Here is a 216,825-nt window from a genome sequence, read left to right on the forward strand (position 1 = left end):
CCGGGTCGCGCCGCGTCCCGCCGGCCGGCGGGCCGCGGCGGCATCCTCGCCCGCGGGGTCTCGTAAGCCCATGAACGACTTCGTCGCTCTCCTCCTCGCCGCCCTGACCTTCTGCCTCGGCTACTGGGCCGCCGGCCTCGTCGTGCGCTTCGCCGTGCGGCACGGGCTCGGCCACGTCCATCTGGGCGAGGGGAGCCTGGCCCAGCTCTGCCTCGCCCTGGCGGTGGCCGCGGCGGCCTGGCGCTTTGCTCGGGCGCCGGGATCCGTCCGGGCCTGATCCCGCGACGATCCATGCGGGCGGCTTCTGGCCGCCCTGCTTCCCCGCCCGGTTGCGCGGCGCGGGCCTTTTGCGAGTCTCCGGCGAGGAGACGGAGGCCCGGGCCATGTCGACACGCCTGATCAAGAAGACCGCGATCGTGTTCGGGGCGGGCTCCGCCGGCACCGGCTGGGGCAACGGCAAGGCGGTGGCGGTCGCCTTCGCCCGCGAGGGCGCCCGGGTGATCTGCGTCGACCGCGGCCTCGCCGCCGCGGAGGAGACGGCGCAGCTCATCGCCGAGGAGGGCAACGAGGCCGTGGCGCTGTGCGCCGACGTCACCGATTACGACGCGGTCGCGGGTGCGGTCGCCGTCGGCGAGGCGCGCTTCGGCCGCATCGACATCCTGCACAACAATGTCGGCCTGCCCGAGGCCGGCGGTCCCGAAGACCTCGACGAGGAAACCTGGCGCCGGGCGATCGAGGTCAATGTCGGCGGCGTCTGGCGCACCTGCAAGGCGGTGCTGCCGGGGATGCGGGCCCGGCGCGCGGGCGCGGTGGTCAACATCTCGTCGGTCGCCTCCCGGCGCTGGACCGGCACGCCGGCCTTCGCCTACGCCGCCGCCAAGGCCGCGGTGAACCAGGCGACGGTGTCGGTGGCGATGCAGTACGCCCGCGACGGCATCCGGGCGAACGCGATCCTGCCGGGCCTCCTCGACACCACGCTCGCCGACGAGTGCCGCGGCGCCGGCACCCCGGATGCGGGCCGCGACCGCCGGGTGCCGCTCGGCCGCCTCGGCGAGGCCTGGGACATCGCCCACGCGGCGGTGTTCCTCGCCTCCGACGAGGCCCGCTTCATCACCGGCGTGTGCCTGCCGGTGGATGGCGGCCAGAGCTGCAGCATGGCGGCGCTCGCCTGAACCGTCCCGTTAGGGGCCTGACCTTCGGAAACAATGTGGCCGAAGCGTTACAGCCCGGGCCGAAGCGCGCGTTCCGGTCAAGCTCGGCTTCCGTCCTCCCGCCGCGGCGGCTAGGCTGAAGGGCATAACGGCGCGGCGAGCCCGGACGGGCCCGCCCTTGCGCCGCCGGGAGCCGGCCACCGGGGATCCTCCAGGGTCCCCGTGGGTGCGGCTTCGCGCGATCCGGGAAAGCGACCGAATGCGGACGACCATCAAGGCTGCCTTGAACGCGCGGGCCGCCCGCCGCGTCGCGGCCGTGACGACCTTGGCGCTGCTCGCGGGCTGCGCCACGCCGGTCTTGACCCAGACCGGCCTCCTGACCCGCTACGACCACCTGACGCCGAGCGAGGCGACCGCCACCAAGTCGCGGATCTACATCGACAAGGCGGCCATGGCCCGGGTGCGGACCGTCCGCATCGTCCCGACCGTCTTCACCGCCGCCGTCTCCGGCCCGGGCGTGACCGAGCAGGAGCGCCGGGTCGTCGCCAACGCCGCCGACCGGGCGCTCTGCTACGAGCTGTCGCTGCGCTACGACGTGGTCTCGTCCGGCCCGGCTGACCTGACCGTGCGGGCGAACATCACCCGCGCCGGCCTCACCAACGTGCCGGCCTCCGGCGTCGCGGTCGGCGCCTCGGCGGCGATCACCATCGCCGCGCAGGTCGGTGTGGGCTTCGCCGACACCATCGGCAAGGTGCCGGTGCCGCGCCTGCCGATCGGGCTCGGCGACCTCACGGTCGAGGCCGAGGCCGTCGACGCCCGGCGCCAGCAGCGCGCCGCGATGGTGTGGGCAGGCGGCGCCAACTCCTTCACCAACCAGGCCCGCTTCTCGCCCATCGCCGACATCTACGACCTCGCCGGCGATTTCGGCCAGGATTTCGGCTCGTACCTCACCACCGGCGAGGATCCGTTCGAGTCGGAGCTCACGATCCCGACCTTCGAGCGCATCCGCGTGACGATGCTCGGCGAGATGCCGCGCGATCCCGACTGCCAGGCCTTCGGCCGGGCGCCGGGCGTCGACGGCATCGTCGGCGACTCGTTCGGCCTGCCGCCGGACTGGACCGACAAGGGGCCGACGGCCGGGCGCTGAAGGCGCGGGCCCCCCGTCGCTTACCCCCCAACGCGAAGAGGCCCGCCACTCCCGGTGGCGGGCCTCTTCGCGTTTCCGGGTAAGCCGCATCACGACGGACTCCCGGCCCACCGCTGCGGCGGGCCGGGCTCCACCGCCGCCTAGAAGTACGACTTCAGCACGCCGCGCCGGCGCACGTCGAGCGTGGCGCAGTGGAACGAGCCGCCGAACGGGCCGTAGGACAGGAACGGCGTCGGGATCGGGTCGAAGCCCCAGTCCTTGAGCGCCTTGATCAGCGTCGGCTGGCTCGCATCGACCACGATCTTCTTCTCGTCGATGGCGAGCACGTTGATCGAGGTCCAGGGCGAGCACATCGAGATCTTGCTCATGAAGCCCTCGACGGGGTCGGGGCGGGGCGCGATCAGCACGTCCCACTTCTTGAGCACCGCCGGCAGCTTCTCGACGTCGATGTAGTCGGGGTTGACCAGCACCTTGCCGGGAGCGAGCGGCATGAACGACGAATCGATGTGCATCGGCTGCGGGCAGCGGCTCTCGATCTCGTGGATGCGGAAGCCCGGGCCGAGGTGGCGGCGCAGCCACTCGATGCCCATCAGGTTCGTGACGTTCGAGCGGGTGACGAACAGGTCGCGGCCGCAGCGCACGAAGTCGGCCGCGTCGAAGACCGGCTCGAACTCGTTCACCGTGAACTGCATCGGCTCGCCGGCCTTCAGGTTCGGCACCCGGTAGTCGTAGTTGTAGAGCTCGTCGGTGAGCTGGGGCCGCGGCGCCGAGGTCCAGCGCGCGCCGGCCCGGAAATACTCCTTGAACAGCGAGCGGTAGGCGTCGCCCTCGAAGTAGCGCGAGCGCCAGCACATCGGGCTCTCGATGATCTCGTCGCCGATCACCAGGTACGGATCGCGCGGGCAGGCGACGCAGAAGCCGCGCGACGACCAGCGCGGCGCCTTGAACTTCTTCGAGAAATCGACGGAATCGGGACGGCGGATCTTCACGCCCTCGCCGGCCAGGATCTTGATGAAGCCGTCGAGCTCCTGCTGGGCGAGCTTCTTCATGAAGCCGGGGTACTTCCAGCCCGAGGCGAGCCGGTAGAACGGCTGGGCGGCCCGCGGCAGGTTGAAGATCACCGTCAGGTGGTGGGTCGGGATCGTGGCGCCGTCGAGCGAGCCGACGATGACCTCCTCCAGCGGGTCCCACTCGTTCCAGGCCATCACCGGCGATTGCGGCGCCGGGGCCCGGCCGGGCGCCTCGCCCCCGAAGGACGCGAGGTCGTGCGCGTGGGCGTCGTCGAGCGCGCCGCGCTCGGCCTCGAAGGTCGTCTCCCGATCCATGCTGCTCATCCCTTGACGGCCGTCACGAGCGGCCTTCCATCGCGGTTCCGGCCCCCGCCGGCCGAATCGGGGCGGGGAGGAAGCTGCGCCATAACATAGGCTTGCGGCATTGCTTGGACGGGTCTGCCGCGCCGGTGGAGGATGCCGGTTTCGCCGGCACTGTGTCCGGCCGGTGATAGACAGCGCCCATCAAAGCTGCAACGTGCCGGGATGCAACGGCGCTGCTTTGTTTCGACCCCGTTGCCGGAAAGGCGCTCCTCCGGGGCCGCTGACGCTGCGACAGAAAGAGGGTCATGAAGCGACTGACGACACTGGGCCTGATCGCCGGCCTGTGCACCGTGATCGGCCTGTTCGTCTCCTCGGGGCCGGAGGCGGTCGCGGCGGCCCTGTGGGCGTCCGGCTGGGGCGCCCTGCTGGTCGTGGTGGCGCGCTTCGTCGCCGTCGCCTGGGCGGGTCTCGGCTGGTGGGTGGTGTTTCCCCGCGGCGAGAGGCCGCTGCTGCGCGCCTGCATCAACGTGCGCTTCGTGCGCGAGGGCATCAACACGCTGCTGCCGGTGGCGCAGGTCGGCGGCGACCTGATCGGCGCCCGGCTGCTGACCCGCGAGCGCGTGCCCGGGGCGCTGTCGGGCGCCTCCACCCTCGTCGATCTGATGGTCCAGGCGCTGACCCAGTTCCTGTTCACGCTCGCCGGCCTCGGCATCCTGGTCGCGCTCGGCGGCGACGGGCCGATCGTGCATTACGTGGGCTTGGGCCTCGTGGTGGCGGCACCGGCGCTTCTGGCGTTCTACTTGGTGCAGCGCCGCTTCGGCCAGAGCCTGCTCCAGGCGGCGATCAACCGCTTCGCCGGCGGGCGCGAGTGGCGCATCTTCGGCGCGGTCGACGTGCTGTTCGAGCGCCTGCGCGGCCTCTATGCCGCCCGCGGCCGCATTGTCACCGCCATCGCCACGCATCTGTTCGGCTGGATCATCGGCACGTTCGAGGTCTGGATCGCGCTGCGCTTCATGGGCTACGAGGTCGGCTTCCTCGAGGCGGTCGTGATCGAGAGCCTGGCGCAGGCCGTGCGCGGCGCCGCCTTCGCGGTGCCGGGCGCGCTCGGCGCCCAGGAGGGCGGCCTGATCGCGCTCTGCGCGGTGTTCGGCATCCCGGCCGAGGCGGCGCTCGCCCTGTCGCTGATCAAGCGGCTGGCGGACCTCGCGGTCGGGCTGCCGAGCCTGGTGCTCTGGCACGCGATGGAGAAGGACGCCGACCAGGGCCGCCCGGCGGCCGGGATCGGTGCGGCCCTGCTGGCGTGGATGCGCCCGCGCCGGGCCCAGTTGCGTCAGGCGCACGTGCCTGCCTACGGCTACGCCGCGGCGCCCGCCGACGGCAAAGGAGAGTGACCTGGTGCAGACCCGACGCGAGACCCTGCGCAGCCTGACGATCGCCGGATTCCTGACGATCGCGCTGCCGGCCCTGGCCCAGACGCCCGCCGCCCCCGCGGCCGGGGAGGGCGACCCGGCGGTCGCGACCGTGCGGCGCATGACCGACGCCCTCGAGGCCGCGCTCAAGGCCGGCGACGTGCGCGCCCGGTCCGAGATCCTGGCCGGCCCGATGAAGGAGACCTTCGACCTGCCGGCGATGCTGCGCCTCGGCGTCGGCACCCGCTGGAAGGACATCCCGGCCGACAAGCAGCAGGCCCTGGTCTCCGCCTTCGAGGCCTACCTCCCGGCGACCTACGCCACCCGGCTCGGCTCGGCGGCCGGCAGCAAGTTCGCCATCGATCCGAAGAGCGAGCCGCGCGGCAACGGCCACATCGTGCACGTCACGGTAACCGACGGCAGCGGCGACACCTCGCCGGTCGACTACGTGCTCAACGCCGAGAACAAGATCACCGACGTCTACCTCCAGGGCACGGTGAGCGAGGCCGGCACCCTGCGCACCGGCTTCTCCGAGCCGCTGCAGGAGGGCGGGCCCGACGGCCTGCTGGCGCACCTGCGCAAGACCACCGAGACGATGCTGGCGGCGCCGGCGCCGAAAGCCCCGGACGCCAAGTAGCCGGGGCGCGAGCCGCCGGCCCGCGACGGCCGGCGGTCGAGACGTTCACCCTTCCGCCCGCATCCTCAACCCACAACACGGCCCGCCGCGCGCCCCGCGCGGCCAACTCCTCCCAGGGATCGCCGCCACGCCATGGAATGGACCTGGATCTCCGCCCTGCTGCTCGTCCTGGCGCTCGCCGGGTGCGTGTACGGCCTGACGACCGCCTGGCTCGCCGGGCGCCTCGCCAACCGCCCGGCGCCGCGCCTCGCGCCCGACGAAGCCCGGCCCTCCGTCACCCTGCTCAAGCCGCTCTGCGGCGACGAGCCGAACCTGCACCACAACCTCACCACCTTCTGCGCCCAGGCCTATGCGGGCGCCGTCCAGGTGGTGTTCGGGGTGCAGAACGCCGCCGATCCGGCGATCGCCGTGGTGCACCGGCTCCAGGCCGAGCACCCGAACTTGCGCATCGACCTGGTGATCGATGTCCGCCAGCACGGCGCGAACCGCAAGGTCTCGAACCTCATCAACATGGCGGGGCTGATCGCCCACGACGTGGTGGTGCTGGCCGACAGCGACATGGTGGTGGCGCCCGACTACCTCGAGCGCATCGTCGCCGAACTCGCCCGCCCGGGCGTATCGGGCGTCACCTGCCTCTATCACGGCGTGCCGGCCAATCGCGGCGTGTGGGCCCACCTCTCGGCGCTCGCGATCGACACCCAGTTCCTGCCGAACGTCCTGATGGGGACGAGCCTCGGGCTCGCCGAGCCGTGCTTCGGCTCCACCATCGCGTTCCGCACCGAGATGCTCAGGCAGATCGGCGGCTTCGAGGCGATCCGCAACGATCTCGCCGACGACTACACCCTCGGGGCGGCGCTCCGCGCGCAGGGCGGCATCGTGGCGATCCCGAACTTCACCATCGGGCATACCTGCGTCGACACCTCGCTCGCCGGCCTGTGGCGCCACGAGACCCGCTGGAACCGCACCATCCGCAACGTCGATCCGGTCGGCTACGCCGGCACGCTCGTCACCCACGCCTTCCCGCTGGCGCTGATCGCGGCGCTGCTGCCGGATTCCGGGCCCTACACGCTGGCCGCCGCGGCCCTCGCGCTCGCCTGCCGGATCGTGCTGTGCATGCGGGTCGAGCGCGCCTTCGGCCTCGAGCCGCACCCGTACTGGCTGTTGCCGATCCGCGACCTCCTGTCCTTTTCCGGCTTCGCCTGGTGCTTCATGTCCGGCGCCGTGACTTGGAAAGGTCATGATTATCGGGTCGTTGCGGACGGGACGCTGATCCCGGAATCCGGCCTCGCCCGCGAGTCCGGCGCTCCCTCGACTTAAACACACCTCATCGGGCCGCCCGGCGGCCTCCACCGCCGTGACCGCGGCTTTCTCCTCAAGAAGACGATTCTCCCGATGATGCGGACCCTCTTCCTCCAGGCCCCCACCTTCGACGGCTTCGACGGCGGCGCCGGCTCGCGCTACCAGGCCAAGCGCGAGATCAAGTCGTTCTGGTACCCGACCTGGCTCGCCCAGCCGGCGGCGCTGGTGCCGAACTCCAAGCTGATCGACGCCCCGCCGCACGACATCAAGCTGCCGGAGATCGTGGCCCAGGCCAACGACTTCGACCTCGTGGTGCTGCACACCTCGGTGCCGTCGTTCAAGTCGGACGTGAAGACGATCGAGGCCCTGAAGGCGGCAAACCCCAAGCTGATCGCCGGCCTGATCGGCGCCAAGGTGGCGGTCGACGCCGCAGGCGCGATGGCCCAGGCCCCGGCGGTCGATTTCTGCGCCCGCAACGAGTTCGACTTCACCGTCAAGGAGGTCGCCGACGGCGTGCCGATGGCGGAGATCAAGGGTCTCTCCTATCGCGACGCCGACGGTGTCGTGGTCCACAACGAGGACCGCGAGATCATGACCGACATGGACCAGCTGCCGTTCGTGACCTCGGTCTACAAGCGCGACCTTGAGATGGAGAAGTACTTCATCGGCTACCTCAAGCACCCCTACATCTCGTTCTACTCGGGCCGGGGCTGCAAGTCGCGCTGCACGTTCTGCCTGTGGCCGCAGACAGTCGGCGGCCACACCTACCGCACCCGCTCGGTCGCGCACGTGATCGAGGAGATCAAGTACTGCCTGAAGGAGTTCCCGCAGACCAAGGAGTTCTTCTTCGACGACGACACCTTCACGGACAATCTCCCGCGCGCGGAAGAGATCGCCCGCGAGCTCGGCAAGCTCGGCGTGACTTGGTCGTGCAACGCGAAGGCCAACGTCCCGCGCAAGACCCTCGAGGTGCTCAAGGCCAACGGCCTGCGCCTGCTGCTCGTCGGCTACGAGTCGGGCAACCAGCAGATCCTCAACAACATCAAGAAGGGCATGCGGGTCGAGGTGGCCGAGCGGTTCACCAAGGATTGCCACGAACTCGGCATCGCGATCCACGGCACCTTCATCCTCGGCCTGCCGGGCGAGACCCGCGAGACGATCCAGGAGACGATCGCCTTCGCCAAGCGGATCAACCCGCACACCATCCAGGTCTCGCTCGCCGCGCCTTACCCGGGCACCTTCCTGTACAAGCAGGCGGTCGAGAACGGCTGGCTCGACGCGAGCAACGCCGAGCTCGTCGACGAGAACGGCGTGCAGATCGCGCCGCTGCACTACCCGCACCTGTCCCACACCGAGATCTTCAACTCGGTGGAGGCGTTCTACAAGAAGTTCTACTTCCGCGCCCCGAAGATCGCCTCGATCGTCAGCGAGATGGTGCGCTCGCCCGACATGATGAAGCGCCGCCTGCGCGAGGGCGTCGAGTTCTGGCACTTCCTGCGCGAGCGCCAGGGCGTCGCCAAGAAGGCCGCGTAAAGAAGAAGGCGGCGTAAGCTCCTGTAATCGACGATCCCGCGTCAAAGCGGGCGCGAGCCTCCCCGTCCGGCCGGACGGGGAGGCTCTTTCGCATCGCGAGACCCGCACGGACCGAGATCTGCACCGACGATGACCACACCTCTTCCTCGAAAGCGCCTCGTCGTCACCTCGGACGATTTCGGCCTGTCGCCGCAGGTCAACGCGGCGGTGGAGCAGGCCCATCGCCACGGCATCCTGACTGCGGCGAGCCTGATGGTGTCGGCGCCCGGCGCCGCCGACGCGCTGGTGCGGGCCCAGGCGATGCCCTCGCTGCGGGTCGGCCTGCATCTCGTGATGGTCGAGGCCTGGCCGACCCTGCCGGCGTCGGAGCTGCCCGATCTCACCGACGGCGCCGGGCTGATGCGGGCCGACCAGGCGCGGCTCGGGCTCGACCTGGCGCTGAAAGCCGGCGCCCGCCGCCAGCTCGCGGCCGAGATCCGGGCGCAGTTCGAGGCGTTCCGGGCGACCGGGCTGCCCCTCGACCACGTCAACGCGCACAAGCACTTCCACATCCACCCGATCATCGCCGGGATGGTATTGGCGATCGGGCGCGAATACGGGATGCGGGCGATCCGGGTGCCGCGCGAGCCGCGCGACCTGCTGGCCCGCGCCGAGCCCGGGACGAAGCCTGCCCTCGCCCTCGACACCGCGCCGTGGTCGGCGCTGCTGCGCGCCCGGGCGCGGCGCGCCGGGCTCCTGGTCCCGGACCGGGTGCTCGGCCTCGCCTGGTCGGGGGCGATGACGCCGGCCCGGGTCCAGGCCCTGCTGGGCCAGCTGCCGAACGGATTGACCGAGCTCTACCTGCATCCGGCCACCGATGCCGGCTTCCCCGGCGAGGCGCCGGGCTACGCCTACGCGCAGGAACTCGCCGCCCTGGTGGCGCCGGCGAGCCGGGCGGCGCTCACGGCCTCCGGCGCCGTCGCGGGCGGCTTCTCGGATTTCGCTCGCTGACGGATCACCGGCTCGGCTACCGATGGGGCAGGGCCGGGCACGCGGCCCGAACCTCCGGGAGCCCCGTCATGCGCCGCGTCACCACCCCGATCCGAGCCCTTCGCCATGCGGCGAGCCTCGCCTGTCTCGTCCTCGGCCTCGTCGCGCCCGCCCGGGCCGCCGAGATCACGCTGCTCACCACCGGCGCCTACAAGCCCGTTGCCGCTGCCCTGGTGCCGGAATTCGAGCGGCGCACCGGTCACAGGGTCACGATCCGCAACGACACCGCCGGGGCGGTGGCGCAGGCGATCCGCGACGGGGCGCGGCCCGACCTCGTGGTGCTGACCCCGGGCGGATTCGCGGCGCTGGTCGGGGAGCAGCGCCTCGCCGGCGAGGCTCCGGTGCCGCTGGCGAAGGTCGGCATCGGCGTCGCCGTCCGCGACGGCGCGCCCCTGCCCGACGTCGCGACGGTCGCGGGCTTTCGCGAGGCGCTGCTCCGGGCGCGGGCCGTCGCGATGGTCGATCCGGCCTCCGGCGGGTCGAGCGGGATCTACCTCGCGCAGCTCTTCGAGCGCCTCGGCATCGCCGAGGCGATGAAGGGCAAGCTCGTCCTGGTCCGTGGGGGGCTCGCCGCCGCGCGCCTCGTCTCCGGCGAGGCCGATCTCGCGCTCCAGCAGACGAGCGAACTCCTGGCGGTCACGGGCGCACGCCTCGTCGGCCCGATCCCGGCCGAGGTGCAGAGCTACACCGTGTATGCCGGGATGGTCCCGGTGGGGGCGGCGGAGGCGGAGGCCGCGTCCGCGCTGCTGCGGGACCTTGCCGGCCCGCAGGCCGCCCCGGTCCTGGCGGGGAAGGGCATGGTGGCGCCGGGACCGTGAGCGCCCGGCGCCCAGGCGGGGGCGCAAGCCCTTGTGACGCCGCGGGGCGGGGCTCCATGTCCGGTTGCCCCCTTCCAGAAGGTCCGCCCTGCGCGCCATCCGGAGGCCCGCACCGGGCGCGACCGCGGCGCCTCCCGGAAGACGTCGGCCGGGGCCGAATCCTCGCCCAGTCGGCGAGCGTGTGACGGCCGACATGGATCGCGGCTCGTCGCGGCGGTGGGATACGCCCTCGGTGCCGCCGCGACGGGGACCGCTCAGGCCGACCGGCGCAGCGGGTAGGACGGCAGCGGCATCTCGGTCGGGGCCCGGTCCTGGGCCACGATCACCTCCGGCACGCCGGCGGCCTCGGCGGTGTCGTACAGGCCGACGAGGCGCGGGTCGTCGGCCTCGGCGTTCGAGGCGATCACCACCGCATCCATCCAGGCCGAGACCGCGCTCACCAGCGGCCAGGTCTCGGCGGCAAAGCCGTCGCTCATGCAGGCGATCACCCAGTCGTAGGCCTCGCCGAGGGCGTCGAAGGTGAGCCCGAGGGCGTCGCGCCCGGCGACCAGGGTCTCGGCCTCGCCGCGGCCGCGGCCGATCAGGTTCAGGCGCGGGCCGGCCTCGGGGCGGATCGCGGTGGTGAAGTCGGCGCGCCCGGCGACGAGGTCGATGAGGCCCGGACCGTCCTCCTGCGGCTCGTCGAGCCGCACCAGGAGGGCGCGGCCGTGGAGGGATGCGGCGCGGCCGAGGCTGCGGGCGAGGCTGTCGTGATCGGCCTCGCCGCCGGTGCCGATCAGCAGCACCCGCCGCCCGCCGCCCGCTGTCTCGATCGCGTCGAGGCGTGCCACCAGAACGTCGAGGTCGTAGCGGGCTTCGAAGGGCAGCTGCGCGGACGCGATGGGGGCTGCCTCAATCGGGGGAACCGTCGCGGCGGGCGTCACGGGATCGGCCGGCAGGGGCTCGGCGGGGGCGGGAGCCGCCGCCGGGGACGACATCATCGGCGAGGGCGCCATCTCGGACGGCGCCGGCACGACGGCCGGGGCCTGCTCCGCGACCGGCACCGGCTTTGCCGCCGGGACCGGCGCGGCCGGGGCGGGGGGTACGGCGGCGGGAACCGGCTCGGCCGCGAGGACCGGCTCGGGCGCCGCGGCCACCTCCGGCTCTGCCGGACGGATGGCGGAGGCCGCCGCCGGCATCACCGGGACGAAGACCGGCGCCACAGCGGCGGGCGCCTCCGGCACCGGCTCGGTCTCCGGGCGGCGAAGCGGCGGACGACCGGGCGGGCGGCCTCGCCCGCGGCCGGGCGGATCGCCGGCGAGGAGCGCCTTGGCGACGACGCTGCCGATGGCGAACAGCAGGGCGATCACCGTGGCGAACAGGATGATCGGCAGCTTCTTGGGGAAGGACGGCAGGTCGGGCACCACCGCGCGGGAGACCACGCGGGCATCGGCCGGGGCCGCGCTCGCCGCGTCGCGGGCCGCGGCCTCGCGGAAGCGGCCGAGATAGGATTCGAGCTGCTCGCGCTGGGCCTTCGCCTCGCGCTCGAGCGCGCGCAGCTCGACCTCGTCGCCGTTCGCCTTGGCGACGACCGTGCGCTGTGCGTCCACCGCCGCCTGCAGGCTCTCGACCCGGCTGCCGGCGATGCGGGCGTCGTTCTCGAGGGTGCGCACCGCGCGGTCGGCGGCGGCGCGGATCTGGCCCTCCAGTCCCTCCAACTGGGCGCGCAGCTCCTTCATCCGCGGGTGCTGCGGCAGCAGGGTGCGGGCTTCCAGCGCGAGCTGCGCCTTGAGGCCGATGCGCTGCTCGACCAGGCGGCGGATCAGCTCGTTGTTGGCGACGTCCGGGATCTCGAAGCCGCGGCCGTCGCGCATCATCTCGCGGATGAGCTTGGCCTTGGCGCCGGCATCGGCCTGGGCCGCGCGGGCCTGGGTCAGCTGGGTCGAGATCTCGGCGAGCTGCTGGGCTGCGAGCGGCTGGTTGGTGGTGCCGCCGCTGCCGATCAGCCCGTTGCGGGCCCGGAACGCCTCGACCTTCGCCTCGGCCTCCGCGACGCGGCTGCGCAGGGTCTCGATGTTGGTGCCGAGCCAGGTCGAGGCGTAGCGGGCAGTATCGACCTTGGCGGCGGCGAGCGAGGACAGGTAGAGATCCGCGATGGTGTTGGCGGCCTTGGCGGCCAGCACCGGGTCCTTCGAGCGGAACTCGATCGTCAGGATGCGCGACTTGCCGGCCGGATAGACCAGCAGCCGGTCGAAGTACTTCTCCAGCACCCGGTCGACCGGCTCGCGGTCGAGGGGGTTCTGGGCGAGGCCGAGCATCACCAGCACCTGCTGGACGCCGCCGACGCCGTCGACCATCGGGTCGAATTCGGCGTTGCCGACGAGGCCGAGGCTCTTGATCGCCTCGCGGGCGATGTCGCGCGACATCACCACCTGGACCTGGCTCGCCACCGCCTGCTCGTCGATCGGCTGGGGCAGCTCGCCCCGGTCCTGCTGCAACCGCGTGAGCGCGCTGTCGCGGCTCTCGAGCAGGAGCTTGGATTCCGCGGTGTAGCGCGGGGGCACGACCTGCACGAAGGCCACGGCGAGGCCGAAGGCCGCGACCGTCGGCAGGAGGATGACGAGCCAGCGCCGCCCCAGCAGCCGGCCGACATCGCCGATGGTCAGCCCGTCCGCCGGCTCGCGCTCGTGGATCGCCGCCTCGGAACGTTCGGCCCGCGTGATCGTCGCCTCGGTCCTCGACGCCCTGGACTTCCCCTTCCTCGTCTTCGCGCCCGCATCCGGCGAGCCGGCGGTCTCGGAATCCGTGCTCCTGGCATCCTGGCTCTTGGCATCCTGTCGGCCCCGGCCGCCCAGGCGGTCGGGCAGGCGGGCATGCGACCGCTCGGCGAAGGGGAAGACGCGGGGCATTGCGGACCGTCGATGAGAGGCGGGGCTGGCCCGGACCGGGCCTTGCCGCCAGCACACCTGATTAAGGTTGCCGCCCAGTTAAGACGCGAATCCTCTCCGCTGGTTCGGCGGACGGTGCCGACAGGTGAGGGTTCATTAACCACGGCACTCTAGGCCTGGGGACAAGACGACCGACATGACTTGAACTGGCCGGAAGCGATGAACCGACGCGCCCTTCTCACAGGTCTGGCGACCACGCTCGCGCTCGGCGGCTGCCTGCGTCCCGAATACCGCACGGCGCTCCTCGACGAGACCGGCACCGGCTCGATCGGTGCCGCCTACTCCCTCGCCGCCGGCGACCGGCTGCGGGTAATCGTATTCGGGCAGGACAACCTGTCGAACATCTACGCGGTGGACGGTGCCGGGCGCATCGCCATGCCGCTGATCGGCCCGATCAAGGTCGCGGCAGGCAGTACCGCCCAGGCCGCCCGCGCCATCGAGGCGCGCCTGCGCGAGGGCTTCGTGCGCGAGCCGCACGTCACCGTCGAGGTCGAGGTCTACCGGCCGTTCTTCATCCTGGGCGAGGTCACGACCTCGGGCCAGTACCCCTACGTCAGCGGCATGACGGTCGAGACCGCGGTGGCGATCGCGGCGGGCTTCGGCCCCCGCGCCGCCCGCGACTACGCCGTGCTCACCCGCGAGGGCCCGACCGGCCTCGTCTCCGGCATCGTGCCGATGACCTACCCGGTCCGCCCCGGCGACACGATCGTCGTCAAGGAGCGCTGGTTCTGACGACCGGCACCGCGCGATCTCGTCGACTTGCGCTGACCGGCGGTTAACCACGCCCTCATCCATCGCGGTCCGGGCTGGTCTTTTTCGCCGGCCGTTTAACCTCGTGCCCACGGGCCTGGGGCGAGATGTCGGAAGCCGCCCGCCGCGGCGCCGCCATCCGTCTCGAGGACATGCCCGTGGCCGCCTCCCAACTCCGCCTCGCCGCCGATCCCGCGCCGCCGGAGGCAACGCCGGTGCCCGCGCCCGTGGCCGCCCCGCGCGAGCGGATCCTGCACGTCTTCCGGGCCCCGGTGGGCGGCCTGTTTCGCCACGTCCTCGACGTCGCCCGCCTGCAGGCCGAGGCCGGCCACGCGGTCGGGCTGTTCTGCGACGCGAGCACCGGGGGGGCGCGAGCCGAGGCGGTGCTCGCCGAACTGGCGCCGCAGCTCGCCCTCGGCGTGACCCGGCTGCCGATGCGCCGCAACCCGCATCCGAGCGACCTTGCCGCGCTGGCGTCGCTCGCCGGCCTCGTGCGCCGGCTCCAACCCACCGTGCTGCACGGCCACGGCTCCAAGGGCGGCCTGTTCGCCCGCCTCGCGCCGGCCCTCGGCGAGGCGGATCCGGTGCGGGCCTACACGCCGCATGGCGGCAGCTTCAACTACCGCCCGGGCACGCCGCTCCACCGCCTCTACATGCGGGCCGAGGCGCTGCTCACCCGCCGCACCGACGTGTTCCTGTTCGAGAGCGACTACATCGCCGGGCGCTACCGGGCCTATGTCGGCCCGACCGAACGGCTGGTGCGGGTGGTGCACAACGGCATCTCGGCCGCCGAGTTCGCGCCGATCACGCCCAGCCCGGAGCCGTTCGACCTCGTCTATATCGGCGAGCTGCGCGAGGCGAAGGGCGTGCCGGTGCTGTTCGAGGCCCTGGCGCGCCTGCGCCGGGAGCACGGGCGGCGCCTGACCCTGCTGGTGGTCGGCTCGGGCCCCGACGAGGCGACGCTGCGCGCGCGCGTCGCCGCCCTCGGGCTCGCCGGGGACGTGCAGTTCGAGCCGCCGCAGCCGATCCGCGCGGCGTTGAGCCGCGCCACCGTGATGGTGGTGCCCTCGCTCGCCGAGTCGCTGCCCTACGTGATCCTCGAGGCGGCGGCCGCCGCCCAGCCCCTGGTCTCGACCGACGTCGGCGGCATCCCGGAGATCTTCGGGCCCGCGGCACCCGCCCTCGTGCCGCCGCGCGACGTCGTGGCCCTGAGCCGGGCGATCCTGCGCAAGGTCGACCAGGATCCGGACCAGCGCGCCGGCGAGGCGGCGGCGCTGAGCGCCTTCGTCCGCTGCCGCTTCTCGATGGACAAGATGGCTCAGGACGGGCTCGACGGCTACGCCGCCGCGCGAGCCCAACGCTGACCCAGCCTTGTACCGCCGATTTTCGGCAAACCCGGAGCGGTCGCCTTAAGCCTTCCCTCAGGGCTTGGGGACAGGATCGCGAACCCAACCCCCGGACGGTCCGGGATTTTCCCCGCCCGACCGAGACCGGTACCGTGCCATGAGAATCGTACCATGAGTGCGTTCGACGTCCGCGATATCCTCAAGACCGTGGCGGCCGACCAGGCCGGGCCGCTCGGCCGGCCGGGGTCGGAACGCGAGGCCGTGCCGCCGGCCGAGACGGTGGCGCCGGTCCGGCCCGACCCGGTCGTCTCGCCGGTGGTATTCACCGGCTGCGTCCGGGCGCTCGAATTCGTCCTCGTGGCGCTCGCCGGCCTGTGCGCCCAGCGCTGGCTGCTCGCCGGGGCGGTGCCGCTCCATCTCGGCTATGTCGGGGCGATCCTCGGTCTGGCCGCCCTCAACGTGCTGGTGCTGCAAGCGCTCGGCGCCTACGGCATCCGGGCGTTCCGGGCCTTCTTCAGCGTCGGCGCCCGGGTCGTGCTCGGCTGGTCGCTGGTGATGCTGCTCGCCGCCACCGTGCTGTTCTTCGCCAAGCTCGGCGACAACTACTCGCGGCTGTGGCTCGGCACCGTCTATGGCGGCGGGCTGGCGCTGCTCGTCGTCGAGCGCCTGGCCCTGTCGCTGGTGGTGAGCGCCCAGATGCGCCGCGGCCGCTTCGACCGGCGCGTCGCCGTCGTCGGCGGGGGCGAGCCGGCCGAGGCGCTGATCCGGGCGATCGAGGCGCAGGGCGATTCCGGCCTCAAGGTCGTCGGCCTGTTCGACGATCGCAACGACGGCCGCTCCTCCGACGTGGTCGCCGGCTACCCGAAGCTCGGCACCGTCAGCGACCTCGTCACCTTCGCCCGGCGCACCAAGGTCGACCTGATCGTGTTCACGCTGCCGATCTCGGCCGAGGCGCGCATCCTCCAGATGCTGGCCAAGCTCTGGGTGCTGCCGGTCGACATCCGCCTCTCGGCCCATGCCTCGAAGCTCAGGCTTCGCCCGCGCAGCTACTCCTATCTCGGCTCGGTGCCGGTCCTCGACGTGTTCGACCGCCCGATCGCCGACTGGGACGTGGTGGTGAAGGGCGTGTTCGACCGCGTGGTCGGCGCCGTGCTGCTCCTGATGCTCTCGCCGGTGATGCTGGCCGTCGCGCTGGCCGTGAAGCTCACCTCGCCGGGCCCGGTCTTCTTCCGGCAGAAGCGCCACGGCTTCAACAACGAGGTGATCGAGATCTACAAGTTCCGCTCGATGTACACCGACCAGTGCGACTACGCCGCGAACAAGATCGTCACCAAGGGCGATCCGCGGGTGACCCGGGTCGGCCGCATCATCCGCAAGAGCTCGCTCGACGAGCTGCCCCAGCTCATCAACGTGGTGCGAGGCGAGCTGTCGCTCGTCGGGCCGCGCCCGCACGCCCTCCAGGCCAAGGCCGCCAACACCCTCTACGACCAGATCGTCGACGGCTACTTCGCCCGCCACAAGGTCAAGCCCGGGATGACCGGCTGGGCCCAGATCAACGGCTGGCGCGGCGAGACCGACACCAACGAGAAGATCCAGCGCCGCGTCGAGCACGACCTGTACTACATCGAGAATTGGTCGGTGTTCTTCGACCTGCAGATCCTGGCGATGACCCCGCTGGCGCTGTTCAAGACCGAGAACGCGTATTGACCGATATCCCGGGGCTCGCCGATGGCGAGAACCCGGGATCCATGACCGCCGACAGCTGGAGAACGAGGCGGACCGGTTGCGTCGCCATCCTGGATCGTCAGCGGTCATGGATCTCCGGTTCCGCTTTCACGGCCCCGGGACAACGCGGAGGGCGTCGGGTCCGTCACCTTCCTCAAAGCCGACTTTCGCACAGTGGTCGTGGACCGTCCCGAGGGCGCTGACCTGCGATCCGTTGGCGACGATCGCGCCGGAAAAACTACGCACGACCGCGGCAGTGCCGCTGCCCGGATTGTTTCCGACCGATGTGCGATAAAGAAGACAGCAGCCGTCGGCTCGATTTCATGAAAGTCCATATTCGATTGCCGGCTCAACGGCTTTGCGCCGAATGCAAGTCGACAATATAAATAAAAATTTTTTGACTACTGGCGCAAATCTGTTCAGGGCCGGTGTTGTCTCGTCTGAGGGCTGATCGCCCAAGTCGGTCATGAGCATTTCCCTCGTTGCTTCCGTGGCGAATCTGTCGCTGAGATAGTCCAGGCTTCCTCCCGCCGTGGTTGCAGTCTTCCTCGATTGCATAACGGTTAAAACATCGTTAATGACGCAGGTATCGTCGCACGGCGATGACAAGGCTCGCGTCTAAAGCGGTCGGACTCGGAGGACCTGAAAGATGTACCTGCGCATTCTCGCTGCCGTTGGTGTCGCTTCCCTGGTGACGGCGACCGCCGCCTTTGCCGGCAACACCGCCATCATCAACCAGAACGGCGTCTATAACGGTGCCTATACCGGCCAGCGCGGCCAGAGCAACACCGCGATCACCTATCAGAACGGCACCTTCAACGGCGCCGGCATCCGCCAGCGCGGTCCCGACAACGCCGCCGGCATCAGCCAGTACGGCTATTCCAACGGCGCGCGCGTGATCCAGACCGGCCCGCGCCCGAGCTACATGCCGTAAGGACACGGGGCTCGAGATCCCGCCGACGTCGCACCGGCCACGGCCGCGGCGTTCGGCCCAACGCGACGGCCCGCCGCGACGCGCGGCGGCCCCACCAGGCCGGGAGCGGAATGCCGGGAGCGCGTGCCATGAAGGCGCCGGAAGCCATGAGAGCGCTGGGGCGGATGCGGTCAGGCCACAAGGCCTTCGCCGTGCTGGCCGGGTTGGCTGCGGGCCTCGCCGCGGGCGCGGCCGCCGCCCAGGCCCTCAGCGTCACGCAGATGCGGCAGGCCAACGTCTACGGCACCGTCCAGGTCGGCCCGCAGGTCCGGCCGACGGACGTGACGCAGGTTGGCCGGGCGAACGTGGTCGGCATCATGCAGGCCGGCGCCAATCCGCGCGCCAGCGTCACCCAGACCGGCCGCACCAACTCGGCCTTCATCGGCCAGTACGAGACCTTCCTGCCGCGCGGCGGCTCGCGCATGCCGTGACCGCGGACCCAAATCCTTAACCCGCCCGCGCGACCCTGCCCGCCTGTTCGCGGGAGCGGTCGATGACGCGCACGATGATGGTCGCTTGCCTGGGATTCGGGGCCCTGCTCCACGCCGGATCCGCCGAGGCGCAGGCCCTGGCGGTGCAGCAGGGGAGCGCGCGCAACTACGTCTACGTCATCCAGGAGCGCAACCCGTTCTACAGCCGCTCCAGCACCCTGACGGCGACCACCGGCCGGACCACCGTCACCGAGATCGTGGCGATCGGCCCCGATCCGGCACCCCTGAGCATCAGCCAGACCGGTCTGACCAACCGCGCCACCGTCTACCAGCTCGGCGCCATGCCCAATCTCGATGTTCGCCAGCAGGGCGTCGTGAACGTGGTGCGCAGCCAGCAGGTCGCGATGCCGTGACGATTCCCGCTCATCGCATCGCCAGCCGCGCGGTGTCGTAGGCGGCGATGATCGTCGGGGCCGGCACGCCCTCGACGAAGCTGCCCCGCAGCTCGGCGAGGCGCCCTGCCGGGACGAGCGTCCCGGCCGGAGCCGCGTCGGGGACCTTCGCCGGGGGTGTGACGGCCGCCACGGGGCCGGTCGGCGCCCGGTCCGGCTTCGCGGCGGGCGGGCCTTCGCTCCGGCGCGTCTCGTCGGGCTTTCGCGGCGCGCGGGCCATCGGCTTGCGCTCGGAGGCCGGGGTGGGGGAGGTAGGCACCTTGCGGATCCAGATGCCGCGCTCGCTGCCCTGGCGCACGAGTTCGTAGACGCCGGCCTCGATCGCCTCGCGCACCGCGGTCTGCACCGCCTCCTGGATGCTGCCGGAGACCTGGGCGTCGAGGACGCGGCGGTCGAGCACGCGGGTGACGCTGGCATTGGCGCCCGCCGTCACGATCGGGCGCGAGGCGTTGATCGAGGTGACGACGACGCCGTCGCGCACCCGCACCAGGCGCAGGTTGACGGTGACGAGGTCCTTGCTCGAGGAGAGCCCGCCGCCGTAGCCGGCGTAGAGTACGTTGGCGGCGACTGCCTGGGTCGGCGAGTCGTAGGAGACGACGCCGCCGGTGACGATGTACTCGGCGAACTTGAGCGGGTCGATCAGGTCCTTGGGGTCGCGCTTGAGGAAGGCGTAGGTGTCCTGGATCAGCTTGCGCTCGCGCAGCAGGCTGTCGAGGTAGCCGCGCTCGACCACGTTGAACCAGCAGCCCTGGCCGGCGGTCTTGAGCGCGTCGACCAGGATCGCCGAGGCGCCCTGGGTGATGGCGCGGGAGAATTCCGGGAAGCCGACCCGGGCCGACGACTTGTTCTGCCCCGTCAGGTCCTGGAAGTCGTAGACGGCGACGTTGAGCGGCGCCGCGGGGGCCGGCGGCAGGCCGGCCAGCTCCTGGCCCGTCGCGGTCAGGGTGCCGGTCACCGGGCGGATTCCGAGCGAGCCGGTATAGTCGTAGCGCGCGCAGGCCCCCAGCAGCGACGGCAGGCCGAGGAGCGCCAGTCCGAGGGCGAGGGAGCGCATCCGTCTCATCACGATCGACCTCGCGCCGTTCCGGCGTCACGATGAAATCTCTCCCATGGTTAATTCAACAGTAGGATTAATTTATCATGAAACGTGAGGACGCGATGGATCGTTGATGCAGCGCGGCGCCCGTCCGGGTCGAGCCCGGATCGAGGCAAGGTGGCCTGGCAGTTTACGGTTCGTTCATCTTCGGGAGAAGTCCATGTCGTCGCACGGACCGCTGGTGTTCCACTTGACCGCGCTCACCCTGGCGGCACTCGCCGCGACGGGAGCCGCCGCGCAGGCCGTGCCGGCGACGAACGACATCGCGTCCTGCACGCTGATCGCCGATCCGACGGCGCAACGGCTGTGCCTGGAGAGCGCGCGCCAGTCGCGGCCGGCCGCCACCTTCGATCCCACCGCGCAGAAGCAGCGCGCCGAGCGCCGCCCGCCGCCCGGCCGCGACGCCCTGAGTCCGGCGGCCAATCCCGCGGCCAAGCCCAAGCCGACCGGCGACAAGCCCGCTGCCGCGACCCCGGAGAGCTACCGGGAGACGAAGTGGCGGCTGCAGATTCCCTGAGCGGACCGCTCGCCGTCACGCGTTCTCCGCATCGCTCCACCGTGTGAAGCCGAAGGCCTCACCGCGCGGGCTTGCGACACGGGATCCGGAAGCAATCGTCCGGACCTCGCATCACTCCGCCGAGGCGTCGACGGTCAGCCGGTCGAAGATCTTGCCCGGGCTCGGGGCGGTGCTGAAATCCATCAGCCCGAGGCCGGCCGGATCCTTGGCGGCGGCGTTGACCGTGAGGCGGCCGGGCTTGGTGACGAAGTGCGACACCGCCTGTCCCAGCGCCTTGGCCGAGGCCGAGCCGCCGAGGACCGCCGGGATCCCCAGCATCGCCGCGGTGCCGTACTCGCGCTGCAACTCCTCGGGCTTGAGGCTCTGCGCCTTGGCCTGCTGATCGACGAAGCGCTGGAACAGGCCGCCATTCTCAAGCGTGAGGCCCAGGGTCTTGGCGCTGGCGCCGAGCAGCGCCAGGGAGGAGACCATCGGCTCGGGGTCGAACACCTCCTTGCCGATCCCGCCGATCGTGCCGGTGATCCGGGCGGTGCCCATGTCCTTGCCGGTGAGGGTCACGTCCTTGACGGTGACCTCCCGGGCGGCCTCGTCCCAGCGGGTGTCGGCGGTGCCGGAGAGGTCGAGGCTGGTATAGCCGAGCCCGGCGAGGTCGGCGAGCAAGGGCGCCGTGGTGCCGGGCGGGATCGCGCAGGTGAGTCCGTCGAAGGCGAGCCGCGTGGCAGTCGGCACGCCGTCGCGCGGGTCGCTCATCGCCAGGTCGGCGTTACGAAGGGCGAAGCGCACGGGCCCGGAGGCGGCCAGCGGATCCTGGGCCGAGGGCTGGGCCGGCAGGTCGACGTCGAGCGCCTCCAGGGCGATGCGGCCGAGCCCCGGGGCGTAGCGGCGCAGCTCGGCCTGGTCGATCGGACCGGCGGCGGCGCGGCGCAGGCCCTCCAGCACCGGCTTGAGCGACAGGCCCGAGAGGGTCAGGCCCTTGAGGGAGACGCGGCCGGCCGCGGCGTCGACCGCCAGGCCCTCGGCCCGCATCCGGCCGGCCCCGTCCTCGATACCATAGGTCGCGCGCGCGAGGCTCGCCTGGACCGGGTTCGGCTTCGGGCCGCCGCCCGGCGCCGCGAAGGTGACGCCGCTGATCTCGAGGCCCCCGACGCCGATCCCGTCGAGCAGGTCGGCGGCGAGGCCCGACAGGCGCGAGCGCTCCGGCCCCTCCTCCGCCTTGCCGGCGCCCTCGGCCAACGCCCGTACCGATTCGGCCCACGGGATCGTGGTCGGCCGGCCGGTGAGGTCGCGGGCGTCGATACGGGCGATGCGCAACGCCGCCCCGTCGGGGTTGGTGAGCGCGATGTCTTCGGCGGTGACGCCGCCGTAGATCCGGATCGGCGCCGCGTCCGGCCCGCCGGGCTCGGTGAACAGGCGCACGAGGCCCGGCAGGTCGATCTCGCGGGCGCTCAGGCGGCCATAGGCGCCGGCGGCGTCGGGGCCCGGTCCCTCGACCGTCAGGGTGGCGCCCCCGGCCTCCAGCGTGCCGATCCGGCCCGCCGCGACGTCCCGGGCGACGACGTCGTGGTAAACCGCGACCTGGACGCGCCCGCCGGCCGGCTGCTCGACGCGCAGCACCGGGATCACGATCTCGCGGGCGGAGAGCCTCTCGAGGCGGGTCCGCCACGGCGCGGGGCCGGCGGGATCGAGAGCCGCCCGCGCCTCGTCCCGCGACAGGGCGGTGCCGCGCAGCTCGACCTTCGGCGCCTTCAGGGTGATCGGTCCGAGCGGCAGCACGACCTCGTCGAGGGCGACCGTGGCGCCCTGGGGCGCGAGGCCCTGGGCCGCGGCGTCCTGGGTCGGGGTACTCGGGGGATTGGGGGCCGGGGCGCCGGGGGTCGGGGTGCCCTGGGCCAGCACGGGGCCGCCGAGCAGCGCCGCGCAGGCGAGGGCGCCGAGCGCGGCCCGGGCCACGCCCGTTGTGGAGAAGCGGGTCATGGCGGAGCGTCCCGGATCGTCGAGAGGGAGATTACAGGGAGAACGAGGTACCGCAGCCGCAGGAGGCGGTGGCCTGCGGGTTCTCGATCTTGAACGACTGGCCGATCAGGTCGTTGACGAAGTCGATCGTCGCGCCCTCCATGTACGGGAGCGAGGTCGGATCGACCAGCACCGTGGCGCCGTCGCGCTCCACCGCGAGGTCGTCGGCGGTGCGGTCCTTGGCGATGTCGAAGGCGTACTGGAACCCGGAGCAGCCGCCGCCATTCACGCTGATGCGCAGCATCGAGCCGGGGGGCTCGGCACCCATGATCTCGTTGATGCGGCGGGCGGCGCGGGACGTCAGGGTGATCGGGGTCATCGACGGCTTCTCGGGTGGGGGTCCGGCGTGCGAAGGCAACATAAGAATGCAGGCCGTGAGCCGCAACTGCGGCGCAGGGCCGAGATCGGACGACGTGCGCCGCGGCGCAGGGTTGGCAGGTGAGGGGGCTGGACGGTGAGACGGACAGGCGAGCGCTGGCGGGCCCCCTACGGCAGCGATCCGTTCGCGTCGCGCGGACGGCTGATCCCCGAAGGCCCCTCGCCGACCCGCACCGACTTCCAGCGCGACCGCGACCGGATCGTGCACTCGGCGGCCTTCCGGCGCCTCAAGCACAAGACGCAAGTGTTCGTCCACCACGAGGGCGACCATTACCGCACCCGCCTGACCCACACCCTGGAGGTGAGCCAGATCGCCCGCGCGCTCGCCCGCGCCCTCGGCCTCGACGAGGACCTGGCCGAGGCCCTGGCGCTCGCCCACGACCTCGGCCACACCTGCTTCGGCCATACCGGCGAGGACGCGCTGCACGCCTGCATGGCCGACCACGGCGGCTTCGACCACAACGCCCAGGCCCTGCGCCTGGTGACCCGGCTGGAGCGGCGCTACGCCACCTTCGACGGGCTCAACCTGACCTGGGAGACGCTGGAGGGGCTGGTCAAGCACAACGGCCCGCTCCTGACCCGGGACGGCCGGCCGACGCCGCACTACGCGGAGGGCGGCATCCCGGTGGCGATCACCGAGTATAACGCCCAGAACGACCTGGAGCTCGCGACCTTCGCCGGCCCCGAGGCGCAGGTCGCGGCGCTCGCCGACGACATCGCCTACGACGCCCACGACCTCGACGACGGCTTGCGGGCCGACCTCTTCGCCCTCGACGACCTCATGGAGGTGCCGTTCCTCGCCGGCCTCCTCGACGAGATCCGGAGCGCCTATCCGGGCCTCGAGCGCTCGCGGGTGGTGCACGAGCTCGCCCGCCGGGTCATCACCCGCTTCGTCGAGGACGTGATCGCCGAGGCCGAGCGGCGCCTCCTCGCCCTGCAGCCCGCGGACGCCGCCGCGATCCGCCACGCCGCGGCGCCGGTGGTCGCCTTCTCCGAGCCGATGGCGGCGGCCGACCGGGACATCAAGACCTTCCTGTTCGCCCGGATGTACCGCCATCCCGACGTGATGGCGGTGCGCCGGCGCGCCGCCTCGATCGTCGAGGACCTGTTCTGCACCTTCCGGCGCGACCCGACCCGGATGCCCGAGGAGTGGAGCGCCGGCCTCGCCAGCCCCGACGATCCCCGCACCCCGCGCCGCGTCGCCGACTTCATCGCCGGCATGACCGACAACTACGCGGTGAGCCAGCACCGCCGGCTGTTTTCCGAGACGCCGGACCTGCACTGGGTGATCTGGCCGGGGGTCGAGAGGTAGGGGTTCGCGAACGCGTCCCGACCCGCACTGCCATCCGCAGGGTCGTTCCGGGCTCCGCCCTCCCGGCCCCGGAACGACACGGGCGGCCGTCGGGGCCGACGAGGACTTCCGACAGGCTCCTGGATGGGCTCCGGCGCCCATCACCCCTTCGCGATCACCTTCTGCAGGCACACCGCGTTGGTGTCGCGATAGCCCAGGTGATCGTAGAAGCCGAGCACGCCGTCGTTCTCCCGGCGCACCAGCAGCTGCACCTTCCAGACGCCGCGCGCCGCCAGCCAGGCCTCCGCCGCCTCGACCATCCGCCGGCCGAGCCCGCTGCCCTGCTGCCCGGGCGCCACCGCGACGTAGTAGAGCCACCCCCGGTGCCCGTCCTCGCCGGCCATCGCGCTGGCGAGGATGCGCCCGTCCGCCTCCGCCACCAAGACGGTGCCGTGCGGGCCGCGCCGGGCGAAGGCGATGTCGGTGGCCGGGTCGTTCCAGGGCCGCGCCACGCCGGAATCGTGCCACAGGGCGATCACTGCCGGCACGTCGGCATCCTCGATCTCGCGGATCGTCGGGGTCATGTCGGGACAGAAATCCGGGCGGAGGGGAGGGGGCGGAGCCCCCAGGGCAGGTCGAGTGCCTGAACTATCGAGATCACAGGGCTTTCTCTCCTTGATGTTGGGGATGACGCAGGGAGGCCTGTGTCGCGAGACCCACCCTGATGCCCCCTCCCGGGCTCCGGCGGACGGCCCGACCAAGTGCACCTCACAAAACTCCCGGTCACTGGCGTCGCTCGATGTGGCGGCGCCAGCGCAGCGGGAGTTTTGTGAGAGACACCAAGCTCGGGGAGAGCCTGAACACCACCGATCCTCCGGAAGCGGAGCGGGGGACGGTAGAGATGATCGAGCGCGTTCGTGCTCGCCGACCACATGGACCGGATCGACACGAGCCCGGCCACGAGGCTGGCCGGATGGTCGCCGCCGAGGCTCCGGGTGAGCAGACTCCTCTCAATCGCTCTCGTGGATCGGTGGTTCGAGGAACGGTCTGACATGTCCCTCGGGGACCGGGAGGAATCAAGCGGGCTCCTGGCATCCTGACGCGCTCAAAGAGCGAGGAGAGGCACCGATCTCAGACGGCGGGGGTCGCGCGGCCATGCCGGTACCGCCGAGCGGCGGTAAAGAGTAAAAATTGGATGACGCAGCGATCCGTCGTTGCGGAGCATTTCATACCAAAAAATTTGAAAGCTTTAACGAGATATTAGTGACGGTTTCCGCAGGTGAGTTTCAAGATATTCAAGGTGCAAGTCATGACGATGTCCGATCGCAGGCCGGCGCCGATGCAGGCCTCCGCTCTCGCGCGGTTCCGCGACGATCGGCGTGGCGTCGTGGCGCCCATCGTCGCCATCACGATCATGCCGCTCATCTTCCTGTCGGGCGCGGCGATCGACTAGTCGCTCTGCACGAGATCCAAGGCCGGATTGCAGAAGGCGCTCGATGCCGCGCTCCTCGCTGCGGCTAAGAAGGACAATTCCGACGCGGCAGCTTTCAAGAGCAGTGTCGACTCGCTCTTCCACCGGTCGACGTCCAACACCACCGTCTCGCGTGTCCAGCAGGCGGATGGAGGCTACAAGTACACTGGCGCGGCCACCGCCACCGTGTCCACCCCCTTCATGGCGCTCGCCGGCATCAAGACAGTCGATGTCACGGCAAACGCGGAGGCGACGACACCGGGACAGATCACGACCGTGAAGTTGACGCCGACCAAGACCACCGGCGCGTATTCGAAGGACATCTTCATCTGGACGAAGGACGCACAGGGCAAGGTGACGAGCCGCCAGACGATCATCACCTATCGATATAAATCATCCAATGGCACGAAGACTACGAGCCCTGCGCTCAATTCGAGTTCGACGACGTTCACGGTGTCCACCCACGCCAAGTTCGGGCTGGGACTGGTAGTTTATGAAGACTACCTGAAATATTCGGGTGCGCTGGTCAACCCGAAGGAAAAATGGAGCGATGCGCCGAACGTCGACACCTTCGTGCGTCAGACGGGCCAGTGTACGGACCCGGGCGGCATGACGTTCAACTGGGAAGACGGTGGCGATCAGAACTTCGCCGATTTCGTCTACACGATGACCTGCACGGTCGGCGTGGCGCCCGACGCCGTCATCCGGCTATCCAAGTAGAAGGCTTGCGTTCCGGGTCGAAGGCCTGGCGATCGAACCGCAGATGACGCTGGACACGGTTCATCCGGGGGGCTGAACGACCTTGCCGCCGGCGATGCATCTCGGCGAACATCATCGCATCGAGGGGCTGGACGTAAGGCCCCGGCTCAGGGCTGGAAGCTCGCGGGAACGCGACCGTCATCGCACCCAGCGGGGAGCATCCAGGGGGAGGCAGCGCCGTCCTGGCGGTCGCCGGGTCCCTGTCGCCAATCGTGTTTGGGGATCAGACGAACTGGCGGAGAGAGAGGGATATTAACTGCGCTGACAAATAAGGAGAAATTTACGTGCTGTCGCCGTCACCCCACCATCCATCCCATCCGACGTATTTCCATCCGCTCAATCGGCTGGAGCGCCTGTTCAACCGGCAGCCCCGCGGGCTCTACCCCCGCGATAGCATCTGGACCGTGCCGGCGTTGCACAAGCCCTTTATGACAGGGCGGATGAAGCTGCGGCTAGAGCGGATCCCCGCCGACATCGTCGGAGAGGTGCTGGCGCGCGGGATGCGCGGAGGTTCGCGCGAGAGCGAAGAGCACGTCGTACTCAAGCGGGTCGGGCGCGAATGGATGCGCCGATGCGGCGCGCTGGACGCCGCCGAGGAGAAGGAAGCCCCGTCCGGCCGCGCCGATGTCTATAGCGCCGAACACGCCTGGATTATTGAGGTGGGCATGACCGCATTTGGGCGGGTGCTGAGCGCGTGGGAACAGGCAGGGCTCAACGAAGAGCCGGCCCACCGCTTCACGCTGCTACCCTTTCAGGCGCTCACCTGGGCCGACGAGACGCCGCGCGCCGTGCTGGCGGTTGATGTGTCGTGCGATGCGGCTTTGCCGGGAGAACTATGGGCAACCCGGTGGGATGGCATGAAGCGAGCATCAGAGACCATGTGGGATCGAATGTCCGCCCCCTCCAGCGAACAGCGCTTGGCCCTGGATGGAGGGGTGGTGTGATGAGCGAGTTCTACATCATCGATTTGCGGCCCGAATGGACGCGCAATCCTTGCATCACCCTCTGGCGACCGGACGCCTGCGGTTACGCCTACCCGCTCGCATGGGCCGGTCGATACAGCAAGGAAGAGGTTGAGAAGCGCGGCGGCTACTACGACCAAAAGGGCAAGCGGTACTGGCAGCGGTTCGCGGTTCCTTGCGATGTCGTCGAGAAATTAGCCGCCCCACTGGACACGAAGATTGTCGATTGCTGGAAGGAGGGCCCCCACCTCCTCAACACTGGCAAGAACCGCATGGCCCTGCGCCGAGCGCGGTATGTGCCATCGGAGAGGGCAGCCTCTCCCGCCTCCTCCGATAGGGGAGGGCTGTGAGATGAGCGATCTCCCCACCCGCCTCCGCGCCATAGCCGATCTTTACGACCATCGGACGGCTGGGCTTATGCGAGATGCTGCGGATGAAATTGAAAGCTTGCGCGCAGTGCCTTTAGCGGCGCTTGATACCGAGACGATCGTGAGTGTCGCTCAGGTCCAAGCGCTCGCCGATGCCATGTGGCAGGTGCTCGACGACATGGGCGCCGACAGCCGCTCGGTCTGCCTGGCCACTAAGGCCCGCGCTAGGGTCGCCTATCAGGCGTTCCGGTTCGTCAACGACGACGGCGACGATGGCCTAGACATGCCGCTGAGCGAGGCCGAAGCGATCCTGACAGAGATAGACGCTCCCGCCTCCTCCCCGATCGTCAAGACGGAGACCTCCTAACCCCCCTCTGTAGGGGAGGGTGGGGGAGGCTTGGGTTTGGTTTTCGGCTTGGAGATAGGCTGAGAGGGTGCGCCAGCTTCGTATGGCGGCAGCTCGTCGGCTGAGATCCCGCGCAGGACCATTAGGCGCAGCAGGCGGCCGATAGCTACCGGCACCGGTGGCTGACCCCGCTCCCAGTCAGCAAGCGTCACCCGATGCACCCCGAGCATCTGCGCGGCCTCTGACTGCGTGAGGCCGAGGGCTTTTCGATGCTGCTTGAACTCGGCGGGGCACATAGGGACGTAGGGCGGGATAACGACGCCCTTAGAATGGCCGCCCCTAGCCCGGGGTGGCGCCCGTTCTCCGCGAGCCACGGCCTCGGTCGCGGCGACAACTGCAACCCAGGCCGCCTCCTCAGTCACTGAGAACCACTCGCCGTCCTCTTGGGCTTCGCGCAAGAGCCAGTGCGCATAGGCTTCGATTGCCCCCGCATCGGCCTCAGGCTCCTCGCTCGTTCGCACGAGGGAAAGTCGCTTTGGGGATGCCGTCTGCAACTGCCGTAGGCGCTTCTGCGGACTCGTGGACAGCCCGACCTTATGCGCCCCAGCGCCATCCGCAATGACATACAGGTAGGCTGGCTTAGCGCTTCCCATCGCGGCGCTCCTCATCGTCAAGCGCCATCTCACAGAGTTTACGTATCGCCGCGGACACGTTGAGCACCGGCCGCTGAACTGCCCGCCACTCCTCCACCCGGTCAAGGAACGACTCGGGTGCCACCAACTGCACACGCTTCGTCTTGCTCGCCTCGTCCAATCGCTTTCGCGCCATCCGCCTGCCCGGGTCACTTTTCTCGACGCGGATCATTACAGCCCTCTTGCGTATCGTGCCAATGGTGTGTAACTTACACCTCATACAGCGACGAAGCAAGACATCAGAGACGGAGCCACACCGATGACCACCACGACCACCGCCCAGACCAAGCCGCAGGTCGACAAGCTGGCCGACGCCGCCCCCGACATGGCGGCCATCCTCCGCGAGATCGTGGAGCAGCACGGCGCCAAGCTGCCGGTCGATGTGGCCTCGCGGGCGATGGCGGCACTTATCAAGGCGGGGGCTGTCTGAGGGGCCTAGCCCCTCCACCCCCTACAGCGACGAAGCAAGACATCAGAGATGGAGACGAACACATGGTTCTCCGGATTTGGCTGTGGGATCGGGGCATGAGGCATGGTATCCTAGATCCGGATTTGGTTGTGGGATTTCGTGATGTCTCAGCGCGTGATTTCCTGGTTTTCGTGCGGCGCGGCCTCTGCCGTCGCCACGAAGCTTACCCTCGCAGATGCCGGGACGCGCGAGGTTGTGGTCGCCTACTGCGAGACCGGCTCGGAGCACCCGAGCAACCACACCTTCCTGAAAGAGTGCGAGCGCTGGTTCGGGAAAGTCGTCTTCCCGATCCGAAACCTCAACTTCCAAGACACCTGGGACGTCTGGGAAAGCGAAAGCTATCTCGCGGGCAACAATGGGGCCCCGTGCACACGGGAACTGAAAGTCGTGCCCCGACTGGAATTCCAGCGTCCAAGTGATATCCACGTGTTCGGGTACACGGCGGATAAGACTGATATTACGCGAGCAAAGCGGCTCCGTGAGAACTATCCAGAATTGAAGATTGTTACTCCGCTGATCGATCGGGGTATCAACAAGGAAGCGTGCATTGCTATGATCGAGCGAGCAGGCTTGCCTGTGCCGCCGATGTACATGCTCGGCTTTCAAAACAACAACTGCATTCCTTGCTCGAAGGCTACCAGCCCGAACTATTGGGCCCTGGTACGTCAGCGGTTCCCCAACGAGTTCGACCGCATGGTGGCCCTGTCGCGCAAGCTCGGCGTCAGGCTGTGCCGGATCAACGGAGAGCGGGCGTTCATCGACGAGATCCCCGCCGATTGGCCGACCACCAACCCGATCCAGCCATCGTGTGATTTTCTTTGCGCGCTCGCAGAGCAAGATATGGCGGAGGCACACTGACACATGCCGAACAAGAGTATGCCCACTATCCAATTCAACATCTACATGGCAGGTGATCTTTCGCAAGCAAAGCAGGTTTGTAGAGAATTTTGCATGGAGGTCGGCCTCTGCGTGCATGTCGAGGCTGTCAGTTTTATTTACACTGGCGGCGAGGAGGCGGGATTTCGCGTTGGATTGATTAACTACCCGCGCTTCCCAGATACGGAAAGGGGCCTTCGAGACACGGCGCATCTGTTGGCTGACAAGCTCCGCGCTCGCTTGTGCCAGCACTCCTACTCTGTCGTTGGCCCGACCAGCACGGAGTGGTCGAGCCTCAGAGAGTCCACATCCTAATCCGGATCTGCCAGGGTGGCCCCCGACCAGGGGGCCCACTTGCTGAACGCGTTGCTCTTCAAACACTGGACCGTCGAGGACGAGTTCGACGTGACCCCGAGCAGCTACACCTTCCGCGCGCGCTGCGATTTGGAGCCGGAGAACTGCCCGAAGTGCGGTTCCCTCCGAAAACCCTATCGACATGGGACAGTCGTAGGGCGCTACCGCGACGCGCCTATGCACGGGAAGCACGTTATGATCGTCGTGGCGGCCGCACGATACCAGTGCCAGGACTGTAAGGCCACGTTCACGCAACACCTTCCTGAGATGCATCCCGACCGAGACATGACCCGGAGGTGCTTCGACTTCGTCCAGGATGCCGGTCTGCGTCGGCCCTACACAACCGTTGCGGCAGAGGTGGGCTTCAAGAGCGACAAGTCCGTATCGGAGATCTGCAAGCCTTACCTGAACTGGCTGCTGGAAGGCCACCACGTCTACGCACCCGTCGTCATGGGGCTCGACGAGACGAAGCTGGACGGTGTTCTGCGCACGGTCGTCACAGACATCGGCGAGCGCCGGGTGATCGAGGTGCTGCCTGACGACACCGGGGCGACGCTGGCGAAGTGGCTGGTCCGCCTGCCTCACCGCGAGCACATCGCCGTTGTGACCATGGACATGAAGGCCGCGTATCGGAAGGTGGTGACCGAAGTACTCCCCACGTCGTTCATAGTCGCCGACAAGTTCCACGTCCTGCGAATGGCTAACAAGCGCCTGGATGAGTTCCGAGCCAGCGTGAAGACTGCGCACGAGATCACGCGTAAGGAGGCGCGCCTCGCTGGGAAGCGTGTGCCGAAGAAATTGAAGTACAAGTGGTCGGATAGACGCGTTCTCCACATGTCGCCTGAGGCTCGCGAGAAGCTGAAGCCCATGAAGCGGATGATGTTCGAGGCGACGCTGGCGAACGACCCTGCGCTTGCGGCTGTCTGGAGCACGAAGGAGCGGTTCTACGAGATCTGGAATGCAAATGACCGGGAGGAGGCATGGAAGCGGTTCGAGGAGTGGAAGAGCACGATCCCTCCAGAGGCCGCACCGCACTACGTTCCGGTCGCCAAGACGATCGACAACTGGCAGACGGAAGTCTTCAATTACTTCGATAACCAGTACACGAATGCCTACGCTGAAGCCGCGAACCGGCTCATCAAGGTAATCAACCGGCGAGGCCACGGATACCGGTTTCAGGGTATCCGGGCGCGAGCCATCCACATGACTAAGGACAGGCCGGATGACCACTTCGTCTGCGAGGACTGCCTGGGTAGGTTCCCCGTCGACCAGCGCCGCGAGGTGCCGACGAGGTTCGACAACCTGCGGCCATTCCAGGTCTGCGCGGGGTGCCAGCCCACCCTCTACGGCTTCGTGGGTCTGCGCACCCTCATTCATGGGCGGCTTTCCACGCCCAAATCCGGATAGCCGAAGTTCCGCCGCCGTTCGTGCTGAATGGATTGTCGGACGGGGCCCGATACCCGTCGGATTGGGAACGCGGGAAAGCGGAGCAGCGCCGCCTCGGCCTAGAGGCTGTTCCGCCTAGATCGGAGTGCGAGTCGGGCGCTGGCCTGTGGGAACTGATCCGAGAAGGCATAAAGTCTGGCCGGCAGGACGCGCCAGCGGAGTAAGGGGGGAGAGGATGAGCCTTCGTCTGAGGTTCCTTGTACTGACAGGGATGCTCGTATCCGCCGCCCCGAGTTTTGCTGAGGAGCAGACGGCGTGTGCACCTGAGTTCTGGGGCGACGGCAAACACGATGACACCGCAGGGGTGATTGCCATGGCCTTTGACAAGCCAGTGCGCAACATGAGCAAATCGGCCTCTCGCGATAAAGGATATTGGATTATTCGCGGGGCAAGCATTATAATTCTAAGAACAATATATTTAAATACCTCGAAGAGGTTTGAAGTTTATGATAGCGAGATATCTGTTACCGATGAAGGGCTTATTGATTTGACAGGCAAAAGAGAAAATACCAATCAGGATGGATGTGAGGCTGTTTCGTGAGCCCCATCCCCCACCTCGCTCTCACCTCCCTCCTAGTCCTATCCTGTGCCTGGGGTGCGGTGGTGTGGTCGAGGCGGGTGGCGAGACGGTTGGATGAGAGGAGACGGTGATGAGCGAAGAAGCTCTTAAAAAGGAAATCGCGACCCTAACGAAGCGGGTTGCGCAGCTTGAGGCCGATTTGCGTGCTGAGCGCGGCGAGCAAACCCCGGGGGAAATCATGGTCAGGCGCTATGGGACTGACACGACATCGCCCAAGACCCTTCATCTTCGCCTGAGCATCGCAGATTTCGAGTTGATGGGCGGGGGTGAGCGCTTCATTGACTATCTGCTCGGAGGCGCCAAGCACCACCTCATGGGCGAAATAGAGCGCAGGAAGAAGGCGGAGGTATGACCCACCCTCCCACCGATCCCCCCCCCTCGCCAGCAGCGCACGCGGGCCAAGCCAAGCTGCTGTGTCTTTCCGGTCATCGACACGCGGGCAGAATGTGGCTCTTTTGTGAGCCACCACGCGGGGGCGGCTATGGTCAGATGGTGGGTAGCGGCGATCATGGCCGCGTGGTCAATCGCGGCGCACAGCCAGGCGCTCACCTACGCCCCGTTCACAGACGTAGTGCCTGATAGCGTGAGAGACGCGCTCGGCGGCGGTCGCCTCCTGAGCGGCGTTCCCGTCAATCCGAGCGTGGATTACGTGAACCTGTCCCGGATCCCGCAGCGCTTCAGCGAAACGACCGGCTTCGGCTACGTCTCTGTCGGCGACTTGGCGCTAGCCCTTGCGCCGCAGCAGGCAGGCCCCTCAAGCCTCGCTCTCGTGACCATCGCGAACCGGATGCAGCGCAACGCCGATCGGTTCCGAGAGGGCATAGCGCTTGCCGGTGCCGTGAACGTCATAGCGCCGAACCCAGGCGACAGGTTCGCCGTCTCGGTCGGCGGCGCCGGCTACGATGGCACGGGCGCTGGCTCGGTGGCGTTCTCGATGCGGATCTCGGACGATACGCTGGCCTATGTCGGTTATGCCCGCGGCCCGACGCAATCGCTGGTCAAGGGCGGCATCGGAATGTCGTTCAGGTGATCGGGCGCGAAAAAGCCCCGCGCGGCGGGTGCCGGCGGGGCTGAAGGGCGTCTCGGGAGAGTAGGAACGGTCACTGAGGCGGCTTCGCCCGCGGTGACATGGGCTTGGCGTGTTCGGCCGAAAATCGCTCCATGAACCGCTTGTACATGCGCTCCTCGTCGTCCTCTTTCTGCTCCCGAAGCTCGCGACCTTCCAGAAGCTCGACAAGCCGCGTCAGGACCGCCGTTTGCAACTGGACAGCCTCGGTCATGGCGTCGAACGAGGCTCGATCAGCGAGCGCCCCACCGACCGCGATTGCCGTAGACCTGCCCTCAGGCTCACCTCTGCGCCCTTTGGCTACCTCGGTTTTGTGTGCGAGGTAGGCGATAGCAACTGCCCCGACGCCCGTTGCTCCGAACAACGCGCCGAGACCCTGCACCAGCTCCTCAACGGTCATACCCTCTCACCTCGGCCTTGGGGCTCGTCAGCCAGACATTCCGGAAGGCCCGAGTGTGGTAGGCGTCACCCGCAGCTCGCCAGAGGCAAATCCCCTCGAACACAATGAACAGAGGATACCAAGCGAAGCCCGCGGCCGGGTTCGCCTGAGGGGTTGAAAGGAAAAGGAAAGAGAGCGTCACCCACCAGAACATGCCGAGAAATGCGCATAGAGCGCGGATCAGGGGTGTTCTGTAATGGCTGCCGTTGATGTAGAGCGCGACGCATCGAATGGCGCCGATCGCAATGCTCCAGGCGCCCCAGACGTTCTCCCCGGCCAACTCCCGAAGGATGGCGTATTGGGGCGCCTCGAAAGTGCGCCAGAGCGGCACGAGCAACCACGCGCCCCAAGCAATCATCATGCCAGCGAAGAGCCATTCGGTCAGCCGATCGCCGCTGTGGCCGTATCTTGCGAACTTCACGCCATCCTCCGCGATTTGGACGATTGGCAGTGTGCTCGGAAGGCCGCGCTCGGGCGCGTCAACCGTAGGCTCAGGCATCCGCGGTGCTTTTTGACTCGACACGCATCCATTTCGCCGCCCGTATGGCCGAAGCCTCTGGGGCGTCCCGATTTGACGCTTCTGGGGGTTAGGGGGCTGGTCGTCGCTCCGCCAAGATAGGCGACCGGCCCCCGCACGCTTCGTTTGGCTACCGCCCCGGCTTCCAGCCGCAGAGGCGAGCGCCTTCCTCCAAAATCCGCAGGTACTTCCGCCGGTCGGGAGGCGTCAGCCCATCGACGCTGGCCCGGCTGAACCTCACGTCTTCCAGGCGATGGGTGCGGCACCATACGTCTGCCTGTTCGGGCGTGCAGGCCCCGACGAGCGGCAGGCCGATCGCGGCCACGAGAACGAGACGCTTCACGGCTTCTTCTCCTCCGGAGGTATCCATTGGTCGAGGCGACGCCGCACCTCGTCGTCGGTCATGCCGTCAACTTGCGCCTGCGTCTCGCGCGTGCGCTCGGCCACCTTGTCGTTCGCGGCGTCCTGGCGCCCCTTCTCGGATGCGGCGCCGCGGCGGTAGATCTGACTGGCCGTCAGCGCGAGCGCGATGGCGCCCAGCGCCTCGACGGCTACTTTCAGCGAGCGGGTGACGTATGCCGACGCCAGCATGGCGACGATCACGGCCGTGGCGCCGAGCACCCACGGCCAATAATCCCGGACGAAGCCCCAGGCCGTCCATAGCTCGAACATCAGACCTGACCCTGATCCGGCACGGTAACCGTCTTCGGCGGGTCCAGCACAATCGGCTTGACGCCGTAGGCGCGCAGCAGGATCGTCGCGACGTTGACGATGACGGTCCACATGAGCGCCTGCGTCGGCGAGACGATCGACGCCAGGTTGACCGTCTGCAAGTAGCCGAGCACGAGCAGGATGGCCGAGGCGGTCGCGCTGATGACGTTGAGCGCCGTCGTCTTCCACGCCACCCGCAACGCAGCAGCCGGTTTGACCCTGGTCGCGAGCGCGTCATCGGTGACAGCGACGGCCTTCACGGTGTCAGCCATCAGCGCACCCCCACCGCAATGCCGGCAACGAATGCCGCTACGATCGCCGCCAGGGCCACCACAGTGGCCGTTCGGGCATGGGCCGCGGTCCAGGTCCAGACGAAGTGCAAGCCGCCCTTGGCTGCCTGAGAGGCGAGCGTCGTCGCCTGCGCCTCTGCGCTCTTGAGATCCATGATGTCCTCTGAGGTGTCAGGTGTGGAAGTAGCGGCGCACGGCCTCGGGGAGCCACGCACTCCAGCCCGAGGCGCCGCCATTGACCGGGACGGGCGCGAGGGGGCTGCCAGGCGCGGGGAGCGGCGCCACGTCGATCGGGCTGTCCGGGATCTTCGTCGTCACAGCGCCCGGCTTGTGGCCGGCGGCAAGCAGCGCAGCCTTGAACGCCCTATGAGCGGAGGCGATCGTATCGCCGTTCGCCTCTACGTCGCCGTTGACCATGGCGCGGGCGTCGCGGGCGAGTTCCTTGCCAGGACCGAAATAGTCGGACAGCTTCTTGCCCGTGTACCAGCCCTCTGACAGGCCGACGAAGAGCATGGCGGCCGAGATGTCCGGATCCAGCATGAGGCTCGGCGTTGCCTCGAGATCCTGGCCGGGCGAGAGGTAGCCGAGGGCCAGCAGGCGTTTCGTGGCTCGCTTGGCATTGTCTCTGCCGGTGGCCTGGATCAGGCCCATGCCGCGAAAGCGCCAGCCGTCGCCTGGCTGCGAGTTGCCCATCCGGCCGCTGTAGACGTAGTTCGCCAGCAGTTCGGGGTTACGGACGTAGGGCTTGGCCGCTGCCTCGCTCGCGAACCGCTTAGGCCACACCTCGCGGATGCGAGCCGCAGTCGTATAGTTCAGGTTTTCGATCCGGGGGAGCATGGCGCCACCGGTTTCGTGCCAACATTCTGCGAAGCAGTGCGCGAGACCGGCCGTACCCATGTCGGGCGGGGCCATGTCCAGCAGCGCGTTCATGCCGTCCACCTGGGACTGTGCGAGAGAACCGCCGAACGGAGCCTTGCGGACAGACGCAAAGAAGCCAAGGCGTTCAAGGTTCGCGGCCATAGGATCTCCGGATTGTCAGGGCTTAGTTTGGCGCGTAAGTGCCGGTCAGAGAACCCGAGGGCTTGACCAGTGCGGCGCCGTTGAAAGCGTTTGCAACGATGTAATGGTTCTGATTGTCATTTTGGATTTGCACCAGCGTGACATTGTTGCCGGGAATTCTGATCCATCGACTACCCACCATGTGCACCAAGCCCGCCGTCTGCTGAACGATCGGGTTGTTGCGGGTGCCGGCGTTCTGGGTCGGATCGGTCGTGAACATGATTGAGTTGAGCATCGTCGTGCCGCCCGCCGCGAGCACAGCGACGGAGTCGAACAGGTCCTGAATGGAGCCGCCCGCGGCGCTGAACTGCCCGCCATAGACCGCGAGCTGCGGGCTGTTGCCGCCCCAGAGGCGGATGTTCGCGACCAGCCCCTCGCCGCCGTCCCAGCGCACCTTCGGGATGCCCAGCACCCCGCCCGCCGTCGAGGACAAGATGCCGATGTGCCAGTCTCCCGCCAAGTTGCGGAAGAACGCCGCGTCGCCGTCAAGCTGCAAGAGGCCGATCTGGCGGGCCGCGCCGTTCGTGCCGTTGGCGTTGCCCAGCAGGCTTGATCCGTAGAGGTTGGCCGTCTTGATATCGAGACCGTCGATGCGGCCGAACTCAGCACACACCGAGTTGCCGTCCGTCGCGACGTTCAGCAGCGTACCGTTCTGCGCCACATCCCACGGCCAGCAATGCAGCGTCGTGATGTGCGAGAAGTCATAGAGGCCGTCGAGGACGATGCCCCTGTTGAAGGCGCCGAGTTCAAGAAGATCTGCCGTGAAACCCGAGGCGCTGGGACCAGTCGTCGTGCCGAGACCCTTAATGCCGTTCCAGGCATTCGAGAGCCTGATCTGGCCGATGGTGTAGCGCTGCGAACCGTTGAGATCGAGCGCCCACGGGTACTGGCGAAGATTTCCGCGAACTGACGCTACTGCATTGTTGTATGCAGCCAGATTTGTTGCGTAATTTGGGTCGCCTGGGTTTGTCGGCTTCGCCGGCAGAGAAGCTCCAGCCAAATGGCTCTGATCGAACACCACCCCGATCTTGTCCCACCCGGCCGACTGCTCGGCTGGTGTGCCGTTCGAGGTCGCCGAGTTCGTGGCGACCACGACGGCCTGCGCGCCCATATTGAAGCATGGCCCGATCATCAGGCGTGAGACCGTCACGCCGTCACCGCTAAGACGCTGACCGCCTTTCTGGCTCAGAGCGTTGCATACCTGATAGTCGCCGGACGGAAATCGGACGTTCTTGCTCGTATTCAAGGCGGCTTGGATGTACGTGGTCAGGTCCGTCGTGTTGGTCCGTGCACGAATACCGGCCCGAAGTGCCTTCGGAATGAAGGCCATGACGCTGACGGTGTCGGTCGCCTGCTCAGATAGGCTGTATGCTTGAGCCCCCGTCTGGGGCCCGAGCGTTGACAGGCCAGAGGCGTCGCAGGTCGCGCCGGTGCAAACGATGCCACCGCCGAGCATGAGTGTCGGCGTCTCGACGGACTTGCCGCGCAGGGGCGGCATCTGGGCGGCGTCAAGGGCGTGGGCGCTAATGGGCGCGAGGACGGCGCAAGCGAGCGCCAGCCACGCGCGCAGCACGAGGCCCGCACGCCGGAGTGCGGCAACGGTCATCAGGATCTCCTGGAAACTAAGAGTTAGCGCTGACAATCCGTCAGTTGTTCGGATCGAACACGTCTTGCTTGAACGAGTATGTAATCGCGCCCGTCTTGGCGTTATAGATGCTGTAGTTGGTCGAAGAGGTGTCATAGTAGACACCAATCTTGCCGCTGGCGAACTGACCCCCCGCATTCGCGGCGGGGAAGCCCGTCGCTGCGGCAGCGAACTGATTGCCCGGGGTCTGGTATTTCAGGAGAACGGCGCCGCCGCCTACGATGAACTCGGCATACTCAAGAGTGCTCTTATCAACGACGAGGATCACGCCCTTGCCAGCGGGGAACTGCGCCGATGTCGCGGCGGGCAACGGATACACTTGTGTTGCGAGCAGGCCTTGCCCTTGCACGCGGGACGTAGTGTCGGCGGCAACTCCGGTCGTGACCGTGCCGGCGCCGGCATACGAGGTGTAGCCGGGCGCGCCGCCCGCCCCGATCGAGGGGAGACCGATATGGACCGCGTTGCCCGCCCCAACGTTGACGGCCGGCTTCGTCACGCCGTCCTGCCCGTAGCTCTCCAGCGTCGCGATCGTCGCATAGACGCCGTTGCCGGAACCCGAGAGGAAGATGCTGGACCCCAGCGTTGAGGTGATCCGAAGATCCGAGAAGCGCAGCCCGGTATTCGTCCCCGACAGATTGATGCCGTTCGTTCCGAAGCCCGAGCCAGCCCCCTGCACTGTCGTGTTTACGAAGGTGGCGGAAGCGTTGGCGGCAGTCGGATCAGCATAGATTGCCGAAGATCCAAAGAAATCGCAATCGATATTGACGCCGCGCAACTTGTTGACCGAACCATTCAGGTTCGCTGGACCGCCCGTGTAGCTGCCGATGCGGATACAGTTTTTCGAGAGCAGGCTAAAATAATTGCTCAGGAACATATTGTCGACGCGCTTGAGATAGAGCGCGTCGAGGTTGCTTGCGGTGTAATTATTGACCGCTTGGTTGCCTTGGATCGCGTACTGGTACCAGCGAATATCGCTGACGACAGGCGAGTCTAGCGCGTGCTCGATCTGGAGCCCGACCTGGAAGGGCTGGCCGGTCAGATCGTCGATCTTGATCCGCCCGCCCTGGACATAGACCGCCTTAGTGGCGTTGACCGTCATCAGCCGCGTGATGCGGAGGTCGTCCTGAAGGAGAGCTACGTCAAAGTCGTAAAACCCGGGCGACCACGACCCGCCTGCGGTGCCGTTGGCGGCGTTGGCCGGCGGGGTCGGCTGGTCGCGCCAGGTGCAGAAGTCCTCCAGCACCACCCCCTCGACGGGAAGCGGGTTCTGGCCGCCGATGACGATGCCGCGGCCGGCGTGGTCGAAGAACAGGTAGCTGCCAGCACCGGGGCTGAACGTGTTCCCGGTCGTGTACGGGGCGCAGTAGTCGCCCGTGAGCTTGGCGTGCCCGTCGATCGCCAGAGGTGACGCCACGCGGCGCATCTGGCCGGTGGGCGAGGATGGCATTGTCACGGCCCGGCCAGTCGCGACGGACCAGTTGAGCGCGGCCTGGAGGCGCGACGCGACATCGGTGCCGACCCCGGTTTTGCCGGAGCTATCCGCGATGGCCCCCCAGAGGTTGACCGACACCGGCCCCTGGCTGTTGAGGTCGGCCAGCCAGCATCCGCCGGCCGTGCGCGGGACCTGCGAGCCGCCGTCGCCCGAGCCCGAGTTGAGCGAGCACGGCGCGGACGAGAACGTGTAGCTGGCCTGCCCGCCGTCGCCCGGCGCGGCGTAGCCTTCGCGCACCATCCGCCCGAACGGCAGCGTTACGGCGCGCAGGTCCGTCGTGTTCGACACCCGGGCCTGCATCATGCCGAACAGGGCGCTGCTGGTCGCGCGACTGGTGCCGAACCCGGTCGGGCTGATGGTCAGGTCATCCGCCTGCCCCTGCTCAACGGAGCGCCGCCCAGAGGGGAGGGCGTTCAGCAGCGTAGAGGTGCCAAGCGTTCCGTCAGACTTGCGCCAGAACATCTTACCATCGGCGCGGTTGATGCCGAGGGTGTCGTCTTTCAGCGACCCTGGCGCAGTTCCGGCATCGGGCGAAAACCGCATATCGAGCGCAACCGCAGGAGCGGTAAGCGCTAGAACAAAAGCGAGCAGAAAGGGCGTGCGCCGCAGCATGGTAGGGCCTCAGAATGTGCCGTTGAGTTGCGCGCGCAGCGCAGCCACTTCGTCGCGGAGGGCCGCGATGGTGTCGATGATCGATTGCAGGTCGCTAATCCCGCCGCTTCCGCTGCCAGAACTGCGGAACAACTTGACTGGACGATAGCCCGAGGCATCACCGTCTCTGTACCAAGCCCCCGTTATCGGGATGGTGGAATTGTCGGCGGGAACGGGGGGCAACGCCTCATAGATGCGGTCAAGGATCGCCATGCCTATCGCGGGGTCGCCGCCAAGGCCGCCTCCCATGCCATTGAGGCTGATCGTAAGCGTCCCGCCCTCACGAAGAATGTCGATCCCGAGGCCGGGCCGAATATCCTGCGGATAGGTTGGAAGCAGGGGAAAGTTCCTCATGGGTGCTTACCTTGCTAGGCGAAAGTAACGGTGTCTCTGAGAATTTCCGCAGTCTCAGGACCAACGGTCGCCGTGAACGAAATCTCATAGACGCCCGGCCGCTGGCTGCGCATGACTTCAGCGGGGAAGTAGAATTGCGCGGCGTGAGGCTCGGTAAGCTTCAACTCGCCTTGCCCCGTGCCACTGGTGTTCGCCGTAAGCGATGGGTGGGACCAGACGCCAGTTCGAGATCGAAGCCAGCCGTAATCATCTCGCCACCCCCGGCAGTCGTCAGGAGTCACGCGCATCTCAAGGACCGCGGTCGCAAGATTGGTCAGCGTGCCGCTGTGCACATCGGGGAAGGTGAGGATCCCACGCCAGAGGCCGCGCACCGAGACGATGCCAAATCTAGTCAGCATGGCCGCCTCAGAGCTTGATGTAGATCGTCGCCACGCCGAACGGCGGCAAAGTATTGTGCCGCTGGTCGCCGCCAGTATCGGCTACAGCAGCAGCGGCGCCGTGTATGTGGTCGGGAACGCCATCAATGGTTATCGGATGGGTGTGATTGCCGGACAGCTCAGTAACGCCCGAGCTAGGCCCTTGGCCTACGGCTCCGACAGCACCATTTGCGCCGCTGCCATACACGTTATCTACGCGGTAAATGACGTTGTGGTTGTGCTGCCCCGCCTGCCCGATTGAGGAGCTGTGGGAGTGGCCGCCTGCTCCCTGGATCGCAACGCTTGCGTCGTGGCGGTGCAGCGGCATCTCATCCTTGCTGAGCTGATGGGCCGCCTCACCGCCGGTCGCGCCAACCGCTACGTCAACAGATCCACTGCTGGTCGCGAGCTTGCCGCCATCAAGCCGGCCCGTCGCCGAGCCGGCGTTGCCCATGTTGAGCGCGCCGAGCACGACCCGGCCCTGATAGTCAGGAACCGTAATCGTCTTGCCGGCGTCCCAGTCGTCCTGTGCGGTTTGTCCGCGCCCGCCCGCGACCGTCTGATGGCTGTCGGCCCACAGCAGCAGGAACAGGGGATAGCAGTCATCATCGGCGCGCTCGACGCCCGCCGAGGCCGCAGAGCCAATCGAAGATCCATTGGCGCGCACGTAGCCGGCGCGGCGCCCCGTGCCGTGGATCGGCACCAAGGCACCTGTCGGGAGCTGCCGAAGCGGGTCATAGACAGTCGCATTGCCGCTCGGCGTTGGATCGCCGGCCAGACCATCGGCTTCGGCCACCAGCGCGTCAGTGGCATCGGTGATCCGCGCATCGTAAGAACCGACGCCGGTAAACATCGCTGGAAAGCGGCCGTTGCCGTCTGCCTGCACGGGGAAGGGGTGTATCAGCGTCGGATCAAGAGCGGCCGTCCGGTACAGCGTCCGCGGCGTCACAGTGCCGGCCTCGAACGTGTAGAGACGCGCATTGACGATCGGAAAGCCACTGTCGAAAATCGACTGAAAGCTCAGAGGCACGAAGGCCATGGGGTCTCCGGTCAGCGAGTGCCGAGGAAGGGAAGGGGCTGGCGGTCGCCAGGGGCGGCGAGCGAGGCGCCGACGCCAGCGCCGAGGGGCGTGCCGGCGTAGAGGAGCTGATCGGGGGCGTAATAGCTGCGCACCCGGTTCGGGGTCAGGGCAACGACTTGGTCGTCACCACCATGCTCGGCGAGGCCGCGGAGGACTGCGGTATCAAGACCCTGCTCTTTGGCGCGTGCGATGGCGGCGCCGATGTGCCCGTATCCGAATGAGACGCCTGTCTGAGGGCTGGCCGGATCGAACCCCATTGCGCGGACTTGATCGGCGATTTCGCGATCCCGGGCGCGGCCAGTCTGGAAGTCGCTGAGATAGCGATCAAACAGCGCCCCAGCCCTCGGCCCAGCTTCCTGCGCGTAGATTGAGCGAGCCTGCGCGTTGAACGCAGGGTCCGTCTCGGCGAGGTGGGCGATGTCGAACACCGCGCTCTTGCCAGGCTCAACGGTGGTGCGGAAGATCCGCGGCCCGGCCTCAAAGCCCTCCACCCCAGGAGAGCCGGCATAAGTAGCGGCGGCATTCGGCTCGGGCGCGAAGAAGACAGCGCCGGCCTCGGAGTTCGTCTTCAGGTTCGGATCGAAGCGCCGGAAATCCTCGCCAGGCTTTGATCCGTGATAGAGGTCCCATAACCGGGCTTCAGGATCAACCCTGACGGGCTGGCGGGGGCCCGTATCGTAGCCGGGGGCTGGCTTGGCTGCGCCGAGCGACGGCGGGGCCGCTTCCGGCTTGAACCCCGCCAAAGCCGCCTCAAGGGCAGCGAGCGGGTCTTCCTTCGCCGCTGCGCCACCGAAAGACCGGATCGCACCCGCCGGCACCCTGGCCGGAAGCGAGCCCGTCATCGCTAATCCGGCGATGCCAGCGCCAGCACCCATCGCCTCGTCGCTGACGTGGCCGGTGTTCGGATCAAAGATCGGGATCTCGCCGCGGTATATCCGGGCCGGCGCCGTGGCCGCATCCCTGATCCGGCTGCCAACGAGGTCCGCATAGGCGCCGAGGTAGTCGAGCGCGCCGGCCGGCGTCTGCGGCCCGGTCAGGACATTCCCGGTCTCGGGGTCGATTACAGACCGACGCAACGCAGGCCCGGTCGCGCCGAGAAAGGGCAGAGGCTCAGCCATTCACGAATAGCCCTGGTTGCTATAGGGTGCCGCGCTCGCGAGGACGGGGGCGATGATGCGCGCGGTGGTGGTGCTGGGGTGTGCGATGCTGCTCGGCGGGTGCGTGTCGGGACGTGACCGCGCGGCGATCAGTGCAGCCGAAGCTGGGGTTGCAGACTGCAAGGCCAGGACGTTCCGAACTGCGGTTGAGCGCGCCCGGTGCCTCAACGCCGCGGCCGAAGCTGCTGCGCCAGCCGCCGGGAGTAGTGGCGACCTATTCAGGGTTGCGCAGAACACCCGCCTTGTGCTGGCTGAGCAAGTGGACCGTAAGGAAATCACTCAAGCCGAGGCCGATCTAAAAATGTCGCAGACCATGGCTGGGCTAGTGTCTGAGGATGAGCGCCGGGCAAATGCTCGGCGGGCCTTGCGTATTCAGGCATCACAGTCTCGGCCCGATTTTCAAATCGTTGCGCCTGGATCGAACCGCATTGATTGCACATCGCGCGGCGAGTTCGGTCAGGTGCGAACCGTGTGCAACTGAGGCGACTAGGTGTTCCGCTCGCTCTGGATCGTCGGACAGGTGCTCGCGATTGGTGGTCTTACCATCGGTCTAGCGGAGGCTGATGGCGGTCGGATGCGTGAGAGCGTCGGCCTACTGTTTCTGCTCTCAATCGCGCTCGTAGCGTTCGCCACAGCCCTACTGACCAAGGCGTGGGACTGGCTGCGCCTCCCCGCGAGCGCGCGACGCCTGCTCGCCGATGAACGTAAGGCGCAGCGCGAGGCCGAGCGCCTTAGCGCTGTCGGCCGGCGTCCGGGCGAGCTGTTCGAGGAGCGGGCGCGCGGACGGCTGCGTTAGCATATGGGCCAGTTCGGCCATGTTGCCCTGCAAGCGCATCCGGTCGATGCGATCACGCAGAGCCGAGCGCAGGTTCGTGCCACCCTGGATCACCGTCGACGCCAACGCTCCGGGTGCGCTCGCAGCCTCCTTGGCCTCTCGCTGGATCTGCTGATTGAACGCGGTGTCAGAGCCGCGGGCGGGACGGAACCCCGTCGCCTGAAACACATCCATCAGCTTCTGAAAGCCGTCAGCAACCTGCTGGCCGCGCGGCAACTGCCGCAGCATGGCATCCACGTTCGCACGCACGGCGAGGGAGCCGAACAGCTCTTGCCGAGCCACAGCGCCGGCATTCACGTTCGGCCCGCCCTGAAGATCGCGAGCCGCGCGATCAAACACGTCTCCGATGTAGTCGCGAGCGAGGGTCTGGGCCGCCTCGGGGTTTTGCCGCACCAAGCGGCGAGCTGTCTGCTGAATGACCGCATCGTAACGACCGGACATCTCGCCGACGCCAGCCATCTGCGCGCCCATCCGGGCCGACGCGCCTGCCGTGCCCGGATCCATATCTGCGATGCGCCCAATCGGGCCATTGGTCAGCGGCTCAAGCATCTGCTGCCGCAAGTCCGATTGCACCTGTCGGGCCTGGGCATAAGCACCACCCGGCCCTCCTGTCGCCGTTTCCAACGCGGCAATCGGCGCTTGCCGAGCATCATCGAAGTTAGCCGCGATGGTGTTGCTCGTCGTAGCCTGCCCCGGCACGCGCGCGTTTTCAGCGCTCTCCCGAAGCCGACGCTGCACGAGGTCGATCATGCCGCCGCTGTCGTCGGGCAGGTTCTCGACGGTGCGCCCGAGCGCTGGGTTGCTGCGGATCTCGGCAACGGTCCGCGCATAAAGCGGATCGGACATCAGGGCCTGATGCACCTGAGGCCCTACCCGCGCCGTATCTGCCGCCTGATAGGCCGGGCGCGTCATTGCGTTGATGCCAGCTTGCGTGCGCGCGATGACGCTCTGCGCAGCCTCCTGGCCTGCCTGAGCGGCCTGCGCGGCGGGGAGGGGCGTGGGCGCGATGTCACCCAATGCGCCCTGCATGGCGCCCTGCACCTCGGCAGACCGCCCAGCAGAGATCGCAGCCAGCGGCTGGGCGCCTTCGCCGCCTGAGTATTCGGCCACACGGCGTAGTTGTGACAGCCGCTGCGCCCGGCCGCCAGTCACTTGGTTCAGCGCCTCGTCCAAGGTGAGCCTGACGGGGTTTGCCAGCCCTTGCCCTTGCTCAATCAGCCGATACGCAGCCGCAAGCTCGTCGCGCGTGATGCCAGACGCCTGCAACCCCTCGGACATCAAGGCGTTGGCGCCGCGATTGGCCTGCGCGAGCCCAACCGCCCCCGCCCCGACGATACCGGCAGCAGCGCGGGCGTAAGGCTCTGCCTCCGGGCCAAACGACTGCTTCGCTGCCTGCCCGGCACCTTCCGCAGCCACACCCGGGATCACGGCGCGAGCCAAGCGCTGCGCCGCTGAGCCGCCGCCAAGCGCGTTCGGAGCAAACTCGGCAACGCTTTGCGTGAAGCGCCCCGCTTGGGTCTGCGGTTCGTAGAGCGGCGCACCCTGTAGGCTCTCGACGGCCGGCTGAATGCGGTCCGCGCGCAGTACGTCGCCCGCGTCAGGGATAGCGATCGGCGCTTCAGCGCGCGATGCGGCCCGCAGGTCGCGATATCGCTGGCTGTCCGGCGCAGCCCATGAGCCGGTGCGGGCATAGTTGCCAGCGCGACCGATGGTCTGCGCAGAAACCGTGTCCGCAACGTCCGACAGAAACCCCGGAATGCCCGCAGCGCCGATTGCTCCGCGCTCAAGCCCCGAGACAGCCGAACGAGCCACGTCCTGAGCCATCGTGGGCGCTTGAGCGGTCTTCTGCCCGGTCGCAAAGCCACGAAACGCGGACAGCGCCGCGCGCTCGTCGGGCGCGTCGACCTCGTAAGAGGCGCCATCAGGGCCGCTAAGCTGGAAAGTCGGCATCAACGGATCCGCTTGATGGTGACGCCTTCGATGACGGTCGAAGCGCCCACGTCGAGAGCGCCCGGGGTGCGGCGATCGCCGCTCGGGTTGGGGGCAGGCGCACCGGCAGACAGCTTGCCGGACTTCTGCAACTCCTGCATCCGCTGGGCGAACGGCGTCCGGATGCTCGGCAACGCACGCAACTGGGCCATGGCCTCTTGAGCCGTAATGCCGCCGCGGTCGGGGCCAAGCAGCGCGCGATCCGCGATGTCACCGCGGGCGATGCGATCCTTTGCCATCGCCTCGAGCGTGTCGGTGATGAGCGCGTTACCCTCTGGCGTGTTGATGAGCCGGGGCAGCGACCCCTTGAACATCCGAGCATCAAAATCGGAGGTGGCGCCAGCGCCGGGGATGCGCTGCTGCGGCGTCAGGCGGTCAACCAGGGCGTTGAAAGCCTCGATCTTGCCGGCATTGTCGCCGAGCTTGATGCCGTACTCGCCGAGCTTCGCCTGAATAGCCGCCGCCGCACCTGTACCGATGTCACCGCTCAGAGAGCGCATTTCGGAAATGAGAGGCAAATCCTGTCGACCCTGCTGCCCTTCCTTGCCGACGGCATCGAAGCGCTCGACGAGGGTCTGAGCACCCTTGACCGAGGCCGCATCCTCGGCCTTCTGCTGACCGGAAATGCCGAGTTGTCCCGCGCCCGGGAATTGCACCTTATTATCAGCGCCGACCTGAGCCGGGCCGGTGTAGGCCCGAGGAATGTTGTAGGCGTCGCGCTCTTCTGGCGTTGTTAGGTTGCGAACCGCGCCGCCTGTGCCCTCAATCGCTCGAACCCACTGCCCCGTCTGCGGATTGAAGGTGTAGTCGTTGCCATCCGAGCCTTTCACAGTCTGAAAGGTTGGGGGCTTGCTGACATTAGATACCAATTCCGCGCGCCCGCTTTTAGTCGTGCGGTAAATCTGGTCCCCAGCAGTATGAAATGTGTATTCCTCTGGCTTGTTGAGCCCCTCAATAATCTTGGCCGCATAACCCTGCGTCAGAGGGTTTCTGAGCATCGCACGCAGGTTCTGCGCCTGAGCGGGAGTGAGACGCTGCGCAGGCGCGGCGGCCAGCGGAGGCGCGGCGGAGGCGCCAGACTGCGCAAGCGCCGGTGAGGCCACTGTGCCAGGTACGAAATCGTTGCCGCCCGGCGCGGGCACGATCTGATCGGTGCCAGGGATCGCATAGCCGGCCGTCGGGCGGGCACCGGGCGCGGGCATGTCGGCCGCCGCAACTGCCCCGGGCGCGGCAGGAACGGCGCCAGCGAAGGCAGGAGCAGACGCGAACGACGGCAGCCCAGTGGGCGCGGCAGCCTGATGAGCCGCAGGCGCGACCGGGGCCGCCTGTGCAACGCGCGTGACAGGCGCAGAGGCAGGAGACGACATACCGTCGAACCGGCCAACCCACTTCTGCGCAAACTCGCCTGCCGACATGCCGGGCGAGCCGCCATTGACCGCAGCAGCCTGTCCAAGCCCGAGTTGCCCCATCGTGGCGTTCGGGTTGGCGAGGATCTTGGCAGCGCCGCCCGCGCCCTGCTGGTGCGCAAGGTACAACTCGCCATCAGTAGGCGTGCGGCCGAGCACACGCGCCAGCGCTGCCCGGTTGTCGATCGTCAGACGGGCGGCAGCCTGAAGGTTCGCGGCTGGGTCAAACGGGTCCGTTAGGCCGTAAGCCTTGGCTGTGCCGCGAGTGAACTGTGTGAGGCCTTTTGCGCCCGTTGGAGAGACGGCGTTCGGATTGCCGCCACTCTCCACCTGAACCAGTTTTTGCAAGTAATCCGGGTTGATCTCGTTGCGCGTCGCAACGTCCGCGATTAGCGGGGACAGCTTGCCGGTTGGAGCGACGCCCTGAGCACGCGCGAAAAATGGCAGAGACGCGGGTTTGGTAGCTCCAGCACCTTGCGGGGTCATCGGCTGCGCGGAGCTGCCGAGGGGAGGCAGAGCGCCGCCCTGCTGTCCTTGGGCCGCCTGAGCGGCGTCCAGTTGCTGCGACCAAAGGCGCTGCGCTTCCTCAACCTGCCCAAGCTTTGCGAGGCCGCCGATCGACTGCTTTAAGTCGCTGAAGTCAATCAGCGGAATGCCAAGGCCGCCAGACATGTCGCCGCCTTACGAGAAGAGATTACCGAGCGAAGACAGCTTGCCGCCACCGCCCGCAAAATCGAAAAGACCGCCAACGAGGCTCTTGCCGAGCCCGATTGCGTTCGCGCTGGCTTGGTTCTGAGCCTGCGCGAGATTGTTGTTGTTCTTCACCAGCGCGTCGGCGGCGCTCATCTGCAAGCCCGCAACGCCCTGACCGAACTGAACCTGCTGGTTGGCCGCGGTGCCGTAAACGTTGGCTTGGTTCTGGCCGTAGGTCTGCCCGAGGCTGCCGAGCTGCGTGCCGAGGTTCTGGCTGGCGTTGGCCTGAGCCGCAAGACCCTGACCCTGACCGGCGAGCGCCGTGCCATAGCTCGACGCCGCGTTGCCGAGGTTGTTGACGTACTGCTGATAGCCCTGGCTGGCGAGGCCATTGGCGGTGTTGAGGATGTCGGCCGTGGCGTTGCCGCCAGCAAGGCCGCCTCGAGCCGCCGCGCTGCGCTGCACAGCGCCGAGAGCCTGATCTAGCGCATACTGGTAGCCCGGAGACGCTTGGAAGGCGCTGGCAGCCGCCTGAGAGCCCGCAGCGCCATTCGCGCCTGTGGCGTTTAGGAAGGCATCGTAGGCGGAGCGCCCGCCCTGCGCCATGTGATCGTACAGGCCGCCAAGCTGGCCGAGATACTGCTGCGTCTGCCCATACTGCCCGTTCAGGGCGCCGCGGGCAGCGTTGTAGCCGTCCGACAGGGCGGTGAGCGAGTTCTGCCCGGCGCCAGTCGTGTTGACGCCGAGATAGCCCTGCGCCATCGAAGTGCCGTTCGTCAGCGCGTCGGCGCCGAGGCGCAACCCGCTGTCGATCGCGAACCGATTGTTCTTCGCGGCCCGCTCGGAAGCGGCCCCGGTCAAAGCGTCTAGCAGGCCCATCAGATCAATGCCTTAGCTAGTTGTACCTGCCACTGGTACAGCCGTTGGAAGTGATCGCGCCAAGCCTGGTCTGTCAGAGGCACAGAGGCCGGTGGAGGCTTTGGCGGCGGCGGGAAGTCGGCCGGGATCGCCATCAGGGCTTCCTCGCCGCGATGCGGGGCAGGTCCGCCCCCTTCAGCACGAAAGCGACCGGGTCAGAGACCTCAATCGCGACCCGCAGGCCCTCGCGCGTCGTGCGGCCGAGATCCCCGACCGATACGCGCTGGCCGCCGACACCTGGCGGGCCGATGCGACGTTGCAGCGCGTTGCTCCACGCCATGCCACCGTCATGCGACCACGAGATGAGACAGGACGGATCGGTTTCGATCGGGTCGGTGCCGGCCGCCTTGCCCTGGCCTGTCGAGATGTCCACATCTAGGCCCGTCACGCGCGTGCGGTTCGGGAACGAGGACATCGGCACGCTCTCGATGCGGGAGGTGATCGTGTCGCCGGCCTCACGGCGTCCGGCTGAGTTGAGCGCCAGCACGTCGCCGTTCACCCGGTCGCCTAAGATCCAGCGATTGCCAAACCGGATGCTCGTCTCGGCCCGCCAGCGCGACAGACCGCGCGACACGCGCTCGTTCCATTCGCCGGTCGTGGAATTGAACTCCCATGTTCCGCGCGGCGAGCTGAGAGCCCAGATCGCATCGCCGCCGTCCGTGTAGACGCAGGCCCGCAGGCTCTCCGGGCTCGGCGCAGAGGCGATGAAGCGCTCGACGGCCCGGGTGCTGACGATCTCCGGCTGATAGCCGCTCAGGCGCCGCACAGTGCCATCGGCGGCGACGAACACCTGCTGCCGATCCCACCCGTCCTCGAACCCTGCGACGCAGTACGGGCCATACAGCCCAACGGGGATGACGGCCGAGCGCACGAGCGGGAACGGCGCCGTGCCGGCGTCATCGTACACCTCAACGCTTGATTGGCCCCAGGCGAAGAACTGGCCCGCCGACACGGTGCCCCGCAGCAGCCCATCAGGCTTGGCCTCGGCGCGCGTGTAGCTCTGGTCCGACATCGCCGTTGTGTTCGTCGGCTCGGCGGTCGTGCCAGATGCGCGGATCGTCCCATCCGCATAGGTGAACAGGAAGTAGCCGTCCAGGAACGAAACGCTGTTCGGCGTGGCGATGACGTCGCCTGGATAGTCTTGAACGCCGGTCTGTGTGACCACGAATGCACCAACGTCAGTCACCGCCACCACATCTGGCACAGGCGACCTGTTGTTGCGCACCATCGTCACCGGCTTGCTGCCGTCGAGCGTGCCGACGCGAGCAAACCGCCCGTCGCTGCGCAGGACGAAAATCAGATCCTCGCGCACGAGGTAGAGCGAGGCGCCGACGACAAGGCCGCCGCGGGGTGTCGGCGCCTTGGGCTGGGCGATCACGTCCAGGCCAGGCACCGGATACCAGCGGACGGCGGTTCCGTCCTTGCGGACGCGGGTGTTGACCAGCCGGCCGTTGCCTTCGCCCGGGATGGCCCCTGGCGCTGACGAGGTGGGAAAGGGGACGGCGACCATCAGAAGTAATCCGGGCCGCTCCGGCGAGCGCGGAACCCGCCAGCGTATCGGAGGCGGCGCAGCAGCTCGGAACTGGCCTGAGCACGGCCCGCGAGAAGCTGAACCGCGTCGGCGGGCAGGCCGAAATCGTCTGACAGCTTGCTCGCGACCATGTTCGAGAGCGCGTCGAAGGCGGCAGCCGGCACGTCTTCGTCCAGTGGGAAGGCATAGATGCCGTCCGCATGGAACTCTGCCATCAGCCCCGGCAGCGCATCCGTGACGCGCTTCAGGGCTTCCGGCTCGGTTGACTGCCCGAAGCCTGTCTCGCCCAGGCGCACAAGGACGCGCTGGGCAAGATCAAGCTGTGTGTAGACGGAAGGCACTAAGCCTGCTCCGAAAGCTCACGAGCGCGGGCCTCGGCGGCTTCCCGCGTCATCCCGCCCTCAATGAGTTCGCCGCCGCGCAGCACCGACCAACCGCCGCGACCGCGGAACTTGACCTCGTACTCGCCGATGGTCTCGTCTTCCTCGGGCTCGGGCTCCGCATCGGCATCTTCGACGCTGAAGAACGGGCTGTTGCGCGCCTTGGCGACGAGCCATTCCGCATCGACCGGCACAGGCTCGTTGGGGGCGAACGTGAACCCGCCCCAGGTGGTGGGCTCACTGCCCAGGTAGGTCACGTTCGCCATGATATGCCTCAAGAGAGGTAGTACTGGAGGTACACATCGAGGATTGAGCCAGCGACGACACCGCCGGTCGGGCCCGCCGACACCGTGACGATCAGCAGATCATCAACGGTGTACTCGAACCCCTTGATGGCAGCCGCGACCGGAAGTTCAGCCACGCCGCCGGCCTGGCCGACGTTCGAGGCGGTGAAGAACCGGGTTGCGTTGGCCTGATCGCCGACGTTGAGCGTCAGCGACGTGCCGTTGTCGATCTTGGGCGCGATTACGAGGCAGTTCATGACGCGCGCGGCGGTCGGGATGTTGAACATCCGGATCGTATCGCCCGTCGCCAGAGCCGCCGGAATGGAGATGCGGCCATGCCCCATGACGAGCTGACCCGCGGACATATTCGTCCGCGCAATCTGCGCCTGAGCCGCCCGAGCCGTAAAAGTAGCCATGATTTAGGATCCTGAATTGAGGGAAGAGGAAGCGGCGGGGTTGTCCCCGCCGTCAGGATCAGGTCGGGTCAACCGACGCGGCGAAGCCAGTCACGGCACCCCAGTCCTTCAGCAGACCGGCCGAAGTCTTGAAGGCGGTCTTGCCGAGGCCATAGGCCATATCGACGCCGCGACCATCGAAGAACTGATAATCGTCGTCGGTTAGGTGGGTCTCACGCGGCAACTGGCCCATGACCATCGTCATCGCGCATTGGCCGGCGAGGACGCCCGGGGTGACGTTGATGCCCGACGCGCCGCGGCCGAGGAAGCTGCCGAGGGTGTCGAACTCCGGCACCTCGCGGATGATGACCTTGTCGTACAGCAGGTCACCGTCGTTGAAGAGCGGGTTGTCGCGATACCGGCCCTCGCGCGGGCGGGCATCCTTGTTCATCGCAACGATCTTCGGATCATTTTTCAGATCCATGAAGCCGTTGGTGCCGACGAAGAGGACATAGCCCTCGTAGCCGTCATCCATGGTGAGCGGGGTCACCTTCGGCGAGCCGGCGGCGGGCTTCTTGCCCTTCGCCTTAAGCTTGTCGATCATGGTGGTGGACCACCGATCGTTGGTCGCGTCGATGTTGGCGAGCGAGGCGTTGAAGTCGCCAGCGACGTAGTTGCCGTTCGTGCCGGTGTTGGCGATGCCGAACTGGATCCGGTCGATATTCGACGTGGTCCAGGTGTTGAGTTCGGCAGTCGTGGCTTCAAGGAAGGTCTTGCCGTTGATGCGGCGGCCGGCGCCCGAGCCGTAGCCCGGCGGAGTGGCTTCGGTCGGGATGGAGAGCCACGCCTGGACCATCTCGTCACGCTGGAGCTTGGCAGCCCACTCCTGGAGCATGGGGCCGGCGTAGTCGTAGATGTCAACCGACATCTTCTTCAGCTCGGACTTGCTGATCTTGACCGCGTTACGCGCCCAATCCAGCCACATCCGATAGCCGTAGTTCTGAAGGGCCTCTTCGTTGCCCGACAGCAGACCGTTGCCGACGCCAGGCGCGTTGAGCGCGGTGACGAGCGGAATGTTGATCTGATCGCCACCCGTTTTCGCCGTCTGGTTGATCGTGCGAATGATGGCGTTCTTCGTGTTGCCCATGTAGGGCTTGAACATGTTCTGCCGCACCATCTCGCGGATGATGTCGGTGGTAAAAATTACGCCACGAGAATTGGCGGTGGAGGTAGTGACGGCCATTGGCCTAGCCTTTCACGGCTGTGCGATTAACCAGGGCGGCGCCCTTGGGTCGCGATGGTTTGGTTCCAGACCGCCGCCGGATCCGCTGCCCCACCATCGTCGGCCGCAGCCGTGGCGCGGTTGAGCGAGGGCATCCGAGTGACGTTGCTGGGCGAGGAGGCACGGCCACCGGGGACGCCGGTCTGAACCGGGGTCGCCATCTGGCGATGGGCTTCAAAGGCTTGCTGAAGGAAAGCGGGGTCTTTCAGCCACTCCTCACGGAGCTTCTGCTGATAGCCCTCAAGACCACCGGAGCCGATCTGCTCAAGGGTCCGGGTCCGCTCGTGCCACTTTACAGCGGCCTCAAACGGGTTAGGCGACGAGTTGATACGCCGATGCTCGATCGGATCAATCAACCCGGCCTGGGATGCCTCGTTGAACGCCTTTTCGGCCGCGGCAACCTTGTCGGCGCCGAGGACAGAGGTAGCGACGAGACGGGCGTTGTAGATCAGTGCCTGATGCTGAGCCTGCTGAAAGGCCTCAAGCTGCTGACGGACAGGATCGACGTGCTGCCGCACTTCCTGACCCGCCAGCATCCGCGCACGCTGGTCGATGGTCGTCCGGGGGTCTTCCCAGTTGAACTCGGCGTTGCGTGCAGCCTCTTCCTCGGCGCGCTGCCGGGCCTGCTGCTCCTGCTCCTGACGCCAGCGGCGAAGCTCGTTGAGTTCGCGTTCCGCTGCCGCTCGGGCCTGAGCCATACGTTCCAGTTCCTCCGACCGCTCCCGAAGGCGCCACGAAGGCACCATCCCTTCACTCTGGGGAGCGGCAGGCGGGGCTTGCGGGCTCTGAGCCTGCTCTGCCGGCGCGGAGGGCTCCGCGGCCGTCTGTACCTCTTCCTGCGGCGCCGGGATGGCCTCCGCAGTCATCGGCTCGGGCTGGCTTGCCGTCGCCGTGCCACCAATGGCTTCGGCAAAGGCGTCGTGCGCGCTGTCCTGCTCAGACATCGTGGTTCCTATTCTCGTTTCGTGAGACGACGTTGACCCTGTTTCGCCGGGGTCGGGCGTGGGTTGCGCCTGTGTCGTCGGCGCGTACGAACTGTGATAGGCTCGACCGCTCAGACGGGAGCCTGCGATGGGTTGGTCAGCCGAGATGGCCGAAGAGGAAGCCGCGATCCGTGCCGCGGTCCCCGATGTCATCTTTCGCCGTTGGGACTACGACATGTCCTTGGCCGTAACCCGCCCTGGTGCTGCGGGCGGGATCGTGGTTCGGCAGGCCCCGCGCCCAGGGCAGGAGGAGATCGTCACGCCGGTTGCGGACGTGATCGCCTTCCTCAAGCCTCAGAGCGGCGGCTGAGCCAGCGGGCCAAGCGGCGCCATGCCGGGCACGGTCGGGCGACCGGACGCGAATGGCATCTCGGCCGGGCCAAACGGGGCCGGGATCGGAACCATGAAGCGCAAGGCCGTGTCCAGCTTCTCACTGTCGGCCAGCGCGTCGCGGTGGCGAGCGTCGGCCGCGGTCTTGGCCGCATCCGGCACGATAGATGCCCGGATCTGCTGAGCCTGCGCCTGCGTCTTGACCGCCTGCGCCTGCTTATTCGCCACCTCGGCTGCTGCGCCCTGCATCTGAAGCTGCTGCGCCGCCTCGGCCGCTGGGTTCGGCTGATTGGCCTGGTCCAAGTACGCCAGGAGCTTGTCCTTGAGCGCCTGGGGCATGTTGACGAGTTCGATAATCATCTGAGGCGGGATCGGCTTGCCGGCCTGGGCGAGACCAGGGGCGAGTTGCATCAGCGCCTCAAGCGCGTCCTCCATCAGGGTCGTGTGGTCCGGACCCTCGTCGATGATGATGTCCACGTCGAGCGTGCCAAGGGCGTTCTCGATTGTGGGCATGCCCGTCATCGGGTCGAAGCCCATCTTGTTGACGGCGAGGAACTGGGCGAGACCCTGGTCATCGGTCACTCGAATGAAGCGCTCGGCAGTCCAGTAACGCTTTACCGTGTTCCAGATCGCCCGATAGACCCGCAGCTTCCAATCCCGATACATGATGATGTACGGGCCAAGTTCGGCGATGCCGGCTTGCTGGAGAAGCTGGATTGCACGGCCAGAGGCAGAAGCGCCGACGCCACCGACGAGGGCCTGATTGGGCCCGAAGTTCTCGATTTCCGCCTTGGCCTCGGCGAGCATTTGCAGGTTGCCGGCGACCTGCGCCTCGTTGCTCTTCTCATCAACCTGGACGCCGGGCGGCAGAACGATCACGCCGTCTGGACGGCTCATTTCCTGCCGGATGCGCTCAATCGTGTCGTCGTCTAGCCCCTTGTCTTCCAGGTACATGCGCACGGTGTTGAGCGCGTGCAGGCCCTTCGAGCGACGATGGTTGATTTCGTCCTGCGGGCCGCGAAGATCGCGGATCAGGCCGTATCGGTCATTATCGTGATCGACGTTGGCCGAAAACAGGATGAAGCGGCAGAACGTGCGGCCCTTCTCGTCAACGAACGGCGAGACGCCCTGCGCGAGAGGCACATCGGCCGAGTAAAACTGATACAGCCACTCGTCGCCGCGCTTGTACCAGTGCTCGACGACGCGGACCTGCTTGGCAGACGGGTTGGACCACGCGACATTCTTCTGCCGATCGGTGTCCGTCAGTTCGTCGTATGCGCCGCCGCCCTGCGAGGCCATGGCGCGCAGATTTTCGGCCATGTCGGGGAACATGCCGACAGCATCGTCAACCGAGAGCCACTTCGCAACGCCCATGAAGCGGGCATCCGAGAAGTCTTCCCGGCTGCTGCGCGGGTCGTAGAAAATCGTGTCCGGCTCAAGGTAGTGCAGCGACACGTCAAGGTCGCCGCGGTCGCCATCCTCAAGCGACAACTCGATGCCAGCGACAGGTTCAATTGCACCGTCTTTGGCGACAAACGGCGACAGTGATTTCCACTTGTTCGCGTCCAACACCTCGTTCAGCACAGCGGAGGCGACATCCGATCCTGCCTGATGCTGCGGGGTGCGCGGAAACGCCTTCGGATCCTGACGCAGGCGCTCGACGAGGCCAACGACGCCGTCGATCTTCCGCTTGACTCGGTTGTAGGTGACAATCGGCTGCTTGCGGTCACGGAACGTCGCGACCTCGTGCGCGGTCCACTGGTCGCCGTGGTAGTAGCGCCGGCTTTCCTCCGCCTCGTCACGCTCGTTCCGCTTGTTCGAGCCGTAATCCGACAGCTGCTTGCGCAGCGTGGACAGCGGCAGGAAGTCGGGGCCTGCGTCTATGGCAATGCCAGCGGTCATGGGGTCAGTTCAAGGTCTCTTCGGTCTGAGCAATGATCGTCGCCGTGCCGGATCCGCTGACTGTGGAGACCAGCCGGACGTAATGGCCGGCGGGGACGACGTAGGCGACAGCTGCGGTGTTGCTCGTGGTCAGCGCCAGAGTGACGGACACGCCAACGCCCGATGTCGCCTCTACCTGATCGCGTAGGGTCGTCGGGGGGTTGCTGGCATCGCTGAACAGCGAAACGGTAGCCGATGATGTGCCGGCAAGCGCGGGGTTCGTGACGCTGGCCTTAATCACATACCGGACGTAGGTCGCCTTGGTGGCGCTCGGCTGAAATGCCGTGCCGAATGCCCGTGTCGGCGTGGACGGGACGACGGAGACAAGGCCGGGAGAGCCTGCGGGACCAGTTGCGCCAGTCGCTCCCGTCGCGCCAGCGGGTCCAGCAGCACCGGTAGCACCGGCAGGCCCCACATCACCCTTCGGCCCGGTCGCGCCTTGCGCGCCTGCCGGGCCAGTTGCGCCAGCAGGGCCCGCAACTCCCGTGTCTCCCTTCGGGCCCTGTATGCCCTGAGCCCCTTGGGGACCTGCTGCACCTGTCGCACCCGTCAGACCCTGCGGACCACTAGTGCCCGTTGCTCCGGTTGCTCCGGTAGGACCAGCAGGCCCGATCGGCCCGGAAGGACCTGCTGCCCCCGTGGCGCCCGTGGGTCCGGGAACTCCCTGCGGGCCAGCTGCTCCCGCGTTACCCATTGCACCAGCATCACCCTTGTCCCCCTTCGCCCCTTGCGCACCCTGCGGCCCGACCGGGCCCGCGGGACCTTGAGGCCCAGCAGGACCAGGCGGCCCGACTGCGGCGGCGCTTGGATCCGCCTGGCTGCTAACCGCGCTTTCCTGCGCCAAAGCAGGCAGGGCTAGCAGTGCGAGGACAGCGAGAAGGCGTGCGCAGCCCCTCATCGCCCGCCCAACCCGTACTGAAGCTCAATCACGCCCACGCCAGCCTTCTGGGCCGCCTGTACGCTGGCGTTCGGCCCATCCACTGACATGCACGAGATCAGAGCGGGCATCACAGAGGTGAAGATGGCGCTCGTGCCCGGCAACCAGAGCCAACCAGTCGTCGGGGTAATCTGCTGAAACGTCATCCCGAGGGGGGTGCCGCGCAGCCGAACACTGAACGGGTTGTTGTTCACATAACGGAACGACATCGCCCCGTCAGGGATGGTAAGCGCCTGCTGAAGGCTAGCCGTATCAGGGCCGACCTGAAAAATCCGCGGCTCACCGATCCGGTAGAACGGGATCTGCGGGTTAGCTCGCAACCCGAGAGAGTTGCTGCCCAGCGGCTTGTTAGTGTCCGGATCCCAGAGAAAGATCTTCTGGTTTCCAGGGATCTCGCTGGGATCCAAGGCCATGACGAACTCACGCCTGAACGGTTTGGTTGGTGCCGACAACCCGCCAAGCGGTGCCGTCGTCGCTGACGTGAACGCCGGTTCCGGCGCCGGCGGCCTGAAGCGTACCAGCGCCGTTGTAGGCACGGCCGTTGCTAGCCCAGGCCATGCGGCCGGCGATGCCAGCAGCGGGAAGAGCGGCTACCGTGAATGACGGGAGTTTCGGCGGATTGCCGATGAAGTTAAAATACCCAACTTCCGCCGCAAGATCGATCGTCGTCCCAGTGGAATAGCCGATATATCCGTCACGGGCGGACGCACCTTTCCGCCAGAACTCCATGAACCCGGACGGCGTACCGGCTAGAGCCTTAAGATATATTGCGCCTCTGTTGGCATTTCCGCTTAGACCCATTGATGGGCCGTCAGTCAACACGTTTCCCGAATAGAAGTTGTTTGCGGCAAGATAGGTGAACGATCCACCGCCTAGCGTACCATTACCAGCGTCCGACACAATGCGAGTGTCATAGGCGATGGCGGTAGCGCCGGAATGGAAGTTGAAAGCGACTGTGCCTGCGGTTCCGTCCGTCCATCCAACGTCGAGGACGCCACCGGAGAACGTCGCGTTGGTGAACGTCGGGCTATTTGCCGTGCCAAGCCCGAGCGCGGTCGCGCCTTGCGCTGGTGTGCCGGTGAGAACTGATCGACCCGACGCGGTGCTGTCGCTGATGTCGGCTGCCGTGCGGGCGTAGGGAGGTGTAGGCCCACCCATCAGAACCTCCAGACCGCGATTTCGCCGGCCGTGGCCTGCCCTGTGTCGAGGATGGCCGAGATGCCGCCTTCGGCCATCTTGGCATCCATCGTCATGCTCTCGCCGACCGCGAGAGGCCATCCATTCGCAGCCGTCACGCCAGTGCCACCGATATAGGCCCGCACCGTGCCCGAGTTCTTGAGACTGACCATCTCGTCAATACGACCAGCGGCAAGGATCGCAGTGGCGGTAGTGCCGGTCGCGACTGCCGTGCGAGCCGTCGTCGGCCCTGGCGCGACCTTCGGCAGCGTGGCCGGGACCGCAACGCCAGCGGTGGCGCCCTGGATCGTCAGCGCCGTACCTGCGGACGTTCCTGGCGAGGACTGAACATTGGTCTGTGCGGCAGATGTCGCCGCGCCTGTAGGCAAGGGCAGCGACGCGGCCGATACCGGCTGAGTGGTGCCGCTGCCGTCCGTCTTGACCGCGCTCGTATTCCCGCCTTGGATCGGCAGCGGCACGCCACCCGTGATGCCCTGCACGGCCTGCGCCGACGTGCCGTTGGTGCCGGCCGAGGTGACGGAGCCGGTTGCGCCGCCGCCACCGCCGCCAGAGCCGGCAACCGTGCAAAGCGTACCAGTTGTATCCGTGTAAAGCCGTCCACCAGTCCCGACCGGAGCGGAAGCCGTGCCACAGGCGGGAAGAACCTGCACGGACTGCGCAGCCGCAGGACGACCGGAGCAGCCATAAGCGAGCGCTAGGGCGCCCAGAAGGGCGATGCGAGCGTACATGGTGCCTCGGGTGTCAGACAGCGCGCCAGGACTGCCGTTTGGGGGCTGGCGGCTTGTATCCGGGGTTGGGAGATGCGCTTGCCTTGGGCGCCTTCGGCTCATAGGGCCGGCTCATACAGGCGTAGCGCGTCTCGTCGGCGATATGATCCTCGGCGTCCGTGTCGAGGTCTTCCGGGCGGCTTTGGTCGTGCTGGAGGACCGGAACGGTGCGGATCCAGTCGGGGCACTCGCGGCGACCGACGTAGAGCCGGGGCCCATCATCCTCGCCGCGCAACCGGGATCGCATCTGATCCCAGCCGCCCATCGCGCCGTTGCGACCGACGCGGGCATTGTCAGCGGCGATGAAGTGCGCCTTCCTGCGCGCCATCCGCTCGGCGATCGACGGACCGCCGTCCTCGGAGAATGCCGCCGGATCCAGCACGCCATAGGCGATCTTCTCGCCCTTCTCCCGCTCCACGATGCCGTCGCCGACCTGCTCCGCTGTCAGCTTCAAGCCGACGTTGGGCTGATGGGGCCGCATCCCGTACCACTCGCGGTATCGGACCATGGCGCCGCGCGGCAGGGTGATGATGCCTCGCGCCGTGCGGGCCTGCACCGGGTCGGGAACGATCGCCCACCATCCAACCGAGAACGGCTTTGCCGAGCCCCAGTCCATTGACCGGAAGCGGTGCCACTCTGCCGGGATGGGCGGCAGGTCAATGACGTGCGCGCCCTCGTCCCATTCCTCGAAGAACGCGCCTTCGACCGCGCCCCAATCGCCTTCTAGCCACGCCTTGACGAGGTGGGGCGACCCGACGAGCTGCAATCGGTTCTGATAGTTAGGGTCGCCCGCCAGCAGGATCGCGTTGTCCGTCAGCCGGGACGGGATCACCGCCATCCGGTGAACCGCGCCGTTCGGCAGAAGGCGATCAACGATCTTCGGGTGCTGCGGAAACGGCACCAACTGGTAGCGGTCTCGGATCCAACCCTGTCCAGCACCGCCAGGGTTCGCCGTGAGGATCATCTGCACCGGCACGCCGTGAGCCGAACGCAGCGCGCCCTGGAGCTTGTCGATGGCCGCCGGGCTGGCGTGCTGGCCCGCCTCCTCAATCCAGGCGTCAGTCAGGTTCTTGCCCTGCTGAGCGTCCGCGTCTTGCACCCCGTCGAGGTAGCCAAAGGCAACGCGCCCGCCGCGAGGCATCGTGAAGACGAGCTTCGTGGCGTTGAACGACGCGCCGAGGGGAAGATAGATCTCCTTCGCCCGCTCAATCGCATCGTCGCTCGACGTGGTCGTCTTGCGGAACATGCGCGCGTTGAAGTGCGAGCCGTACCGCTTCTCTTTGTTCGCCCACTTGCCGAGCACGCCATCCGTCTTGCCGCCGCCGCGGGCGCCACCGAAGAAGATCTCCGGCAGAGGGCAGGTCACGAGAGCGTGCTGTGGCCCGGCCTGGGGACGCCAGACATACTCAGTGCGCGACGGTGTGCTGGGCTTCCCAGGCGCCTGCGTCGAGAGGTTCATCCGTCACGTCGCGATGCGTGTTGTCTACCTTGGCCTCAAGAGCGGCCAGCGCCGGCTTCTCGAACCGGATTGCCTTGCCCGCCGCGTCTAGACGGATCTCAACCGGGTTGCGGGGATCCTTGTAGACCGCCATTAGGTAGGCGTGAGCATCGCCCTCGAACGCCTCGGGGATCGCATCAGCGATGGCTTCAGCAGCCGCAAGAACCGCCGCCTCTCGCTCTTTCGTGTGCCGGCTCTTGGCGCCCTTCGGCCGACCGCGGGGCCGTCCAGTTCGCGCGCCCATTTTCCCAATTTCCGATTTTAATTAAATGGCAGTGTGCGAGAATGGCGAAGCAGACAAGGACCAGCCATGGAAGCCAGCCTCTTCTACTCATTCGTCGCCTACAACGAGATGGGAGCCCCGTATTTCGGGAACAGTATCACGAGCGTCACGCTTGACGGGCCTCTCTCATCCGCCCTGCTGCGCCCATCTCAGATACGAAACGCTGAGAAGTTCGCTCTTGAGAAGATGCAGGCGCAGCAGCCCAGCATCGTGAGCGTCGTCATCCTCAACTGGCAAATGCTAGGCCCAATGGATATCGGGCCTAGCTGGAAAGCCATGGGCTAACAACCGCTCACGAACCCACCGCCGGAGCGGCCGGGCCAGACGGTGCGATGCCAGCCGCGCCTTTGGGGTTCTCGTCCGAGGGGAGATCGGCGGCGGCGGCTTCCAGCTTCTCAAGGATCTCCGCGCGATCCGAAGCCTTGGCTTCCTTGAGATCGGCGATGAGCTGCTGGATCTGGGCGGAGGTGGAGGGCATGGGAGGTCTCCGGGGTTGAGGGTGAGCGGTTAGACGCGATGCCTGTCTGTGCGGGGCTTGGGTCGCTGTCTCATCCGATGCGGCCTGTGAGCAGGAGCACGACGAGGATAACGACCAGGATGCCGCCAGCGCTGTAGCCGTAGCCCGAGCCATAGCCGCCGTAAGACGGACCGCCGTAAAAGCCGCCGCCGAAGGCCGCCAGGATCAGCAGCACGAGCACGAGGGTGACGATCATGCTGTGATCCTCGTTCGGCCGCTGGCGGGGCTGTAATGAGATCTGAGGGGCTACCCGAACCGGCCCATCAGCCACTCAAACGTGAAGTAGCCGGCGATGCCGAGCGACACTATGGCGTTCAGGATCCAGATGCCGAGGGTGACCATCTGAACGCGCAGCACAACTGGGTCATCAGACAATGGCTCGGCATTCATGGCCGCGTGGGCTGCGATGATGCCGGGCATGGGGGAGATCGGAGGGGGCGAAGGAACCATCATGGCCGCTGGCGGGGCTGTGTGGAGGCGGGAGGGGCTATCGAGCGAGGATGAAGAAGGCGCCGAGTGCGAACACAACGAACGCCGACACGCCACCGCGCCAACCGCAATCTCGGATCCTGCGCATCGGTCTCTCGCTATCAGGGCGGCTCCGGAGCCGGATTGGTGAAGGCCAAGTTCGAAAGAAGGTGTACGGGCTCCCGTACACCAAGGCCCTCGCCGCCTGAACGATTTATAGCAGGATCCTGCTATAAATGGGTAAGTTCGCCGCTAAGTTCAGGCTTCAACCGGCTCGGCAGCGCCGATGGACGACGCATCCTCTCGCTCGCCAAGCGGCATGAAGTCGTCTTCGTGGAAGGCTTGCTCTTGGTCCGGGCCATTGGTGGTGAGGCGCGGCTCGTTACGAATTTCCTCAAAGATGAGGCCAACGATGCAAGGCGCCTGCGTCCAGTGAGGGCCGTCCGGAACGTCGCTGCCCATCACGATGTCGCGTATCGTATAGATGCCGCCAGTGACGGGCAGGTTCTTCGGGACCAAGTCCGCGGGGGCGCCAGGAAACCACACAGCTTCCGCTGGCTTGGTGCAGACGACACGCTGGCCGATCTCAAACATGCGTGCACTCCCCAGCCACTTGGGTATCTCGCTGCGCGTGGACCGGCAGGGCCGGCGGGTCGAGGCTATCGGGCGGATGCCCTCAGGGGATCTGTCCTCGAAACTTACTGGGCCGCCAGCCGGTACGTTACCGGCTTCTTGCCCGTGCCAGCATTCGCCCAAGGCGTCCCCTGGCGCTAGCGCTGGATACTCTTTGCCCCGGCGCGTCGTCGCTGCTCGGGGCGAATTCCATAGCTTCTCTCGCGCAAAGCCGGTTTGGATCTCCTGCGATCCTCTATCCGGCTTCGCGATCCGCCCGTGCCTCCGGCGTTCTGGGCGGCGCGCCCGGGTCTCGGCAAGTGCCGTAGCTCAGCAGGCGCCCTGATCGTGGGCCCTAAGCTACAGCATCTGTCTGCGGGATCAAGGGGCCATGAACACGATTATCGCCACTTCCCGAGCGGCGCGACAAGTTTTCCACGTCCGCGATCGGCATCACCATCAACGTTTCGCGGCCAAACACGTTGATCCATACGCGTGCCTTTTCCGCGGTGGAGTCTTCGTCTGCCCGGCCCTCATACGTTGCGAAGGCGCCGCCGGAAATCCGCACCATCTCGCCGGCTTCAACCTTCGGACGCTTCAACTCTTGCTCGCCGTGCTGAAGCAGTGGCCTCTTCCTCTCATCAAACCAGCCCTTGCGCTCGCGTCCAGACAGCTCAGCCAACTCGTCAACCCGCATCAGCATTGGCTTGCCTTGGTTCGACACGATGCCGACGATGCCGAGCTTGTTGCGACCAAAGGCGTCGCGCTCGCGCAGCGGCCACCATGGATCATCGTCGTGCATGCCAATGAACACGTAGCGCACGAAGAACGGCCGCTGCACCTCGCGCTTGGCCTTCTGCTGTTGCCGGCTGTAGGGCACCCAGATCGTCTCTGCGGGGCTGTAGGCGGCATAACCGAGGGCGCGCAAGCCCAGGCAGCATTTGCGCTCAGTTTGCGCCATGACGGTTAGGGCGTACCAGCGGCGGCCCTCGGCATCGCGCGTGATCGTCACCTTGCCCAGAGCGCCCTTGGGTAGCTTCCGTGGGGCGCCAGGGGTGATCTCCGGCGCCTCCATGCGGTCCTCATCCGCCAAGGGCTTGTCCTCGATGACCTTGACCTTGGTCGGCATGCGTCCGAAGTGGACAGGCGTGGCCTGAGCCTTCATCGCACGGCCGCTGGCGTTCTTGGTGAACATCCGTCTCTGCTCCTGATGCGCTACGCGGAGAGGGGAGGGAGGGAAACTAGGCGGCAGACTTGCGTTCTTCCGCGACCTTGTGTTGAGCAAGGATCAACTCGTACTCAGCCTCGGTGATAGGGGTCAGCCCGGAAGGCATCTTCCAGCTTCCGGCAGGCTCGGCGATGATGTCGTTCGGATGCTCAGTGAGATGAGCGCGAACAGCGGCGGCAGCATCCGGGATGTGGCCGAGAAATGCATCGCCAGCCCACCCGACCCACGGGCCGTTGAGAACGGTTCCCATGCCGCCGAGCCCGTGGCTGCCGCTACTGCCGTCAGCCCTCTTCCACGACAGGTTGAGAACGACGGCGGCGCCGAACACGTCAGCAGATTTCGGCCGGGGATGATCTCGCCGAAGGCAATCAATCACCGCTTCGTCGGGATGCCCCTTCTTCGGATGGCTCATGCGCTCTGAGCCGGTCGGCTTCGTCCAACCGGCGGGAGGCTGCCCCTTCTTGAAGCTGAACGAGTGAAGGCCTCCGCCGATGGCATCGGCGCCAATGCTCTTGGCATACTCGCTCCACACCGCGTGCCAAGCGAACAGTGCGTCTCGATACGCTTGAGCCCGAGACAGGAAGGGCTCACCCTCAATGCGGACGAAGGTCTCGTGCATCGCTTTCTCCTCAGTGCCGGAAGCCCGCAAGGGCCTCCGAGACGCGGCCGATGTTGACCCGGTACACACCGGCTATCGCAGCGTAGGTCATGGTGGGATTGGCCTTGGCGAAGTCTCGGATGCCATCGCGAAGTTCATCGGCCATCGGGGTTGAAGCCGGCGCAGCCTTGCGAACCGGCCGGCGCCTGCGGAGGTGATCCGCCAGGGCTGCTAGCTCAGGTAGGTTCTCGCCTACAGCTAGAACACGGAGACGGTCAGCGACCTCGGGGACGCGCATGTCAGGCCTCCTGAGGCTGGCGGATGCCGCGCTCGGCGGCATAGCGCTGGTTGCTCTCGCGGAGGGCAGCAGAGACCGTCAGGCCATCGGCGGAAACAGGCAGGTCAATACCCTCGGCGGCAAGGCGGGCGTGCTCGCGAAGCTTGTTGCGATCGTTGGTCTCGCGGAGGCCAGCGGCTTGCAGGTTTTTCGGGCTGTCGCCCTTGGCGCTCGCCAGGATCTCGCCGCGCAGCTTGGCCCAGTGCGCGAGAGCGGCGGCGCGCTCATCCTCGGATGCCGACGTGTCAACGATCGTCGCGTCAAGCACCTTCGACAGCCTGACGATCTCCTCTTCAATCGGGAGCATGCAGTGCTTGGCCTCACCGCGGATCTGCGGCGGGGTCGGGGCGCGGTCGTGGGTCCAAATCACCCGGACGTTGCCTTTGATGAAGCGCCCCGCGGCCTCCTGCACGGCCCACACGGGCACGTCGTCAAGGGCTCGGCAGGTAAGGCTCACCAGAGCGTCGGCGGCAGAGCGGTCGGCCCCGTAGGTCGGGAAGGCGCCGAGCAGCGCAATCACGACCGGGCGCATGACGCGCTGATCACCCGCCGCTAGGCTCTCGCGGAGCTGCATGCGGCGATCTTCCATCGCTTCACGCTCGGCATCGTTCGGCGCCGCGCCAGCGCTGAGCAGCATGTGCCCGCGGTGATCGGGGTTCTCCTCAAGCCAGTTCGTGATCCGGGATACGAGGTCCAGCAGGGGCCTAGTGGCGTCCGCCGGCCGCGAGACGGAGGTGCCGGTGGTCCTGGTCTGCATAGCGGTCATCGGGGGCGCCTAGCTCTTCGTGGAGGAGATCAAAAAAGCCGTTTCCGGATTTGGGCTTAGCGGGGCCTGCGCGGGCAAATCCGCCCGGCTGATCGCCCTCGCGCTTGGCCTCTCGGCGCATCCAGCCGGAGTGGACCGCATCCCAGTCGGCGCGCACCTCGCCGCGCCCTTCGGCCCAGTTCCGCATCGCCGCGGCGGTGTCGTGCATCCACCGAACCGACCGGCCGAGTTCGAGGCGAACCGCGTCGGATTTCTCTCCCGGCTGCCAATCGGTCGGCAGGGCACGGTTCCGAGGCTTCCGAGCCCCCTTGGGGGCAGAGGACCCTTTAGGGTCCGAGGGGGAAATCTCGTGGGTGGGGGTTTGATTATTATCTTTGGGGGAGGGGTCACGCTCGTCACGGCGCGTAACGGCGTTATCCGCGTTATTTGCGTTACGGCGCTCGCGAAAACGAGCCTGACGTTCGCGATTGCTCTCCCGGGCGCGGGCCTTCCGATCATCCTCGGCAGCCGTGCGCTTAGCTTGCTCAGCGACCATGTCTGCCTTGACGACGGCAATGATCTGCTCTGCCGTGAGACCAGCCGCAGCCATGGCGTCGAGCGCTTCGGGCGTAATGCTCAAGCAGCCGCGCTCCTGTCGAATGTCGTGGTAACCATGGCCTCGGCCTGACGACGGCAATCCTGATCGCTGCAAGCCCACACAGGCTCGGCGTACAGGTGCTCAATCCCGGCAGGCTTGAAGCCCCGGGAGGCGTCAAAGCTGCCGCAGACGGCACAGGTGTGCTCTAGAGCGGCACGGGCAGTACGCTCACCATCCTTGGCGATGTCGGAGACCTTGCCGAAGAGGAGGCCGCTGCCGGGATGGGGGCGTGAGAAGTCGAAGGCGGAGGACATGGCTACTCCGCGGCTTGAAGGGGCGCAGAGACCGCGATCGACGCCAGAATGGCGTAGCCGATCAACTCCGGGATTTGCGGGAGGACGCTGTTGCCGAGGGATCTAACTCGGTCCACCCGATGGGGAACCCCATGTGACCTTCCGCCCACGAGGGGTCTAAGAGGCCCGTGCATTCTGGGAAAAGGCTTCGGAGCGTCGAGGGCAAGTCTAATCCACGAAGCGATTTCTCTCGCATGCGAGCCGTCCGCTCGGGCTTGCAGCCGCCCCGGTAATCGTGAGCTGTCAGGGTAGGCAACAAGCCAGACCCTGTCCCTCTCGTGATCGGCGCCGAGGGCCACAGCCGGTATGCAGTCCCACCAAGCATCATACCCGATCGAGGCCAGCGTTCCGAGAACTTGGTCGATCCCTCTATCAAGCAACTCTGCGACGTTCTCCACGATCGCGTATCGTGGTCGTAGCTCGCCAATAAGTCGCGCATACTCAAACCATAGACCCGACCGAGCCCCTGAGAGGCCAGCACCTGGTCCCGAGATGCTGATGTCCTGGCAGGGGAAGCCGCCGCAGATGACATCCACGGCAATTCCATCTGCGCGGAGACGGTCGGCGGTGAGATCCCGGACATCATCGTAGCAGGGCACCTCGGGCCAGTGCTTCGCCAGCACGCGCTGGCAGAACGGTTCGATCTCGCAGAAGGCGACCGTTTCAAAACCGCCAGTGCGCTCAAGGCCGAGGCTGAAGCCGCCAATGCCGGAGAACAGGTCAAGGACGCGCAGTTTCTGACCGGCGGCCATGCTCACGCCTCCACGCAGGCGCGGCGGTCTTGCTCAGCATGGATGAGGCCGAGAACGATCGGCTCTTTCATCCGAAGGCCAAATGCGATGTCATAGGTGTCCCAGCCTGCTCCCCAGAGCTTGAGGACAGACACACGCTGCTCAGCGGGCGACATCTCGTCAGAACGGCTGTGGGATGATGTCAGTCGGCCGGAAAACGAGGAGGCAATCCGTTCGGCTGCTATCGACAATGAGCGAGACATTGCGGATGTACCTCGGTCCATCATCGGCGATCACGCCGATGGCCTTCGCGGCATCTTCCAGGGGCTTGATGAGGTTCGAGCGATCGGCGCGGCCGGGCGGCACGTACAGGCTCAGGTCGCTCACTCCGACGCGCCGGCCGGGGCGCTGGGCATTGCCCATCTGCTCAGCCGTAGCGCGCCAGATCCGATAGGCTTCGGTCTTGACCCGACCGCCGCCGCGCTTGTTGCGATAGAGAGCGTTCGTTGAGGGCGGGACCGGGAGCACGAGTTCCACGGTCTCTTCAGGACGGCGCTGTGCGTACTGAGGGCGCTCCTCTGCCGAGAAGGAGAGGTGCTGTCGCTTGGACTTGAGGGCGGTCATTGCTGATCGCCCCGCAGCTTCGCCTTCAGTTCTTCGATGCCCGCCGCAATCTCCACCAGCGCTGTTTCAGAACGGTGAGCAGCGCCAAGACGGACTGCCAGAAGTTCGTTTTCAAGGGACGAGATCTCCAAACGAACTTGCTTCTCGACGGCCTCTTGCAGAGCGGCCAGAAGGTCGGCGCGGACCGTCTTAGGATTGCGGTACAGGAGCGACCAGATTGAGCCGTAGGGCTGCCGGAGACGCCGTGCGACGTGGCGCACCACCTCGACAACCGGCTGTCCCGTCGTCCGCATCTCACCGTCTACGATGCGGCGAGCGTAGCTCTTCGCAAGCGTTACCGTGGGCATGGCGTGTCCTGAACGTTGCCGGGTTTCACAACGGGGTTGTCGCATCGGGCAAATATTCCTGTGGTCGAGTGATCCTCGACACGGGAGCCAGTCCAATGCGAACGGAGGCGATACGCAGAACACAAGACGACGCTGGCAGCCGGGACGTATCTTGGCGGATGGGCCCGACGGCCAGTGAAGAGAAAACGGGCGCCGGCACGGAGCAAAGCTGCGACGTGCCGAGCGCCCAGTTGCGCGAGGCCCAGGGTAGAGAGGGCAGAGAAGGAAACCTCGCGGTTCGAATGGGGGAGGCGGCCTGTCACGCGGGACATGGGTCAGGCCGCCTGCTGTTGCTTCTGACGCCGTACATAGGCGGCAGCAGCAAACTCATCGTCCTGCTCAACGATGAGAACGTAATCCTTGTGATATTCCTCGGGCACCCAGCTAGGCACGATCACGGCCTCGGCTTTCATCTTGGCCTTGAGATCATAAACGCGAGAGCGATGAATGCCGGCGCGAGTTGCTACCTCGGCGGCAGGAGTGCCCTGTTTCAGCAGAGCACGAGCGCGCTCACGACGCGCCGCCTGTTTTTCAAGGTGCAGCTTCTGAAGCGGGTAACCGGCATTGCGCGCGATCTCCCGCGCATATGCAGTCGTAATGCCGATTTGGACGGCGGCGGCGGCAGCGCTCAAGCCCTGGTCCAAAAGGACGAGGATGCGGCGCTGGATGTCAGTTTTCATCGAAAGAGGCGCGCGGACACCCATCGATCAGAACCCGCGCTGCATGGCGGCGGCGAGGCGGGGGTTCACGCGATCTGGGCTAAGAGCCGGCGACCACTCGACGGCAAACGAGAAGCCGATCTCGGCGAGCTTGGCAGCCTTCTCGGGCGTCAGCCGCATCTGAGCCGTGTTCGGGCCACCGTCGTCGATCTCGACCATCAGGGAGCCGTCAGGCTGGCGCTCCAGGCGCATCATCGCCTTGACGTGCCCTTGCTCGGACAACTCGGAGATCACGTCAGCCATGACCAATTACCTCTTCATGCTGCCAGGAGCGCGATATCCAGCGGGGTTGCCGCCCTTGATGTCGGCGAGCGTGCGGGCGTGGTCGTTGCGACGCGCGTTCAGGCGCTCTCGGGCTTTGCGAAGCTTCTTCCCGTTGCCCTTGCCGTGCTTGTGGATCGACATGCTTCAGCGCTCCTGCGTGAGGATGTGGAGGGGGCCGTTGAGGGAGTTGAGCTGGCGAGCCTTGGGCGCGGGAGGCGCAGCCCACATTGCGAGGGCGGCGAGCCAAGCAGCAGCCATGAAGGGAGCGCGAAAGCTCATGCGCAAGCTCCCGTTCGCTGCTGCGTCACGTCTGCAACGCAAATGTCCGGCGGCATCCGCCAGAGAGCGGGGTCAGCAACGTGACCCTTCGCCTGAACAAGCCGACTGAGGGCTAGAAATGTCCAACCCGGGAACCGGCCCCGCAGGCGCCAATTCTGCACCTGCTGATACGTCTTCAGCTGCAAAAGGCCTCGAACACTGGACACGCCGCCCAGTTCGTCGATCACCTCAGCCGTGGTGCGTAAGATTGCCATGGCCGCATCTCACAACAGATCGTTGTGAAGCGCAACCCCCCAAATCGTTGTTGGATGAAAAATCGCAGCGCGGGCATACGAGACACATGCTCGCTGACGACAGCCAAGACGCCATCGCCGCCCGTTTGAGGGAGTACCGCGAGGCAAAATCTTACAGCCAGGCCGCGATGGCGGCGGCCTGCGGGCTTAACAGCCAGCAGGCGTACCAGCACTACGAGACCGGCAAGCGGTTCCTGCCCGCAGAGGTCGCGCTTGACCTCTGCCGGAACGAGGGCCTGACGATGGATTGGATCTATCGAGGGGTGCCCGACATGCTACCGTTGCACGTCGCTCAAATTCTACCGAGCGTTGCGGCGAGATTAGAGCGACCGGCCAAGGCGTCAGTCTGACTTAACGCACCGAAGTTCGGGGCGCGCTGCCGTTGCGGCCTGCTGTCGCTCGAATAAGAAGAGGTTGACGAAATCTTTCGCGTGCTCAAGGACGCGATTTGCCTCGTCCTGACTTGCGGGGAGTTGCCCCACGATTTGAACAGCGAGGCGCCTTAACTGCTGCTCTCGGTCCTGACCATCAGCGAGCTTATGCGGCATTTGTCGTCTCCTAACCCGACTTAACACCCGTTAACGTCTGGACACAAGTCCTAAGAGAACAAATAGTGAACGGAATGGTTTCCTATCCGACAAAGGTAGAGGGTCACAACAATCTGTTTTGAAGGCGCTTGACGTCACAACAGTTCGTTGTAAGGTAGCTGCATTCCCCACGGAGCGCAGCGCAAATGGCCGCCCTTCTCCCCCATCACCTCAAGATTGCCTCTGCCCGCGCTCAGCGCGACCGTCGCCTCATGCAGGGCGTCCGCATCGACGCTTCCTGTCAGGGCACACGCTACAGCCTCGACACCGGCAAGCTCCCCCGTCTGGATAGCGACGAGGGTAGAGCTCGCCTATTCGGCTGGGATCGCGAGGATCTGACCGATCGCCTGATCCAGGCCGGCGGCTCCGTCATCATCGTCGCCTGTGCTTCGATCTTCCTCGGCTCGGCGATCCGCCTTGTGTGGCTGGTGGCGTTATGAGCGCCGTCGAGATCCTGCGCGAGGCTCGCGCGCTGATCGCTGACAAGAGCCGGTGGACGCAGAAGGCGTTCGCCCGTGACAACGCTGGCCGATATACCGACGAGAACAGCAACGAGGCAATTTGCTTCTGCGCTGCTGGCGCCGTTCTCAGGGCAGCCAGTCGTGGGCCGTCTAGTTACGAGAACGACGCCTTCGAAGTTTTGAGCGCCGCGTCTTACGACCTGTTTCGAGAGGACAGCGTGCTAGTTGTCAACGATGGCCTTCCGGATCGCGATGCCTCGGAAGCCCATGACGACGTGCTGAAAGTTTTCGATTTAGCGATCCGCAAGGCTGAGGCCGCCAATGCGTAGCCTCTCACCCGCCCAGCGCCGCAAGAGCGCCATGGCCCGCGCTCAGGTCACTGTCTCCGGCAGCCCAGGCATCGGCGACCTGCGCAATCGGCAGGGCGCTATCCATCGCCGAGACGCGATCCGCAACATGCTGCTGGCCGCTGACTTCCGCGGCGAGGCCATCCGCATCGCCGATGAGCGTCCCATCAGGGCGTGCCACCTTCGCAAGCAAGCGCGCACTGCTCTCGACAGCGCGCTCGTCTGCGACCGTCTCGCCCGTTCCTACGGCCATCACATCCCCACCGGAGCATGACGATGAGCGCCCCTTTCCGCGCCGCCGATGATATCGGGTCGGCTCTCGATATTCGCTCGGCTTTGAGCGCCATCAGCTACCATAACAGCAGCATCATGGGCGCGATTGAGGACATCGAACGCGCCGCCAAATCTGGCACCGTCTTGAACGAGGTGGACATTAGCCGCCTTGGCGCCGCGCTGAACTTCACCACGGCAAACGCCCGCAAGCTCAGTGCTCTCCTCTCGGGCGACTTCGAGCCGGTCCTTCTCGCTGACCTCGCCTTCCTGAAGCGGTTCGCGCCGGCTCCGGCGCGGCAGGCGGCGGAGTAGGGCAGCATCATGTGGCGGCTCGGAACCAAGAACCTGCCGGCCGGCGTCTCTCACCTGATTGTGGATGATCACGGTGTCATCGCGCTCGTGAAGAAACGGGGAAGGGCCGTGAAGGCTGGCCCGCTGCTGGCCGCTGCGCCAGACCTTCTGCAAGCGCTGATCGACGCGCGGTCGCAGCTCGAATGCTACGAGAGCGAACGTACGGGAGAAGCCTTCAACGATACGCGGATCAACGCCGCTATCGATAAGGCGCGGGCGCAGTCATGACAGACGACTGGACCACCCGCGGCCGTTCTCTTCGCGCCGAGGCTCAACAAGCCCGGCACACCAAAGACGAAACCGGGACCTCCCCAGTTGAGCGTCAGGCCATCCGCGAGATGATGGAAGCCGAGTGGGCCCCTGTCCTCGACGACACCGGCATCACTCCATCCGCCGAGCCTCACCAGACCGCGGAGCGCGTCACCTCGCGCCCGCTGACTTCATTCGACTTCTGACCGGAGACCGGAGATGTCGTTTACCGACAAGCAACTCGCCGCCCTCAACGCGCCGCTTGACCGCAAGCACGTCAAGGGCCGCACTCAGGCCGGCCGCACGCTCAGCTATGTTGAGGGGTGGCACGCCATTGCCGAGGCGAACCGCATCTTCGGTTTCGACGCTTGGGACCGAGAGACCGTGGATCTGCGCATGCTCGGCGAGCGCCAGGTCGGCGACAAGAGCCGGGTCGCCTACATGGCCCGTGTCCGCATCACGGTCCGCGCCGAGGGCATCGACATCGTGCGTGACGGCTGCGGCTACGGCTCCGGCATCGACAAGGATCTCGGCCAAGCTCACGAAAGCGCGCTGAAGGAGGCAGAGACGGACGCGATGAAGCGCGCCCTAATGACCTTCGGCAATCCGTTCGGGCTGGCGCTCTACGACAAGGATCAGGCGAACGTCGTCGATCTGCCGGATGAGCCTGAAGACCCCCGCTCATCCTCGCAGCGGCTCGCTGACGACATGATCGTAGCCTTGTCCGAGCGAGCTGGGGCCCGCGTTGATCGCTTCCTCGGCATGGAGCAGGTCAAGCGCGATCTTGAAGTGCTTGACATCGAAGACTTCGATCGCGTGTCGGCCTTCGCCGAGATCCGCCGCGCCGTGAAGCCCGAAGTGAGGGCCGCGTGATGCAACGGATCGCCGGAACCTTCGCCGATTTCAAGCTCATCAAAGGACGCAAGGTCGCTCAGATCGTGGTCGAGATCCCGATCGAGCAAGCAGATGCCATCGTGGCGGCCCTGGGCGGCCTGCCAAACCCCGCTGTTGAGCGGTGGGTGGCGATGGCGCCAGTGAACATGGAGGCCGCACGGGCGGCTTCCAGCGAGACGGCTGAGCAGCGTTCAAACCACTCAGCCCAGGGAGAGGCCGATAGCCTTCGCGTCAGCGAGGGCAGCCGGCCGGCGTCGGCCTCTCCCGCTTCTGAGCGCAAACAGTTGTCGGTCGCTAGCAAGATCGCGCTGACATGCCGTCAGCCGACATTCCAGGCGTTCCTTCGCCAAGAGCCCGGCCTACTCGGCACGCTGTGGTGCGATGCCCGTAATCAGGCATTCGACAACGGTGTAGATGAGGCCGCCGCTCAGCCGCACGCGCTCGCTGAGGCCGCAGTTAAGAAGTTCTGCGGCGTCTCCCGGAAGCGCGATATCGCCGAGCGACCGCACGCCGTGGAGCGCTGGGACATGGTTCTGGCGAGCTACGAGCACTGGCAGCGGAGGGCGGCATGATCAAATGGTCTCTCTGCCTCTGCCAGGGCCGCGCTATCTCGGCCCTCACCCCCATCAGCACCGGATCGCTTGAGGCTGTCATAGAGACTGCTGCCGAGCGCTACAGAGTCTTTCAGGCTTCCGAGCACCCGGACGGCCGTCTGTACGGTGGTCGGTGGGAGCGCGATTACGAAGGCCGCCCCGTAAATTATGCGATTATCCCTGCGCGGATGGTAGCTGCGCACCTGCGGGGGCGGCGCTGATGACAGGTCGCTCCGCAGAACCCCGCCGCGCAGTGCCGATGAAATTGCAGCGAGATCTTGCCTTGCAGCTCGTCGCCGATCTCATGCGCAAGCTCGGCATGGTCCCGGTCGATGTGACGGTTGAATTCGAGTTGGACCACACCCCGGCCCTGTGCCTGCGCGATGTGGATCAGGCGACAGGCCAGCACATCCCGCACCAGCATGACCCCTCTTACCTGATCTGGCGCACCAAGGAAGCGCACGCGGCCAAGACACATGGTCCCGGCGGCGAGAGGCGGATCACCACCGCGGGGTCTGATCGTCATAGCCGAGATAAGGCAGACCGCTTGGCCGAAGCGGACGCAGAGCATCGCCGGGCGGCTGCTAAGGCCGCCAATGAGGCGCCCACGCCAAAGCCGGCCACGCAGCCACAAGCGCGCCCGCTGGCGGGTGGCAAGCCACTAGAGGGCGGTAGGCCGCTTCCGGGCGCGTCGCCCGCTCACAGGGCCACCAAGCCCCTTCAGCGCGCCCTACCGCCCCGCAGGGGCCTCTACTCATCGGAGAATGGTCGATGATCCGCTGTCCCGGGTGCTCGCATCCTGTCTCCAGGGTGATTGATAGCCGGCCGATAGAGGGGACCGTTCGACGGCGTCGCAAGTGCCAGAAGTGTGGCACCACTTGGTTCACCCGCGAATGTGTCGAGCGTCAGATTTCGTCCCCCGACATCCCCCTTATCCCCGCGGAGTAGCGCTATGAGCGAGATTACTGAAGCCCTCCACAATCTGATCTCCCTCGCGCGACCGTATATGCGGGACGACGCGCAGCTGCTTGGACTGCGAGAGGCTGCGTGATGAACGCGCTCGCCCCCCCCTCCCGCCTGAAGATCGTCGACCTCCTCGAAGAGATCGACACCCTCCGCGAGGCCGTCCGCCGGTACGAGGAGCTGCTGAAGCCGCCGGTTTACACGCCGCGCGCCTGGCGCCTCACCGCGCATGAGGAAGCCTTCCTCCTGGTGCTCTACGGCGCCAAGACCCGCGTCGTTCACCGCGAGCGGATGCTGATCGGGATCTACGGCATGCTGGCCGATGCGCCGGACCAGATGATCCTCAACAACTACCTCTGCCGCGTCCGCCGCAAGATGATGCAGGCGCAGACCCGTATCAGCATCGAGACCGCGTGGGGCCGTGGCTGGCGCCTCAACGAGGAGAACCACGCCCGGCTCCACGCGGCTATCACCGGCGAGTCGATCGCGGAGCACGCAGCATGAGCGCCACCCCCGCCAACATCGACACCCTGCCGGAGAGAAGGTCGGATTAAGGGCGCGACCCTTTACAGGGTCAGGCTCTCGCCCTTCGGGCCAAACCACTTCGTGTTTTGTCGGCTTCGCCGCTTCGATCCTTCGCGCACTAGACTGGAAAGATGATAATGTTTGATCTCGACTTTGACGGCATGCGGCGCGCCCAAGAGCGTCAAACCAAGCTTGCCAACACCGCGCTCAAAGGTCTGCCGCCCGAGCAGATAGTGCCCGGAGCCTTAGTGACGCTCTCCACCAATCTTGCGACCGGCGACCGGTCTTACGTGTCCGATATCTACGAGGTGCTAGCCGCGAATGGTGGCACCGTCATTATGAAGCCGACCGAACTCTGCAGGGACGATTTCCTTAGTCAGCGCCCGCGTTCCGTGCAGTTTCACGAGCACAAGTTCTATCCGGCCGAGGCACTGGCGCTCGCGATCCTGGAAGATCGTCGCCGCTCCGCGCCAGCGACCGAAACCGGAGGCGAAGACCCGCAGGGGCTTCGTGCGAAGCATGCCCCCGACCTCCCCCTCATCCCCGCGGAGTAGCGCAATGAGCGAGAACAATACTGGCGAAGCGCTGCCGAATGGTTGGCGCATGTGGACGTGGGCCAACCCGTCAGGCGGCTGGTCATTCGAGTTGAAGCACGCTGGCGGTGGACAGGTTGGCGGCAACCAGAAGACCGAAGACATGGCCCGCAGGATCGCCGGCATCATCGCCGATACGACGATCCCTGAGCCTGCCGAGCCCGCTGCCCCGCCCGCCTGGATGATCAAGGTGGCGCGGGAGGCGGTCGCGCGCACTTACGACGAGGCTCACATAGGGCCGGCGGCGCAAGCCCGTCGTGATGGCACCTGCGATGACAGCAACGAGGTGCAGATCGCCCTCGCAACCCTCCGCCTCGCCCTTGAGCGCGGTCATGTCGTGGAGCCTCGCCCGGTCCCGAGCGACGAGGAGATGCTGATAGCGGCGCGGGAGGATGCTGCGCAGGTTGGAGACTTTGCTCGGCCGCATTGGTCTAAGATGCTGCGTGAAGGCCAAAAAGACTATCATGAAGATGTGAAGATCGCCCTCCAGGCCCGCCGCAACATGCTCCGCGAGTGGGGCGCTGTAGCAGTCCCAGTAGTGCCTGGGGTGGATCTGGAGGCGGCGCTGCTGACGGCTTGGAGCGATGGGTGGACCGCTGCGGCTGGTGCCCTGCACGAACTGCACCACGGGCAGGGCAACGCGACTACGCTGTGCGTCCGACAGAGATCTCGCAACGTCGCTGATTTGCTCTCCACCCTGCCGACCCAGGAGGCCTGATTATGACCCTCTTCGACGGCGGGCCGATCCACAAGTTTTGCCTTGTCTATTGCGGGGATGACCGCTGCAACTGTCAGAAGTCGCCGCGTTACAGGGATATTCTCCTTCGGGAGATCGAGCCAGCACAAGCGACGCAGGCGAGCAAAGACCAGCCCCCACCGACCCCCTCTCCTGAAGGGGAGGTGGAGGGGCTGATCCGACAGCACGTCTTCCGCGATCTCGCCAGCCCCGAGATCATCAGCGCGGGGATCGCTGAGGCTGCGGAGCATATCCTCTCCCGTATCAGCACCAGTCCGGGGGATACTACAGGGCGCGACCCTGACGGGTCGGACTGTCGTCCTTCGGATCAAGCCCCTTCGGGTCTTGCCGCCTCCGGCGCTTCCATTCCTCGCGCGGGCAGCGATACTTTCGCGCCGCACGTTCGAGACTTGGATGATCCTCGTTTTTCTGCGCAGAAAGCGGCTGAGATCGAGCGGCGTTTTGAGCGCGCCTTCTTCGACGCTGGCGGCTTCGCAGGAACTAGAGCGACTTACGCCGCGCGTGTCGCCAAACCTCTTGTCTTGGATCTGATAGCGCAAGCCCGTGCTCGGACGCCCGCGCCAGCAATCGAAGCGCGAAGCGCCGAGACGCAAGGCGGCTCGGTCGAAGACGAGAGTGCGATCGACGAAGCGTCTAGCGAAGTCGAGGCGCCCCTTCCCACCCCGTCACTCCAGACACAGGGTGCAATCAATCCCCCTGATCGTAGGGAGGAGGGGAGCCGGGGGGACGACGCTGACGACTGGCGCACCTACCACAACGGTGACGACCCAAGGCCGGATGTCGAGTGGTCAGGCTACCTGCCGGACGCAGCCGATAGCGGCCCGGCTATCGCCTACGCCGACGAGACTGGCGAGCCGCTGTTTGTCGTCTGGTGGGACGACTTTGGCAATGGGCATTCTCGGATCACGCGCTGGCGCGATCTGCCGGACTATCTCTCCGCCTCCCCGCGTCCCTCCAAGAAGGAGCAGGGCGAATGAGGTGGCATCGCAAATCGTCGAGCGCCGAGATGCCCTGGTGGGGCTGGCTTTTCGTGCCAATCTGGGGACCGCTTTGGGCCATCCTTGTCGCGTGCATTCTTTCGATGTTCGGCGTGACTTGGCTGAAACGCTGGCTCGTCGGTCCGACCGAGCAATGGCGCCCTTGGTTCGCTTGGTATCCGGTCACGGTCGAGCCGTGGCCCGATGAGCAGCGCGCTTGGCTCGAATGGGTGGAACGCCGCGCCGGGCATACCCTCGGCGACGCCGTTCACCGCACCGCACTCGCCAGCAAAGAGGAGGCGGGGCGTGGTTGAGCGCCTGGCTGAAGACGACCACGACATGGACCGCTTCCTGTCTCTCACCGAGGAAGAGCAGGAGGCCGAGCTTCAGGCGGAAATGGCGGCGTACTCGCGATGGTACGACAGCCTGCCGCTCGCCGGCCAGATCGCTCATTGCAGAAACCTCGCACTGAGCAACTGCCGGTCAGCGCGACGCCTGATCCGGCTCGCGCAATGCCCCGAGATCATCAGGCGGCATGCTCGCGAGCGGATCAAGGCCGCTCAGGTTCGGCTCCTGAAAATCCGCATCTGGCGCGCCTACGGCATCCGACCTGGGGAGGCATAGTCATGCCCAAAATCACGCTGCTGTATGACCGGTGCTGGCTGATCCGCTCAATTTCTCCCGGGCCTTATCGTAAGGGCGAGCCCTCGTTCTGGGTCGCAGGCCGGCAGTGGAACGCCTCGCCGATGCACGCAACCATTTTCCCGAGCGAGGCCGCGGCGCAAGAGCAGATCGACGACGCGCGGCACTACAAGCGGGCAGGATTTGGTCCGAATACCGTCGTGGAGCCTGTCCCGCTGGAAGGCGCGGTCAAAACGCTCGGCACGGAGATTTCCGATGTCGAGTGAGCGTATTCATCAGGGCGCTGCCCCTACGGGGCCCGAGCCCTCGCAAGTCGAGCCGCCTTCCGGCGGCTCGCCGGCTAACGCCGCTTCAGTCTCTAGCGCAGGAACTTCGCCGATGGACCAGGAAGAGTACACCCGCCGCTTTGTGGAATACATGGTCAAGAATGCAGGTTTTGAACAATTTGACTGCGGGACAACGGTGGAAGAGTACGCGAAGGATACAGCGGAAGCTTGCTACGGCGTGAACGACGGCGATAGTCCCGAGGAAGATGCCGAAGGTGACATGAGCTATTGGGGGGAAGAATGATCCGCCCCGCGCCAGGGGGCGAAGCGGCGCAAGCCGCCGAGACCGGCACGGGCTCTATCTCGGAGAAGCCAGATGTCTGAGATTTGGCGCCCCGTCGTTGGGTATGAACGCTTTTACGAGGTTTCCAGCCTCGGAAGGGTGAGATCAATGCTGAATGGACGGCCGCGCGTATTAAGCGCTGTCGTTGATAACTATGGATATCCAACAATCAAGTTGTATAGAAATTCGGTAGCTAAGCGCTATAAAATACATCGACTAGTGTGTACGGCATTCAATGGGCCGCCAGCAGAGGACGACATGGACTGCGCCCATCTAGATGGATCGCGCAACAATTCAGTTCCAGAAAATCTTGCTTGGGTATCCCGCGCTGAGAATATGTCTCATAAGCGCCTGCACGGAACTCAACAAATTGGAGAACTGGGGCCTAGCGCAAAGCTGTCGCGTGAACAGGTTGAAGAAATCAGGCGGAGCTACAACGCCGGTGAAAAGAGACCGTCTTTGGCGGTTAAATATGGAGTAACGCGATGGCAGATACGTCGAATAGTTTTGGGAAAGGCTTGGCGATGAATGCCCTCGCCGCACCCCCTGTGTCTTGCGGCGCCCACGAGCACCCGATGCCCGAAGGGCAGGCGCCCGACCTGAAAGCGCTACAGGCTGAGAACGAGAGGCTGAAGCACGACCTTGATACGTGCAGCAGTCACAACGCCATTCATCAACTGCGCGTCAAAGAACTCACCACCGCCCTAGCGGAGAGCGAGCGCAAGCGGGTGGAGGCTGAGCGGGATCTGCGCGTGTGCCGAGAGCGCGTCATTCAGGTGATGGACCGGCGTGACGCGATGCGCGGCGTCATCCGCACGCTGGAAGCCGCAAACAAGCAGCACGTCGAGATGCTGGAGGCGATGCGAGATCGCCTGTGCTCGGTCGCCGACTTCGCCTCCACCCCTCCCCAGGAGACCCCCGATGACCAGGGCTGACGATCTGCGTGCGCTGCTGGCGAAGGTGGAGGAAGCGACCGGACCATCGCGGACGCTTGAGGACGATCTCGCACTGGCGCTCGGGTGGACGAGGAAGGAGACGTTCTACGCTAGCGAAGAGGGCGACAAGATCGACTGGGTCGATTGGGTGCGCCCCGATGGTACACCGGGCAATTGCCCCGAATGCTGGACGGAGGTGCTTGACTGCGCGAAACTGCTTGTCGCCGAGCTGCTCCCTGGCTTCTGGCACTCCACAACCACCTGCTGGCGCACCGCTGACGCCGACATCGGCCCCGACTTCACAGGGCCGCACGGTGACGACCTGCTGGCCGCCGGCTGGTCTCAGGAGGAGCACGACGGCGCGGTGTTTCAGGCGGTCGTCGCGCCCGGCGGCCCGATCCATGCCGAATGCCTCGCGCTCGTTGCCGCGACGCTGAAGGCGCTGATCGCCCGGGAAGCGCTGGCGCCACCGTCGCCCGAGGTGCTGGCGACACGCCGCGCCGCCCTGGCCGCCATGAAGGCTGAACCGACCCGAGCCGCCCTGATAGCCCGAGAGGAGGTCGAGCATGGCCGGTGACACTCGCCAAGAGATCCTTGACACATTCTACCACCAGCAAGGACCATGCTGCGCCGGCTGCGATTGGTGGCACTCCATCAGCACGCTTGTCGGAGAATGTCACCGGAGCGCAATGGTTTCCGGTCACGACCGGATGATCGCGCTCGGCATTGATTATTCGTCGCTGGCTTTCGGCGCCGGCCATGTAGTTACCAAGCGCGAACACGTCTGCGGCGACTTCAAGGACGAGTTCGACTGGACCAGCCTGCCGCTGCCATATCGGAAACGGGTCGGCGCACTCGCTGAGCGAACCGCTGTTCGTGCGCTCATTGACGCCCTGAAGCTCGCCCCCACCCCGAGCCAACCAAGAGGGGAGCGGCCGTGATCCAACCTGTCCGCCTTCAACTCTCACGCCGGCCTGGCGCCAACCTTCGGGATCAGAGCTTCGCAGCCAACGGACTGCCTGCGGTCGTAGTCTCACGCCCCAGCGTCTACGGTAACCCGTGGTCGATCGCTGGAGCTAGAGAGGCAGGCTACAGCGGCACCGACGCTCAACTCGCGGCCTGGTGCTCAAGCCTCTATCGCGAGTGGGTGACGGGCGCTCCCCGATCCATGACCCGGATGCTCTGTGAGGACGGCGACGGCAGCCGAGACGAGCGCATCCGCGGTCGGTTGCCGATCCTGCGCGGCAAGAACCTCGCGTGCTGGTGTGCTCTGCCGGCGCCGGGCGAGCCCGATCCGTGCCACGCCGCCGTTCTGCTGGAACTCGCCAACCGCCCAACCTGCGAAGCCATCCCGGAGGCCCCTCGTGACCGATAGCACTGAGCACGCCAAAGCCGCAGAGATCCCCGACGACATGCGGGTGCAGTACTGGCTTGCCCGACTAGATCGGTACGGCAACGCCGAATTGGTCGATGGAGCCCACAGCACCGAGCAAGGAGCGCACCGAGCGCTGTACCTGTTCCAGGGCCGGGCTCGGCAAGGGCGGCAGCTATGCCGTTGCTCGCGTCGAGTTGATCGCGGCGGTGCCGGACGGTTCAGAGGTGAACCATGACGCGGTGGAGACCATCTCCCGCGCCCGCGCCTCCGGTATCCCTGTCGAGGGAGGTGGTGATGGACGCTGAGACGATCGCCGAGACCATCGCCCTCCGAATGCGCGAGCTGCGCGACGAGCGCGGATGGTCGCTCCAGACCCTCGCCGACCGGGCGGGCCTCTCCAAGGCGCACGTCTGGAACCTGGAGGCCGGCGGCGGCGACAACAACCCGTCGCTCCGCACAGTCGTCGGTATAGCAACCGCCCTCGGCGTCTCGCTCGATTACCTCGCCGGGCTGACCACCGCCCAGCCCTGCCTCCATCCGGAGGCCATGCGGATCGCCTGCGAAGTGGACGCTCTGCTTCGCAAGGCCCCTGTCGAGGGAGGTGGCGATGTCGGGTGATCTCAGACTGAAGGTCTCCCGGCGCGTTCGAGATCAATCCCTCGCCCGCGCTGCCGAACTTGAAGCGGAGAATGCGCGGCTCCGCGAGGCGATGTCCGAAGACGCCCTACGCAAGGCCATCCATGCCTGGATCGCTAAGGACGCGCCTGTCTCGATCAAGATGACTATGGCGCCCGTTCTGGTGCAGGCACTCGTCAATCGGATCGCGCACTAACCCCACCTCACAGTTGCCAGATGGCAACGGTCAAGCCTGAAAGGAGATGATGATGCCGCGCGCACAGCGCACCACAGAAAGCCCCGCCGCAACCGAGCGCTCGGTGAAGCGTCATCCTGAGCCGCTGGCTTACCGGGTTGATGATGCAGCGATGGCGATCGGCGTCAGCCAGTCGAAAGTCTGGGCTCTCATTGCCCAAGGCGATATTCCTGCGCGCAAGCTCGTTGGCTCTACGGTCATCCTGCGCTCGGATCTTGAGGCTTACCTGTCAGCGCTGCCGGCCGCTCGACCACTCTCCACGTAGGTGGCCCAGTCATCCATCAAGGCGCGACGCTTCCCCAGGGCGTCGCCGCGCCGATACGCCCGCTCCGTGGCGCTGCCGACAAGGTGCGCCAGAGCCTCTTCGATCACCTCGCGCGGGTGATCCGTCTCGTCGGCAGCCCAGTCGCGGAAAGAGGATCGAAACCCATGGGTCGTAATGTCTTCTCGGCCGGCTCGACGCAGCAGCGCATTGAACGCCATGTCGGACAGGACGGTATCGTTGCGGCTCGCGAACACCAAGCCGTTCTCATCGGGGTCCTCCGCTCGCAACTGGGCCAGGATCGCCAAAGCGCGCGGCGAAAGGGGCACCCGATGCGGACGCTTCGCTTTCATCCGCTCTTTCGGGATGGTCCACAGCGCGCCGGCAAGATCAACTTCGGCCCAGGTCATTCCGCGCACCTCGCCCGACCGCGCCGCCGTCAGGATCACCAACTCCAGCGCCCGAGCCGTCTGCGCCTCGCGCTCGCGCAGCATCCGGACGAACCCCGGCACATCGGCGTAGGGCAGGGCTGCATGGTGGCCGCGGTGAAGCTTCCCAGCTTTCGGGAGCAACACGTCGAGGTGACCGCGCCACCTGGCCGGGTTCTCCCCGGATCGATGCCCGGCTACGCGCGCCGCGTCCAAGATGCGTTCGATGCGCCCGCGCATCCGCTTCGCCGTCTCGGCCTTGGTGTGCCATATTGGCCGCAGCACTTCGAGCACCGCTTCCGTGCTCACCTCGGCCACCGGCATCGCCCAAATTGTCGCAGCCTGCTCCTCGAGCGTCTGGCGCCACTGCCGGCGGTGCGCTGCGTTGCGCCAGGTCGCCTCCCGGTCCTGCATGTAGCGCTCGGCGATGTGGCCGAACGTGATGGCCGGTGGGGCGGGCGCATCTGGTGGTGGGGCGCGGCGAGCGTCGATCGGATCCACCCCACCAGCGACCTGAGCGCGAGCCTCCGCCGCAAGTTCGCGGGCACGAGCGAGCGGCACCGACAGGACGGCCCCCAGGCCCATCTCCCGGCGCCGGCCGTTCATGCGGTAGAGGAACACCCATCGCTTGCCGCCGCCAGCGTCCACGACGAGATAGAGGCCGCCGCCATCAGCGTGCCGGCCTGGATCGGAGAGCGCCTGCACGCGCCGCGCCGACAGCTTGTTGATCTCGCGCCCCACCGCACCCCACCAGCTACCCCACAACGCCACGGCGATTGCATCCGAGGGCGTTGGACCGATTGGGACGGTTTTTCAGGAAAGGCGCAGCGCTGGCAATATGCGGCGCGAGGGATTTGGAGGGATTTGGACCGTCTTGGATTGACGGATGGCGGAGAGAGAGGGATTCGAACCCTCGATACGGTTGCCCGTATACACGCGTTCCAGGCGTGCGCCTTCAACCACTCGGCCACCTCTCCGGGCCTGATCGGCGGGGCGGCGGGGCGCCCGTGCCGGTCAGGTGCCGTCCTCTAGCGGGGCGCGGGCCGCGACGCAAGCGCGAGATGGCGGGGGCGGTCGCGGAAAGCCGGTGAATTCCGCGTCGGGCGGACACGGCGCCGCTGCAACCGGGGCAGGGTATCGGCCGTTTCGATCATCGGCCGGCGTGTGGGCGCCGGTCGGCCGGGATCGGCCGCCCGAACAACAGGAGACCGCCCGTCCCGTCGCGCCGCCTCCCGGCGGCCGCTGCGGACGGCGCGACCGGCGAGGACAGGCGACGTGGAAAACGACACCGTGACGGCCAAGGACGCGACCCAGCACGAGCGGCCCGTGATCCTGGTGGTGGAGGACGAGGCGCTGACGATCATGGATCTCAGCGACGTGCTGGACGAGGCCGGCTACGAGGCGCTGCAATCGGCCTCCGCCGAGCGCGCCCTCGGCCTGCTGACCGCCAGGTCGGACATCGTCGCGCTCATCACGGATGTCGAGCTGTCCGGCAAGACCGACGGCTTCGACCTCGCCCGCAGCGCGGCGCAGATGCGGCCCGACCTGCCGATCGTCGTCGTGTCCGGGCGCAGCAAGCCCGATCCGGACCGGATGCCCGCCCATGCCCGCTTCGTCGCACGGCCCTGCGGGGGCGAGGACATCCTCGAGGTGCTCAGGACCTTGATGAAGGACTAGGGGCAGGGGTCGGGGCAGGGATCGGGGCAGGGGGCCCGTGCGGCTCCGGCTCGGCCAGCCACACCTCGACCGGGGCGCATGCCGGGCCGAAATCCAGGATCAGGTTGCGCAGCCGGCGCGCCGGGCTTCCGGGCGCGCCGGGCATCTCCACGAACTCGCCCACGGCCCGCAGGACACCCTCGATCCTGCGTCGACCCAGGGTCAAGCTGACGGGCGTCCCGCTACAGGTGTCCACGCTCGATACTCCTCTCACCGTCAACCGAATAACGCGGTGCGGCGAGGGGTGGTCCATCGCTCGGTCGATCAAGGTTACGGCCTGGTCACCCGCGTGCACGACTCGCAGGCGTGCATCCCGGGGTTGAGCGGGCCCAGGAGCCCCGGAGACCCTCCGCATCGGAGACCCACAGCCTCAGAGACCCTCCGCCTTGAGGGCGCGCAGGCGCCAGGCGCCGGTCTCGGCCGGGCTGAGGGCGGGGGAGAGGCGGCGCTCGATCGCCTCGAACTGACGGCCCTGCGCCGCCAGGAGGAGGCGCAGGGCCGCGATGCTGGCATGCAGGTCCCGGGCGTCGCTGAGCGGATCCGGGGAGAGCGGGGCTGTCAGGGGCTGAGTCGGCATGTCTCGCATCAGGAGCGGCCATGGTTAACCATGGGTAAACAAAAACCCCGCCGCGCGGGCGGCGCGGCGGGGTCGGGAACGCGTGTTCCGGGGCTTGGATCAGCTGCCGGCGCGCTCGCGCAGGGCCGGGATGAACAGGTCCTGCCAGGCCGCCGGCTTGGTCTTCATGATGCCGGCCCGGTGCATGAAGGTGACGAACTCCATGATGCCGTGCGGGGTCGCCGAGAACTTGCTGTCCGGGTCGTCGAGGATCTGTGCGACCTCCGTCGGGCTCACCTTCACCTTCGAGGCGCGGGCGAAGATCTCGGCGGTCTCGGCCTTGTTGGTGGTGATGAAGTCGCAGGCCTCGTCGAGGGCGGCGAGGAAGGCCTGGGTCGTCTTCGGGTTCGCCTCGGTGAAGCGCTTGAGCGCGAACACCACGTCGAGGGTGATGTTGCCGAAGATCTGCGAGGCCTTGAGGATCGTGCGCACCTTCGGGTCGGCGCGCTCGACCCCGGTGAAGGGCGGCGAGGCGAAATGGGCGACGATCTCGGTCCGGCCCGAGAGGAGGGCTGCGACCGCCTCCGGGTGGGGCAGGCCGACGGTGCTCGAATCGAGCTTGGTGTAGTTCTCGGGCCCGAACTGCTTGGCCACTGCCATCTGGAGCACCACCGCGGCGAGCGAGGTCTTGATGCCCGGGATCGCGATCTTGTCCTTCGGGGTGAAGTCGGCGAGCGACTTGATCTCGGGCTTGTTGACGTTGAGGTCGAGGGCGGTCGCCGACATGCCCGAGACGCCGATCACCTCGGTCTTCGGGCTGCCGCGGCCCTTCGACCACAGGGCGAGAAAGCCCGGCGCCCCGGTGCCGGCGATGTCGAGCGAGCCGGCGATCATCGCGTCGTTGATGACGTTGCCGCCGTCGAGCGTGAGCCAGGTCACCTTGACGTCGCCCAGACCCGCCTTGGCGGCCTGGGCCTCCAGGAACTTCTTCTCCTGCATCACGAAGAGCGGCAGGTAGAGGACGCCGTAGCCCTTGGAGATCCGGACCTCCGACACCTCGGCCCGGGCCGGGGCGAGGCCCAGCGAGAGCGCCAGGGCGGCGCCGGCGGCGAGGCCGAGGAGCTTGCGTGCGAACATGGGGGTTCCTCCCGTTTCGTCGTTCTTGCTGATTCGTCGTTCTTGGCGGATCGTCCTTTGCCCGCGGGGCCGCGCGCGGTCCAGGGGGCAAGGCGCTGGAATGTCGTCTTAGTGCTGCATGCCCCAGCGGCGGATCGTCTTCTTCTCGATGTTGGCGAAGATCACGTTCTCGACGAAGAGGCCGATCATGATGACGGTGAACAGGCCGGCGAAGACGTTGGTGGTCTCGAGCGCGTTGCGGTTCTCGAAGATGTACCAGCCGAGGCCGCCCGAGCCCGAGGAGACGCCGAAGACCAGCTCCGCGGCAATCAGCGTGCGCCAGGCGAAGGCCCAGCCGACCTTGAGGCCGGTGAGGATGCTGGGGAACGCCGCCGGGATCAGGATCGCCCGAACCAGGCTCAGGTTGCGCAGGCCGTAGTTCAGCCCGACCATCCGGAGCGTGTTCGAGACCGAGCGGAAGCCCGCATGGGTGTTGAGTGCGATCGCCCACAGCACCGAGTGGACCAGCACGAAGACCACGCTGCCCTGGCCGAGGCCGAACCAGATCAGCGCCAGCGGCAGCAGCGCGATCGCCGGCAGGGGGTTGAACATCGCGGTCAGCGTCTCGAGCAGGTCGGTGCCGATCCGCGAGCCGATGGCGAGCGTGGTCAGCAGCGCGGCGAGCACGATGCCGATGCCGTAGCCGATGGCGAGCGTCTGGAGCGAGACCAGCGCCTTCGTGGGGATCTCGCCGCTCAGGATCGCGCTGGCGAAGGCCTCGACGGTGGCCGAGAAGGTCGGGAACAGGAGCGGGTTGTCGAGCCAGCGTCCGTAGGCTTCCCAGACCACCGCGAGGACGGCGAGCACGACGGCCTTGCGCAGCCAGCTCTGGCGATAGGCCAGTTCGGCGAAGGAGAGGCGCTGCTCGACGCTGATCGCGCCGGCGGCGGAGGTCTCGCGGACGATCTCGGGCCGCTGGGCCAGGGGGGGGCTGATGGGGGGGGTGATGGGGGCGAGGGTGGCGGTCACGGCGTGTCTCCCGAAGGTTCTGGCTGCCTTACGCGAACAGCATGTCGTTGATGCGGGTCTCGAGGGCGCCCTGCGCCGCGGTGCCGAGTTCCGATGCCGGCAGGCTGTTGAGCTCCGCCTTGACCTGGCCGGGATGGGGCGAGAGCAGGAGGATGCGGGTGCCGACCTTGATCGCCTCCTCGATCGAGTGGGTGACGAACAGCACCGTGAACCGGGTGTCCTCCCACAGGCGCAGGAGCTCGTCCTGCATCTTGCGGCGGGTGAGCGCGTCGAGCGCCGCGAAGGGCTCGTCCATCAGGAGGATGTCGGGCTCCATCGCCATGCCGCGGGCGATCGCCACGCGCTGCTTCATTCCGCCCGAGAGCATGTGCGGGAACGAATCGGCGAACTTCGCCAGGCCCACCTTCTCGATGTAGGACATCGCCCGGTCGTCGGCCTCCGCGCCGGCGGCGCGGCCCGAGGCGGTGAGCGCGAAGGCGACGTTCTGCCGGACCGTCTTCCAGGGCAGGAGCTGGTCGAATTCCTGGAACACCATCATCCGGTCGGGGCCCGGCTCGGTGACCTTGCGGCCCTTGAGCCTGATCTCGCCCTCGACCGGGGTCATGTAGCCGCCGATCGCCTTGAGCAGGGTGGACTTGCCGCAGCCCGACGGTCCGAGCAGGATGTAGCGGTCGCCGGGCATCACCTCGAAATCGACCCGGTAGGTCGCGGTGACCAGGTGATCGGTGGTCTTGTACTGGAGCGTGACGCCCTCGACCTGGAGCAGCGGCTCGGGAATGATGGTCGGGCGTGCGTTCATGGCGGTCCTCCCCTTGCGTCCGTCGTATGGCCCGCGTTCGATCTGGCCGGGCGTTGGAGCGTGGGATAGGCTTCGAACCTGTTGCCAACCTGACAGATAGTTCCGGCCGGCACCCGGGGAGGAATTTTCGTGCGCATCCTGCTCGTCGAGGACACGCGGGACGTCGGCGAGGCCATCGCCTCGCGCCTGCGCGGCCTCGGCCACGCGGTCGACTGGGAGGTGGATGGTGCCGCGGCCGACGCCGTGCTGGAGGTCCAGGCCTACGACCTCGTGATCCTCGACGTGAACCTGCCGGGGCTCGACGGCTTCGCGATCCTCAAGCGCCTGCGGGCGCGCCGCGGCCCGGTGCCGGTCCTGGTGCTCACCGCGCGATCGGAAGTCGACGACCGGGTCGGCGCGCTCGATCTCGGCGCCGACGACTACCTGGTGAAGCCATTCGATTTCCGCGAGCTGGAGGCGCGGGTGCGGGCGCTCCTGCGCCGCAACAGCGGCCACGCCGACAACGCGCTCTCCCTCGGCAACCTGCGCCTCGACCGGGAGGCGCGCAGCGCCAGCGTGGCGGGCGAGCCCCTGGAACTGACGCGGCGGGAATGGACCCTGATCGAGATCCTGGCGGCGCGGCCGGGCCGCATCTTCGCCAAGGGCGAGCTCTTGGAGCGGGTCTTCGCCTTCGAGGAGGAATCGAGCGAGAACGCCGTCGAGCAGATCGTGGCGCGCCTGCGCCGCAAGCTCACCGCCGCCGGCGCCCGGGCCGAGATCCGCACCCTGCGGGGCCTGGGGTACCAGGTGGTCTGCCCGGACGCATGATCTTCCCTCGATGATCTCCCGCACCTCCTCCGTGTTGTCCCGCTCGCTGTTCTCGCGCCTCGTCGCGGTGCTGGCCCTGGTCCTCACGGTCGGGGCGGCCCTGCTGCTCGCCGCCGCCTGGGCCTCGGCGCGGCTCGCGGCGGACGAGGCCTACGACCGGCTCCTCGTCGGCGCGGCGCTCCAGATCGCCGAGACCATCGCCAGCGACGGGCGCGCGATCTCGGTCGATCCGCCCTTCTCGGCCTTCGAGACGCTGGCGCTCAGCCCCCGCGACCGGATCTTCTACAAGGTGGTCGATCCCGGCGACCGGCTGCTCACGGGAGACGCCGACCTGGGCGTGCCGATCGACCGCGCCCGCCTCGCTGCCGGCCCGCTCCTCCTCGACGGCGAGCATCGCGGCCTCGCCGTGCGGGCGGTGGTGGCGGGGCGCTACGTGCCGGACGCGACGCAGGCCGGATTCGCCGCCGTGGTGGTGGCCCAGACCCGCGAGGCGCGAAGCCTCCTCACCCGCTCGCTCACGCTCAAGGCGAGCCTGATGGTGCTGGCGATGAGCGCGCTGGCGCTCGGCGCCGTCGCGGTGGCGGTGCGGACGGCCCTGCGGCCGCTTTCGGCCATCGAGGGCGTGCTGGCGGCCCGCGGTCCCAACGACCTCCAGCCGCTCGGCCTCGCCGCGCCGCAGGAGATCCACCTGCTCGTCGCCTCGATCGACCATTTCATGGGCCGGCTCTCGGGCCACGTCGCGGTGATGAAGCGCTTCATCGCCGACGCCGCGCACCAGATCCGCACGCCGCTGACGGCGCTGACCGCCCAGCTCGACCTCCTGTCGCGCGAGACCGACGAGGCGCGCCGGCGCGACCAGCTCGCCCGCATCCGCGCGCGGATGGCCGAGCTCGGCCACCTCACCAACCAGCTCCTCAACCACGCGATGGTGATCCACCGCGCCCGCTCGGCGGCCTTCGACCCGGTCGACGTGGCCGGGCTCGCCCGCCGCACCCTGATCGACGCCGTGCAAGGCGCCGGCGACCGGACGGTCGACATCGGCTACGAGGGCCCGGACGAGGCGGTGACCATCCCGGGTGACGCGATCGCGCTGCGCGAGGCGCTGGCGAACCTGATCCACAACGCCCTCAAGCACGGAGCCCCCGGCCGGCTCACCGTCCGGGTCGGGCGCGAGCGCGGCCGCGTGGTGCTGGCGGTCGAGGATGACGGGCCGGGCATCCCGGCGAGCGACTGGGCCCGGGTGCGCGAGCCGTTCCAGGCCGCCGCCGGCGGCGGGACCGGCTCCGGCCTCGGTTTGTCGATCGCCGCCGAGGTGGCGGCGGCCCATGGCGGCGAGATGCGCTTCGAGGCGCATTCCGAGAGGGGGTTCTGCGTGATCCTGTCCCTGCCGGACGGGGAGGGGCGGGCGTGATCCGCCGCCTCGCCCTGCTGCTCGCCCTGGCGCTCGCGAGCCCGGCCGCCGCCGAGGAGATGACGCGCTTTCCCGCCACCGAGCACGAGCGCACCACGCTGACGATCCGCGCCGCCGCCGACCTCGACGCGATGGCGCCGCTGATCCGCGACTACCAGCTGCTCTATCCCGACGTCACGGTGGTCTACCACGAGTACATCACCGCCGACCTGTTCGGCGAGGTGGCCTCGTCCTGCGCCGCCGGCCGGGCCGACCGCGACCGGGGGGCGGACGTGGTGATCTCCTCCTCGGTCGATCACCTGATCAAGCTCGCCAACGACGGCTGCGCCCGGGCCCACCGCTCGATCGAGACCGGCCGCCAGCCCGACTGGGCCGCCTGGCGCAACGAGGTGTTCGGCTTCACCACCGAGCCGGCGGTGATCGCCTACCGGCCCGACCTCGTGCCGCGCGAGGACCTGCCGCGCAGCCGGGTCGAGCTCGTCGACCTCCTGCGGCGCAAGCCCGAGGCCTATGCCGGGAAGATCGGCTCCTACGACATCACGCTGTCGGGGATCGGCTACCTGTTCGCCGCCTACGACGCCCGGGCGGCCGCCACCTACGGGCGCCTCGTCGAGGCGTTCGGGCGAGCCAACCTTCAGGTGCGCTGCTGCACCAGCGACCTGATCGCCGATCTCGAGGCCGGGCGCATCGCCATCGGCTACAACCTGCTCGGCTCCTACGTCTACCGGGCGATGAAGCAGGGCGCCCGCCTCGCCCTCGTCGTGCCGCGGGACTACACCCTGGTCCTCGCCCGCGCCGCCCTGGTGCCGGTCACCGCCCGGGCGGTGGGGGACGCCTTCGCGTTCGTCGACTACCTCCTGTCCGAGCGCGGCCAGCGGGTGTCGCGCGAGGAGGCGTTCTTCTTCGACCGCACCGGCCCGCTGCCGCCCGGGATCGACGGCCCGCCGAGCCTGTCCGCCGCCGGCGCCTTCCGGCCGATCACCGTCGGGCCGGTGCTGCTCGCGGTGCAGGACCGGGCCAAGCGGGCGCGCTTCCTCGCCGAGTGGCGCCAGTCGATCGGCGCGGAGGCGCCGCGGGGCGAGGGCGGAGCCCAGAACGGGCCCCGGCGGGCCGAGGAGCCGTGACCGGCGCGGCAACTCCGCGGGCCCGTCGGCCGTTGACCCGGCACGTTGACCTTGCGGAGGTGCAGACCGCCATGAAGGGATCCCCGTACAGCCTGTGGCTCTCCGCGGCCAATCGCGCCGCCGGCTTCTGGATGGGACACGCGGCGAACGCCGTGCGGCGCCAGCAGCGCGCGGCGCTGACCGAGCTCGGCAAGGCCGCGACGCCGAAGCCGAAGACGAAACGGCGCCGCCGCACCAGGCGCCGCGCCGCCTGAAGCGGAGCCCTTCGCGGCGGCCCCGAATCGGATTAACGTCCCCGGCCGTGAGTCGGCCTGCACGAGAACGGGCCGACCATCGGAGGAGGCAGCCATGCACGAGGCGGTGCGCATCACGGTGCGGCCCGACGGCCGCTACACGCTCTACCGCGGCGAGACACCGCTGATCTTCGGCCTGACCCGCGAGATGGCGTTCACCCTGGCCGAGAGCTGCGGCGTCGTCATCGAGCGGGCCTACAGCATCAACTAAGCAGATTTCGCCGAAGTGGTTGCCGGTTCGGCGCCAAAAATCTGCGACAAAACAAGAACCTAAGCGGACGAAGCGTTGGCTTGCCAACGCAAGTCTGCTTAGCGCAGCGCCCGATACGGGATACGGCCGAGGCGGGCGAACGCCCAGGCACGCCCGTCTCGATGAATTCCTCCCCTCTTCCCGCACGACTGGAGCGTCAGCCGAAGGAGATCCGGGAAAGGGGGAGGATAGGGAGCCTCGTTCTGCGAAGCGGTGTCGGCTGCGCAGGACAACGCTCCGGCCATCACGCCTCGCCGCGGGCGCCGAGGCGGGGCCAGACCACGCCGGCGGCGAGCGAGGCCGCGGCGCCGAAGCCGCAGCCGACCACCTTGACCATCAGGTCTGCGACGCGGCCGTGCCGGGTCGGCTCCAGCAGCTGGAACGCCTCGAGCGCACCCGCCGCCACGACCGTGAGCAGCAGCACCTGCACGCGGTGGCGCGGGTAGCCGAGCGCCAGCAGGAAGGCGAGCACCGCGAAGGCGCCGAACCGCTCGACCGAGACCGGCAGGGTGCTGACCGGCCGGTACCCGATCGGCGCAATCGTCGCCACCGTGATGGCGGCCAGGATCAGCCAGCCGAGATAGCGCGACGCTCTGGTCATGAGGGGATGATCCGTGTGGGCCTCGCGGCCCGTTAGTGTCGAGTGACGCTGGTGCCGGTGCCGGATGGCGCCGCGCACGGCAATCCTGGCCCGGAAGGTTTAAGAATCCGACCGGGGAATGTGCTGCACTGCGATCAACTGAGCGCGGGTGCCAAGAGCGCCGGCGCCACGAGCGCACCCTCGGCGGCGCCGCTGCCTTGCGCGAACACCACCCGGCCCCCGTCGAGGCGGGCCCGCCCGCTCGCCACGAGCGCCAGCGCCGCCGGGTAGAGCCGGTGCTCCTGCACCAGCACCCGGGCGCTCAAGGCATCCTCGTCGTCGTCGGGCAGCACCGGCACGGCGGCCTGGGCGACGATCGGGCCGGCATCGAGCTCGGGCACCACGAAATGCACCGTGCAGCCATGCAGGCGCACCCCGGCGGCGAGCGCCTGGGCGTGGGTGTGGGTGCCGCGAAACAGCGGCAGCAGGGAAGGGTGGATGTTGAGCATCCGCCCGGCCCAGGCCTCGACGAACCACGGCGTCAGCACCCGCATGAAGCCGGCGAGCACCAGGAACTCGACGCCTTGGCGGCGCAACGCCGCGTCGAGCGCCCGCTCGAAGGCAGCCCGGTCGGAAAAGGCGCGGTGATCGACCGCCGCGGTGGCGATCCCGGCCTCCGCTGCCCGGGCGAGGCCGGGCGCGTCCGGCCGGTTCGAGGCGACCAGCACGATCTCGGCCGGGTAGTCCGGGGCACGGGCGGCGTCCAGCAGCGTCGCCATGTTGGAGCCGCGGCCCGAGATCAGGACGCCGACCTTGGCGCGGGCGCTCATAGGCCGAGCCGGCCCGAATAGGTGACGGCCGCCTCGCCCCGCCCGGTGATCTGCCCGAGGCGGACCGGCGCCTCGCCGGCGGCCTCGAGCGCGCGGGTCACCGCATCGGCCTGCGCGGGATCGACCACCACCACCATGCCGATGCCGCAGTTGAAGGTGCGCAGCATCTCAACCTCGGCGACGTTGCCCTGGCGGGCAAGCCAGCCGAAGACGGGCGGGACCTTCACGGCCGACAGGTCCAGCGCGATGCCGACGCCGTCGGGCAGGACGCGCGGCAGGTTGTCGGGAAAGCCGCCGCCGGTGATGTGGGCGAGCGCCTTGATGGCGCCGTGGCCGGTCGCTTTCAGCGCCGCCAGCAGCGGCTTGACGTAGATGCGGGTCGGCTCCAGCAGCGCCTCGCCGAGGCTGATGCCTTCCGCGAACGGCGCGGCTGAGTCGTAGCCGAGGCCGGAGGCCGCCACGATCCGGCGCACCAGCGAGAACCCGTTCGAGTGCACACCCGACGAGGGCAGGCCGAGCACCACGTCGCCCGGCGCGATGCCGGCGACCGGAAGCAGCGCGCCGCGCTCGGCCGCACCCACCGCGAAGCCCGCGAGGTCGTAGTCGGAGCCGTCGTAGAGGCCCGGCATCTCGGCGGTCTCGCCGCCGATCAGCGCGCAGCCGGCCTGGCGGCAGCCCTCGGCGATGCCCTTCACAATGTCGGCGCCGACCCCCGGAACCAGCTTGCCGGTGGCGTAGTAGTCGAGGAAGAACAGCGGCTCGGCGCCCTGCACGATGATGTCGTTGACGCACATCGCCACGAGGTCGATGCCGATCGTGGCGTGGCGCCCGGTCTCGATCGCGATCTTGACCTTGGTGCCGACGCCGTCATTGGCCGCGACCAGGATCGGGTCGGTGAAGCCCGCGGCCTTCAGGTCGAACAGGCCGCCGAAGCCGCCGATCTCCGCATCGGCCCCCGGCCGGCGGGTCGCCCGCACCAGGGGCTTGATCGCCTCGACCATGGCGTTGCCGGCATCGATGTCGACGCCGGCTTCCGCGTAGGTCATCCCGTTCTGGCGCTCGCCCGTCGTCATCCCTCGACCCTTCGCCTCGATCCTGCACTGGTTGCGACCGCTCTTAGCCTCTCTTGTGCGTGATCGCGAGTCTTGCCCGCGACCGCGAGTCGGGGCAGCCGGGTAAAGCCATGACCTTGCCGAAGACCTCCTCGCCCAAGACCCCTTCGCCGAAGCCCCGCCCGGCATTCCTGCCCCGATCGCTGCCGAACCTGATCACCGCCGCGCGCCTCGCCCTGGTGCCGGTCGTCGTCTGGGCGATCGCGCGCGAGGCCTGGGGTACCGCCGTCGTGGTCTTCGCGCTCGCCGGCCTCTCCGACGGGATCGACGGGTATCTCGCCCGCCGCTACGCGCTGACGAGCCGGCTCGGGGCGATCCTCGATCCCCTCGCCGACAAGGCCCTGATGCTCGCGGTCCTGGTGAGCCTGACGCTCGCAGGACTCGTGCCGGTGTGGTTTCCGGTGGTGCTGGTCGCCCGCGACACCCTGATGGTCGCGGGCGCGGGCCTCGCCCGTCTCGCCGGCCGGCCGCTGGAGACCCCGCCGCTCCTCGTCGGCAAGCTCAACACCGCCGGCCAGATCGCCTTCATGGCCTGGCTTCTCCTCGGCCGGGCCCTCGGGATCGACGCGGCAGGGATAGAGGCTCTCGCGATGCCGGCGCTCGTCGTGCTGTCGGTCGCCTCGGGCGTCGTCCAGGGCCTCGCCGGGTGGCGGTCGGCGGTCCGGGACCGCCCGATGAAGCGGCGAGGGGACCGCCCCGCTTGACCCTGCGGCGCGTGCCTTCCATCTCGGGCCGGCCGGGGCGCGACGGATTCGCGTCGAGCGACGGGGCCTCATCGCGATGCCGATCCAACGCCGGGCCGCCATCACCCTGGCCGTCCTCGCCCTCGTGGTGTTCCTGCTCTACCAGCTGCGCGACGTGCTGCTGCCCTTCGTCGCCGGCGCGGCCCTCGCCTACGCCCTCGACCCGGTCGCCGACCGGCTGGAGCGGCTCGGGATCGGGCGCCTCACCGCGACGCTGATCATCCTGGCGACGTTCCTGCTCGGGCTGATCCTGGCGCTCATCCTGGTGGTGCCGCTCGCGGCCAACCAGATCGCGGCCCTCGTCGCCTCGCTCCCGGCGATGATCGCCAAGCTCCAGGCGATCATCGCCGAGCGGGCCGGGCCCCTGATCGAGCGGGCCGGCGGCCACGGCGCGCTCCAGGAGCTGCAATCCTCGGTCGGCAACCTGATGGGCCAGGCGGTGGCCTGGATCCTCGGCTTCCTGCGCTCGCTGTGGTCCGGGAGCCAGGCGGTCGTCGGCATCGTCTCGCTGCTCGTGGTGACGCCGGTCGTGGCGTTCTACCTGCTCGTCGACTGGGACCGGATGATTGCGACCCTCGACCGCTGGGTGCCGCCGCGCCACCGCCCGACCGCCCGGATGCTCGCCACCGAGATCGACGGGGCGATCACCGCCTTCATCCGCGGCCAGAGCCTGGTCTGCCTGATCCTCGGCACGTTCTACGCGCTGGGCCTGTGGCTGGTCGGGCTCAATTTCGGCGTGCTGATCGGCCTGATGGCGGGGTTCCTCACCTTCATCCCGTACGTCGGCTCGCTCACCGGCTTCCTGCTCTCCACCGGCGTCGCCCTGGTGCAGTTCTGGCCCGACTGGGTCTCGGTGCTGCTGACCGTCGGGATCTTCCTCGTCGGGCAGTTCCTGGAGGGCAACGTGCTCCAGCCCAAGCTCGTCGGCGACGCGGTGCGGCTGCACCCGGTCTGGCTGATGTTCGCGCTGCTCGCCTTCGGCTCACTGTTCGGCTTCCTCGGCCTGCTGCTCGCCGTGCCGGTGGCGGCGGCGCTCGGCGTCGTCGCCCGCTTCGGGGTCAGGCGCTATCTCGAGAGCCGGCTCTACCACGACGGCACGCCGATCCTGACGGCGGACGCCGAGGTCGCCGCGGTCACGGTGGCGAAACCCGCCCCGCCCGCCATATCGAAGCCCTGAACCGTCCGAGGCCCCCGACCCCGCATGCCCGATCACCCGCGCCAGCTCGCCCTCGACCTGCCGGTCGCCCCCCGCTTCGGCTCCGAGGACTTCCTGGTCAGCCCCTCGAACGAGGAGGCCTATGCCCGCATCGAGGCCTGGCCCGAGTGGCCCGACCGCGTCCTCGTGCTCACCGGCCCCCCGGGCAGCGGCAAGAGCCACCTCGCGGCGATCTTCGCCGAGCGTGCGGGCGCGCTCACGGTGCCGGTCTCGGCGGTGACGGCGGAGGCGGTGCCGGAGCTCAGCCTCGCCGAGGCGCTGGTGATCGAGGATGCCGACCGCGCCGAGGAGCGCGACGAGGCCGCCCTGTTCCACCTCCTCAACCTCGCCCGCGAGCGGGGCTCGAGCGTGGTGGTGACCGGGTCGAGCGCGGTCGAGGCCTGGGGGATCGCCACACCCGACCTGCGCTCGCGCCTGCGGCTGGCGCCCGGCGTGCGTCTCGCGCCGCCGGACGAGGCCCTGCTCAAGGTCGTGCTGGTCAAGCTCTTCCTCGACCGCCAGCTCGTCGTCGACACCAGCGTGGTCGACGCCCTGGCGCTGCGCCTCGACCGGTCGCTGGCCCGCGCCCGCGACGTGGTGGCTCTCCTCGACCGGGAGGGGTTGAGCCGGCGCCGGCGCATCACCCGGCCGCTCGCGCTCGCCACCCTGGCGGCCCTGGAGGGGCCGGGTGACGGGGAAGGCGACGGGGACGACGCGGACGAGGAGCCCGACGGGGCGTGAGACCGCGACGCCGCGGGGACGCGAACGGGTGACTCCCGCGCCCTTCACGCAAATGTCAAACTGTCCTGTCACCGGGGAGGGCTGAGAGTTGCCCCCCGGTCTCGATCCAAGGAGGAGCCACCGTGTCGGACACCGCTGCCGGAGCCAGTGCTATCCCGGTCCTCGACGAGACCGAGGCGACGCCTGAGAAGGTGGAGGGCACCCGACGCGACGAGGCGGACATTCTCGCCGAGGCGAAAGCCGATCCCGACGCCAGGCGCCCGTCCGACGAGGCCGAGGTGGACGCCGCCGGCCAGGCCAAGGCCGAGGCGGTCGCGGCCGGGCGGGCCCTGCGCCACGAGCCCGGCCGCTACGTCAACCGCGAATTGTCGTGGCTGCAATTCAACCGCCGGGTGCTGGAGGAGGCCTCGAATGCCGGCCACCCGCTGCTGGAGCAGCTGCGCTTCCTGTCGATCTCGGCCAACAACCTCGACGAGTTCTTCATGGTGCGGGTCGCGGGCCTGCACGACCAGGTCCGCGCCGGGCTGACCGCGCCCTCGGCCGACGGCCTGTCGCCGTCCGAGCAACTCGCGCGCATCGACGCCGAGGTCACCGGGCTCGCCCGCGACCAGCAGACCCGCTGGCGCGAGCTGCGGGAGGAACTGCACCACAACGCCATCGACCTCGTCGAGGCGATGGATCTCACGGCGGAGGAGGCGGCCTGGCTTGAGGATTACTTCCTCCAGCACATCTTCCCCGTCCTGACGCCGCTCGCCATCGACCCGGCCCATCCGTTCCCGTTCATCCCGAATCTCGGCTCGACCATCGCCCTCACCCTGGTGCGCCCGCGCGACGCGCGGGTGCTGCGGGCGCTGATCCGCCTGCCCTCGATCATCGACCGCTTCGTGCGCCTGCCCGATCTCGGCCAGACCGGCACCGCCCGCTTCATCGCCATCGAGCAGGTGATCGTGCTGTTCACGAGCCGCCTGTTTCCCGGCTACCTCGTCAAGGGCCAGGGCGGCTTCCGGGTGGTGCGCGATTCCGACCTCGAGATCGAGGAGGAGGCCGAGGACCTGGTGCGCCACTTCGAGACGGCGCTCAAGCAGCGCCGCCGCGGCGTGGTGATCCGCCTCGAAGTCGTCGCCACCATGCCGGAGGACCTGCGCACCTTCGTCGCCGACGAATTGGAGATCCCGCTCGATTCGGTCTTCGTCGTCGAGGGGATGCTCGCGCTCAACGAGCTGTCGCAGATCGTCGGGATCGACCGGCCCGACCTGAAGTTCAAGCCCTACAACCCGCGCTTCCCCGAGCGCATCCGCGAGAGCGGCGGCGACTGCTTCGCGGCGATCCGCCAGAAGGACTTCATCGTCCACCACCCCTACGAGTCGTTCGACTCGGTGGTGCAGTTCCTGTCTCAGGCCGCCCGCGACCCGAACGTGGTGGCGATCAAGCAGACGCTCTACCGCACCTCGTCGAACTCCCCGATCGTCGCGGCGCTGGCGGAGGCCGCCGAGGCCGGCAAGTCGGTGACGGCGCTGGTCGAACTGAAGGCCCGCTTCGACGAGGAAGCCAACATCCGCTGGGCCCGCAACCTGGAGAAGGCCGGCGCGCAGGTCGTGTTCGGCTTCATCGAGCTGAAGACCCACGCCAAGCTCTCGATGGTGGTGCGCCGCGAGGGCGACCGCCTGGTGAGCTACTGCCACGTCGGCACCGGCAACTACCACCCGATCACCGCCAGGATCTACACCGACCTGTCGTTCTTCACCGCCGACCCGGTGATCGGGCGCGACGTCTCGCGGATCTTCAACTTCATCACCGGCTACGCCGAGCCGGCGGAGCTGGAGCGGATGGCGGTCTCGCCCCTGACCCTGAAGGCGCGCCTGCTCGAGCACATCGCCGAGGAGATCGCGCACGCACGTGCCGGCCGGCCGGCGGCGATCTGGATCAAGTGCAACTCGCTCGTCGACACCCAGGTCATCGACGCGCTCTACGACGCGAGCGAGGCCGGCGTCTCGATCGACTGCGTGGTGCGCGGCATCTGCTGCCTGCGGCCCGGGGTGCCGGGCCTGTCGGAGAACATCCGCGTCAAGTCGATCGTCGGGCGGTTCCTGGAGCACGGCCGGGTCTACGCCTTCGGCAACGGCGTCGGGCTGCCCCACCCGAAGGCCCGGGTCTACATCTCCTCGGCCGACCTGATGAGCCGCAACCTCGACCGCAGGGTGGAGGCGATGCTGCCGATCCTCAACCCGACGGTGCACCAGCAGGTGCTCGACCAGATCATGATGGCGAATCTCCTCGACAACCAGCAGAGCTGGCGTGTACTGGCGTCGGGCGCGAGCGAGCGGATCGAGCCCGCCGAGGGCGAGGAACCCTTCAACGCGCACAAGTATTTCATGACCAACCCGAGCCTGTCGGGCCGCGGGAAGGCATCGAAGAAATCGAGTCCGCGCGCGCTCAGCCGGCGCGCCCAGCGCGCCTGACTGGGGCGACCCGGGCTCCAGGGTCCTCCAGGTCGGGCGGCGCTTCCGTCAAGAGGACCTGGATGGGCCTGGATCGTACCGCCCTCGACGAGGCCGCGCTCGCCCGGATCGAGCCCGGCGCCCCCGTCGCCATCATCGATATCGGCTCGAACTCCGTCCGGCTGGTCGCCTATTCGGGCATCAGCCGGGCGCCGACGCCGCTCTACAACGAGAAGGTCCTGTGCGGCCTAGGCCGCAACGTGCTCTCCACCGGCCGCCTCAACGAGGAGGCGGTGCGCCGCGCCCTCCAGGCGCTGGCCCGGTTCCGGGTCCTGTGCGAGACCATGCATGTCGGCCAGGTCTTCGTGCTCGCCACCGCCGCCGCCCGCGACGCCGAGAACGGTCCGGCCTTCCTCGACGCGGCGCGCGCCGCCTGCGGCCACCCGATCGAGCTTCTGTCGGGCCGGCGCGAGGCCGAGCTCTCGGCCTACGGCGTCATCTCGGGGTTCCACGCGCCGGACGGCGTGGTGGGCGACCTCGGCGGCGGCAGCCTGGAACTCGTCGACCTGCGCGGCTCGGCGGTCGGCAGCGGCGTGACCATGCCGCTCGGTGGCCTCGCTCTCCAGGACCTCAGCGGCGGCTCGCTGAAGAAAGCCCGCAAGATCGCCGCCGACGCGCTGAAGAAGGCCGGTCCGCAGCTCGACACGCTCAAGGGCCGCACCTTCTACGCCGTCGGCGGGACCTGGCGGGCGCTCGCCCGCCTGCACCAGGCGGCGCGGGACTACCGCCTGCACGTGATGCACGGCTATGCGATCGAGCCGAACGACGAATTGTCCTTCCTCCAGGTCGTCGAGCAGTCGGACGCCGCGACGCTCGCCGCCGTCGAGAGCGTGTCCGAGGCCCGTCGTCCCCTGCTCGCCTACGGCGCGGTGGTGCTGGAAGAGGTGATCCGCTCCGGGCGCCCGCGCGAGATCGCGATCTCGGCCACCGGCGTGCGCGAGGGCCTGCTCTACGAGAAGCTCGACGCCGCCGCGCGTGCCCGGGACCCGCTGCTGATGGCAGCCGCCGAGCTCAACCGCCTGCGCTGCCGCAGCCCCGGCCACGGCCCCGAGCTCCAGGCCTGGACCGACGCCTTCATGGCGAGCCTGTCGAGCCCGGAGACCGCCGACGAGCGGCGCTTGCGCCACGCCGCCTGCCTGCTCGCCGATGTCGGCTGGCGCACCCATCCGGATTACCGCGGCGAGCAGAGCCTCAACGTCATCGCCCACGCTTCCTTCACCGGCATCGACCATCCGGGCCGGGCCTACCTGGCGGTCGCGGTGTTCTTCCGCCACGAGGGGGTCGCCCCCGAGAAGGCGAGCCCGCTCCTGCGCCAGCTCGCCGGCCCGCGCCTGTTCGAGCAGGCGCGTCTCCTCGGTGCGGTCCTGCGCGTCGCCTTCCCGGTCTCCGTGGCGATGGAGGGCATCCTGCCGCGCACGCCCCTCGTGATGCGCGACGGCACCCTCGTCCTGACCCTGCCGCACTCCCTGCGCGACCTCGCCAGCGACCGCCTGTCGAACCGCCTGCGCGGGCTCGGGCGCCTGCTCGGGGCCGAGGCGCGGATCGAGATCGAGGCGTGAGGCTGGCGACCGCCGGGCGTGTCCCGGCGGTCCTTGCAAGGGTGTAGCCGGGCAACGGCCGCGCTGCGTTGCGGTCCACGGAGCTACGGCTCACGCGTGCTGGATGGCCGTCGGATTTTCGTAAGCCTCGCCCTTTCCCGGACGACTGCAACGAAGTGGAAGGAGATCCGGGATCCAGCACAAGGACTCGCCGCGAAGCGGCTCTGAATGCTGCATCGTTGTGGATGAGCGGACGCTTCGCGACTTCTCTCGCTGGATCCCGGATCTCCTTCCGCTGACGCTCCAGTCGTCCGGGAAAAGGCGGAGCAGAGAACAAATCGTCGGAGCTGCACCCGGGGCGTCGGTCCCGGATGCAGCACCGCCTCAGCGCAGCGCGATCGCCAGCAGCGACCCGGCGATCACCCAGAGCGCCAGGGTCGACCACACCATCCGCTTGGTCTCGATCCGGATGCGGCGCTCGACGCGCGAGACCTCGCGCAGACCCTCCTCGTCGAGGCGCACCAGCACGCGCTTGGCCCGCTGCGCGAGGTCGGGCACGTCGGCCACCACGTCGGCGAGCGTCAGCACCGCGCGGCGGGCCTGGTCGGCCCGGCCGATCGGCCCGAGGTTGCGGGTGAGCCAGCTCCGCACCACCGGCTCGGCGGTGGTCCACATGTCGAGGCGCGGATCGAGCGAGCGGGCGACGCCCTCGACCACCACCATGGTCTTCTGGAGCATCACCAGCTCGGTGCGGGTGCTCATGTCGAACAACGCCGTGACGTCGAAGAGCAGCGTCAGGACCTTCGCCATCGAGATCTCGTCGGCCCGGCGCTGGTGGATCGGCTCGCCGATCGCCCGGATGGCTTGCGCGAAATCGTCGACGGAGTGGTGGGAGGGGACGTAGCCGGCCTCGAAATGCACCTCGGCTACCCGGCGGTAGTCGCGCAGGATGAAGCCCAGAAGGATTTCCGCCAGGAAGCGGCGCTCCTTGATCCCGAGCCGGCCCATGATGCCGAAGTCGACCGCCACCAGCCGCCCGGCCGGGTCGACGAACAGGTTGCCCGGGTGCATGTCGGCGTGGAAGAAGCCGTCCCGGATCGCGTGGCGCAGGAAGGACTGGATCACCGTCCGGCCGAGGGCCGCCGCGTCGTGGCCGGCCTCCACGATCGCCTGCCGGTCGTTGAGGCGGATGCCGTCGATCCACTCGCTCGCCAGCACGTCGCGCCCGGTCAGCTCCCAGACCGGCTGCGGCACCCGGAACTCGGGGTCGTCCTTGATGTTCTCGGCGAGCTCCGAGAGGGCGGCGGCCTCGAGCCGCAGGTCCATCTCCATCGCGACGGAGCGGGCGAGCGTCTCCACCACCTCGCGCGGGCGCAGGCGCTCGGCCTCGGGGCGCAGTGCCTCGACCACCCGGGCCATGAAGCGCATCGCCTGGATGTCGCGGGCGAAGCGCTCGCGCACCCCCGGCCGCATGATCTTGACCGCGACCACCCGCTCGGTGCCGTCGGGCTCGACGAGATGCGCCTTGTGGACCTGCGCGATCGAGGCGGCGGCGATCGGCTCGCTGAACGAGGTGAACAGCTCGTGGAGCGGCTTGCCGAGGGTCGATTCGAGGATGCCGACCGCGGTCGCCTGCGGGAAGGGCGGCACCCGGTCCTGCAAGCGCTCCAGGTCGCGGGCGGCGGCCATGCCAACGATGTCGGGGCGCGTCGCCAGGAACTGGCCGAACTTGACGTAGGACGGGCCGAGGCGGGTGAGCGCCGCGGGCAGGCGACCGGGGCCGAGGCCGGGGCGCTCCAGCTTGCGGCCGAGCCGCAGGACGAGGCGCAGGTGCGGCGGCAGCTCGGCGGCATCCACGAAGGAGAGACCGCCCTCGCGGGCCATCACCCAGCCGACATGGATGCCCCGCGCGAGGTGGGCGACGAGGCTCAGCACGGGTCAGGCCTCACGCGAGCTTCCAGCCGGAATGGATGGCGCAGATCCCGCCCGAGAGCGGCCGGTGGGTGACGTGGCCGAAGCCCGCCTCCTCGATCATCCGGGAAAAGCTCCCGGGGGTCGGGAAGCGGCGGATCGACTCGACGAGGTACTGGTAGGATTCCTTGTCGCCGGCGACCATCGCGCCGAGGCGCGGGATGACCTTGAACGAGTAGGCCTCGTAGATCTTGTCGAGCCCCGGTACGTCGACGTGGGAGAATTCCAGGCACAGGAAGCGCCCGCCGACCTTGAGCACCCGGTGGGCCTCCTGGAGCGCCAGCTCGATCCGCGGCACGTTCCTGATGCCGAAGGCGATGGTGTAGGCGTCGAAGGTCGAGGACGGCAGCGGCAGCGACTCGGCGTTGCCGGCGACGAAATCGATGCGCGAGCCGTATCGGTGGCCGGCCCGCTCGCGGCCGACGCCGAGCATCGCCTCGTTGATGTCGAGCACGGTGACCTTGGTGTCGGGCCCGCCGGCCTCAAGCGTCCGGAACGCGATGTCGCCGGTGCCGCCGGCGACATCCAGCAGCCGGAACGGCCGGGTGCGCGAGGGGCGCAGGGTCGACACGAAGGCGCTCTTCCAGGCCCGGTGCAGCCCCCCCGACATCAGGTCGTTCATCAGGTCGTAGCGCTTGGCCACCGAGCGGAAGACCTCGTTGACGCGGTCCTGCTTCTCCGCGAGCCGGACGCGCTCGAAGCCGAAATCGGTGCTGGTCTCGTCGCCGGCCATGCCATCAGGTCCCCTGTCGTGGCGGCCTGCATAGCGAAGCCGGTGAGAAATCACCATCTTGGCCTGCATCTCCGAGGGGTGCGCTTCGTCGCGCCCACCTCCTTCTCCACGGAAGACCGATGCCCGAGCTGCCCGAAGTCGAGACTGTGCGCCGCGGACTGGAGCCCGCGATGGTCGGCTCCCGCTTCACCGATGTCGTGTTGAACCGGCCGAACCTCCGCTTTCCCTTCCCGCCCCGCTTCGCCGCGCGGGTGGAGGGACAGGAGGTCATCGCCCTGTCGCGGCGCGCCAAGTACCTCGTCGCCGAATTGTCCTCCGGCGAGGCGCTGATCATGCATCTCGGGATGAGCGGGCGCTTCGACGTGCACCTGGCCGACGGTCGGCACGTCTCGCCCGGCGACTTCTACCTCGAAGGGGCACAGGGCCAGGCCAAGCACGACCACGTCCGGTTCGCGCTCTCGAACGGTGCCCAGGTGGTCTACAACGACGCCCGCCGCTTCGGCTTCATGGACCTCGTGCCGTCCGCGGATCTCTCCACCTGCCGCCACTTCGCCGGCATGGGCATCGAGCCGCTCGGCAACGAACTCTCCGGCGAGACGATCGCGGGCCTGTTCGCGGGAAAGCGCACGCCGCTCAAGGCCGCGCTCCTCGACCAGCGGCTGATCGCGGGCCTCGGCAACATCTACGTCTGCGAGGCGCTTCATCGGGCGAAGCTCCACCCGGAAGCGCCCGCCGGCACGCTGGCCGACGCCGCCGGCCGCCCGACCGCGAAGGCCAAGCGCCTCGCCACCGTGATCCGCGACGTGCTGACCGAGGCGGTGGCGGCGGGCGGCTCGACCCTGCGCGACTACGCCCACACCGACGGCAGCGCGGGCGCGTTCCAGCACGCCTTCCGGGTCTACGACCGGGAAGGGCTGGGCTGCACGGCGCGAGGGTGCCGCGGGGTGGTGCGGCGGCTGGTGCAGTCGGGGCGGTCGACCTTCTACTGCGAGACGTGCCAGCCGCGGTGAGGGCTGGTCGACCCGGAAGCCGGTTCGGGTTGGCAGTAGGCCATGAAGCCCTCCGTCTCATCTCGGGCTCTCGACACGCCTCGCCCTGGGATGACACGGAGGGCTGCAATTCGGTCGATCACCTCCCGGATCTCCGATCGTAATCCCGGCGCGCATCAAAATTTTCGATCATATCGCATGTTATCGCACGCTCGCATGAGTCGTATTTCATGCACATTGCGTCGCAAGACAACAAGAACAGTGATGCTAAAATAAAGAAAAATCACTAGAAATCATGAAGCGAATTCCATCCCGGGGAGGAAAGGGGCCGAAGCGCATCGATTGGCAAAAACCAGGAGAAGCGAAATGGCGACGACGCAGCAATCCGAACAGACCAAGAAGACCGAGCCGATGAAGGGCGCCCTCGAAAGCACCGCCAACGGGATCGAGAGCGGCGCCGCGCAGGCGTCCAGGATGACCGACCTCGCCAAGGACAGCCTCGACAAGGCCGGCGCGCTGCAAGGACGAACCGCCGACACCGCGCAGCAGATCGTGCAGATCGGCGTCGAGACGGTCTCGCGCACGGCGCGGGAATTCAACGATCAATTGCAGCGGACGATCGGCGTCGGCAGCGAGGACGGGGCGCGGTTCGCCGAGCAGGCGCGGAAGAACTCCGAGGCCGTCAGCCGCTGCGGCACGGTGATGAGCCACGCGATGCAGGATGCGTGGCGCAGCTCGGTCGAGCTCGGCCAGAAGCGCTGGCAGCGCAACCTGGAGGGCCTGAAGCGCCTCGCCGGCGCCCGCACGATGCAGGAATTCTCGATGCTCCAGAGCGAGATGATGCGCGAGACCGTGCAGAGCGTGGTCGAGGATGCCCGCACCGTCACCGAGACCTCCCTGCGCTCCTTCGAGGAGGTGGGGAAGATCTGCGCCAGCGTGAAGCCGCTGCCGGCGTCGCGCTGAAGCGGGACGGGTCCGCGCCTCCGGACCGGGAGGCGCGGACCCGCTTCGATCAGACCGTGCGGCCGCCGTCGATCGGCATCTCGACGCCGGTGATGAACTCCGCCTCGTCCGAGGCGAGGAACAGCGCCACGTTGGCGATGTCGGAGGCCCGCGACATCCGCCCCAGCGGGATCGTCGCCACGAACTTGGCGCGGTTCTCCGGGGTGTCCGGCACGCCCATGAAGGCCTCGAGCAGGCCGGTCTCGCCCATCACCGGGCAGAGCGCGTTGACGCGGATCTTCCACGGCGCTAGCTCGACGGCGAGCGACTTCGACATCAGGTTCACCGCCCCCTTCGAGGCGTTGTACCAGGTCAGGCCGGGACGGGGCCGGATGCCGGCGGTCGAGCCGACGTTGAGGATCACGCCGCCGCCGTTGTCGCGCATCGCCGGCGCCAGCGCCCGGACGAAGTGGAAGATCGACTTCACGTTGACCCGGAAGACCCGGTCGAAGGCCTCCTCGTCGACATCCATCAGCGGCTGGTTGCGGTGGGTGGTGCCGGCGTTGTTCACCAGGATGTGCGGCGTGCCGAAGGCCTCGGTGGTGCGCCGGACCGCCGCCTGCACGTCCTCGGTGCTGCCGACATCGGCCGCGATGGCGATCGCCGACGCGCCGATCTCGCCCGCCACCCGCTCGGCGGCGTCGCCGCGCAGATCGAGCACCGCGACCTTGGCGCCCTCAGTCGCGTAGCGCCTGGCGATGCCCTCGCCGAAGCCGCCGCCGGCGCCGGTGACGATCGCGACCTTGCCGTTCAGCCTCATGGAAGTCTCCTGTTCGTCAGGCGGCCGAGATCTCGCCGCGCTCGATCTGGATGGTGGTGTCGACCAGCGCCCGCAGCAGGTCCGGGCTGCTCTCGGTGATGAGGATCGCGACGTCGGGAAGCGCGGCCCGCAGGCGGGCCAGGGCCTCGGCGTAGCGAAGGGCGAGCGCCGGGGCGAGGCCCTGGAACGGCTCGTCGAGGAGCACCGCGCGAGTGCCGACCATGAGCGCGCGGCCGAGCGCCACCATCTTGCCCTGGCCGCCCGACAGGCCCGCCGCCTTGCGGGGGGCAAAGTCCTTGAGCTCGGGAAGGAGCGCGTAGACGGCCTCCAGCCGCCGCGACACCTCGGCCTTCGGCAGTCCCAGCACCTGGGCCGGCAGCAGCAGGTTGTCCTGCACCGTGAAGCTGCCGAAGAGCTTGCGCTCCTCCGGCGCGTAGCCGATGCCGAGCCGCGCGCGGTGATGGGCCGGCACGCTACCCGCCTCCCGCCCGTCGAGCACGAGCCGGCCGGCCTGGAGGGGGAGGAGCCCCATCAGGGCGCGGAGCGTCGTGGTCTTGCCGGCGCCGTTGCGGCCGATCAAGGCCACGCGCCCGCCCGGCGGCACCTGGAGCGAGACGCCGCGCAGGACCGGGGCGCCAGCGATCGCGACCGCCGCCCCCTCAAGCCGCAGCATGGGCACCTCCTGTCGGCGCGATGCCGATCACCGTGCGCTGTACCTCCGGGTCGTTGAGGATTTTGGCCGGGGACCCAAGCGCCGCGATCCTGCCCTGGCCCCATACCGCGACCCGGTCGGCGAAGCGCCCGACCACCTCCATGTCGTGCTCCACGAACACCGCGGTCACCCGCGCCTCGCGCAGGACCCGCACCAGGGTCTCGACGATGGCCATCTTCTCGGCCGCAGCCACACCGCTCGTCGGCTCGTCCATCAGGAGGAGGCGGGGGCGGAGCGCGACGGCCATGGCGATGTCGACGAGCTTGCGCGCGCCCTCGTTGAGGGCGTCGGCCCGTACGTCGGTGATGCGGGTGAGGCCGAAGCGCCCGATCAGCTCCGCCGCCTCGTCGCGAAAGCGCGGGCGCAGCAGCGGATTGAGCACCGACCACACGCCCTCGCGGGCCGCGACCGCGAGGGCCACGTTCTGGAGCACGGTGTGCTCGGTGAAGAGCTGCGGCAGCTGGAAGCTGCGGGCGACCCCGAGCCCGACGATGCGGCGCGGCGACAGGCCGAGGATCGGCCGGCCCTCGAATGCGATCGAGCCGCCCTGGGGTTTCAGGTAGCCGGTCGTCATGTTGATGAAGGTGGTCTTGCCCGCGCCGTTCGGGCCGATGATCGCCAGGAACTCGCCGGCCTCGACGTCGAGGTCGATCCCGTCGGCGGCCTTCAGGCCGCCGAAGGCGAGGCGCAGGTCCCTGGCCTGGAGCAAAGCCGTCATGCGGCCCTCCTGCGGCTCGAAATCATCCCCCAGATGCCGCCGGGCGCGAACACGATGACGGCGAGAAGCACGAGGCCGAGCACCAGCTGCCAGGCATTGGCGAAGGTGGCCGCCGCGTAGACGCGGGTCAGCTCGTAGGCCGCCGCACCCAGGAACGGCCCGATCACGCTGCCGGCCCCGCCGAGGATCGCGATGAAGACGAGCTCGCCCGAGGTGGTCCAGTAGCTTAAGCTTGGCGTCACGTGCCGGGTGGTGAGCGCGATGATCGCGCCGGCGAAGCCCGCCATCACGGCCGACGCGACGTAGGCGGCGAGCAGCACGCGCTTCGGGGACACGCCCATGAAGTCGAGACGGGTCTCGCGGGTCTTGATGCCGGCGAGCGCCTCGCCGAGCGGGGAGGCGAGCGCCACCCGGACCAGCGCGCCGCAGGCGAGCGCCAGCACGAGCGCCATGCCGAGCACCGTCCACTCCCCTGCCTCGCCGGCGAGCGGCCGGCCGAGGAATGTCACGGGCGGCAACCGGATGCCGTCGGCGCCGTGGGTCAGCGCGTAGAATTTCTCCAGCACCGAGTAGAACACCATGCTGAGCGCGAGATTCAGCATGCCGAAGAAGATCTCGCGGTAGCGCACCACGAAGAGCCCGATCAGCAGGCCGACGAGGCCGGCGAGCAGGGCCGCCAGCGGCAGCAGCAGCAGCGCCTCCGGCACGACGACCGCCCCGAACGCCACCGTGTAGGCGGCGAGCGCGAGGTAGAGCGCGTGGCCGAAGCTGACCTGGCCGGCGCGCAGCAGGAGCAGGATGCCGAGCACGGCGAGCCCCTTGGCGAGCGCGATGGTGAGCACGAAGCGCAGCCACGGCACCGCGTAGGCGAGGACGAGGATCAGCGCAGCGCCGGCGAAGGCGAGAAGGGTTTCGGAGCGGCGGGTCATCGCGCGGCGCCTCCCAGGATGCAGGTCATATCCGCCGGGTCTCCGCCACGCCGAACAGGCCCTGCGGCCGGAACAGCAGCACCGCCACCATGATGGCGTAGGGCACCACCACCTCGAATTCCGGCGCGACGTAGACCGCGAAGGAGCGGCCGAGGCCGATCAGCAGCGCCGCCACCGCTGCGCCCTCGATCTGGCCGAGGCCGGCGGTGGCCACCACCGCGAAGGAGAGCACGATGGTCGAGGCGCCGACGCCGGGCACCAGCGAGACGGTGGGCGCGGCGAGCGCCCCGCCCAGCGCCGCCAGCGCGGCGCCGACCGTGAAGGTGAGCATCGTCACCTTGGCGGCGTCGATGCCCATGGCGCGGGCCGCCTCGCGGTCGACCGTGACCGCGACGACCATGCGGCCGGTGAGCGTGTAGCGGAGCACATAGGCCAGGATCGCCAGCGTCGCGAGGGCGACGCCGGGCAGCACGTAGAGCTGGTAGGCGGTGAACGGGATGACATCCTGGCCGAACGGCACGTCGACGGTGCCGAGCCACTTGAGCGGCGCGTCGAACACCACCGGCTGCACGCCCCAGACCAGCTTCTGCAGGTCCTCCAGGATCATGAACAGCGCGAAGGTGACGAGGAGCTGGAGCACCGGCTCGCGGTCCTGCATCCGCCGCAGCAAGAGCCGCTCGATCACCGGCCCGAGCGCGACGCCGACGAGCACGGCCGCCGCGAGCAGGATCGGCAGGCCGAGCCAGGGCGGGGCGCCGAGGGAGGCCGCGAACAGCCCGATCGAGGCGGCCGCGTAGCCGCCGATGGCGTAGAGGCTGCCATGCGCCACGTTGAGAACCCGCAGCACGCCGAACACCAGGTTCAGCCCCACCGCCACCATGAACACGGCGGCGGCGTAGGACAGCCCGTCGAGCAAGGCGAGCCCGACGAGGATCCCGTTCTCGGAGAGCCAAGTCATCGAAGGCCAAGCCATCAGTTCTTGAAGGCCTGCGCCTGCGGGAGCTTCGCCACCATGTCGGGAGTCAGGGTCTTGAGCCAGTCGGCGCTCTTCTGGCCGACCGGCGTCGTCACCGACTCGGCCGGGAAGACGATCATGTCGGTGAGCACCGGGAACGGGTACTTGTCGGAGTGCAGGGTGGTGCCGATGAGCTGGTTCTCGAGGCCCTGGCCGTCCTCGCGGATGCGCACGCTGGCGGTGGGCGAGGGGAATTCGAGGCCCTTGAAGGCGGCCGCCAGCTCGGCGTCGCTCGGCCAGCCGCCGCCCTTCGCCGCTACCGCCTTCTCGATGCCGGCCTTCATCGCCGAGACCGCCTGGGCCATGTGGAAGCACGGGTAGATCGGCCAGGCATTGTGCCGGGCGCGGTAGCTCTCGTTGAAGCGCTTCAGCCGCTCCGGATCGGCCGGCGAGGGGTGCAGGAACCAGTGGTCGCCGCGCGCGCCAACGATGTGCCCGGCCGGCAGCGCCTTGCCGACGCGCTGGAGCGAGGATTCGGCGAGCGGCATCACGAAGGTCGCGCGCTCGAACAGCTTGCGGTCCGAGGCCTGGCGGATGAGCGCGTCGAGGTCGCCGCCCCAGGAGGTCGACAGCACCACGTCGGGGCGCAGCGCCAGCACCCGGGTGATCTCAGTCGAGAAATCGGTGGCGCCGAAGCGCGGAAAAAGCTCGGCCGAGACCTTCACCCCGGGCTTCAGGGTGTTCATCGCGGTGCGGAAGATGTCCCAGGAATCGCGGCCCCAGGCGTAGTCCTGGTTGATGACGGCGATCGACTTGAAGTCCGGCTTGACCTTGAGGAGGTAGAGGAGCGCGGCCAGGATCTCCGGCGTGGCGTTGGCCTGGGTGCGGAAGGCGAAGTTGTAGCGGTTGTCCTCGAAGATGCGCTGGGTGCCGCAATCCCACAGCAGCGTCGGGCGCTTCAGCTCGTCGGCGAGCGGCGCGCAGGCGATGCAGTCGGCCGACGAGATCGCGGCGAAGATCAGGTGCACCCCTTCCGACTGCACCAGCCGGCGGTACTCGCCGACGACGTGGTCGACGCCCGGGCCCTCGTCGACGAAGATCGGCCGCACCTTGACGCCCGCGATCCCGCCGGCGGCGTTGATCTCGTCGAACAGCATCTCGGCGGTCTGGCGGCCGGGCACGCCGAACACGCTCGCCGGGCCGGACAGGTAGGTGGCGATGCCGACCTTCAGCTCGGCAGGCTTGCCCGCGCCCTGCGCGAAAGCCGAACCGCCCGGCAGCATCAGGCTCGCTCCGGCGGCGCCTGCGCCGATCAGCGCCTCGCGCCGCGTGACGTTCCCGGCACGACCCGTCCCTGCCATTGGTTTCCTCCCTGACTTCGATCGCGTGCGGGCCCCTCTGGAACTGGCGTCGGGGGCCTCGCCGCGGGGCGGATCATGGGGGTGCGGTGACCTCCTGTCCAATAGCTTGTTCGGGCTCGTGCCAGAGGATCGAGATATGGGATGGGTGGGGGCGAGGCGATCGTGGGGCTGTGTGAGCCGGCGCAGATCGCGGTCAGACGACAATCGACCTGACCGTTCATCCAGACAAACTGCACGCCCTTTCCCGGACGACTGCAACGAAGTGGAAGGAGATCCGGGATCCAGACGTAAGACTCGCCGCGAAGCGGCTCTGAATGCTGCACCGTTGCGGACAGGCAGACGCTTCGCGACTTTTCATGCTGGTTCCCGGATCTCCTTCCGCTGACGCTTCAGTCGTCCGGGAAAGGGGAGGGTGGGAGACTCGGCAGCGGAATGCCGTGCGTAGGAGTGGCGACACCCCGCGAATGAACGAAGCACGCCCATCATCGTTAGGGCCTGGATACCCCCATCCTGTACGGAGGATTCCATGAGCCACGCCCACAAGCCCCTCGGCGAGCAGGTGATCGTCATCACCGGCGGCTCCAGCGGCATCGGGCTCGCGACCGCCCGGATGGCGGCGCGGGCCGGCGCCCGGGTGGTGCTCGCCTCGCGCAACGCCGAGGCGCTGGCGGCGATCCAGGAGGAGATCGAGGCCGAGGGCGGCGAGGCGACCCACGTCGTCGCCGATGTCGGCCGGCGCGAGGACGTGCAGGCGATCGCCGACAAGGCGGTTCAGCGCTTCGGCGGCTTCGATACCTGGGTCAACGATGCCGGCATCTCGATCTACGGCCGCCTGGAGGAGGTCTCGGACGAGGATCACGACCGCCTGTTCCAGACCAATTTCTGGGGCGTGGTCTACGGCTCGCTGGTGGCGGCCCCGTACTTACGCCGGCGCGGCGGCGCGATCATCAACCTCGGCAGCATCGCCTCCGACCTCGCGATCCCGCTCCAGGGCATGTACTCGGCGAGCAAGCACGCGATCCGCGGCTTCACCGACGCCCTCCGGTCCGAACTGGAGATCGACCGCGCGCCGGTCTCGGTGACGCTGATCAAGCCGGCGGCGATCGACACGCCGTTCCCGCAGCACGCCCGCAACTACCTCGACCGCGAGCCGAAGCTGCCGCCGCCGGTCTACCACCCGAACGAGGTGGCGCACGCGATCCTGCATGCCGCGGTCCATCCGCAGCGCGACATCATCGTCGGGGGCGGCGGCCGGGCGATGACGGGCCTGAAGAAGCTCGCGCCCAGCACCTTCGACCGCCTCGGCGGCGTGATGGCGGGCCAGCAGCTGCGCCCCGAGCCGCCGCGGGACCCGCACGGCGCGCTCCATCAGCCGACCCAGGACGGCCACGTGCGCGGCGACCATCCGGGGATGGTGCGCCACACCAGCACCTACACCCGGGCGAAGCTCAATCCGCTGGCCACCGGCGCGGTGATGGCCGGCGTCGGCCTCGCGGCGGCGGCCCTGATGAAACGGCGCGCCTGAGCGCTTTCGCGCGGCGGCATGGCGTGGGAGAAGCCGCGCCATGCCGACATTCCTCCTCTACGCCGCCGCCGCCCTCGCCGAGATCGCCGGGTGCTTCTCGGTCTGGGCCTGGTGGCGGCTCTCGGCCTCTCCGCTCTGGCTGGTGCCCGGGGCCCTGGCGCTGGGCGCCTTCGCGTTCCTGCTGGCGGTGATCGAGTCGGACGCCGCCGGCCGCGCCTTCGCGGCCTATGGCGGCATCTACATCGCGGCCTCGCTTCTCTGGCTGTGGGCGGCGGAAGGGCAGCGGCCGGACCGGTTCGACTGCGCGGGCGCCGTCCTGTGCCTCGCCGGGGCGGCCGTGATCGTGCTCGCGCCGCGGGGGTGAGCCCCGGCGCCGCCGAGCGTGACGGCCATCGCACCGCCTCGATCGGGCTGCGCCGTCGCGGGGTCGCGCAGGCCGCGGAGGGGACCGGCCGCGCGGCGAGCCAGGTCCTCGACACCGCCTCCGGCCTGTCGCGCCGATCCGACAGGCTGAGCGCCGAGGTGCGCCGCTTCGTCGAGACGATCCGGGCGGCCTGACGCGCCGCCCGTTCCGGTCGGGATCGGCCGCATAGGCCCCCGCGGGGAGGTTTCGCGGGGGGCGTTCCTCGTCAGCCGAGCGCGAGGGCCTTGAGGTCGAAGCCGGGATCTGCCGCCTGATCGGGCGTCGGGCTGCGGCCGGCCTGGAGCAGGCGGCGGGCGATCATGTGGTCGGCCGGGCGGTTGAGCGATTCGACGCCGGCGAGGCGGTCCCCACGGTAGCAGAACACCGAGACGGCGCCGGAATCCGGGTCGCCCCGGCGCACCGCGCGGTCGTGCGGCTGGCACAGGCCGGCGATCTGGAGCTTGAGCGGGCCCTGGTCGCTCCAGAACCACGGCACCGCCCCGAAGGCCGCGGGCCGGCCGGTGAGGCGGGCGGCGACGCAGCGGGCGCCGTCGACCGCGTTCTGCACCGATTCGATCCGCACCCGCGCGCCGTCGGCGTGGGGGGAGGGGAAGCTGGCGCAATCGCCGATCGCCGAGATCGCCGGGTCCTCGGTCGCCAGCATCGCGTCGACGGCGATCCCGTTCTCGACCCGCAGGCCCGACGCCGCCGCGAGGTCGTGGTTCGGCACGACGCCGATGCCGACGAGGACGAGGTCGGCCGGAACCTCGCGCCCGTCGGCGAGCGCCACCGCGCGGACGCGGCCCTCCCCGAGGATCGCCGCGACGGCGCTGCCGAACAGGAAGCGCGTGCCGCTCCCGACGTGCGAGGCCTCGATCAGGGCGGCCATGCCGGGCGAGACCGAGCGGGCGAGGGGGCGCTCCAGCCCCTCGATCACCGTGACCGGCAGGCCCTGCTGCGCGCAGACCGCCGCGAATTCGAGTCCGATGAAGCCGGCCCCCACCACCGCGACCGCGCGCGCCCCGGCGAGCGCCGCTTTCAGGCCTTCCGCCTCGGCGAGCGTCCGCAACTGGTGGACGCCGGCGAGATCCGCGCCCGGCACCGGCAGCGGCCGGTTGCGCGAGCCGGTCGCCAGGACGAGATCGTCGTAGGGCACGGCCTCCCCGGAGGCGAGCCGGAGGCGTCGTCCCGCCCGGTCGATCGCGACCGCCCGCTCCCCCGCCCGCACGGTCAGCCGGTGCTCGGCGAAGTAGGCGTCGGGCCGCAACGCGAGACCCGCCGCGTCGGTCTTGCCGAGCATGTAGGCCTTCGACAGGGGCGGGCGGCCGTAGGGCAGGCCGGGCTCGTCGCCGACGAGGGTCACCGGCCCGGCATAGCCGCCCTCTCGCAAGGAGGCCCCGAGCTGAAAGCCGGCCTGGCCGGCGCCGACCACCACGATTCCGTTCATCGGGGGGACATAGCCTGGAAGCCGCGGCGCCGTCGAGCGCGGGGCCTACCAGGCGACGCAGAGCTTGCCGAAATGGGCGCCGCCCTCCTGGTGGCGGAACGCCGCGGGCAATTCCTCGAAGGCGTAGGTGCGGTCGATCACCGGGCGGATCCCGGTCCGGTCGAGGGCCGCGACGTAGTCCTGCTGCTGGCGCCGGCTGCCGACGATCAGGCCCTGGAGGCGGGCCTGCTTGGCCATCAGCGCCGAGGTCGGCACCTCGCCGGCCCGCCCGGTGAGCACGCCGATCAGCGCGATGTGGCCGCCGACGCGAACTGCCTCGATCGACTGCGCCAGGGTGCCGGGCCCGCCGACCTCGACGACGTGGTCGACGCCGGTGCCCCCGGTCCAGTCGTGCACGCGCCGGCCCCAGTCGGGGTTCTGGCGGTAATTGACCGTGTGGTCGGCGCCGAGCGCCCGCACCCGCGCGAGCTTCTCGTCGGAGGAGGAGGTGACGATCACCGTCGCCCCCATCGCCTTGGCGATCTGGAGCGCCGCGATCGAGACGCCGCCGGTGCCGAGCGCCAGCACCGTGTCGCCGGCCTTGAGGCTGCCATCGCCGACGAGGGCGCGCCAGGCGGTGAGGCCGGCGGTGGTGATGGTGGCCGATTCGGCCGGGCTCCAGCCGCGCGGCGCATGGGTGAACGCGCCGGCGGGCCGGACCGCGTGGGTGAGGGCGAAGCCGTCGACCCCGTCGCCGGGCACCTGCGCGAAGTTGCCCACCGGCGTCTGCGGCAATCCGTCGGCCCAAAGCGGGAAGAAGCACGAGACGACCGCGTCGCCGGGGGCGAACTCGGCGACGCCGTCGCCCACCGCCTCGACGGTGCCGGCCCCGTCCGACATCAGCACGCGGCCGTCCTCGGCCGGCGAGCGCCCGCTCGCCACCAGGAGGTCGTGGAAGTTGAGCGAGGTCGCGCGGACCGCGACCCGGATCTCGCCGGGGCCCGGCGCCCCGGGGTCGGGCCGCTCGGCGATCTCGAGCCGGTCGAGGCCGCCGGGCGTACGGACGACGAAGGCCTTCATGCTGTCCTCCTGGCCGGTCGCGCCGCCTCGCGGGCGGCGGGGTTCGGTGAGGGGGTGCAGTTAGAACATGGGACGGGGGATTCGAGCGGGGCGGGGTGGGATTTCGAGGATGCCGCCCAGCCGAACGGCTCGTTCGCGCATCGTGGGCCACCACCCTTTCCCGGATCTCCCTCCGCTGTCGCTCCAGTCGTCCGGGAAAGCGGGAGGGGTTTACTCGGGCCTATGCTCTGAAGGGAGCTGGCAGCCCCAGCGCGGCGGGGAATTCCGACATTTGTCGAGGCCGAGCGGCATGCCCCCTCAATGCTCCCGCGCCGCCAGCACCGCCTCGGCCCGGATCTCCTCGGTGAGCTGCGCCTTCAGCCGCGAGAAGTCCGGGCTCGTCTTGATTGTGTAGTGGCGCGGGTGGCCGAGATCGACCGGCACGTCGGCCTTGATCCGCCCGGGGCGGGCCGTCATCACGATCACCCGCGAGGCCATGAAGATCGCCTCCTCGATGTCGTGGGTGACGAAGATCACGGTCTTGCGCTCGCGCTCCCAGATGCCGAGCAGCAGCTCCTGCATCAGCCCGCGGGTCTGGTTGTCGAGCGCGCCGAACGGCTCGTCGAGGAGCAGGATCGCGGGATCGTTGGCCAGCGCCCGGGCGATGGCGGTGCGCTGCTGCATGCCGCCCGACAGCTGCTTGGGGTAGTGCCCCTCGAAGCCGCGCAGGCCCACCTTGTCGAGATAGGCCGCGACGATCTCGCGGCGTTCCGCCACCGGCACGCCGCGCTCGCGCAGGCCGAAGCCGATGTTCTCGGCGACCGTCAGCCACGGGAACAGGGTGTAGGACTGGAACACCATGCCCCGGTCGGGGCCCGGCCCGCGCACCTCGCGCCCCTCGACCAGCACGCGCCCGGCGCTCGGCCGGTCGAGCCCGGCGATGATGCGAAGCAGCGTCGACTTCCCGCAGCCCGACGGCCCGAGGATGGTGATGAAGTCGTTCTTCGCCACCGTGAGGTCGGTGGGGCTCAAGGCCTGCACGGGCCTGGCGCCGCGATGGCCCGGGAAGGTCCGCGTCACCCCCTCGACCGCGACCTCGATCGTATCCCGCATCAGGCGAGCTTCCAGGGAAACAGGAGCCGGTTGGCCGCCTTGAACAGGAAGTCCGAGACGAGGCCGATCAGCCCGATGACGATGATGCCGAAGATGATCTGGCCGGTGGCGAGCAGCGCCTGGCTCTCGATGATCATGTGGCCGATGCCCGACGAGGAGCCGATCAGCTCGGCGACGATGACGTAGGTCCAGGCCCAGCCGAGCACGAGGCGCAGGATCTCGGCGATCTCCGGGGCGGTCGCCGGCAGAAGCACCCGGCGGATGATGCCGGTGTCGCTCGCTCCCAGCGTGTAGGCCGCCTCGACGAGGTCGCGCCGGACCTGGCCGACCGCGACCGCGATCATCAGGATCAGCTGGAACACCGAGCCGATGAAGATCACCAGCAGCTTCTGCGTCTCGCCGATGCCGGCCCACAGGATCAGCAGCGGCACGAAGGCCGAGGCCGGCAGGTAGCGGGCAAACGAGACGAAGGGCTCGAAGAACGCCTCGACCGGCTTGTAGGCCCCCATCATCACGCCGAGCGGCACCGCCACCACGCAGGCGAGCACGAAGCCGCCGACCACCCGCCACACCGTGACGCCGATATCCGACAGGAAGTCGAACCGGGTCAGGAGCAGCCAGCCGTCCTGGACCATCGTGACCGGATCGGCCAGGAAGGTTTTGGGCACGAGCCCCCCGAGGGTCGCGGCGGCCCAGGCCGCCACGAACAGCACGAAGAAGCCGAGGCCCAGGACGACCTTCGCCGGCCCGCCGACCGGCTGCAGCGGACGCAAGTGCCTCACTCCAAATGCCTCACAGCAAGTGCCTCACTGCACGAAGCGGCTGTCGGAGAGCCCGGCGATGTCGGGCTTCTGCCGGATCACCCCGATCTCGAGCAGCAGGTCGGCCGCCTGCTCGGAGAACTTCTGGATCTCGCCGTTGAAGAACGCCTTGTTGGCGGCCCGGTCCTGCCAGCGCAGGAATTGTGCGGACTTGCCGAAGGCCTCGCCGGTCTGCTTCACGTCGGCACCCATGATCTCGTAGGACTTCTGCGGGTCCTTGGCGATCATGTCGAGCGCCTCGAAGTAGCTGTCGGCGAGTGCCTTCGCCGCCTTCGGGTTCTGGTCGAGGAATTCCGGGGTGCAGCCGAAGGTGTCCATCACCATCGGGTAGTCGAGGGTGGTGGCGATGATCTTGCCGGCCTGCGGCGCGGCGCGCACCGACGACAGGTAGGGCTCGTAGGTCATCGCGGCGTCGTTCTGGCCGGCGATGAAGGCCTGCGCCGCCGGGCCGGGCTCGAGGTTGACGACCTTCACGTCCTTGAGCGACAGGCCGTTGGCCTTGAGGATCCAGGCGAGCCCGAAATAGGGCGCGGTGCCGGGCACGGAGGCCGCGACCGTCTTGCCCTTCAGGTCCTTGATCGTCGCGACGTCGTTGCGCACGGCCAGGCCGTCGGCGCCGTAGGACTTGTCGAGCTGGAAGATCTGCTTCGTCGGCACGCCGTTGGCGTTCCACACCACCCAGGTCTCGACCGTGGTGGCGGCGCATTGCACGTCGCCGGAGCGGATCGCGAGGTGGCGGCTCGCCTGGGGGATCTTCTTCAGCGAGACGTCGAGGCCGTTCTTCTTGAAGATGCCGGCCTCCTTGGCCAGCGTCAGCGGGGCGAATCCGGTCCAGCCCGAGAGGCCGACCGTCACCTTCGTCTCCTGCGCGGCGGCCGAGCCGGCCAGCGCGACCGCGACCATCAAACCTGCGGCAACCGCCCTCATCGTTCTCTCCCGCTCATCCGCCGAGTCTGACCAGCAAAGCCTCGCCTGTCGTACCGTCGCCTCGCCTTTGTGTATAGACATAATAGCGGGCAGCCTGCCCGCCGATCTGGCACATTCCTCAGCCGTTCCGGCCCCTGCACCCCAAAGCCGGCACGCGCGTTGTCGGGGCTGACGCAGGTGTCAGCAGGAGCAGTCGCATGAGCGGAACAACGCGCCCCACGATCGTGGTGACCGGCGGCAGCGCCGGGGTCGGGCGCGCCGTCGCGGTCGCCTTCGGGCGCCGCGGCTGGAACGTCGGCATCGTGGCGCGGGGCCGGGCCGGGATCGAGGCGGCGGTCGAAGAGGTGCGGGCGGTCGGCGGCCGGGCGCTCGGCTACCGCGCCGACGTCGCCGACCCGGCGGCGGTCGACCGGGCGGCGGACGCCTTCGCCCAAGAGTTCGGCGGCATCGACGTCTGGGTCAACAACGCCATGGTGACGGTCTACGCCGAGGTCGAGCACACGACCCCGGAGGAGTTCCGGCGCGTCACCGAGGTCACCTATCTCGGCCAGGTCCACGGCACGCTCGCGGCGCTCCGCCACATGAAGGCTTCGGATCGCGGCACCATCGTGCATGTCGGATCGGCGCTCGCCTACCGGTCGATCCCGCTGCAATCGGCCTATTGCGCCGCCAAGTCGGCGGTGCGTGGCTTTGTCGACAGCCTGCGCACGGAATTGCTGCACCACCGCAGCGGCATCCGGCTGACCATGGTGCAGCTGCCGGCGGTGAACACGCCGCAATTCGACTGGGCCCGCTCGCGCCTGCCGCGCCAACTCGAGCCGGTGCCGCCGATCTTCCAGCCCGAGGCGATCGCCGAGGAGATCGTGCGGGCCGCCCACGACGCGCCACGGGAACTCTGGATCGGCACCCCGTCCTGGCTCGCGATCTTCGGCGCGCAAGCCGCGCCCGCCTTCAGCGACCACTACCTCGCCCGCCACGGCTACCGCGGCGAGATGACGTCTCAGGCGGCGCGGGCCGGCCGGACCGACAACCTGTTCGAGCCGGTCGACGACCGCCGCGACCACGGCGCCCACGGGCGGTTCGACGGGCGGGCGAAGGGGAGCGTCGTCGCCGCCGACCCGATGTGGCTGCATATCGGGATGATCGCCGCGGCCGGGCTGATCGGCGGGAGCGCGCTGGCGGCGGCGAGGCAGAGCGGGCGTCGGGAGGAGCGCTCCGGCGCGTGAACCCCCGCCCCCTCATGCGGGGGGCGTGCAAGGCACCGAAGCGCTTCGCTTGCTCGGCATGCCAAACGAGAGCGGCCCCGGCGGGAGTGCCGGGGCCGCGCCGCGTCCGGGCGGCTCAGGGGGGAGCGTGCCGACCGGTGCGGGATCCTGTGGTGGGCCGCTAGAGAGCCTCACGATCGCGCTGCAATCGCGAAGCTCTCTAGGTCATTGATTTTGCCGCATTTTCTGCGACGAACCGGTATCCACTTCGTCGGAAAACGCTCTAGAATGGCAGCACGATGTCCAGGAACTGCTGGCCGTAGCGCGGCTGCTGCACGTCGGTGATCTGGCCGCGGCCGCCATAGGCGATGCGGGCCTGGGCGATCTTGCTCGAATCGATCGTGTTGTCGGACTCGATGTCCTCCGGCCGCACCACGCCGCCGACGATCAGCTCGCGCACCTCGAAGTTGATGCGGATCTCCTGGCGGCCTTCCAGCACCAGGTTGCCGTTCGGCAGCACCTGCGTGACGATCGCCGCCACGTTGGTGGTCACCGTCTCGGCCCGCTGCACCGAGCCGGCGCCGTCGTTCGAGGTGGTGGAGTCGGTGCTGAGCAGGCTCTTGGGGTCGGCGCCCGCGAGGAGCTTCGCCTTCGTCTCGAGGCCGAAGGCGTTCGGCATCCCGAACGATTCGGTGTTCGAGCGCGAGCGCTTGGTCTCGTTGTTCAGGTTCGCCTTGTCGGTGACGTTGATCTTCACCGTGACGAGGTCGCCGACCTTGGCGGCGCGCTGGTCCTTGAAGAAGGCGCGCGAGCCGGTGCGCCACAGCGAGTTCGAGGCGTAGGAGACCGGCTGGACGTCCGGCATCGGCAGCCGCACCGGGCGGTAGCCCGGCTGCGCGGTCGGGTCCTCGATCGCCGAGAGGGTCGGCGTCGCGCCGATCTGGGTGAGCCGGTCGGCGGTGTTGCAGCCGGCGAGCAGCGCGCCGGACAGGCCGAGGACGATGAGGCGGGTGAGGGTCATCTCAGCGCCCCCTCACGGCCGGGCCGAGGCGAGGCGGGCCGGGGCGGCCGGGGCCGCCGCCGTCACCGGCACGATCGGCGCCACGGTGACGCGGCCGGGGCCGATCACGGTGGCCTGGATCACCTTCTTGGAGACCGGGTTGACGACCCCGATCACCGCCCCGAGGGGACCGCCCTCGCGGGCCTGGCCGCGCAGCGCCAGGGCCACGCCGGGGGTCTCGTACACGATGGTGACCGCCTCGCCGCGGGCGACGAGGTCGGGCCGGCTCAGCTCGCCGGCGCGCAGCGCGGTGCCGGCCCCGAGCGACTTCTGCGCCACCTGGCCGACGAAGGCCGCGGCATCCGCCGCGCTGTCGCCCGGCAGGCCCTCGCGCGGGCGGCGCTCGACCGCGATGTCGGGGGCCGACAGCGTCTCGCCCCGGTTGATCGACCGGGTCAGCACCGCGACGTCGGCCATCTCGACCACCTGGCCCGAGACCCGCAGCGAAGCCTGGCGCTCGCCGACCACTACCAGGGCGGAGACCCGGCGGCTGCGCGGGTCGTAGGTCACTTCCTGCGCGGTCACCGCCGCGATCAGGTCGGGCGGCACGGTGAGCACCGGCGGCTCGCCCTCGAAGGCGATCGTGACGAAGCCGGCATCGAGGCCGCGGACCTTGGCGAGCGCCGCCTTGACCGCGCCCTCGATCTCCGGGGCGGCGATGCGGCGGGCCGCGCGCTGGACCGAGATCTGGAGCCGGCCGCCGCTCTCCGGCGCGTCGAGCCCGAGCCCGGCCGTCGCCTCGACGATGCGGCGCACCTGGATCGTGCCGGAGGTGCCGAGCGCAGGCGCCCGGAACAGCGCCCGCTGGGCGAGCGCCGGCGGGGCGCCGGCGACGAGGTCGCCGAGCGTGATCACGTCGCGCTCGGCGGTGATGTCGCCCTTGAGCGCGAGGCGGGGGCCTTCGGCCAGCACCGGCAGGGTAAGGAGGCCGAGCGCCACGAGGGTCAGCGCAGTGCGCGACAGGATGCCGGGCCCGAGGAGCGCACGGCGGCCCTCGCGCGAGACGGGGGCGCGGACGACGGGAGCGAGGTCGATCATCGGGGCGCTCATCCGCGGAACATCTGCGAGGTGGTGGAGAGCATCTGGTCGGCGGCGGTCACGACCTTCGAGTTCATCTCGTAGGCGCGCTGCGCGGCGATCAGGGATGAGATCTCCGAGACCGCGTTGACGTTGGCCTCTTCGAGGTAGCTCTGCTGGAGGTTGCCGAACCCGTCGGTGCCGGGATTGCCGGTGATCGGCGGCCCCGAGGCCAGGGTCTCGACGAACAGGTTGTCGCCGATCGATTCGAGGCCGACCTTGTTGACGAACCGGGCCATCTGGATCTGGCCGAGGTTCTGCGGCGCGGTCTGGCCGGGGATCTGCGCCTGCACGATGCCCGAGGCGCTGATCGTGACGCCGGTGGCGTTGTTCGGCACCGTGATGTTCGGGTTCATCAGGTAACCCTCGCGGGTCACGATCTGCCCCTGCGCGTCGAGGTCGAACGAGCCGTCGCGGGTGTAGGAGGTGCGCCCGTCCGGCATCGTGACCTGGAAGAAGCCCTCGCCGCGCACGGCGATGTCGTAGGTCTTCTCGGTCGAGGTGAGCGTCCCTTGCGACATCACCCGGGCGGTCGAGGTGGTCTTCACGCCCGAGCCAAGCGCGAGGCCCGCCGGCAGCTGGTTGTTCTGGTCCGAGGTCGCGGTGCCGGCCCGGCGCAGGTTCTGGTACAGCAGATCCTGGAAATGCGCCTGCTGGCGCTTGTAGCCGGTGGTGCGCAGGTTCGCGATGTTGTTCGAGATGACCTGGACGTTGAGTTCCTGGGCCGCCATGCCGGTGGCGGCGGCGTAGAGAGCGCGCATCGTTCAGGCTCCCCTTTATGCGTTGCCGACGTCGGCGAGGCGCTGGATCGCCTGGCCGCGCAAGGAATCGAGCCGCGACACCGTGTCGGAGACGAGCTGGTAGGTGCGATTCACCTCCAGCATCCGGCTCATCGCCAGGACCGGGCGGACGTTCGAGCGCTCGAGCGCGCCGGGCTCAATCCGCCCCTGCGGGCCGGCGGCTTGCGCGGGCGTGTTCGACGAATAGAGGTTGGCGCCGGCATTCGTCAGGCCTTGCGGATCCGCGAAGGTGACGAGGCGAAGCTTGCCGCGGGTGCCCTGGTTGGTCGAGACCGTGCCGTCGGGCCCGATCGCGAGCCCAGTCTCCTGCTGGCCGATCTGGATCGGACCGCCGTCGCCGAGCACGGCGTAGCCGTCGCTCGTCACGATCTGGCCTTGCGCGTTCAGCTCGAAGGCGCCGTTGCGGGTGTAGCGCTCGCCCTGCGGCGTCTGCACGGCGAAGAACGCCTCGCCGCGGATCGCCGCGTTGAGCGGGTTGCCGGTCGGCTCGATCGGGCCTTGCGTCAGGTCGAGGGGGGTCGCCGCATCGATGACGTAGGACAGCTTGCGGTCGGGCTGGCGGAACGCCTCCGCGCTCGCCTTCGGCATCAGGTATTCCTGGAAGCGCGTCGCGCGCGCCTTGAAGCCCGTCGTGGTGACGTTGGCCATGTTGTTGGCGATGACCTCGAGCTCGCGCCCAAGCGCCATCTGGGATGAGAGCCCGATCAACTGAGCATTCTGCACCGGCTACTCCCCGACGATGCGTGGTGACGGGCCACCCCGCTCCCCAGCGGCGGACCCACCTGCTTGATCGCAGGGGCCGTGCCAGTCGTGCCGGAGCCGAATTCTGGTGTTATGGCAAATGCTTGGTTAATTGCGGGCTCTGGCCCGGCCGGTCGTTTCGTGCCGACCCGGCAGGATCGACCGGGCAGAAATTGCCGCCTTAACGCGGCATTAACCGTCTTCGCACAGAGTCTGGTCACGGATTTTCGAGGGTTGGACGGCGGGCGATGGCCAAGAAGCCGAAGAAGGCCCCGGCGCCTGACGCCGAGGGCGAAGGCGAGGAGGGGGCGGTTCCGGCACCCAAGAGCCGGAAGAAGCTGATCATCGTCGGCGCCGCTCTCGTGCTGCTGGCGGCCGGCGGCGGGGGCGGCTTCATGGTGATGCGCAGCCGCGCCGCGCACGCCGAGAAGGCGGCGGCCGAGCAGAAGGTGCCGGTCGCGTTCATGGACGTGCGCGAGATGACCATGAACCTGATGCCCGAGCCGGGCCAGACCCAGCCGCGCTTCGTGCGCCTGAAGGTCGCCCTGGAGGTGCGGGATGCTAAGGTGGTCTCCGAGATCCAGCCGCTGATGCCGCGGGTCGAGGACACCTTCCAGGTCTTCGTGCGCGACCTGCGCGTGGGCGACTTCGAGGCCGCCGGCGGCACCTACCGCCTGCGCGAGGAGCTGCTGCGCCGGGTCAACGTGGCGGTCTACCCCGCCAAGGTCGACGCGGTCCTCTTCAAGGACTTCATCATCCAATAACCATCCACAAGAGAGCTTCACGATCGCATTGCAATCGCGAATCTCTCTAGGTCTTCGTTTTGTCGCATTTTCTTCGACGAACCGGTATCCACTTCGTCGGAAAATGCTCCAGCGGGATTTGGTGCTTCCGTGGCCGGACCTGACGACACCATCGACGACGACGACTGGGCCGCAGCCCTGATCGAGCAGGGCGGGGGCGGCGACGCCTCGCTCGCCGAGGAATGGGGCGCGGCGCTCGCCGAGCAGGGCACCACCGCGCAATCGAGCGACATGGCGGCCGAATGGGCCAACATGATCGACGAGGGCGAGTCGGAGAACCTGCCCGAGCTCGCCGGCAACGACCGCATCCTGAACCAGGAGGAGATCGACCAGGTCCTCGGCTTCTCGCTGCGGGAGCTGTCGGCCTCGGGCGCGGGCGGCATCCGGGCCATCGTCGATTCGGGCGTCGTCTCGTACGAGCGCCTGCCGATGCTCGAGATCGTCTTCGACCGGATGATCCGGTTGTTGTCGACGAGCCTGCGCAACTTCTTCCAGGACAACGTCGAGGTCACCCTCGACAACATCACCTCGGTGCGCTTCGGCGACTACCTCAACGCGATCCCGCTGCCGACCCTGCTCGGCGTGTTCCGGGCCGATGCCTGGGAGAATTCGGGCATCGTCACGGTGGAGTCGAACCTCGCCTACTCGACCCTCGACCTGCTGCTCGGCGGCAAGCGCGGCGGATCGAGCATCCGCCTCGACGGGCGGCCGTTCACGCCGATCGAGATGCAGCTGGTGCGCCGGATGGTCGAGATCATCCTGACCGACCTCGAGGCCTCGTTCCAGCCGCTCTCGCCGGTGCGCTTCCTCATCGACCGGATCGAGACCAACCCGCGCTTCGCCACCATCACCCGGCCGGCCAACGCCGCGATCCTGATCGACCTCAAGCTCGACATGGAGGGCCGGGGCGGCCTGCTCCAGATCCTGTTTCCCTACGCGGCGATCGAGCCGATCCGCGACCTGCTGCTCCAGAGCTTCATGGGCGAGAAGCTCGGCCGCGACCACATCTGGGAGAGCCACCTCGCCACCGAGATCTTCCAGGCCGACGTCGCGGTCGAGGCGGTGCTGCACGAGATGTCGCTGCCGCTGCGCCGGGTGCTGTCGCTGGAGGTCGGCGACACCATCATGTTCGACGCCAAGCCCGCCGACCTCATCACCCTGCGCTGCGGCGACTGGGCGATGACGCAGGGGCGGATCGGTCGGCTGGAGGACAGCATCGCCGTGCAGGTCACCCGCCCCTTGCGCCGCTCGCGCACCACCCTCGCGGCCTTCGAGGCCTCGATGCAGAACCGCAAGGACGGCTGAAGATCGCCATGCCTTCTCCCTCCATGCCTTCTCCCGCCTCCTCCCTCATCTCCCGCAGCGAGGCCGTCTCGTGAGCCTGATCGTCAGCATCCTGGCCGACCTGCTGGTGGCGGTCCTCCTCGTCGCCTGCATCGCCACCTCGGTCAGCCTCGGCCGCCGCATCACCCGCCTCAAGGGCGACGAGACGGCGATGCGCCAGACCATCGGCGACCTGATGGTGGCGACCGAATCCGCCGAGCGGGCGATCCTCGGCCTGCGCACCACGCTCGCCGAGTGCGACCGCACCCTGGCCGAGCGCCTGCGGCTCGCCGAGCGCACCAACGCCGACCTCGCCGCCCAGCTCCAGGCCGGCGACGAGGTGCTCTCGCGCATCGGCCGCATCGTCTCCCAGGCCCGGGCGGCGGTGCCGGGCGAGGCCGCGGCCCCGTCCCCCGTCGCTCAAGCCGCCTTCACCCACGCGGCCTTCGCGCAGCAGGCCGAGACGGCGCCGGCTCCCGTCGCGCCGGCCTACGCTCCCGCGGCTCCGGTTCCGCCGCCCGCGCCCGAGCCGCGGCCGGTCTCCACCGGCGAGCGCCTCGGCGCCGCCGCCGCCGCCGCCCGCGCCCTCAGCGAGCGGGCCCTGAGCCGCCTCCAGGCCCAGGCCGCATGACCCTCGCGCTGCTCCTGCGCCGCTTCGCCGGGCTGCCGCCGGCGGAAGGACCGCCCGCGGCCGGCGTCGCGGCGCGAGCGGCCGCCGCGCCCGGAGCCGCGGCATCCAAGCCTGCCGAATCCATGCCTGCCGCTCCCAAGCCTGCCGCTCCCAAGCCTGCCGCTCCCAAGCCCGCAACGGCCGCGGCACCGGGCGCGGCCGCGGCGAAGCCCGCGGGCACGCTGCCCGCACGGATCCCGCCGGCGCCCGTCTCCGTCGCCCTCATGGTGCAGCGCCTGCTGGCGAACCCGGTCTGGCGCGGGCCGACGATCCGCCTGCGCCTCGTCGACGCCGTGGCGGTGGCGGCCGCGGGCCTCCTGCTGCTCAAGGTTCTCGCCCTCCTCGAGGCCGGGCCGTCCACCGGCGCCCGCTTCGCCGAGTTCCTGGTCCATGCCCGCTCGGGCTACGAGCCCCTCGACCCGACGATCACCGGATCGCTCTCGCCGAAGGAGGCCGCGCCCGCGCCCGCCTCCGCGCCGCCGGAGGCGCCCCGGCCGGCGCCCGAGCCGGCCTCGTCCTCCGAGCGGGCGATCCTGGAGAAGCTCGGCGCCCGCCGCGACGCCCTCCAGCAGCGCTCGCGCGACCTCGAGACCCGCGAGCAGCTGATCGAGAACGCCGAGCGCAAGCTCGAGACCCGCATCAACGACCTCAAGACCCTGGAGCAGAAGGGGGACGACGCGGCGGCCCGGCGCGCCGAGGCCGAGGCCGCGGGGCTCAAGTCCCTGGTGACGATGTACGAGACGATGAAGCCCAAGGAGGCCGCCCGGGTCTTCGACCGGCTGAAGCTCGACGTGCTGGTGCCGGTGGTGGTCGGCATGAACCCGCGCAAGATGGCCGAGGTGCTGGCGGTGATGCAGCCGGACGCGGCCGAGCGCCTGACCGTGGCGCTCGCCCAGCGCGCCCGCGGCGCCGGCGGGCCCAAGGCCGCCGCCATCGCCCCGGGCCTGCCGCCCGGCGAGCTGCCGGCGATCGACGCGGCGCGCTGAGGCCGGCCGGTTTTAAGCGCTCATTAGCCCTGTGGCGGCATGGTACCGGCGCAAGGGTGATTGGGCGGATGCGATGGGTTCGACGGGCAGGAGCCGCCGCGCGGCGGCGCTGATCGCGCTGGCGGCTTTGGCCGCCGGGGCGGGCGCGGCCGACGCGGCGCAGCTCGTGGCGATCCAGGGCAGCGAGCAGAAGAACTTCGGGCGCATCGCGCTCACCTTCGACCACGGCGTCAAGGTCACCGCCAAGGTGACCGGCGGCGTGCTGGTGGTGAATTTCCGTGAGCCGGTGACCGGCCAGCGCGAGCGCCTGGCCGCCGAGATGCCGGCCTACGTGGCGCAGGTCCGGCGCGATCCGGACGGCGCGGGCCTGCGCGTCGCGCTCCAATCCTCCTACAAGGTCAACGTGCTGGAAGCGGGCGAGCGGGTCTTCATCGACCTGATGCCCGAGGGCTGGACCGGCCTGCCGCCAGGCCTGCCGCCGGAGGTGCTGGCCGACCTGTCGCGCCGGGCGGAGGAACTCAGCGAGCGCCTGCGCCGCGAGGCCGTCCGCGCCCGCCGCACGACGCCGCTGCGCCTCGAAGTGGCCACCCTGCCGACCCTCACCCGGCTCTCGGTCCGCCTGCCGCAGGAAGCCGAGGTGGCGCTGGAGCGCGCCGGCTCCGAGGTCCGCCTGCGCATCCCCGGCGCCTACACGATCGACTCGACCGAGGCCCGCGCCGCCCTGCGGCCGGCCGCGACGGCGCTCGCGGCCGAGGCCGGGACGGACGCCGCCCGCCTCGCCCTGACCCTCGGCGAGGGCTTCACGGCGGAGGGCTACCGCGAGGACGATTCCTACATCCTCGACCTCGTCAAGCCGGCGGGCAAGAAGGCAGACGACAAGAAGCCCGACGAGAAGAAGTCCGCGGCGGCGGCGGACGCGTCCCCGGGACCTGCGGCCCGCGCCGAGGCCCCGTCCCCTGCCGAATCCCGCCCCCAGGCCGGGGCCCCGCCGCCGGCCGAGGCGCCGGCGCCCGCTCCGGCGGAGCCGCAATCGGGCCCGGTCCAGGCCCGGGTCACCCGGGGAAGCCAAGGAACGAGCCAAGGCCTGCGGATCGCCTTCCCGTTCGCGGCCCGGCCGCCGGCGGCCCTGTTCGAGCGGGGCGGGGTCGCCACCCTGGTGTTCGAGACCGGCGCCCCGATCGCCCTGCCGTCCCTGCCGGCGGGAGCGCCGGCGAGCGTCGCCGAGGGGCCGCGGGCGGAGGGCGCGTTCACGGTGCTTCGCCTGCGCCTCGAAGCCGGCATGCTCGCCCAACTCGCGGCGGGGGAGGGGCAGGGCTGGGACCTGGTACTCGGCGACGCCGCACTGCCGGGGGGCGACGTCCTGGTGCCGCAGCGCAGCGCCGATCCCGCCGGCCGGCCGGCGGTGACGGTGCCGCTGGCGCGTCCCGGCGGCACCCTGTGGCTGGAGCGCGACGGCGAGCGCATCGCGGTCGCGACCGCCCGCGGACCGCGCATCGCCGGGCTGCCGAAGCGGGGCCGCTTCGTCGAGTTCGAGCTGTTGCCGACCCGCCAGGGCGTCGCCGTGCTGGCGGCGGCGGACGACCTCGCCGTGCGCCCGGGCCTTGCCGACGTGACCATCACCCGTCCCGGCGGCCTGTCGGTCTCGGCCACGGTGGCCGAGACGCCGGAGGCCGGCCCGGCCGCCCAGGCCGCCGACCTGCTGGTGCAGCCCGACCGCTGGCGCGAGGACCAGCGCGGCGACGTGCGCGCGCGCATCCGCGCCGCCGAAGGCGCCGCCGCCGCGGCCGAGCGGCCGGCCCGCTCCGCCGCGCGCCTCGACCTCGTCCGGGTGCTCCTCGCCAACGACTTTTCCGCCGAGGCCGCCGGGGTGCTCGCCCTCGCGGTCCGGGAGGATCCGCCGCTCGCCGCCGAGCGGTCGGTGCGGCTGCTCTCGGCGCTCGCCGCCCTGCGACTGAACCAGGACGCGCGGGCGGCCGGCTTCCTCACCCCCGACGGCAAGCGGGCGCTCGATCCCGAGCTGCGGCTGTGGCGCGGCGTCGTCGATGCCCGCGGCCGGCGCAGCGCCGCGGCGATCGCCGCCTTCAAGGCCGGCCTGCCGACGATCGAGGCCTACCCGGACGACCTCCAGGTGGTGCTCTACCTCGCGGCGGTGGAGGCCGCCCTCGACGCCAAGGACCCGGCCTTCGCCCAGCGGGCGCTCACCGCCGTCGCGCCGCTCGCCGACGCGCCCCAGGCCCGCGACCGGCTGGCTTTCCTGCGGGCGCGCTTCGCCGAGGCGATCGGCCAGGACGGCGAGGCCCGCCATGCCTACCAGCAGCTCGCCGAGACCGCGGCACCCGCCATCGCCGCCGAGGCGACCCTGCGGGCGGTCGATCTCGGGCGGGCCACCGGCACGATGACGCCGGAGGCGGCGGTCGACCGGCTCGAGCGCCTGAGCCTGACCTGGCACGGCGAGGCCGAGGCCGAGGCTCTCGCCCGGCTCGGCCGGCTCTATGCCGGGGTCGGCCGCTGGCGCGACGCCTTCGCGGCCGCCCGCAAGGCCAACCGCCTCTTCCCCGACCACCCGGCGACGCGCGGCCTGCACGACGACACGGTGGCGCTGTTCTCCGCCCTGTTCCTGTCCGACAAGGGCGCCAGCCTCGGCAAGATCGAGGCCCTGGCCCTGTTCTACGACTTCAAGGAATTCACGCCGATCGGCCGCCAGGGCGACGAGATCGTGCGGCGGCTCGCCGACCGCCTCGTCGCCCTCGACCTCCTCGACGCCGCCGGCGACCTCTTGCAGCACCAGGTCGACAACCGCCTCACCGGTGCGGCGCGGGCGAGCGTGGCGGCGCGCCTCGCGACCGTCCGGCTGATGGAGGGCGAGCCGCTGAAGGCCCTCAAGGTGTTGCAGAACACCCGCCTGCCGGAACTGCCGGCGCAGATCCGCGACGCGCGCCTGCTGCTCGAGGTGCGCGCCCTCTCCGACCTCTCGCGCACCGACCTCGCCCTCGAGCTGCTGGAGGGCAACGCCACCCCGGAGGCGGCGCACCTGCGTGGCGACATCTTATGGGGCGCGCGGCGCTGGCGCGAGGCCGGGGAGGCGCACGAGGCGTTGCTCGGCACCCGCTGGCGCGAGCCCGGCCCCCTGAGCGACGCCGAGCGCGGCGACGTGATGCGGGCGGCGATCGCCTACGCGCTCGCCGAGGATCCGCTGAGCCTCGACCGCCTGCGCACCAAGTTCACCGCGAAGATGGCCGAGAGCCCGGACGCCCGCACCTTCAGCCTCGTCGCCGCGCCGAACGCCTCCGGCACCGCGGCCTTCCGCAGCCTGGTGCGCCAGGCGACCAGCGCCGAGACGCTGACCGACTTCCTGCGCGCCTACCGCGCCCGCTACCCCGAGAGCGCCGCGCCGGAGCGGCCGAAGCCGGAGGCGAGCCCGGCGCCCGCGCCCGAGGCCCGCGGTGCCGGCGGACCCTCGCCGGGCTAAACTCACCTCCCGCCCGCAGCGCCGTCGAAGCGGGGCAGGCGCCGGCCGGGCAGGAGGTCGTAGGGCGCCCGCCAGCCGGGCAGGGCCGCGATCCGCTCCAGCCAGGCCTGGATCGCCGGGTGGCTCGCCGCGAGGTCGTAGCCGGTCTCGTCGGCGGGGAAGGAGAGGTAGGCGCAGAGCGACAGGTCGGCGACGCTCGGCCGGTCGCCGACGACGAAGGCCCGGTCCGAGACCTGCCCGGCGAGGATGCCGAGGAAATCGTCGACCCGCGCCCGCAGGTATGTCAGGACCGCCGGGTCGGCGCCGCGGCTGAAGGTGCGCATGAAGCGGTAGGTCGCCATGTGGGCGGAGAGCTTCTGGTTGTCCCAGAACAGCCAGCGTAAAACCTCGAACCGTTCCGCCTCGCCCTCGCCGCCGAGCCGGCCGTAGCGGTCGGCAAGGCGCAGCAGGATCGGGCCGGTCTGGGTCAGGCTCGCGCCGTCCTCCTCCAGCACCGGGATCTCGCCCATTGGGTTGACGGTACGCCGCCATTCCGGCGTCCAGGTCACCCGGGCGCCGAAATCGGTCCAGACCGGCTCGAACGTCTCGCCGCACAAGGCCAGCATCAGCGCCAGCTTGTAGCTGTTGCCGGATTCGGGGAAGTAGTGGAGGCGGTAGCGGCTCACGGGCGGGTCTCCGCGTCGGATGAGCCGAGATCTAACACGCGCGGAGGGTGTCCGTCCGGTCAGACCTCGCCCTCGCCCGCCGGGGCGGGCCGGGGCCGCGTGTCGGTGCCGGTCGTCGTGATGCCGGGATCGAGGGCGTCGGGCTTGCGGGCGGCCTCATGGTCGGCCGGGGTGACGCCGGCTTTGGCCGCCGCCGCGTCCTCGTCGCGGCGGGTCAGGTGCGGGCGGGCGGTGAGCCGGTCGTCGCGGGTCTCGGGCATCGGCGTCTCCTCCAATCGGCGAGAGCCAACGCGGGCGGTCCGGAGCGGTTCGACGTCTCGCGCGCCCGACGATCCCCGGTGCGCCTCGCCCCTTCTCGGACCTTCTTTCAGCTGACGCTGCTCTTGTCCGGAAAAAGTGGAGGGAGGATGTCGGGGAGGCGCCTCGATGTCAGGCCTCAAGGGGGCCTGCATCGCACGGCCACCGTAGCCCATGGGGCAATCGATGCCGCGCGTAAGATCGAGGATGGCCTTGAGGTCGGTCAGGTCTCGCCCCGCTCAGGGCCGGCATCAACACCCAGAAGGGTGTTGGTGCCCAGGAGAGGACTCGAACCTCCACGGCTTGCACCACTGGTACCTGAAACCAGCGCGTCTACCAATTCCGCCACCTGGGCCCGAAGCACTGCTTGGCAGCGCCGCGGTGACAGTCGTTTAGAGGGCGGCGACGGCGGCGTCAACGGGATTGAGCGCCGTTCCGCAGGGGAGGGGCTTCCCGAGAGCCGCGCTTGCAGGTCGGCGGGCCGATGCCTGCGGTCCCGCGCTTGCGCGATCAGCGCGGGTGGGATGGAAAGTCTTTCGCGGGGATGATCGCTTCACGGACGAGAGCTGCCGCTCGATCGTCCCTTGCTGTCGCCTCAAGATCGGGAGTGTATCCGCAAGCTCGTCGCTTCGCGGACGGCATCAACACCCTAAAGGGTATTGGTGCCCAGGAGAGGACTCGAACCTCCACGGCTTGCACCACTGGTACCTGAAACCAGCGCGTCTACCAATTCCGCCACCTGGGCCCAGGAGCGTCGCCTTGGCGGCGCCCCGGTGTCAGTCGTTTAGTCGGCGGCGGAGCCGGCGTCAACGCCGAACTCCGCCGTTTCGCGAGACTGTCTTCAGGCGCCCGCGGGCCACTCGCGGATGTCGACGAAGTGCCCCGCGATGGCCGCCGCTGCCGCCATCGCAGGGGAGACGAGGTGCGTGCGGCCCTTGTGGCCCTGGCGGCCCTCGAAGTTGCGGTTCGAGGTCGAGGCGCAGCGCTCGTGGGGCTTCAGGCGGTCGGCGTTCATGCCGAGGCACATCGAGCAGCCCGGCTCGCGCCAGTCGAACCCGGCCTCGATCAGGATCCGGGCCAGGCCCTCCTCCTCCGCCTGCTGCTTCACCAGCCCCGAGCCCGGCACCACCATGCCCGACACGTTCGGGTGGATCTTCTTGCCCTCGACCATCCGGGCGACGATCCGCAGGTCCTCGATCCGGCCGTTGGTGCAGGAGCCGATGAACACCTTGTCGAGGGCGATGTCGGTGATCCGCGTGCCCGGGGTCAGGCCCATGTAGGACAGGGCCTTCTCCTTGGAGAGGCGCAGGTTCTCGTCCTCGATCGAGGCCGGATCCGGCACCCGGCCCTGGACCGAGATCACATCCTCGGGCGAAGTGCCCCAGGTCACGATCGGCGGGAGGTTCGCGGCATCGAGCCGGATCTCGCGGTCGAAATGGGCGCCCTCGTCCGAGACGAGGTTGCGCCAGTAGGCGAGGGCGCGCTCGAACGCCTCCCCCTTCGGCGCCTTCGGCCGGTCCTTGATGTAGGCGAAGGTGGTCTCGTCGGGAGCCACCATGCCGGCGCGGGCGCCGCCCTCGATCGACATGTTGCAGATCGTCATCCGGCCCTCCATCGAGAGCCCCCGGATCGCCTCGCCGGCATATTCCAGCACGTGGCCGGTGCCGCCGGCGGTGCCGATCTCGCCGATGATCGCCAGGATGATGTCCTTGGCCCCGACGCCGGCGGGCAGGCGCCCGTCGACGACGGCGCGCATGTTCTTCGCCTTCTTCTGGATCAGCGTCTGGGTGGCGAGCACGTGCTCGACCTCGGACGTGCCGATGCCGTGGGCGAGCGCCCCGAAGGCGCCATGGGTCGAGGTGTGGGAATCGCCGCAGACGATCGTCTGGCCCGGCAGGGTGAAGCCCTGTTCCGGCCCGATGATGTGGACGATGCCCTGCCGCTTGTCGAGGGCATCGTAATACTCGATGCCGAACTCGCGGACGTTCTCGGCCAGCGTGTCGATCTGCGTGCGGCTCTCGGGATCCTCGATGCCGAAGCTGCGGTCCGAGGTCTGGACGTTGTGGTCGACGACCGCCAGCGTCTTCTCCGGGTGGCGCACCCGGCGCCCGGCGAGACGAAGCCCCTCGAAGGCCTGGGGAGAGGTGACCTCGTGGACGAGGTGACGGTCGATGTAGAGGAGGCAGGTGCCGTCCGGCTGACGATCGACGACGTGGTCGTCCCAGATCTTGTCGTAGAGGGTGCGAGGGGCAGTCATCGGGGTTTTTGCCTTGTCACGAAGACCTGTCGGTGAGCGCCGGGGTCGCGGCGTTCGGGCCCGGCGGATCGTCATGTAACCGTCTCATCCGCCGACGGGTAGACCCCTTGGCGCCGCAAGGGGATGCAGGCATCGCAAGGCGCTCTGGAACAGAGTGGGCGGCGGTCGGGAATCGCGGCTGTCTGGGCGTGCAGGCGCCGTGAATCGCCTTCAGCCTGCTCTTTGCCTGTACCAGTAAGCCGCGGGATCCCCTCTCCCGTGTGGGAGAGGGGTAGGGGTGAGGGTGGCTCGGCTTCCGTAATGATCCTTAACCGTCGAGCTGCGCAGCTTACCAGCTTGAGTATTATCCTGAACCCGAGCCACCCTCACCCCCGACCCCTCTCCCACACGGGAGAGGGGAGGTGCGCTCTACTTTCATTCGAGCGGATCGACCGAACGCTATCGCTACTCCTTCACCGCTCCCGTCATGGCCGAGACGTAGTGCTCGACGAAGAACGAGTACAGGATCACCAGCGGCAGCGAGCCGACGAGGGCGCCTGCCATCAGCGAGCCCCAGCGATAGATGTCGCCGTCGACGAACTCGCTCACTACCGCCACCGGCACGGTCTTGTTCTGGGTCGAGGACAGGAAGGTAAGCGCGTAGATGAACTCGTTCCAGCACAGGGTGAGCGAGAAGATACCGGCCGAGATCAGCCCGGGGACGGCCAGCGGCAGGATGATCTTGACGAGGATCTGCCAGCGGCTCGCCCCGTCGATGAGCGCGCATTCCTCCAGCTCGTAGGGGATGGTCTTGAAGTACCCCATCAGGAGCCAGGTCGAAAACGGGATCAGGATGGTGGGGTAGACCAGCACCAGGGCGAAGGGCGAATCGTAGAGCCCGTAGGCCTGGATGATGGTGGCGAGCGGGATGAACAGGATCGAGGGCGGCACGAGGTAGGCGAGGAAGATTGCCGCGCCGACGGCGACCGCGCCCTTGTAGCGGATCCGCACGATCGCGTAGGCGGCGAGCACGCTGGCGAACAGCGACAGCACGGTGGCCGCCACCGAGATCATCATCGTGTTCCACAGCCACAGCGGATAGTTGGTCTGGAACAAGAGCTTCGAGATGTGCTTGAGCGTCGGCGAGACCACCCAGAACGGGTTGTAGGTCTCCATGTCGATGAGCTGGTCGTCCGGCTTGATGGCGGTCAGCGCCATCCAGTAGAATGGGAACAGCAGCACCACCAGGATGACGAAGAGCGGCAGGTACACCGTGACGACGCGCTTCGGCAGCGTGTCGAGATAGGCCATGCCCTCGCTGTTGTCGGGGGTGTCGGGGGTCGCGGTCGCGGCCATGGGTGTTCGATCCTTCTCTTAGCCGGTCTGCCACTTGCGGTTCTGGAGGCCGAACCACGAGATCCCGATGGCGAAGATCAGGAACGGCACCATCGCGGTGGCGATGGCCGCGCCCTCGCCGAGGTTCCCCGAGAGGATGCCGCGCTGGTAGGACAGGGTCGCCATCAGGTGGGTCGAGTTGACGGGACCGCCGCGGGTCATCGCCCAGATCAGCTGGAAGTCGGTGAAGGTGAACAGCACCGAGAAGGTCATCACCACGGCGATGATCGGGGTGAGCAGCGGCAGGGTGATGTGGCGGAAGTTCTGCCACGGGGTGGCGCCGTCGATCGTCGCTGCCTCGTAGAGCGAGGGCGACACGGTCTGGAGGCCGGCGAGCAGCGTGATGGCGATGAACGGCACACCGCGCCAGATATTGGCGAAGGTCACGCAGATCCGCGCCATCGTCGGATCGCCGAGGAAGTCGATGTTGCGGTCGAGCAGGCCGAGATGGCGCAGCGACCACGAGATGATCGAGAACTGGCTGTCGAAGATCCACCAGAAGGCGAGTGCCGACAGCACCGTCGGCACGACGAACGGGATCAGCACGATCGAGCGGATCAGGGCCTTGAACGGCAGCCGCTTGTTGAGGAGCAGTGCGAGATACAGGCCGATCCCGAACTTCGCCACCGAGGCGAAGCCCGTATAGACCAGCGTGTTGAACACCGAGAGCCAGAACACGCTGTCGTCCCACAGCCACTCGTAGTTCTCGATGCCGACGAAATTGCCGCCGCGGCCGATCCGGGTGTCGGTGAGCGAGAGCCAGATGCCCTTGGCCAGCGGATAGGCCAGGAACAGCAGCAGGATCGCGGCCGCCGGCAGCATGAACCAGAAGCCGAGCCAGCCGCGGCTCGTCCGCAGCCGGCTCCAGGCCGAGCCGGTCGTGGGCGCCGCCGCGGCGGGGCGGGCGAGGGCGATATCGGCCACGGGGAGACTCCTCCGGGTGTGTTTTTGGTTCGGGGCCGCCTTCCGGGAGACGAGGGCAGCACGATCGCGCGGCCAACACTCGTCCGTCGCGGCTTGAGGCGCGGGTTTCTCCTCTCCCCGCGGGCGGGGAGAGGACTTCATCGACCCTGTCGTCGATGAAGTGAGCGAAGGCGAAGCCTGAGCGAGGGTGAGGGGGTGTTCCCGGAGTAGCCTCTTACGGCATCGCCCCCTCACCCTCGGGTCGATCCCTCCGGGATCGATGCGCCGCCTCGCTTTGGTGACGACGAGGTCACCAAAGCCCTCTCCCCGCCCGCGGGGAGAGGGGGATGCGCACGAGCCGCGCGGTAGGCGTCAGGCCGACCGGAAGATCCGCTGCGCCTGCCGCTCGGCCGTCTTGATCGCGCCCTTCAGGTCCTCGCGGCCGGTGCAGTAGGAGGCGAACATGTCGACGACGACGAAGTCGGCGAGCACGGCGGCCACCTTCTCGCTCACCGGGGCGAGGCCGCCGGCGGCGAGCGTCCGGGTCGAGGCTTCGCCGAACACCTTGTTCTTCGGGTCGGCCGACCAGATCGGGTTGTTGCCGTAGGCCTTGAGCGGGTGGCAGAGGTAGCCCTGGGATGCCTCGAGCCAGGCATTGTAGTTCTGGGCCTCGAGCGCGAAGGCCATGAAGGCTTTGCAGGCGTTCGGCGCCTTGGTGTAGGTGTAGGCCAGGATCGGGAAGGCGAGCTGGAACTCGGTCGGCTTGCCGGACTTGCCGACCGGCCAGACGGCGTGATCCATATCCGCCGCGATGTCCTTCTTCTCGTTCTTCGCCGCGGCGTAGACCGAGATGCCGTTGCCGGTGAGGTAGAGATCGCCCGACAGGAACGCCTTGTTGTTGGACGAATCGTTCCACGACACGGTGCCGGGCACGAAGGTCTCGTAGAGCGCCTTGACGTAGTCGAGCGCCTTGGCGGTCTCCGGCGAGTTGATGATGATCTTCTCGTTGGCGTCGACCAGGTAGGCGTCGTGCGACCACAACGCCCAGTGGATCCACGAATTGGCGTCGCCGGTGGCGTGGCCCAGCGCGAAGCCGGCCGGGGTGTTGTTCTTCTTCATTCCCCGGCACAGTTCCAGGAACCCGGCGTGGTCCTCCGGGAATTTCTGGAACCCGGCCTTGTTCATGGCCGAGATGCGGTAGTTGATGTAGCCGCCGTTGAATGCCATCGGGATGGCGATCCACTCGCCCTTCACCTTGCCGTAGGCCTCGGCCGCGGGCAGCCAGCCGCCGTACTTCTTGCCGAGGTAATCGGCCACGTCGCCGACCTTGAGGCACTTCGACGGGAACAGCGCCGGGAACGAGTACAGGCCCCAGACCATGTCCGGGCCCTGGCCGGTATTGGCAGCCACCGAGGCCTTGGGCTGGATGTCGTCGAAGGATTCGCTCGTCACCGTGACCGGCACGCCGGTGGCCTTGGTGAAGGCGTCGACGAGGCGCATGAAGGCCTCGTCCTCGGACGGGATGAAGCGCTTCCAGCGCAGGAGCTTGAGCGAGGCGCCCTGTTCGGGCTTCCACTGGTTCTCCTGCGCCCAGGCGCGGGCGAAGCCGTCGAGGCTCGCGGCGGAGGCGAGGCCGAGGGCGGCGCCCCCCTTGAGGATCTGGCGACGATCGAAACCTGACATCGTTGCGTCTCTCCCAGGATGATTTTTATGATGTCGGCAAGATGCGTCCGGCGGCGGGATGGCGTCCCGCCGCCGGACGGTATCGTCTTGTCAGTTCAGCCGGCGGCCGTTCTCGGCGTCGAACAGGTGGACGAGGGCGGGATCGGCGGTGATGCTGATCCGCTCGCCCGGGCCGGCGCCGATCCGGTCGCGGAACACGCAGGCGATGTCGCGGGCGACTTCCTTGGCGATGGCCTGCGCGCCGCCGCCCGGCGGGCGCACCAGCACCATGGTCTCGGAGCCGGTCGGCTCCACCACCGCGACCTCGACCGGCACGCCGTTCTCGGCCAGCCGCACGTGCTCGGGCCGCAGGCCGTAGACCGCCGGCATGCCGTCGGCGGGCCGCGCGCCGCGGGTCGGCAGCGGCAGGGTCAGGCCGCCCTCGGTGCGGAAGGTGTCGCCGGCGATCTTGCCCTTCAGGAAGTTCATCGCCGGCGAGCCGATGAAGCCGGCGACGAACATGTTGTCGGGCCGGTCGTACAGTTCGAGCGGCGCGCCGACCTGCTCGACCACGCCGTCATGCATCACCACGATCTTGTCGGCCATGGTCATGGCCTCGATCTGGTCGTGGGTGACGTAGACCGTAGTGGTGCGCAGCCGCTGGTGCAGTTCCTTGATCTCGGCCCGCATCGCCACGCGCAGCTTGGCGTCGAGGTTCGACAAGGGCTCGTCGAACAGGAAGACCTGCGGGTCGCGCACGATCGCCCGCCCCATGGCGACGCGCTGGCGCTGGCCGCCCGAGAGCTGACGCGGGTAGCGGTCGAGGAGCTTCTCGAGGCCGAGGATCGCGGCGGCGCGGCCGACGCGGCTCTCGATCTCCTCCTTGGCGGCCTTCCTCAGCTTGAGAGAGAAGGCCATGTTGTCCTTCACCGTCATGTGCGGGTAGAGCGCGTAGTTCTGGAACACCATGGCGATGTCGCGCTCCTTGGGCGGCACCGCGTTGACGACGCGCGACCCGATCCGGATCTCGCCCGCCGTGATGTTCTCCAGCCCCGCGATCATGCGCAGCAGGGTCGACTTCCCGCAGCCCGACGGGCCGACCAGGATCACGAATTCCCCATCCTGAATGTCGATCGAGACGCCGTGCAGGATCGGGGTGGCCCCGAACGACTTGCGCACGTTCCTGATTTCCAGCCCGGCCATCGGCTCCTCGTGTCGTGTATGAATCAGAACAGGGTCGCGCGCGGCGCGCGGACCGAAACGGCAGCGCTGCCACAGGCAGACGACGAACACACGACAGGCAGGCCCGCAGGGGGGCGTCTGGCGCTCATCTGGGTTGTTTCCTCGACCCGTAAGAACGGGGCGGACTGTCTTGCCGCCTCTCGTGTTGGCGGCCATCATCGGGCGCGCGGGGCGCAAGATCAAGCGCCCTCGCCATGCGCCCATCGTCGGATGCGCGAGAAAACACCGGGAGACAGGCTTGAAGTCCACAGATGTTCTGATCCTGCGGCCGCTGTCGCCGCTCGTGACCGAGAGCCTGGAGAGGCATTTCACCGTTCACCGCGGCGACCTCGCCGAGGACAAGGAGCGCTTCCTCGACGAGGTCGGGCGTAAGATCCGCGGCATGGCGGTGAGCCACGTCCACGTGAACGACGCGCTGCTCGACCGGCTGCCGAAGCTCGAGATCGTCGCCAATTTCGGCGTCGGCTACGACACGATCGACGCCGCCGCCTGCGGGAAGCGCGGCGTGATCGTCACCAACACGCCGGACGTGCTCACCGACGAGGTGGCCGACCTGGCGGTGGGCCTCTTGCTCGCCACCGTGCGGCAGATCCCGCAGGTCGACCGCTACCTGCGCCAGGGCAAGTGGCTGGAGAAGCCCTATCCGCTCACCGGGACCTTGCGCGGGCGCAAGGTCGGCATCCTGGGTCTCGGCCGCATCGGCCGGGCGATCGCCCACCGCCTCGAAGCCTTCGGCCTGCCGATCGCCTATCACGGCCGCAACCGGCAGTCGGACGTGCCTTACGAATACTTCCCCTCGCTCATCGAGATGGCGAAGGCCTGCGACGTGCTGATGGTGGTGGCCCCCGGCGGCCCGGAGACGAAGAACATCGTCGGCCGCGAGGTGCTGGAGGCGCTGGGGCCGGAGGGCGTGCTCGTCAACGTCGCCCGCGGCACGCTCGTGGATGAGGACGCGCTCGCCGCGGCGCTCGCCGACGGCACGATCCAGAGCGCCGGCCTCGACGTGTTCGCCGAGGAGCCGAAGGTCCCGGACGCCCTCATCGCCCAGGAGCATGCGGTTCTGCTGCCACATGTCGGCTCGGCGTCGCATCACACGCGCAACGCAATGGGCCAACTCGTCGTTGATAACCTGACCTCCTGGTTCCAGGGCAAGGGTCCGGTGACGCCCGTGGCCGAGACTCCCTGGAAGGCTTAGACTTCACGAAAGACCCGAGCCATGTGCCTGCGCCGCTTCCTCCCCGTCCTCGGTCTGGCGATCTGGGCGGGGAGCGCGGCGGCGCAGGAGGCGGCCCCGGTGCGGGACGCCGCCGGGCCGTGGGAGCTTTCTCTCGACGGCAGCTTCCGCCGCTGCGGCCTGATGCTGGCCGCCGAGCCCGGGACCGTGGGCCAGGCCCTGCGCTTCCCGGCCGGCTGCCGGCGCGCGCTGCCGGTGGTCAACGGCATCGCGGGTTGGCGCGTCGAGGGCGGCCTGATCCAGCTCCTCGACCGTGAGGGCCAGCCGATGCTGGCCTTCGCCGCCCCGGACGGCGAGGGCATCCGCAGCGCGGAAAGCCCGGGCGGCGAGCGCTACAGCCTGGCCCAGGCCGGCGCGCGGCCCGCCGCCCCGGAGACGCCGCTGGTGACGCAGGCCGCGCTCTCGACCCAGCCGAGCCCGCGCGAGGCCGCGCGGGAGAGCTGGGCCGGCGCGCCCGCGACCGCGGCCGGGGTGACCGGGCTCTACACCCTCGACCGCTTCGTCGAGAAGGACGTCTGCCGGGTGCGGCTCGCGGCCGAGACCGCCCAGGTGCAGGAGGGCTGCCGCGACCCCGGTCTCGCCCTGTTCGACCCCACCGCCTGGCACTACGACGCCGGCCGCCTCGTCCTCGTCGCCCGGCGCGGCCACAGCGTCGAGCTGGTCCCGGTGGGCGAGGGGCGCTGGCGCCGCGATCCGGAGATCGGGACGACCTTCGTGCTGCGGCGGGTGGAGCCGTGATGGAGTAGGGCCCTGCGCCGGCCTACCGTTTTCCGAAGCCCACATCGGCGGCGACCGCCTTCAGGCGCTCCGGGTCGCGCTCCTTGCGCTCGCTGTAGCGGTCGACGAGGTAGTCCGAGCGCTCGCGCACGAGCAGCGTGAACTTCATCAGCTCCTCGCACACGTCGACCACCCGGTCGTAGAGCGGCCCCGGCTTCATCCGGCCGGCCTCGTCGAACTCCCGGTAGGCCATCGGCACCGAGGACTGGTTGGGGATCGTCACCATCCGCATCCAGCGCCCGAGCACCCGCAGGGCGTTCACGGCGTTGAAGCTTTGGGACCCGCCGGAGACCTGCATCACCGCGAGCGTGCGCCCCTGCGTCGGCCGCACGCTGCCCTCCGAGAGCGGCAGCCAGTCGATCTGGCTCTTCATCACGCCGGTCAGCGTCCCGTGCCGCTCGGGCGAGACCCAGACCTGCCCCTCCGACCAGATCGACAGCGCGCGCAATTCCTGCACCTTCGGATGCTCGGCGGTGGCGTCGTCGGGGAGCGGCAGCCCGTCGGCGTGGAAGATCCGCACCTCGCCGCCCATCGCCTCGAGCAGGCGCGCGGCCTCGTAGGCGAGGAAGCGGCTGAACGAGCGCGCGCGCAGCGACCCGTAGAGGATCAGGAAGCGCGGGGCATGGGCGAACGGCTCGGTCACCGCCAAGCGCTCCCGCGTCGGCACCTCGGCATGCGCCTCGCTCAGGTTCGGGAACCCGTCGCGGGCGGACGGAGCGGGCTGGTCCAGGGCGGGCTTGTCCACGAAAGTGAATTTCTCTAAGTTTCAACGAATGTAGATACGTTGAACGAACGATGGACGAACGACAAGCCCTCGCCGCCTTCGCGGCCCTCGGCCAGGAGCATCGCCTGCGGGCCCTGCGCGCGCTCGTCGCCGCCGGCCCGGAGGGCCTGGCGGCCGGTCTCCTCGCCGAGGCGATCGGCATCGCCGGCAACACCCTGTCCTTCCACCTGAAGGAACTGTCCCATGCCGGGCTGATCGCGTCCCGGCGCGAGGGCAAGTCGGTGATCTACACGGCTGTCTATGACGGCCTGTCCGACCTGATCCGCTTCCTGATGCGCGATTGCTGCCAGGGCCGCCCGGAGGTCTGCGCCCCGGCCCTCGCGGCGCTCGCCGCCTGCTGCCCCGCCGGAGACACCGACCATGTCTGAGCCGTTCGACGTCGTGATCTACCACAACCCGGCCTGCGGCACGTCCCGCAACGCCCTGGCGATGATCCGCAATGCCGGGATCGAGCCGCACGTGATCGAGTACCTGAAGACCCCGCCGACCCGGGAGCTGATCCGGGCGCTCGCGCGCCGGGCCGGGATCCCGGTCCGGGCGCTGCTGCGTGAGAAGGGCACGCCGTTTGCCGAACTCGGCCTCCATGAGCCGACGCTGACCGAGGACCAGCTGCTCGACGCAGTCGCCGCCCACCCGGTCCTGCTCGAGCGTCCGCTGGTGGTGAGCCCGCGCGGCGTGCGCCTGTGCCGGCCGTCGGAGGCCGTGCTGGACCTGCTGCCGCCGCAGCGGGCCGAGTTCGTCAAGGAGGACGGCGAGCGGGTCGTCGACGAGCACGGCCGGCGGGTCGCCACCGCCTGAGCCTCACCCGCACCACGACACGGCCCCGATGCTCGCGCTCGCCATCTTCCTCGTCACCCTCGTCCTTGTCATCTGGCAGCCCAAGTTCGCCTGGCAGCCGAACGGCCTCGGGATCGGCTGGAGCGCGCTCGCCGGCGCCCTCGTCGCGCTCGCCGCCGGGGTGATCCAGCCCGGCGACATCCCGGTGGTCTGGCGCATCGTCTGGGACGCCACCTTCACCTTCGTGGCGCTGATCGTCATCTCGCTCTTGCTCGACGAGGCCGGGTTCTTCCACTGGGCGGCGCTGCACGTCGCCCGCTGGGGCGGCGGGTCGGGCCGGCGGCTGTTCCCGCTGGTAATCCTGCTCGGCGCCGCCATCGCGGCGTTCTTCGCCAATGACGGCGCCGCCCTCTTGCTGACGCCGATCGTGCTGGCGATCCTCACGCGCCTCGACGTCAAGCCGGCGGCGGCGATGGCGTTCGTCGTCGCCTGCGGCTTCGTGGCGGATTCGACCTCCCTGCCGCTGGTGGTCTCGAACCTCGTCAACATCGTCTCGGCCAACGTCTTCGACATCGGCTTCGGCCGCTACGCCGCCGTGATGGTGCCGGTGAACCTGGTGTCGCTGGGAGCGACGCTCGCGGTGCTGGGGTGGTCCTTCCGGCGTGCCGTGCCGGTGTCCTATTCCGTCGCGGCGCTGGAGCGCCCGGCCGGCGCGATCCGCGATCCCCTGGTGTTCCGCGCCGCCTTCCCGCTCCTCGGCCTGCTGCTCGCCGCCTATTGCGTCACCGCGCCGCTCGGCGTGCCGGTCTCGGCCGTCACCTGCGCGGGCGCCGCCGTCCTGCTCGTCCTTGCCGCCCGCGGCCGGGTCGTCCCGGTCCGCGCGGTGCTCGCCGGCGCGCCGTGGCAGATCGTGCTGTTCAGCCTCGGCATTTACCTGGTGGTCTACGGCCTGCGGAATGCCGGCCTGACCGACGGGCTGGCGCAGGGCCTCGCCCGGCTCGCCGGGTACGGGCCGTGGGTCGCCACCATCGGCACGGGATTCGCCGCCGCGATCCTGTCCTCGGTGATGAACAACATGCCGAGCGTGCTCGTCGGCGCGCTCTCGATCCAGCAGGCCCCGGACCTGCCGCCGCTCACCCGGGAGCTGATGATCTACGCCAACGTGATCGGCTGCGACCTCGGCCCGAAGCTGACCCCGATCGGCAGCCTCGCGACCCTGCTGTGGCTGCACGTGCTGGCGGCCAAGGGCCAGCGGATCACCTGGGGCCAGTACATGCGAATCGGCCTCGTCGTCACCCCGCCGGTGCTGCTGGCGACGCTCGTGGCACTGGCGGCGTGGCTGCCGGTTCTCGGGACCGGTTAGGACCATTGTCGCCGTGTCGCCGCGAGGTGTCCCGCGCCGTTACCCTCGTCCCGCGCCGCCGAGCCCCGAATCGAGGGAAGCCGCAAGCGCGTCGACGACGGCCTCGGGGTGACGGTGGATCGTGCAGATCAGGGCCATCGCCGTGGCATTCGGCTTCGACTTGCCCTGCTCCCAGTTCTTCACCGTCGCTTCCTCCAGCCCGAACCGCAGCGCGAATTGCGACTGGGAGAGCCGTAGCGCCTCCCGTACGGCCCGGACCGAGATCGCCTCCGGCCCATGCCTGCGCGCCTCGATCCCCACCGATTCCAGCTCGGCGATCAGCCGGCTCACGCTCTCGACCTTCGGCACCTCGACATAGGCCTCCCCCGTGTCGAACAGCTCCGTCATGAGCGCGTGCGCCGCCTTGATCGGCAGATGCCGACGGACCAGGGCGCGAGCCGCCGACACGGTATCAAGGTTTCGATCCCGCCGAACCTTGAGGCCGAGCCGTTCGGCGGAGCCGTCGTGGACGGGAGCCTCGTCCCGGATTCGCACCCGTGGTCCGAACGCCGCCAACAATGAGGATTTCGTCGACATCCAGTTCCTCCATCACGCCCTGCGCGATGTCCCTGAGCGCCGCTGCGCCCCACGCCTTCGACGCGTCGCCACCGATATGCAGACCGTCCAGCCGAAGCGACCGTTCGGCGAGCGCCACCTCCGCCATCACGGCGAGCGATCCCCACGGGGTCAGCACATCGACCGTGAAGATCGGGTCGCGCTCGTGGCGTGATCGACGACGATGCTGACCTTGCAGGCTGGCACGCTGTCATCCCGTACGCAGGCTGCCTATAGTTTGATGCAGGCCGGCTTCGCGTCAAGAGCCGTGCCGGCTCCCTTGCCAGGAGACGGCCTGCCGTCGGACAACCGGCGCACCAGCGATAGCAACCGGATCCCCCATGCAGGCCTACCGCGCCCTCGAAGCCACCTTCGCCCGCATCAGCGCCCTCGAGGATGCCTCCGGCATCCTCGGCTGGGACGCCCAGACCATGATGCCGGACGGGGCGGCGGAGGGGCGGGGCGACCAGATGGCAGTGCTGCGCGGCCTTGCCCACGACCTCCTGACCGATCCCGCCACCGTCGACCGGCTCGCCGCGGCGACGGACGAGGACGGCCTCGACGCCTGGAGCCGGGCGAACCTCGCCGAGATGCGAAGGAGCCACACCCACGCCGCGGCGGTGCCGCGCGAGCTCGTCGAGGCGAGCTCGCGGGCGGTGTCGCGGGCCGAAATGACCTGGCGAGAGGCGCGCCGCACCTCCGACTTCGCCCTCCTGCGCCCCGACCTCGGCGAGGTGCTGGCGCTCCAGCGCGAGATCGGCCGGGCGAAGGGCGAGGCCCTGGGGCTCGCGCCCTACGACGCGCTCCTCGACAGCTACGACCCGGGCCTGCGGCAGGAGGCGATCGACCCGCTCTTCGCCACTCTGGAAGCCGAGCTTCCGAGCCTGATCGCCGAGGCGCAGGCGCGCCAGGCGGCGGCGGGGCCCGCTCCGGTCGCCGAGGGTCCGTTCCCCGTCGAGACCCAGCGCCAGGTCGGGCTTGCCCTGATGCGGGCGGCGGGGTTCGACTTCGACCGCGGCCGGCTCGACGTCAGCCTGCACCCGTTCTGCGGCGGGGCCACGGACGACGTACGCATCACCACCCGCTACGACGAGCGGGATTTCGCCCGCGCCCTGATGGGCGTGCTGCACGAGACCGGCCACGCCCTCTACGAGCAGGGCCGCCCCGCCGCCTGGCGCCGCCAGCCGGTGGGGGCGGCCCGCGGCATGAGCCTGCACGAGAGCCAGTCGCTCACCCTGGAGATGCAGGCCGGCCGCAGCCGCGAGTTCGTGGCCTACCTGGCGCCGCTGGTGCGGGAGGCCTTCGGCGGCACCGGCCCGGCCTGGGAGGCCGATTCCCTCTATCGGAACTACACGACGGTCGCGCCGGGCTTCATCCGGGTCGATGCCGACGAGTGCACCTATCCGGCCCACATCCTGCTGCGCTACCGGCTCGAGCGGGCGCTGATCCGCGGCGAGATGGAGATCGGCGACCTGCCGGACGCCTTCAACGAGGGCGTGCGGCGGCTCCTCGGCCTCACCGTGCCGGACGACGCCCATGGCTGCCTCCAGGACATCCACTGGCCGGGCGGCGCCTGGGGCTACTTCCCGACCTACACGCTGGGCGCGATGATGGCGGCGCAGCTGTTCGACGCCGCCTGCCGGGCCGAGCCGGACCTGCGCCCCGGCCTCGCGCGGGGCGACTTCGCGCCGCTCGTCGGCTGGCTGCGGGTGAACGTGCACGGCAAGGGCAGTGCTTTCGGCACGCAGGAGATCCTGGAAGCCGCCACCGGCCGGCCGCTCTCGGCCGAGATCTTCCTCGACCACCTGCGCCGGCGCTACCTCGACGCGTGAGCGCGCAGCACCCTTCGCGCCTCGCGGGCATGGTCGGCCGGCACGGTCATCCGCGGGCAGCCCGCCGCCAGGGCCCGCGCCGCGGTGCCGGTCCCGGCCCCGACGGCCGTTCGGGTGCCGGGCCCACGGCGTCGCCGTCCATGTCGGCGGGGGGGGACGCGGACGCTGCCCTAGCCCTCCCGCGCAGCGATGCCCGCCACCGCCGCCACCAGCCGGTCGAGGTCGGCGGGGCCGGAGAGGCGATGGTCGCCCTCCTTGATCAGGGTGAGGACGACCCCTGTCTCCGGCAGCCGCTCGACGAGCCGCATCGCATGCGGCCACGGCACGTCCGGATCGGCCATGCCCTGGAGGATGTGCACCGGGCAGCCCGGATCGATCGGCTTGTCCAGCATCAGGTGGCGCCGCCCATCCTCGATCAGCGCCAGGGTCACCGGCGTCGGCTCGGGCGAGTACTGCGAATCGCGCTGCCACACCCCGTCGCGCAGCACCTGGGCGCGGATCGCCTCCGGGAACTGCTTCCACATCAGCTCCTCGGTGAAGTCCGTCGCCGGTGCGATCAGCACCAGGCCGGCGGGCCGGACCTTCCTGGCGGCGAGCAGCGCGATCCAGCCGCCCATCGAGGAACCGACGAGGATCGGGCGCTCCGGCGCCAGGGCGGCGACGACGTCCTGCGCGTCGGCGAGCCAGTCCGAGATCGTGCAATCGGGGAAGCGGCCCTCCGATTCGCCGTGGCCGGTATAGTCGAAGCGCACGAAGGCGCGGCCTGCCTTCGCCGCCCAGGCGTCCAGCGCCTCGGCCTTGGTGGCGCGCATGTCCGACCGGAAGCCGCCGAGCCAGACCACCGGCGGTCCGGCGCCCGGTCGCACCAGGGTGGCGAGGCGGCGGCCCCGCACGGGCAGCATCTGCGCGGGCGGATCCTTGGCAGGTACGTCCTTGGCAGGTACGGGTGCGGGCTCTTGCATGACGTTATCCCCGTTATTCCGTGGGCAACCCTGGTCGCGGGCGGCCGGCGCCCAAGGTTTACCGATCCGCAACAAGGCCGGGCGACCTTTATGCATCGTCCGTAAGCGGACCGCGACGGCCGGCTTCTACACCGGCGGCGGCCGCCGACCATATGCGAGATCCGGCCGGCGTCGCGCCGGTCCTTCGTCGATTCCTGCCGTCGAGCCCTGCGCGGAGCGGGCACCGTCACGCTGCGAGTGCTGCGATCAGAACCCTGACCCGGAGTCCCATGCCGACGAGCCAGGCCACGCCGTTCCCGGCCGCGAGCCACCCGCTGGCGGGCCGCACCGTGCTCCAGATCATCCCGGAGCTCGACGCCGGCGGCGCCGAGCGCACCGCCGTCGACGTGGCGGCGGCGCTCGCCGCCGCGGGCGCCCGCGCGCTCGTCGCCACCGAGGGCGGCCGCCTCGTCGGCGAGTTGCAGGCCAAGGGCGGCGCCTGGGTGCCGTTTCCGGCGCGGACCAAGAACCCCTTCGCGATGGCGCTCAATGTCGGGCGGCTGAGGCGGATCTGCCGCGCGGAGCGAGTCGATCTGATCCATGCCCGCTCCCGCGCCCCGGCCTGGGTGGCTTTGGGTGCGGCCCGGCGGCTGCGCGTTCCCTTCGTCACCACCTACCACGGCAGCTATGCCGGCCGCTCGCCGACCAAGCTCCTCTACAACTCGGTGATGGCCCGCGGCGACGTCGTGATCGCCAACTCGCACTTCACCGCCGACGCGATCCGGCGCCTGTTTCCGCAGGTCGCGGGCGACCGGGTGCGGGTGATCCACCGCGGCACCGATCTCGCCGCCTTCGCGCCCGCGCAGGTGACGCCGCAGCGGGTCGAGGCCCTGCGCCGGGCCTGGGGCGTCGCCCCGCACGAGCGGGTGGTGCTGCTCGCCGCCCGCCTCACCCCCTGGAAGGGCCACCGCGTGCTGATCGAGGCCGCCGCGGCCCTGCGCGCGCAGGGGCTCGCCGATTTCACGGTCGTGCTGGCGGGCGACCCGCAGGGGCGCACGGGCTACCTGCGCGAGATCGACGCGATGATCGCCGCGCACGGCCTCGCGGGCTCGGTGAAGCGCGTCGGGCATTGCAGCGACATGCCGGCGGCCTACCGGGCGGCGTCGGTCGTCGTGGTCCCCTCGACCGAGCCCGAGGCCTTCGGCCGCTCCGCGGTCGAGGCGCAGGCCCTCGGCACGCCGGTCGTGGTGTCGGATCTCGGCGCCGTGCCGGAGACGGTGCTCGCTCCCCCGGAGGTGCCGGCGCACGAGCGCACCGGCTGGCGCGTGCCCGCCGGCGACCCGCAGGCGCTGGCCGGCGCCGTCGCGGAGGCGTTGCAGCTCGGCGCCAGCGCCCGCGACGCCCTTGTGCGCCGCGCCCGCCGCCACGTGGAGGCGCATTTCTCCCTCGAGCTGATGCTCGCCGACACCCTGGCCATCTACGCCGAGCTGCTCGGCGCCGCGCCCGCGGGGGAGGGGCCCTAAAACGGGGTGGTCCGCCGGGATCACGAATCCGGTATCGCCCCGGAGGCGGCCTTGAACCCCGGCAACCAAGCTGCGCCTCCGCGAGTTGACAAATCGGACGATCTCGCCAAGGTGCTAGCGTACACCACGAGTATGCCCGCGCGGTGGTTCGGGACCGGTCCGGAAGGACGTGGTCGGCGGGCCGCCGCCGGACGACGTGATTGAGGAGAATGAAGCCATTCGCAGACCTATGAGAGCCATGCCGGCCCCGCAGAAAGACGGGCCGCGCGCCAACCGGGACATCCGCGGCGTCCGCGAGGTGCAGCTCATCGACGATACCGGCCAGAATCGCGGTGTCATGGGCTTCTTCGAAGCGCTGCAGGTCGCCGAAGAGGCGGGCCTCGACCTCGTCGAGATCGCGCCGAACTCCGTGCCTCCGGTCTGCAAGCTTCTCGACTACGGCCGCTTCCGCTTCAACGAGCAGAAGAAGCAGGCCGAGGCGCGCAAGCGGCAGAAGACCGTCGAGGTCAAGGAGATCAAGCTCCGGCCCGGCATCGACAAGCACGACTACGAAGTCAAGATGAAGGCCGTGCAGCGGTTCTTCGAGGAAGGCGACAAGGTCAAGGTGACCCTCCGCTTCCGCGGCCGCGAGATGGCGCACCAGGATCTGGGCCTGCGCCTGCTCGAGCGCGTGAAGGCCGAGACGCAAGAGGTCGCCAAGGTGGAGAGCGAGCCGCAGCTCGAAGGCCGCCAGATGATCATGATCCTGGCGCCGCGCTAAGACACGGCGCTTCCCCACGTTTTCGAGGCGGGGAACGGATCACGGAGCGCTCCGGGCGCGGGCCTCTTTTTGAGACGACCCGCGCGGGGAGCATCGAAGGGCCGGGCATGTCCCGGCCCATCGCTTTTCTACTTCAGCAACACCACCTGCGCGTCGCCGGTCCGGCGCACCACGTTCACCGTGACGTCGCTGCCGTGGCGGTGGATCAGCAGATCGACATGGCTGTCGCCGAGCTTCAGGTTGCGGATCAGCACGTCGTCGAGGAAGGCCGGCAGGATCGGGTCGCGGAAGCGGATCCGGTTGCGGTCGTGGCGCAGCTCCAGCCCGAGGCAGGCGGCGAGGAACGCGAAGGGCGCGGCCGCCGCCCAGGCCTGCGGGCTGCACGCCACCGGATAGTTCGTCGGCCCGCGCTGCTTGCGCTGGATGAAGCCGCAGAATAATTCCGGCAGCCGCCGCCCCTCCTGGTAGAGCGAGGCCCCGTGCTGGCCCTCGAACACCCGGGCGGCCTCCGCCTTCAGGCCGTAGCGAGCGAGGCCGAGCGCGATGAGCGCGTTGTCGTGCGGCCAGATCGAGCCGTTGTGGTACGACATCGGGTTGTAGCGCGCCTCGCCGACCGCGATGGTGCGCACGCCCCAGCCGTTGAAGCCGTCCTTCGACATCAGCGCCGCGGCGACCCCCTCGGCCCGCTCCGGATAGGCGATTCCGGTGAACAGCGCGTGCCCGGCATTCGAGGAGCGCACGGCGCAGGGACGCTTCTCGCCGTCGAGGGCGAGCGCGTAGGTGCCGAGTTCGGGCAGGTAGAACTTCTCGTCGAAGGCCTTGCGCAGCCGCTCGGCCTCGCCCTTCAGGCGCTCGGAGAGAACGTCGTCGCCCATGAGGGCCGCGAGCTTGGCCGCGCCCTTCTTGGCGGCGTAGACGTAGCCCTGGACCTCGCACAGCGCGATCGGCCCCTGCGCCATGCGGCCGTCGGCGTGGAAGATCGAATCGTGGCTGTCCTTCCAGCCCTGGTTGGCCAGGCCCTTCTCGGTCTCGCGGGCGTACTCGACGAAGCCGTCCTTGTCGCGGTCGCCGTACTCGTCGATCCAGTTCAGCGCCGCCAGGATGTTGGGCCAGATCGTCCTGATCGTCGCGAGGTCGCCGGTCTGCTCGTAGTATTGACCCGCCAGCATCACGAAGAGCGGGGTGGCGTCGATCGTGCCGTAGTAGAGCTTGAACGGCACCTCGCCGAGGATCGCCATCTCGCCGTTGCGGGTCTCGTGCAGGACCTTGCCGGGCTGGGCGTCGGCGGCCGGGTCGACGGCGGCGGCCTGCGTCGCCGCGAGGTGGCGCAGCACGCCCTTGGCGATCTCGGGATCGATCCACAGCGTCATCATGGCGGTGATGATGCCGTCGCGACCGAAGACCGTGCTGTACCAGGGGATGCCCGCGTAGGGGTAGACGCCGTTCGGCGTGCGGCTGAGCAGCATGTAGAGGTCGGCCGTCGCGCGGCAGGCGGCCTCGTTGAACTGGTCGTTCGAGCTCTCGATCGTGGTGATGTTGGCGGTCGCCTTGCGCAGGTCGCGCCGCGCGTCGCGGTAGGCGAGCGCGAAGGTCATGCCCTCGCCCTTCGGGTGGCCGTCCTCCCGGCGCGGGTTCGGATAGGCGGCGTGGGTGAAGGGCAGGGCGCTGCCGACCGCCGCCACGCCCTCGCGGCCGAGATCGACGGTGTCGCAGACCGCCCGCACGAAGATCGAGGCGCGCCCGCCGGGGGCGAGCTTGACCTCGAACTCGGCCCGGTTCGCCTCCAGCCTCGCGGGCTTCGGCCCGAAGCGCAGGCGGGTGGTGCGGCGGCGGTTGTCGAGCCCGTCATAGGTGAACGTCACCTCGTTTGCGCCCGTCACCTCGACGCTGCGCTTGCCGCGATGGGCCCGGTCGCTGCCGCGGACCTCGAACAGGTCGCGGAAATCGGCGTCGAAGCTCAGGGACACCCGGAGATGACGCGGCTTGGTGTCGTAGTTGCGCAGGCCCAGACGGTCGTAGCAGGTGCCGCGGAACAGGAACTTGGTCCGCTCAAGCGCGATGATCTCGCGCGGGATGCTGGTCTCGTCGCCGGCATCCAGCCGGATGTCCGGCGTCGTCATGTCGACCGAGAGGGCGCCGTTGTCGTCCTGCACCACCGAGCCGAGCAGCATCGGCCGCTGGCCCTCGACGGTCAGCTCCAGGCGCGACAGGAAGCGCGTGTCCTGGAAGTACAGGCCCTCGGGCCCCGGGAAGACGCCGATATCGCCGTAGCTGTCGAGCACCGCGAAGGCGTCGCCGTGCTTGAGCGAGCGCAGCTGGCGCTCGACCAGCGAGGTCTGGGCCTCGATGTGGTATTGCGGCAGCGTCTCGTCGTCGGGGGCGGTCGCGACCATCGGCACGGCTTCACTCCTTGGGGCTTCGCTCCGCGAGGCGTCGCGGGAGCGAGCGTCACGGGAATCAGGGCGAGATCTCGGGGCTCCGGACGGTTCCGGGCGGCAGCGGGGAGGCGGCACCCGCGGCGATTCGCGGGTTGGGCCCCACGCTAGAGCGAATGTGGGCCATCGTGCGGCGGGCGCCAGGGGGGAGGCGACGTAGGGCTGGCCCGGATTTCAGGCAGGGATGGCGCGGGCAGGCCTTCTTGCCCCGAACGAAAGGGGCTTTCTGGGGAAAGAAAGTGGCGCGGATTTCCCCTCCCCCCTTTGCGGGGGAGGGTGCCCGGCTGCGAGTGCGAAGCACTCGTGCGCCGGGCGGGAGAGGAGCAGCGCGACGCTGAAGGACGTGGCGCCCATCATGCAGCGCGCGACTTCCCCGGAAGCGGCGTCCCCTCTCCCGGCCCCCTCCGGGGGCCACCCTCCCCCGCAGAGGGGGGAGGGTTGACTGGCGCCTCTTCTTTCCCCGGACAGCGCTGCGGAAAACGCCTCTTCATCGCGCAGCAAAAGTACTTCGCACCAAAAAAGAAGCCCGGCCCCCTCGCGGGGACCGGGCCTCGTCATCGTCATGGGGTGCGGCGGATCAGATCGCCCGGAGCACCGGACGCACCGTCGCGCCGTTGGCCGCGCCGTTGAGGGCGGCGGGCGCCCCGATGGCCAGGCCCGGGATCTTGATCGCGTCGAGGTCACCCGCGAGCAGCGACTCGTAGGCGGCGACGTAGGAGCGGGCCATGACGCTCGCGGTGAAGCGGGTCTCGAAGTAGCGGCGCACGCCCTCGCGGCTCATCGCCTTGCAGGTCTCGACCGCGGCGATCGCCTGCTCCATGGAGTCGACCACGACGCCCGACACGCCATCCTTGATCACCTCCGGCACGGAGCCGTTGCGCCACGCGATCACCGGCGTGCCGGCCGACATCGCCTCGATCATCACCAGGCCGAAGGGCTCCGGCCAGTCGATCGGGAAGGCGAGGGCCAGGGCGTTGCCGAGGAATTCGTGCTTCTGGTCCTCGTTGATCTCGCCGATATACTCGATCAGCGGGTGGTGGGTCATCGGCTCGATGACCTCGTCCCAGTATTCCTGGTCGGCCTTGTCGACCTTGGCGGCGATCTTCAGCTTCACGCCCGAGGCCTTGGCGATCTCGATCGCGCGGTCGGGGCGCTTCTCGGGCGAGATGCGGCCGAGGAAGGCGAGGTAGCCGCCGTCCTTCGGGTTGGCCGAGAAGCGGCAATTCTCCGCCGGCAGGCCGTGGTGGATCGTCTGGAGCCAGTTGGCGTTCTCGGGCATCGGCCCGCGCTGGTGGTCGGAGATCGACACCAGCGGCATGCCCGTGAAGGTGCGGTAGACCGGCATGAAGTCCGGCACGTCGAGCCGCCCGTGCAGGGTGGTGACGCACTTGTGGTTGAACTCCTCGAACAGCGGATACTGCAGGAGGTCGATGTGGAAGTGGATGACGTCGAAGTCGTCCGCCCGCCGGCGCAGGTGATAGAGCATCGCGAGGTGGCTGGCGACGTGGTCGCGGATGCCGGCGAGGCGCAAGCCCTCGGGGCAGCAGGCGACCAGCTTGGCGCTCGTCTCGGAATCGCCGCTCGCGAACAGCGTCACGTCGTGGCCCTGCCGGACCAGCTCCTCGGTGAGCCAGGACACGACACGCTCGGTGCCGCCGTAGAACTTCGGCGGAACGGCCTCCGCGAGAGGGGCTACCTGGGCAATGCGCACGACGGATTCTCCTGAGACGCCAGACGGAGGCGGTTCACGTTGGCGAAGACTTAAGCAGGATGGGGCCTGAGCGGGACATGAACGAAACAGCCCACCCACGCTTATGGTTCCGGTGCGCTGCACAACGCCACAGCGAGGCCCCGGCTGTTCCCGCCTCCCACAGGCGAGGCTGCGCCCGACGATGCGACGATTGCGTGAAGCGCCGCTCCCTGCTATAGCGCGCGCCTCGACGAACCGCCCGGCCGTGAGGGCTGCCGTGGCGGTTCGTGTCGCTCCACACCTTCGATCGAGCGCGATCGTCGGGGCCCGCCCGTGGCGGAGCCCCGGTGGAGTTCGCGTCAGGAGAGCAAAATGCCCAAGCTGAAGACCAAGTCGGGCGCCAAGAAGCGCTTCAAGATCACCGGGACCGGCAAGGTCATGTACGCCCAGGCCGGCAAGCGCCACGGCATGATCAAGCGGACCACGAAGCAGATCCGCAACCTGCGCGGCACGACCACCCTGTTCGAGGGCGATGCCGCCAACGTGAAGAAGTACTTCCTGCCGAACGCCCGCTGAGAACCGGCTTCGCGCCAAGAAGACGCTTCGTCCGTCAATCTGTTTCGTAGAATTTCCAGGAGATCACCATGGCCCGCGTCAAGCGCGGCGTGACCAGCCACGCCAAGCACAAGAAGGTTTTCAAGGCCGCCAAGGGCTATTACGGCCGGCGCAAGAACACGATCCGGATCGCCAAGCAGGCGGTCGAGAAGGGCATGCAGTATGCCTACCGCGATCGTAAGAACAAGAAGCGCAACTTCCGCGCCCTGTGGATCCAGCGCATCAACGCCGCGGTCCGTCCCCACGGCCTGACCTACTCGCGCTTCATCGACGGCCTGGCCAAGTCCGGCGTGCAGGTCGACCGCAAGGCCCTGTCGGAACTCGCCATCCACGAGCCGGCGGCCTTCGTCGCCGTGGTCGAGAAGGCGAAGTCCGCCCTGCCGGCCGAGCTCGTCAAGGCGGCGTAAGGCCGATCCGACGGTCCCGCCCCCTCAGGCGGGCCCGACCTGTCGAGACTGCACCATCACGGCCCGCCCGCGCGGGCCGTTTTGCGTTGCGCGGGCCGTGTCCCCGCCTCGGGTTGACGAGGCGGGGTGGCGCGTTGCAGGGCATCCGCGAGCCCCGATTGAGCAGACCATGACCGATCTCACCAGCCTCGAAACCGATCTCCTCGCCAAGGTCGCCGATGCCTCCGACGAGGCGGCGCTGGAGGGCGTGCGCGTCGCGGCCCTCGGCAAGAAGGGCGCCGTCTCCGAGCTGCTGAAGACGCTGGGCGGCATGAGCCCCGAGGCGCGCAAGGAGCAGGGCCCGCTGATCAACGGCCTGCGCGACCGGGTCCAGGGCGCGATCCAGTCGCGGCGCGAGACCCTGGCCGAGGCGGCCCTCACCGCGCGGCTGTCGGCCGAGCGCATCGACGTGACGCTTCCCGTGCGCGAGGGACCGGAGACCCGTGGGCGCATCCACCCGATCACCCAGGTGATGGACGAGATCACGGCGATCTTCGGCGACATGGGCTTCTCGATCGCCGAAGGCCCGGACGTCGAGACCGACGATCTCAACTTCACCGCGCTCAACTTCCCCGAGGGCCATCCGGCCCGGGAGATGCACGACACGTTCTTCCTGCGTCCCGACCGGGACGGCAAGCGCAAGCTCCTGCGCACCCACACCTCGCCGGTGCAGGTCCGCACCATGCGCTCCGTGCAGCCGCCGATCCGGGTGATCTGCCCGGGGCGCACCTACCGGCACGATTCCGACCAGACCCACACCCCGATGTTCCACCAGGTCGAGGGCCTGGTGATCGACAAGCAGGCGAACATCGCGCACCTGAAGTGGATCCTGGAGGAGTTCTGCAAGGCGTTCTTCGAGGTCGACAGCGTCAAGATGCGCTTCCGGCCCTCGTTCTTCCCCTTCACCGAGCCCTCGGCCGAGGTCGACATCCAGTGCTCGCGCAAAGGCGGCGAGATCCGCTTCGGCGAGGGCGACGACTGGCTCGAGATCCTCGGCTGCGGCATGGTTCACCCGAACGTGCTGCGCAATTGCGGCCTCGACCCGGATTCCGTGCAGGGCTTCGCCTGGGGCATGGGCATCGACCGGATCGCGATGCTCAAATACGGCATGCCGGACCTGCGCCCGTTCTTCGAGGCCGACGTGCGCTGGCTGGAGCATTACGGCTTCCGGCCCCTTGACATCCCGAGCCTGGTCGGCGGCCTGACCGGCTGATCCTCCTGCCGAAGAGACAACCTGCCCCGAGAGGCGCCCGATGACCGAGACCGAGATCCTGGCGATCGCCGACGAGGTCCTGACCCGCCACCTCGCCGCCTCCGGCTACGAGCGGGCCGAGCTGCGCGCGGGCTACGACCACGACGACGATCCGGCTTTGCTTTTCAAGGCCCACTTCAAGCCAGGCTCGAAGGCAGCTGGCGGCGCGGAATCCAGCGCCGCCCACGTGGCTTTGCGGATGACTCTGCTCGAGAAGGGGGAAGAGCGCTTCCCCTATCTCCGGTTCATCTATGCGGACGATTTCGTGGACGACGAGGACGACGAGATCGAATGGGACGAGGAAGAGGACGCGTGATGCCGCGTCTCGGCAATCCCCTCGTCTACGATCTCCTTGCCGTCACCGACCTGCTCTCGGCTCAGCGCGGGCGCCGCAACCTGCAAAGGGCCGCGACGCGGCGCGCCGTCAGCAGCGCGTACTACGCCGTCTTCCACGGGCTCTGCTTCGTCTGCACGCGCGCGCTCGGCCTCTGGCGGCGCGACGCTGCGGTGACGGAGCCGGTCTATCGCCTGCTCGACCACGCCCAGATCAGGAAGCGGCTGAGCGGGCGTGATGCGGCCGAGATCAGCCCGATCGTCGCTGTGATCGGTATCAATTTTGCCGAGTTGCAGGCACTCCGGCACCTGGCGGATTACAGCTCGCCGAGCCTGGATATCAGCCGCGAGGAAGCGCGCAACACGATCGCCCTGGCTCGCAAGACCGTTTCCGACCTCGAATCCCTCGACGACGACCAGTGCCGCCGCCTGGCCGTCCTCCTCATCACGAAGACCCGGCTCGCCTGAGCCGAGAGGCTAGATCCCGATGAAATTCACCCTCTCCTGGCTCAAGGACCACCTCGACACCGACGCCCCGCTCGACGTGATCGTCGAGACGCTGACCCGCATCGGGCTGGAGGTCGAGCGCGTCGAGGACAAGGCCGCGGATCTCTCGGCCTACCGCATCGCCGCGGTGCTCACCGCCGAGCAGCACCCGAACGCCGACCGGCTGCGGGTCTGCACCGTCGACACCGGCGAGGGCGCGCCCGTCCAGGTGGTCTGCGGCGCGCCGAACGCGCGCGCCGGCATGAAGACCGTGTTCGCGCCTCCCGGCACCTTCGTGCCGGGCAAGAACATCACCCTGTCGGTCGGCGTGATCCGCGGCGTCGAGAGCCGCGGCATGCTGTGCTCAGGCTCGGAGCTCGGCCTGTCGGACGACCATGACGGCATCCTCGATCTCCCGGCCGACGCCCCCGTGGGCCAGCCCTACGCGGCCTTCGCCGGCTTCGACGACCCGGTGATCGAGATCAACCTGACGCCGAACCGGCCCGACTGCACCGGCATCCACGGCATCGCCCGCGACCTCGCGGCCGCCGGCATCGGCACGCTCAAGCGCGAGCAGCTGGCGCCGGTCCGCGGGGAGGGGGCCTGCCCGGTCGCGGTCACCCGCGACTTCGCGCCGGAGGACGCCCATCTCTGCCCGCTCTTCGGCTTGCGGCTGGTGCGCGGCGTCAAGAACGGGCCCTCGCCCGAGTGGATGCGCCGGCGGCTCACCGCGATCGGCCTGCGGCCGATCAATGCGCTCGTCGACATCACCAACTACGTCACCTTCGACCGCGGCCGGCCGCTCCACGTCTTCGACGCCGCCAAGGTGAAGGGCGGCCTCACCGTGCGCCGCGCCCGCGACGGCGAGGAGGTGCTGGCCCTCGACGGGCGGACCTACCGGCTCGACGACGGCGCGATCGTCATCGCCGACGAGGCCGGCGTCGAGTCGATCGCCGGCATCATGGGGGCTGAGCATTCGGGCTGCGACGAGGGCACGACCGACGTGCTGATCGAATCGGCGCTGTGGGACCCGCTCACCATCGCCCGTACCGGGCGCCGCCTCGGCATCGTGACCGATGCCCGCTACCGGTTCGAGCGCGGGGTCGATCCGGCCTTCGCCCTGCCGGGCCTCGACCTCGCGACGAAGCTGGTGCTCGATCTCTGCGGCGGCACCCCGAGCCAGGCGACCGTGTCGGGCGAGGTGCCGGACACCGACCGGATCATCGACTTCCCGTGGACCGAGGTGCGCCGGCTGTCGGGCCTCGACCTGCCGCGGCCCGAGATGAAGGTGACGCTGGAATCGCTCGGCTTCCACGTCGCCGGCACCGGCGACCGGGCCAAGGTGCTCTCGCCGTCCTGGCGCCCCGACATCGAGGGCAAGGCCGACCTGGTCGAGGAGATCGTGCGCATCGCCGGCCTCGACCGGATCGAGCCGAAACCCCTGCCACGGATCGAGGCGACGGTCATCCGCCCGGTCCTGACCGTGATGCAGAAGCGCACCCGGCAGGCCAAGCGCGAATTCGCCGCCCGCGGCCTCGTCGAGGCGGTGACCTGGTCGTTCATCGCCAATGCCGACGCGACGTTGTTCGGCGGCGGCAAGCCGGAGCTGGCGCTGGCAAACCCCATCGCCGCCGATCTCTCGGACATGCGCCCGAGCCTGGTGCCGGGCCTCGCCCGCGCCGCGCAGCGCAACGCCGACCGCGGATACGGCGACGTCGCCCTGTTCGAGGTCGGGCAGTGCTTCGCCTCCGACCAGCCCGAGGGCCAGACCACCAAGGCGACGGCGCTCCGCCGCGGCTCCGCCCGCCACGGCGGCGCCGGCCGGCACTGGGACGGTGCCGCGCGTCCCGTCGACGCCTTCGAGGCCAAGGCCGACGCGCTGGCGCTGCTGACCAACCTCGGCGTGCCGACCGGCGGCCTCCAGGTCGTCGCCGGCGGGCCGGACTGGCTGCATCCCGGCCGCTCCGGCACGCTCCAGTTCGGGCCGCGCAACCCCGTCGGGTTCTTCGGCGAGCTGCACCCGCGGGTGCTCAAGGCCCTCGACATCAAGGGCCCGGTGGTGGTGTGCGAGATCACCCTCGACGCGCTGCCGCTGCCCAAGCACCGGCCGACCAAGATGAAGCCGGCGGCGGCACTTCCCGACTTCCAGCCGCTCACCCGCGACTTCGCCTTCGTGGTCTCGCGCAGCGTCTCGGCGGGCGACATCCTGAAGGCGGCGCAAGCCGCCGAGCGCAACCTCGTCACCGGCATCGAGGTGTTCGACGTCTACGAGGGCGCCGGCGTCGGTGAGGACCAGAAGTCGGTCGCCGTGGCGGTGCGGCTCCAGCCGACCGACCGCACCCTCACCGACGCGGAGATCGAGGCGGTGAGCCAGAAGATCGTCGCCGAGGTGACGCGCAAGACCGGCGCGACCCTGCGGGGCTGATCGTGGGCGGGCCGGCGGCGTTCCGCGCGCCGCCGGCGAGAGACGGGTGAATGGAGGCGGGGATGGCAGAGGCTGATCTGGTCCGGGAGCTTTCGCGGGCGACATACCTGCCCGAAGAAGCCCTGGAGCGGGCCCTGGCGGCGCCGGACACGATTGCCGAACCGGTCCTCGCCCTGCTCGATCGAGCCGCGGACGGCGAGGGCGAGGCGCTGACCGAGCCCGAGCGGTGCCTTCTGTTCTGGGGCATCCACGTCCTGGCCTCGGCCCGCGACACCCGGATCCAGGCGCCGCTGATGCGTCTCCTGCGCCGCGAGGACGAGGCGATCTCTGCGGCGCTCGGCGAGGATTACCCGACCACCCTCACGGGCCTGGTCGCCGGCAGCTTCGACGGCGATGCCGACCGGCTGCTCGCGGCCATCGCCGGCGAGGCTCCTGTCGGCATCGCGCGGATGCAGCTCTTCCACGCCCTCGCCCTGCTGACCGCGCACGGGCGCATCGACCGCGAGGCGGCGAAGGCATTCCTGGTCCGCTTCGACGACGAGCGCCTGGCCGCTCCCGATGCGGAGGAGGTCTGGCAGGGCTGGGAGGACGCGATCTCGCTCCTCGGCTTCGACGATCTCGTTCCGCGCCTCAAGGCGGCGCGCAAGGACGGCCGCAATGCCGGCAGCGTCGTCGGCTGGGAGACGGTGCAGGAGACCCTGAAGGAGGCCCGCCTGCGGCCGAAGAGCCGCGATCGCTTCGACGACCTGCTGATCGACTACCTGGACGACCTGATCGGGGCGCTGGAGCACACCCGCGAGGGTGCGTCCGACCACCTGCCCGACCTTGACGAGGACGGTTACCCGATCCCCGAGCGCAACCCCTACCGCGACGTCGGCCGCAACGATCCCTGCCCGTGCGGGAGCGGCAAGAAGTTCAAGAAGTGCTGCCTCGACAAGGTCGAGCAGGGCTTTGCCGCCCTGCCGCCGCTGCCGCGCGGGCGCTGAGATCACGCTTCGGCCGCAAGCGCCCTCCCGGGCGTCAGCGCGCGTACGAGAAGGTTGCGCAGAGGTCCGGGCCGGACTCGCTCGCCGGGAGATCGTTGCCGGTGAACGCCGCGAGGGTCAGCCTGCGGCCGCCCTCGCGCCGGTAGGCGACGATCCAGCGGACCGGCGCGCCGCAGAGCCGGTTGCCGCGCAGGAGCACGGGATCGACCGGTCTCGTCACCCGCAGGATGCGGGCCGCGACCGGCCCCGCCAGGGTGCCGAAGGCCGGAATGTCGGCGGCGACGGCGAGCGGCAGGCTCCGGCCCGCCGCGACGAGCCGGGTCGGCGAGAGCGCGATGTCGCCGGTGATGGCCTGTGCGGTCAGGCTCAGCGCCGACCAGCGCTCGACCCCGGACGCCGCGAGGGCCGGGCTCGCCGCGAGCATCGGCAGGAGGAGCGTCACCGCACGTCGCGTCACCCGTCCCTTCGCCGCGCCTTCAGCCCTCCGTCCCGCTCAGCGGGTTGCCCGGGTCCCAGGCGTAGGACAGCGTCTCGAAGCGCAGGGATCTCGCATCGACCATCAGCAGGCGCCCGACCAGGGGCTCGCCGAAGCCCGCGACGGCGCGGATCACCTCCAGCGCCATCAGCGAGCCCATCAGGCCGGCGAGCGCGCCCAGCACCCCGGCCTCGGCGCAGGTCGGCACCGAGCCGGCCGGCGGCGGGCTCGGGAACAGGCAGCGATAGGTCGGGTTCGGCCGTCCGTCCGGTCCGGTCTCATGGGCCCGGATCGTGGTGAGCGAGCCGTCGAACTGGCCGAGCGCCGCGGTCACCAGCGGCCGCCGGGCGCGATAGCAGGCATCCGAGACGGCGTAGCGGGTGGAGAAGTTGTCCGAGCCGTCGGCGACGAGGTCGTAGGACGCGATCAGCGCCTCGGCATTCTCGGGGGTCAGCCGGGTGGCGTGCGTCTCGATCTGCACATTCGGGTTGAGGCGGGCGACCGCATCGGCTGCGCTCTCGACCTTCGGCCGGCCGATATCGGGGGTGCCGTGGATCACCTGGCGCTGGAGGTTCGAGAGCGAGACGATGTCGTCGTCGACGATGCCGATCGTGCCGATCCCGGCCGCCGCCAGGTACTGGATCAGCGGCGCGCCGAGGCCGCCGGCGCCGATCACCAGGACCCGCGCCGCCTTGAGGCGGACCTGGCCCGGGCCGCCGACCTCCCGCAGCACGATGTGGCGGGCGTAGCGTTCGATCTCGTCGGGGCTGAGCGCGGTCATGTGGCCCTGGTTAAGCGAGACGCCGGCACGGGGGAAGAGCCTCGGCGGAGGAGCCGCCGGGGGAGGGGCCCCGGTCGCGGCGGTTCTCATCGGGGCGGTTCGGCGCTACGGCTCGCAGCCAGTCCTAGAGACCCTCGAACCACCGGCTGCCCCGTGACCGACCCGCATTCCCCCCTCGCCGATTCTCCGTTGGTCCTGGCCCAGGGGCTGATCCGCTGCCCCTCCGTGACGCCGCACGAGGGCGGGGCCCTCGCCTACCTCGCGGGGATCCTCGAACGGGCCGGCTTCACCGTCGAGCGCCCGGTCTTCTCGGAAGCAGGCACGCCCGACATCGAGAACCTCTACGCCCGCATCGGCGAGGGGCCGTGCCTGCTGCTCGCCGGCCACACCGACGTCGTGCCGCCGGGCGACTCCTCCGCCTGGCGCCACGACCCCTTCGCCGGCGCGGTCGAGGGCGGGGAGCTGTACGGCCGCGGCGCCGTCGACATGAAGGGCGGCATCGCCTGCATGCTGGCGGCGGTCCTCGCCTTCCTCGCGCGGCGCGGGCCGGATTTCAGCGGCGCCATCGCGTTCCTCGTCACCGGCGACGAGGAGGGCCCGGCGGTCAACGGCACCGTCAAGCTCCTCGACTGGGCGAGAGGACGGGGCGAGCGCTTCGACCATTGCCTGCTCGGCGAGCCGACCAATCCCGATGCCTTGGGCGAGATGATCAAGATCGGCCGGCGCGGCTCGCTCACGGCGAATCTTGTCGTGCACGGCGTCCAGGGCCACGTCGCCTATCCGCACCGGGCCGAGAACCCGATCCCCGGCCTCCTGCGCCTGGCGCAGGGGCTGCTCGCCGAGCCGCTCGATGCCGGGACGGCGCATTTCGACGCCTCGAACCTCGAATTCACCACCATGGATGTCGGCAACCCGGCGACCAACGTGATCCCGGCCGAGGCGCGGGCGACCTTCAACATCCGCTTCAACGACCTCTGGACGCCCGAGACCCTGGCCGCCGAGCTGGAGCGGCGCCTTGCCGCCGCCGCCGGCAATGCCGTGCGCTACACCCTCGACGTGCGCCCGACCAATTCCGTCGCCTTCCTGACCGCGCCCGACGCCTTCGTGGACAAGGTGACGGATGCGATCGAGGCCGAGACCGGCCGCCGGCCGGCGCTTTCGACCACCGGCGGCACCTCGGATGCCCGCTTCATCAAGGATGCCTGCCCGGTGATCGAGTTCGGCCTCGTCGGGCGGACGATGCATCAGGTCGACGAGCGGGTGGCGGTCGCCGACCTCGACCGGCTGGCGTCGATCTACGGGCGCGTGCTGGAGGCGTATTTTCCCGCAAAGCCCGCGACGCCGCGGCAGGCTTGACCACCATTAGACGAAAGTTGAATCTGGCGGCCTCGATCCCTGAGAGGCCGCCGATGTTCGTGAGCGCTGACGAGGTGACCCGCTCCTTGCGCGGCACCGCCGGGCTGATCGGCCGCCGGCCGGACGCCCTGACGCATTTCGACGTGAGCGAGCGCGGCTTCTGGCGCTCCTTCGGGGCGGTTTGGCTCACGGCGCCGGCGGTCACGGTGGCGCTTGCCCTGGAGCGGGGGGCCGGCGCCGCGCCGTTCCAGCCCGACCACGTCACCGTGGCGGTGCTCGCCGGCTGGGCGGCGGCATTCCTGGCGGTGCCGCTGGCGATGATCGCGGTGCTGCGCCGGCTCGGGCGCACGCGGGCCTACGTGCCGTTCGTGGTGGTGACCAACTGGTGCCTGGCGGCGGGCCTCGCCGCCCTGGCGCTGCCGGGCTGCCTGCTGCTCCTCGGTCTCGCGACGCCCGGCCTCGCGGCGCTCGATGCCGGCGCCTTCCTGGTCGTGGTCGTGTGGCTGCACGCCCGCGCCGCCCGGGCGATCCTCGGCCTGCCGGCGCCGGTGGCGGCGCTGGTCACGTTCGCCTGCTTCGGGCTCGTCACCGCCATCGCCGGCGGGGCGCATGCCTTTGCGTGACCCGGTGCCGGACGTCCTCGCGTCGCGCCGGCCCATGGGGCTGGATCCAACGGCTGCACCACCCGCTCCGTCCATCCCCGAGGCTCGCCCCGGGATGGACGGAGCGGGTCGGCTCGATGGTCTGAGCCCTGTCCCGCCGACGGCCCTCAGACCTCCAGCCACTCCCGCCGCACCGCCTCGTTGGAGGCGAGCGCCGCCGGCGTACCCTCGAACACGACGTGGCCGTGGCCCATCACGTAGAGGCGCTGCGACAGCTTCAGCGCGATGGTGAGCTTCTGCTCGACGAGCAGCACCGAGACGCCGCGGGCGGCGATCTCGCCGATCATCTCGGCGACGCGTGCGACCATCTGGGGCGAGAGCCCCTCCGTCGGTTCGTCGATCATGATGAGGTCGGGATCGCCCATCAGGGTGCGGCAGATCGTGAGCATCTGCTGCTCGCCACCCGAGAGCACGCCGCCGGGCGTGTCGATCCGCTCCTCCAGGCGCGGAAACAGCCGGAAGATGTCGGCGTAGGACCAGCGCCCGCCCCGTTTCCCGCTCTTCTCGCCGAGCGCCAGGTTCTGGCGCACGGTGAGCTTGGGGAAGATCGCCCGCTCCTCCGGCACGTAGCCGAGGCCGCGGCGGGCGACCGCGTAGGGCTTGAGGCCGGCGATGGCCTGGCCCTTGAAGCGGATCTGCCCGCGGGGCGGCACGTCGCCCATGATCGCCTTGAGGGTGGTGGAGCGCCCGACCCCGTTGCGGCCGAGGATCGACACGATCTCGCCGGCCCCGACCCGGAAGCTCACCCCCTGGAGGATGTGGCTCTTGCCGTAATAGGCGTGCAGGTCCTCGACCTCGAGGAGCGCGGGAGCGGCCGAGACGGCCGGCATCGCGAGGGCGGCGTTCACGCGGCCTCCTCCCCGGTGGCGACGCCGAGATAGGCTTCCTGCACGGCGCGGTTCTCCCGGATGCGGGCTGGCGTGTCGGTGGCGATGATCCGGCCGTAGACCAGCACCGAGATGCGGTCGGCGAGCCCGAACACCACCGCCATGTCGTGCTCGACCATCAGCAGCGTGCGCCCCGTCGTCACCTCGCGGATCAGCTGGGTCGCGTGCTCGCTCTCGCTGTGGCTCATCCCGGCCATCGGTTCGTCGAGCAGGATGACTTTGGCATCGCTCGCGATGGCGATGCCGATCTCGAGCGCGCGCTGGTCGGCATAGGCGAGGAGCCCCGCCGCGACCGAGGCGCGATGGCCGAGGCGGATGCGCGAGAGGATCTCCTCGGTGCGCTCGGCGACGCCCGGCAGGTTCTCGACGCCGCGCCAGAAGGACGGGCCGTGGCCCATCGCCCGCAGGACCGCGCAGCGCACGTTCTCCCACACGCTGAGCTTGGGGAAGATGTTGGTGACCTGGAAACTGCGGGCGAGCCCGGCCTTGTTGATCGCCGCCGGGCGCCAGCCGGTGATGTCCTGGCCGTCGAGGCGGATCGTGCCGCTCGTCGGCGCGAAGCGGCCGCTGATCAGGTGGAACAGGGTCGACTTGCCGGCGCCGTTCGGCCCGATGATGGCGTGGCGCTCGCCGACCGGCACGGAGAGGTCGACGCCGTTGATGATCTTGGCCGGGCCGAAGCTCTTGTGGACGCCGGACAGTTCGATCGCAGGGGCGCTCGTGCTCATGCCAGCTTCTCCTTGGCGGCGTCGGAGGCCTCGTGCCAGGCGGCCGCGACCCGGGGCAGCACGGCGCGTAAACCGAGCCCGCCGCCGACCGCCATCGCGCCGGCGATCGCCCAGGGCAGGACCTGGGCGGCGTCGAAGGGGATGCCGGCGAGGCTCATCTCGGTGCCGTCGCTCGCCTTGACCAGCACCCGGAACGCCATCTCGATCAGCGCGATGATGCCGGCCAGCATGAGCAGGAACGGACCCAACGCGAGAAGGTAGGCCGGCAGCAGCCGGTGGGCGGTGCCGGCGCGCAGGAGCGGGCCGTGCATCAGCGCCAGGCCGGCGATGCCGCCGGGGGCGAACATCACGATGGCGATGAACAGCAGCCCGAAATAGAGCTGCCACACCTCCGTCAGGTCGCTGAGCGAGACCTGGAGCAGCGTCACCACCACGGCGCCGACGACCGGGCCGACGAAGGTGCCGATGCCGCCGATGAAGGTCGCGAGCAGCACCACGCCGGACTGGTGCACCCCGAGATAGGCCGAGTTGGCGATCTCGAAGTTGATGCCCGCGAGCGCCCCCGCCACGCCGGCGAACATCGCCGAGAGGCAGAAGGCGGTGATGCGGATCTTTTGCGGCTCGTAGCCCAGGAACTCGACCCGTTCCGGGTTCTCCCGCACGGCGTTGCACAGGCGCCCCAGCGGCGTGCGGGTGATCGCGTACATCGCCAAGCCGCAGATCAGGCACCAGGCGGCGATGAGGTAGTAGACCTGGATCTGCGGCCCGAAGCTGAGATCGAACAGGCGCAGCATCTTGGTGCGGTTGGCGGTGATGCCCTCCTCGCCGCCGAAGAAGCTGTGCAGGATGTGCGAGCCGGACGAGACCAGTTCGGCGATGCCGAGCGAGATCATGGCAAAGACGGTGCCGGCGCGCTTCGTCGAGATCACCCCGAACAGGATTCCGAAGGCGAGGCCGGCGAGCCCGCCGACCACCGGCATCAGCGGCAGCGGGATCGGCAGGCGGTTGGCCGCCACGAGGTTCATCGCGTGGACGGTGAAGAAGGCGCCCAGGCCGTAATAGACCGCGTGGCCGAAGGACAGGAGCCCGGTCTGGCCGAGCAGCATGTTGTAGGACAGGGAGAACACCACCATGATGCCCATCAGGCTCATCATGGTCAGCGCCGTGCCGCTGGTGAAGACGAGCGGCGCCGCGACCAGGATCGCGGCGGCGATCACCCAGGGCAGAACCTGCGCGGCGAGGCTCGCACCCCGCGGGCGGATCGACGGGCGGCTGCCTGCCTGCGCCAGGGACCCGGACGGCGCGATGTCGGCGAGGTCGCTCATGCTTCGCGGTTCCCGAGCAGGCCGGTCGGCCGCGCGATCAGCACGAGGACCAGCAGGAGATAGGGGATGATCGGCCCGACCTGGGCGATCGTCACGTTCCAGAGGTCACCCAGCACGCCGCCCGACGGCGCCGCGTCGATGCCGAGCGCCTGGAAGACGCTGGCGACCGAGACGTCGAGCGAGATGGCGAAGGTCTGGACCAGCCCGATCAGGAGCGAGGCCGCGAAGGCGCCGGTGAGCGAGCCGAGGCCCCCGACGACGACGACGACGAACAGGATCGGCCCGAGCAGGCCCGCCATGTTGGCCTGCGTCACCAGCGCCGGGCCGGCGATCACGCCCGCGACCGCGGCGAGCCCCGTGCCGACGCCGAAGACCAGCATGAACACCTTCGGCACGTCGTGGCCAAGCATCGCCACCATGTTGGGGTGGGTCAGCGCCGCCTGGATGATCAGCCCGACCCGGGTGCGGGTGAGCGCCACCAGCAGCGCGATGAAGATCGCCACCGAGATCACCAGCATGAACAGCTTGTAGGCCGGGTAGTTGGTGCCGAACACCGTGAAGGCCGGAAAATCGAGGACCGCCGGCACCCGGTAATCGACCGGCAGCTTGCCCCACACCATCTGCACCACCTCCTCGATCACGTAGGCGAGGCCGAAGGTGAAGAGGAGCTCCGGTACGTGGCCGTGGCGGTGGACGTTGCGCAGGCCGTAGCGCTCGACGAGCGCCCCGATCCCGCCGACCACCAGCGGCGCGGCGACGAGGCCGATCCAGAAGCCGGTGAACCTGCTGATCTGGTAGCCGAAGAATGCGCCCAGCATGTAGAAGCTGGCATGCGCGAAGTTGAGCACGCCCATCATGCTGAAGATGAGGGTGAGGCCGCTCGCCATCAGGAAGAGCAGCATCCCGTAGAGCACGCCGTTCAGCGTCGAGACGATGACGAGTTCGAGCACGCGGGGTCTCCTGCCGGTGCGGGGCGCTGTCGGAGTGAAGGCCGAACGGGGAGCACCCGCCGGCCCGGACTGTCACAACCCCGCCCTTTCCCGGACGACTGGAACGTCAGCGGAAGGATGAGCCGGGGAAGGGCCGTTCAGCTTGAAAAAAACGCGCGAGACGTGAAGCGGCGCCCCGGCATCCCGGCGCGCCGCCCGGTCCGGTTCAGCTCGGCCGGTCCATCTTGCAGGTGGTCGGGAGCAGGGTGTCCTTCGCCTCGACCACGCCGTCGCCGACCCAGCCCCAGCCGGTATTCTCGCTGTCGAGCACCTTCGCGGTGTCGACCGGTCCGAAGCGCGAGATGTAGATCGGCTGGAAGATCTGGTGATCGTCCGGGCGGATGAAGCTGTCCTTGCCGTAGAGCGTGTCCTGGTGGATCGAATCCATCGCCTTGGCGATCGCCTTCGGGTCGGTCGACTTCGCCGCCAGCGTCGCCTTGGCCAGGATATTCATCAGGTTGACCACCCGCGGGTAGGTCAGCTCCTGGCCGGTCTTGGCGCGGAAGGCGAGTTCGAACTCATGAGCGGGCTTCGAGTCGATGTTCGGGAAGCCTTCGGAGATCTGGTAGACGTGGTCGGGAAGATTCGCCTGCTTAATCGCGGTGGGACCGCCGGCGCCGCCGCCGTAATAGGTGTAGAACTTGGCCTGGAGCCCGGCATCGCCGGCGGCCTTCAGCAGCAGCGCCATGTCCTGCGCCCAGTTGCCGGTGATCACCGTGTCGGCGCCCGAGGCCTTGATCTTGGCGATGTAGGGCGAGAAGTCGTTGACCTTCTGGAGCGGCGCCACCTCGTCGCCGACGATCTGGACGTCGGGCCGCTTCTCCTTCAGCATCGCCCGGGCCGCCGCGCGCACCGCCTGGCCGTGCGAGTAGTCCTGATTGATCAGGTAGACCTTCTTGATCTCCGGCTTGCCCTTGATGTAGTTGGTCAGGGCCGCCATCTTGATGTCGGAATTGGCATCGAAGCGGAAGTGCCAGTAATTGCACTTGGCGTTCGTCAGTGCCGGATCGACCGCAGCATAGTTGAGATAGATGATCTCCTTGCCGGGATTGCGGTCGTTGTACTTGCCGACGAAGTCGATCAGCGCGGCGCCGACCGACGAGCCGTTGCCCTGCACCACGATCCGGGCGCCGGAATCGATCGCCTTCTGGAGCTGGACCAAGCTCTCCTGCGGGTTGAGCTTGTTGTCGTAGCCCAGGACCTCGAGCTTCAGGTCGGGGTTCTTGGCGTTGAGCTGCTCGGCCATGAACTGGAAGGTCTTGAGCCCGGCCTCGCCGGTGCTGGCCCCGCCGCCGGAGAGCGGATCGACGAAGGCGATCTTCAGGCTCATCGGCGCGGCGAGCGCAGTCGAGGCCGCCAGGGCCACGAGGCCGGCGGCCGTGATGCGCGCGAGGGTCTTGACCAAGGCGTCCTCCTGGAATGGCGTTCCGTCGTTGTTGTGGGGCGCGCCGCGTTCGGCGTCGCCGGCGGATCCCTGCCCGCCTTGGGCCAGACACTGCCTCCGCGTCCCGGACGGGTCAAGACGCGAAATGACGATCCGCATCGCGAAACATGTTGCCGAGCCGGCGCCGTGCCGTCACCCTAGGGCGGCCCGGGACGAGGTCCGCAGAACAGGGCACGGGAGGGAGGCGGCAGCATGGCACAGGCGATGGCGGCGCGCGCCGGCGCGGTCACCCAGGACGTCGGCGAGCCGGAGGACGGCGACCGGCAATTCGTCACCGCGCTCGCCCGCGGCCTCCAGGTCCTGCGCGCCTTCCGGGACGCGGCCGAGATGCTGGGCAACCGCGAGATCGCCGCCCGCACCGGCCTGCCGAAGCCCACCGTCTCGCGCCTGACCCACACGCTCCTCTCGCTGGGCTACCTGGTGCACGATCCGCAGGGCGAGCGCTACGGCCTGGGACCGGCGGTACTGGCGCTGAGCGCCGCCTTCCTGCGCCAGAACTCCTTCCCGCAGATGGTGAAGCCCTTCCTCCAGGACCTCGCCACCGCGGTGCAGGCGCACGTGGCGCTCGGCCTGCTCGACGGGCTGTCGAGCGTCTACGTCCAGCTCTGGCGCGGCCAGGGCCAGCGCATCGTCCTGTCGAGCGAGGTCGGCTACCGCCTGCCGCTCGCCCGCAGCGCGATGGGCATGGCGACGCTGTCGAGCCTCGGCGAGGCGGAGCGGGCGGCGCTGATGACCCGCCTGCGCCGCGACGGCGCCGACGCGGCCCGCCTCGACCAGAGCTACCGCCGCTGCGCCACCGAGATCGCCGAGCAAGGGTTCTGCGTCGGCATCGGCATCTGGCACCAGGACATCAATGCGGTCGCGGCCCCGATCCACGCCCCCGGCGGGCGGGGCCACTTCGCCCTCAACATCAGCGGCCCGGCCTTTTTGCTCACCGAGGACGTGTTGCGCCGGGACACCGGGCCGAAGCTGATGGAGACGATCGAGCGCATGCGCAGCCTCGGGATCGTCGATTGACGGATCACCCCTCCTCCAGCCCGGCGAACCATTCCGCGTAGGGCGTATTGCGGGCGAGGTGCCGGTTGTAGTCCGGCGCGCCGTCGGTCCACCACGGCGGTCCCCGCTCGCCGAGCCCGTGCTTGGCCGCGTCGACCGCCGCCCGCGCCGCGGCGAGCGCCGCCCCGCCCTCGCCCTTGCCCTCACCCTTGGCGGCGCGCACGGCGCGGCGGGCGCGCATCAGGTCCTGCACGAGCGCCTCGCGCCGCGCCTCCGGCAGTCCGGGATTCGCGCGGCGCCACAGCCGCCCGCGCACCACGATGTAGCGCCCGTCGGGCGTCGTCGGGACGGTGTCGCGCGCCATCACCGTAAGCTCCGCGATTGCGCGCGATGCCTTGAGGCGGCGTTAAACCTTCGCGCGCAACCTCGTCGCGGGAAGCGGGAGTTGGTCCTCCTGCCGGGGGGCGCCATGCACATCGTCGTCGTCGATCCGAGCCGGGTGGTGCTCAAGGTCATCAGCGGGCTCCTGACGCCCCGCGGGCACACCGTGGACACCTTCACGGATTCGCGCGAGGCGCTCGACTTCATCACCGACAACGCGTCGGTCACCGCGATGATCACCAGCCTCGAGGTCCGTCCCATCGGCGGGCTGGAGCTGTGCTGGTCGGCCCGGCTGCTCGCGGACGCGCACCGGCCGCTCTACATCATCACCATGTCCTCGGCCCGCAACGCCCGCAACCTGGCGGAGGCGCTCGACAGCGGCTCGGACGACTTCATCGACAAGCCGCCGAGCCCGGAGGAGCTCTACGCCCGCCTGCGGGCTGCCGAGCGGATGACCGGGATGCAGCGCGAGCTGATCCGGCTCGCCGAGGCCGATTCGCTCACCGGGCTCCTCAACCGCCGCGCCTTCCTGCAACGGGTCGGCGACGTCGCCGAGCGGGCCGGCGCGCATGGCCGCCTGTCGATGATCCTGATCGACATCGACCACTTCAAGGCCATCAACGACCAGCACGGCCACGATGTCGGCGACACGGCGATCCGGGGCGTCGCCGGCGAGCTGCTGACGGAAGCCGGCGGCATCGCCGGGCGGATCGGCGGCGAGGAATTTGCCCTGGCGCTCCCCGGCCGCACCCTGGAGGAGGCCGAGGCCGCCGCCGGGCGCCTGCGGCTGCGCTGCACGCAGCTGCGCTTCAAGGGCCAGCGCGGCCCGGTGCAGCTCACCGCGAGCTTCGGCGTCAGCACCTGGTCCGAGGGCGAGACCGTCGGCGGCCTGATCAAGCGCGCCGACATCGCCCTCTACGAAGCGAAGAGCACCGGGCGCAACCGGGTCGTCTCGGCGGCCACCGACCTGATCCTGGCGCGGGCGGGATAGCCCGCCTACTCGGCGGGCGCGTAGATCGCGAGCCGGAGCGCGGGATCGCCGGTCGCCTGGAAGGTCGCGTAGTCGAAGACGAGCCGGCCGTGCCGCGGATGGTGGAGCACCTTGCGCCCGCCGCCCCCTCCGCGCACCTCGTGCGCGTCCCACCACCCGGGGAAATGCGGGCATCCCTCCGCCAAGCGGTCGAGGAGGTCGAGGAAGGCCGGGTCGGCCGCCGAGAGGTCGTGGACGGCACGAAACTGCGCCACCATGCGCTGCGCCTCCTCCGCCCAGCCCGCCCCGAACAGGGCCCGCGCCCGGGGATCGGTCAGGACGAAGTGCAGGATGTTGCGCTCCCCCTCCGGCAGGCCGTCGAAGCCGAACAGGTCGGTGGCCGCCGCATTCCAGGCCAGGAGGTCCCAGCGCCGGCCGGTGACGTAGGCCGGCTGCGGCCAGTCGCGGACGAGGCGGCGGATGGTCGCCGGCACTTCCTCGCGCACGAAGGCCGGGGACCGGCCGCTGCGCGACAGGGCGCGCAGGTGCGCGTGCTCGGCCTCGCTCAGGCACAAGGCCCGGGCGAGGGCGTCGAGGGTGGCGGCCGACGGGCTGACGTCGCGCCCCTGCTCCAGGCGCACGTACCAGTCGATGCCGATGCCGGCCCGCTCGGCGACCTCCTCGCGCCGCAGCCCCGGAGTCCGGCGACGGCGCAGGGACGGAAGCGCCAGGCGCACCGGATCGAGCTGCTCGCGGCGCGAGCGCAGGAAGTCGCCGAAGGCCTTCTGCCGGGGATCGCCCATTCGTGCCTCCCGCGCGACGGTGGGTCCAATGATCCCAGGATAGTACCAGTCCTTCTCCCCCGCGTCGCCGGCGTCATTCTCTTCCCGTTCCTCGGAGGAGAGAGAGATGAAGGCTGCCGTGCTCAAGGCGTTCGGGTCGCCGCTCACCGTCGAGGCGGTGCCCGACCCGGTGATCGGGACGGGCGAGGTGATCGTCGATGTCGTGGCCGCACCGGTGCTGCCCTATACCGACGAGGTTCTGTCCGGGACGCGCCGCTACCTCCTGCCGGTGCCGGTCATCCCCGGCTGCGGGGCGGTCGGCCGGGTGCGCGAGGTCGGCCCCGACGCGACGAAGCTCGCCGTCGGGGACTGGGTGTTCTGCGACCCGACGGTGCGCGCGCGCGACGACGCCGCCATGCCCGACATCGTGCTCCAGGGCTGGAGCGCCCGGGGGGAGGGCGGGCAGAAGCTCCAGCGGTACCACCGGGACGGCGCCTTCGCCGAGCGGGTGCGGGTGCCGACCGAGAACGCGGTCCGCATCGGCCCGATCACCGCGGCCGAGGCCGGGCACTGGTGCGCGCTCAACACCCTGCTCGTTCCCTATGGCGGCCTGCTGGCGGCGAATGTCCGGGCCGGCGAGACGCTGCTGGTGAGCGGCGCGACCGGACATTTCGGCAGCGCCGCCGTCGCGGTCGGGCTCGCCATGGGGGCAGCTTGCATCGTCGCGCCGGGCCGCAACGAGGCGGTCCTCGCCGACCTCGTCCGGCGCTTCGGCGACCGGATCCGCCCGGTGACGCTCACCGGCGACGAGGCGGCGGACCGCGCCCGCATGATCGCCGCCGCGCCCGGCCCGATCGACTGCGTGCTCGACATCCTGCCGCCCTCGGCCGCCGCGTGCGTCGCGCGGGCGGCGGTGATGAGCGTGCGCCCCTACGGCCAGGTGGTGCTGATGGGCGGCGTCGGCATGCTCGGCGGCGACGACCTGGCGCTGCCCTATCCGTGGATCATGCGCAACGACATCACGGTGCGGGGCAAGTGGATGTATCCGCCGGACGCGGTCGGGCGGATGGCCGGGCTCGTCCGCGGCGGGCTGCTGCGCCTGGAGGAGTTCGCCGTCGCGGAATTTCCGCTCGACGAGGCGAACGCGGCGGTCGCCCACGCGGCGGCGCAGGGCGGCCCGTTCCGCCAGACCGTGCTAAGGCCCGGGGAGCCAAGCTGATTGCCCGGCCGGAGCGCTGGCCCGTTCCGGTCTCCGCCGGACCCAGCTACCCTGCCGCCATGACGACGGCCGCGACCATCCGGGTCGAGACACCTGTGCAGGACGACGTACGGGCGCTGCTGTCGCTGGCGGATGACGTGGCCGCACGCCTCTATCCCGACGCACCGCGCCGCCCGATCGCGCCCGAGAGCTTAACCGCGCCGGGAACCCACCTCCTCGTCGCGCGCCTGGACGGGGCGGCGGCCGGCCTCTGCGCGGTGATCGAACGCGGCGACGGCGCGGTGGAGCAGAAGCGCCTGGTCGTCGCCGCGCCGGCGCGCGGACGCGGCGTCGGATACGCGCTGGTGCGGGGCGCTGAGGAGAAGGCGCGGCGGCTCGGCGCCCGGGTGATCGTGCTTGAGGTCGGCATCCGCAACGCGGAGGCCCGGGCGCTCTACCGCCGCGTGGGCTTCACGCCCCGCGGGCCGTTCCCGCCCTACCGCGCGCTGCCGGTCAGCCTCTTCCTGGAGCGGGTCGTCCCGGCTTGATCCAATGCGGGAAAGTACCGAGGCCCGCGTTTCAAACTGGACCGGGCCCGCGGCCCCCGCCGCACCCGCGGGCCGCCCGGTACGGCCCCGGATTCGCGACATCCTGCCGCGGAGTCGGTCTACCTAGGCACTCCGCCCCTCGGGCGCGTCCTTGCGTTGCCGCAGAGTCGGACAGGAACCCCGTTCTCCGGCCAAGGTGGAACGCGGCTTGATCCGTCTCCTCCGTAGGCACCGCGCATGTATCGCGCTGGGACGGAGGGCAAGCGGCATGAGTGACGCCGTCAAGGTTCTGATCATCAACGAGCCGTCGGATCTGACCACCGCCTTCCGGGCGACGCTGGAACATACCCCGACCTTGCGGACTGCGGGCGAGGAGGAGCTGGGAGAAGCCGGCTCGACTTGCGTCGTCCTGGCATTCGCCCCCGAATACGATCCGGCGGCGGTGGCGGCCCTGCGCGAGCGGGCGCCTGAGGTCCGGATCCTGGTGGCGTTCCAGGCCGCCGACGCGGCGGCGGTCGGTCGCTACGCGGCCGCGGGGGCCGATGCTTTCGTCGCCCGCTGCGCGCCCCCGCGCGACATCTGCGGGACCATCCTGGCGCTCGCCCACGGCCGTCCGCTGCACGAGGGCGACGCGGAGGCGGCCCCCGAGACGGCGGCCGAGAGCCTGGGCCTCACCCCACGGGAGGCCGAGGTGCTGCGCTTCCTCTCCGCCGGCTTCAGCAACAAGGAGGTGGCGCGCCGCCTCACGGTGAGCGTGCGCACGGTCGAGACCCACCGGCTCAACCTGCGGCGCAAGACCAAGACCGGCCGCCTCAAGGACCTGGTGCAGCTCGCCCGCCAGATCGGCCTGGCGCCGGTGCTGGAGGGCGAGGCCCGGCCGCTGCGGCGCATCAACCACGAGTCGCACCGCGTCGCCTCGCATTGAGGGGCGGCGCGGGATCGGGCGGTCCGCGCGGGACCGCCCCATATTGTCCGGATCAAGCGGCCTTGCGCGACGCCGCCTTAGCCGACCGTGACCTGCTCGACCGCGACGAGCCGGCCGAGGCTTTCGTTCCCCCCTTGATCGCGCGCCCCTTGCCCTTCTGACGGTCGTCGACGGCACCGGTCTTTCCCGCCTGCCCGGCCTTGCCCGCCTGCTCGACCTTGGCGAGGCGGCCCCGGAGCAGGCCGAGCACCGCCGTCTCTTCCGGCCGCAGGGCCGCGATGTCGTCGCGCAACGCCGCCTCGACCTCGTCCTTGACCTGGAGCAGCAACTCGCCGTCGAGGTAGCAGCCCAGGATCTCCGGGTGGATGTAGCACTTGCGGCAGATCGTCGGCGTGTTGCCGAGCCGCTCGGCCACCCGCTCGATCGCCGCGCGCACGTTGCGCTTGGCCTTGGCCTCGCTGTCGAAGGCCTCGAACTCGCGCAACGCCATCGCGGCCAGCACCGTGCCGGACCAGGTCCGGAAATCCTTGGCGGTGATGTCGCGGCCGGTGATCTCGCGCAGGTAGGCGTTCACGTCGGCCGAGGTCACGTCGCGCTGTGTCCCTTCCTCGTCGAGGTACTGGAACAGCTCCTGGCCTGGCAGGTCCTGGCAGGCCTTGACGATCCTCGCCACCCGCCGGTCGTGGACCGCGAGCTCCCACACCTTGTTGCTCTTGCCCTTGAAGCGAAACTTCAGCTCGCGCCCCTCGATCTTCACGTGCGGGTCGCGCAGGGTGGTGAGGCCGTAGCTCTTGTTCTGCTTGGCGTAATCGTCGTTGCCGACCCGGATCAGGGTGGTCTCGAGCAGGTGCACGACGGTGGCCAGCACCTTCTCGCGCGGCAGCCCGCGCCGGCCCATATGCTCGTCGATCGTCTCGCGCAGGCCCGGCAGTACCTCGGCGAAGGTCATCATGTGGGCGAACTTGGTGCTCTCCCGGGCCTGACGGAACTCGGGATGGTAGCGGTACTGCTTGCGGCCGCGGGCGTCGCGGCCCGTGGCCTGGATGTGGCCGTTGGCGTGTCGGCAGATCCACACGTCGGTATAGGCCGGCGGGATCGCGAGCGATCGGATCCGCGCCAGAGCCGCCGCGTCCCGCACCTTCGCGCCCGCGCTGTCGACGTAGGCGAAGCCGCGGCCGTTGCGCTTGCGGCGGTAGCCCGGCTCCTCGTCGCTGACGTAGCGCAGGCCCGCCTCGCGGGCGGCGTCGCGGGTGTCGACGCGATCCTCGGCGGCCGACTCCGCCATCTCGGGATCCGACAGCATGGGCTTCACGACCTCGCGGTTTCCAGGTTGGACTCAACCGGCGCGTGCCCGTCCCGGTTCCTACCGGCACCGGGTATCCGGAAGCGGGCCGCGCCGGGCGGTATCCCGGCGCGGCGCCAGGCTGTAGGGAGGGCGGGATCGGGAGCGGGAGAGTTCGGGTGCAGCCACAGGACGCGGGCGGAGAGGCACGGCGCGCACACGTCGCCTTCGTGGTCACCGAGGACTGGTTCTTCGCGTCGCATTTCCTGCCGATGGCGCGTGCCGCGGTGGCGGCCGGCCATGCCGTCTCGGTTGTGACCCGGGTGCGGGCGCATCGCGAGGCCATCGCGGCGACCGGCGCCCGGGTGGTGGCGCTCGAGGCCGAGCGGTCGAGCCTCAACCCGATGGCGGCGGGCTACGCCGCCGGCCAGCTCGCGGCGATCCTGAAGGCCCTCAAACCCGACATCGTCCACTGCATCGCGCTGCGCGGGATCCTGGTCGGGGGAGCGGCGGCGATGCTCGCCGGCATCCCGTCGCGGGTCTACGCGCTCACCGGCCTCGGGCTGATCGGCGCCCGCCAGGACCGGACCGGGCGCCTGTCCCGCACCGCGCTGCGGCTCCTGATCCGCGGCCCGCTCGAGACCGCCCGCACCCGCTACCTGTTCGAGAACCCGGACGACGCGCGGCTGCTCGGCCTCGATCCGGAGAGCCCGAAGGTCGCGGTGATCGGCGGCGCCGGCATCGACCCGGAGGCCTGGCTCCCGACAGCCCTGCCGCCGCAGCCGCCGCTGCGGATCGCCCTCACTGCCCGGATGCTGTGGTCGAAGGGGATCGACACGGCCGTCAAGGCCGCCCAGCTGGCACGGGCCGAGGGCGCCGACCTCGAACTCGCACTCCACGGCGCCCCCGACCCCTCGAACCGGCGCGCGATTCCCGAAGCCACCCTGCGCGAGTGGTCGCGCGACGGCGTCACCTGGCACGGCCCCACCGACGACGTCGCCGGCGCCCTGGCGCGGGCCCACGTCGCCTGCCTGCCCTCGCGCGGCGGGGAGGGGCTGCCGCGGGCGCTGCTCGAGGCCGCGGCGAGCGGCCGGGCCATCCTCACCACCGACGTGCCGGGCTGCCGAACCCTGGTGCGGGACGGGATCGAGGGGCTGGTGGTGCCGCCGGACGATCCGAAGGCGCTCGCCGCCGCGATGGCGCGGCTCTCCGCCGATCCCGCCCTCGTCGCCCGGATGGGGGCGGCGGCCCGGGCCCGGATCATCACCGGCGGCTTCACCGAGGCCGCGGTGACGGCCCGCGTGCTGCGTCTCTACGCGGAACTCGCGTGATGGAGCCCCTCGACTTCATCCGCGCCCACACGGCCCTCCGCCCGGTGCCGCACGCGCCCGCGATCCGCCTGCACGTCGCCGACGAGGCGACGGAATTGTGGGGCCGCACCGAGGAGGAGCTGGGCGAGATCGGCCTGCCGCCGCCGTTCTGGGCCTTCGCCTGGGCCGGGGGCCAGGCGCTCGCCGCCTACGTGCTGGAACGCCCCGAGACGGTCGCGGGCGCACGCGTCCTCGACTTCGCCTCCGGCTCCGGCCTCGTCGCCATCGCGGCGGCGCTGGCCGGCGCGGCGTCGGTCGAGGCGAGCGACCTCGATCCGTTCGCGCTCGCGGCGATCGGCCTCAACGCGGCCGAGAACGGCGTTGCGGAGCGCATCACCGTGAAGGGCGCCGACCTGATCGGCCGCGACGAGGGCTGGGACTGCGTGCTCGCCGCCGACATCTTCTACGAGCGCGACCTCGCCGCCCGGGTCGGCGATTGGCTGGCCGGCCTGCACGCCCGCGGCGCCCGGGTGCTGCTGGGTGATCCCGGCCGAGCCTACCTGCCGAAGGACCGGCTGGAGGCTCTCGCCACCTACGAGGTGCCGGTGACCCGGGCGCTGGAGGATGCTGAGATCAAGCGGACGGGGGTGTGGCGGTTTCGAGGGTAATGTTCCCTCCCTCGATGCCGCGAACGGAATCCCGCATCCCGCGCGCGCCTCTAGGCTGACGGGGGCGTGCCGGCGCACCCGCGGGACCGGTCACGCCTTCAGGGTGCGCGCCGGCCGCCCCACCGGCCCCCGCCCGCCCGACGCGGTCCGGCTCTGCCACAGGTTGAGCGGCACGATCAGGATCACCGTGGCGAGCACCCACCAGGCCGGGCGCACGTCGTAGGAGAAGTCGAGGTTGGCCGCCAGCACGGCCTCGGCCGGCACGTTGGTCGCGAGCGCGTACCAGGCCGCCTCCAGCCCCGCGGTCGCGAGGCCGGTCGCGAGGCTCAACCCCAAGAGCGGCAGCGGCGTGCTCGGCACCTTGAAGCGGTGCATCAGCCGCCAGCCCATCAGCGCGAGGAACAGGCCGCTCCAGTAGACCGGGTTCGAGACGTCGATCTTCGATTGCAGGAAGAAGTGCAGCAGCGCGAGCGCGGTGAGCGGGTAGACCAGCCGGTGCAGCCGCGGCCAGGCCTTGCCGAGGCGGCGGATCATCCCGTCGGTCGAGGTGACGCCGAGCACCGCGAGGCCGAGGAGGCCGGCAAAGCCGATGGTGAGGTAGATGCGGAACACGATCTCGCTCGCCACCCGGGCGAGGTCGAACTTCTGGTCGGCGATATACAGGGTGAAATGGACGAGCGCGTAGGCGAGCGCGGTGAGCCCGAGCATCCGCCGCACCAGGATCAGCTTCGGTGCGTTGGCGATGCGCCGCATCGGCGTGACCGCGAGGGACAGGACCAGGAACCGCACCGACCAGTCGCCCATGGCGTGCAGGTAGGCGGTGAGCGGCTTGGCTCCGAGCCGGTCGAGGGCGTAGGCGGCGGTGAACCACAGGCCGGGCGCGAGGGCGAGGAGGAACACCGCGAGCTTGAACCGCGACAGGCGGCCGGCCCGGTCGAGCCACGGCCAGGCGATGCGCGGCGAGGCGGGGCGAGGACCGGCGGGACTCGGAGCGGCAGGACTTGGATCGGCGGGACTTGGAGCGGCGATCCGGGGGTGGACGGTCATGCGGGACCTGAGTGCAGTGCGGAATGCGCCACAGATAAGCCGCGAGCGGAGGTTTGACCCGAGCTGCCGACCACACGATGGCGTGAGAGGCGGCACCTTGAGGAGACCCGCCGTGCCGCGCACAGCCCTCGCCGCCCTCCTGCTCCTGATGCCGGTGACGGCTCACGCTGCCTGCATCGCGCCGACGCCGCCGCCGGCGAGCGAGAAGCCGGTGAAGCCCGCCCTGCCGCAGAAGCCCGCCTGCCTCGACGCCAAGGGCGGCTGCCCCGGCTGGGAAGCCTACACCTACAACGACGGCATCAAGGCCTACAACGCGCAGCTCGGCCCCTACCGCACCGGCGCCGAAGCCTATGCCCGCAAGCTCAAGGCCTACGCCGACGGCAGCGTCGCCTACGCGAATTGCGAGATGCAGTCGCTGCAGTAGCGGCGGGCCGCAGCGAGCGCGGGCCCGGCCGAGGCCTACTTCGCCGCCAGTTCCCGCAGCAGTGCCGCGTGGAACCGGTCGGGCGCCTCGACCTGGGGCGAGTGGCCCAGGCCCTCGAACGTCACGAGCCGCGCCCCCTTGATCCGCGCCGCCACCTCGGGCCCGAGCCGGTCGTAGCGCCCGAGGGTCTGCGCCAGTTCCGGCGCGGCGCGATTCCCGCCCGGGGCCGTGCGGTCCTTGGTTCCGACCATCAGCACGGTCGGCACGCGCAACCGGTCGAGCTCGTGCACCACCGGCTGGGTGAACACCATGTCGGAGGTCTGGGCCTGGTTCCAGGCCACGCGCTCGGCCCCGGGGCCGGCATAGAGCCCGGCCTGCATGTCGACCCAGCGGTCGTAGGCCGGCTTCCACTGGCCGTTGTAGTAGAACTTGAGCTGGTAGGCCTTGATGCCGGCGGCGCTGGTCTGGCGCTCGGCGGCGTAGGCCGCGTCGATGGTCTGGTAGGGCACGCCCTTGGCCTGCCAGTCCTCGAGCCCGAGCGGATCGACCATCACCAGCTGCTCGACGGATTCGGGGAACATCAGGGCGTAGCGGGCCGCCAGCATCCCGCCCATCGAGTGGCCGACGACCGTGGCACGCTCGACGCCGAGGGCCTCCAGCAGGTCGTGGGTGTTGGTGGCGAGCTGGTTGAAGCTGAACTGGTAGCCGAGGGGCTTCGTCGACTTGCAGAAGCCGACCTGGTCGAGGGCGAGCACCCGGTAGCCGTCCCGCGCCAGCACGGCGGCGGTGTCGCCCCAGGTCGCGGCGCAGAAGTTCTTGCCGTGGAGCAGCACGACCGTGCGGCCGTTCGGCCGTTCCGGCGTCACCTCCATGTAGGCCATCGACAGGTCCTGCCCCTGCGAGGCGAAGGCGTGGCGCCGGACCGGGTAGGGATAGTCGAAGCCCTCGAGCTCGGGGCCGTAGGCGGGCGCGGCGGCGGCCGCCGTGGCGGACAGGAGGGCGGCGGCGAGGAGCGGCAGGCGCATGCGGCAGGATCTCCGGTGGTGGCCGAGGCTCTTACACCGCGCCGCTCCCCCCGAGCCATGCGCCCGGCCCGGGGCAGCGTCCGGTCCGCGCATCGAGCGGGCCGGACACCCGCTTGCGTTTCCGGCACCATCCCGCCATATAGGCCGCGGGAGGTTGGCGAGGGACGTTTCACTCGCCAACCGGGTCAGGTCCGGAAGGAAGCAGCCCTAACGAGACCGAGCGGGTTTTCGTCCAGCCTCCCACCCCTCTCCTTCCAGGAGCGCGTGCGCCCCGTCAGGGGCCGCCCTCACGACCCTGCGAGCGCATGGACGAGACCTCCGGCACGCCCTCGATCGACGAGCCGGGTCTCCCCGGGTTCGGCGCGGCCAAGAGCCAGGGAGCATCTGGCCAGCAGCCGACCCCCGCCTACCGGGTCCTGGCGCGCAAGTACCGGCCGAAGGACTTCGACGACCTGATCGGCCAGGGCGCCATGGTGCGCACCCTGGCCAACGCCTTCGAGGCCGGCCGCATCCCGCAGGCCTGGATGCTCACCGGCGTGCGCGGGGTCGGCAAGACCACCACCGCCCGCATCCTGGCGCGGGGCCTCAACTACGCCCTGCCCGAAGACCCGAATGCCGGGCCGACGATCCGGCTGCCCAAGCTCGGCCTGCACTGCGCCGCCATCATGGAATCCCGGCACATCGACGTGCTGGAAATGGATGCCGCCTCGCATACCGGCATCGACGACGTCCGCCAGATCATCGACGGCATCCGCTACTCGCCGGTCTCGGCGCGCTACAAGGTCTACATCGTCGACGAGGTCCACATGCTGTCCGAGAAGGCGTTCAACGCCTTCCTGAAGACGCTGGAGGAGCCGCCGCCGCACGCGAAGTTCGTCTTCGCCACCACCGAGATCCGCAAGGTTCCGGTCACCATCCTGTCGCGCTGCCAGCGCTTCGACCTGCGCCGGGTCGAGGCAGGCGCCCTCATCGCCCATCTCCAGAAGATCTGTGATGCCGAGGGCGTCGCCGCCGAAGCCGAGGCGCTCGCCGCCATCGCGCGGGCGGCGGAAGGCTCGGTGCGCGATTCGCTCTCTCTCCTCGACCAGGCGATCGCCCACGGCGCCGGCCACGTCACCGCCGAGACGGTGCGCGACATGCTGGGGCTCGCCGACCGCGCCCGGGTCGTCGACCTGTTCGAGGCGGCGATGCGCGGCGACGTGCCGGCCACCTTCGCGGAGTTGCGGGCCCAGCACGACGCCGGGGCCGACCCGGCGGTGGTGATCTCCGACCTCGCCGAGTTCACCCACCTCGTCACAAGGCTCAAGCTCGCGCCGGACTCGGCCCGCAGCGATACCTCGCTCAGCGAGGTCGAGCGGGTGCGCGGCGGCGACTTCGCCGACCGGCTCTCGGTCCGGGCCCTGTCGCGCGCCTGGCAGATCCTGCTCAAGGCGATTCCAGAGGTGCAGGCCGCGACCCGGCCGCTGGCTGCGGCCGAGATGGCGCTCGTGCGCCTGATCTACGCCGCCGACCTGCCGACCCCGGACGAGGCCCTGCGCCAGATCAGGGAGGGCGGGAGCCTGAGCATCCCGGCGCGGGCGCCGGCGGCCGTGCAACCGGTCGCGTCGGCGGCACCGGCGTTGCGCGAGGTCCCGGCTTCCGCGCCCGTCGCGATCCTGCGCCCACAGGCGGCTGCGGCGCCCGCCGTGGCGCGCGTCGTGCCGGAGGCGCCCCCGGCCGAGACGGCGCCCAGGTCCTTGCCGCCTCTCGCCGCACCGCCTCCCGTCGCACCGCCGCGTCCGACGCTGGTGCAATCCGCCCCGGCCCCGAAACCCGCCGCCAAGCCCGAATCCGGCCCGCGCCTGCGCCGGTTCGAGGACGTGGTGGCGCTCGCCGACGAGCGCCGCGACATCGGCCTGAAGATGGCGCTGGAGCGCGAGGCGCATCTCGTGCGCTTCGAGGACGGCCGCATCGAGTTCCGCCTCGCCGAAGGCGGGCGCCCGAGCCTCGCCACCGACCTCGCCCGTGCGCTGGAGACCTGGACCGGCCGGCGCTGGGTGGTGGCGCTGTCGCACGAGACCGGCGAGGCGACGCTCGACGCCCGGGCCAAGGCCGCGGTCGAGAGCCGCCACCAGGGCGCGGCGAGTCACCCGCTGGTCCAGGCGGTGCTCAAGAACTTCCCCGGCGCCCAGATCGTCGACGTGCGCGACAAGACGCCGGAGCCCCCGGCGCTCGAAGGCGCGCCGCCGCCCGAGGCCGACGACCCGGACCTGTGACGGCCGGCACCGGTAGCCGGCGGCCTGCCGGCACCCCACATCTCTCTTCGATTCTCTCTCACACCGCGAGGACGCCGCCATGGACATCATGGGACTGATGAAGCAGGCCCAGGCCATGCAGCAGAAGATGGCCGACCTTCAGTCCGAGCTCGACGGCGTCCAGGTCACGGGCGCGTCGGGCGGTGGCTCCGTCTCGGTGACGATGACCGCGAAGGGCGACGTGAAGGGCCTCGCCCTGGACGCCAGCCTGCTGGTGCCGGACGAGAAGGAGATCCTGGAGGACCTGATCGTCGCGGCGCTCAACGACGCCAAGGCCAAGGCCGAGCGCGCCGCGCAGGAGCGGATGCAGGAGCTGACCAAGGGTCTGCCGCTGCCGCCCGGCATGAAGCTGCCGTTCTAAGCAGACTTGCGTTGGCCTGCCAACGCAAGTCTGCTTAGGTTCTTGTTTTGCCGCAGATTTTTGGCGCCGAACCGGCAGCCACTTCGGCGAAATCTGCTTAGCATTCTCCCCTCCCCACGACTTGCAGCGATGCCGGGCAAGCCCGGGATCGCCGGGGGGAGTGGAAACCGCTCCATCCTCAAAGCAGGCCCAATGTTATGCCCCAGGCCGTCGCGGGCCCCGAGATTGAGCGGCTGATCCAGCTCCTGGCGCGCATGCCCGGCCTCGGGCCGCGCTCGGCGCGCCGGGCCGCGCTCCAGCTCATCAAGAAGCGCGAGACGCTGCTGGCGCCGCTCGCCGATGCCATGCGGGTCGCCGCCGACCGGATCGTCGTGTGCCACGAATGCGGCAACGTCGACACGCAGGATCCCTGCACGATCTGCCGCGACCAGAGCCGCGATCCCTCGATGCTGGTGGTGGTCGAGGACGTCTCGGACCTGTGGGCGCTGGAGCGCTCGGGCGCCGTGACGGCGCGCTACCACGTGCTCGGCGGCGTGCTCTCGGCCCTCGACGGGGTGCGGCCGGAGAACCTGAACCTCTCCCGCCTGGTCGAGCGGGTGAGTGCGCCCGAGATGCGCGAGGTGATCCTGGCGCTCAACGCCACCGTCGACGGCCAGACCACCGCCCACTACGTCACCGAGCTGATGAGCCACCTGCCGGTCAAGGTGACCCGGCTCGCCCACGGCGTGCCGGTCGGCGGCGAGCTCGACTACCTCGACGAGGGTACCCTGTCGGCGGCGATCCGCCAGCGCACGGCGTTCTGACCGCGCGGCCTCGCCGCGATTTGACCCGCCGGACACGAATCCTTATCTCCCGGAAACTTGCGGGCGCCCGTCGGCGCCCGACCTCCCGACCGCCTGGCATACCATGAGCATCCGTCCCCTCGTCATCCTGCCGGACGCGCGCCTGCGCGAGATCTCGGCCCCGGTCGGCACGATCACCGGCGAGGTGCGGAAGCTCGCGGCCGACATGCTGGAGACGATGTACGACGCCCCCGGCGTCGGGCTGGCCGGCATCCAGATCGGCGAGCCGGTGCGCATCGTCACCATCGACACCTCGAAGGAGAAGGACGAGCGCAAGCCGCTGGTGCTCCTCGATCCCGAGATCGTCTGGTCGTCGGAGGAGACCCGGCCCTACGAAGAGGGCTGCCTGTCGATCCCCGAATACTACGCCGAGGTGGTCCGGCCCGACCGGGTGCGGGTGCGCTTCCGCACCCTCGACGGCGAGACGGTCGAGCAGGAGGCCGACGGCCTCCTCGCCACCTGCCTCCAGCACGAGATCGACCACCTCAACGGCGTGCTGTTCATTGACCACCTGTCGAAGCTCAAGCGCGACCGGGTGATGAAGAAGTTCGCCAAGGCCGCCAAGCGCGAAGCCGCGTAGCGACGATGTCCCTTCGCGTCGTGTTCATGGGCACCCCGGACTTCGCGGTGCCGACGCTGGCCGAGATCGTCGGCGGCGGCCACGAGGTCGTGGCGGTCTATACCCGCGCGCCGGCCCCGGCCGGCCGCGGCATGGCCTTGCGCCCCTCGCCGGTCCAGGCGCTGGCGGAGAAGTTCGGGCTGCCCGTCCTGACCCCGAAGACCCTGCGCACCGAGGAGGCGGCCGAGACGTTCAGGAGCCACGAGGCCGACGTCGCGGTGGTGGTGGCCTACGGCATGATCCTGCCGCCCGCCATCCTCGACGCGCCGGCGCTGGGCTGCCTCAACCTGCACGCGTCCCTGCTGCCGCGCTGGCGCGGCGCCGCTCCGATTCAGCGCGCCGTGATGGCGGGCGACGCGGAGACCGGCGTCGCGGTGATGCGGATGGAGCCGGGCCTCGATACCGGGCCGGTCGGCATGGTCGAGCGGGTGGGCATCGCTCCCGACATGACCGCCGGCGAGCTGCACGACCGGCTGATGCCGCTCGGCGCCGACCTGATGGCGCGGGCGCTCGGCGCGCTCGAGCGCGGCAACCTCCAGTTCCGGGAGCAAAGCCCGGAGGGGATCGAGTACGCCCACAAGATCACCAACGAGGAGGCGCGGCTCGACTGGTCGCAGGGAGCGAGAGCCCTCCACGACCGCGTGCGCGGCCTGTCGCCGTTCCCGGGCGCTTACTTCACGGCCGATCTCGGCCGCGGGCCGGAGCGGGTGAAGGTGCTGAGGTCGCGCCTCGCCGAAGGGTCGGGAGAGCCCGGCACGCTCCTCGACGCCGCCGGCATCGTGGCGGCCGGCGAGGGGGCGATCCGCCTCGTCACCGTGCAGCCGGCGGGCAAGAGCGCGATGGCGTTCGAGGATTTCGCCCGCGGCCGGCAGCTCGCGCCGGGTGCGCGCCTCGCCTGATGCCCCGCTACAAGCTCGTCGTGGAGTATGACGGCACCGCCTTCGCCGGCTGGCAGCGGCAGGCCGCCGACCGCTCGGTGCAGCAGGCGCTGGAGGAGGCGATCGCCCGCTTCGTCGGCGGGCCGGTGCGGGTCCACTGCGCCGGGCGCACCGATGCCGGCGTGCACGCCACGCACCAGGTCGTCCATCTCGACCTCGACAAGCCGTGGCGCACCGACACCGTGCGCGACGCCGCCAACGCCCACTTGCGGCCCGAACCCGTGGCGGTGGTAGCGGCCGCGGAGGTGAGCCACCACTTCGACGCCCGCCACTCGGCGATCAAGCGCCACTACCGCTACCGCATCCTCAACCGCCGCTCACCGCCGGCGCTCACCCGCGGCTTCGTCTGGCACGTGCCCTGGGCGCTCGATGCCGGGCCGATGCACGAGGCCGCGCAGCTGATGCTCGGCCGGCACGACTTCTCCGCCTTCCGGGCGGCGGAGTGCCAGGCCAACAGCCCGGTGCGCACCCTCGATCGGCTCGACGTGACGCGGGACGGCGAGGAGATCGTGGTGGTCACCGCCGCGCGCTCGTTCCTGCACCACCAGGTCCGCGGCATGGTCGGCACGCTGATGCTCGCCGGCGGCGGCCGGCTGACGCCGCAGGGCGTGCGCGACGTGCTCGATTCCCGCGACCGCACGCGGTGCGGGCCGCTGGCGCCGTCGGGCGGGCTGACGCTGATCGGGGTGGATTACCCACCGGAGTTCGCCTGACGCAGCGTCATTGCGGCGCTGGACGCGGGGGAGCGCTCCTGCCAGCATCGATCGTGCTGAGGTCTCCCGTAAGTTGGATGAGTGCTTCGATAGATAGTGGACGACCGGGTGATCGCTTGGCGATGCGGAGGTCGGCGTCGCTCAGGCGCGTGATACGGGATCCGGAAGCAATCGTCTGGATCCCGTATCACCCCTCCCGACGACATCCCGAGACACGCCGCAGGCGAGAACCCGGGATGTCGGGAAGGATGTTCGGCCGGGGTCGGTGGCGACCGGCTCAGCGCACGCCGAGCAGTTCCACGTCGAACATCAGCGTGGCGTTCGGCGGGATCACGCCGCCGGCGCCGCGGGCGCCGTAGCCGAGGTCGGGCGGGATCACCAGGGTGCGCTTGCCGCCGACCTTCATGGTCGACAGGCCCTCGTCCCAGCCCTTGATGACCTGGCCGGTGCCGACCGCAAAGCTCAGCGGCTGGCCGCGGTCGAGCGAGCTGTCGAACTTCTTGCCCTTCTGGCCGTCCTGGTAGAGCCAGCCGGTATAGTGGACGTTGACGGTCTGGCCGGCCTTGGGCTGCGGGCCGGTGCCGACCACCGTATCCTTGTACTGGAGGCCGGACGGGGCGGTGACGAACGAATCGGCGGAGGCTGAGGCGGTCATGGCGATCGTGAGAGCTCCGGCAAGGTAGAGGGGCGAACGGCGCATCGACGGGATCGTTCCTGTGCGTGACGTCGGAACCCCAGTTAGGGCATCGCCCCGCCGACGGATAGGCCGTCAGGCCGGCGGCAGCGTCCCGGGCTCGATCGGCCCGCCCTCGGCCCAGCCGAGCAGCAGCGCCCGCACCGCCGCCGGATCGGCGAGGCGGTGGCGCGCGACCGTCTCGCCGGGCCCGACCCGCACGGTGATCCCGCCATCCTCGTTCACCGGCCCGAAGGCCTTCTCGTCGGTGAGGTCGTCGCCGATGAAGATCGCCCGGCGGCCGGCATAGGGCGCCTCGCGCAGGAAGTCCCGGATGGCGTGGCCCTTGGTGGCGCTGGCGGGCAGGATCTCGGCCACCGCCTTGCCCTGCTGCAACCGGTAGGCCTCCCCGAGGATGCCGGCGACCGAGGCGGCGGCGGATTGCGCCCGGGCGGCGTCGGCGTCGTTGGCGAGGCGCCAATGCACCGCGACCGAGCAGCCCTTGTCCTCGATCAGCACGCCGTCGAGGTCGACGACCGCCTTCTGCAAGGTGGCCACGCCCGCGCGCAGGGCGGGATGCGCGGCCGGATCGCCGCCGACCATCCGGCCGCCGCGGCGCTGCTCGACCCCGTGCAGGCCGGCGGTGTCGAACTGCTCCGGATCGAGGAAGCCGTCGATGGTGGCGATCGGCCGGCCGGTCACCAGCGCCAGGGCCCCACCGAGGCGGGTGCGCAGCCGCGCCAGCCCCGCCGGCAGGGTGGGCGGAACCACGACGCCGTCGGGGCGCGGCGCGATCTCCACGAGGGTGCCGTCGAAGTCGAGGAAGAGGGCGTAGGCGGTGTCGGTCAAGGGATCGCGTCTCCCGTCGCGGCCGGAGAACGGCGGGGTGAAGGGCCGCGCTCTGAAAGCCTACATAGCGGGCGGACGCGCGAGGCAAGGCCGGTGAGGAGCCGGCGCGACCGCACCATGTCGCTGGGTCACCGGATGGCCTCGGCGGGAGATCGTGCGATTCCAGGGGCAAAGTCCTAGAATTAACGCAGCTGCCACCGTCGCGCGGCCCCCTGGCGCACAGGATCTGCTTCAATAGCGGGCAGCGGACGGTATTCCCTTTCGCCACGGCGGCGCCTAGGACACGTGGCCGAGACGGCCGGCGGCACGCGGGGACGGTGAGGCCGCCGGGGCTAACCGTCATCTGCTGGCTTAGGCCATCAAGGTAACCTTTGATTCAAGCGCACGTGATTTCTAGTTCCTGAATGCGGTGCCATGATCGGCGGGACCGGGCGGGGTGGACGCGCAGTGCGCAGGATGCAGACCATCATCGATCTGTTCCGGATCGATACCGCCAACCCGGACCTGATGCGGGCGCAGATGCGCGCCCTGCGCGACCAGGTGCCGCTGCTGTACGTGATCCTGGCGATCAACACGACGATGGTGATGATCATCATGCGCCTCGCCATGGCGCCGGCCTGGCTCACGCTCTATCCCCTCGGCGGTATCCTCAGCCTGTTCGGCCTCAGGCTCTACGTGTGGCTGCGCCGTCGTCATCATCCACCCGACGAGAGCCGGATGGCCGCCAAGCTGCGGGCGACCGTCGTGCTCGCCGCGCTCCTCACGGCCGGTCTCATGGGATGGGCCGCGGCCCTGCTCTCCTATGGCGACGCCTACGAGCGGGCGTACGTGCTGCTGTATGCCGCCACCACGGCCATCGCCTGCGTGTTCTGCCTCGCGCATCTGCGGGCCGCCGCCCTGCTCATCACGATGATCGCCACCGGCCCGTTCTGCCTCTATGTCGGCCAGCTCGACAGCCCGGTCATGAAGGCGATCTCCCTCAACCTGCTGATCGTGATGGCGGCCGTCGCCGTCGTTGTGATGGCCTACAACCGCGATTTCACCCGCCTGATCGGGCATCAGGTCGAACTCGAGCGCCTCAGCCGCGAGAATCTGCGGCTCGCGAACCTCGACGCCCTGACCGAGCTGCCCAACCGTCGCAGCTTCTTCGCCTCGCTGGAGCAGGCGCTGGAGGCGGTCGCGGGCACCGGCGAGCGGTTCATCGTCGGCCTCGTCGATCTCGACGGGTTCAAGCCGGTGAACGACGCCCACGGGCACGGCGCCGGCGACGCGGTACTGCAGGAGACCGCCCGGCGCCTGCGCGCGGTCGTGGGCGAGGTCGGCGTGGTGGCGCGGCTCGGCGGCGACGAGTTCGGCCTCGTCCTGCGCGGCATCGGCGACACGGGGACGGCCGCGGCGATGGGCGAGGCGATCCGGAGCGCGCTCGGCGCGCCGTTCCGGCTGCCGCACGGCAGCACCGCCCAGATCGGCGCCTCGATCGGCTTTGCCACCTATCCGGAGGCCGGCCACAAGGCGGCGGTGCTGGTCGAGCGGGCGGATTACGCCCTGTACTACGCCAAGGCGAACAGCCGCGGCGCCGCCGTGCTGTTCACCGAGGAGCACGAGCGGCTGCTGCGCACCCAGAGCGTGATCGAGCAGGCCCTGCGCCATGCCGACCTGGCGCGCGAGATGAGCCTCGTGTTCCAGCCGATCGTCGATGCGCGGCGCGGCCGCACGGTGGCGTTCGAGGCGCTGGCGCGCTGGACCCATCCCGAGCTCGGCCCGATCTCGCCGGCGGTGTTCATCCCGATCGCCGAGCGCTCGGGCCTCATCGCCCGCATCACCGCGGTGCTGTTCGGCCAGGCCCTCGCCGCGGCCAGGGCCTGGCCGGAGCGGGTCGCCCTGTCCTTCAACCTGTCGATGGCGGACATCGCCTCGCCGCAATCGGCCGCCGCCCTCGTCGCGGCGATCCGGGCGAGCGGCCTTGCGCCCGGGCGCATCATCCTGGAAGTGACCGAGACCGCCCTGATTCAGGACGTGGCGCAGGCCCAGACCGTGCTCGAGACCCTGAAGGCCAGCGGCATCGCCATCGCGCTCGACGATTTCGGCACCGGCTACTCGTCCCTGAGCTACGTCCACCGCCTGCCCCTCGACAAGCTCAAGATCGACCGCAGCTTCGTCAGCGAGGTGACGACCGATCCGGCCAGCCGCGACATCATCACGTCGATCGCCGCGCTCGCCCGCAACCTGACGCTCGACTGCGTGGTCGAGGGCATCGAGACCGACGAGCAGGCCCGCCTGCTCGAAGGCCTCGGCTTCGTGCTGATGCAGGGCTACCATTTCAGCCGGCCGATGGCCTTCCCCGACACCCTGCGCTACCTCGATGCCGAGGCGGTGCGGGCGATCCGGCCGGTCCAGGCGGTCGCCTGACCGGGGCGCCCCGCACCCGAAAGGGGAGGCGGGGGCGATGCTCACCTACGCGATCGGCGACGTCCACGGCCGCGCCGACCTCCTCGCCGCCCTGCTCGCCCGGATCGAGGAGCACCGCGCCGGGCGCCCGCGCCGCCTGGTCGTCCTCGGCGACGTCGTCGATCGCGGGCCCGACAGCGCCGGGGCGGTGGCCACCTTGACCGACCTCCAGGCCCGCGAGCCCGGGGCGGTGACCTGCCTGATGGGCAACCACGAGGCGATGCTGCTCGACGCGGCCGAAGGCAGGAACCCCGACCTGTGGCGGATCAACGGCGGGGGCGCGACCCTCGCCTCCTACGGCGTTGCGCGCCCGGCCGAGCTGCCGGCGGAGGTCGTTGCCTGGATCGCGGCCCTGCCGACCCTGCACGGCGACGCGCGGCGATGGTACGTCCATGCCGGCCTCGACCCGGCGCGCGATGCCGAGGCGAGCGACCGCGAGACCCGGCTATGGATGCGCGAGCCGTTCCTGTCGTCGGGCCGCGACTTCGGCCGCCACGTCGTGCATGGCCACACCCCGACCCGGGACGACCGGCCGGACTTGCTCGCCCACCGCACCAACCTCGATACCGGCGCGGTGTTCGGCGGGCCGCTGACCGCCGGGGTGTTCACCGACGAGCAGGGACCGCCGGTGGAGGTGCTGGCGGTGCGATAGGGTCCGGGAGCTGGTCCAGTGTTCCCGGCGAAGCCGACATCGTCGACGTCATCCCGGATTCTGGTCTTCGGCGCGCCACGGGATGACGTCGAGGGTGTGGGAGCCCGCCGGCGATACCCGGCGGGCTCCCGCACATCTCTTGCCTCAGCCCTTCTTCTTCGCCGCCTGGGCGCGGGCGGCCTCCAGCACCTTCTCCGGCGTGAAGCCGAACTTGGTCTGGAGGTCCTTGATCGGCGCCGAGGAGCCGAAGGTGTGCATGCCCAGGATCGTGCCGGTGCTGCCGGCATAGCGGTCCCAGCCGATCACCGAGCCCTGCTCGACCGCGACGCGGGCGGTCACCTCGGGCGGCAGCACGCCGTTGCGGTAGGCCTCATCCTGCTGCTCGAACAGCTCCCAGGACGGCATCGATACCACCCGGGCCTTCACGCCCTCGGCCTTCAGGGTCTCGTAGGCGGAAAGGCAGAGCTGCACCTCCGAGCCGGTGCCGATCAGGATCACGTCGGGCTTGGCCTCCTCAGCGCCGGCCAGCACGTAGGCGCCCTTGGCGGTGCCGGAGGCCGGCGCGTACTTCTCGCGGTCGACCGTCGGCAGGGGCTGGCGGCTCAGCGCCAGCACCGCCGGCTGGTGCTTGAGGTTCATGATGACGCGGTAGGCCTCCGCCACCTCGTTGGCGTCGGCCGGCCGGAAGGTGACGAGGCCGGGAATCGCGCGCAAGGCCAGCAGGTGCTCCACCGGCTGGTGGGTCGGCCCGTCCTCGCCGACGCCGATCGAGTCGTGGGTGAAGACGTGGAAGACCGGCAGCTCCATCAGGGCGGCGAGCCGGATCGGCGGGCGCATGTAGTCGGAGAAGACCAGGAAGGTCGCCCCGTAGGCGCGCAGGCCCACGAGGCCGAGCCCGTTGACGATCGACCCCATCGCGTGCTCGCGCACGCCGAAATGGATGTTGCGCCCGCCGGGCGTGAACGGCCCGAGGGTGCCGGCCTCCGGGCCCTCGAGCTTGGTCTTGTTCGAGGGCGCGAGGTCGGCCGAGCCGCCGAGCAGCCACGGCACCCGGTTGGCCAGCGCGTTCAGCACCTTGCCCGACGATTCGCGGGTCGCGAGGCCCTTGGCGTCGGCGGGGAAGACCGGGATGTCGGCGTCCCAGCCCTCGGGCAGGTTCCCGTCGAGATAGGCGGCGAGGTCCCGGGCGAGTCCGGCGTCGCCCGCCTTCACCTCCTCGACCAGCGCCAGCCACTCCTCCCGCAGCGCCTTGCCGCGGGCGCCGATACCCTGGCGAAAGTTGTCGTAGACGCCGTCCGGCACCAGGAACTCGGAATCCTCCGGCCAGCCATAGGCGCGCTTGGCGCCCTTGACCTCGTCGGGGCCGAGGGCGTCGGAATGCGCCTTCGGGGTGCCCTGCTTCGTCGGCGCGCCGTAGCCGATCACCGAGTTGACGATGATCAGCGTCGGGCGGTCGCCCGATTGCAGGAAGGTCTCGATGGCGTGCGACACCGCGGTCGTGTCGTTGGCGTCGGCGACGCGCAGCACCTGCCAGCCATAGGCCAGGAAGCGGGCGGCGACCTCCTCGCTGAAGGCGAGGTCGGTGTGGCCCTCGATGGTGATGGTGTTGTTGTCGTAGATCCAGCACAGGTTCGACAGGCGCAGGTGCCCGGCGATCGAGGCGGCCTCGGAGGCCACGCCCTCCATCAGGTCGCCGTCGCTGCACAAAGCGTAGACGTTGTAGTCGAAGAGCGGCTGGTCGCCGTAGGCCAGGCGCTCGCCGAGGAAGCGGCCGCCCATCGCCATGCCGACGGAGTTGGCGACGCCCTGGCCGAGCGGTCCCGTCGTCACCTCGACGCCGGTGGTGAAGTGGTATTCCGGGTGGCCCGGGGTGCGGCTGTCGAGCTGGCGGAACTTCTTGATGTCCTCGATGCTCACCGCCGGGGCGTTGCCGCCGTCCTTCTCCGCCACCTCGGCGAGGTGGATGAGGCTGTAGAGCAGCATCGAGGCGTGGCCGACCGAGAGCACGAAGCGGTCGCGGTTCGGCCAGTGCGGGTGCGCCGGGTCGTAGCGGAGGTAATGGTTCCACAGGGTGAAGGCGACCGGGGCGAGCCCGAGGGGGGCGCCGGCATGGCCCGAATTCGCCTTCTGCACCGCGTCAATCGTCAGCGTGCGGATCGTGTCGATGCTGCGCTGGTCGATCTCGCTGGTGCCGGCCTTCGGCTTGGTGTCGGCTGCGCTCATGTCTGGGCCTCGTCGAGTGGAAGGGTCGGGACGCCGCGCCTCACGACGCGGGCCCCTGGGCCGCGTCGCGCGGCATCACGGGCCGCTCGCCCGGATGCCCGGACGCGTCCGGGTCTCCGCCGCGCTCCTTAGCGGGTCCGATCGTCCGACTGAAGTTCAGAAGCGTGTTGACGAGCGCGACATGGCTGAACGCCTGCGGAAAATTTCCGACCTGGCGCTTGCGCACCGGGTCGTACTCCTCGGCGAGCAGCCCGACGTCGTTGCACAAGCCGAGCAGCCGCTCGATGAGCGCCCGGGCCTCGTCGCGCCGGCCGAGACCGATCAGGTTGTCGGCGTACCAGAAGCTGCACGGCAGGAACGCGCCCTCGCCGGCGGGCAGGCCGTCGGTGCTCTGGCCGCTGGTGTCGTAGCGCAGGATGAAGCCCTCGTGCATCAGGTCGCGGCCGATCGCCTCGACGGTGCCGACGACCCGGGGGTCGTCCTGGGGCAGGAAGCCCATATGGGCGATGAGCAGGAGGCTCGCGTCGAGGTCCTTCGAGCCGTAGAACTGCACGAAGCTGTTGAGGTCCTTGTCGAAGCCCTTCTCGCAGACCTCGCGGTGGATCCGGTCGCGCACGGCCCGCCAGCGCTCGACCGCCGCGCCGTCGCCGGCCGTCGGCTCGTCGGCGGCATGGGCCTCGTAGAACCGGATCGCCCGGTCGAAGGCGACCCAGGCCATCACCTTCGAGTGGACGAAGTGCTTGCGCCCGCCGCGCACCTCCCAGATGCCCTCGTCGGGCTCGCTCCAGACCCGCTCCAGGTGGTCGAGGAGGGCGCGCCCGACCCTGACGCCGGATTCGTCGGCCAGCATGCCGCGCTGGTGGGCCTGGAACAGCGCGTCGAACAATTCGCCGTAGACGTCGAGCTGGAACTGCTGGGCGGCGGCGTTGCCGACCCGCACCGGCCGCGAGCTCTCGTAGCCGGGCAGCCAGTCGAGCTCGATCTCGGGGAGAAGCCGCTCGCCGGCGATGCCGTAGAGGATGTGCGCCTGCTCCGGGCTGCCGGCCACCGCCCGGGTCAGCCAGTCGCGCCAGGCCCGGGCCTCGTCGATGTAGCCCGCATCCATCAGGGCGAGCAGCGTGAAGGTCGAATCGCGCAGCCAGCAGAACCGGTAGTCCCAGTTGCGCACGCCGCCGATCTGCTCGGGCAGAGACGTGGTGGGCGCCGCCACGATGCCGCCGGTCGGCCGGTAGATCAGCGCCTTCAGGGTCAGGAGCGAGCGGGTGAGGATCGGATCCCAGGGCGTTCCGCCGTGGCAGCGCTGGCACCACGAGCGCCACCAGGCGGTGGTGGAGGCCAGCATCTTGCGCGGCTCGATCGGCGCCGGGTCCTCCTCGTGCGAGAGGCCGTAGCTCAGCACGAAGGACACGCTCCTGCCCGCCTCGACGGTGAACTCGGACACCGTCGACTGGCCGACCCCCTTCAGGGGCGCGCGGGTGCGCAGCACCAGCTTGTTCGGACCGGCGATCGCCCGCAGGTCGTCGTTCTCGCTGCGCGAGACCCACGGGATGGCGGAACCGTAATCGAAGCGCACCACCAGGTCCATGCGCATCGCCACCCGGCCGCGGATGCCCTCGACGAGGCGCACGAGGTGGGTGCCGTCCTCGACCGGCATGTAGTCGATCACCCGCACCGCGCCCTCGGCGGTCTCGTGGGTGGTCTCCAGCACAAGGGTGTTCTCGCGGTAGCACCGGGTGGTCGTCGCCTCGCCGGCGGGCGCGATGCGCCAGTGCCCGTGATCCTCGCGGGTGCCGAGCAGGGCCGAGAAGCACGCCGAGGCGTCGAAGCGCGGCCAGCACAGCCAGTCCACGCTGCCGTCGCGCCCGACCAGCGCGGCGCTGCGCCCGTCGCCGACGAGCGCGTAATCCTCGATGAGCAACGCCATGATGCGTCCCGAACAGTGCCGTGACGCCGTTAGCTAGAGCGGCATTCCCGAGGGCCAACCCGGGCGCGGCGAACCCGGACCCTTGCGTCAGCGCCGGCGGTCGATGAGGTCGATCATCGCGGAGCCCGCATTGGTGACGCCGTCGCCGAGCGCGACCATGGTCTGCGTCACCAGCCGGCCGGTCGGCGCGAAGGGCAGCCAGGAGGCCGGGCGCTCCGGCTCCGTCCCAGTGCTCGCCGTGCGGGTCGCCGGGTCCGGCTTCTCCGCCACGATCCGGCGGGGCTTGAGATCCTCGGGCCGCGCCGGCGGGCGCAGGTCCGCCAGGGCCGGCACCGCCCGGGGGCGCGGCGTCGCCGCGCGGCGCGGGGCCTTGCCCTCCTGCTTGGTCTCCTGCCTGGCCTCCAGGGTCGGCAGCACCGGCGGGGCTACCTCGGCCGGCAGGCCGGCGATCAGCGGGAATTGCTGCTCGAACTCGAGCGGGTAGGGGGCGCGCACCCGCCCCTCGGCCTCGGGCACGATGCGGAACAGGTCGCTGGCCTGCGGCAGCGGCTGCACGGCGGCGACGTGGCGCTCCGGGGCGCGGGGCGGCGCCTCGCGCCAGTACAGCGAGCCGGCCGCGAGGCAGACCGCCACGCAGGCGGTGGGCAGGAGCGGCAGGTAGCCCCGCGAGGCGCCGGGCAGGCTGCCGAGCGCGCTCGTCTCCACCGGCTTGCGCGTCCGCCCGTTCTGCCGCATCCCAACCTCCCGCTCGACCATTGCCGCAGTGAAGCCCGGGTTTCGGGCCGAAGCGGGGCCGTTTCTTTGCGCTTTCGTGTCGAAGGAGCGGTCGGCGCCTCCGGGGGGTGTCGCCCGGATCTCCCCCGGGGTAAGGAGCGGTCCCGCCGCTTCTCGTTCGCCCCGGGCCGGGCGCCGTCCCAGGCCCGACATTTGCGTGATCCGACGCCGACATGCCCGACCGCGCAAGCCCCCAAGCCCCGGCCCCGCCCGCCCCGTCCTCCGGGGACAACAGCCTCGTCATCGCCGTCGTCGACCCGAGCCGCGCCCGGGCCGCGATCCTGGAGGAGGGCCTGCGCGCCGTCGAGGGCGCCCGGGTGGTCGTCATCCCCGACACCGCCGACCTCCTCGACCGGCTCTCCGCCCTCTCGCCCGACGTGGTGGTGATCCACCTCGAGAGCCCGAGCCGGGACCTCCTCGAGCAGATGTTCGGGGTCTCGCGCCTCGTCGAGCGGCCGGTGGCGATGTTCGTCGACCGCTCGGACGCGCCGATGATGCAGGCGGCGGTCGATGCCGGCATCTCGGCCTACATCGTCGACGGGCTACGCGCCGAGCGGATCAAGCCGATCATCGAGATCGCGATCCTGCGCTTCAACGCCTTCTCACGGCTCCAGCGCGAGCTCTCGGAGGCGAAGAGCGAGCTCGCCGACCGCAAGCTGATCGAGCGCGCCAAGGGCATCCTGATGAGCGCCAAGGGCCTGACCGAGGACGAGGCCTACCGGCAGCTGCGCCGCAAGGCCATGAACGAGAAGCGCAAGATCGTCGACATCGCCCGCGCCATCGTCACCGCCGCGGACCTGCTCGGATGAGGCTGCAGCTCGGCTACGTCCCGCTCACCGACGCCGCGGTGCTGATCGCCGCGGTGGAGCGCGGCTTCACGGCGGCGGAGGGGCTGGAGGTCGATCTCGTCGCCGAGCCGTCCTGGGCCACCCTGCGCGACCGCCTGGCGCTCGGCCTCCTCGACGGCGCCCACATGCTGGCCCCGCTCGCGCTCGCCTGCCATCTCGGCCTCTCCGGGCCCCAGGCCCGCCTGATCGCCCCGGCGGCGCTCGCCCGCAACGGCAACGCCGTGACCCTGTCGCTGCCGCTCTGGCAGGCACTCGATGCCGCTTCCGACGCCGTGTCCGACGTCGCCCGGGCGCTCGCCCGGGTGGCGGAGGCCCGCGCCGAGGAGGGGCGGCCGCTGACGCTCGCCACCGTCCATCCGTTCTCCAGCCACACCTACCAGTGGCGCCGCCTGCTCGCGCTCGGCGGCAGCTCGCTCACGGCGGTGCGCCTCGTCGTGGTGCCGCCGCCCCGCACCGTCGAGGCGCTGGGGCGCGGCCTGATCGACGGGTTCTGCGTCGGCGCGCCGTGGAGCAGCGTCGCGGTCGAGGCCGGGGTCGGTCGCATCGCGGCGCTCGGCGTCGCCATCGCGCCCGACTGCCCGGAGAAGGTGCTGGCGCTGCCAGCCGAGATGGAGGACCGGGCGGCGCCCCTGCTGCGCGCCGTGAAGCGCGCGGCGCGCTGGTGCGGCGAGCCGGAGAACCGCCAGGACCTGGCCGAACTCCTGGGCGCCCCGCACCATCTCGGGATTGACCCGGCGCTGATCCTGCGCGGGCTTTCCGGATCGCTGCGCCTCGCGCCGGGCGGGCCGGTGGTCGAGGCGGGGGATTACCTCGCCCTCGGGGAGGCGGAACTGGCGCCCGACCCGGCGGCGCTCGGTTGGCTGGTCGCCGAGATGGCGGCGGCGGGGCAGATCGAGGCGGGGGCGGCGGACGCCCCGGGGTTGTACCGGGCCGACCTGCTGGCGGCGGCCTGACGGGTCCGATTGTCTCGACGGGGTGACACCCACCGAGCCGTGCCGGGGCTCGCCGACGGCGAGAGCCCGGGATCTATGGCCGCGGGCGCTCGAGAAGCTGTCGGAGAGCATTCCGCTTTCTCGTCGAGCGTCAGCGGGCAGGGCTCCCGGGTTCCGGCGAGCCCCGGGACGACGGTGGAACTGGAAAGGGGCGCGACGCGACGGGCCCCGCGGAACGTTCGGTGCTCACCAGGGCGCCATCCGTGGATCTGCTCACCCCTTGAGCACGCGACCCCTGCTCATTCCCCATCCACCAGCCCATCATTTGTGCATCGCACCAATCCGTCGGGCCCTCCAGCCGACCGCTCCGGCCAAGCCGCGAATCATTTCAATTTCAACCACTTGAATCGCTCGCCATTCAGTTGGCACGGAACCTGCTCTCCTTCTCTCGTCCGTCAGCGTCGACGGGCACCGACCGTCAGCAGTGCCGCTGACCCGAGTTCCCCTGTGGGCCCCGCGATGCGCGGCCGGCGGAAGACCTTGGGCGGCGGCTTTTTGCGTTTCGGCACCGGAATCCGCGCCACGACGGCGCAAGCGGCTTGAGGACAGGTCCATCGATGAGCAGCGTTGAGCACACCACGCGTCGCCAGATCCTCAAGGGGGCAGCCGGCGCCCTGTCGCTGGCGGCAGCCAGCCGCGTGGCGCTGCCCGGCGGCGCCTTCGCGCAGGGTGCGGGGCCCGAGGTGAAGGCCGCCAAGCTCGGCTTCATCGCGCTCACCGATGCCGGCCCGCTCTTCGTCGCCAAGGAGAAGGGGTTCTTCGCCAAGCACGGCATGCCCGACGTCGAGGTCCTGAAGCAGGCCTCCTGGGGCACCACCCGCGACAACCTCGTGCTCGGCTCCGAGGGCAACGGCATCGACGGCGCCCACATCCTGTCGCCGATGCCCTACCTCATCAGCGCCGGCAAGGTGACGCAGAACAACGTCCCGGTGCCGATGCAGATCCTGGCCCGGCTCAACACCAACGGCCAGTGCATCTCGGTCGCCAAGGAGTACCTCGAGCAGAAGGTCGCGCTCGACTCCAAGGTGTTCCGGGCCGCGACGGAGAAGAAGAAGGCCGCCGGCAAGTCGGTCAAGGCGGCGATGACCTTCCCGGGCGGCACCCACGACCTGTGGATCCGCTACTGGCTCGCCGCCGGCGGGATCGATCCCGACAAGGACATCGAGACCATCGTGGTGCCGCCGCCCCAGATGGTGGCGAACATGAAGGTCGGCACGATGGACTGCTTCTGCGTCGGCGAGCCGTGGAACGCGCAGCTCGTCCAGCAGGGCCTCGGCTACACCGCGCTCACCACCGGCGAGTTGTGGAAGGACCACCCGGAGAAGGCCTTCGCCATGCGGGCCGACTGGGTCGAGAAGCACCCCCGGGCCGCCCTCGCGCTGCTCGCCGCGGTGATCGAGGCGCAGATGTGGTGCGACAAGCCGGAGAACCGGGACGAGTTCGCCGCCATCGTCGCCAAGCGCCAGTGGATCAACATCCCGGTGGGCGACGTCGCCGGCCGGATGAAGGGCACGATCGATTACGGTGACGGCCGCAAGGTCGAGAACAGCCCGTTCGTGATGAAGTTCTTCGCCGACCACGCCTCGTATCCGTTCCAGTCGCACGACCTCTGGTTCCTCACCGAGGACATCCGCTGGGGCAAGTTCGACGCCCAGACCGACACCAAGGCGCTGATCGCCAAGGTGAACCGCGAGGACCTGTGGCGCGAGGCGGCCAAGACCGTCGGCGTGACCGCCCCGGCCTCGACCTCGCGCGGCAAGGAGACCTTCTTCGACGGCAAGGTCTTCGATCCGGCGGATCCCGCCGCGTACCTCAACAGCCTCGGCATCAAGAAGGTGGCGTGAGATGGCCCTCGGATTAAGCATCGGGCGCGTCGGCGCCGCCAAAGCCGAGGGGGCGAAGGCTCCCCTCGTCACCCGCGCCGCCCTGAAAGGTCTGGCGCTCCGGATCGTGCCGCCGCTCGTCGTGCTGGCGGTGTTCCTGCTGCTGTGGGAGGTGCTGTGCCAGCGCCCCGGCGCCGGCCTGCCGCCGCCCTCGCGGGTGGTGACGGAGGCGTGGGACATCATCGCCCACCCGTTCTACGACAACGGCGGCACCGACAAGGGGCTGTTCTGGCACATCTCGGCCAGCCTCCAGCGCGTGGCGCTCGGCTTCACCCTGGCGGTCATCGTCGGGGTGATGCTCGGCACCCTCGTCGGCCAGTCCGAATGGGCGATGCGCGGGCTCGACCCGATCTTCCAGGTCCTGCGCACCATCCCGCCGCTCGCCTGGCTGCCGCTCTCGCTCGCCGCGTTCCGGGACGGCCAGCCCTCGGCGATCTTCGTGATCTTCATCACCTCGATCTGGCCGATCATCATCAACACCGCGGTCGGCATCCGCAACATCCCGCAGGATTACCGCAACGTCGCGGCGGTCTTGCGCCTCAACGCCTTCGAGTTCTTCGCCAAGGTGATGCTGCCGTCCGCGGCGCCGTACATCTTCACCGGCCTTCGCATCGGCGTCGGCCTGTCCTGGCTCGCCATCGTGGCGGCCGAGATGCTGATCGGCGGCGTCGGCATCGGGTTCTTCATCTGGGATGCCTGGAACTCCTCGCACATCAGCGAGATCATCGTGGCCCTGGTCTATGTCGGGGTGATCGGCTTCGTGCTCGACCGCCTCGTCGCCGGCCTCGGCCACCTCGTCACCCGCGGCACCGCGACGGCCTGAGGGAGCCCGACATGACCCATCTCAGCCTCGAACAGGTCGGCATCAGCTTCACCCGGTCAGGCCGCACCACCGAAGTGCTGCGCGACGTCAACCTGAAGATCGCCAAGGGCGAGTTCGTCTCGCTGATCGGCCATTCCGGTTGCGGCAAGTCGACGGTGCTCAACATTGTGGCGGGCCTGCTCAAGGCCTCCACCGGCTGCGTCCTCCTCGACGGCAAGGAAGTGAACAGCCCCGGCCCCGAGCGGGCGGTGGTGTTCCAGAACCACTCGCTCCTGCCCTGGCTTACGGTACGCGAGAACGTGGCGCTCGCCGTCGACAAGGTGCTGAAGTCGAGAAAGAGCCGGGCCGAGCGGCGCGACTGGATCGAGCACAACCTCGCCCTCGTCAACATGACCCACGCCGCCGAGAAGCGCCCGCACGAGATCTCCGGCGGCATGAAGCAGCGCGTCGGCATCGCCCGGGCGCTCGCCATGGAGCCGAAGGTGCTGCTCATGGACGAGCCGTTCGGTGCGCTCGACGCGCTGACCCGGGCGCATCTCCAGGACCAGCTGATGGAGATCCACCTGCGGCTGAAGAACACCGTCATCATGATCACCCACGACGTCGACGAGGCGGTGCTGCTCTCCGACCGGATCGTCATGATGACGAACGGCCCCTCGGCCACGATCGGGGAAGTCCTGACGGTGCCGCTCGAGCGGCCGCGCAAGCGCCTCGAGCTGGTCGAGGACCCGACCTACACCCATGCCCGGGCCGAGGTGCTGGAATTCCTCTACGCCCGCCACGCCAAACCCGCGATCGCGGCCTGATCCCATGACGGAACGCCTCGTCGTCATCGGCAACGGCATGGCCTCGCTCCGCTTCCTGGAGCGGCTGACCGAGGCCGCCCCCGGGCGCTTCGACGTGACTTGCGTCGGCGCCGAGCCGGTGGCGGCCTACAACCGGGTGCTGCTGTCCTCGCTGCTCGGCGGCGAGGTCGACGAGGCGGCCTGCACCTTCCGCGGGCTCGACTGGTACGCCGAGCACGGCATCACCCTGGTTACCGGCGCACCCGCGACGGCCATCGACACGACTGAGCGCGTCGTGCAGGTCGGCGAGGGGCTGGTGCTGCCGTACGACAAGCTGGTGCTCGCCGTCGGCTCGGTGCCGATCCGGCTGCCGAAGCCCGGGATGGATCTGCCGGGCGTCATTACCTTCCGCGATCTCGCCGACGTGGCGGCGATCCGCCGGGCGGCGGTGGCGGGCGCGAAGGCGATCGTGATCGGCGGCGGGCTTCTCGGGCTCGAGGCGGCGGTGGGCTTGGCGCGCCTCGGCGTCGACACCACGCTCCTGCACGTCATGGACCGGCTGATGGAGCGTCAGCTCGACCACGCCGCCGCGGGGCTGGTGCGCGAGGCGATGGAGGCCCGCGGCGTGCGGGTGATCCTGAAGGCCGACACCGCTTCGATCGAGGGCGACGGCCGCGTCGAGCGGCTGGTTCTCGCGGACGGCACGGTGCTGCCGGCCGACCTCGTGGTGATGTCGGTCGGCGTGCGGCCCTCCACCGCGCTCGCGGCAAACGCCGGGCTCGCGGTCGGGCGCGGCATCCGGGTCGACGACACGATGGCGACCTCTGTTCCCGGGATCTACGCGCTCGGCGAATGCGCCGAGCACCGCGGCCAGACCTACGGCCTCGTCGAGCCGGCCTACGAGCAGGCCGAGGTGCTGGCCCGGCACCTCTGCGGCACTGAGGCCGCTTACGCCGGCACCTCGCTCGCCACGAGCCTGAAGGTGTCGGGCCTGCCGGTCTTCTCCGCCGGTGCCGTCGACGTGCCGGACGGCGCCGAGGCGGTGACCTGGAGCGATCCGGCATCCGGCCTCTACCGCAAGCTCGTGATCGACGGCGACCAGCTGATCGGCGCGGTCTTCGTCGGCGACGTCGCCGAGCAGGGCTGGTGCAAGGCCCTGATCCGCACCGGCGACCCGATCACGCCCGACGACCGGGACGACCTGATGTTCGGTCGCCAGGTCTCCCCCGAAGTTCCTGCCCCCCAACCCCTCGCAGCGTGAAGGAGCCCGCGATGGCCGACGACTTCGACGCCGAGCAGAAGCGCTACCTCGAAGGCTTCTCCCACGGCATCGCCGCAATCCGCATGACCGGCGGCCTCGCCGGGGGCGGAGCCGCCGCCGCGCCCGCCGCCGAGCCGACCGGGCCGGACGCGATCCACATCAAGGCGCAGGACCGCACCGTGAAGAACGGCGGCAAGCTCGCCGAGCAGGAGAAGTGGAAGCGCGCCGAGAACCCGTTCGACGGCCACAACCGGCTGATCGCCGAGGCCGCGACCGGCAAGGCACCGAAGCCCGAGGACAATTTCCGCTGGCGCTACCACGGCCTGTTCTGGGTGGCTCCAGCCCAGAACTCCTACATGTGCCGCCTGCGGATCCCCAACGGCATCCTGCACCACTGGCAGTTCGCCGGCATCGCCGACCTCGCCGATGCCCATGGCGGCGGCTACAGCCACGTCACGACCCGCGCCAACCTCCAGGTGCGCGAGATCAGCCCTGAGCACGGCCAGCCCTTCCTCGACGGGCTGGTCGATCTCGGGCTGACCGCGCGGGGCACCGGCGCCGACAACATCCGCAACGTCACCGGCTCGCCGACGGCGGGCATCGACGCGCAGGAACTGCTCGACACCCGGCCGCTCGCCAGGTCCTGGCACAACCACATCCTCAACGACCGCTCGCTCTACGGCCTGCCGCGCAAGTTCAACGTCGCCTTCGACGGCGGCGGCGTGCTGCCGGTGCTGGAGGAGACCAACGACATCGGCTTCCAGGCGGTCGAGGTGACGGAGGGTGCGGCGGTCGCGCCCGGACTCTGGATGCGGCTCGTGCTCGGCGGCATCACCGGCCACCGCGACATCGCCCGCGACACCGGCGTGGTACTGCGCCCGAACGAGTGCAACGCCGTCGCCGACGCGATCCTGCGGGTGTTCATCGAGAACGGCGACCGCACCAACCGCAACAAGTCGCGGATGAAGTACGTCCTCGACGCCTGGGGCTACGACAAGTACCTCGCCGCCGTCGAGGAGAAGCTCGGGCGCAAGCTGGAGCGGGTCGATCCCTCACACGTGAAGCCCCGCGGCGGCTTCGACCGCTACGCCCATGTCGGCGTGCACAGCCAAGTCCAGCCGGGCCTGAACTGGATCGGCGTGGTGCTGCCGGTCGGCAAGATGACCACCGACCAGATGCGGGCGCTGGCGACGATCGCCCGCGACTGCGGCGACGGCCAGATCCGCCTCACCGTGTGGCAGAACTTCCTCTTCTCCGGCGTGCCCGACGACAAGGTGGCCGAGGTCGAGTCCCGCGTCGCGGCCCTCGGGCTCTCCACCAAGGCGTCGAGCATCCGCGCCGGCCTCGTCGCCTGCACCGGCAACCGCGGTTGCAAGTTCGCAGCCTCCGACACCAAGGGCCACGCGCTGCTCATCGCCGACCACGTCGAGGCGGCGGTGCCGGGGCTCGACGTGCCGGTCAACGTCCACCTCACCGGCTGCCACCATTCCTGCGCCCAGCACTACATCGGCGATATCGGGTTGATCGGCGCCAAGGTAGTGGTGAGCGAGGAGGGCGACACCGTCGAGGGCTACGACATCGTGGTCGGCGGCGGCTTCGGCGAGGCGGCCAAGATCGGTACCGAGATCTGGAAGGCCGTGAAGGCCGAGGAGTGCCCCGGCCGGGTCGAGACCCTGCTCAACGACTACCTCGCCCACCGCACCGGCCCGGAGGAGACCTTCCAGGCCTACACCGCCCGCCGCGGGCCCGACGCGCTGAAGGCGCTCGCCGGCGAACGCATGCTGGAGGCGGCCGAGTAGCCGACCCTTCTCCTCTCCCCGCGGGCGGGGAGAGGGCCGCGCCCTCGTTCAGAGGGCGCGGCGAGCCCGGAGGGCGAGGGTGAGGGGGTGTCTCCGCGTGAGACTCCTCCGGTACCACCCCCTCACCCTCGCGGCGAACCTGCGGTTCGCAGCTCGCTCCGTCGACGACAAGGTCGCCGGAGCCCTCTCCCCGCCCGCGGGGAGAGGAGACGGCCGGTGCATCACCGGCGGAACGCCACTCTTCTCTGGTAACCCCCCGATGACCCAGCACGTCGCTCCCCCGCTCGTCCTGATCCCCGAATCCGCCCCCTTCAACGCCGACCAGCGCGCCTGGCTCTCGGGCTACTTCGCGGCCCTGCTCGGGCCGGCGGTCGAGGGCGCGACCGCCCTTGGGGCCGGCGAGGCGCCCGGCGGCCCCGCGCTCGCCGACAACGGCGATGCGCCCTGGCACGACCCGTCGATGGGCCTCGACGACCGCATGGCGCTGGCCAAGGACCGCTCCGAGCCGCAGAAGCTGATGGCCGCCATGGCCCAGCAGGATTGCGGCCAGTGCGGCTACAACTGCGCCGACTACGCCAACGCCCTCTTCCTCAAGAAAGAAGAGCGCCTGAACCTGTGCCAGCCCGGCGGCAAAGAAACGCTCCGGATGCTGAAGAAGCTGGAGGCGGAGTTCGGCACCGCGGCGCCCGCCGGCGCCGCCGCTGCCGCCTCCGACGACGCTCCCAAGGCGGAGGCGCCCCTCGGCCCCTACGGCCAGTGCCGCGAGAACCCGGCCGAGGCGGTGTTCCTCTCCCGCCGCCGCCTCAACGCGCCGGGCGGCGAGAAGGAGACCTGGCACATCGAGATCGATCTCGCCGGCACCGGCATCGACTACGTCGTCGGCGATTCGCTCGGCCTGTTTCCCGCCAACGCCCCGGCGCTGGCGGACGCGGTCATCGCCGAGCTCGGCGCCCGGCCCGAGCGGGTCATCGCCACGAAGCTCGGCGAGAAGACCCTGCGCGACCACCTGCTCACCAACTACTCGCTCGGCGGCGCGCCGGACGGCCTCTTCCAGCTGCTCTCGCTCCTCACCTCCGGCGCGCAGCGCAAGAAGGCCCAGGCGCTCAGCGCCGGCGAGGACCCGGACGGCGACGCGAGCTATCTCGACGTGCTCGGCGCGCTCCACAAGTTCCCGGGCGCCCGGCCCGACGCCGAGGTCTTCCTCGAAGCCCTCGACGAGCTGCAGCCGCGGCTCTACTCGATCTCGTCCTCGCCCAAGGCCGATCCGGGCCGGGTCTCGCTCACCGTCGACGCGGTGCGCTACAGCCACCGCTCGCGCCTGCGCCTCGGCGTCGCCTCGACCCATCTCGGCGAGCGCCTGTCCGAGACCGCCAAGGTGAAGGTCTACCTCCAGAAGGCCCACGGTTTCGGCCTGCCGGAGAACCAGGACACCCCGGTGATCATGGTCGGCCCGGGCACCGGCATCGCGCCGTTCCGCGCCTTCCTGCGCGAGCGCGCCGCCGTCAAGGCGCCGGGCAAGAACTGGCTGTTCTTCGGCCACCAGCGCCAGGCCTCCGACTTCTTCTACCGCGACGAACTGAACGCGATGAAGGACCAGGGCGTGCTCACCCGCCTGTCGCTCGCCTGGTCGCGCGACGGGGGCGAGAAGACCTACGTCCAGGACCGCATGCGCGAGAACGGCCGCGAGCTGTGGCGCTGGCTGGAGGAGGGCGCCCACTTCTACGTCTGCGGCGATGCCAAGCGCATGGCCAAGGACGTCGAGCGCGCGATCATCGACGTGGCGGCGAGCCACGGCGGCAAGAGCCCGGAGGAGGCGGTGGCGTATCTCGCCGCGCTGAAGAAGGCGAACCGGTATCAGGCGGACGTGTATTGAAGCCGGCTCGTCGGCGTCTCGCGCGTCGGCACGAGGATGCGTCCAGCAGGACGCTCTTGGGTGGCGATTAGCATTATGCTAATTATCTAGTATGCTGCAGATCGCTTACAGCAAGGATGCCCTGCGGACGTTGAGCCGGATGCCGACCAACATGTCGGCTCTCATCCGGTCGAAGATTGAGCAATATGCCTCCGATCCCCGGACACAGGCGAACAACGTGAAGGCGCTGAAGGGAGAGCCGGGCGTGTTTCGGCTCCGCGTCGGCGACTGGCGCGTGCTGTTCACGGAGGACGGCGTGGTGCTGGCCGTCATCCGCGTCGCTCCGCGCTCCAGCGCTTACGATTGAGGCGAAGGTCTGACCCATGAATATCCAACGGATCACGACCCCGGCGGGGGACACGCTGATCGTCCTGGCCGACGCGGATTATCAAGCTCTTCTCGATGCTGCCGAGGACAATGCCGATCGTCTCGCCGTCGCCGAATTCCGCCAGCGCCTCGCCGCCGGGGACGAGGAGCTGATCCCGGCACCGGTCGTCGACCGTCTGCTCTCAGGCGAGAGCCGAGTGCGCGTCTGGCGCGAGCATCGTGGCTTGAACGCCGCGGCCCTCGCGGAGCAGACGGGCCTGTCCCAGGCCTTCCTGTCGCAGATCGAGACCGGGAAGCGTGACGGCACGGTCGACACCTACCGGAAGATCGCCGCCGTCCTCAACGTCAGCCTGGACGATCTCCTCGGGTAACCGATGGGACGCCGAGGGCGCTCGGCGGCTCGAACATTGCTTGTCTGGGCTCACCGGCCCCCACCCGTACGCCCGGCGAAAGGCTCTTCCGATGAACCTGCACGTGCCGGCCCTCTCCCCCGAGGCCGCCCCCGTCCGGACCACCTGCCCGTATTGCGGCGTCGGCTGCGGCGTGCTCGCGCGGCCGGACGGGCAGGGCGGTGCGAGCGTCGCGGGCGATCCGCAGCATCCGGCGAATTTCGGCCGGCTCTGCTCGAAGGGCTCGGCGCTCGGCGAGACGCTGTCCCTCGACGACCGGGTGCTGCATCCCGAGATCGCCGGGCGGCGGGCGAGCTGGGACGAGGCGCTCGACGCCGTCGCCGAGGGGTTCAAGCGCACCATCGCGGCGCACGGCCCGGACTCGGTGGCGTTCTATCTCTCGGGCCAGCTCCTGACCGAGGATTACTACGTCGCCAACAAGCTGGCGAAGGGCTTCATCGGCACGCCGCACGTCGACACCAACTCGCGCCTGTGCATGTCGTCCTCGGTGGCGGCCCACCGCCGCGCCTTCGGCTCGGACACCGTGCCGGGCTGCTACGAGGACCTGGACGAGGCCGACCTCCTGGTGCTGGTCGGCTCCAACACCGCCTGGTGCCACCCGATCCTGTTTCGCCGCATGCTCGACGCGCGGGAGAAGCGCGGCACGAAGATCGTCGCCATCGATCCCCGCCGGACCCAGACCGGCGAGGAGGCGGACCTCTTCCTCGGCGTGCGGCCCGGCACCGACACGGCACTGTTCTCCGGCCTGCTGGTCCACCTCGCCGACGCGAACGCCCTCGACCCGCGCTACATCGCCGAGCACACCGCCGGCTTCGAGCCGGCGCTCGAGCGCGCCCGGCAGATCGCCCCGGACCTCGCCGCGACTGCCGCCGCCACCGGCCTGTCCGAGGCCGAGGTCGCGGCCTTCTTCGAATTGTTCCGCACGACGCCGCGGGTCGTCACCGCCTTCTCGCAGGGCGTCAACCAGTCGTCGCAGGGGACCGACAAGGCCAACGCGATCATCAACTGCCACCTCGCCACCGGCCGCATCGGCAAGGCGGGGATGGGGCCGTTCTCGCTCACCGGCCAGCCCAACGCCATGGGCGGGCGCGAGGTCGGCGGGCTCGCCAACATGCTGGCGGCGCACATGCACTTCACCCCCGAGGAGGTGGATCTGGTGCGCCGGTTCTGGAACGCGCCGAACATCATCACCGGCGAGGGGATGAAGGCGGTGGCGCTGTTCGAGGCGATCGAGCGCGGCAAGATCAAGGCTTTGTGGGTGATGGGCACCAACCCCGCCGTCTCGATGCCCCGTGCCGACCGGGTGCGGGCGGCGCTGGCGAAGCTCGACACCTACGTGGTCTCCGAGGTAGTGGCGGAGACCGACACGGTGCGGGCCCGCAACGCGATCCTCCTGCCGGCGCTCGCCTGGGGCGAGAAGGACGGCACGGTGACGAATTCCGAGCGCCGCATCTCGCGCCAGCGCGCCTTCCTCAAGGCGCCGGGCGAGGCGCGGGCCGATTGGTGGATCATGGCGCAGGTGGGCAAGCGGCTCGGCCACGCCAAGGCCTTCGCCTGGGGCAACGCGGCGGCGGTGTTCCGCGAGCACGCCGCCCTGTCGGAATTCGAGAACCGCGGCAGCCGCGACTTCGACATCGGGGGGCTCGCCGACCTCACCGACCCGGCCTACGACGCTGCCGCGCCGGTGCAGTGGCCGCTGACCCGCAAGGCCAAGGGGCCGCAGACGCGCTTCTTCGCCCAGGGCGGCTTCTTCACCCGCGACCGCAAGGCCCGCTTCGTCGCGGTGCAGAAACCCGCGCTCGCGCAGGCCACCAGCGACGCGCTTCCCCTGCGCCTCAACACCGGCCGCGTGCGCGACCACTGGCACACCCTGACCCGGACGGGGAAGAGCCCGCGCCTGTCGGCCCATCGCGCCGTCCCCTTCGTCGAGATCCACCCCGACGATGCCGCGGCCGCCGGGCTCGCCGACGGCGATCTCGCCCGCGTCCGCACCGCCCACGGCGCGGCGGTGCTCGAGGTCATGGTGACGCCGGGAGCCCAGCCCGGCATGCTGTTCGCCCCGATGCACTGGAGCGAGGCCAACACCTCGGACGGGCGCGTCGGTGCGCTCGCGCAGGGCGCGGTCGACCCGGTCTCGGGCCAGCCGGAGCTCAAGGCGACCCCGGCCTCGATCGCCCCCGAGCCCTACCGCTCCCGCGGCTACCTCATCACCCGCGAGGGCGTGGCAGCGCCGTTCGGCTGGTGGTGGGCGCGCGCGACGCTGGAGGGGGCGACCGGCCTGATCTTCGCCGCGCAGGACGGCGTGCCCGAGGCCGCCGCCCTGATGCGCGAGCTGTTCTCGGGCGCGACGTTCAGCGAGTACGCCGACCCGGCCCGCGGCCGCTACCGCGCCGCCGCCTTCCGCGACGGGCGGCTCCTCGGCGTGCTGGCCCTGGCGCCGGCCGCCGAGCGCCCGACCTGGGACGCCGCCAAGGCGTTCTTCCGTACCCAGGAGCTGCTGGAGCCCTCCGCCCGCCGGGCACTGATCTCGGGGCGGGCGGAGAGCGCCGGCACCGGGCCACTCGTCTGCGCCTGCCACACCGTCGGCCTCGACACGATCCGGGCGGCGATCAAGGGCGGGGCGCACGGGGTCGAGGCGGTGGGGGCAGCGTGCAAGGCCGGCACCAATTGCGGCTCGTGCATCCCCGAGATCCGCAAGCTGCTGGCCGCGGAACTTGCGCCGGCTTCCGCATAGGCGCATCTGATGGCCCAGGATTTCCCGCGACTCGTGCCAGACCTTCATCCGCCCATGCGTACCCCCCGTGCTCCCCGCGAGACCCGCTCCCCGGGCCTCGAGCCCCTGGCCGTGCTGCCGGTCTTCGTGACGCTGACGGGCAAGCGCGCGGTGCTGGCCGGGGCCAATGGCGGCGCGGCCTGGAAGGTGAAGCTCTTGGCCGCCGCCGGCGCCCATGTCGACGTGTTCGCGCCGGAACCCACCGAGGAGATGCGCGGCACGCCGGCCGAGGTTGTGGCCGGCACGGTGGTGCTGCACGAGCGCGACTGGTCGCCGGCCGACCTCGTCGGCGCGGCCTTCGCCATTGCGGCCTTCGAGGACGAGGGCGAGTGCGAGTGCTTCGTCGGGGCGGCCCGCGCGGCGGGCGCGATCGTCAACGCGATCGACCGGCCGCATCTCTGCGACGTCTCGTTCGGCGCCATCGTCAACCGCTCGCCGCTCGTCGTCGGCATCTCGACGGAGGGCGCGGCCCCGGTCTTCGGGCAGACCGTGCGCGCCCGCATTGAGGCGATGCTGCCCGCCGGCTTCAAGGCCTGGGTCGGGGCGGCCCGCGACTGGCGCGCCGAGGTGAGCGCCCGCTACCACGCCTTCGGCGAGCGCCGGGCGTTCTGGGAGCGCTTCACCGACATCGCCTTCGCCAACCCGGAGCGGGCGCCGGTGCGCGCCGACCTCGACGCGCTGCTGGCCGAGAACGACGCCGCGCCCTCCGGCGGCAGCGTGGTGCTGGTCGGCGCCGGCCCGGGCGACGCCGAGCTCCTGACCCTCAAGGCCCTGCGCGCCCTGCGCAGCGCCGATGTGATCCTGTACGACGACCTCGTCGCGCCGGAGATCCTGGATTACGCAAGGCGCGAGGCCCGCACGATGCTGGTCGGCAAGACCGGCCACGGCCCGTCTTGCCGCCAGGACGACATCAACGCCCTGATGGTCTCGCTGGCGGGCAGCGGCAAGCGGGTGGTGCGGTTGAAATCCGGCGACCCCCTGGTCTTCGGCCGGGCCGGCGAGGAGATCGATGCCTGCCACGCGGCCGGCATCCCCGTCACGGTGGTGCCCGGCGTCACGGCGGCGCAGGGCGCGGCGGCCTCGCTCGGCATCTCGCTCACCCACCGCGACGCGGCGCGACGCCTGCAATACGTCACCGGCCACGACCGCCGCGGCGCCCTTCCCGACGACCTGAACTGGAAGGCGCTCGCCGACCCCACCGTGACCACGGTGGTCTACATGCCCAAGCGCACCCTGCGCAGCCTCCTCGCCCAGGCCGTCGCCGAGGGCCTGCCGCCCGCGACCCCGGCGCTTGTGGTGTTCAACGCCACGCGGTCCGACCAGGCGGTGGTGCGGGGCGAGGCCCGCGACATCGCCGACCGGGTCGAGGCGGCCGGGCTCGATGGGCCGGCGATCGTGATGGTGGGGGACGCGCTGAGGCGTGGCGTGCAGGCGGATCAGGTACCCGCCATTCCGCCCGCGATCCTGGTGGCGGCGGAGCGGGCGAGCGTCTGACCGCGTCTTCGCCCGGACGGGCGGCCGGAACTGAAGCCCTCGATGTGATTTCGGGGCCGCATCGCGGAACCCGGGACTCGTAACTGCTGAGGTATCAGGACGAGGCGGAACGCGTCGAACCGGGTTCTGCGCCGTCACCGGTCACGGATCCCGGGTTCTCGATAGTGTCGAGCCCCAGGATGACATGGTGAGTCTCTAGTCTTCATTTAGACACGCCGGCCCATAGCGGTTGGGCCGGGTTTTCTTTGCACAAATCTGCGTCGGCGCCGTTGGACGGCGAGCGGGTCACGGGGCGGTACTACTCAGACATCGCCCCCGCCCCTCTGTAAGGCAGGGGCGGGGACGACGCGCAGGTCGGCGGGGGACGGCCCCCGCGCAACTCAGCGCTGCTGCGGTTGTTGCGGCTGCTGCTGGGCCTGCTGCTGCTGGATCAGCGGGGTGATGCGCCGCACCGTGACCCGGCGGTTCTCCCGCGAGGGTCCTTGCGTGTTCACCTTGAGGTACTGCTCGCCGTAGCCCTGCGTGGTCAGGTTCTCCGGCGGCACCTTGAAGTCGCGGGTCAGCACCTCGGCCACCGACTGGGCACGCCGGTCGGAGAGCGAGAGGTTGTCGACGTCGGCGCCGACCGCGTCGGTGTAGCCCTCGATCAGGAACACCTCCTGCGAGTTGTTCTGGATCGCCTGATTGATCGCCGCCGCGATGGTGGCGAGGCGCTGGGCCTGGTCGGGCGTGACCTCCCACGAGCCGGTGTCGAAGGTGATGGTGTCGATGTCGACGCTGCGCATCCGGGCGCGCAGGGTCGGGCTGTAGCGCACCTGGTCGAGGGTGTAGCGCCGCTCGACCGGCACGACCGGCGGGGCGGTCAGCGCCTCGTAGATCGCGCCCTGGTCGGCCCGCTCTGCCTCGACCACGTAGCGGTCGCGGGGGATGCGGATGTCGGGCGGCGGCAGCACCACCACGTCCTGCTCGATCGACCGCGGCGGGCCCGCGTAGGAATTGTCGATCAGCACCACCTCGCGCCCGTCCGGGCCGCGGCGGTAGCGCCGCAGCAGCCGGCCGTCATCGTCCACCACCGTGAAGACCTGGTAGCCGCCGGGGCGGTCGATGATCGTCACGGTGTCGCGGCCGCGGCGCTCGATGCGGGCGTCGCGGTCGAGCAGACGGAAGCGCTCGGTCTCGTCGTGGCGCAGGAAGTAGCGGTCGTCGTCGCGCACGATCACGCGGCCGGGCTCCCGGACGATCAGGCGGCCGTTCTCGTTGTACTCGCGGCGGGCGCGGCGGACGTCGTCGTAGCTGCGCACGTCGACGTCGCCGCGGCGGAAGCCGCCCGGAACGTAGTCGGGCGCGTCGCGGCGATAGCCGCCGGGCAGGTCGCCCCGGTCGTCGAAGCCGCGCCGGTCGAGATCGCGACGATCGTCGCCGCGCCGGTCGAAGTCGCGGCCGTCGCGCCGGTCGAAGTCGCGCCGGTCCTGGTCGCGCGGGTCGCGGCGGTCGAGATCGCGGCCGTCGGCCGGTGCGCCGGCCCCGCCGGGCACGAAGGGCCGGCCCGGCACTCCGGGCTGCTGGTTCGGGGGAAGCGGCGCGCCGTTCGGGCCGGCGCCGGGCGCGTCCGGCCGGCCGGGTCCACGACCGGGAGCGCCGGGCTGCGGCTCGCCGGCCGCCGGCGGGCCGGCGCGGCCCGGGGCAGGGGGCTGGCCGGGCGCCTGTCGATCGAGACCCTGCCGATCGGGACCTTGACCGGGTGCGGGCGGCTGGCCCGGGCCGCGCTGGGCCGGCGCGTCGGGCCCGCGGCGATCCTCGCGCGGGTCGGGACGCTCGTCTCGACGGTCGGGCCGGCCGTCGGGACCACCACGGCGATCCTCGCGCGCATCGGGACGGTCGTCGCGACGGTCGGGCCGGGCGTCGGGGGTGGGGCGCTCGCGCTGATCGGGACGCGCGGCGGGGCCGCGATCCTGCGGCGGTGCCGGCGGACGGCCGGGCTCCTCGCCGCGGGGACCGCGGGGTTCCGGACGATCGGGTCGATCGGGACGCTCCTGGCGATCCGGGCGTTCCTGACGATCCGGCCGGTCGGGGCGTTCCTGGCGGTCCGGGCGGTCGGGACGCTCCTGGCGATCCGGGCGTTCCTGGCGATCGGGCCGGTCCGGACGGCCCTGTGGCGCGCGCTCCTGGGGCTCGGGCCGCTCCCGCTGCTGCGGCTCGGGCCGCTCGCGGGCCGGCGCCGGGCGCTCGCGCGGCTCCTGCCGCTCGGGACGTTCGCGCTGGGGCTCGGGCCGCTCCTGCCGGGGCTCCGGTCGCTCGCGCGGCTCCGGGCGCTCGGCCGGGCCCCGCTCGGGGCGCGGGCCGCCGCGCTCGCCGCCCGGACCTCCGGGTCCGCCTGGCCCACGCTCGCCGCCTCCCGGTCCGCCGGGCCCGCGCTCACCCGGTCCGCGCTCTCCTGGCCCGCCCTGGGCCAGCCGGATCACATCGTCGCCCCGCGCCGCTTGGCTCGCAAAAGCCTGGTTCGCAAGGATGGGCTGGAGCAGCAGCGCCGGCAGGATCGTGCCGGTCAGCAGCAGCGCGCGGGCAGGGCGCATCAGGGAAAACCTCTCGTCCGTCGTCGGTCCCTTCGAACATCGTGACGGCGAGATGGTTCCCTGCGGTCAGCCGGCCCGGGGCGGTCGCGCCGGGCCGGACGGCCTCACGGGGTGGCGACCGGCGCGGCGCCGGGGGTGGCGACCGTGGCGGCGGCCTGCGGCCCGTCCGCCCGGGCGGTCAGCGGCACCGGGATCAGGTTGGGCGCGATGATCCGCACCGCGCGTTCCTCGGGGACAGCCGGGCGGGCGGCCTCGGCGGCCTCTGCGGTGCCGTCCTCGACCCGCGTCGCGGCGGTGGCGGCCAGCGTCGCGGCGGCGCGATCGGCGCGGCCGACCAGGGTCAGGCGCACCTTCGGCCGCGACATCGCCTCGGCCTGGGCCGGGGTGACGAAGATGTCGCCCTTGTGGCGCACCAGCATGCTCTCGGCCTTGACCAGGGCCTGCGCCCAGGTCTGCGTGCCCTTGCACGAGCAGTTCGGCACGAAGGTCTTCTGGAACTTGAAGGCGTTCGCCAGGGTCGAGTAGGCGCGCTTGGTCTGGACCGCGGCGGCCTGGGTCAGGCCGCCATCGGTCGGCGGCATCGAGTAGGCGGCGGCCTCGGCCCCCGGGCACAGCGCCTGGCACATCTCGTCGGCGCCCTCCCGCCCGTCGGGCAGGTTCGGCATCGGGAAATAGGCCCCGTCGCACATCCGCACGCAGATCACCTGCGAGCCGCCGCGGCCGAACCCGTCGGCGGGCTTCGGCTGCGACGCGGCGGCGCTCTGGAGGCCGGTGCAGGCGTCCTTCACGGCGGCGATTAGCTGCTCGCGGCGGGCGTTCGAGACCTCGCGGGCGCCGGCGCCGTAGCCGGCGTTGAGGGCGCGGATGCGCTGCTCGACCTGGGCGCATTGCGGCGGCCTCATGTCGAAGAACAGGAAGCGCCCGCCCTCGCAGCCGATCGACTGGCGATAGGCGACGAGCTGCTGGATCTCCTCGATCTGGCCGCGGTTCGAGTCGCGCTGCAGGCCGGCGAGCTCGGCGCGGAAGCGCTGGCAGGCGGCCGCGTTGGGCTCGGCCAGGGCAGCCTGGCACAAGGAAAGGATCGCAAGGGCACCGGCGAGGAGCCGGACCGTGAAGCGGAGCAGCGTCATGGCGTTCGGGAACCGGCCGTGATGCGAGGACGATCCGCCCCGGGGAGGGCGGCGGACGAGAACGAGCCGCCCCGCGAGCGGGGTCGCCAAGCGTGGCGGGACGGAACGGCTCCGTTCTAGCCGCCCTCGCCGCCGCGCGACAGCCTCCCTACATACGTTAAGCTTCTTCAAGGAAAGGTTGATGCGATGGTGTGGCGGCGGGGTCTCACGGCTCTCTGCGGGGTGGCGTGTCTCGGGCTGGCGGCCGGCGCCGCGCTCGCCCAGGAGCCGGACCGGATCTTCGACAAGTCGACGGTCTGGCGGCCGCTGACGCCCAACGACAAGCTGGTGGTCTACGGCATCGACGACCCCGACGTGGACGGCGTCGCCTGCCACTACACCCAGCCCGAGAAGGGCGGAATCAAGGGCACGCTCGGCCTCGCCGAGGAGGTCTCCGACATCTCGCTCTCCTGCCGCCAGGTCGGGCCGGTCAAGTTCAAGACCAAGATGAAGCAGGGCGAGGTCGTGTTCAGCGAGCGCCGCTCGTTGATTTTCAAGAGCATGCAGATCGTGCGCGGCTGCGACGCCAAGCGCAACACCCTGATCTACATGGTCTACTCCGACAAGGTGGTTCAGGGCTCGCCCAAGAACTCGACCTCGACGGTGCCGCTGATGCCCTGGGGCACCGAGGCGCCGCCGAAATGCGGCGACTTCCTGGGCTGAGCCGCCACTCGCCTACGAATCCTGCCGACGCCTTCCCGGGCCCGCGCTTGCGCGGGCCCTTTTTCGTTCGATGCGCGGGCCGGGAGCGCCTGTGCCCCGCCGGCCCGCCCCGCAACGATTCAGGCCGGTCCGGGGCGGCATTAACGATCCGGTAACCATGCTGCGCGCTTCATGGTGCCCGGTAACAACTCGTCAACCGCCGTGACCAGCATCAGCCTCACACGCCCCTCCCTCCCGCTGCGCGGCCGCTCGTTCCGGGCGCTCGTGCTCGCGCCGGAGACGCCGCTCGGCGACTGGTTCTCGCACCTGGATGCCCTGGTGCAGCGCTCGCCGACGCTCTTCTCCGAGCGCGCCGTGATTCTGGACGTCTCGGGCCTGGCCAAGGACTCCCCCCGGGGAGATTTGGCCGGACCCGAGGCGGCCGAGCCCGCCGAGGACGACCGCGATGCCGCGGCGGCCACGCCCGACATCGCCGGCCTCGTCGACGAGCTCAAGCAGCGCGGCATCCGCATCATGGGCGTCGAGAAGGCCGAGCCGGCCTGGCTCGACCCGGCGCTGCCGCCGCTCCTGAGCGGTGGCCGCCCGGCCGAGATGGCGGAGCCGGAGGCCAAGGCGCCGCCGGAGCCGCGCAAGCCGAACTCCCTCGTCCTCGAGACCCCGCTGCGCTCCGGCCAGTCGGTCTACCACCCCGAGGGCGACGTGACGGTGATGGGCTCGGTCGCCTCCGGCGCCGAGATCCTGGCCGGCGGCTCGATCCACGTCTACGGCGCGCTGCGCGGCCGCGCCATCGCGGGAGCGGGCGGCAACCCCCGGGCCCGGATCTGCTGCCGCAAGTTCGAGCCCGAGCTGATCGGCATCGACGGCCTGTTCCGCACCGCCGACACCACCGACCCGAAGCTGCGCAAGAAGGCGGTCCAGGTCTGGCTCGAGGGCGAAACCCTCCGCATGGCCGCCCTCGACTGAGCCACCCGACACGACGGCCGGACGGGCCTTCACGGGCGCCACGCGCGCCCGGGCCCGCCTGGAAGAAGAGACACTCGAACAACCCCGTGAGCGCGCGACCCGGATCCCGGGGCGCCGCATCATCCCGATCGCCCGGGGGGAGCATTGTCCATGGCCAAGATCATAGTGGTGACGTCCGGCAAGGGCGGGGTGGGCAAGACCACCACGACGGCGGCGCTCGGTGCCGCCCTCGCCCAGTCCGGGCAGAACGTCTGCGTGGTCGATTTCGACGTCGGCCTGCGCAACCTCGACCTCATCATGGGCGCCGAGCGCCGGGTCGTCTACGACCTCATCAACGTCGTCCAGGGCGACGCCAAGCTGCCCCAGGCCCTCATCCGCGACAAGCGCCTCGACACCCTGTCGCTCCTGCCCGCCTCGCAGACCCGCGACAAGGACGCGCTCACCGACGAGGGTGTCGCCCGCGTCGTCGGCGAACTGCGCGAGAAGTTCGACTGGGTGATCTGCGACAGCCCGGCCGGCATCGAGCGCGGCGCCACGCTCGCCATGCGTCACGCCGACATCGCGGTCGTGGTGACGAAC

General features: G+C 69.6%; 239 protein-coding genes, 3 tRNA genes and 1 other RNA gene (1 of these 243 only partly in view). 130 read left to right on the forward strand and 113 right to left on the reverse strand.

What is annotated here, in order from left to right; all coding sequences use genetic code 11:
• The 3 genes from ACS5PV_RS15585 to ACS5PV_RS15595 form a co-directional block, all read left to right on the forward strand.
• On the forward strand, positions 1–277 hold a 277-nt coding region (locus ACS5PV_RS15585), incomplete at its 5' end, for a hypothetical protein (RefSeq protein WP_455396247.1).
• Positions 278–383: 106 nt separating this feature from the next.
• Complete coding sequence (locus ACS5PV_RS15590) at positions 384–1,172, forward strand: SDR family NAD(P)-dependent oxidoreductase (protein WP_455396248.1); 789 nt, start codon at positions 384–386, stop codon at positions 1,170–1,172.
• Positions 1,173–1,410: 238 nt separating this feature from the next.
• Entirely contained in the window at positions 1,411–2,298 is an 888-nt protein-coding gene (locus ACS5PV_RS15595) for a DUF3313 domain-containing protein (RefSeq protein WP_455396249.1), read from the forward strand.
• A 140-nt stretch (positions 2,299–2,438) separates the two neighbouring features.
• Here the strand turns inward: ACS5PV_RS15595 and ACS5PV_RS15600 are convergent, their stop codons facing one another.
• Positions 2,439–3,623, reverse strand: coding sequence for an amidinotransferase (locus ACS5PV_RS15600; protein ID WP_455396250.1), 1,185 nt, complete (start codon positions 3,621–3,623; stop codon positions 2,439–2,441).
• Positions 3,624–3,916: 293 nt separating this feature from the next.
• On the opposite strand from ACS5PV_RS15600, the gene ACS5PV_RS15605 reads away from it, so the two are divergent.
• The 6 genes from ACS5PV_RS15605 to ACS5PV_RS15630 all read left to right on the forward strand — a co-directional run bounded on the left by ACS5PV_RS15605 (position 3,917) and on the right by ACS5PV_RS15630 (position 10,336).
• Positions 3,917–5,002, forward strand: coding sequence for a flippase-like domain-containing protein (locus ACS5PV_RS15605; RefSeq protein ID WP_455396251.1), 1,086 nt, complete (start codon positions 3,917–3,919; stop codon positions 5,000–5,002).
• 4 nt (positions 5,003–5,006) lie between these two features.
• Positions 5,007–5,657 (forward strand): MlaC/ttg2D family ABC transporter substrate-binding protein, encoded by a 651-nt coding sequence (locus ACS5PV_RS15610; protein WP_455396252.1) that lies wholly within the window; start codon positions 5,007–5,009, stop codon positions 5,655–5,657.
• Between the two features lie 132 nt (positions 5,658–5,789).
• Positions 5,790–6,974 (forward strand): bacteriohopanetetrol glucosamine biosynthesis glycosyltransferase HpnI, encoded by a 1,185-nt coding sequence (hpnI, locus tag ACS5PV_RS15615; RefSeq protein WP_455396253.1) that lies wholly within the window; start codon positions 5,790–5,792, stop codon positions 6,972–6,974.
• Positions 6,975–7,052: 78 nt separating this feature from the next.
• Positions 7,053–8,489 carry a hopanoid biosynthesis associated radical SAM protein HpnJ gene (hpnJ, locus tag ACS5PV_RS15620; RefSeq protein WP_455396480.1) on the forward strand — a complete coding sequence of 479 codons (1,437 nt, stop codon included), beginning with the start codon at positions 7,053–7,055 and terminating at the stop codon, positions 8,487–8,489.
• Positions 8,490–8,618: 129 nt separating this feature from the next.
• Positions 8,619–9,479, forward strand: a complete 861-nt coding sequence (gene hpnK, locus ACS5PV_RS15625; protein WP_455396254.1) for a hopanoid biosynthesis-associated protein HpnK — start codon at positions 8,619–8,621, stop codon at positions 9,477–9,479.
• A gap of 68 nt (positions 9,480–9,547) precedes the next feature.
• A complete protein-coding gene (locus tag ACS5PV_RS15630) occupies positions 9,548–10,336 on the forward strand; it encodes a molybdate ABC transporter substrate-binding protein (protein WP_455396255.1) in 789 nt (262 codons plus the stop codon).
• 254 nt (positions 10,337–10,590) lie between these two features.
• On the opposite strand, the gene ACS5PV_RS15635 is transcribed toward ACS5PV_RS15630, so the two are convergent.
• Positions 10,591–13,224 carry a GumC family protein gene (locus tag ACS5PV_RS15635; RefSeq protein ID WP_455396256.1) on the reverse strand — a complete coding sequence of 878 codons (2,634 nt, stop codon included), beginning with the start codon at positions 13,222–13,224 and terminating at the stop codon, positions 10,591–10,593.
• Between the two features lie 198 nt (positions 13,225–13,422).
• Between ACS5PV_RS15635 and ACS5PV_RS15640 the strand changes: the two genes are divergently transcribed.
• The 6 genes from ACS5PV_RS15640 (at position 13,423) to ACS5PV_RS15665 (ending at position 18,901) form a co-directional block, all read left to right on the forward strand.
• Complete coding sequence (locus tag ACS5PV_RS15640) at positions 13,423–13,995, forward strand: polysaccharide biosynthesis/export family protein (RefSeq protein WP_455396257.1); 573 nt, start codon at positions 13,423–13,425, stop codon at positions 13,993–13,995.
• Between the two features lie 170 nt (positions 13,996–14,165).
• Positions 14,166–15,377 (forward strand): glycosyltransferase, encoded by a 1,212-nt coding sequence (locus ACS5PV_RS15645; protein ID WP_455396481.1) that lies wholly within the window; start codon positions 14,166–14,168, stop codon positions 15,375–15,377.
• Positions 15,378–15,530: 153 nt separating this feature from the next.
• On the forward strand, positions 15,531–17,066 hold the full coding sequence (locus tag ACS5PV_RS15650) for an undecaprenyl-phosphate glucose phosphotransferase (RefSeq protein ID WP_455396258.1): 1,536 nt from the start codon (positions 15,531–15,533) through the stop codon (positions 17,064–17,066).
• A gap of 667 nt (positions 17,067–17,733) precedes the next feature.
• Positions 17,734–18,018, forward strand: coding sequence for a hypothetical protein (locus ACS5PV_RS15655; RefSeq protein WP_455396259.1), 285 nt, complete (start codon positions 17,734–17,736; stop codon positions 18,016–18,018).
• A 164-nt stretch (positions 18,019–18,182) separates the two neighbouring features.
• A complete protein-coding gene (locus tag ACS5PV_RS15660; protein WP_455396260.1) occupies positions 18,183–18,488 on the forward strand; it encodes a curlin repeat-containing protein in 306 nt (101 codons plus the stop codon).
• A gap of 62 nt (positions 18,489–18,550) precedes the next feature.
• On the forward strand, positions 18,551–18,901 hold the full coding sequence (locus tag ACS5PV_RS15665; protein ID WP_455396261.1) for a hypothetical protein: 351 nt from the start codon (positions 18,551–18,553) through the stop codon (positions 18,899–18,901).
• A 10-nt stretch (positions 18,902–18,911) separates the two neighbouring features.
• Here ACS5PV_RS15665 and ACS5PV_RS15670 read toward each other — a convergent pair whose 3' ends face one another.
• Positions 18,912–19,994: a CsgG/HfaB family protein gene (locus ACS5PV_RS15670; RefSeq protein WP_455396262.1), complete on the reverse strand. Its 1,083-nt coding sequence runs from the start codon at positions 19,992–19,994 to the stop codon at positions 18,912–18,914.
• A gap of 202 nt (positions 19,995–20,196) precedes the next feature.
• Here ACS5PV_RS15670 and ACS5PV_RS15675 point away from each other — a divergent pair, with 202 nt between their 5' ends.
• Positions 20,197–20,553, forward strand: coding sequence for a hypothetical protein (locus ACS5PV_RS15675; RefSeq protein WP_455396263.1), 357 nt, complete (start codon positions 20,197–20,199; stop codon positions 20,551–20,553).
• 111 nt (positions 20,554–20,664) lie between these two features.
• Here the strand turns inward: ACS5PV_RS15675 and ACS5PV_RS15680 are convergent, their stop codons facing one another.
• On the reverse strand, positions 20,665–22,527 hold the full coding sequence (locus ACS5PV_RS15680; RefSeq protein WP_455396264.1) for a hypothetical protein: 1,863 nt from the start codon (positions 22,525–22,527) through the stop codon (positions 20,665–20,667).
• 31 nt (positions 22,528–22,558) lie between these two features.
• A complete protein-coding gene (locus tag ACS5PV_RS15685) occupies positions 22,559–22,885 on the reverse strand; it encodes a HesB/IscA family protein (RefSeq protein WP_238191317.1) in 327 nt (108 codons plus the stop codon).
• A 135-nt stretch (positions 22,886–23,020) separates the two neighbouring features.
• Between ACS5PV_RS15685 and ACS5PV_RS15690 the strand changes: the two genes are divergently transcribed.
• Positions 23,021–24,256, forward strand: a complete 1,236-nt coding sequence (locus tag ACS5PV_RS15690; RefSeq protein ID WP_455396265.1) for a deoxyguanosinetriphosphate triphosphohydrolase — start codon at positions 23,021–23,023, stop codon at positions 24,254–24,256.
• A gap of 140 nt (positions 24,257–24,396) precedes the next feature.
• Here ACS5PV_RS15690 and ACS5PV_RS15695 read toward each other — a convergent pair whose 3' ends face one another.
• Positions 24,397–24,819, reverse strand: coding sequence for a GNAT family acetyltransferase (locus tag ACS5PV_RS15695; protein ID WP_455396266.1), 423 nt, complete (start codon positions 24,817–24,819; stop codon positions 24,397–24,399).
• Between the two features lie 725 nt (positions 24,820–25,544).
• On the opposite strand from ACS5PV_RS15695, the gene ACS5PV_RS15700 reads away from it, so the two are divergent.
• The 5 genes from ACS5PV_RS15700 (at position 25,545) to ACS5PV_RS15720 (ending at position 28,162) form a co-directional block, all read left to right on the forward strand.
• Positions 25,545–25,688, forward strand: coding sequence for a hypothetical protein (locus ACS5PV_RS15700; protein ID WP_455396267.1), 144 nt, complete (start codon positions 25,545–25,547; stop codon positions 25,686–25,688).
• A gap of 27 nt (positions 25,689–25,715) precedes the next feature.
• A complete protein-coding gene (locus ACS5PV_RS15705; protein ID WP_455396268.1) occupies positions 25,716–26,426 on the forward strand; it encodes a hypothetical protein in 711 nt (236 codons plus the stop codon).
• A gap of 323 nt (positions 26,427–26,749) precedes the next feature.
• Positions 26,750–27,409: a hypothetical protein gene (locus tag ACS5PV_RS15710; protein ID WP_455396269.1), complete on the forward strand. Its 660-nt coding sequence runs from the start codon at positions 26,750–26,752 to the stop codon at positions 27,407–27,409.
• A complete protein-coding gene (locus tag ACS5PV_RS15715) occupies positions 27,409–27,777 on the forward strand; it encodes a hypothetical protein (protein WP_455396270.1) in 369 nt (122 codons plus the stop codon). Before ACS5PV_RS15710 ends, ACS5PV_RS15715 begins: the two co-directional genes overlap by 1 nt.
• Position 27,778: 1 nt before the next feature.
• Entirely contained in the window at positions 27,779–28,162 is a 384-nt protein-coding gene (locus ACS5PV_RS15720; protein ID WP_455396271.1) for a hypothetical protein, read from the forward strand.
• On the opposite strand, the gene ACS5PV_RS15725 is transcribed toward ACS5PV_RS15720, so the two are convergent.
• Together ACS5PV_RS15725 and ACS5PV_RS15730 are read right to left on the reverse strand one after the other, a co-directional pair.
• A complete protein-coding gene (locus ACS5PV_RS15725; protein ID WP_455396482.1) occupies positions 28,159–28,809 on the reverse strand; it encodes a GIY-YIG nuclease family protein in 651 nt (216 codons plus the stop codon). The genes ACS5PV_RS15720 and ACS5PV_RS15725 overlap by 4 nt on opposite strands.
• Positions 28,781–29,005: a hypothetical protein gene (locus ACS5PV_RS15730; protein WP_455396272.1), complete on the reverse strand. Its 225-nt coding sequence runs from the start codon at positions 29,003–29,005 to the stop codon at positions 28,781–28,783. The genes ACS5PV_RS15725 and ACS5PV_RS15730 overlap by 29 nt, the downstream gene beginning before the upstream one ends.
• An 87-nt stretch (positions 29,006–29,092) precedes the next feature.
• On the opposite strand from ACS5PV_RS15730, the gene ACS5PV_RS15735 reads away from it, so the two are divergent.
• From ACS5PV_RS15735 to ACS5PV_RS15760, 6 genes are all read left to right on the forward strand, one after another.
• The gene (locus ACS5PV_RS15735) at positions 29,093–29,263 is read left to right on the forward strand and encodes a hypothetical protein (RefSeq protein ID WP_455396273.1); all 171 of its coding nucleotides are present in this window, start codon (positions 29,093–29,095) and stop codon (positions 29,261–29,263) included.
• 141 nt (positions 29,264–29,404) lie between these two features.
• Positions 29,405–30,160 (forward strand): hypothetical protein, encoded by a 756-nt coding sequence (locus ACS5PV_RS15740; RefSeq protein WP_455396274.1) that lies wholly within the window; start codon positions 29,405–29,407, stop codon positions 30,158–30,160.
• Between the two features lie 348 nt (positions 30,161–30,508).
• Positions 30,509–31,939 (forward strand): ISL3 family transposase, encoded by a 1,431-nt coding sequence (locus ACS5PV_RS15745; RefSeq protein ID WP_455396275.1) that lies wholly within the window; start codon positions 30,509–30,511, stop codon positions 31,937–31,939.
• A gap of 214 nt (positions 31,940–32,153) precedes the next feature.
• Positions 32,154–32,519, forward strand: a complete 366-nt coding sequence (locus ACS5PV_RS15750; RefSeq protein WP_455396276.1) for a hypothetical protein — start codon at positions 32,154–32,156, stop codon at positions 32,517–32,519.
• 109 nt (positions 32,520–32,628) lie between these two features.
• Positions 32,629–32,910, forward strand: a complete 282-nt coding sequence (locus ACS5PV_RS15755; RefSeq protein ID WP_455396277.1) for a hypothetical protein — start codon at positions 32,629–32,631, stop codon at positions 32,908–32,910.
• Between the two features lie 105 nt (positions 32,911–33,015).
• Positions 33,016–33,588, forward strand: coding sequence for a YadA-like family protein (locus tag ACS5PV_RS15760; protein WP_455396278.1), 573 nt, complete (start codon positions 33,016–33,018; stop codon positions 33,586–33,588).
• A 70-nt stretch (positions 33,589–33,658) separates the two neighbouring features.
• Here ACS5PV_RS15760 and ACS5PV_RS15765 read toward each other — a convergent pair whose 3' ends face one another.
• The 13 genes from ACS5PV_RS15765 to ACS5PV_RS15825 form a co-directional block, all read right to left on the reverse strand.
• Entirely contained in the window at positions 33,659–34,024 is a 366-nt protein-coding gene (locus ACS5PV_RS15765; RefSeq protein ID WP_455396279.1) for a hypothetical protein, read from the reverse strand.
• Entirely contained in the window at positions 34,014–34,484 is a 471-nt protein-coding gene (locus ACS5PV_RS15770; protein WP_455396280.1) for a hypothetical protein, read from the reverse strand. The genes ACS5PV_RS15765 and ACS5PV_RS15770 overlap by 11 nt, the downstream gene beginning before the upstream one ends.
• 226 nt (positions 34,485–34,710) lie before the next feature.
• Positions 34,711–34,923, reverse strand: a complete 213-nt coding sequence (locus tag ACS5PV_RS15775; protein WP_455396281.1) for a hypothetical protein — start codon at positions 34,921–34,923, stop codon at positions 34,711–34,713.
• On the reverse strand, positions 34,920–35,252 hold the full coding sequence (locus ACS5PV_RS15780) for a hypothetical protein (RefSeq protein ID WP_455396282.1): 333 nt from the start codon (positions 35,250–35,252) through the stop codon (positions 34,920–34,922). The genes ACS5PV_RS15775 and ACS5PV_RS15780 overlap by 4 nt, the downstream gene beginning before the upstream one ends.
• The gene (locus ACS5PV_RS15785; RefSeq protein WP_455396283.1) at positions 35,252–35,563 is read right to left on the reverse strand and encodes a hypothetical protein; all 312 of its coding nucleotides are present in this window, start codon (positions 35,561–35,563) and stop codon (positions 35,252–35,254) included. The genes ACS5PV_RS15780 and ACS5PV_RS15785 overlap by 1 nt, the downstream gene beginning before the upstream one ends.
• Positions 35,563–35,736: a hypothetical protein gene (locus tag ACS5PV_RS15790; RefSeq protein WP_455396284.1), complete on the reverse strand. Its 174-nt coding sequence runs from the start codon at positions 35,734–35,736 to the stop codon at positions 35,563–35,565. The genes ACS5PV_RS15785 and ACS5PV_RS15790 overlap by 1 nt, the downstream gene beginning before the upstream one ends.
• Before the next feature lie 16 nt (positions 35,737–35,752).
• The gene (locus tag ACS5PV_RS15795) at positions 35,753–36,601 is read right to left on the reverse strand and encodes a hypothetical protein (RefSeq protein ID WP_455396285.1); all 849 of its coding nucleotides are present in this window, start codon (positions 36,599–36,601) and stop codon (positions 35,753–35,755) included.
• 22 nt (positions 36,602–36,623) lie between these two features.
• Complete coding sequence (locus ACS5PV_RS15800) at positions 36,624–38,246, reverse strand: hypothetical protein (RefSeq protein WP_455396286.1); 1,623 nt, start codon at positions 38,244–38,246, stop codon at positions 36,624–36,626.
• A gap of 40 nt (positions 38,247–38,286) precedes the next feature.
• Entirely contained in the window at positions 38,287–40,389 is a 2,103-nt protein-coding gene (locus ACS5PV_RS15805) for a hypothetical protein (protein ID WP_455396287.1), read from the reverse strand.
• A 9-nt stretch (positions 40,390–40,398) separates the two neighbouring features.
• Positions 40,399–40,782, reverse strand: coding sequence for a hypothetical protein (locus ACS5PV_RS15810; protein ID WP_455396288.1), 384 nt, complete (start codon positions 40,780–40,782; stop codon positions 40,399–40,401).
• Between the two features lie 14 nt (positions 40,783–40,796).
• Complete coding sequence (locus ACS5PV_RS15815; protein WP_455396289.1) at positions 40,797–41,180, reverse strand: hypothetical protein; 384 nt, start codon at positions 41,178–41,180, stop codon at positions 40,797–40,799.
• Positions 41,181–41,187: 7 nt separating this feature from the next.
• The gene (locus tag ACS5PV_RS15820) at positions 41,188–42,237 is read right to left on the reverse strand and encodes a hypothetical protein (protein ID WP_455396290.1); all 1,050 of its coding nucleotides are present in this window, start codon (positions 42,235–42,237) and stop codon (positions 41,188–41,190) included.
• An 11-nt stretch (positions 42,238–42,248) separates the two neighbouring features.
• Entirely contained in the window at positions 42,249–43,397 is a 1,149-nt protein-coding gene (locus ACS5PV_RS15825) for a hypothetical protein (RefSeq protein ID WP_455396291.1), read from the reverse strand.
• A gap of 52 nt (positions 43,398–43,449) precedes the next feature.
• Between ACS5PV_RS15825 and ACS5PV_RS15830 the strand changes: the two genes are divergently transcribed.
• Entirely contained in the window at positions 43,450–43,917 is a 468-nt protein-coding gene (locus tag ACS5PV_RS15830) for a hypothetical protein (RefSeq protein WP_455396292.1), read from the forward strand.
• 156 nt (positions 43,918–44,073) lie between these two features.
• Here the strand turns inward: ACS5PV_RS15830 and ACS5PV_RS15835 are convergent, their stop codons facing one another.
• The 9 genes from ACS5PV_RS15835 to ACS5PV_RS15875 all read right to left on the reverse strand — a co-directional run bounded on the left by ACS5PV_RS15835 (position 44,074) and on the right by ACS5PV_RS15875 (position 54,093).
• On the reverse strand, positions 44,074–46,221 hold the full coding sequence (locus ACS5PV_RS15835) for a hypothetical protein (RefSeq protein WP_455396293.1): 2,148 nt from the start codon (positions 46,219–46,221) through the stop codon (positions 44,074–44,076).
• Positions 46,221–48,338, reverse strand: coding sequence for a transglycosylase SLT domain-containing protein (locus ACS5PV_RS15840; protein ID WP_455396294.1), 2,118 nt, complete (start codon positions 48,336–48,338; stop codon positions 46,221–46,223). Before ACS5PV_RS15840 ends, ACS5PV_RS15835 begins: the two co-directional genes overlap by 1 nt.
• A gap of 9 nt (positions 48,339–48,347) precedes the next feature.
• The gene (locus ACS5PV_RS15845) at positions 48,348–49,238 is read right to left on the reverse strand and encodes a hypothetical protein (protein ID WP_455396295.1); all 891 of its coding nucleotides are present in this window, start codon (positions 49,236–49,238) and stop codon (positions 48,348–48,350) included.
• A gap of 133 nt (positions 49,239–49,371) precedes the next feature.
• Positions 49,372–50,787, reverse strand: coding sequence for a hypothetical protein (locus ACS5PV_RS15850; RefSeq protein WP_455396296.1), 1,416 nt, complete (start codon positions 50,785–50,787; stop codon positions 49,372–49,374).
• Positions 50,787–51,149 (reverse strand): hypothetical protein, encoded by a 363-nt coding sequence (locus ACS5PV_RS15855; protein ID WP_455396297.1) that lies wholly within the window; start codon positions 51,147–51,149, stop codon positions 50,787–50,789. Before ACS5PV_RS15855 ends, ACS5PV_RS15850 begins: the two co-directional genes overlap by 1 nt.
• A complete protein-coding gene (locus ACS5PV_RS15860) occupies positions 51,149–51,454 on the reverse strand; it encodes a hypothetical protein (RefSeq protein ID WP_455396298.1) in 306 nt (101 codons plus the stop codon). Before ACS5PV_RS15860 ends, ACS5PV_RS15855 begins: the two co-directional genes overlap by 1 nt.
• 8 nt (positions 51,455–51,462) lie before the next feature.
• Entirely contained in the window at positions 51,463–51,888 is a 426-nt protein-coding gene (locus ACS5PV_RS15865; protein ID WP_455396299.1) for a hypothetical protein, read from the reverse strand.
• Between the two features lie 58 nt (positions 51,889–51,946).
• Positions 51,947–53,110, reverse strand: coding sequence for a phage capsid family protein (locus ACS5PV_RS15870; RefSeq protein ID WP_455396300.1), 1,164 nt, complete (start codon positions 53,108–53,110; stop codon positions 51,947–51,949).
• A gap of 26 nt (positions 53,111–53,136) precedes the next feature.
• Positions 53,137–54,093 carry a hypothetical protein gene (locus ACS5PV_RS15875; RefSeq protein WP_455396301.1) on the reverse strand — a complete coding sequence of 319 codons (957 nt, stop codon included), beginning with the start codon at positions 54,091–54,093 and terminating at the stop codon, positions 53,137–53,139.
• Between the two features lie 127 nt (positions 54,094–54,220).
• Between ACS5PV_RS15875 and ACS5PV_RS15880 the strand changes: the two genes are divergently transcribed.
• Positions 54,221–54,442, forward strand: a complete 222-nt coding sequence (locus tag ACS5PV_RS15880; RefSeq protein WP_455396302.1) for a hypothetical protein — start codon at positions 54,221–54,223, stop codon at positions 54,440–54,442.
• Here ACS5PV_RS15880 and ACS5PV_RS15885 read toward each other — a convergent pair.
• The 7 genes from ACS5PV_RS15885 to ACS5PV_RS15915 all read right to left on the reverse strand — a co-directional run bounded on the left by ACS5PV_RS15885 (position 54,427) and on the right by ACS5PV_RS15915 (position 61,046).
• A complete protein-coding gene (locus ACS5PV_RS15885) occupies positions 54,427–56,364 on the reverse strand; it encodes a portal protein (protein WP_455396303.1) in 1,938 nt (645 codons plus the stop codon). The two genes, ACS5PV_RS15880 and ACS5PV_RS15885, sit on opposite strands and share 16 nt — an antisense overlap.
• Before the next feature lie 4 nt (positions 56,365–56,368).
• Entirely contained in the window at positions 56,369–56,644 is a 276-nt protein-coding gene (locus ACS5PV_RS15890) for a hypothetical protein (protein ID WP_455396304.1), read from the reverse strand.
• Positions 56,645–57,297: 653 nt separating this feature from the next.
• Positions 57,298–57,753, reverse strand: coding sequence for a hypothetical protein (locus ACS5PV_RS15895; protein ID WP_455396305.1), 456 nt, complete (start codon positions 57,751–57,753; stop codon positions 57,298–57,300).
• 7 nt (positions 57,754–57,760) lie between these two features.
• A complete protein-coding gene (locus ACS5PV_RS15900) occupies positions 57,761–58,498 on the reverse strand; it encodes a hypothetical protein (RefSeq protein ID WP_455396306.1) in 738 nt (245 codons plus the stop codon).
• A complete protein-coding gene (locus tag ACS5PV_RS15905; protein WP_455396307.1) occupies positions 58,498–59,265 on the reverse strand; it encodes a hypothetical protein in 768 nt (255 codons plus the stop codon). Before ACS5PV_RS15905 ends, ACS5PV_RS15900 begins: the two co-directional genes overlap by 1 nt.
• Before the next feature lie 13 nt (positions 59,266–59,278).
• A complete protein-coding gene (locus ACS5PV_RS15910; protein ID WP_455396308.1) occupies positions 59,279–60,670 on the reverse strand; it encodes a phage terminase large subunit in 1,392 nt (463 codons plus the stop codon).
• A 40-nt stretch (positions 60,671–60,710) separates the two neighbouring features.
• Complete coding sequence (locus ACS5PV_RS15915) at positions 60,711–61,046, reverse strand: hypothetical protein (protein ID WP_455396309.1); 336 nt, start codon at positions 61,044–61,046, stop codon at positions 60,711–60,713.
• Positions 61,047–61,112: 66 nt separating this feature from the next.
• Between ACS5PV_RS15915 and ACS5PV_RS15920 the strand changes: the two genes are divergently transcribed.
• Positions 61,113–61,370, forward strand: coding sequence for a hypothetical protein (locus ACS5PV_RS15920; RefSeq protein WP_455396310.1), 258 nt, complete (start codon positions 61,113–61,115; stop codon positions 61,368–61,370).
• Between the two features lie 7 nt (positions 61,371–61,377).
• Here the strand turns inward: ACS5PV_RS15920 and ACS5PV_RS15925 are convergent, their stop codons facing one another.
• The 16 genes from ACS5PV_RS15925 to ACS5PV_RS16000 all read right to left on the reverse strand — a co-directional run bounded on the left by ACS5PV_RS15925 (position 61,378) and on the right by ACS5PV_RS16000 (position 69,406).
• Positions 61,378–61,563, reverse strand: a complete 186-nt coding sequence (locus ACS5PV_RS15925) for a hypothetical protein (protein ID WP_455396311.1) — start codon at positions 61,561–61,563, stop codon at positions 61,378–61,380.
• A gap of 70 nt (positions 61,564–61,633) precedes the next feature.
• A complete protein-coding gene (locus ACS5PV_RS15930; protein WP_455396312.1) occupies positions 61,634–61,798 on the reverse strand; it encodes a DUF3309 domain-containing protein in 165 nt (54 codons plus the stop codon).
• A gap of 50 nt (positions 61,799–61,848) precedes the next feature.
• Positions 61,849–62,022, reverse strand: a complete 174-nt coding sequence (locus ACS5PV_RS15935; RefSeq protein ID WP_455396313.1) for a hypothetical protein — start codon at positions 62,020–62,022, stop codon at positions 61,849–61,851.
• A gap of 306 nt (positions 62,023–62,328) precedes the next feature.
• On the reverse strand, positions 62,329–62,664 hold the full coding sequence (locus ACS5PV_RS15940; RefSeq protein ID WP_455396314.1) for a hypothetical protein: 336 nt from the start codon (positions 62,662–62,664) through the stop codon (positions 62,329–62,331).
• A gap of 373 nt (positions 62,665–63,037) precedes the next feature.
• Positions 63,038–63,877 (reverse strand): transcription termination/antitermination protein NusG, encoded by an 840-nt coding sequence (nusG, locus tag ACS5PV_RS15945; protein ID WP_455396315.1) that lies wholly within the window; start codon positions 63,875–63,877, stop codon positions 63,038–63,040.
• A gap of 46 nt (positions 63,878–63,923) precedes the next feature.
• On the reverse strand, positions 63,924–64,529 hold the full coding sequence (locus ACS5PV_RS15950; protein WP_455396316.1) for a hypothetical protein: 606 nt from the start codon (positions 64,527–64,529) through the stop codon (positions 63,924–63,926).
• 10 nt (positions 64,530–64,539) lie between these two features.
• Complete coding sequence (locus ACS5PV_RS15955; RefSeq protein WP_455396317.1) at positions 64,540–64,806, reverse strand: hypothetical protein; 267 nt, start codon at positions 64,804–64,806, stop codon at positions 64,540–64,542.
• A 1-nt stretch (position 64,807) separates the two neighbouring features.
• Positions 64,808–65,602, reverse strand: coding sequence for a hypothetical protein (locus ACS5PV_RS15960; protein ID WP_455396318.1), 795 nt, complete (start codon positions 65,600–65,602; stop codon positions 64,808–64,810).
• Entirely contained in the window at positions 65,550–66,230 is a 681-nt protein-coding gene (locus tag ACS5PV_RS15965) for a hypothetical protein (RefSeq protein WP_455396319.1), read from the reverse strand. The genes ACS5PV_RS15960 and ACS5PV_RS15965 overlap by 53 nt, the downstream gene beginning before the upstream one ends.
• Complete coding sequence (locus tag ACS5PV_RS15970; protein ID WP_455396320.1) at positions 66,227–66,502, reverse strand: hypothetical protein; 276 nt, start codon at positions 66,500–66,502, stop codon at positions 66,227–66,229. Before ACS5PV_RS15970 ends, ACS5PV_RS15965 begins: the two co-directional genes overlap by 4 nt.
• 2 nt (positions 66,503–66,504) lie before the next feature.
• Entirely contained in the window at positions 66,505–67,293 is a 789-nt protein-coding gene (locus tag ACS5PV_RS15975; protein ID WP_455396321.1) for a DNA cytosine methyltransferase, read from the reverse strand.
• Between the two features lie 159 nt (positions 67,294–67,452).
• Entirely contained in the window at positions 67,453–67,896 is a 444-nt protein-coding gene (locus tag ACS5PV_RS15980; protein WP_455396322.1) for a hypothetical protein, read from the reverse strand.
• A complete protein-coding gene (locus ACS5PV_RS15985; protein ID WP_455396323.1) occupies positions 67,893–68,243 on the reverse strand; it encodes a hypothetical protein in 351 nt (116 codons plus the stop codon). Before ACS5PV_RS15985 ends, ACS5PV_RS15980 begins: the two co-directional genes overlap by 4 nt.
• A 314-nt stretch (positions 68,244–68,557) precedes the next feature.
• Entirely contained in the window at positions 68,558–68,986 is a 429-nt protein-coding gene (locus ACS5PV_RS15990) for a hypothetical protein (protein WP_455396324.1), read from the reverse strand.
• Positions 68,987–68,989: 3 nt separating this feature from the next.
• Positions 68,990–69,244 carry a hypothetical protein gene (locus tag ACS5PV_RS15995; protein WP_455396325.1) on the reverse strand — a complete coding sequence of 85 codons (255 nt, stop codon included), beginning with the start codon at positions 69,242–69,244 and terminating at the stop codon, positions 68,990–68,992.
• A gap of 6 nt (positions 69,245–69,250) precedes the next feature.
• A complete protein-coding gene (locus tag ACS5PV_RS16000; protein ID WP_455396326.1) occupies positions 69,251–69,406 on the reverse strand; it encodes a hypothetical protein in 156 nt (51 codons plus the stop codon).
• A gap of 478 nt (positions 69,407–69,884) precedes the next feature.
• On the opposite strand from ACS5PV_RS16000, the gene ACS5PV_RS16005 reads away from it, so the two are divergent.
• From ACS5PV_RS16005 to ACS5PV_RS16045, 9 genes are all read left to right on the forward strand, one after another.
• Positions 69,885–70,187: a helix-turn-helix transcriptional regulator gene (locus ACS5PV_RS16005; RefSeq protein WP_455396327.1), complete on the forward strand. Its 303-nt coding sequence runs from the start codon at positions 69,885–69,887 to the stop codon at positions 70,185–70,187.
• A 383-nt stretch (positions 70,188–70,570) separates the two neighbouring features.
• On the forward strand, positions 70,571–70,864 hold the full coding sequence (locus ACS5PV_RS16010; protein ID WP_455396328.1) for a hypothetical protein: 294 nt from the start codon (positions 70,571–70,573) through the stop codon (positions 70,862–70,864).
• Positions 70,861–71,214, forward strand: a complete 354-nt coding sequence (locus tag ACS5PV_RS16015; RefSeq protein ID WP_455396329.1) for a DUF6197 family protein — start codon at positions 70,861–70,863, stop codon at positions 71,212–71,214. Before ACS5PV_RS16010 ends, ACS5PV_RS16015 begins: the two co-directional genes overlap by 4 nt.
• Before the next feature lie 31 nt (positions 71,215–71,245).
• Positions 71,246–71,506: a hypothetical protein gene (locus tag ACS5PV_RS16020; protein WP_455396330.1), complete on the forward strand. Its 261-nt coding sequence runs from the start codon at positions 71,246–71,248 to the stop codon at positions 71,504–71,506.
• A gap of 2 nt (positions 71,507–71,508) precedes the next feature.
• Positions 71,509–71,817 carry a hypothetical protein gene (locus ACS5PV_RS16025; RefSeq protein WP_455396331.1) on the forward strand — a complete coding sequence of 103 codons (309 nt, stop codon included), beginning with the start codon at positions 71,509–71,511 and terminating at the stop codon, positions 71,815–71,817.
• A 9-nt stretch (positions 71,818–71,826) separates the two neighbouring features.
• Entirely contained in the window at positions 71,827–72,084 is a 258-nt protein-coding gene (locus tag ACS5PV_RS16030) for a hypothetical protein (RefSeq protein WP_455396332.1), read from the forward strand.
• Positions 72,081–72,311 (forward strand): hypothetical protein, encoded by a 231-nt coding sequence (locus ACS5PV_RS16035; protein WP_455396333.1) that lies wholly within the window; start codon positions 72,081–72,083, stop codon positions 72,309–72,311. Before ACS5PV_RS16030 ends, ACS5PV_RS16035 begins: the two co-directional genes overlap by 4 nt.
• 13 nt (positions 72,312–72,324) lie before the next feature.
• Positions 72,325–72,978 (forward strand): Rad52/Rad22 family DNA repair protein, encoded by a 654-nt coding sequence (locus ACS5PV_RS16040; RefSeq protein WP_455396334.1) that lies wholly within the window; start codon positions 72,325–72,327, stop codon positions 72,976–72,978.
• Positions 72,978–73,571: a hypothetical protein gene (locus ACS5PV_RS16045; RefSeq protein ID WP_455396335.1), complete on the forward strand. Its 594-nt coding sequence runs from the start codon at positions 72,978–72,980 to the stop codon at positions 73,569–73,571. Before ACS5PV_RS16040 ends, ACS5PV_RS16045 begins: the two co-directional genes overlap by 1 nt.
• A 187-nt stretch (positions 73,572–73,758) precedes the next feature.
• Here the strand turns inward: ACS5PV_RS16045 and ACS5PV_RS16050 are convergent, their stop codons facing one another.
• Complete coding sequence (locus ACS5PV_RS16050) at positions 73,759–74,016, reverse strand: hypothetical protein (protein ID WP_455396336.1); 258 nt, start codon at positions 74,014–74,016, stop codon at positions 73,759–73,761.
• Positions 74,017–74,363: 347 nt separating this feature from the next.
• On the opposite strand from ACS5PV_RS16050, the gene ACS5PV_RS16055 reads away from it, so the two are divergent.
• The 18 genes from ACS5PV_RS16055 (at position 74,364) to ACS5PV_RS16140 (ending at position 82,104) form a co-directional block, all read left to right on the forward strand.
• Positions 74,364–74,540 carry an NrdR family transcriptional regulator gene (locus ACS5PV_RS16055; protein WP_455396337.1) on the forward strand — a complete coding sequence of 59 codons (177 nt, stop codon included), beginning with the start codon at positions 74,364–74,366 and terminating at the stop codon, positions 74,538–74,540.
• 102 nt (positions 74,541–74,642) lie between these two features.
• Positions 74,643–75,059: a helix-turn-helix domain-containing protein gene (locus ACS5PV_RS16060; RefSeq protein ID WP_455396338.1), complete on the forward strand. Its 417-nt coding sequence runs from the start codon at positions 74,643–74,645 to the stop codon at positions 75,057–75,059.
• 158 nt (positions 75,060–75,217) lie between these two features.
• Positions 75,218–75,634: a hypothetical protein gene (locus ACS5PV_RS16065; RefSeq protein WP_455396339.1), complete on the forward strand. Its 417-nt coding sequence runs from the start codon at positions 75,218–75,220 to the stop codon at positions 75,632–75,634.
• 4 nt (positions 75,635–75,638) lie between these two features.
• Positions 75,639–76,391 carry a hypothetical protein gene (locus tag ACS5PV_RS16070; RefSeq protein ID WP_455396340.1) on the forward strand — a complete coding sequence of 251 codons (753 nt, stop codon included), beginning with the start codon at positions 75,639–75,641 and terminating at the stop codon, positions 76,389–76,391.
• Between the two features lie 2 nt (positions 76,392–76,393).
• Entirely contained in the window at positions 76,394–77,407 is a 1,014-nt protein-coding gene (locus ACS5PV_RS16075) for a hypothetical protein (protein ID WP_455396341.1), read from the forward strand.
• The gene (locus tag ACS5PV_RS16080; RefSeq protein WP_455396342.1) at positions 77,404–77,721 is read left to right on the forward strand and encodes a hypothetical protein; all 318 of its coding nucleotides are present in this window, start codon (positions 77,404–77,406) and stop codon (positions 77,719–77,721) included. Before ACS5PV_RS16075 ends, ACS5PV_RS16080 begins: the two co-directional genes overlap by 4 nt.
• Positions 77,714–78,031 carry a hypothetical protein gene (locus tag ACS5PV_RS16085; RefSeq protein WP_455396343.1) on the forward strand — a complete coding sequence of 106 codons (318 nt, stop codon included), beginning with the start codon at positions 77,714–77,716 and terminating at the stop codon, positions 78,029–78,031. Before ACS5PV_RS16080 ends, ACS5PV_RS16085 begins: the two co-directional genes overlap by 8 nt.
• A gap of 2 nt (positions 78,032–78,033) precedes the next feature.
• Positions 78,034–78,315, forward strand: a complete 282-nt coding sequence (locus ACS5PV_RS16090) for a hypothetical protein (protein ID WP_455396344.1) — start codon at positions 78,034–78,036, stop codon at positions 78,313–78,315.
• A gap of 112 nt (positions 78,316–78,427) precedes the next feature.
• The gene (locus tag ACS5PV_RS16095) at positions 78,428–78,619 is read left to right on the forward strand and encodes a hypothetical protein (RefSeq protein ID WP_455396345.1); all 192 of its coding nucleotides are present in this window, start codon (positions 78,428–78,430) and stop codon (positions 78,617–78,619) included.
• Between the two features lie 72 nt (positions 78,620–78,691).
• Entirely contained in the window at positions 78,692–79,186 is a 495-nt protein-coding gene (locus tag ACS5PV_RS16100) for an NUMOD4 domain-containing protein (protein ID WP_455396346.1), read from the forward strand.
• A gap of 47 nt (positions 79,187–79,233) precedes the next feature.
• Complete coding sequence (locus ACS5PV_RS16105; protein WP_455396347.1) at positions 79,234–79,593, forward strand: hypothetical protein; 360 nt, start codon at positions 79,234–79,236, stop codon at positions 79,591–79,593.
• Positions 79,580–80,170 (forward strand): hypothetical protein, encoded by a 591-nt coding sequence (locus tag ACS5PV_RS16110; protein ID WP_455396348.1) that lies wholly within the window; start codon positions 79,580–79,582, stop codon positions 80,168–80,170. Before ACS5PV_RS16105 ends, ACS5PV_RS16110 begins: the two co-directional genes overlap by 14 nt.
• A complete protein-coding gene (locus tag ACS5PV_RS16115; protein ID WP_455396349.1) occupies positions 80,160–80,534 on the forward strand; it encodes a hypothetical protein in 375 nt (124 codons plus the stop codon). The genes ACS5PV_RS16110 and ACS5PV_RS16115 overlap by 11 nt, the downstream gene beginning before the upstream one ends.
• Complete coding sequence (locus ACS5PV_RS16120) at positions 80,531–80,968, forward strand: DUF4326 domain-containing protein (RefSeq protein ID WP_455396350.1); 438 nt, start codon at positions 80,531–80,533, stop codon at positions 80,966–80,968. The genes ACS5PV_RS16115 and ACS5PV_RS16120 overlap by 4 nt, the downstream gene beginning before the upstream one ends.
• A gap of 95 nt (positions 80,969–81,063) precedes the next feature.
• On the forward strand, positions 81,064–81,273 hold the full coding sequence (locus tag ACS5PV_RS16125) for a hypothetical protein (protein WP_455396351.1): 210 nt from the start codon (positions 81,064–81,066) through the stop codon (positions 81,271–81,273).
• Positions 81,263–81,586 (forward strand): helix-turn-helix domain-containing protein, encoded by a 324-nt coding sequence (locus tag ACS5PV_RS16130; protein ID WP_455396352.1) that lies wholly within the window; start codon positions 81,263–81,265, stop codon positions 81,584–81,586. The genes ACS5PV_RS16125 and ACS5PV_RS16130 overlap by 11 nt, the downstream gene beginning before the upstream one ends.
• Entirely contained in the window at positions 81,576–81,800 is a 225-nt protein-coding gene (locus ACS5PV_RS16135; protein WP_455396353.1) for a hypothetical protein, read from the forward strand. Before ACS5PV_RS16130 ends, ACS5PV_RS16135 begins: the two co-directional genes overlap by 11 nt.
• A gap of 52 nt (positions 81,801–81,852) precedes the next feature.
• Positions 81,853–82,104, forward strand: a complete 252-nt coding sequence (locus ACS5PV_RS16140; RefSeq protein WP_455396354.1) for a helix-turn-helix domain-containing protein — start codon at positions 81,853–81,855, stop codon at positions 82,102–82,104.
• Here the strand turns inward: ACS5PV_RS16140 and ACS5PV_RS16145 are convergent.
• Both ACS5PV_RS16145 and ACS5PV_RS16150 read right to left on the reverse strand, forming a co-directional pair.
• Entirely contained in the window at positions 82,062–83,270 is a 1,209-nt protein-coding gene (locus ACS5PV_RS16145; RefSeq protein ID WP_455396355.1) for a tyrosine-type recombinase/integrase, read from the reverse strand. The genes ACS5PV_RS16140 and ACS5PV_RS16145 overlap by 43 nt on opposite strands.
• 146 nt (positions 83,271–83,416) lie before the next feature.
• Positions 83,417–83,506 (reverse strand) — tRNA-Ser (locus ACS5PV_RS16150).
• 298 nt (positions 83,507–83,804) lie between these two features.
• Here ACS5PV_RS16150 and ACS5PV_RS16155 point away from each other — a divergent pair.
• Positions 83,805–84,206 (forward strand): response regulator, encoded by a 402-nt coding sequence (locus ACS5PV_RS16155; RefSeq protein ID WP_455396356.1) that lies wholly within the window; start codon positions 83,805–83,807, stop codon positions 84,204–84,206.
• Between the two features lie 409 nt (positions 84,207–84,615).
• On the opposite strand, the gene ACS5PV_RS16160 is transcribed toward ACS5PV_RS16155, so the two are convergent.
• The 4 genes from ACS5PV_RS16160 to ACS5PV_RS16175 form a co-directional block, all read right to left on the reverse strand.
• Positions 84,616–84,822 (reverse strand): hypothetical protein, encoded by a 207-nt coding sequence (locus ACS5PV_RS16160; RefSeq protein ID WP_455396357.1) that lies wholly within the window; start codon positions 84,820–84,822, stop codon positions 84,616–84,618.
• Positions 84,823–84,921: 99 nt separating this feature from the next.
• Positions 84,922–85,938 (reverse strand): ABC transporter substrate-binding protein, encoded by a 1,017-nt coding sequence (locus ACS5PV_RS16165; RefSeq protein ID WP_455396358.1) that lies wholly within the window; start codon positions 85,936–85,938, stop codon positions 84,922–84,924.
• A 108-nt stretch (positions 85,939–86,046) separates the two neighbouring features.
• Complete coding sequence (locus ACS5PV_RS16170; protein WP_455396483.1) at positions 86,047–86,913, reverse strand: ABC transporter permease; 867 nt, start codon at positions 86,911–86,913, stop codon at positions 86,047–86,049.
• Positions 86,914–86,974: 61 nt separating this feature from the next.
• Positions 86,975–87,745: an ABC transporter ATP-binding protein gene (locus tag ACS5PV_RS16175; RefSeq protein ID WP_455396359.1), complete on the reverse strand. Its 771-nt coding sequence runs from the start codon at positions 87,743–87,745 to the stop codon at positions 86,975–86,977.
• Positions 87,746–87,874: 129 nt separating this feature from the next.
• Here ACS5PV_RS16175 and ACS5PV_RS16180 point away from each other — a divergent pair, with 129 nt between their 5' ends.
• The 5 genes from ACS5PV_RS16180 to ACS5PV_RS16200 all read left to right on the forward strand — a co-directional run bounded on the left by ACS5PV_RS16180 (position 87,875) and on the right by ACS5PV_RS16200 (position 91,591).
• On the forward strand, positions 87,875–88,552 hold the full coding sequence (locus ACS5PV_RS16180) for a response regulator transcription factor (protein ID WP_455396360.1): 678 nt from the start codon (positions 87,875–87,877) through the stop codon (positions 88,550–88,552).
• A gap of 10 nt (positions 88,553–88,562) precedes the next feature.
• Positions 88,563–89,963, forward strand: coding sequence for a sensor histidine kinase (locus ACS5PV_RS16185; RefSeq protein WP_455396361.1), 1,401 nt, complete (start codon positions 88,563–88,565; stop codon positions 89,961–89,963).
• Positions 89,960–91,087 (forward strand): ABC transporter substrate-binding protein, encoded by a 1,128-nt coding sequence (locus tag ACS5PV_RS16190; RefSeq protein WP_455396362.1) that lies wholly within the window; start codon positions 89,960–89,962, stop codon positions 91,085–91,087. The genes ACS5PV_RS16185 and ACS5PV_RS16190 overlap by 4 nt, the downstream gene beginning before the upstream one ends.
• A 71-nt stretch (positions 91,088–91,158) precedes the next feature.
• Positions 91,159–91,341, forward strand: a complete 183-nt coding sequence (locus tag ACS5PV_RS16195; protein ID WP_162596128.1) for a hypothetical protein — start codon at positions 91,159–91,161, stop codon at positions 91,339–91,341.
• 94 nt (positions 91,342–91,435) lie between these two features.
• Positions 91,436–91,591, forward strand: a complete 156-nt coding sequence (locus tag ACS5PV_RS16200; RefSeq protein WP_455396363.1) for a hypothetical protein — start codon at positions 91,436–91,438, stop codon at positions 91,589–91,591.
• 283 nt (positions 91,592–91,874) lie between these two features.
• On the opposite strand, the gene ACS5PV_RS16205 is transcribed toward ACS5PV_RS16200, so the two are convergent.
• The 3 genes from ACS5PV_RS16205 to purM all read right to left on the reverse strand — a co-directional run bounded on the left by ACS5PV_RS16205 (position 91,875) and on the right by purM (position 94,113).
• Entirely contained in the window at positions 91,875–92,231 is a 357-nt protein-coding gene (locus ACS5PV_RS16205; protein WP_455396364.1) for a VanZ family protein, read from the reverse strand.
• A 134-nt stretch (positions 92,232–92,365) separates the two neighbouring features.
• Positions 92,366–93,040, reverse strand: coding sequence for a phosphoribosylglycinamide formyltransferase (gene purN, locus ACS5PV_RS16210; RefSeq protein WP_455396365.1), 675 nt, complete (start codon positions 93,038–93,040; stop codon positions 92,366–92,368).
• Complete coding sequence (gene purM / locus ACS5PV_RS16215; RefSeq protein WP_455396366.1) at positions 93,037–94,113, reverse strand: phosphoribosylformylglycinamidine cyclo-ligase; 1,077 nt, start codon at positions 94,111–94,113, stop codon at positions 93,037–93,039. Before purM ends, purN begins: the two co-directional genes overlap by 4 nt.
• 110 nt (positions 94,114–94,223) lie before the next feature.
• On the opposite strand from purM, the gene ACS5PV_RS16220 reads away from it, so the two are divergent.
• The 5 genes from ACS5PV_RS16220 to ppx all read left to right on the forward strand — a co-directional run bounded on the left by ACS5PV_RS16220 (position 94,224) and on the right by ppx (position 100,888).
• Complete coding sequence (locus tag ACS5PV_RS16220; RefSeq protein ID WP_455396367.1) at positions 94,224–94,856, forward strand: CDP-alcohol phosphatidyltransferase family protein; 633 nt, start codon at positions 94,224–94,226, stop codon at positions 94,854–94,856.
• An 82-nt stretch (positions 94,857–94,938) separates the two neighbouring features.
• The gene (locus tag ACS5PV_RS16225) at positions 94,939–96,072 is read left to right on the forward strand and encodes an AI-2E family transporter (protein WP_455396484.1); all 1,134 of its coding nucleotides are present in this window, start codon (positions 94,939–94,941) and stop codon (positions 96,070–96,072) included.
• 24 nt (positions 96,073–96,096) lie between these two features.
• Complete coding sequence (locus ACS5PV_RS16230; RefSeq protein WP_455396368.1) at positions 96,097–96,831, forward strand: hypothetical protein; 735 nt, start codon at positions 96,097–96,099, stop codon at positions 96,829–96,831.
• A gap of 122 nt (positions 96,832–96,953) precedes the next feature.
• Positions 96,954–99,290, forward strand: a complete 2,337-nt coding sequence (locus ACS5PV_RS16235) for an RNA degradosome polyphosphate kinase (protein WP_455396369.1) — start codon at positions 96,954–96,956, stop codon at positions 99,288–99,290.
• A gap of 62 nt (positions 99,291–99,352) precedes the next feature.
• Positions 99,353–100,888 (forward strand): exopolyphosphatase, encoded by a 1,536-nt coding sequence (gene ppx, locus ACS5PV_RS16240; protein ID WP_455396370.1) that lies wholly within the window; start codon positions 99,353–99,355, stop codon positions 100,886–100,888.
• A 363-nt stretch (positions 100,889–101,251) separates the two neighbouring features.
• On the opposite strand, the gene ubiB is transcribed toward ppx, so the two are convergent.
• The gene (gene ubiB, locus ACS5PV_RS16245) at positions 101,252–102,802 is read right to left on the reverse strand and encodes a 2-polyprenylphenol 6-hydroxylase (protein ID WP_455396371.1); all 1,551 of its coding nucleotides are present in this window, start codon (positions 102,800–102,802) and stop codon (positions 101,252–101,254) included.
• Positions 102,803–102,812: 10 nt separating this feature from the next.
• Positions 102,813–103,571 carry a bifunctional demethylmenaquinone methyltransferase/2-methoxy-6-polyprenyl-1,4-benzoquinol methylase UbiE gene (gene ubiE, locus ACS5PV_RS16250; RefSeq protein WP_455396372.1) on the reverse strand — a complete coding sequence of 253 codons (759 nt, stop codon included), beginning with the start codon at positions 103,569–103,571 and terminating at the stop codon, positions 102,813–102,815.
• 119 nt (positions 103,572–103,690) lie between these two features.
• Here ubiE and mutM point away from each other — a divergent pair, with 119 nt between their 5' ends.
• On the forward strand, positions 103,691–104,581 hold the full coding sequence (gene mutM / locus ACS5PV_RS16255; protein ID WP_455396373.1) for a bifunctional DNA-formamidopyrimidine glycosylase/DNA-(apurinic or apyrimidinic site) lyase: 891 nt from the start codon (positions 103,691–103,693) through the stop codon (positions 104,579–104,581).
• Between the two features lie 345 nt (positions 104,582–104,926).
• Positions 104,927–105,523, forward strand: coding sequence for a phasin family protein (locus ACS5PV_RS16260; RefSeq protein ID WP_455396374.1), 597 nt, complete (start codon positions 104,927–104,929; stop codon positions 105,521–105,523).
• A 49-nt stretch (positions 105,524–105,572) separates the two neighbouring features.
• Here the strand turns inward: ACS5PV_RS16260 and ACS5PV_RS16265 are convergent, their stop codons facing one another.
• Genes ACS5PV_RS16265 through ACS5PV_RS16290 form a run of 6 tightly spaced genes read right to left on the reverse strand, consistent with a single transcriptional unit; the run spans position 105,573 to position 110,997 of the window.
• Positions 105,573–106,322 carry an SDR family oxidoreductase gene (locus ACS5PV_RS16265; RefSeq protein ID WP_455396375.1) on the reverse strand — a complete coding sequence of 250 codons (750 nt, stop codon included), beginning with the start codon at positions 106,320–106,322 and terminating at the stop codon, positions 105,573–105,575.
• Positions 106,323–106,338: 16 nt separating this feature from the next.
• Positions 106,339–106,995 carry an ABC transporter ATP-binding protein gene (locus ACS5PV_RS16270; protein WP_455396376.1) on the reverse strand — a complete coding sequence of 219 codons (657 nt, stop codon included), beginning with the start codon at positions 106,993–106,995 and terminating at the stop codon, positions 106,339–106,341.
• Positions 106,982–107,752, reverse strand: coding sequence for an ABC transporter ATP-binding protein (locus tag ACS5PV_RS16275; RefSeq protein WP_455396377.1), 771 nt, complete (start codon positions 107,750–107,752; stop codon positions 106,982–106,984). The genes ACS5PV_RS16270 and ACS5PV_RS16275 overlap by 14 nt, the downstream gene beginning before the upstream one ends.
• A complete protein-coding gene (locus ACS5PV_RS16280) occupies positions 107,749–108,681 on the reverse strand; it encodes a branched-chain amino acid ABC transporter permease (protein ID WP_455396378.1) in 933 nt (310 codons plus the stop codon). Before ACS5PV_RS16280 ends, ACS5PV_RS16275 begins: the two co-directional genes overlap by 4 nt.
• A gap of 25 nt (positions 108,682–108,706) precedes the next feature.
• Positions 108,707–109,639, reverse strand: coding sequence for a branched-chain amino acid ABC transporter permease (locus ACS5PV_RS16285; protein WP_455396379.1), 933 nt, complete (start codon positions 109,637–109,639; stop codon positions 108,707–108,709).
• 14 nt (positions 109,640–109,653) lie between these two features.
• Entirely contained in the window at positions 109,654–110,997 is a 1,344-nt protein-coding gene (locus ACS5PV_RS16290; protein ID WP_455396380.1) for an ABC transporter substrate-binding protein, read from the reverse strand.
• Positions 110,998–111,523: 526 nt separating this feature from the next.
• Between ACS5PV_RS16290 and ACS5PV_RS16295 the strand changes: the two genes are divergently transcribed.
• The 3 genes from ACS5PV_RS16295 to ACS5PV_RS16305 are packed head-to-tail and all read left to right on the forward strand — an operon-like array spanning position 111,524 to position 113,080.
• A complete protein-coding gene (locus ACS5PV_RS16295) occupies positions 111,524–112,522 on the forward strand; it encodes an SDR family oxidoreductase (protein WP_455396381.1) in 999 nt (332 codons plus the stop codon).
• Positions 112,523–112,562: 40 nt separating this feature from the next.
• Positions 112,563–112,886: a YnfA family protein gene (locus ACS5PV_RS16300; RefSeq protein ID WP_455396382.1), complete on the forward strand. Its 324-nt coding sequence runs from the start codon at positions 112,563–112,565 to the stop codon at positions 112,884–112,886.
• Positions 112,883–113,080 (forward strand): hypothetical protein, encoded by a 198-nt coding sequence (locus ACS5PV_RS16305; RefSeq protein WP_455396383.1) that lies wholly within the window; start codon positions 112,883–112,885, stop codon positions 113,078–113,080. Before ACS5PV_RS16300 ends, ACS5PV_RS16305 begins: the two co-directional genes overlap by 4 nt.
• 71 nt (positions 113,081–113,151) lie before the next feature.
• On the opposite strand, the gene ACS5PV_RS16310 is transcribed toward ACS5PV_RS16305, so the two are convergent.
• From ACS5PV_RS16310 to ACS5PV_RS16330, 5 genes are all read right to left on the reverse strand, one after another.
• Positions 113,152–114,372: an NAD(P)/FAD-dependent oxidoreductase gene (locus ACS5PV_RS16310; RefSeq protein ID WP_455396384.1), complete on the reverse strand. Its 1,221-nt coding sequence runs from the start codon at positions 114,370–114,372 to the stop codon at positions 113,152–113,154.
• 45 nt (positions 114,373–114,417) lie between these two features.
• On the reverse strand, positions 114,418–115,431 hold the full coding sequence (locus ACS5PV_RS16315) for a zinc-dependent alcohol dehydrogenase family protein (RefSeq protein ID WP_455396385.1): 1,014 nt from the start codon (positions 115,429–115,431) through the stop codon (positions 114,418–114,420).
• A gap of 297 nt (positions 115,432–115,728) precedes the next feature.
• Positions 115,729–116,523 (reverse strand): ABC transporter ATP-binding protein, encoded by a 795-nt coding sequence (locus ACS5PV_RS16320; protein ID WP_455396386.1) that lies wholly within the window; start codon positions 116,521–116,523, stop codon positions 115,729–115,731.
• A complete protein-coding gene (locus ACS5PV_RS16325) occupies positions 116,523–117,296 on the reverse strand; it encodes an ABC transporter permease (RefSeq protein WP_455396387.1) in 774 nt (257 codons plus the stop codon). Before ACS5PV_RS16325 ends, ACS5PV_RS16320 begins: the two co-directional genes overlap by 1 nt.
• A 33-nt stretch (positions 117,297–117,329) precedes the next feature.
• Positions 117,330–118,271 (reverse strand): ABC transporter substrate-binding protein, encoded by a 942-nt coding sequence (locus ACS5PV_RS16330; RefSeq protein WP_455396388.1) that lies wholly within the window; start codon positions 118,269–118,271, stop codon positions 117,330–117,332.
• A gap of 197 nt (positions 118,272–118,468) precedes the next feature.
• On the opposite strand from ACS5PV_RS16330, the gene ACS5PV_RS16335 reads away from it, so the two are divergent.
• Positions 118,469–119,497, forward strand: a complete 1,029-nt coding sequence (locus ACS5PV_RS16335) for an SDR family oxidoreductase (protein ID WP_455396389.1) — start codon at positions 118,469–118,471, stop codon at positions 119,495–119,497.
• 262 nt (positions 119,498–119,759) lie between these two features.
• On the opposite strand, the gene flgH is transcribed toward ACS5PV_RS16335, so the two are convergent.
• Genes flgH through flgF form a run of 4 tightly spaced genes read right to left on the reverse strand, consistent with a single transcriptional unit; the run spans position 119,760 to position 123,136 of the window.
• Positions 119,760–120,497: a flagellar basal body L-ring protein FlgH gene (flgH, locus tag ACS5PV_RS16340; protein WP_455396390.1), complete on the reverse strand. Its 738-nt coding sequence runs from the start codon at positions 120,495–120,497 to the stop codon at positions 119,760–119,762.
• 12 nt (positions 120,498–120,509) lie between these two features.
• Positions 120,510–121,574 carry a flagellar basal body P-ring formation chaperone FlgA gene (flgA, locus tag ACS5PV_RS16345; RefSeq protein ID WP_455396391.1) on the reverse strand — a complete coding sequence of 355 codons (1,065 nt, stop codon included), beginning with the start codon at positions 121,572–121,574 and terminating at the stop codon, positions 120,510–120,512.
• An 8-nt stretch (positions 121,575–121,582) separates the two neighbouring features.
• Positions 121,583–122,374 carry a flagellar basal-body rod protein FlgG gene (flgG, locus tag ACS5PV_RS16350; protein WP_093566153.1) on the reverse strand — a complete coding sequence of 264 codons (792 nt, stop codon included), beginning with the start codon at positions 122,372–122,374 and terminating at the stop codon, positions 121,583–121,585.
• 15 nt (positions 122,375–122,389) lie between these two features.
• The gene (gene flgF / locus ACS5PV_RS16355; RefSeq protein WP_455396392.1) at positions 122,390–123,136 is read right to left on the reverse strand and encodes a flagellar basal-body rod protein FlgF; all 747 of its coding nucleotides are present in this window, start codon (positions 123,134–123,136) and stop codon (positions 122,390–122,392) included.
• 266 nt (positions 123,137–123,402) lie between these two features.
• Here flgF and fliL point away from each other — a divergent pair, with 266 nt between their 5' ends.
• The 5 genes from fliL (at position 123,403) to ACS5PV_RS16380 (ending at position 130,405) form a co-directional block, all read left to right on the forward strand.
• Positions 123,403–123,918, forward strand: a complete 516-nt coding sequence (gene fliL, locus ACS5PV_RS16360; RefSeq protein ID WP_455396393.1) for a flagellar basal body-associated protein FliL — start codon at positions 123,403–123,405, stop codon at positions 123,916–123,918.
• A gap of 129 nt (positions 123,919–124,047) precedes the next feature.
• Positions 124,048–125,262 (forward strand): flagellar motor switch protein FliM, encoded by a 1,215-nt coding sequence (fliM, locus tag ACS5PV_RS16365; RefSeq protein WP_455396394.1) that lies wholly within the window; start codon positions 124,048–124,050, stop codon positions 125,260–125,262.
• Between the two features lie 70 nt (positions 125,263–125,332).
• The gene (locus ACS5PV_RS16370) at positions 125,333–125,911 is read left to right on the forward strand and encodes a DUF6468 domain-containing protein (protein ID WP_455396395.1); all 579 of its coding nucleotides are present in this window, start codon (positions 125,333–125,335) and stop codon (positions 125,909–125,911) included.
• On the forward strand, positions 125,908–126,936 hold the full coding sequence (locus ACS5PV_RS16375) for a MotE family protein (protein ID WP_455396396.1): 1,029 nt from the start codon (positions 125,908–125,910) through the stop codon (positions 126,934–126,936). Before ACS5PV_RS16370 ends, ACS5PV_RS16375 begins: the two co-directional genes overlap by 4 nt.
• Before the next feature lie 73 nt (positions 126,937–127,009).
• A complete protein-coding gene (locus tag ACS5PV_RS16380; RefSeq protein WP_455396397.1) occupies positions 127,010–130,405 on the forward strand; it encodes a hypothetical protein in 3,396 nt (1,131 codons plus the stop codon).
• Between the two features lie 2 nt (positions 130,406–130,407).
• Here the strand turns inward: ACS5PV_RS16380 and ACS5PV_RS16385 are convergent, their stop codons facing one another.
• From ACS5PV_RS16385 to ACS5PV_RS16425, 9 genes are all read right to left on the reverse strand, one after another.
• On the reverse strand, positions 130,408–131,070 hold the full coding sequence (locus tag ACS5PV_RS16385; RefSeq protein WP_455396398.1) for a glutathione S-transferase family protein: 663 nt from the start codon (positions 131,068–131,070) through the stop codon (positions 130,408–130,410).
• A gap of 59 nt (positions 131,071–131,129) precedes the next feature.
• Complete coding sequence (locus tag ACS5PV_RS16390; protein ID WP_455396399.1) at positions 131,130–131,330, reverse strand: hypothetical protein; 201 nt, start codon at positions 131,328–131,330, stop codon at positions 131,130–131,132.
• A gap of 307 nt (positions 131,331–131,637) precedes the next feature.
• Positions 131,638–131,722 (reverse strand) — tRNA-Leu (locus ACS5PV_RS16395).
• A 305-nt stretch (positions 131,723–132,027) separates the two neighbouring features.
• Positions 132,028–132,112, reverse strand: a tRNA-Leu gene (locus ACS5PV_RS16400).
• Positions 132,113–132,208: 96 nt separating this feature from the next.
• Complete coding sequence (leuC, locus tag ACS5PV_RS16405; RefSeq protein WP_455396400.1) at positions 132,209–133,624, reverse strand: 3-isopropylmalate dehydratase large subunit; 1,416 nt, start codon at positions 133,622–133,624, stop codon at positions 132,209–132,211.
• Between the two features lie 444 nt (positions 133,625–134,068).
• Positions 134,069–134,959: a carbohydrate ABC transporter permease gene (locus ACS5PV_RS16410; RefSeq protein WP_455396401.1), complete on the reverse strand. Its 891-nt coding sequence runs from the start codon at positions 134,957–134,959 to the stop codon at positions 134,069–134,071.
• A gap of 18 nt (positions 134,960–134,977) precedes the next feature.
• Entirely contained in the window at positions 134,978–135,922 is a 945-nt protein-coding gene (locus tag ACS5PV_RS16415) for a carbohydrate ABC transporter permease (protein ID WP_455396402.1), read from the reverse strand.
• A gap of 351 nt (positions 135,923–136,273) precedes the next feature.
• Positions 136,274–137,584, reverse strand: coding sequence for an ABC transporter substrate-binding protein (locus tag ACS5PV_RS16420; RefSeq protein WP_455396403.1), 1,311 nt, complete (start codon positions 137,582–137,584; stop codon positions 136,274–136,276).
• A gap of 90 nt (positions 137,585–137,674) precedes the next feature.
• Positions 137,675–139,009: an ABC transporter ATP-binding protein gene (locus tag ACS5PV_RS16425; RefSeq protein ID WP_455396404.1), complete on the reverse strand. Its 1,335-nt coding sequence runs from the start codon at positions 139,007–139,009 to the stop codon at positions 137,675–137,677.
• 34 nt (positions 139,010–139,043) lie between these two features.
• Between ACS5PV_RS16425 and ACS5PV_RS16430 the strand changes: the two genes are divergently transcribed.
• Both ACS5PV_RS16430 and ACS5PV_RS16435 read left to right on the forward strand, forming a co-directional pair.
• Positions 139,044–140,000: a 2-hydroxyacid dehydrogenase gene (locus ACS5PV_RS16430; protein ID WP_455396405.1), complete on the forward strand. Its 957-nt coding sequence runs from the start codon at positions 139,044–139,046 to the stop codon at positions 139,998–140,000.
• Positions 140,001–140,021: 21 nt separating this feature from the next.
• Positions 140,022–140,777 carry an AprI/Inh family metalloprotease inhibitor gene (locus tag ACS5PV_RS16435; protein ID WP_455396406.1) on the forward strand — a complete coding sequence of 252 codons (756 nt, stop codon included), beginning with the start codon at positions 140,022–140,024 and terminating at the stop codon, positions 140,775–140,777.
• A gap of 22 nt (positions 140,778–140,799) precedes the next feature.
• Here ACS5PV_RS16435 and arsH read toward each other — a convergent pair whose 3' ends face one another.
• Positions 140,800–141,546, reverse strand: a complete 747-nt coding sequence (gene arsH, locus ACS5PV_RS16440; RefSeq protein ID WP_455396485.1) for an arsenical resistance protein ArsH — start codon at positions 141,544–141,546, stop codon at positions 140,800–140,802.
• A 65-nt stretch (positions 141,547–141,611) separates the two neighbouring features.
• Between arsH and ACS5PV_RS16445 the strand changes: the two genes are divergently transcribed.
• The 3 genes from ACS5PV_RS16445 to ACS5PV_RS16455 are packed head-to-tail and all read left to right on the forward strand — an operon-like array spanning position 141,612 to position 143,740.
• Positions 141,612–141,968, forward strand: a complete 357-nt coding sequence (locus tag ACS5PV_RS16445) for an ArsR/SmtB family transcription factor (RefSeq protein ID WP_455396407.1) — start codon at positions 141,612–141,614, stop codon at positions 141,966–141,968.
• Positions 141,961–142,398, forward strand: a complete 438-nt coding sequence (arsC, locus tag ACS5PV_RS16450) for an arsenate reductase (glutaredoxin) (RefSeq protein ID WP_455396408.1) — start codon at positions 141,961–141,963, stop codon at positions 142,396–142,398. Before ACS5PV_RS16445 ends, arsC begins: the two co-directional genes overlap by 8 nt.
• Before the next feature lie 28 nt (positions 142,399–142,426).
• Positions 142,427–143,740, forward strand: a complete 1,314-nt coding sequence (locus ACS5PV_RS16455) for an arsenic transporter (RefSeq protein ID WP_455396409.1) — start codon at positions 142,427–142,429, stop codon at positions 143,738–143,740.
• A gap of 39 nt (positions 143,741–143,779) precedes the next feature.
• Here the strand turns inward: ACS5PV_RS16455 and ACS5PV_RS16460 are convergent, their stop codons facing one another.
• A complete protein-coding gene (locus ACS5PV_RS16460) occupies positions 143,780–144,316 on the reverse strand; it encodes a helix-turn-helix domain-containing protein (protein WP_455396410.1) in 537 nt (178 codons plus the stop codon).
• 359 nt (positions 144,317–144,675) lie between these two features.
• Here ACS5PV_RS16460 and ACS5PV_RS16465 point away from each other — a divergent pair, with 359 nt between their 5' ends.
• Positions 144,676–146,166, forward strand: coding sequence for a carboxypeptidase M32 (locus ACS5PV_RS16465; RefSeq protein WP_455396411.1), 1,491 nt, complete (start codon positions 144,676–144,678; stop codon positions 146,164–146,166).
• A gap of 170 nt (positions 146,167–146,336) precedes the next feature.
• Here ACS5PV_RS16465 and ACS5PV_RS16470 read toward each other — a convergent pair whose 3' ends face one another.
• Complete coding sequence (locus ACS5PV_RS16470) at positions 146,337–147,128, reverse strand: alpha/beta hydrolase (protein ID WP_455396412.1); 792 nt, start codon at positions 147,126–147,128, stop codon at positions 146,337–146,339.
• Between the two features lie 269 nt (positions 147,129–147,397).
• Between ACS5PV_RS16470 and ACS5PV_RS16475 the strand changes: the two genes are divergently transcribed.
• Both ACS5PV_RS16475 and infC read left to right on the forward strand, forming a co-directional pair.
• Entirely contained in the window at positions 147,398–148,630 is a 1,233-nt protein-coding gene (locus tag ACS5PV_RS16475; RefSeq protein ID WP_455396413.1) for a glycosyltransferase family 4 protein, read from the forward strand.
• 238 nt (positions 148,631–148,868) lie between these two features.
• Positions 148,869–149,390, forward strand: a complete 522-nt coding sequence (gene infC / locus ACS5PV_RS16480; RefSeq protein WP_063928361.1) for a translation initiation factor IF-3 — start codon at positions 148,869–148,871, stop codon at positions 149,388–149,390.
• A 128-nt stretch (positions 149,391–149,518) separates the two neighbouring features.
• On the opposite strand, the gene ACS5PV_RS16485 is transcribed toward infC, so the two are convergent.
• Together ACS5PV_RS16485 and ACS5PV_RS16490 are read right to left on the reverse strand one after the other, a co-directional pair.
• Positions 149,519–151,783 carry an amylo-alpha-1,6-glucosidase gene (locus ACS5PV_RS16485; protein WP_455396486.1) on the reverse strand — a complete coding sequence of 755 codons (2,265 nt, stop codon included), beginning with the start codon at positions 151,781–151,783 and terminating at the stop codon, positions 149,519–149,521.
• A gap of 619 nt (positions 151,784–152,402) precedes the next feature.
• Positions 152,403–153,536: a glycosyltransferase family 4 protein gene (locus tag ACS5PV_RS16490; protein ID WP_455396414.1), complete on the reverse strand. Its 1,134-nt coding sequence runs from the start codon at positions 153,534–153,536 to the stop codon at positions 152,403–152,405.
• Positions 153,537–153,887: 351 nt separating this feature from the next.
• Here ACS5PV_RS16490 and rpmI point away from each other — a divergent pair, with 351 nt between their 5' ends.
• From rpmI to ACS5PV_RS16525, 7 genes are all read left to right on the forward strand, one after another.
• The gene (gene rpmI, locus ACS5PV_RS16495; RefSeq protein WP_007561407.1) at positions 153,888–154,091 is read left to right on the forward strand and encodes a 50S ribosomal protein L35; all 204 of its coding nucleotides are present in this window, start codon (positions 153,888–153,890) and stop codon (positions 154,089–154,091) included.
• 68 nt (positions 154,092–154,159) lie between these two features.
• Entirely contained in the window at positions 154,160–154,537 is a 378-nt protein-coding gene (gene rplT, locus ACS5PV_RS16500) for a 50S ribosomal protein L20 (protein WP_135417262.1), read from the forward strand.
• 169 nt (positions 154,538–154,706) lie between these two features.
• Positions 154,707–155,789 (forward strand): phenylalanine--tRNA ligase subunit alpha, encoded by a 1,083-nt coding sequence (gene pheS, locus ACS5PV_RS16505; protein WP_455396415.1) that lies wholly within the window; start codon positions 154,707–154,709, stop codon positions 155,787–155,789.
• Between the two features lie 40 nt (positions 155,790–155,829).
• Entirely contained in the window at positions 155,830–156,144 is a 315-nt protein-coding gene (locus ACS5PV_RS16510) for a hypothetical protein (protein WP_455396416.1), read from the forward strand.
• Complete coding sequence (locus tag ACS5PV_RS16515; RefSeq protein WP_455396417.1) at positions 156,144–156,629, forward strand: hypothetical protein; 486 nt, start codon at positions 156,144–156,146, stop codon at positions 156,627–156,629. Before ACS5PV_RS16510 ends, ACS5PV_RS16515 begins: the two co-directional genes overlap by 1 nt.
• 19 nt (positions 156,630–156,648) lie before the next feature.
• Complete coding sequence (gene pheT, locus ACS5PV_RS16520; protein WP_455396418.1) at positions 156,649–159,072, forward strand: phenylalanine--tRNA ligase subunit beta; 2,424 nt, start codon at positions 156,649–156,651, stop codon at positions 159,070–159,072.
• Between the two features lie 62 nt (positions 159,073–159,134).
• Positions 159,135–160,058 carry a DUF1186 domain-containing protein gene (locus tag ACS5PV_RS16525; RefSeq protein ID WP_455396419.1) on the forward strand — a complete coding sequence of 308 codons (924 nt, stop codon included), beginning with the start codon at positions 159,135–159,137 and terminating at the stop codon, positions 160,056–160,058.
• 34 nt (positions 160,059–160,092) lie between these two features.
• Here the strand turns inward: ACS5PV_RS16525 and ACS5PV_RS16530 are convergent, their stop codons facing one another.
• Positions 160,093–160,515, reverse strand: coding sequence for a hypothetical protein (locus tag ACS5PV_RS16530; protein WP_455396420.1), 423 nt, complete (start codon positions 160,513–160,515; stop codon positions 160,093–160,095).
• Between the two features lie 19 nt (positions 160,516–160,534).
• On the reverse strand, positions 160,535–161,314 hold the full coding sequence (locus ACS5PV_RS16535) for a HesA/MoeB/ThiF family protein (RefSeq protein ID WP_455396421.1): 780 nt from the start codon (positions 161,312–161,314) through the stop codon (positions 160,535–160,537).
• A 153-nt stretch (positions 161,315–161,467) separates the two neighbouring features.
• Between ACS5PV_RS16535 and dapE the strand changes: the two genes are divergently transcribed.
• Positions 161,468–162,670, forward strand: coding sequence for a succinyl-diaminopimelate desuccinylase (gene dapE, locus ACS5PV_RS16540; RefSeq protein ID WP_455396422.1), 1,203 nt, complete (start codon positions 161,468–161,470; stop codon positions 162,668–162,670).
• Between the two features lie 53 nt (positions 162,671–162,723).
• A complete protein-coding gene (locus ACS5PV_RS16545; RefSeq protein ID WP_455396423.1) occupies positions 162,724–163,293 on the forward strand; it encodes a hypothetical protein in 570 nt (189 codons plus the stop codon).
• A 146-nt stretch (positions 163,294–163,439) separates the two neighbouring features.
• On the opposite strand, the gene ACS5PV_RS16550 is transcribed toward ACS5PV_RS16545, so the two are convergent.
• From ACS5PV_RS16550 to ACS5PV_RS16570, 5 genes are all read right to left on the reverse strand, one after another.
• Positions 163,440–164,162 (reverse strand): ABC transporter ATP-binding protein, encoded by a 723-nt coding sequence (locus ACS5PV_RS16550; RefSeq protein WP_455396487.1) that lies wholly within the window; start codon positions 164,160–164,162, stop codon positions 163,440–163,442.
• A gap of 14 nt (positions 164,163–164,176) precedes the next feature.
• Positions 164,177–164,947, reverse strand: coding sequence for an ABC transporter ATP-binding protein (locus tag ACS5PV_RS16555; protein WP_455396424.1), 771 nt, complete (start codon positions 164,945–164,947; stop codon positions 164,177–164,179).
• A complete protein-coding gene (locus tag ACS5PV_RS16560) occupies positions 164,944–166,272 on the reverse strand; it encodes a branched-chain amino acid ABC transporter permease (protein ID WP_455396425.1) in 1,329 nt (442 codons plus the stop codon). Before ACS5PV_RS16560 ends, ACS5PV_RS16555 begins: the two co-directional genes overlap by 4 nt.
• Entirely contained in the window at positions 166,269–167,222 is a 954-nt protein-coding gene (locus ACS5PV_RS16565; RefSeq protein WP_455396426.1) for a branched-chain amino acid ABC transporter permease, read from the reverse strand. Before ACS5PV_RS16565 ends, ACS5PV_RS16560 begins: the two co-directional genes overlap by 4 nt.
• A gap of 205 nt (positions 167,223–167,427) precedes the next feature.
• A complete protein-coding gene (locus ACS5PV_RS16570; RefSeq protein WP_455396427.1) occupies positions 167,428–168,666 on the reverse strand; it encodes a branched-chain amino acid ABC transporter substrate-binding protein in 1,239 nt (412 codons plus the stop codon).
• A 231-nt stretch (positions 168,667–168,897) separates the two neighbouring features.
• Here ACS5PV_RS16570 and ACS5PV_RS16575 point away from each other — a divergent pair, with 231 nt between their 5' ends.
• Positions 168,898–169,722, forward strand: coding sequence for an IclR family transcriptional regulator (locus ACS5PV_RS16575; RefSeq protein ID WP_455396428.1), 825 nt, complete (start codon positions 168,898–168,900; stop codon positions 169,720–169,722).
• A 4-nt stretch (positions 169,723–169,726) separates the two neighbouring features.
• Here the strand turns inward: ACS5PV_RS16575 and ACS5PV_RS16580 are convergent, their stop codons facing one another.
• Positions 169,727–170,065, reverse strand: a complete 339-nt coding sequence (locus ACS5PV_RS16580) for a hypothetical protein (protein ID WP_455396429.1) — start codon at positions 170,063–170,065, stop codon at positions 169,727–169,729.
• 105 nt (positions 170,066–170,170) lie between these two features.
• Between ACS5PV_RS16580 and ACS5PV_RS16585 the strand changes: the two genes are divergently transcribed.
• Entirely contained in the window at positions 170,171–171,073 is a 903-nt protein-coding gene (locus tag ACS5PV_RS16585) for a GGDEF domain-containing response regulator (RefSeq protein ID WP_455396488.1), read from the forward strand.
• A gap of 5 nt (positions 171,074–171,078) precedes the next feature.
• Here the strand turns inward: ACS5PV_RS16585 and ACS5PV_RS16590 are convergent, their stop codons facing one another.
• A complete protein-coding gene (locus ACS5PV_RS16590) occupies positions 171,079–171,855 on the reverse strand; it encodes a helix-turn-helix transcriptional regulator (protein ID WP_455396430.1) in 777 nt (258 codons plus the stop codon).
• Between the two features lie 106 nt (positions 171,856–171,961).
• On the opposite strand from ACS5PV_RS16590, the gene ACS5PV_RS16595 reads away from it, so the two are divergent.
• From ACS5PV_RS16595 to ACS5PV_RS16605, 3 genes are all read left to right on the forward strand, one after another.
• Positions 171,962–173,053, forward strand: coding sequence for an alcohol dehydrogenase catalytic domain-containing protein (locus ACS5PV_RS16595; RefSeq protein WP_455396431.1), 1,092 nt, complete (start codon positions 171,962–171,964; stop codon positions 173,051–173,053).
• A 59-nt stretch (positions 173,054–173,112) separates the two neighbouring features.
• Entirely contained in the window at positions 173,113–173,580 is a 468-nt protein-coding gene (locus tag ACS5PV_RS16600; RefSeq protein WP_455396432.1) for a GNAT family N-acetyltransferase, read from the forward strand.
• Positions 173,581–173,848: 268 nt separating this feature from the next.
• Positions 173,849–174,505 (forward strand): response regulator transcription factor, encoded by a 657-nt coding sequence (locus tag ACS5PV_RS16605; protein ID WP_455396433.1) that lies wholly within the window; start codon positions 173,849–173,851, stop codon positions 174,503–174,505.
• 52 nt (positions 174,506–174,557) lie between these two features.
• Here the strand turns inward: ACS5PV_RS16605 and ACS5PV_RS16610 are convergent, their stop codons facing one another.
• Positions 174,558–175,790, reverse strand: a complete 1,233-nt coding sequence (locus tag ACS5PV_RS16610) for a DNA topoisomerase IB (protein ID WP_455396434.1) — start codon at positions 175,788–175,790, stop codon at positions 174,558–174,560.
• Positions 175,791–175,966: 176 nt separating this feature from the next.
• On the opposite strand from ACS5PV_RS16610, the gene ACS5PV_RS16615 reads away from it, so the two are divergent.
• Together ACS5PV_RS16615 and ACS5PV_RS16620 are read left to right on the forward strand one after the other, a co-directional pair.
• A complete protein-coding gene (locus tag ACS5PV_RS16615; protein WP_455396435.1) occupies positions 175,967–177,118 on the forward strand; it encodes a glycosyltransferase in 1,152 nt (383 codons plus the stop codon).
• The gene (locus tag ACS5PV_RS16620; RefSeq protein ID WP_455396436.1) at positions 177,118–177,765 is read left to right on the forward strand and encodes a class I SAM-dependent methyltransferase; all 648 of its coding nucleotides are present in this window, start codon (positions 177,118–177,120) and stop codon (positions 177,763–177,765) included. The genes ACS5PV_RS16615 and ACS5PV_RS16620 overlap by 1 nt, the downstream gene beginning before the upstream one ends.
• Positions 177,766–177,855: 90 nt before the next feature.
• Here ACS5PV_RS16620 and ACS5PV_RS16625 read toward each other — a convergent pair whose 3' ends face one another.
• Entirely contained in the window at positions 177,856–178,812 is a 957-nt protein-coding gene (locus ACS5PV_RS16625; protein WP_455396437.1) for a sulfite oxidase heme-binding subunit YedZ, read from the reverse strand.
• A gap of 148 nt (positions 178,813–178,960) precedes the next feature.
• Between ACS5PV_RS16625 and ACS5PV_RS16630 the strand changes: the two genes are divergently transcribed.
• Entirely contained in the window at positions 178,961–179,236 is a 276-nt protein-coding gene (locus ACS5PV_RS16630) for a hypothetical protein (RefSeq protein ID WP_455396489.1), read from the forward strand.
• Positions 179,237–179,271: 35 nt separating this feature from the next.
• Here ACS5PV_RS16630 and ACS5PV_RS16635 read toward each other — a convergent pair whose 3' ends face one another.
• Positions 179,272–180,261, reverse strand: a complete 990-nt coding sequence (locus ACS5PV_RS16635; protein ID WP_455396438.1) for an alpha/beta fold hydrolase — start codon at positions 180,259–180,261, stop codon at positions 179,272–179,274.
• A 148-nt stretch (positions 180,262–180,409) separates the two neighbouring features.
• Here ACS5PV_RS16635 and ffs point away from each other — a divergent pair.
• The 7 genes from ffs (at position 180,410) to truA (ending at position 186,028) form a co-directional block, all read left to right on the forward strand.
• Positions 180,410–180,506: signal recognition particle sRNA small type (gene ffs / locus ACS5PV_RS16640), an RNA gene on the forward strand.
• 60 nt (positions 180,507–180,566) lie between these two features.
• Complete coding sequence (locus tag ACS5PV_RS16645) at positions 180,567–182,516, forward strand: DNA polymerase III subunit gamma/tau (RefSeq protein WP_455396439.1); 1,950 nt, start codon at positions 180,567–180,569, stop codon at positions 182,514–182,516.
• A 79-nt stretch (positions 182,517–182,595) separates the two neighbouring features.
• Positions 182,596–182,916, forward strand: a complete 321-nt coding sequence (locus ACS5PV_RS16650) for a YbaB/EbfC family nucleoid-associated protein (RefSeq protein WP_455396440.1) — start codon at positions 182,596–182,598, stop codon at positions 182,914–182,916.
• A 197-nt stretch (positions 182,917–183,113) separates the two neighbouring features.
• The gene (recR, locus tag ACS5PV_RS16655; RefSeq protein ID WP_455396441.1) at positions 183,114–183,719 is read left to right on the forward strand and encodes a recombination mediator RecR; all 606 of its coding nucleotides are present in this window, start codon (positions 183,114–183,116) and stop codon (positions 183,717–183,719) included.
• Positions 183,720–183,822: 103 nt separating this feature from the next.
• Positions 183,823–184,338, forward strand: coding sequence for a peptide deformylase (def, locus tag ACS5PV_RS16660; RefSeq protein WP_455396442.1), 516 nt, complete (start codon positions 183,823–183,825; stop codon positions 184,336–184,338).
• 5 nt (positions 184,339–184,343) lie between these two features.
• Positions 184,344–185,276 carry a methionyl-tRNA formyltransferase gene (fmt, locus tag ACS5PV_RS16665; protein ID WP_455396443.1) on the forward strand — a complete coding sequence of 311 codons (933 nt, stop codon included), beginning with the start codon at positions 184,344–184,346 and terminating at the stop codon, positions 185,274–185,276.
• Positions 185,276–186,028 (forward strand): tRNA pseudouridine(38-40) synthase TruA, encoded by a 753-nt coding sequence (gene truA, locus ACS5PV_RS16670; protein ID WP_455396444.1) that lies wholly within the window; start codon positions 185,276–185,278, stop codon positions 186,026–186,028. The genes fmt and truA overlap by 1 nt, the downstream gene beginning before the upstream one ends.
• Positions 186,029–186,305: 277 nt before the next feature.
• On the opposite strand, the gene ACS5PV_RS16675 is transcribed toward truA, so the two are convergent.
• Positions 186,306–186,728, reverse strand: coding sequence for an FKBP-type peptidyl-prolyl cis-trans isomerase (locus tag ACS5PV_RS16675; RefSeq protein WP_455396445.1), 423 nt, complete (start codon positions 186,726–186,728; stop codon positions 186,306–186,308).
• A gap of 69 nt (positions 186,729–186,797) precedes the next feature.
• Positions 186,798–187,550 carry a trehalose-phosphatase gene (gene otsB / locus ACS5PV_RS16680; protein ID WP_455396446.1) on the reverse strand — a complete coding sequence of 251 codons (753 nt, stop codon included), beginning with the start codon at positions 187,548–187,550 and terminating at the stop codon, positions 186,798–186,800.
• A gap of 456 nt (positions 187,551–188,006) precedes the next feature.
• Here otsB and ACS5PV_RS16685 point away from each other — a divergent pair, with 456 nt between their 5' ends.
• Both ACS5PV_RS16685 and ACS5PV_RS16690 read left to right on the forward strand, forming a co-directional pair.
• A complete protein-coding gene (locus ACS5PV_RS16685; RefSeq protein ID WP_455396447.1) occupies positions 188,007–189,959 on the forward strand; it encodes a putative bifunctional diguanylate cyclase/phosphodiesterase in 1,953 nt (650 codons plus the stop codon).
• Positions 189,960–189,996: 37 nt separating this feature from the next.
• A complete protein-coding gene (locus ACS5PV_RS16690; protein ID WP_455396448.1) occupies positions 189,997–190,650 on the forward strand; it encodes a metallophosphoesterase family protein in 654 nt (217 codons plus the stop codon).
• 144 nt (positions 190,651–190,794) lie between these two features.
• On the opposite strand, the gene tkt is transcribed toward ACS5PV_RS16690, so the two are convergent.
• The 3 genes from tkt to ACS5PV_RS16705 all read right to left on the reverse strand — a co-directional run bounded on the left by tkt (position 190,795) and on the right by ACS5PV_RS16705 (position 195,532).
• Positions 190,795–192,873 carry a transketolase gene (tkt, locus tag ACS5PV_RS16695; protein ID WP_455396449.1) on the reverse strand — a complete coding sequence of 693 codons (2,079 nt, stop codon included), beginning with the start codon at positions 192,871–192,873 and terminating at the stop codon, positions 190,795–190,797.
• Positions 192,874–192,913: 40 nt separating this feature from the next.
• Positions 192,914–194,797, reverse strand: coding sequence for a glycoside hydrolase family 15 protein (locus tag ACS5PV_RS16700; RefSeq protein WP_455396450.1), 1,884 nt, complete (start codon positions 194,795–194,797; stop codon positions 192,914–192,916).
• A gap of 87 nt (positions 194,798–194,884) precedes the next feature.
• Entirely contained in the window at positions 194,885–195,532 is a 648-nt protein-coding gene (locus ACS5PV_RS16705; protein ID WP_455396451.1) for a hypothetical protein, read from the reverse strand.
• 212 nt (positions 195,533–195,744) lie between these two features.
• Between ACS5PV_RS16705 and ACS5PV_RS16710 the strand changes: the two genes are divergently transcribed.
• From ACS5PV_RS16710 to cysG, 12 genes are all read left to right on the forward strand, one after another.
• On the forward strand, positions 195,745–196,380 hold the full coding sequence (locus ACS5PV_RS16710) for an ANTAR domain-containing response regulator (protein WP_455396452.1): 636 nt from the start codon (positions 195,745–195,747) through the stop codon (positions 196,378–196,380).
• Positions 196,377–197,372 carry a CmpA/NrtA family ABC transporter substrate-binding protein gene (locus tag ACS5PV_RS16715; RefSeq protein ID WP_455396453.1) on the forward strand — a complete coding sequence of 332 codons (996 nt, stop codon included), beginning with the start codon at positions 196,377–196,379 and terminating at the stop codon, positions 197,370–197,372. Before ACS5PV_RS16710 ends, ACS5PV_RS16715 begins: the two co-directional genes overlap by 4 nt.
• Before the next feature lie 596 nt (positions 197,373–197,968).
• On the forward strand, positions 197,969–199,255 hold the full coding sequence (locus ACS5PV_RS16720; protein WP_455396454.1) for a CmpA/NrtA family ABC transporter substrate-binding protein: 1,287 nt from the start codon (positions 197,969–197,971) through the stop codon (positions 199,253–199,255).
• A gap of 1 nt (position 199,256) precedes the next feature.
• The gene (gene ntrB, locus ACS5PV_RS16725) at positions 199,257–200,117 is read left to right on the forward strand and encodes a nitrate ABC transporter permease (RefSeq protein ID WP_455396455.1); all 861 of its coding nucleotides are present in this window, start codon (positions 199,257–199,259) and stop codon (positions 200,115–200,117) included.
• An 11-nt stretch (positions 200,118–200,128) separates the two neighbouring features.
• Positions 200,129–200,923 carry an ABC transporter ATP-binding protein gene (locus ACS5PV_RS16730; protein ID WP_455396456.1) on the forward strand — a complete coding sequence of 265 codons (795 nt, stop codon included), beginning with the start codon at positions 200,129–200,131 and terminating at the stop codon, positions 200,921–200,923.
• A gap of 4 nt (positions 200,924–200,927) precedes the next feature.
• A complete protein-coding gene (locus tag ACS5PV_RS16735) occupies positions 200,928–202,163 on the forward strand; it encodes an NAD(P)/FAD-dependent oxidoreductase (RefSeq protein ID WP_455396457.1) in 1,236 nt (411 codons plus the stop codon).
• 11 nt (positions 202,164–202,174) lie between these two features.
• A complete protein-coding gene (locus ACS5PV_RS16740; RefSeq protein ID WP_455396458.1) occupies positions 202,175–203,962 on the forward strand; it encodes a NirA family protein in 1,788 nt (595 codons plus the stop codon).
• A gap of 259 nt (positions 203,963–204,221) precedes the next feature.
• Entirely contained in the window at positions 204,222–205,835 is a 1,614-nt protein-coding gene (locus ACS5PV_RS16745) for a sulfite reductase subunit alpha (RefSeq protein ID WP_455396459.1), read from the forward strand.
• Between the two features lie 91 nt (positions 205,836–205,926).
• Positions 205,927–206,181, forward strand: a complete 255-nt coding sequence (locus tag ACS5PV_RS16750) for a type II toxin-antitoxin system RelE family toxin (protein WP_455396460.1) — start codon at positions 205,927–205,929, stop codon at positions 206,179–206,181.
• 16 nt (positions 206,182–206,197) lie between these two features.
• Positions 206,198–206,572: a helix-turn-helix domain-containing protein gene (locus ACS5PV_RS16755; protein ID WP_455396461.1), complete on the forward strand. Its 375-nt coding sequence runs from the start codon at positions 206,198–206,200 to the stop codon at positions 206,570–206,572.
• Between the two features lie 91 nt (positions 206,573–206,663).
• The gene (locus tag ACS5PV_RS16760) at positions 206,664–209,345 is read left to right on the forward strand and encodes a nitrate reductase (protein ID WP_455396462.1); all 2,682 of its coding nucleotides are present in this window, start codon (positions 206,664–206,666) and stop codon (positions 209,343–209,345) included.
• A gap of 54 nt (positions 209,346–209,399) precedes the next feature.
• Positions 209,400–210,878: a siroheme synthase CysG gene (gene cysG / locus ACS5PV_RS16765; protein WP_455396463.1), complete on the forward strand. Its 1,479-nt coding sequence runs from the start codon at positions 209,400–209,402 to the stop codon at positions 210,876–210,878.
• A gap of 380 nt (positions 210,879–211,258) precedes the next feature.
• Here cysG and ACS5PV_RS16770 read toward each other — a convergent pair whose 3' ends face one another.
• Positions 211,259–212,431: an OmpA family protein gene (locus ACS5PV_RS16770; RefSeq protein ID WP_455396464.1), complete on the reverse strand. Its 1,173-nt coding sequence runs from the start codon at positions 212,429–212,431 to the stop codon at positions 211,259–211,261.
• A 180-nt stretch (positions 212,432–212,611) separates the two neighbouring features.
• Here ACS5PV_RS16770 and ACS5PV_RS16775 point away from each other — a divergent pair, with 180 nt between their 5' ends.
• Positions 212,612–213,496, forward strand: a complete 885-nt coding sequence (locus ACS5PV_RS16775) for a hypothetical protein (RefSeq protein ID WP_455396465.1) — start codon at positions 212,612–212,614, stop codon at positions 213,494–213,496.
• Positions 213,497–213,555: 59 nt separating this feature from the next.
• Here ACS5PV_RS16775 and ACS5PV_RS16780 read toward each other — a convergent pair whose 3' ends face one another.
• Positions 213,556–214,581, reverse strand: a complete 1,026-nt coding sequence (locus ACS5PV_RS16780) for a DUF2865 domain-containing protein (protein ID WP_455396466.1) — start codon at positions 214,579–214,581, stop codon at positions 213,556–213,558.
• A gap of 186 nt (positions 214,582–214,767) precedes the next feature.
• Here ACS5PV_RS16780 and ACS5PV_RS16785 point away from each other — a divergent pair, with 186 nt between their 5' ends.
• From ACS5PV_RS16785 to minD, 3 genes are all read left to right on the forward strand, one after another.
• Positions 214,768–215,283: a CreA family protein gene (locus ACS5PV_RS16785; RefSeq protein ID WP_455396467.1), complete on the forward strand. Its 516-nt coding sequence runs from the start codon at positions 214,768–214,770 to the stop codon at positions 215,281–215,283.
• Between the two features lie 201 nt (positions 215,284–215,484).
• The gene (gene minC / locus ACS5PV_RS16790) at positions 215,485–216,246 is read left to right on the forward strand and encodes a septum site-determining protein MinC (protein ID WP_455396468.1); all 762 of its coding nucleotides are present in this window, start codon (positions 215,485–215,487) and stop codon (positions 216,244–216,246) included.
• A 150-nt stretch (positions 216,247–216,396) separates the two neighbouring features.
• Positions 216,397–216,825, forward strand: the 5' portion of a protein-coding gene (gene minD, locus ACS5PV_RS16795) for a septum site-determining protein MinD (protein ID WP_455396469.1). It continues 387 nt past the right edge of the window; 429 of the gene's 816 nt are visible here — the first part of the coding sequence; its start codon is at positions 216,397–216,399; the stop codon falls past the right edge of the window.

This window comes from Methylobacterium sp. Gmos1 (assembly GCF_053764715.1).

Excerpts from the sequence above, each read along its gene's own strand:
- ACS5PV_RS15950 (WP_455396316.1), bottom strand. The coding sequence starts at position 64,529 with ATGCACGAGACCTTCGTCCGCATTGAGGGTGAGCCCTTCCTGTCTCGG.
- ACS5PV_RS16300 (WP_455396382.1), top strand. The coding sequence starts at position 112,563 with ATGCCGACATTCCTCCTCTACGCCGCCGCCGCCCTCGCCGAGATCGCC.
- ACS5PV_RS16620 (WP_455396436.1), top strand. The coding sequence starts at position 177,118 with ATGGAGCCCCTCGACTTCATCCGCGCCCACACGGCCCTCCGCCCGGTG.
- ACS5PV_RS15845 (WP_455396295.1), bottom strand. The coding sequence starts at position 49,238 with ATGGGCCTGCTAGACGCTTTGACCGGGGCCGCTTCCGAGCGGGCCGCG.
- ACS5PV_RS16545 (WP_455396423.1), top strand. The coding sequence starts at position 162,724 with ATGTTCGTGAGCGCTGACGAGGTGACCCGCTCCTTGCGCGGCACCGCC.
- ACS5PV_RS16055 (WP_455396337.1), top strand. The coding sequence starts at position 74,364 with ATGATCCGCTGTCCCGGGTGCTCGCATCCTGTCTCCAGGGTGATTGAT.
- ACS5PV_RS15805 (WP_455396287.1), bottom strand. The coding sequence starts at position 40,389 with ATGCTGCGGCGCACGCCCTTTCTGCTCGCTTTTGTTCTAGCGCTTACC.
- ACS5PV_RS15985 (WP_455396323.1), bottom strand. The coding sequence starts at position 68,243 with ATGCCCACGGTAACGCTTGCGAAGAGCTACGCTCGCCGCATCGTAGAC.
- ACS5PV_RS16065 (WP_455396339.1), top strand. The coding sequence starts at position 75,218 with ATGTTTGATCTCGACTTTGACGGCATGCGGCGCGCCCAAGAGCGTCAA.
- ACS5PV_RS16630 (WP_455396489.1), top strand. The coding sequence starts at position 178,961 with ATGCCGGTGACGGCTCACGCTGCCTGCATCGCGCCGACGCCGCCGCCG.
- ACS5PV_RS16185 (WP_455396361.1), top strand. The coding sequence starts at position 88,563 with ATGATCTCCCGCACCTCCTCCGTGTTGTCCCGCTCGCTGTTCTCGCGC.
- ACS5PV_RS15635 (WP_455396256.1), bottom strand. The coding sequence starts at position 13,224 with ATGCCCCGCGTCTTCCCCTTCGCCGAGCGGTCGCATGCCCGCCTGCCC.
- ACS5PV_RS16165 (WP_455396358.1), bottom strand. The coding sequence starts at position 85,938 with ATGTTCGCACGCAAGCTCCTCGGCCTCGCCGCCGGCGCCGCCCTGGCG.
- def (WP_455396442.1), top strand. The coding sequence starts at position 183,823 with ATGAGCATCCGTCCCCTCGTCATCCTGCCGGACGCGCGCCTGCGCGAG.
- ACS5PV_RS16060 (WP_455396338.1), top strand. The coding sequence starts at position 74,643 with ATGAACGCGCTCGCCCCCCCCTCCCGCCTGAAGATCGTCGACCTCCTC.
- ACS5PV_RS15830 (WP_455396292.1), top strand. The coding sequence starts at position 43,450 with ATGATGCGCGCGGTGGTGGTGCTGGGGTGTGCGATGCTGCTCGGCGGG.
- ACS5PV_RS16260 (WP_455396374.1), top strand. The coding sequence starts at position 104,927 with ATGGCGACGACGCAGCAATCCGAACAGACCAAGAAGACCGAGCCGATG.
- ACS5PV_RS15790 (WP_455396284.1), bottom strand. The coding sequence starts at position 35,736 with ATGGATCTCAAGAGCGCAGAGGCGCAGGCGACGACGCTCGCCTCTCAG.
- ACS5PV_RS15825 (WP_455396291.1), bottom strand. The coding sequence starts at position 43,397 with ATGGCTGAGCCTCTGCCCTTTCTCGGCGCGACCGGGCCTGCGTTGCGT.
- ntrB (WP_455396455.1), top strand. The coding sequence starts at position 199,257 with ATGGCCCTCGGATTAAGCATCGGGCGCGTCGGCGCCGCCAAAGCCGAG.
- ACS5PV_RS16010 (WP_455396328.1), top strand. The coding sequence starts at position 70,571 with ATGGCCGCCCTTCTCCCCCATCACCTCAAGATTGCCTCTGCCCGCGCT.
- flgG (WP_093566153.1), bottom strand. The coding sequence starts at position 122,374 with ATGCGCGCTCTCTACGCCGCCGCCACCGGCATGGCGGCCCAGGAACTC.
- ACS5PV_RS15780 (WP_455396282.1), bottom strand. The coding sequence starts at position 35,252 with ATGTTCGAGCTATGGACGGCCTGGGGCTTCGTCCGGGATTATTGGCCG.
- ACS5PV_RS15815 (WP_455396289.1), bottom strand. The coding sequence starts at position 41,180 with ATGCTGACTAGATTTGGCATCGTCTCGGTGCGCGGCCTCTGGCGTGGG.
- ACS5PV_RS15900 (WP_455396306.1), bottom strand. The coding sequence starts at position 58,498 with ATGGGTGGGCCTACACCTCCCTACGCCCGCACGGCAGCCGACATCAGC.
- ACS5PV_RS15960 (WP_455396318.1), bottom strand. The coding sequence starts at position 65,602 with ATGCAGACCAGGACCACCGGCACCTCCGTCTCGCGGCCGGCGGACGCC.
- ACS5PV_RS16380 (WP_455396397.1), top strand. The coding sequence starts at position 127,010 with ATGGGTTCGACGGGCAGGAGCCGCCGCGCGGCGGCGCTGATCGCGCTG.
- ACS5PV_RS15840 (WP_455396294.1), bottom strand. The coding sequence starts at position 48,338 with ATGTCTGGCGGCCTTGGCATTCCGCTGATTGACTTCAGCGACTTAAAG.
- ACS5PV_RS15605 (WP_455396251.1), top strand. The coding sequence starts at position 3,917 with ATGAAGCGACTGACGACACTGGGCCTGATCGCCGGCCTGTGCACCGTG.
- ACS5PV_RS16295 (WP_455396381.1), top strand. The coding sequence starts at position 111,524 with ATGAGCCACGCCCACAAGCCCCTCGGCGAGCAGGTGATCGTCATCACC.
- ACS5PV_RS16025 (WP_455396331.1), top strand. The coding sequence starts at position 71,509 with ATGAGCGCCCCTTTCCGCGCCGCCGATGATATCGGGTCGGCTCTCGAT.
- ACS5PV_RS16110 (WP_455396348.1), top strand. The coding sequence starts at position 79,580 with ATGACCAGGGCTGACGATCTGCGTGCGCTGCTGGCGAAGGTGGAGGAA.
- ACS5PV_RS15655 (WP_455396259.1), top strand. The coding sequence starts at position 17,734 with ATGTACCTGCGCATTCTCGCTGCCGTTGGTGTCGCTTCCCTGGTGACG.
- ACS5PV_RS16485 (WP_455396486.1), bottom strand. The coding sequence starts at position 151,783 with ATGGTCGCGACCGCCCCCGACGACGAGACGCTGCCGCAATACCACATC.
- ACS5PV_RS15850 (WP_455396296.1), bottom strand. The coding sequence starts at position 50,787 with ATGGTCGCCGTCCCCTTTCCCACCTCGTCAGCGCCAGGGGCCATCCCG.
- ACS5PV_RS16595 (WP_455396431.1), top strand. The coding sequence starts at position 171,962 with ATGAAGGCTGCCGTGCTCAAGGCGTTCGGGTCGCCGCTCACCGTCGAG.
- arsC (WP_455396408.1), top strand. The coding sequence starts at position 141,961 with ATGTCTGAGCCGTTCGACGTCGTGATCTACCACAACCCGGCCTGCGGC.
- ACS5PV_RS16020 (WP_455396330.1), top strand. The coding sequence starts at position 71,246 with ATGGCCCGCGCTCAGGTCACTGTCTCCGGCAGCCCAGGCATCGGCGAC.
- ACS5PV_RS16715 (WP_455396453.1), top strand. The coding sequence starts at position 196,377 with ATGAGGCTGCAGCTCGGCTACGTCCCGCTCACCGACGCCGCGGTGCTG.
- ACS5PV_RS16750 (WP_455396460.1), top strand. The coding sequence starts at position 205,927 with ATGCTGCAGATCGCTTACAGCAAGGATGCCCTGCGGACGTTGAGCCGG.
- ACS5PV_RS16220 (WP_455396367.1), top strand. The coding sequence starts at position 94,224 with ATGACCTTGCCGAAGACCTCCTCGCCCAAGACCCCTTCGCCGAAGCCC.
- ACS5PV_RS15665 (WP_455396261.1), top strand. The coding sequence starts at position 18,551 with ATGACGCGCACGATGATGGTCGCTTGCCTGGGATTCGGGGCCCTGCTC.
- ACS5PV_RS15930 (WP_455396312.1), bottom strand. The coding sequence starts at position 61,798 with ATGATCGTCACCCTCGTGCTCGTGCTGCTGATCCTGGCGGCCTTCGGC.
- ACS5PV_RS16600 (WP_455396432.1), top strand. The coding sequence starts at position 173,113 with ATGACGACGGCCGCGACCATCCGGGTCGAGACACCTGTGCAGGACGAC.
- ACS5PV_RS16140 (WP_455396354.1), top strand. The coding sequence starts at position 81,853 with ATGCCGCGCGCACAGCGCACCACAGAAAGCCCCGCCGCAACCGAGCGC.
- ACS5PV_RS16030 (WP_455396332.1), top strand. The coding sequence starts at position 71,827 with ATGTGGCGGCTCGGAACCAAGAACCTGCCGGCCGGCGTCTCTCACCTG.
- ACS5PV_RS16390 (WP_455396399.1), bottom strand. The coding sequence starts at position 131,330 with ATGCCCGAGACCCGCGACGACCGGCTCACCGCCCGCCCGCACCTGACC.
- ACS5PV_RS16610 (WP_455396434.1), bottom strand. The coding sequence starts at position 175,790 with ATGGCGGAGTCGGCCGCCGAGGATCGCGTCGACACCCGCGACGCCGCC.
- ACS5PV_RS15870 (WP_455396300.1), bottom strand. The coding sequence starts at position 53,110 with ATGGCCGTCACTACCTCCACCGCCAATTCTCGTGGCGTAATTTTTACC.
- ACS5PV_RS15925 (WP_455396311.1), bottom strand. The coding sequence starts at position 61,563 with ATGCCCTCCACCTCCGCCCAGATCCAGCAGCTCATCGCCGATCTCAAG.
- ACS5PV_RS16745 (WP_455396459.1), top strand. The coding sequence starts at position 204,222 with ATGACCCAGCACGTCGCTCCCCCGCTCGTCCTGATCCCCGAATCCGCC.
- ACS5PV_RS15670 (WP_455396262.1), bottom strand. The coding sequence starts at position 19,994 with ATGCGCTCCCTCGCCCTCGGACTGGCGCTCCTCGGCCTGCCGTCGCTG.
- ACS5PV_RS16650 (WP_455396440.1), top strand. The coding sequence starts at position 182,596 with ATGGACATCATGGGACTGATGAAGCAGGCCCAGGCCATGCAGCAGAAG.
- ACS5PV_RS16090 (WP_455396344.1), top strand. The coding sequence starts at position 78,034 with ATGCCCAAAATCACGCTGCTGTATGACCGGTGCTGGCTGATCCGCTCA.
- ACS5PV_RS16590 (WP_455396430.1), bottom strand. The coding sequence starts at position 171,855 with ATGGGCGATCCCCGGCAGAAGGCCTTCGGCGACTTCCTGCGCTCGCGC.
- ACS5PV_RS16720 (WP_455396454.1), top strand. The coding sequence starts at position 197,969 with ATGAGCAGCGTTGAGCACACCACGCGTCGCCAGATCCTCAAGGGGGCA.
- ACS5PV_RS15720 (WP_455396271.1), top strand. The coding sequence starts at position 27,779 with ATGAGCGATCTCCCCACCCGCCTCCGCGCCATAGCCGATCTTTACGAC.
- ACS5PV_RS16045 (WP_455396335.1), top strand. The coding sequence starts at position 72,978 with ATGCAACGGATCGCCGGAACCTTCGCCGATTTCAAGCTCATCAAAGGA.
- rpmI (WP_007561407.1), top strand. The coding sequence starts at position 153,888 with ATGCCCAAGCTGAAGACCAAGTCGGGCGCCAAGAAGCGCTTCAAGATC.
- ubiE (WP_455396372.1), bottom strand. The coding sequence starts at position 103,571 with ATGGCCGGCGACGAGACCAGCACCGATTTCGGCTTCGAGCGCGTCCGG.
- ACS5PV_RS16700 (WP_455396450.1), bottom strand. The coding sequence starts at position 194,797 with ATGGCGTTGCTCATCGAGGATTACGCGCTCGTCGGCGACGGGCGCAGC.
- ACS5PV_RS16460 (WP_455396410.1), bottom strand. The coding sequence starts at position 144,316 with ATGTCGACGAAATCCTCATTGTTGGCGGCGTTCGGACCACGGGTGCGA.
- ACS5PV_RS16015 (WP_455396329.1), top strand. The coding sequence starts at position 70,861 with ATGAGCGCCGTCGAGATCCTGCGCGAGGCTCGCGCGCTGATCGCTGAC.
- ACS5PV_RS16645 (WP_455396439.1), top strand. The coding sequence starts at position 180,567 with ATGGACGAGACCTCCGGCACGCCCTCGATCGACGAGCCGGGTCTCCCC.
- ppx (WP_455396370.1), top strand. The coding sequence starts at position 99,353 with ATGGGCCTGGATCGTACCGCCCTCGACGAGGCCGCGCTCGCCCGGATC.
- ACS5PV_RS16160 (WP_455396357.1), bottom strand. The coding sequence starts at position 84,822 with ATGCCGACTCAGCCCCTGACAGCCCCGCTCTCCCCGGATCCGCTCAGC.
- ACS5PV_RS16280 (WP_455396378.1), bottom strand. The coding sequence starts at position 108,681 with ATGACCCGCCGCTCCGAAACCCTTCTCGCCTTCGCCGGCGCTGCGCTG.
- ACS5PV_RS15725 (WP_455396482.1), bottom strand. The coding sequence starts at position 28,809 with ATGAGGAGCGCCGCGATGGGAAGCGCTAAGCCAGCCTACCTGTATGTC.
- ACS5PV_RS16095 (WP_455396345.1), top strand. The coding sequence starts at position 78,428 with ATGGACCAGGAAGAGTACACCCGCCGCTTTGTGGAATACATGGTCAAG.
- ACS5PV_RS16310 (WP_455396384.1), bottom strand. The coding sequence starts at position 114,372 with ATGAACGGAATCGTGGTGGTCGGCGCCGGCCAGGCCGGCTTTCAGCTC.
- ACS5PV_RS16285 (WP_455396379.1), bottom strand. The coding sequence starts at position 109,639 with ATGACTTGGCTCTCCGAGAACGGGATCCTCGTCGGGCTCGCCTTGCTC.
- ACS5PV_RS16465 (WP_455396411.1), top strand. The coding sequence starts at position 144,676 with ATGCAGGCCTACCGCGCCCTCGAAGCCACCTTCGCCCGCATCAGCGCC.
- ACS5PV_RS16135 (WP_455396353.1), top strand. The coding sequence starts at position 81,576 with ATGTCGGGTGATCTCAGACTGAAGGTCTCCCGGCGCGTTCGAGATCAA.
- recR (WP_455396441.1), top strand. The coding sequence starts at position 183,114 with ATGCCCCAGGCCGTCGCGGGCCCCGAGATTGAGCGGCTGATCCAGCTC.
- ACS5PV_RS15935 (WP_455396313.1), bottom strand. The coding sequence starts at position 62,022 with ATGCCCGGCATCATCGCAGCCCACGCGGCCATGAATGCCGAGCCATTG.
- ACS5PV_RS16705 (WP_455396451.1), bottom strand. The coding sequence starts at position 195,532 with ATGCGGCAGAACGGGCGGACGCGCAAGCCGGTGGAGACGAGCGCGCTC.
- ACS5PV_RS15715 (WP_455396270.1), top strand. The coding sequence starts at position 27,409 with ATGAGCGAGTTCTACATCATCGATTTGCGGCCCGAATGGACGCGCAAT.
- ACS5PV_RS16275 (WP_455396377.1), bottom strand. The coding sequence starts at position 107,752 with ATGACGGCTTTGCTCCAGGCCAGGGACCTGCGCCTCGCCTTCGGCGGC.
- ACS5PV_RS16330 (WP_455396388.1), bottom strand. The coding sequence starts at position 118,271 with ATGAGGGCGGTTGCCGCAGGTTTGATGGTCGCGGTCGCGCTGGCCGGC.
- ACS5PV_RS16230 (WP_455396368.1), top strand. The coding sequence starts at position 96,097 with ATGCCCGATCACCCGCGCCAGCTCGCCCTCGACCTGCCGGTCGCCCCC.
- ACS5PV_RS15660 (WP_455396260.1), top strand. The coding sequence starts at position 18,183 with ATGCGGTCAGGCCACAAGGCCTTCGCCGTGCTGGCCGGGTTGGCTGCG.
- ACS5PV_RS16335 (WP_455396389.1), top strand. The coding sequence starts at position 118,469 with ATGAGCGGAACAACGCGCCCCACGATCGTGGTGACCGGCGGCAGCGCC.
- ACS5PV_RS16320 (WP_455396386.1), bottom strand. The coding sequence starts at position 116,523 with ATGCGGGATACGATCGAGGTCGCGGTCGAGGGGGTGACGCGGACCTTC.
- ACS5PV_RS16455 (WP_455396409.1), top strand. The coding sequence starts at position 142,427 with ATGCTCGCGCTCGCCATCTTCCTCGTCACCCTCGTCCTTGTCATCTGG.
- ACS5PV_RS15835 (WP_455396293.1), bottom strand. The coding sequence starts at position 46,221 with ATGCCGACTTTCCAGCTTAGCGGCCCTGATGGCGCCTCTTACGAGGTC.
- ACS5PV_RS16760 (WP_455396462.1), top strand. The coding sequence starts at position 206,664 with ATGAACCTGCACGTGCCGGCCCTCTCCCCCGAGGCCGCCCCCGTCCGG.
- ACS5PV_RS16115 (WP_455396349.1), top strand. The coding sequence starts at position 80,160 with ATGGCCGGTGACACTCGCCAAGAGATCCTTGACACATTCTACCACCAG.
- ACS5PV_RS15885 (WP_455396303.1), bottom strand. The coding sequence starts at position 56,364 with ATGACCGCTGGCATTGCCATAGACGCAGGCCCCGACTTCCTGCCGCTG.
- ACS5PV_RS15685 (WP_238191317.1), bottom strand. The coding sequence starts at position 22,885 with ATGACCCCGATCACCCTGACGTCCCGCGCCGCCCGCCGCATCAACGAG.
- ACS5PV_RS15680 (WP_455396264.1), bottom strand. The coding sequence starts at position 22,527 with ATGACCCGCTTCTCCACAACGGGCGTGGCCCGGGCCGCGCTCGGCGCC.
- ACS5PV_RS16625 (WP_455396437.1), bottom strand. The coding sequence starts at position 178,812 with ATGACCGTCCACCCCCGGATCGCCGCTCCAAGTCCCGCCGATCCAAGT.
- ACS5PV_RS16050 (WP_455396336.1), bottom strand. The coding sequence starts at position 74,016 with ATGCTGGTGCGGGATGTGCTGGCCTGTCGCCTGATCCACATCGCGCAG.
- ACS5PV_RS15755 (WP_455396277.1), top strand. The coding sequence starts at position 32,629 with ATGAGCGAAGAAGCTCTTAAAAAGGAAATCGCGACCCTAACGAAGCGG.
- purN (WP_455396365.1), bottom strand. The coding sequence starts at position 93,040 with ATGAGCGCCCGCGCCAAGGTCGGCGTCCTGATCTCGGGCCGCGGCTCC.
- ACS5PV_RS16420 (WP_455396403.1), bottom strand. The coding sequence starts at position 137,584 with ATGTCAGGTTTCGATCGTCGCCAGATCCTCAAGGGGGGCGCCGCCCTC.
- fmt (WP_455396443.1), top strand. The coding sequence starts at position 184,344 with ATGTCCCTTCGCGTCGTGTTCATGGGCACCCCGGACTTCGCGGTGCCG.
- ACS5PV_RS16445 (WP_455396407.1), top strand. The coding sequence starts at position 141,612 with ATGGACGAACGACAAGCCCTCGCCGCCTTCGCGGCCCTCGGCCAGGAG.
- ACS5PV_RS15980 (WP_455396322.1), bottom strand. The coding sequence starts at position 67,896 with ATGACCGCCCTCAAGTCCAAGCGACAGCACCTCTCCTTCTCGGCAGAG.
- ACS5PV_RS16515 (WP_455396417.1), top strand. The coding sequence starts at position 156,144 with ATGCCGCGTCTCGGCAATCCCCTCGTCTACGATCTCCTTGCCGTCACC.
- ACS5PV_RS16070 (WP_455396340.1), top strand. The coding sequence starts at position 75,639 with ATGAGCGAGAACAATACTGGCGAAGCGCTGCCGAATGGTTGGCGCATG.
- pheS (WP_455396415.1), top strand. The coding sequence starts at position 154,707 with ATGACCGATCTCACCAGCCTCGAAACCGATCTCCTCGCCAAGGTCGCC.
- ACS5PV_RS16525 (WP_455396419.1), top strand. The coding sequence starts at position 159,135 with ATGGCAGAGGCTGATCTGGTCCGGGAGCTTTCGCGGGCGACATACCTG.
- ACS5PV_RS16200 (WP_455396363.1), top strand. The coding sequence starts at position 91,436 with ATGCACGAGGCGGTGCGCATCACGGTGCGGCCCGACGGCCGCTACACG.
- ACS5PV_RS15650 (WP_455396258.1), top strand. The coding sequence starts at position 15,531 with ATGAGTGCGTTCGACGTCCGCGATATCCTCAAGACCGTGGCGGCCGAC.
- ACS5PV_RS16605 (WP_455396433.1), top strand. The coding sequence starts at position 173,849 with ATGAGTGACGCCGTCAAGGTTCTGATCATCAACGAGCCGTCGGATCTG.
- ACS5PV_RS15860 (WP_455396298.1), bottom strand. The coding sequence starts at position 51,454 with ATGGCGAACGTGACCTACCTGGGCAGTGAGCCCACCACCTGGGGCGGG.
- ACS5PV_RS16555 (WP_455396424.1), bottom strand. The coding sequence starts at position 164,947 with ATGAGCACGAGCGCCCCTGCGATCGAACTGTCCGGCGTCCACAAGAGC.
- ACS5PV_RS16675 (WP_455396445.1), bottom strand. The coding sequence starts at position 186,728 with ATGCGCCGTTCGCCCCTCTACCTTGCCGGAGCTCTCACGATCGCCATG.
- ACS5PV_RS15740 (WP_455396274.1), top strand. The coding sequence starts at position 29,405 with ATGTCTCAGCGCGTGATTTCCTGGTTTTCGTGCGGCGCGGCCTCTGCC.
- ACS5PV_RS16100 (WP_455396346.1), top strand. The coding sequence starts at position 78,692 with ATGTCTGAGATTTGGCGCCCCGTCGTTGGGTATGAACGCTTTTACGAG.
- ACS5PV_RS16005 (WP_455396327.1), top strand. The coding sequence starts at position 69,885 with ATGCTCGCTGACGACAGCCAAGACGCCATCGCCGCCCGTTTGAGGGAG.
- ACS5PV_RS16735 (WP_455396457.1), top strand. The coding sequence starts at position 200,928 with ATGACGGAACGCCTCGTCGTCATCGGCAACGGCATGGCCTCGCTCCGC.
- ACS5PV_RS16780 (WP_455396466.1), bottom strand. The coding sequence starts at position 214,581 with ATGACGCTGCTCCGCTTCACGGTCCGGCTCCTCGCCGGTGCCCTTGCG.
- ACS5PV_RS16435 (WP_455396406.1), top strand. The coding sequence starts at position 140,022 with ATGTGCCTGCGCCGCTTCCTCCCCGTCCTCGGTCTGGCGATCTGGGCG.
- ACS5PV_RS15730 (WP_455396272.1), bottom strand. The coding sequence starts at position 29,005 with ATGATCCGCGTCGAGAAAAGTGACCCGGGCAGGCGGATGGCGCGAAAG.
- ACS5PV_RS16195 (WP_162596128.1), top strand. The coding sequence starts at position 91,159 with ATGAAGGGATCCCCGTACAGCCTGTGGCTCTCCGCGGCCAATCGCGCC.
- leuC (WP_455396400.1), bottom strand. The coding sequence starts at position 133,624 with ATGACTGCCCCTCGCACCCTCTACGACAAGATCTGGGACGACCACGTC.
- ACS5PV_RS16315 (WP_455396385.1), bottom strand. The coding sequence starts at position 115,431 with ATGAAGGCCTTCGTCGTCCGTACGCCCGGCGGCCTCGACCGGCTCGAG.
- ACS5PV_RS16580 (WP_455396429.1), bottom strand. The coding sequence starts at position 170,065 with ATGGCGCGCGACACCGTCCCGACGACGCCCGACGGGCGCTACATCGTG.
- ACS5PV_RS15810 (WP_455396288.1), bottom strand. The coding sequence starts at position 40,782 with ATGAGGAACTTTCCCCTGCTTCCAACCTATCCGCAGGATATTCGGCCC.
- ACS5PV_RS15590 (WP_455396248.1), top strand. The coding sequence starts at position 384 with ATGTCGACACGCCTGATCAAGAAGACCGCGATCGTGTTCGGGGCGGGC.
- infC (WP_063928361.1), top strand. The coding sequence starts at position 148,869 with ATGCCGGCCCCGCAGAAAGACGGGCCGCGCGCCAACCGGGACATCCGC.
- ACS5PV_RS15630 (WP_455396255.1), top strand. The coding sequence starts at position 9,548 with ATGCGCCGCGTCACCACCCCGATCCGAGCCCTTCGCCATGCGGCGAGC.
- ACS5PV_RS16410 (WP_455396401.1), bottom strand. The coding sequence starts at position 134,959 with ATGGCCGCGACCGCGACCCCCGACACCCCCGACAACAGCGAGGGCATG.
- ACS5PV_RS16635 (WP_455396438.1), bottom strand. The coding sequence starts at position 180,261 with ATGCGCCTGCCGCTCCTCGCCGCCGCCCTCCTGTCCGCCACGGCGGCC.
- hpnI (WP_455396253.1), top strand. The coding sequence starts at position 5,790 with ATGGAATGGACCTGGATCTCCGCCCTGCTGCTCGTCCTGGCGCTCGCC.
- ACS5PV_RS16175 (WP_455396359.1), bottom strand. The coding sequence starts at position 87,745 with ATGAACGCACGCCCGACCATCATTCCCGAGCCGCTGCTCCAGGTCGAG.
- ACS5PV_RS16690 (WP_455396448.1), top strand. The coding sequence starts at position 189,997 with ATGCTCACCTACGCGATCGGCGACGTCCACGGCCGCGCCGACCTCCTC.
- ACS5PV_RS16740 (WP_455396458.1), top strand. The coding sequence starts at position 202,175 with ATGGCCGACGACTTCGACGCCGAGCAGAAGCGCTACCTCGAAGGCTTC.
- ACS5PV_RS15800 (WP_455396286.1), bottom strand. The coding sequence starts at position 38,246 with ATGACCGTTGCCGCACTCCGGCGTGCGGGCCTCGTGCTGCGCGCGTGG.
- ACS5PV_RS16125 (WP_455396351.1), top strand. The coding sequence starts at position 81,064 with ATGGAGCCCACAGCACCGAGCAAGGAGCGCACCGAGCGCTGTACCTGT.
- ACS5PV_RS15880 (WP_455396302.1), top strand. The coding sequence starts at position 54,221 with ATGGGTTGGTCAGCCGAGATGGCCGAAGAGGAAGCCGCGATCCGTGCC.
- fliL (WP_455396393.1), top strand. The coding sequence starts at position 123,403 with ATGGCCAAGAAGCCGAAGAAGGCCCCGGCGCCTGACGCCGAGGGCGAA.
- ACS5PV_RS16270 (WP_455396376.1), bottom strand. The coding sequence starts at position 106,995 with ATGCTGCGGCTTGAGGGGGCGGCGGTCGCGATCGCTGGCGCCCCGGTC.
- pheT (WP_455396418.1), top strand. The coding sequence starts at position 156,649 with ATGAAATTCACCCTCTCCTGGCTCAAGGACCACCTCGACACCGACGCC.
- cysG (WP_455396463.1), top strand. The coding sequence starts at position 209,400 with ATGCGTACCCCCCGTGCTCCCCGCGAGACCCGCTCCCCGGGCCTCGAG.
- ACS5PV_RS15865 (WP_455396299.1), bottom strand. The coding sequence starts at position 51,888 with ATGGCTACTTTTACGGCTCGGGCGGCTCAGGCGCAGATTGCGCGGACG.
- ACS5PV_RS16265 (WP_455396375.1), bottom strand. The coding sequence starts at position 106,322 with ATGAGGCTGAACGGCAAGGTCGCGATCGTCACCGGCGCCGGCGGCGGC.
- ACS5PV_RS15700 (WP_455396267.1), top strand. The coding sequence starts at position 25,545 with ATGACGATGTCCGATCGCAGGCCGGCGCCGATGCAGGCCTCCGCTCTC.
- ACS5PV_RS15940 (WP_455396314.1), bottom strand. The coding sequence starts at position 62,664 with ATGTTTGAGATCGGCCAGCGTGTCGTCTGCACCAAGCCAGCGGAAGCT.
- ACS5PV_RS16205 (WP_455396364.1), bottom strand. The coding sequence starts at position 92,231 with ATGACCAGAGCGTCGCGCTATCTCGGCTGGCTGATCCTGGCCGCCATC.
- ACS5PV_RS15970 (WP_455396320.1), bottom strand. The coding sequence starts at position 66,502 with ATGTCCTCCGCCTTCGACTTCTCACGCCCCCATCCCGGCAGCGGCCTC.
- ACS5PV_RS16475 (WP_455396413.1), top strand. The coding sequence starts at position 147,398 with ATGCCGACGAGCCAGGCCACGCCGTTCCCGGCCGCGAGCCACCCGCTG.
- ACS5PV_RS15735 (WP_455396273.1), top strand. The coding sequence starts at position 29,093 with ATGACCACCACGACCACCGCCCAGACCAAGCCGCAGGTCGACAAGCTG.
- ACS5PV_RS16080 (WP_455396342.1), top strand. The coding sequence starts at position 77,404 with ATGAGGTGGCATCGCAAATCGTCGAGCGCCGAGATGCCCTGGTGGGGC.
- flgH (WP_455396390.1), bottom strand. The coding sequence starts at position 120,497 with ATGACCCTCACCCGCCTCATCGTCCTCGGCCTGTCCGGCGCGCTGCTC.
- tkt (WP_455396449.1), bottom strand. The coding sequence starts at position 192,873 with ATGAGCGCAGCCGACACCAAGCCGAAGGCCGGCACCAGCGAGATCGAC.
- ACS5PV_RS16510 (WP_455396416.1), top strand. The coding sequence starts at position 155,830 with ATGACCGAGACCGAGATCCTGGCGATCGCCGACGAGGTCCTGACCCGC.
- ACS5PV_RS16585 (WP_455396488.1), top strand. The coding sequence starts at position 170,171 with ATGCACATCGTCGTCGTCGATCCGAGCCGGGTGGTGCTCAAGGTCATC.
- ACS5PV_RS15640 (WP_455396257.1), top strand. The coding sequence starts at position 13,423 with ATGAACCGACGCGCCCTTCTCACAGGTCTGGCGACCACGCTCGCGCTC.
- ACS5PV_RS15600 (WP_455396250.1), bottom strand. The coding sequence starts at position 3,623 with ATGGATCGGGAGACGACCTTCGAGGCCGAGCGCGGCGCGCTCGACGAC.
- ACS5PV_RS16075 (WP_455396341.1), top strand. The coding sequence starts at position 76,394 with ATGACCCTCTTCGACGGCGGGCCGATCCACAAGTTTTGCCTTGTCTAT.
- ACS5PV_RS16710 (WP_455396452.1), top strand. The coding sequence starts at position 195,745 with ATGCCCGACCGCGCAAGCCCCCAAGCCCCGGCCCCGCCCGCCCCGTCC.
- ACS5PV_RS15820 (WP_455396290.1), bottom strand. The coding sequence starts at position 42,237 with ATGGCCTTCGTGCCTCTGAGCTTTCAGTCGATTTTCGACAGTGGCTTT.
- ACS5PV_RS15990 (WP_455396324.1), bottom strand. The coding sequence starts at position 68,986 with ATGGGTGTCCGCGCGCCTCTTTCGATGAAAACTGACATCCAGCGCCGC.
- ACS5PV_RS16000 (WP_455396326.1), bottom strand. The coding sequence starts at position 69,406 with ATGTCGATCCACAAGCACGGCAAGGGCAACGGGAAGAAGCTTCGCAAA.
- ACS5PV_RS15875 (WP_455396301.1), bottom strand. The coding sequence starts at position 54,093 with ATGTCTGAGCAGGACAGCGCGCACGACGCCTTTGCCGAAGCCATTGGT.
- ACS5PV_RS15975 (WP_455396321.1), bottom strand. The coding sequence starts at position 67,293 with ATGGCCGCCGGTCAGAAACTGCGCGTCCTTGACCTGTTCTCCGGCATT.
- ACS5PV_RS15895 (WP_455396305.1), bottom strand. The coding sequence starts at position 57,753 with ATGGCCTTGGATCCCAGCGAGATCCCTGGAAACCAGAAGATCTTTCTC.
- ACS5PV_RS15695 (WP_455396266.1), bottom strand. The coding sequence starts at position 24,819 with ATGACCCCGACGATCCGCGAGATCGAGGATGCCGACGTGCCGGCAGTG.
- ACS5PV_RS15915 (WP_455396309.1), bottom strand. The coding sequence starts at position 61,046 with ATGGGCGCGCGAACTGGACGGCCCCGCGGTCGGCCGAAGGGCGCCAAG.
- ACS5PV_RS16560 (WP_455396425.1), bottom strand. The coding sequence starts at position 166,272 with ATGAGCGACCTCGCCGACATCGCGCCGTCCGGGTCCCTGGCGCAGGCA.
- ACS5PV_RS15750 (WP_455396276.1), top strand. The coding sequence starts at position 32,154 with ATGAGCCTTCGTCTGAGGTTCCTTGTACTGACAGGGATGCTCGTATCC.
- ACS5PV_RS16105 (WP_455396347.1), top strand. The coding sequence starts at position 79,234 with ATGCCCGAAGGGCAGGCGCCCGACCTGAAAGCGCTACAGGCTGAGAAC.
- ACS5PV_RS15645 (WP_455396481.1), top strand. The coding sequence starts at position 14,166 with ATGCCCGTGGCCGCCTCCCAACTCCGCCTCGCCGCCGATCCCGCGCCG.
- ACS5PV_RS15905 (WP_455396307.1), bottom strand. The coding sequence starts at position 59,265 with ATGTACGCTCGCATCGCCCTTCTGGGCGCCCTAGCGCTCGCTTATGGC.
- ACS5PV_RS15795 (WP_455396285.1), bottom strand. The coding sequence starts at position 36,601 with ATGGCCGCGAACCTTGAACGCCTTGGCTTCTTTGCGTCTGTCCGCAAG.
- mutM (WP_455396373.1), top strand. The coding sequence starts at position 103,691 with ATGCCCGAGCTGCCCGAAGTCGAGACTGTGCGCCGCGGACTGGAGCCC.
- ACS5PV_RS16035 (WP_455396333.1), top strand. The coding sequence starts at position 72,081 with ATGACAGACGACTGGACCACCCGCGGCCGTTCTCTTCGCGCCGAGGCT.
- ACS5PV_RS16470 (WP_455396412.1), bottom strand. The coding sequence starts at position 147,128 with ATGCAAGAGCCCGCACCCGTACCTGCCAAGGACGTACCTGCCAAGGAT.
- ACS5PV_RS16535 (WP_455396421.1), bottom strand. The coding sequence starts at position 161,314 with ATGACCGCGCTCAGCCCCGACGAGATCGAACGCTACGCCCGCCACATC.
- hpnJ (WP_455396480.1), top strand. The coding sequence starts at position 7,053 with ATGCGGACCCTCTTCCTCCAGGCCCCCACCTTCGACGGCTTCGACGGC.
- ACS5PV_RS16290 (WP_455396380.1), bottom strand. The coding sequence starts at position 110,997 with ATGGCAGGGACGGGTCGTGCCGGGAACGTCACGCGGCGCGAGGCGCTG.
- ACS5PV_RS16375 (WP_455396396.1), top strand. The coding sequence starts at position 125,908 with ATGACCCTCGCGCTGCTCCTGCGCCGCTTCGCCGGGCTGCCGCCGGCG.
- rplT (WP_135417262.1), top strand. The coding sequence starts at position 154,160 with ATGGCCCGCGTCAAGCGCGGCGTGACCAGCCACGCCAAGCACAAGAAG.
- ACS5PV_RS15595 (WP_455396249.1), top strand. The coding sequence starts at position 1,411 with ATGCGGACGACCATCAAGGCTGCCTTGAACGCGCGGGCCGCCCGCCGC.
- ACS5PV_RS16040 (WP_455396334.1), top strand. The coding sequence starts at position 72,325 with ATGTCGTTTACCGACAAGCAACTCGCCGCCCTCAACGCGCCGCTTGAC.
- ACS5PV_RS16755 (WP_455396461.1), top strand. The coding sequence starts at position 206,198 with ATGAATATCCAACGGATCACGACCCCGGCGGGGGACACGCTGATCGTC.
- truA (WP_455396444.1), top strand. The coding sequence starts at position 185,276 with ATGCCCCGCTACAAGCTCGTCGTGGAGTATGACGGCACCGCCTTCGCC.
- ACS5PV_RS16685 (WP_455396447.1), top strand. The coding sequence starts at position 188,007 with ATGCAGACCATCATCGATCTGTTCCGGATCGATACCGCCAACCCGGAC.
- ACS5PV_RS15675 (WP_455396263.1), top strand. The coding sequence starts at position 20,197 with ATGTCGTCGCACGGACCGCTGGTGTTCCACTTGACCGCGCTCACCCTG.
- ACS5PV_RS15995 (WP_455396325.1), bottom strand. The coding sequence starts at position 69,244 with ATGGCTGACGTGATCTCCGAGTTGTCCGAGCAAGGGCACGTCAAGGCG.
- nusG (WP_455396315.1), bottom strand. The coding sequence starts at position 63,877 with ATGTTCACCAAGAACGCCAGCGGCCGTGCGATGAAGGCTCAGGCCACG.
- purM (WP_455396366.1), bottom strand. The coding sequence starts at position 94,113 with ATGACGACGGGCGAGCGCCAGAACGGGATGACCTACGCGGAAGCCGGC.
- ACS5PV_RS16730 (WP_455396456.1), top strand. The coding sequence starts at position 200,129 with ATGACCCATCTCAGCCTCGAACAGGTCGGCATCAGCTTCACCCGGTCA.
- ACS5PV_RS16130 (WP_455396352.1), top strand. The coding sequence starts at position 81,263 with ATGGACGCTGAGACGATCGCCGAGACCATCGCCCTCCGAATGCGCGAG.
- ACS5PV_RS15785 (WP_455396283.1), bottom strand. The coding sequence starts at position 35,563 with ATGGCTGACACCGTGAAGGCCGTCGCTGTCACCGATGACGCGCTCGCG.
- ACS5PV_RS15765 (WP_455396279.1), bottom strand. The coding sequence starts at position 34,024 with ATGACCGTTGAGGAGCTGGTGCAGGGTCTCGGCGCGTTGTTCGGAGCA.
- flgA (WP_455396391.1), bottom strand. The coding sequence starts at position 121,574 with ATGATCGACCTCGCTCCCGTCGTCCGCGCCCCCGTCTCGCGCGAGGGC.
- ACS5PV_RS15920 (WP_455396310.1), top strand. The coding sequence starts at position 61,113 with ATGGAAGCCAGCCTCTTCTACTCATTCGTCGCCTACAACGAGATGGGA.
- hpnK (WP_455396254.1), top strand. The coding sequence starts at position 8,619 with ATGACCACACCTCTTCCTCGAAAGCGCCTCGTCGTCACCTCGGACGAT.
- ACS5PV_RS15955 (WP_455396317.1), bottom strand. The coding sequence starts at position 64,806 with ATGCGCGTCCCCGAGGTCGCTGACCGTCTCCGTGTTCTAGCTGTAGGC.
- ACS5PV_RS16550 (WP_455396487.1), bottom strand. The coding sequence starts at position 164,162 with ATGCCGGCCGTCTCGGCCGCTCCCGCGCTCCTCGAGGTCGAGGACCTG.
- ACS5PV_RS16575 (WP_455396428.1), top strand. The coding sequence starts at position 168,898 with ATGGCACAGGCGATGGCGGCGCGCGCCGGCGCGGTCACCCAGGACGTC.
- ACS5PV_RS16425 (WP_455396404.1), bottom strand. The coding sequence starts at position 139,009 with ATGGGCGCATGGCGAGGGCGCTTGATCTTGCGCCCCGCGCGCCCGATG.
- ACS5PV_RS16785 (WP_455396467.1), top strand. The coding sequence starts at position 214,768 with ATGGTGTGGCGGCGGGGTCTCACGGCTCTCTGCGGGGTGGCGTGTCTC.